This is a genomic window from Streptomyces sp. NPDC048637 (assembly GCF_040650675.1).
Classification (GTDB): domain Bacteria; phylum Actinomycetota; class Actinomycetes; order Streptomycetales; family Streptomycetaceae; genus Streptomyces.
On sequence record NZ_JBEZHQ010000015.1, the window covers coordinates 1 to 179,446 of the forward strand.

Sequence of the window (179,446 nt, forward strand, 5' to 3'; positions counted from 1 at the left end):
CCCCGAACCGCGGGTTCGGGGGCCGCCGACTACCTGTTGACCTGCTTGGGTCGACTTCCCCGGCGTGCGGCGCCGCCAGATCTGTCAGGTGGTGGCCGTCAGACATGGTGCTGCACGTTCCTGAGCCGATGCCGGCCGCGCCGGTCGACGTGCTGCCGGCGGCCGGGGTGACGTAGGAGGCCAAGTGGGACGGGCGCCGCTGCCTGCTCGCCCAGCGCCCCGATGGGCGGGGGAACTTCGCTCGCGGCGGGGCAGTGCACTGACGGTGGCGTTCGGCGGCATCGCGGCGGCCTCGCAACGCCACCTGCCCGAGGGCGGTGTGCTCCTCGACGGCGTTATCTGACCTGTACGGGTGTCTCAGTCCCAAGGTGTCTCAGGCGGCGCACCTCCGTAGAGGGGACACGTTCGCCGCCGATGGTTCGGGGAGCCGAAGAAGGACATAGGGCCGCGCGGCCGGCGGCGCGGCACAGATAACCTGCGCGAATGAAGCGGATTCAGCGGGCCGCCGGCGCGGTCGTCGGCTCAGCGGTGGGTGACGCCCTGGGCGGCCCCTTCGAGTTTGGCCCCCGGGGAGCATTCTCCGCGCGGTTTCCCGCGCCTGGTGCCGGTGGCGAGATGTGCGGAGGCGGTGGCTGGGACCCCGGCGAGGCCACTGACGACACACAGATGGCCGTCCTGGTCGCGGAGTCGCTGCTGGAGCGGGGCGGACTGGATCTGCCGGACATCTTCACCCGCTTCCAGCGGTGGGCAGTATCAGAACCGAAGGACATCGGCTTGCAGACCGAAGACGTCCTGACCAACGGCATGCCCTGGGACCGCGCCGCCACGATCCATTTCCAGGTCAACCAACGAGCAGCGGGAAACGGCTCCTTGATGCGGGCATCGACCTCCGCGGTCCACTTCGCTGCCGTCGGCCAAGAAGCCACCATGGACGCGGCCCGCCGCCTCGCTGCCCTCACCCACGGTGACCGCGCAGCTTGGGAAGGCACCGCGATCTTCCACGAACTCATCCGCGTCACGTTCGAGGACACCGACCCCCTCACCTCGCTCCCGGACATTCTGGCTCTCGTCCACCCCGAGCACCGCGGCCGCTACGCCACAGTCCTCGCGCCCGACTGGCACCCCGATGAGGCGACCGAGTTCAACGGTGCCGTCTGGCCCTGCCTGGGCTCCGCCGTCTGGGCCCTGCGCACCACCACCAGCTTCGAAGACGCGATACGCGCGGCGATCGACCTCGGCGGTGACACGGACACCGTCGCCGCGGTGACCGGAGGCCTCGCGGGGGCGTACTACGGGCTGGACGCAATCCCCGCTCACTGGACCCAGCCGCTCCACGTCCCCCTCCCAGGCTGCGACGGACGCGTGTTGCGCCTGGCAGATCTGCTCCACCTTGCACACTGCCTCGGAGGCTGAACCGGATCCTGCTCCGCGATGGCACCCTCCACATCCGGCGCCGAGCACCGGTCCGGCACCGCGGTCTGCGACATCACCACCGGTGCCGACGGGAGCATCCGGGCAGTTGCCCTCTCCGATGGGAGCTGTCTCGACGTCGACATCGTCGTGAACGCAGCGGGTCCCAGCGCCTCACAGGTCGCCGGGCTCATTGCACGGCGCTTGCCGATGCGCCGGGAACCCGGCGCCGTCGCCCGGATCGACTGTGCGCAGGTCCCGGTTCACCGGGCCATGCACGCGGCCTCACATAGAGATCCGTCCTGACGGAGACGCTTCGGTGGTCCTCCACAGCCGCGAGATCGACGCACTCATCGACACAGGCAAAGATCCAGCGGAACTCGCACGGCTGCTCCACGAAGCGGCACGGCACGTCGTCCCCGAGCTCGGCAACTCCTGCATCGCACAGACACGGGTAGTCAACCGGCCCATCCCGGCCGACGGATTCCCCTCGGTGGGAGCGGTGCCGTCTGTGCCCGGCTACAACGAGGCCGTTTCCCACAGCGGCATCACGCTCGGGCCGGTAATCGGCCGACTGCTTGCTTCGGAGATCCTCAACGGGAAGAGAGATGAGATGCTCGCGGACTTCCGCCCGGAGCGGTTCTCCCCGTGACAGCCCGGGTAAGCGCCGCCAGCACCGCATACGTGGCCGTTTCTGATCAACGACAGCCGTGGCTCTACGAGTTCTCGATTCGGATCATGCGCCGGAGGCTCGCTCGTAAGGGACGAGGTCGTCGTTGGTCTCGGCGACTGAAGCACGGATGGGGGGGCGCATGGTGGATGTGAAGAGCGCGTACACCGCAGGGCTGGGTGAGGCGACGGTGCCACGCCCGGTCATGACGCCGCTGGTGCGCGGCGAGCTGGTGGGGCTGATCGGGGTCCGCCCTCTCAAGGCCGGCGAGGGCGCGCTCACCGGGATCGCGGAGCTCGCGAACATCGCGGCGGCGGCCGGCCGGTGCGACGAGGAGAGGGTGCTCACTTCAGGGCTGGGAAGGTGAGGGGGACGGGGACTCAACAGGGGGGTAGCGAGGCCATGGTGTGCGAGATGGTGTTCCGGAGTGAGGACGTACCTGCCGCGGAGCGGTTCGACTACTGGCGTGAGCTCATGATGCAGACGATCGCACCGTTGGAACTGAGCAGTGACCACGCTGACAACTTCCGTGCATCCATGCATCTACTGGAACTCGGCACCGTTCACGTATGGCCGACGGCATTGCAGTCGATGCGCTTCCGTCGAACTCCCAAGCTGATCCGGCAGTCCGATCCCGAGCGGCTCCACATGTCACTCGTCACTCGCGGAACCGTGGGCATCGTTGTCCAGCCCGGCCAGGAAGTCACACACGGCCCCGGTGACCTGTGCGTGGTCGACTCCTCGCGGCCTTTCGATTGCCACGCGATCAACGGCCAGGGCCCGATGGAGGGGATCGGTCTCGCACTCCCCAAGGAGTTGCTGGCGTTAGCCGGAAAGGGGGCCGACAAGTTACTCGGGCAGCGGCTATCGGGCCGGGAAGGGTTCGGTGCCCTGCTGGCTCAGTTCCTCACCCGCATCACGACGGACACCGGCTCCTTTCAGCCCTCCGACGGCCCCCAGCTAGGGACCATCGTCCTCGACCTGGTGTCCGCGCTGTTCGCCCACGAACTCCAAGCCGCCGACGTCCTCACCCCGGAATCCCGTCGGCGGACCCTGACCTTGCACATCCGCTCCTTCATCCAGCAGCACCTTGCCGATCCCCAGCTCACCCCCCGGGCGATCGCCGCCGCACACCACATCTCCGTCAGCCACCTGCACCGCCTCTTCCAGGAGCAAGACATGACCGTCGCGGCCTGGATCCGACTCCAACGCCTCGAACGTGCCCGCCGCGACCTCACCGCCCCCGCACTGCGTCACATCACGATCCGCCAGATCGCCACTCGCTGGGGGTACACCCGCGCCGCCGACTTCACCCGTGCTTTCCGCACCCACTATGGCGCACCGCCCAGGGACTACCGGAACAGCGCACTCAGCACTCAGACCGAGACGCATTGCTAAGTACCTGTGCACGCTCCGCTAACGACTTTCCGGGAGAGTCCCGGCACTCTCTTAGACAGGAAGAGCCCATGGCGCCACGGGGTGAACGGCGTCCTCAACTCGACTATGAGGAAGAGCACTAACGCTTCCGGAATTAGCGCTGCCGGGGAGACCGTCTGCGCCATAGCCGACAGCGATAAAGGACTGACCGTATGGCAACGGGGCAAAAGATTGGCCCTCGAAAAAGGAAGAGGTAAGCAGGCATGAAACGCAGGCTCCAACGAGTCGCAGTAGCCGGCGCGCTCTTGGTCTCAGGGGTAGCGGTACCGCTGGCCACCGCCGCACCAGCACAAGCAAGCACAACACAGTGCGTGAACTATCTTTACGTTCACCACTACACGATCGGCCCAAAGGTAAAAAAGAACTGCAAAAAGGCCGCGCATGATTTTTGGTACCTGGATGAAGCGAGGCATAACCTTCGAAAGATAGGCGTGAAGAAGAAGCACGCTCAACGTGCCGTCCAGTACGCCTGGTTTGACGGGTAGACGACTTCGGAGTCGCCGCTCTCGCACCACCACCCCACCTCCTATCCCCACGCCCGACGAGGCACGACGGCTCAGGCCTCCGGCTTCGGGCGTGCAATGCCATCCAGCCCGGCGACCAGCAGTGCGATGTCGTCATCGCGGTCGCCGGGCCCCAGCATGTCCAGCACCTCGTCGCACAACGGCTCCAGCGGCGGCGCATGGGACCCCGCCAGCCGGGCCGTCTCCGTCAGCCGCTCCCGCAGCTGCTCGATACCCGTCCACACATCACGGATCCGCGACTCGACCAGCCCGTCCGTATAGAGCACGAGTGTGGCACCCGCCGGGGCGTCCAGCTCCACCGCCTCGAAGTCCACCCCGCCCACACCGATCGGCGCGCCCGGCGGCACCCGCAGCACCTCCGTACGGCCGCCGGGGTGCACCATGACGGGCGGCAGATGTCCCGCGTTCGCGATGGCGACTCGGCCCGCGACTGGGTCGTACACCGCGAACAGGAACGTCGCCAGCGCATCCCCACCCAGCTCCAGCGCTAACCGGTTGAGTCCGCGCAGCACCTCCTGCGGGGGCTTGCCCTCCCCTGCCAACGCTTGTGTCATGACGCGAAGTTGTCCCATGACCGCAGCCGCAGTCATCGAGCGCCCCATCACATCACCGATGGCGAGCGCCACCCGGCCCTGTGGCAAAGGGAACGCGTCGTACCAGTCGCCGCCCACCCGAGCCGTCTCGGCGGCCGGCAGATAGCGGCTGGCCAGCTGGACACCGGTCGGCTGCGGCAGCGAGTGCGGCAGCATCATTCGCTGCAGTAAGTCCACAGCGACCGCCTCACGACCGCCCAAGGCCGCCTTTTCCACACTCAGCGCGGTGTGCGTCGCCAGCTGTGCCCCCACCAGCAGGTCGTCCGGCTCGAATGCCGGACGGTCTGCCCGCCGCACATAGACCGCAGTGCCGATCACTCGACGGCGTCCGCGCATCGGCGCCAAAATCACCCGGTGGCCGTCCGGCAGCCGGATGTTCGGGCCCAGCAGTTCCGCCAGCGCTGACCGAACCGCCTGCCTGTCCCCGAACTGCGGGCGCACGCCCCGCAGCACCTCCGCCAACGGACCGCCGGGCCACACCTCTGCCCTGACGACCATCTCCGGGCCCGGACCCGGCTGCGTGGGCAGCCGGGCGCTGTTGGTGACCGGCTCCTCCGGGATGCGGTCCGTACGGCGCAGCCGCAGCACTATGGGGCCGGTCGGGCGTTCGTCGCCCACCGGCAGTGGGTCGCGCAGGTACACCAGGATCGCGTCGGCGAACGTGGGGACCGTCGCCCGGCACAGACCGAGCACGATCTCGTCATGGTCGATGCCGCGGGCAATCCGCCGCGTCGCCGCCCCGACGTAGCGAACACGGTCGGCGCCTGCCTGCCCGGAGTGCTCGACGGCGACTGCCGTCTCGCCTGAGGGGTTGTCCGTAGTAGTTCGGGACAACCCCTCTCCCCTGGCGAGAACCTCCCCCGCCACCACTACGCCGTCGTCCGAGGCGGGTCGCCAGCCCACCGAGTCAGCGGCTTCCTGCACTGCCTCGTGCTCGTGATCGAGCACGGAACGAATTTTTCCCAGCGCTTGCTCGATCTGATCGACGGCTGCGTTGCCTGCGTGCATGTCCACCTCGCGCACGACCGGGAGTGCGTCAAGGGCCGCAGGCGCTTCGTACGGCGGGCCGGCTTCCGTCCGGAACTGGGTGAGCTCCCGCTCCAGCTGCTGAATGCGTCGCGCGGCATGATCTGCAACCTGCTGAGCGGTGTCACGCTCGTGCTCGGCCCGCCCAAGCTCACTGCGTAGATCGTGTTCTTGAACGACCGCCCGTTCCAGGTGCTGTTCAACGGCAGCGAGTTGCGCGGGGGCCGGGGGTACAGCGACCTGCAAGCCGTCGACCTGCCGCTTCAGATCCGCAATCGTGGCCTGGGCCTGGCCCAGCAGAACGAACACCATGGTGGCCATCTGCAGCGCTTGAAGGCGTCCGTGCTCGCTGGCCTGGAATGCCTGGCGGGCCCGGTCGATCTCCTGGTAGGCGGCGATCGTTCTGTCCTTGGCCTCCAGCAGCTCGCGGGCCACCGACGGCAGCACACTGCTCACCGCCGCCGTGGGTGCGGTCTGGGCGATCTCCCATAACTCCCTAAGCGGAGCCAGGCGGGCTTCCGTCTGCGTCGCAGACTCACCGGGGAAACAGACATCGGCTGCCGCTTCGACGAGCTCCCACGGCAGGTCCGCGCCGGAGAGCAGGTCGCGCAGCTTCCGTAGCGGCGGCACGTGCTGGTCATGGAAGTGGTCATCGGTCAGCCGGTGGTGAAATCCCGTCACTGTCACGGAAGCGTCATCCAGCCAGGAGCGGACCGTCTCCACGAGACGGTTCATCTCCGCGCAGTTGCCCCGCGCCGGAGCCCACGGCCGACCCGCCCTCTTCACACTCATCACGCCGCCACAGTTGTCCCGGGACAACCCCACGTTGTCGCCTGCACAACATCCAACCGCTTCTAAGACCTCCCCCGCAGGTGCATCGTCAGACGTGCCAACCGGCCAACGACCCATCTCAGCAAGGAGAATCAGATGTTCGCCGCCTCCCCCGATGGCTCCCCGAACCCCACCCGCTTCATCACCAGCAGTATCCGCTGGCTGCTGGCCATGGCGGCACTGCTCACCGCGCTCGCGGAAGTACTCCTGATCCTTACCGGACATACCGACCTCGTCGGGCCCGTCGCAGCACTCGGTGCGGCGATCGTCGGCGGAACGGCCATCAAGGTCACCATCCAAATCCGCCGCTGACCCCAATATGGTGTGACGCCCTTCCGCCAAACTGCGCCAAGGAGACGGCCCTCGTCGTGGAGCAACTCATCGCGCAGGAGTCGGCCCACCAGCTGGGCGGCGAGCAGGTCGGTCTCCTCGGCCTGGTCCAGGGCAACGAGCTCGACGAGAGGCCGGCGGCGTCGTACTTCCCTGCAACGCTGCGAGAGGGGGCCGCTGCCCGGGGCTCCGGCGACCGTACGGGTGCGGGTACGGGGCGCAGTGGGTCGGAGACCATGCCCGCGGGGCGGTCCTGACCCAGCAGCTCGGCGTAGGCCGTGATGGCGTGCTCCAGCTGCTCGCGCTCGCTGCGGGGCGCGCCGGCCGGGCCCGGGTGGCGTCGTCTTCCAGGGCGGCCGTCGGCAACCACAAGTGGTTCTCGGCCTTGGCCCGGGTGACGCTCGGATAGAGGGCGAAGGCGATCGCAATTACCGAGCCGTTGGCCCATTGTGCCCCTCGCCTGTATCGACGGATGGTCAGTCGAGATGCAGGAGGAGGAGTAGGCCACCCACGAGGGCGATGGGAAGCCCCAGAGCACGGAGGAACCCCGCCCGGGCAAAGGGCACTGGTACGTAGGGCGTCTCGAGGCGCCCGTTCGCCCAGAGCGTTTCGCGGTGCCGGTCAGCCGCCTTCTTCTGTACTCGGTCGCACCTGCGGCGAATCAGACCGCCGACGTCGAACAGCACGGTGGCGCCCACCGCTATGTACACAATCGCAAGCCCGATTCCCATGGCGAAGAGTCTATGACGCGTGGTGCGGGGTACCGCCCAGGCACTGGCGCAGACGGGTTCGCCAGGGCGCCGCCGCGCACGCGGGCTTCAGTCAGTTGGCCACAAGGACCTCCCCTGCCTCTCGCTGGGGTCACGGGCCTATCCCCATGGGCGCGGGGAGCAGCGAACGCCTTCAGCTGCCCCGTCGTGGTAAGCGGACTGCTCCCCGCGCCCGCGGAGACAACGTGGACCGACGACATCACCGGGATCGCGGAGTGGAGCTGCGGTCACCACATCTGGGCTGACGGTAGGGGGCTCATCAAGGGTGAGGTGAAGGGCGTCTGACACCCGCTAAAGGTGCCTCCCTAGCCGCCGCGAAGTCGCCTCGGTCTGGTCAGACGGTTGTTGCTGTCGGGAGGCCTCGCGGTAGCGGTGACCTGCCAGGTGGGTGTCCGCTCCCCCGACATGATCCGGTAGACGTAGGACGTCGACACCCCGCTAGGCAGCGCTGTACTGATGGCGGTTCGCGGCAGGCGCCGGCGGCGAACTCGCCAGCACGACATCAAGATCACGGAGGTCCGCAACACCGCCCGCATCACACTGGCTCTCGACCTACCCGCAGCCGTAGTCGCTGGCCTCTTCGACCTGCACATCAACACTGCCGTCCGCTGGGTGCACCGGGCGAAGAAGGACTGGAGCAGCTCCATCGCGGCGCGAGCTGAGGACCTCAACCACAAGCGGAGAAAGCGGCATTGGCATAAGTGATCTGCACCAGCACTCCTGAGTGCCTGCTCAGCCGCGCTGTGACCTGTCCGCTTGGAGGGCCCGGCGGAGTTCCTGCACCGGGTACGGAGTCTCCCTGTTCTTATCCTGGATCGTGACGTAGAAGTCCGTCATCACTGCGGCGAGCGGTGCATGGCGGGAGAGGATCGCCCTGGCCTTTTGCGGTCCGTCCGGCGGGTTCTCCCCTTCTGCGCATGCGCGGATAAGTGCCTCGCGTTCTTTGCGCTCGTATCCGTACAGGTTCGTGATCAGTCTGTTCACCAGCCAGCTACGCGTGTAGCAGCGATCGTAGGTCCTGTGCAGTTCGAAGAAACTGGTCTCGGACGGTGACAGGTCGAATTGGGAGGAGATGGCGAGGCCGTAGTCGGCGAAGTAGAGGCGTTGGCCGTCGGTCAGGATGTTCTGAAAATGGGCGTCGAAGTGGAGCAGCCCACGAGCGTTCATGAAGGACGTGCCGGCCTCCAGCCCGCCCTCCACCAGGGAACAAGCCCGGTCGGCAGACTCTTCATCAGCCTGTACTTGCTTGGCGAGCCACTCGTCGAGCGTCTGAGGGATGTACTCCAGGAACAGCGCGAGGCTCGCGGTGGACTGCTGAAGGGCCTCGATACGACGGCGTACCTCCGAGCTGCCTCCCCAATAGGCCACAACCCGCTCCACGTCCGCGAGCTCCTCGGGAAGAGCGGCCGTGTCCGGCAGCACGCGCCAGTGGTACATCATCGGGAACCCTTGGTACTGCCCTCCGAGCACCCAGTTCGTCGTCATGGTGTGCACAGCGAGCTCCCGCCATGCCCCGAAACCAGGCCCCCCACCGACGCCGTACTGGCAGAAGGTGGGAATCCCGAACAGGTTGGCCGTGGAACGTGCATGCTCCGGCAGCCGCTCCCTCTCCGTGAGCGGCACCCGCTTCACGAAGACCGGCTTACCGTCAACCTCCAGCAGCACAGATCTCCCGCCAATACCAGAGCCAAGCGGCACGGCGGCGTCCACCAGCTCGCTCAGTTGGCGATCACTTCGAAGGGCGAGAGACGTGGAGACAGTGCTGTAGGCGGCCAAACGTGCACCTTCTGGCATATCGGGATGTTTGACAGCTAACTGCATCGAATGCTGACCTCGTTTCCACCCATGCACGCGAGTGCCACCAGCTGCTGCCTGCGCACTGTACGTGAGTGTCGATGAGGAGATCAGCGGAGTTGACGCACCGGGCAGGGTGCCCAGGTCCAGCGGCCGAACTTGGTGACTCCCCCTGACAAATTGGTGACTCCCCCTGACAAAACCGCAGCCTCGAACCCGGTAGCGATGCAGTCGCCAGGAATACGGCAGCCGCAGAAGTGCTCTGCGCCAGTACGACGCAGGACGGCCGGCCGCTCCCGCGACCGGAGGGCCACCTTGCACACCGCCAGGCGGCCGGACCGGGTCCGGGCCTCGACCAGCGGGGCGTAAGGCTTCTGGGCTCCGGGGCCGTGGGCGCCCGCCCAGTACGGGCGGACATGCGGGCATGCAGCAAGCGGCGAAGCCATCGAGGGGAAGGAAGCGGGCGGTGCCGACTGCTCGGGTGCGCTCATACGACGCGCCCCCCGGCCGCCAAGAAGCCGCCCCTGCACGCACGGGGAAGCCTCGCCTGCCTGATGGCGAGCTGGTCATACCTCTTGGCGTCCGGTGCGGTGCCGCCGTAGCTCACCGTGACCTGGCAGGCCAGGTTTTCGGCAGGTTGTACCTGACCGCGCATATCAAGCCACTGGCCAAAACGCGGAGGTTAGGGTTCGATTCGTGCACGTACTTCTGGTGGAAGACGACGAGCCGGTCGCCCAGTCGCTCCGACGCGGCCTGCAGCGGTACGGCTTCGAGGTGGAGTGGGTCGGTACGGGCGGGGCGGCACTGGCCTACGAGGGACCGTACGACGTCGTACTCCTCGACCTCGGCCTGCCCGACACCGACGGCCTCGACGTCTGCAAGGCCCTCCGCGACCGCGGTGACGTACCGATCATCGTGATCAGTGCGCGGAGCGACGAGACGGACCGGGTGGTCGGCCTGGAGCTGGGTGCCGACGACTATGTCTCCAAGCCCTTCGGCGTGCGGGAGGTCATCGCGCGTATAAGGGCGGTGATGCGGCGGACGCAGCTGCGCACCCCCGGCGGCCCGGCGGCCGGCCCCGACCGCTATGGGCCGCGCCTGACCATCGACCGCAAGGCCGCGCGCGTACGACTGGACGGCGCGGAGGTCTCGCTCGCGCCCAAGGAGTACGACCTGCTCGCCTTCCTCACCGAGGAGCCGGGCGCGCTGATGTCGCGCGAACAGATCATGGAGGCAGTCTGGGACGCCAATTGGTTCGGGCCGACGAAGACGCTCGACGTTCATGTGGCCGCGATACGCCGGAAGCTGGTGGGGGCGATCACGGTCGAGGCGGTACGGGGGGTCGGCTTCCGGCTCATCGTCGATGAGCACGGCGGCAAGGACGGCGGCAAGGACGGCGGCAAGGACGGCGGCAACTCCTCATGATCCGCCAGCTCGTCCGCAGCTACGTACTGCTCGTAGCGGTCGCCGTCGCCCTGTTCACCGTCCCGGTGGCCTTCACGCTCACCGCCCAGCTGCGGGACGACACCCGGCTGTCCGTCCACCGTGAGGCCACCACCATGGCGCTGCTGCTGGGCAACGGCAACGACGCCTCGTGCCAGGCGCTGGAGGAGATGGCCAAGGCGTACGGTGACGAGACGCCCGGCGAGGTCCAGGTGGCCGCCCCCAGGAAGTGCGCGGCGGATCTGCCCCGGCCGGAACGGGACGCGGCACTGACCAAGGCCCTGGAGGACGGCGCCGCCACGACCGACTGGGGCTCCTCCTTCATCTGGGGGCCGCAGCTGGTGATCACCGTCCCCGCACATGAGCGCGCGGCGGGCGGCGACAACGACAAGGGCGCGGTCGTGGGCGCCGTGCGCATCGTGTACTCGACCAGCAACCTCACTCACCGGCTGTGGACGATCTGGGGCTTCCGGGCGGCGCTGGCCGCCATCGTCCTGGCGACGGCGGCCGGTATCGGCGTGATCGCCGCCCGCCGGCTGACCCGTCCCCTGCGCCAGCTCAACGACATGGCCAGCAAGTTCAGCGACGGCGACCTGACCGCCCGTTCCCCTGTGACCGGCCCTCGGGAGACACAAACCCTGGCGCGCACGCTCAACCAGGGCGCGGAACGTCTCGACACCCTGATCGGCGCACAGCGCATCTTCGTGGCAGACGCGTCCCATCAGCTCAGGACCCCTCTGACAGCGCTGCGGCTCTCGCTGGACAACATCGCGGACGGCGTGGACGACGAGTTCGTCAAGGAGGACGTGGAGCAGGCGACGGCCGAGGTGGTCCGGATGAGCCGCCTGGTCAACGGCCTGCTGGTGCTGGCGCGGGCGGAGGCGAAGGTGACGGCGGTGGAGCCGCTCTCGCTCCGGGACGTGATCGAGGAGCGCTTCTCGGTATGGCGGCCGGCCGCCGACGAACGCGGAGTCACCATCGCGCTCAAGGGGGATGCCGACGACCGGCTGCTGGTGTTGGTCAGCCCTGGCCACCTGGACCAGGTCCTGGACAACGTGTTCTCCAACGCCCTGGAGGTCTCACCGGACGGCGGGACGATCACCGTGCGGGTCGAGCGCCGGGGCATCGAGGTGGAGCTGTTGGTGCTGGACGAGGGCCCCGGCATGTCCGATGCCGAGAAGTCCCGCGCCTTCGACCGCTTCTGGCGCGGCCGGGGCCTCACCGGGCGCGTCGGCTCCGGCCTCGGTCTCGCCGTGATCAAACAACTGGTGACGGACGACGGCGGAACCGTGAGCCTGCGGGACGCGCCCGGGGGCGGGCTGTGCTTGGCGATCAGCTTGCGGGCGGCAGCACAGAGGAGTGGTGGTTGACGATCAACCACTTGCCATCCCGCTTCTCGTACTCGTACGTGTAGCGGGCCTCGACAGTGCGGCACTTACCGGTCTTCGCGTCCGTGAGGTGGAACTTGTAGATGCCTGCGTCGATCGCCGAGTTCTCGTCGAGGACGTTGATGACGCTGCGGACCTTCTCGCCCTTCGGCTTGCCCTCCATGAAGTGCTCGAAGTAGTCGACGATCCCGGCACGGTCGGTGCGGATCTCCGGGGAAGCGGTGGGCAGGAGCACCGCGTCCTCCGCGTACCACGCGGCGATCTTCTCCGGGTCGTTGGACTGCAGGGCCTCGTTCCATCCGTCGAAGAGCGCGGCGATCTGCTCCTTGGCGGGCTTGGCAGGCTGGGCGTACGCCTTGGCGTCGCCGCCGGAGGTGGCCGCGCTGACTCCCACGGTCCCCACGGCAGTGGTGACGAGGACGCCGGCGGTGACGAGGGCGGTGCGTATGCGGGTGTGACGGGACATCGCAACTCCAGTGCGGTGGGGGTGGGTTACTCCGCTCGCTTCCTCTGCGGCGGGAGTGACTCCAGATTCGCGGAGCGCTGGTTAGCGGTGAGCCAAGGGACGTACAGGGGGCGGACAGGACACACCCAATTCACGCTGGGCGATTGATGCGTCACGCCCCAGAGCCGCAGACGGACGGGAGGACATCAGCTCCGCCGACCTCGTCTGACCACGGCAACAAGCAGCCTGGAGGAATCGTGAGCACGACCGAGCGCCGTGTCCCGGTATCCGTCGTAGGGCAAGCTCAGGGGCGTGGCATTTGTGCAGACGTGGGGTGGTTCGGCGGGTCGTGGTGGATGTGGTCGCGGGTGAGGAAGTCTTGCAGCTCGCGGTGGCGGAACTGGTAGGCGATCCCGGCGGTGCGCGTCAGACCCACGTCGCAGCACCAGTCGAGGAAACGGCCGAGGCGCCAGGGCAGTGGCTGGTTGGACCACCAGGGGCGGGTGCAGAGGAGGAAGGCTATGTAGCGGACACCTGCGGCGCCGAGGGCTGGGCCGGCGCCGGTCCTGAACAGGGGTCCGAACGCACGCCAGGGCCTGAACAGCGAGTCGAGCGCGCCCCGGTAACCGCATCTGAACAGGCGGTTGTAGAGGATTGCGAGCACACGCCCGCCGCCGAAACCGAACAGAAGCATGTAGATGAATACTGCCCCGAGCGCGAAAACGGGGCCCAGGGCGAACCAATAGAAAGGGACGAAGCCGAGCCCGACCACGAGGCCGGTCGCCAACCCGGTCACCAGGTCGTCCCGCACCATGCCGCGCGGCGACGCGTTTCCGTGTGACCTGCGCACTTCGGGTGTGTCCGAGAGCACGCCGGCCAGCCCGGCTCCGACCATCGCTCCACCAGCGACCCCCACCACCGATCCGTATACGAGCCCGATCACCGGCCCGATCACATTCCCCATGTCGACCACGACGATGAGCGCTCCCCAGAAGAGCCCACCCACAAGCCCGTTCACGAACTGGCGTCTTCCAACAGGGGTTCTGGCAGTTACTCGTTCCAGTCGAGACGGAATGGGCCAGGGAGGGATTGCTACGAGAAGACTGCCCACCACCATGAGTGTCACGTTCCTGGCGTACACGTGCCAGCTATCGAGCAGGGCGGCAGGCAGGTCAGCGGTGGCCCACACCGCGATGGTCAGCAGGACGTGGACGGTGCGGGCGCGGCGGTGGCCGGTGAGCGGCCACAGTTCATGGAGTACGAGGTCGGTGCCTGATAGACGCCGTCCGGCCACTTCGCCGGCGCTGGTGGTGTTGGTGTGCAGGTAGCGGGCGAGGACTGTCAGCCAGGTGCGTACCTGCAGCCGGTTGTAGGGCGCTGTCGTGCCGCCCGTCGAGGAAGCCGTCAGGATGTACAGATTCAGCAGGTGGTCTCGGACCTGCTCGGGGGTCTGCAGGGTGGGCTTGAGGAGGTCCGCGGGATCACGGACCCAGCTCCCGTCGGGGTGGCGTTCGTCGTAGACGGCGAGGGCTACGGTCAGCCGCCAGGGTGTGGAGAGGCCCCGAGCCAGTGGACTGGCCGGGGCGGCGCGGAGTCTGTTCAGGACGGGGACCCAGCGGTCCGGGTTGCAGGCGCGGGCGGTGACGAACGCCTCGGTCGCCGCCAGGCTGACGGGGGCGATGTCGATACGGGAGGCGTCCTGCGCCCACAGATCCGCCTCTCCCAGAGCGGCATAGGAGGTGCTGCGGCAGGTGAGGACAAGCTGGCCCTTGGTGGTGCCGTGGAGGTAGGTGTTCATCGCCTCCAATGCGGCTGCAGCGCGGGAGCCGTGCCCGGGAGTCTCACTGGCATCCATTTCGTCGAGCCCGTCAAGCACAGGGAGGACCAGTCGGGCGGCGACGAGGGCGGCTGCTGCGGTGGGGCGCAACCGGTGGGTACGGGCGAGATGCTCGGCGAGCCACGCCTCGAGCGTATTCCGGCTGGGGTCGAAGGTGGATAACGACAGGCGTACCGGAACGGGACCGCCCGGCGCCCGGTCGGCGAGGAGAAGCAGCATGAGATGGAGGGCAAGTACGGTCTTGCCGGCTCCGGGCGCGCCGGTGATAACGAGGCGGCCGGGCTGTAGAGCACGGTAGTAGGCAGCGGCTTCCTCCAACGTGCCGTGGGGTGCTGCGCCTGTGGCGTGGTGGGCAGGGGAGGGCAGGAAGGTGAACTCGACGTTGATGGTGCGGTCGCTGCCGCCGAGGAGTCTCCGGCGGGCTTCCTCCTCGCGCTTCCTGATGTCGACGGAGAGGCGGTCGGCGAGTCCGGCGGTGTCGGTGTCCTGCCAGGCCTGGGAGCGCGTCGCCTGGTGCAGGCCCACCATCGCCAGCATCAGGCTGACCAGCCCGACCGCCAACCCGCCTGGGTCCACCTCCCCGGTTCCCGCCCGAACAGCTATGGTGACCGCCACCCCCACGGCCACCACCGTCAGCGCCAACCATCTCCACCACGTGTGAAGTGCCGCCCCCATGTGCCCATCCTCACCAAAGGCTTCGTTGTTCAGGAACTGAGCGCCGAAACGGTGTCCACGGGGCCGTTGTTGCCGGCACCCCGCCCCCGGGGGCACCTGGCCCCGAGAAGGTCCACCTTTTCCTGCATCGGTTATGGCGTCGACACTCGCATCGCCCCGGTAGCCCAGGGGCACCTTTTACTATCTCTGCATCAGATTGTCCGGCTCGGACCGCATACACGAGGTGAGCTTCCCAGCAGGCCACCGCAGCACCCTCTCGTCGCCTGAATCAGATCCCCGGTTTTCCGTGGATGATGCGGTGCGTGTGGGCGGCGGTCAGCTCGTGGGTCCGGCGCGGGAGCGCCGGTGAGATCCACCGAACGTGCCCGCCCGGGTCGGTGACGACCTGGACGTTCACGCCGTGCTGGCGGTGCCTGGCGGAGTAGTCGGCGCGGCTGTCGCCGACGCGGTCGCACTCCGCGAGGGTGCCGTCCAGCAGCACGAATTCCGGATCGCTCTCCCGCAAGACCTTCAGCAGGCCCGGTGCCCGCGCGGCGAGCAGGCTGACCACCGCGGTGGTGTACTGACCTGCGAGACCCCGCTGCCCGTCTGGTGCGTACGCGACGAAGCCGCCCTGCGCCGTGCCCATGGGGGTCAGGCGCCCCAGGGCGGGCGGCCCCCGCAGACCCACCGGGCGAGTGCGCGGCCGTCGATGAGGCGCAGCGGGTGATCGAGTTCTGCGTTGGCGCGTTGCGCGTCGGGGGTGAACGAGCTGGTGGTGACGATGACGGCCTGGTCGCAGCGGTGGTAGGCGCGGTAGGTGCCGTTGACGGCGTAGATGACGGGGGCCCCGACCCTGTTCTTCGGGGCATGGCGCTTGCACTGGACGGCGACGCGGCGGCCGTCGGCGAGCTGGACGAGGACGTCGAGAGCGCGGTCGTTGCTGCCCCCGGAGACGGTGGCAGTGCGGACTGCGGGGTCGCGGCGTGCGAGGTCGGCGATGGCGTGCTCGAACTGCGGGCCGGTCAGGTGCTGGTAGGCGGCGATGCTGTGGGTGACGTCCGCTCGGCCGCCAGCGGGACGCGCGAGGAGGCGCAGGCGCCCAGTGCCGGCGAGGAAGTAGACCGTGGTCGCGGCCAGGGCCAGAGCGGTCACGAGACTGCTGATGACCGGGTATTCCCGGAAGGCCGCGATGACGAGCGCCAGGACGAAGGCGGCGGCGATGACGCGGTTGGTGGACGCCTGACGTGCACGCCGTCGGACGGTCCGGCGGCGCGGTTTCCTTGCGGGCCGGCGGGTGCGGGCAGGACGACGTCGTCGTGCTGGTGCGGCCAAGGGTCCCCCTATGCGGTCGTGCGGTTCGGGGCCGGCGAGGTCTCGGAGCCGGCCGGACGTCGGTTCACAGTCCGGCGCGCGTAACGCCGTTGACCAGTTGGGTGCGGAAGTCCAGGATTCCGTGCCCCGCGGGCGTCGGGGCGATCAGCACACCCAGCGCCGGCACGATGACCACGGTCGGCTTCTCGTCGGCCCGGCTCCTGGCCTCGGTCCGGCGACGCAGCCGCGGGACGACGATGACAGCGAGCAGTACGACTACGTTTGATCGTGAGCAAGCGTCCAGACCTCCCCCGAGCACAGCCTCACCGCGCCGCAGGACCGCGCGTTCATGCCAGCCTCATGTGTAGCCCTGGCACTGCGGCGTTATGGGGAAGTCAGTGGCAATTGGCGATATAGCGATCTCCTGGCTGGATCCTGCAGTGATCAGCGTGCGGTCTGCGACCACCGGCTCTCGCGCCCGTCTGCCGGCTCCGCAGCGGCGTGGGATCCGTCCCTCACTGCGGACCAGAATCCGGGGTGCCCTCTCCGGAGGGGAGGGGGACCGGCCCCTCGGCCGAGGGACAGCACGACGACCTGGTAGGCGGCAGGTGGCTACGGGCGCTTCCTGCCACGTCGGCCATCGGCGAGGGCCTCCTCATTGCTCCCGTCCCCGTCGGCGGCCGTTCCCACCCCGGGAGTGGCCGCTCGGCATACTCGCCGGCTTGACCTTGACGCTAGCGTCAGGGTTCTAGCGTCCCCACCACGGCGATGGCTCCTCCGGCGGTCACGGCGACGGGCACAGCACAGGCGGAAACCACGGCCCATCAACCGACAACCCTGGCAGCGAACCTGACGCGCCTGCACACGACGGAGCAAGCGGTGGTGACCACGACGGCCGTGGTACCGAAGGTAGCTCTGGGGACGGGCCGGACGGCGGCAGCCACGCCCCCTCCGACTGGTCCGACCGAGTCGGCGAGCCCGGCGAGCGTGCGAACGAGCCGATTCCGGCGTTGACGGCGGAGGAAAGAGCGGCGCACTGGGGCCACCTCGATGAAGTCGAAAATCGGGCTCCAGAGGAATTCTGTCACCTGAAGCATGATCCTGATCACAAGAATCAGATCGACGACAAATCGATGGATGAGGCTCGAGTCGGCCTCGATCTACGGGAGAGTGGCCGCCTCCCGGCGGACATCCGTCGCCCGGAGCTGGCCGACAAGGGTGAATTCTATTCCGAATCCACCGGCGAGTACTATGACATCAAGGGCGTCCACTCCGACTATCCCCCCTTCAACAACGTGCGTGACAAGTCTCAGCCGTTCAAGGGTGCGTACGACCCGGCCAATAACGAGGCTTGGGTCAACAAGCAGCTGGCGAAGCAGATCGAAAAACGTGGACGTATAGTTATTATCGACGCTCGGAACGCAAATCAAGCGGCAATCGACAGCATCAAGGATGTCGTTGAAAGCCGTGGTTGGGGAGATCGTGTCATCTGGTACCCGTAAGAACTGGAAGCCGACTGCGCTCCCGGCCGATCCGGAAGCCACGCGGCAACTGCAGGAATGGCTCGCCTCGGAGGAATATAACCTCAATGGCATGGAGCGCGACTTCCGGGGCGCCGACCTCTCGGGTGGGGACTTCTCGAACGCGTGGTTCACCGATGCGGTTCTCGTGGGCGTGCGACTTGTCGGCGCGTCCTTCTACCGGGCCGACCTTCAGTCGGCGGATCTGACCGGGGCGGATCTGACCGGAGCGGATCTCGTCAAGGCGAACCTGGACGAGGCCGTGCTCCGAACGGCGCGGCTCAACGGGACGGACATGGTCGGGGCTTCGCTGTACGGTACCGACGCGTCGGGAGCGAGCTTCCGCACAACGAGGTTCCTCGGTGCTTCGCTGATCGACACCGACATGAGGGGGGCGGACCTGACCGATGCCGTCCTTGACGAGAACATCTTCGAGATCAAGGCCGACGACTCCACGGTGATGCGTGGCTTGACAGGCACCGTTTTCGGGCCGGTCACCGTCTTCAGTGGCGAATCGTCCCGAGAACTGGCCGGCACCGAACTCGAGGCATGGATCGCTGAGCGGGGTGGGCAGGTACGGGTACTTCCTCCGTACCGCACACCGCAGTAGGGCCACGCCCCGGAGTTCACGACAGGGCAATGCAGGAGATCCACAGAGCGCTCGCCACAGTCCTCCGCACTCGGCACTACACCCAGGGCAAGTTCGGTGAGCCCCACTTCGGGGGGCTCACCGGGCTGAAACAGGAAGTTCGATGGCCATGCTGATGCGCGCGCCGGGAGAGTGCGGCTTGTGGATCTGGGACCTGAATGACGAGGTGGAGCCCGGTCTGGAGTCCGCGCTCAGGACGGCGGCGCGCATGTCCGCGTTGCTGCGGGATCACGGCCTCTTGGAGCCGAGCCAGGTGGAATGGCTCTGGTTCGTCTACGGCGGCATCGGCATCGGCATCGGCATCGGCATCGAGACGACGCTCCCACTGATGGGGATGTTCGACCCCGCCGACCTCACCCAGCGAATTGAGCGAAGCCAGCCTTCGGGCCACCCGGATGCCCAGGTCGGAAACCTCAGTGCGTCCGGACGCGGAACGTGGTTCGACGCGCAGGGCGAGGAGCGGCACGAGCAGGATCTTGCAGTGTTGAGCGTCGATCCGGATGAGCACCAGCTCACGACCGACGTGGCGGTTTTCCATGACATCTGGGGCCATTTCGACTTCAGAGGTTTTCCGCACCCGGAAATCTACAAGCGCAATGCACCCAGGCTCGCTGCGGCTCTCGGGGAACTCGATGCGCTTCTCGGGACGACGGCGGTGGCGGGCGACGCAACCTACTTCGGACGCGCTGAAGGCCACGGCATCGAAATGCCCGATGTCATCGACGGACGGGGCCCCGATCTCACGGACCGCTTGTGAACAGCGGCCGTTGCCGTCGGCATAGCGGTGGTTCGTGTCTCAGCCGATCGGGGTGCGTTGAGCCAGTCACCTGGCTGCTCGACAGACGATCTACCCCTTGGGGTGCCGAAGGACGACAGTCGACTGGTAGGCCCAGCGGTGAGCAGCCCGGGTGTCCGAGGGAGTTCCGGGGACTTTTCAGGGACTTTCAGTGCTGTCCGAGGGACTTCCAAGGGACTTTCCGCCGCGTAAGACGGCAAGCCCGTGACAGACCGGAAAGGGCTTCCGACGCAGGTCAGAGGCCCTTCCCGGGGAAGAGTCGCAGGTGGCGGCGGACGAGTCGGCCTGTACGCCGGGTACAGCTCGACCTCTGACGTCTGCAGCATACCCAGGGCCTTTCGTGAGGAGTCCCAGCCACGTCGTCAGTTGACCGGGCCGGACATGGGAAGCCGAGCAATGCTCGCGCCGACCGCGAACTTCTCTCCGCGCGTCCACCTGTGACATCCCGTGATCATTGCACTCCTTTCCGTGCATTACCCGTCCCCCCAACCACCACCGCCCCAACCCTGCGGCCGCACGGACGCTGCAGAGCGCCTCAACGGCACGCTTCGGAGCCCCATCCTCAATGACCCAACTCAAGACCCTCCCCCAAGTTGCCGCGTAGCCAAATCATCAACCCAAGCCCTCATTTGGCGCGGCCGGAATTCCGAGCTACAACAACACACCCTGGCGGGAAGACCCGTCGATGACGCTCGGACGGATTGGCGCGAGATTTGGCGACGGTAGTAGATAAAGGCGTTGGTGCGCCCGGCAGGCGATGGCTCGTACGGTACCGGGAGCCCGGTGGGCGTAGCGCTCGGCAGCGTGAGAAGTCTTTCGACCGCAAGAAGGACGCGGTGAACTTCGCCACCAAGATGGAGAACGACAAGCGGGAGAACAGCTACGTCGATCCTTCTGCCGGCACGGTGCCGGTGCGGCGCTATTCGGCCGACTGGCTCGCTCTGAAGCCCATGGCGGCCGGCACGGAGGAGTCCTACGAGCGCATCATGCGTCTACACGTCCTCCCGCAGCTGGGGAAGAAGACCATCTCCCAGGTCACTGCGGCCGACGTGGAGGAGCTGTACGCGCTCTGGCGCCGACAGGGCGCGATGCCCAACACGATAGATTCCCGCCGCATTGCTCTGTCGGGCATGTTCTCTCACGCGGTTCGCCACAAGAGGATCCGCGAGAATCCGGTCAAACAGGCTGAGAAGCCTGCCAACTCCATCATGCAAGTGGATGAGAGGGCACTTCCCAGCTTCGATGAGATCTCAGCCCTGGCCAAGGAGATTGGTCCACGCCTGGAGCCTGCTGTGTGGCTCATGGCGTGCTGTGGATTGCGTATCGGAGAGTCACTGGGAGTCTTTCCAGAGGACATCTTCGACGGCACGTTGCGTTGCCGGCGACAGGTTGTGCGCATCAAGAATTCTTCAGGTAAGTACGTTGCCCTCTGCGCCCCCTTGAAGCATCGGAAAGAGGGCGAATGGCGCGATATACCGGCGCCCGCCACCCTGGAGCCGCTTGCCGAACGGCTGCCCATTCGGACCCACGAGGTCTCGCGCTGGATGGGCCACAGCTCGATCAAGATCACGGTGGACCGGTACGGCCGCCTCACTCTCGACGGCAGTGAGCGCTGCCTGCCGTCAGGGCATCAGCACCGTCGGCGCGAGGCCACCTACGGGTGCCCCTACTCAGCGGATTCCCAGCTCCGCGAGTACCCGGCGCTGAGTCGGTGCCGGCCTGGCCGGGAAGCACAGGTAGCAGACGCCGCCGGTTCCGCCGACGACCTTGCCTTCGGCGTTCTTGCGCTTCGTCCGCAGCCAGATGTTCTCGAACTGGGAGGCGGGCAGGTAGCAGACGCCGGAGACGATGACAAACATGCAGGTCAACGGCTCGGGCTCGTTCGCCCCGAACGAGCCCGAGCCGGACCGTGCTGAGTTCGTGCTGACTTCCGCTGCCGCCCCTTCCGGTCCGTTCGGGGGCGTTGTGCTGGATCGGTGCTGGCTTCTGGCACTGAAGGCCGAACCTTGGACAGCACCGAGACGGACGAGATGGGCATTCTTCACTGTGTGTCACCCCGACGCCCACGCCCATCTCGCGCACAGACGCCTGCGACGACGGGCCCATGAAGGTCAAGTGGCGCTGTACGGGCCGTTTGGTGCGGCCGTAATCCATCCTTATCCTGTCGCACTCCCGACCTACGGAGGTGAGCAGCGATGGATCAAAGGATGTGGACCGTGCCGGCTCTGGCGAACTTTCTCGGAAAGCCCACCTCCTGGGTTTACGACAATCACGAGAAGCAGGCCATCCCCAGCTTTCGCGTGGGCCAACAACTGCGGTTCTGGCCCAGCGAGATCAAGACCTGGATGGAAGAAAATTGCCGCGAACAGGGGGTCGCATGAACGTCAAGTACAAGGAGACGGCCCGCGGCGGGCTCCCAGTGGACATCATCGAGCGCTAGGAAAATAGGCCCTGACCAGCGCGTTCGTGACTTTCAGCGCTGTCAGGGCCTTCCCTGCTTACCCGGCGGAAAGTCCACGGAAGGTCCCTGGGACAGGGTTGAAAGTCCCCGAAAAGTCCCCGGGATGTCCCCGGCCAGCGAGGGCCTCAAGGGAAGCCATCCACTGAGGGTTTTTCAACCTCGGTAGGTCGGGTTCTCAACGTGGTGCAGGGCGAGGATGGCCTGCACGATCGTGGTCGTCCGGGATGGGCTGCAGCGCAGCTTGGTCAGCAGCTTCCACGTTTTCAAGGTGGCGACGGCACGTTCGTAACGGGCGCGGATGCGGGCGTGGGCCTTGTTCACGGCCTTCTGCCGGGCTGACAGTTTCGGCCGGTGGCGGTGCCGCTTGAACGGTGTACGCACGGCGCCGCCGGCGCCTTGATAGGCCTTGTCCGCAAAGGTCATCACCGTCGCGCTGGTCAGCGCGTCGATGATGCCACGGGTCCGGGCGGCGGTCAGGTCGTGTGTCGAGCCCGGCAGCGCGGCCGAGGCCCAGCGGCGGCCACCCCGATCTGGAAGCCGGCGGCCAGCCGGGTGAACGTGTCGCCGTTGCGAAGGTGGGCCAGCGCCAGGAGCGCTTGACGGCCGGCTTTGAGGCGGCGCCAGTGTGATCGGCGTTGCTGGCGATGGGTGCGGATCAGGTCGGCGAGGTGGTTCAGCAATCGGGTGGACAGCGGGATCGCGGCAGGGTAGGACAGCAACGAGGCTCCCGGGAGGGGCATCTTTCTTGGTCGATTGCTTGTCTTACCGGGAGCCTCACCCGACCCCGCGCTCTACCCCGATACGCGCCCTCAGCTGCCCAAAGCCAGTGGGAAAACGCTCAATGGACCGTTTTTGAGACCGGCGCAGACTCGGTAGAGCTTGAGGTCGCAGTCTCGCGACCGGCCGGTCGTTCAGCGGGGCAGGATGCGCATTACTGCCTCGTGTTCGCCGCTGAGCCGCAGGCCTTGCTGTACTGCGGCGCTCAGATCGAGGTCGCCGAGCAGGGTGGCGGCCAGCAGGTGCGGCGGTCCGGTCAGTGACGCGGTGGGGTGGTCGACCCGGCCGGCGTGTGTGTGCACCGAGCCGTCCTTGACTTCGATGACCAGGTCTTCGTTGCCGTCGGCGTGCAGTTGCAGGGCGATTGCCGGCTGGTCGGGGCGGTGGTCGGTCAGTGCCCGGGCGGGCATGTCCAGCCAGTGGGTGCGGAAGGTGTCGTTGCCGCCCGGCTCACGCAACAGCGGCACGCCCCACCGGCTCAGTTCCTGCAGCACCGGCTCGAGCGCGCGGCCACGCTCGGTGAGGGAGAACAGGGTGGTGGCCACCGGCGGCGGGGCGGCCTCGCGGTGGATCAGGCCGGCTTCCTCGAGTTCGCGGAGCCGGTCGACCAGCAGGTTGCTGGCGATCCCGGGCAGCCCGTTGCGCAGGTCGGTGTGCCGGCAAGGACCCAGGGCGAGCAGTTCACGGACGATCAGCAGGGTCCATCGGTCGCCGATGGTGTCCAGTGCTTTCGCGATGCCGCAGTACTGCCCGTAGGTGCGCATGCCACCACCCTACATCGTGGTGTTGAGATTCAAAACTCTCTTGTTGACTTTCTCAACAACGTCGGTCTAGCGTCGCTGCCCATGACCCCCACCCTTTCCGTGCGTCGGCTGGCCTGGGCCGGCGTCGAGATCCGTCTCGGCGACACCCGCCTGCTGATCGATCCGCTCGAGAACGTCGCTCCGCTGGCGCCGGTGATGGGGCCGCCGCACCGGCCGGTCGACCCGGTCGATACCCCGCCCGGCACCCACGCCCTCATCACCCACCTGCACCCCGACCACTACGACCACGACCTGATCGCCCGGATCGCGGCCACCGGCACGATCGGTTGCCACACCCCGAGTGCGGCGGCGCTGCACGAGGTGGGCATCACCCCCGTCGCCCAGGACCTGGGCCAGTCACGCCGCATCGGAAAGCTGACCGTCACCCCGGTGACCTCGCTGGACTGGCGCGGCAACGACTGTGACCAGGTCGCCTGGGTCGTCGAAGGCACCGGCCGGCGGGTCATCCACTGCGGCGACACCCAGTGGCACGGCAGCTGGTGGCAGATCGCCCGCGACCACGGCCCGTTCGACGTCGCGTTCGTCCCGGTCAACGGCGTCATCGCCCACTTCGAGGGCTACGCGGCCAACGTCCCGGCGACCATGACCCCCGAGCAGGGCGTCGAGGCCGCCGTCGCACTCGGCGCCGGCACCGTCTGCGCCATGCACTACGGCCTGTTCCACAACCCGCCGTTCTACACCGAACAACCCGACATCGAGCAGCGCTTCCAGCACGCCGCCGACGAGCGCGGCATCACCGCGGCCATCATCGCCGACGGCCAGCCCGTCCTCTGACCATCAGAAACAAGGAGCAACACATGAAGATCGTCCTGTTCGGTGCCAGCGGCAACATCGGCCGGCCCACCACCGAGGAACTACTGCGTCGCGGCCACACCGTCACCGCGGTCACCCGAGCCGGCCACATCGACGGACTCAAGCACAAGGCCCTGACCGTGACCACCGGTGACGTCACCGACCCCGCGGCGGTCGCCGGCCTCGCCGCCTCCCACGACGCCGTGCTCTCGGCCGTCGGCCCCCGGATCGGCCAGGAAAGCGACCGCGCCACGATCGTCGGTGCCGCCCGTGCGCTGATCGACGGACTCCGCCGAGCCGGCGTCACCCGCCTGGTCACCATCGGCGGTGCCGGTAGCCTACGCACGCCGACCGGCGCCCGGGTCATGGACGACCCGGACTTCCCCGCGCTGTGGAAGGCCAACGCCGAGGCCCAGTCCGAAGCGCTCGACCTCTACCGCGGCGTGCACGACCTCGACTGGACGTACGTGTCGCCCGCCGCAGTCATCGGAGCGGGCGAGCGGACCGGGGCCTACCGCAGCGCCGGGGACACCCTGCTCACCGACGACGACGGCAACAGCCGCATCTCGTACGCCGACTACGCGATCGCCTTGGCCGACACGATCGAGAGCGGCACCGCGATCCGCCGCCGCATCACCGTGGCGTACTGAGCCATGAGCAACGACGCCGCCGGCCGGCAAACCCGATTCATCGTCCTGCTCGCAGCGCTCGTGGCCCTGGGACCACTGTCCATCGACGGCTACCTGCCCGGACTGCCGGACCTCGCCGGCGACCTGCGCGCCAGCGCCGCGGCCACCCAGCTCACCATCACCGCCTGCCTGGCCGGGCTGGCCATCGGGCAGCTGATCGCCGGGCCGCTGAGCGACACCTACGGCCGGCGGCGTCCGTTGCTGGCGGGCCTCGCCCTCTACACGATCGCCAGCGCGCTCTGCGCGGTGGCGCCCGACGTCCGGACCTTCGTCGGCCTACGCCTGGTCCAGGGCATCGGCGGGGCGTTCGGCATCGTCATCGCCAACGCCATGGTCCGCGACCGCACCTCCGGAACCCGCACCGCACGTCTCTTCTCCGCACTGACCTTGATCACCGGCCTGGCGCCGGTGTTCGCGCCGGTCCTCGGCGGCCAGCTACTGCGCGTCACGGCCTGGCCTGGAATCTTCGTGGCCCTGGCCGTACTCGGCGCCGTGATGCTGGCGGCCTCCGCCGCAGGACTGCCGGAGACCCGGTCCTCCGCGTCACGCCAGCCGCTGCTGGCTGTCGTCGGGCAGCTGCTCAGCGACCGGGTCTTCACCGGGTACGTCCTGGCCAACGGCCTGGTCTTCGCGGCGATGTTCGCCTACATCTCCGGCTCGCCGTTCGTCCTGCAGGAAATCCACGGCCTGTCACCGCAGCAGTACAGCGCCGTGTTCGCCGTCAACGCCGCCGGACTCATTGCGGCCGCCCAGATCAGCGGCCGGCTGGTGGCCCGGGCCGGCGCCCGCGTGCTGCTGCTCGCCGGTCTGCTGGGCGCGACAGCCGGTGGCACCACGGTTCTGGCCGCGGTACTGACACGGGCACCCCTGCCCGCGCTCCTGATCGGCCTGTTCGTCCTGGTCTCCAGCGTGGGCCTCGTCATGCCGAACGCCGCGGCCCAGGCCCTGGCCGACCACGGCGGACACGCCGGGTCGGCCGCCGCGCTGCTCGGCTTCAGCCAGTTCATGATCGGCGGGGCACTTGCTCCGCTGGCCGGCGCGGGTGGCGCCACCGACGCCTTGCCGATGGGAATCATCGTCGCCGTGCTGCCGGCGCTCGCTCTGCTCACACTCGGCGTCCTCACCCGGTCGATGCCCGGTGAGCGCACTCGCAGGCCGGCTCGCCAAGGACCTGCCGGGCACCGGCGACCGCGCCGGCACATCGATCGCAGACGAGCCGGCATCCAGTGAGCCGTTTCATCCTTCGTAACGCGGTGACTCGACGTGGTGCAGGACGAGGGTGGCCTGCACGATTGCGGTGGCTCGGCGCGGGCAGCAGCGCAGCTTGACCAGGATTCTCCAGGTTTTGAGGGTAGCGATGGCCCGTTCGCCGCGAGCGCGGATCTTCGCGTGGGCGCGGTTGACGGCCTTCTGCCGCCGGGACAGCTTGGGCCTGAAGCGACGTCGTTTGAACGGCGTGCGGATGCTTCCGCGGGCGCCTTGGTACCCCTTGTCGGCGAAGGTCATCACCTTCTCGCTGGTCAGCGCGTCATTGATGCCGTGGGCCCGGGCGGCGGTCAGATCATGCGCCGAGCCGGGTATGCCGGTGACGCCCAGACGAGCCCGCCGGCGGCGTCCGCGATGACCTGCACGTTCACGCCGTGCCGTTTGTGTTTGCCGGAGTAGTACGGCTTCTGGTCGGCGACCCGGTCGATCGAGATCAGCGTGCCGTCCAGGATCGCGTACGCCAGCTGCCGGATGCGCCGCATGGCGGTGTCCAGGCCCGTCGGCGGCTGCGCTGAGTAGGGAGATGGCTTCCTGAACGTAGCGCCAGGCGGTGGCGACGCCGATCTGGAAGCCGGCCGCAAGGCGGGTGTAGGTGTCACCGTTGCGCAGGTGGGCCAGGGCGAGCAGGGCTTGGCGACCGGGCTCGAGGCGCCGCCAGCGGGACCGGCGCTGCTGGCGGCGGCCGCGGATGCGGTCGGCGAGGTGGTTCAGGGTCCGGCTGGACAACGGAATCGTGGCGGGGTAGGACAGCACGGCGAGGCTCCCGATCGGGGCTTCGAGTCTTGGTCGACAGCTGTCCTATCTGGAGCCTCGCACCCCTCGATCATCGGGTCCGCCACACCACCCTGAGCTGCAACATCAGCTTGGAAAAGGCTCACTTATTGCGGTAGGCGGAACAGCTCCCAGGCAACACCTCCATCAGCCCGGCTGCGGAGGGCCCACCGTCGGCGGGCGGCCAAGCCGAATCAGGCATCACGCCCCCATGGCGCCAGCTCAATCCCGGCAAGTGCCGTCGTGAAGGATCGAGAGTGAGCCCAGTATTAGCCTGGGGACACCGACATAACATGTACCAGCGGTGCGGCGCCGGAGCGGTACCCCAGGCCACAATGGCTCCGCGGACCACTGCCGCCTCGCCGGACCCGCAACCCACTCGAAGGCCATTATGTCCGAATCGCTGAAACTAAGTAAAAACAACTCATCGCCTTCCTGAAACCGCAGCTCACGACCTATGGTCCCCGCGCATGCGGGGTTGGTCCCGGCACCAACGGCCGCCTGAGGGGTGGTCGGTGATGGTCCCCGCGCATACGGGGTTGGTCCCTGCCGCTCTCCTTCCCTCCGCCGGTAGGGCCGATGGTCCCCGCGCATGCGGGGTTGGTCCCACCAGTGTCCACCAAGAGCACCCGGGACCTTCATGGTCCCCGCGCATGCGGGGTTGGTCCCCGCCCCCACCTTCACTGAACCTGTTGTGCTGGATGGTCCCCGCGCATGCGGGGTTGGTCCCTGGAGGAATTCCCGCAGCTGCTCGATCGGATTATGGTCCCCACGCCCGCGGGGTTGGTCCCCCCACCTGATCTGCCCCGCCGACATCGGCAACCTGCTCCCCGCGCCCGCGGAGTTGGTCCCGTGTCCGGGTCGGTGGGCCAAGGTGTGGTGTCTGCTCCCCGCACCCGCGAGGTTGCGCCCTTGCTGTAAAGGCGTGGAGAGCAAAGCTGAGCCGCTTTCGGGATTCGGATAGACCTACGCATTACGAGACCGTGAGCAGTCATGTTGCCTGGTGCTACGTGGTGCCGCCTCGTGACGTTTCCGCTGATCAGAGCGGGTGCACCGGATTGCTCCGTGCTGCCCCGTGCTGCCCTGTCCAAAGGCGTCTGTCCACCGGCTGTCCACCGGAGGACGTCACCCCTCGGCACGTGGCGGCCCTCCACTGACACGCTGGCACCACGGAGTCTCGTTCGGTCACCGTAGTCCACGCGCTTGTCGACATCCAACAGGCGATGATCTGGCGGCGTGACCCGGGTCCGGGGTCACGCGCTGAGGCGCCTTCAGCGTCCGGCCGGGGCGTCGGGTGATCCGAGCTGCTGCTGGATCAGGTAGAAGGCGAGGCCGACGAGACCAGCGCCGGTGGCGTAGGCGGCGCCACGCAGGGCGCTGGAGAGCAGGGCGATGCGGCGGCGGGCGATCCACTGCCAGGTGCGGCGGATACTGTGCATGGTGGTACTCCGTTCTTCGGGTGCTGTTGGTCCGGCGGGGGCTGGGCGGCCTAGGAACCTTCGGCCCACGCCGGACCTGCTTGTTCGTTCAGGCGGTCGGCAAGTTCGTGGATGCGGTCGTCCTGGGGGCGTTCGAGCCAGCAGCCCAGGCCGTCGTCGGCGTGCTGAAGGGCCAGTCAGCCGAAGTCGCCTTCATGCCCGGGTGGGGGCAGCCCCGCTGGTGTTGTGGCGGTCGGCGGAGCTGGCGAAGTGCTCTGGAAGTCGGAAGGAACTCGAAGCCACGGTCAGGAACCGAGCCGCAAGGCGAAGCTACGCTCAACGGGCGTACCCCTTCTGGCGATTGAGGGTCTATCAAGGCAGCAAGCAGCAACTCGCAGTCGTGCCGGGCGGCAGCCACCACCCAGGACCGTAGTGCCGCAGCCTGGGGCGGACAGATCAGGCCATCGAAAATCGGCTCGGCCATGACGCTTATAGCGTTAGCGCACGCAGGCTGCGTGAGTACATCAGTGAATACACGCAGGTCAATGACCTGCGATCTTCTGTGACCCCTTCAGTCGAGAAGGAGGTTCGAAGAGGATTTGACCGCCTAAGCAGTTGGCTGAAAAGAACCGCGTGACGCAGAGGTCTCCCGTCTGGTGAGCCGAAGCGGCCCCTTTGCCGCGTGGTCAATATGCAGCAGCACGACCCCAGGCGGGCCAGATCCGGACCTCGGCTGAGAACGTCTCCACCTGGGGCGATCACGAAGTTGACCGACTAGGTATGATTCGTCGCGCTCTCCTCCGGCTCGCGCGGTCGGCCATTGGCCAATGGTCAGGCAGGCCGGAAGCCGCCCCTGTGCGTTACGACCTCGGACGAGCATCTGGCACCCTCCCGTTCGACCAACACGCAGGACGACAACAGCCCGCGGATTCCGGGCTGGTGCTCACCAGCTCTCCCGGGTCGCAAGCAGAAAACCAGGAAGACCCCCTTCCTCTAACAGGAGCTGGCGGTTCCTCCATGCGCTGACCTGCGGTGCATCCGGTGAAGCTCATGGAAACTGGCGCATCCGTCAATAGCGGCCGAACCGGCACCCGCAGATAGACCGCCGCGCCGACACGGCGAACACCAGGACCGGCTTCTTTCGGAAATGCGACTTCCGGTATATCGAGCAGGCGCAGAGGGGGTGATACCCGGACCCTCTGCTTCTGACAGGCGATCTTGACCGATTGTCGGACGACTTTGACCACCCAGTTCAGGTTGCTTCATCCGTTCCGAGTTGGCACTGTTTCTCGGATCATGTTCGGAGCCAGATCATGAGGGTCGCGACCGTGACGGTTCCGAGGTAGACGTAGGCGCGTTTCTCGTAGCGGGTGGCGACGGCCCGGAAGCCCTTGAGGCGGTTGATGGCTCGCTCGACAGTGTTGCGTTTCTTGTAGCGTTCGCTGTCGAATCCGGTGGGCCGGCCGCCGTCGGAGCCGCGGTTGTGCCGGTGTCGTTGCTGGTCGAGGCGTTCGGGGATGGCGTGCCGGATTCCGCGTCGTCGCAGGTAACGGCGGTTCTTGCGGGAGGTGTAGGCCTTGTCCGCCAGGACGTGGTCGGGTCGGCTGCGTGGCCGTCCGACTCCGGTGCGGGGCACGGAAACCTGCTCCAGCACCCGGTCGAGCTGGGGTCCGTCACCGTAGTGCCCGGGTGTCAGAACGAGCGCGAGGGGTCGGCATCGCCCCTCGGCGGCGAGGTGGATTTTGGTGGTGAAGCCGCCGCGGGAGCGTCCCAGGCATTCGCCGATCTGATCACCTCCTCCAATCGGACGACCAGTTTCCGCAGCACCGGATCGACCCGGTTCGTCCCCTGCCCGGCCCCCTTTTGAGGAACCGCGGCCGGGGGCACCTTCCGCGCGCCGGCGGCGTGCTGATGAGCCCGCACCGCGGTGGAGTCCACTGACACGTCCCAGTCGATTCGGCTCTCAGCGTCCTCGGCAGCCTGGACTAGGGACAGCGACCTCTCCCACGTGCCGTCCGCTGACCAGCGGCGATGACGTTTGTAAACCGTCTCCCACGGCCCGAACCGCTCGGGAAGATCCCGCCACTGCACACCCGTCCGCACCCGGTACAGCACCCCGTTAATCACCCGCCGATGATCACTCCACCGACCCCCACGCGCACCACCACGAGGCAAGAACGACTCCAGTCGATGCCACTCCGCATTCGTTAAATCCCCACGACCCATGGAACCAGCCTGACCCCAACACCCCACCCACGTCCGGAGATCCGAGAAACACTGCCTAGTCGCGGCCACTGGTGACTCCCGAGCTCCGTCGCCGGTTCCTCTTCCGGGAGCGACGCACCAGCTCGCTCGCGGCGAGCGTCACGCTCGCCACACCACGGACCCAACGGGGTCCGCCGCGCTCCGCCCACACCACACATACACACCCGCTGATGGCGAGCACCAAAACGCCGAGCAGCACCAGATTGATCATGATCTCCACCCCTGTATTCGTTCGTACGGTCCTGCCGATCGTCTCAAGCCCGGGCCCCGGGACGTGCCAGAAACCACTGGTCAACGAAATCTCCTGGCAATCGGTCAAGATCGCCTGTCACAGGTCACCCTCGACCACAGCGTGGCCACCGATCCGCAACCGCCCCCATGGCCGACCCCACTGGCCGGGTGCAGGGACATGAACCAAACGCGCGCATTGACGCTGCGGAAACCGGCGCCCCGGCTCAGGCGGAATACCCCAGGCCGTCCGTCGATTGGTCTTCTTGCAGAGATCACAGGAAGGGGGCGCTGGCTGGTGGCCGAGCTGATGTTGTTCCGGCGGGACGTGGATGGGCGGGACGTGGAGCGGTCCGGTTCGACGGTGGCGCTGGAGGTGGAGCTGCAGCGGCGGGTGGAGGCCGGTCTGGAGCAGATGCTCGGCATCCGGTTCCTGGCATCGGAGTACCCGACCGGTCCGTGGCACCGGGGCCGGATCGACACGCTCGGGCTGGACGAGAACGGCAGCCCGGTGGTCATCGAGTTCAAGAAGGGCTCCGACAGCGGGGTGCTGTCGCAGGCCGTCTCATACCTGTCCTGGCTGGAGTCGGCGCACCACGAGTTCGAGGCGCTCGTGCGGAAGGTGCTGGGCGCGGAGGCTGCTGAGTCGATCAACTGGCGTCGGCCGCGGATGGTCTGCATCGCGGCCGGCTTCTCCCATCACGACCGGGTGGCCGTGCAGCGGCTGCCCGAGCGGATCGATCTGGTGCGCTACCGGGTCTTTGAGGGCGGCCTGCTGAGCCTGCTGCTCGTCGACTCCTCGCCCGGCTTCCCGACCGCCGCTTCGTCTCGGCGAAGCCGAGAGACGGTGGTCGGCAGTTCGCCAGCGGCACCGGTGACTCCTGCGCCGGCGGGTGCCGGCCTCGTTCCGGAGTGCCTGCGGGACCTGTATGCGGAGTTGGACGATGCTCTGACGGCGTGGGGCGAGGTGGAGGTGGCGGCGCTGCGGCACTACATCGCCTACCGGCGGCTGGTGAACGTGGCATCGGTGCTCTTCCGTCCGAAGCACGAGGCGATCTTGGTCTATCTCAGACTCGACCCGGACACGGTCGAGTTGGAGGAGGGCTTCACGCGGGACATGCGCGGCATCGGGCACCTGGGGACCGGGGACTTGGAGGTGCGTCTCGCTTCGGCGGCTGGCCTGGAGAAGGCGGCGCCGCTGATCCGGCGGGCGTTCGAGGCGGCCTGACGCAACGAGAAGGGCGGCTGGCGCATCGGTTACTCGATGCTCCAGCCGCCCTTTTGGCGTCTGCGGCACGCTGAATCGGGGCTCTCCAGCCTCATGATCACGCCTCCGGTCCGGCCAGGGTGAAGTCGTCCTGCGTCAGTTCGGCGTGGAGGCGCTGTTCGGCCACGTCGGCGTAGTGGGAGGACAGCTCGACGCCGACGAAGTTGCGGCCTTCGCGCAGGGCGGCTACGCCGGTGGATCCGCTTCCGGTGAAGGGGTCAAGGACGGTGCCGCCTTCGGGGCAGATCTGGACGAGCTGCTGCATGATCTCGACCGGCTTCTGGGTGATGTGCACGCGGTCCTTGCGGGGCTGGGAGGCGATGTAGTGGCCGGGCAGGTACAGGTCCCGGACCGGCCACCTGGCGGCTCCACGCGGGGCCTTGGGGCTGTGAGAGCCGCTCGCCTGTTCCGGGGCCAGTGCAGGAGGGAAACACCGGCCCCGGTCCTCACCGGCGATCCGTCCACGTACCACCGGCACTCAGGGGTGTTCCCCCCGTCTCCGTTTTGCCGACGGGCGTGGTGGCGAATGGCTCACCGGTAAGTTTGAGTCGGGCTGTCCCCCGTCCTTCCACGACGGGGGTGACGCCGAAGACATAGGCCCTCAGGGCGTGCACTTCCATAACGAACAGCGCATAGAGGCTTGCCGGCCGATGGTGTCCAGATGGAGGAGGAGATCAGGGTGCAGGCGAGGCTGGTGAAGCCCAGAAGGTCCTCGGTTTCCCGTTCGCAGGATGGTGGAGGGCGTCGGAGAAGGAACGAGCCGTCGTTGCTGTACTTGCCCGGTAGCTCAGATTCCGGGTTCCGACAGCGCTGGACTGCCAAGACGCCGTGATGCCGTGACGCCGAAGAACTCTTCAATTCGCTCACCATGGCGGCCGTAGCCGCCATGGACGTTGCGGTCGGCCAACTGGGGACAGGCACTCAGCAGTGAGGATGCCTGCCCCGCGTCACGACGGCGGTACGTCGAACACCGGCTGCAGGAGTTCCTGCCTACCCTCACCAGCATTCTGCTGCGGCGCCTCACCCGAGCCGAACCAGCTGCGCCCCGCTCCCCGGTTCCTGGCTCAGACGTAGACGTAGGCGCTGGTGAGCGTGCTCGTACCGGAGTCGGTAGTGACGGTGATGTCCACCGTTCCGGCGGCTGGGTTCGGGGGCACGACGACGGTCAGGACGGTGTCGGACTGGACGCTGTACTGCACAGGCGCATCGTTGAACGTGACCAGGCTGGTCGTCGACAGGTTCAGGCCGTAGAGGTTGATGACGTTCCCGCCGGGGACCGGGCCTGTGCTCGGGCTCACGGCACTGAGCAAGGGCGGATCGATGTACGCGTAGGTGATGGGTTGAGAGGTGATACCGCCAGCCGTGGTGACGGTGACGGGAACCAGGCCAGGCGCGGCGGCGGGTGGGACGGTGACGGTGATTAACTGGTCGCTGAGCACGGTGGGCACGGCGGGCACCGAGCCGAAGCGCACCTGCGTGGCGGTGCTGAACCTGTGCCCCTCGATGCTGATGATGTTCCTGCCGGCGGTCGGGCCGGTTCCCGGAACCAGGCCATCCAGCTCGCCGCCCGGAGCGTAGACGTACGGTTTGGGATTGCTGGTGCCTCCCGGAGTGGTGACGGTCAGCTGGGCGACACCGACGCCGGGTGGGGGGACCACGAGAATCTGGTTGGGCGTGTTGGCCATGATGGTGCCGGGCACCTGGCCGAATTTCACCGCGGTGGCACCGGCCAGGTTGGTGCCGGTGACGGTCACGATGTTGCCGCCGGCCTCCGGCCCCGCCGAGGGACTGATCATGTTGATGAGCGCGAGGATGGTGACGGTGTTCGCGCCGTTGTTGGACACGTACGCGGTCAGCCCACTGGCGGCGACCCCGACGCCGGTCGGCTGATGGCCGACAGAGACGGTGCTGCTCACGGTGTTGGTGGCGGTGTCGATATAGCTGACCGTGTCGGAGCCGTTGTTCGCCACGTAGACGTGGCTGTTGTCCGGGGTGACCGTCACGCCCCACGGCGTGGTGCCCACGGGGATGGTGGCGATGATTGTCCGGCTGACGGTGTCAATGACGCTGATGGTGTTCGCGGTGCTGTTGGCCACGTACAGGTACCGGCTGTCGCTGGTGATCGCTGCGCCGTAGGGAACCGACAGGCCAGTGATGGTCGCCACGACCGTGTTGGTGACCGTGCTGATCACGCTGAGCGAGTTACCGCCCTGGTTGGTCACATACACCTCCAGGTCGTTGGGGGCGGCTACCACCCATGTGGGCTTGATCCCGACCGGGATGGTCGCGACGACGGCGCGGGTGACGGTGCTGATGACACTGAGGGTGTTCGAGCTCTGGTTGGCGACGTAGGCGAACAGGCCGTCGGGGCTCACCTGGATACCGAAGGGGCTTTTCCCCACCCCGATCGTGTTGGTGACCGCAAAGAGATTGCGCTGCACCACACTGACAGTGTTCCCACCACTGTTGGCCACGTAGAGGTAGACATTGTCCGGGGTGAGCGCGACCCCTGCGGGGGCGATCAACGGGGCCGCAGGGGTGGAGATCGTGAGCGTTCCGGTATCGAGAATGCTGACGGTCCCCGAGGCGTTACTGGCCGCGTAAGCGAGCGGCGGCCCCAGAGGGCTGGTCGCCACTCCCAGCGGCTTGGTCCCCGCCGGGAGTGTCGCGATCACTTGCGGGGACGGGGCGGCAAGAGTTGCCGAGACGCCGTGAATCGACGGTCTTGGGGGCGTGGTTGTTTCCTGTGTCTTCATCGTGCACCCATTTCCTGAGCAGGATGTAGCAGGAGATTGCTCGTCTGCCGAGGTCCGGATACTCGACGCGTAGCGGAAAGACGTTGCGCGGGGCGGCCTTTGAAGGCGAGCCCGTATACGTCGAATTCCCCGGCCCGAAGCAGTAAACCGAAGAAGTGGGCACACCGGCAGGCGGATTGGAGGCACTTCACACCATATGAAAAACGCCCTGTACTCCCTTCCGCGCCCCTTGAACTCAATATCACCACCGCCGCAGGAACCGCCCCCCATCTGCGCATCAACCCGAGCAGAGCATCCATCCTTGTGTACCCGAGGCCAATGGCGCCCCGGGGCGGCTGCTGCGGCCCGGCCGCCAACTTCGGCCTCGAACACGACAACTCCGACGTGTCGATGGCCTGCGCCGAGGACCAACTCCTGTCCGCGGCATGAGAATCCCGTGGAGGCTGACGATCCTCGCCGACGACTTCTCCTGCCGTACCCTCGAGCCACTTGGGGATCAGCCGCAGCATCTGGCGGAGGTATTGGCCAGGCGCTTGGGGAGCGAAGCGAACCGGGATAGTCGCATGCCGGAAGAGCCGGGAAGAGCGGCGAGCTTCCCGGCTCCTTATAAGGTAATCATATTCACCACATATGATTCATCGAGTGTGAACTCACTCCTTCCCGTCGTATGGACAGGTTCAGTTCAATCGGTTGAGGCCGCTTCGCAATCGATCGCAGTCCGCCTCCATCTGACGGCCTGTTGCCTCGCCGTACCGATGCGGCTGGCTTCTTTGCGCAGGTCAGCTGACCTGCGCGCGAACTGATCGCCTACGAAGGAAAGAAGGCTGTGGCATGTCTGCCCACATCACCGCTCTCCACCCGAGCACGGGCCCAGCCGCAGGCGGCAATACCGTCGCCATCAGCGGCTGCGGGCTCGCCGCTACCAGCGATGTCACCTTCGGCGCCACTTCGGCCCCAAGCTTCACCGTCACCTCCGACACCACGATCACGGCGGTTGCGCCGCCCGGAAGTGGAAGCGTTCGGGTCAGCGTTGTCACTGCCGGACGCCCCAGCAACAGCCTCACATACTCCTACGCCGGATCAGCGGAATCACCGGTCCTCAAGGCGATTGCGCCGCAGGCGGGCGATCCGGCCGGTGGCAGCGACATCATCGCTGTGGGCTCCGGTTTCACCGGCGCGACGGCGGTTGACTTCGGTGGTACCGCGGCCGCCGGCTTCACGGTTGCCTCCGACACCATCATCGGGATCACCACTCCGCCCGGGACCGGGACGGTGCCGGTAAGGGTCACCACGCCCGGTGGTACCAGCAATGGTGAGTCGTTCACCTACAGCACCTCACTGCCACCCAAGCTCGTGGCAGTGACGCCGAGGAGTGGCCGCCCTGGCCGCACCGTCGTCATCTTCGGCTGCAAGGTCAACCGCGCGAGGAGCGTCGCCTTCGGTGACCACCCGGCGGAAAGCTTCACCGTCCTGTCCGACAACGTCATCCTCGCTGTCGTCCCGTCCGGAACCGGAACGGTGCCCGTCACCGTCACCACCCCCGCCGGCACCAGCAACCCCGTGCGCTTCACCTACACCTGATGGCGAATCCCAATGAGCCGTTTCCAACCTGAAGTTGCCACTTCGTTGGCGCGGGCTGGGGGCGGGGTGCTCGGGCCGGTCGACGGCGTGATCCTCAAGGGGCGATCGTCTGCCATGTGGCCGGTTCCAGGTACCACGCGGCGGTGCCGCACGACGATCACACTCCGCCCCGGCACTACTACGGAACTCGATGGACATCGCCTCGCCGCTCACGTCCACCGACTGCACGGCCGCTGAGCATCGTCAGCATCAACGAAGAGCCAAGCCCTACGAGATCCCATTGACCTTCGGCACACTTCGGCGAGGAACCCGACAACCTTGCCGGCGACACCCCGCTTGACTCGGCCGATGAAGAGCCGTGTCCGGAAGCCGCTCCCGTTGCAGCCACCCTGCAGTACAGGGAGCGGGGCAGGTGCTCCGGCGTCGTACCGTGAAACGATCACACCTTGCTGGCGATCAACCCGCGGCCCGAGACCCACCAGCTCCCAACTCGCACCACCGACCGCGGTCTGTCGAATTTCCTCTTTGGAGAGAACGAAGCCCGCTACTACTCCATGCGGGTGACTCGCTACCGGCGCCATTGTCGGCATGCGAGTCGTGGGCTTATCTGGGGAGAGCCAAGCGGGCTGGCCTGGTGCCCACCCCACGAGGTGTGTCGACCATTGAATGCCTGTCGCCTAGTCGCACGCTATGCGGCAGTGCGAAATGGTCGCAATTTGGGGTCTCTTGGGAGTGGAGGCTTGGTTCGATCAGCCGGTACGATGGGTGATTTGGTGCCGGCTGATCGGCACCTCTTCCTCTCTCGCAGAACCCCGCAGCGTGGCAAGGCATCGCTGACAACCGGTCCACCGTCCCGATCGAGAGTGGTGTACGGCAGGTAGCCGTCGTCATTGGCCCCGTCCAACGCGCTGCCGGTCCGGAGGTGCGACGCCCGACGTCCTTCCCGCGAGGTGAGCTGGATCATCGGGCCGAGCTGGGGCACCTGGTCCTCGACCGGCTCGGGGCCGGGATCGCGTCCCAGGTCCTGCGGAGCGCACCCCAGATGATCTGCGTAGGTCCGCGACCTCACCTGCTACGACGTACACGCTGTGCGTGACCAACGGCGCAGCATCGACCTGGTTCGCTACCGCTTCTTCGTCACCGAGCACGTCGGCCTTGAGGCGGTGGCCTCGGCCGCCGGTCGGACGCCAGGCCCCAGGGCAACGTGGCGTTGTCGCTTTGCGAAGGTGCCACGCACACGTCGACAGACCGCGGCGTGGGCGGAGTTGGCCGGCAGTGTCGACGAGGTAGCCGTGACGCGGCCGATGCGACTGCGAGCGGCCGGGATATGGACTTTGGGTTCGTTACCCGGCCCCTCTGCGACGAGTGGCTGATCGATACCGGTAGTCGTTGGCACCGGATGTTCAGTCGCCGGGCAGGCCGACTCGGCCAGGAAGGCACGTCGGCCGACGACGTGTTCGCGCTCGCCTGGTGCCGACCCTCGTTGCCATCCGGCAAGGTCTGTCCGCCAGCGACAAACTCGGGTCTTCTGTCATGGGCTGCTGGGCGTGTCGCTCTCGGCGGACGGGGAACGGCGGCCGGGGAACGGCGGCCGGGGAACGGCGGCCGGGCCACGTATCACCGCCGACGTTGCGTCTCTCGACCGGTGCGAGCTCTGCCATCTGGGTGATGGCCCGTCAAGGGCATTGCAGATGTGCTCACTCGGGTGGGTTACTGATGACCATCCAATCCGGTGGGCCGCCCATCCTCTCGGGGGAGGGCAGCTTGGCCTACCTTTGCTGATCCCACTTGAGAGCGTAGGCGGCGGTACAGACCTGGTGCCGCGGCGGGTGTCCTCCCGCGCAGAGGAAGTGAAGCATCATCCGGTGCCGTTCATCGACATCGGCTGGTGCGGCGGCTCACGTCACCTCTCCCTGGGGACGCCATGCGAACTGTCCGTACTTTACGCTCCATCCTCGGTGTCTGCGCCCTGACCGTGGCGCTGACCGCGGGGCTGGCCGCAGTCCCGAACACGGCACACGCTCAGACGCCTGTGCTGTGCAGTGAAACCTCGCTGGTGAACGCGATCACTGCGGCCAACGCGGCCGGCGGCGACACCCTGGCGCTCGTTCCGTTCTGCACCTACCAACTCACCAGCGCGCACGGCAGCACCCCCACCGGTCCGGTGGGACTACCGCCCATCACCACCCCGATCACCCTGCTGGGGATGGGCGTCACCATCACCCGCGACCCGAGCGCGCCGGCCTTCCGGGTCCTGCAAGTCCAAGGTGCCGCGAACGTGCCAGGCACCAAAGGCCAGTTGAGCCTGGTCGGGGTCACCGTCCGAGGCGGCAGTGCCGTGCCCCCCTTCCCCGGCGGCGGCATCTCGAACCTGGGTGGCACGGTCTCCCTGCTCACCAGTTCCGTGACCGGCAACACCGCTGTCGCCGGAGGCGGGATCTACAACGACAACGGCGCCGTATCACTGACAGCCAGCTCCGTCACCGGTAACACCGCCACCTCCGGCGGGGGCGGCGGCATCTACGCCAACTCCGGGGGCGTGAACTTGCTGGCCACCAATGTGAGCGGCAACACCCCGGACAACTGTGCTCCGTCAGGCAGCGTCATCGGCTGCACCTGACGGCCCGGCCGGCCTATCGGCCGAATGCTCCACCAGACAACCCACATCACCGCGACGGCGAACACAGCTGTCCGGTCACGGTTCGTCATTCCCACTCAGGCACCACAACGAAGGAGCAACACCATGCCTATCTCCCCCAACCAGGGATCGACCGGAGGCGGAACCACCGTCACCATCACCGGGACCAACCTCGGCGGCGCCACCTCGGTGCACTTCGGCACCAAGACAGCCACCATCACGGCCAACACCCCCACATCGGTCACCGTCATCAGCCCGTCCGGCACCGGCACGGTTCCGGTGACCGTGACCACCCCCGGCGGCACCAGCAACCCGCTGTCGTTCTTCTACGTCGGCGCACCGTTCAAGTCCAGCATCGCCCCCGTATCCGGCATCACCGGCGGCGGGAATACCGTCACCATCAACGGCACCGGCCTGACCACCGCCACCGCGGTGAACTTCGGTGCCGCCACGGCGACCCCGACCGTGGTCAACGACGGCCAGCTGACCGTCACCGTACCGGCGGGCGCGGCGGCCGGGCCGGTGAGCGTCAGTGTCACCACCGCGGGCGGTACCAACAACGGTCTGACCTACACCTACGTCGACGGCCCCACCCTGGGCACGCTCAGCCCTGCCTCCGGCCCGGCGTCCGGCGGAACTGCGGTGACCATCCCCGGCACCAACTTCACCACCACCCAGTCGGTCACCTTCGGAGCCACGCCCGCACCGTTCTCCGTCATCGACGACAGCACCATTTCTGCCGTCACCCCGCCCGGGGCTGCCGGTGCCGTCAACGTCACCGTGACCACCACCGGTGGTAGCGCCACCGCCACCGGTGGCTACACCTACCTGGCCGGACCCGGCATCTGACCCACCATCTGAGCCGTCGACGGCCTGGTCATGGCCATCAGGCGTGCGGACATCAGGCCCGGACAGGGTGCGCCCTTCCCTGCCCGGGCCTACCTCACTTCTCTGACGAGCCTCGGCCCGGCGCATCTCTTCTGCGGCTGGCCGGGGCTCACGCTCTCGAAGGATCACGGCCGTGAATAGCTCAGCACATTCTCCAACCGCTTCCGCCGCGCAGCCCCTTGCCGCAGCCACGCCCGCCGTCAGTTCCGTCTCACCCACCTCGGGTTCCACCGCGGGTGGTACCACTGTGACGGTCACCGGCACCGGCTTCACCGGCGCCACAGCAGTCCGATTCGGCGCCACACAGGCGCCCTCGTTCACCGTCATCTCCGACACACAGATCACCGCTACCACCCCACTCGGGACCGGCACAGTGCAGGTCACCGTCACCACCCCGATCGGCACCAGCAACCAATTCGTCACCTACACCTACGTCACCACGCCCGCGCCGGTCCTATCATCGGTGAGTCCTGTTTCGGGTCCGTCGGCTGGTGGCACGACGGTCACGCTCACCGGCACGGGGTTCACAGGCGCGACTGCGGTACGGTTCGGCGCTACGCTGGCTTCGTTTGTGGTCAACTCCGCTACTCAGATCACAGCGACGGCTCCTGCAGGATCCGGCACAGTGCAGGTCACCGTGACGGGACCCGGAGGAACGAGTAACGGTGTGCCATTCACATACACGACAGCTCCGGTACCCACCCTGACCTCGGTGACCCCCACATCGGGCCCGACGGCCGGCAGCACAACAGTCACACTCACCGGCACGGGGCTGGCCACTGCCAGCGCAGTGCGGTTCGGTGCCACGCCCGCAGCCTCCTTCACGGTGGTCTCCGACACCCACATCACTGCCGTCGCCCCTGCCGGGACCGGCACCGTACCGGTCACCGTCACGACCCCGGGCGGCACCAGCAACGGGATCTCCTACACCTACTCCGCGGCTCCCATCCTGAGCGGCGTCAGCCCCAACCAGGGCCCCGCCTCGGGCGGGAACACCGTCACCCTCACCGGCACCAACCTCACCGGAGCCACCGCGGTCACCTTCGGCGCCACCCCGGCAACTTCCTTCACGGTCGTCTCCCCGACCCAGATCACCGCCGTGGTCCCTGCGGCCACCGCAGGGCCGATCGGTGTCACCGTCACCACCCCGGGCGGCACCAGCACCCTCCCGAGCGCCTACTTCTACGTCAGCACCCCGGTCCTCACCGGCGTCGCCCCACCCTCGGGCCCGCTCTCGGGCGGGAACAGCGTCACCCTCACCGGTGTCCACCTCATCGAGGCCACCGCGGTGCGCTTCGGTACCACCGCAGCGTCAGCGTTCACGGTGGTCTCGGACACCCAGATCACGGCTGTGGTCCCTGCGGGAGCCGCGGGTCTGACCGATGTCACCGTCAGTACCGTCGGCGGGACGAGCAACGCGGCCTCCTACACCTACCTGCCGGCACCCGTTGTCACGACTCTGATCCCAAGTCAGGGGCCCACCTCCGGTGGCATCACCTTCACCCTCACCGGCACCAACCTCGCCCAGGCGACCACGGTGCTCGTTGGCGGCGCGCCTGCCGGGTTCACGGCCGTCTCCGACAGCCACATTGTCGTCGACGCCCTGCCCGGAGCCGCCGGGCCGGTCACTGTCACCGTCACCACGCCCGGCGGCACCAGCGCCCCGAAGACCTACACGCGAGTCGGCTCACCAGGGATCTGATGCGCCGCGTCAGCTTATGGTTATGGACTGGCGGGGAGGCATGGGCCTCATTCTGAGGCCATCAGTTAGCCGCTTCGGACCACGCTCGTGCTGTGGGGCCGGGGACGGCGGTGCTGTCCCCGGCCCCGCGGTGGTGGTGCCCCCGTTGCTGGCCGCATTCCCACCTCGCAACTCAGTCGACCCGGAGCTCACGGTCGGGGCGGCAGAGGCCGCACGCCTCTACGCCGGCGGTGAGGGCCTCGATGGCGTCGCGGCGGGTGATCGGCCGGACCCGCGGGCGCAGCCACGGAGGCCGCCTCCGCAACCCGCTGGACGGCTACCTTCAACCACGTCACCCCGGCCGAGATCGTCGCCGGCCTCACCACCGCCCTGGCCCACGACTACGCCGAGGCCGACGCCTACGACAGCAACGGACGCTTCCTGGCAAACCCGTCGATCTACTGCGCAGACGCCGTTCGGCCGCTGACCGACGCCGGCTGGAAGCGCGGCGTCCCCACCAAGCCCGGCACGGTCGAGATCGTCGCCCCCGACGGCCAGGCCGGCGCCGTAATCGACAGGCGCAGGTACGGCCCGGATGACGAGGCCGTCACCTTGTGGGCCGGTCCACCGGGCTGGGGCACTCGGGCGGAAGCGGTGTTCACCGCCGACACCCCGTCCCATCTGATCGCCGCGACCGCGGCCGTCATGGCGGATTCGGCCCCGGTGATCCGTGAACGGCACCAGATCGACCGACGGATGGAGCACCTGGTCACACTGACCCCGGCTGCCCCGGCCGCCGAGCCCTGGGGCTCCCGCGCTCCGACCCCGCTCGACGTACGGCGCACCGCTGTCACCCAGGCCGTCCACCGCGCCGCACGCCTCCCTCGGACTGCCGCCGATCTCCGCGTCATGGCCGCCCGCAGTCGCACCGGGGGTTCGACACGGAGTATCCGGATGAATGGCGTCGAACTGTCGCTTGCCCTTGAGGAGGCGCACAATCAGCTCCCTGGCGTGAGAACCGGAGAAGTACGGGTTGAGGGAGTACACCCGCAGAGCCACGACCGGCTCGCCAGTCGGGGTGTAGAACGCCGCGGAGGTCTTGCTCAGCGCGATCTGCTCGGCCTCCGGTACGCGTTGCCGCGAAAGCCACGCAAACAGGTCAGACGTGTACTGGTTTATTCGGCGCACTGAGCTGGTGTCGCTGACGTCCTCGTCGGTAACGGCCGGGTCATCCGGCGGATAACAGCGCAAGAACACATCCGGGCCGTACGAATGTTTGTTGATGGCCGTCATGTCGCGAGCTGCCAGGGCATCAACGTGTTGACGAAGGGCTTCGGCTGCCTCAAGCGCGTGACCGAGAAGTTTCCGCATTCCCTGCTTGCCCAGGGCCTGCAGGCCAACCCAGGTCGCGACCATGTTGGCCGCTGACCTAGACGTTTCCAGTGTGAAGGTCCCGGGGTTGTAGGCGTCCTTATCGTGGAACAGCGGAGTCATGACTCCGCCGTCGCGACGTAGCCGCGAGAAGTCTCGCCCGTCTCGCATGATGATCATGCTGGACGTGTACGGCGCGAACCCTGTCTTGTGGAAATCGGTTCCGAACGAGTCGGCGTGCCGCACCGTTCTCAAGCGCTCCACAAGCCGTGAGAGTTTGGCCACGACAGGTGGGCTGAATCCGAGGGGATTGCGATGCAGGTCGTAATCGAGGAAGCAGAGATAGGCCCAGCCGACGACAGTGTCTGCATGGACATGGGGCATGTAATCCAGACCATATTCGGAGGCCAGCCGATCCCGCATCGCAGCGATCTCGGCGAAGTCATCAACAGCCATATTGGAGGTCGTGCCGCCAGCGCCCATGATGCAGGCAAGTCGATGCCCGCGTGCCAGCACATCGCGGCAGGCCGCTTCCATCGACTCCAGGTCTGTGGTCTGGTCGGGCAGCGACGCAGCGGATATGTAGTTTTGGGTACCGATCCCAAGCCACGCGCAGGCGGACTTCTGCGAGTAGTGCGCCGGCCAGGAACCGACGACGGCCATCCCAGGCTCGATCCCCCGCTCGGCGTGGTCGGGCTGCGCCTTGGAGATGCCAACGTTGATCGCGTACAGGTTGGTCGCAGTCCCCCGAACGTGAACAGGCCACCTGCCTGATCCGGGTCATACCCCGCCAGCCGCGCCATCGCCTGGGCACAGGACAGCTCGGCGGTAAGGGTCTCGGCGGCATCCTCTCCAGTGACGCCGTTCGGCATGAACAACGACACCGCGCACAGCGCCGCCAGGTTGACGAACGACGGTGGCGGAACGACGTTCTTGGCGAACATGTGGTGATGTACCTTGACCGATCCAGCCAGCCACCAACGTAGTTGGCTAAGAACCGTCTCCGAGGCGACTGGGTCCTCCAACAGGTGTCCGCCACCCACCGGTGAACGCCCGTCTTTCTGGTCCCAGCGCGGATACACGGGCCCCGCACCCTGATGGCTCAGCGCCTCATCGAGTGCACCGCGGATGAGCTCGACGAGCACGTCCGCGTTGTCGCCATCGGGGCGCAGAAACAGGCCATTGCGCCAGTCTGCGAATCCATCCCCATACCCGGAGCAATCAGTTGTCATGGCGGACCCCAGTGCCTTGGAGGAGCAACACGACCGCGCTCATCGTCCGGGCTTCCCGTAGAGCTTGATGCGCTCAGGTCGGGGCGTGCGCCGTCGGCCGGAGGCAAGGTCCTCACAAGCGACTGCGATAGACCACACGAGATCGTCACGCTGACGACGCAGAATCGCGACACGTTCCGCCGCGCTGGCGTCACCCTCGACGAGTTGCTCGGTATGCATGACCCGCAGCGTCTCCACCGACAGGCGATCCAGCGCCGAGCCGATCGACTCAGTAAGGGGAGGCACGTCTTGATCCGCACCCCACGTCGCATCAAAGATTCGATCGATCTGCTCGATGAGTTCGTGGCGACGGCTGTTGAGTTCGTCGATCTCCCGTTTGATGGCCGGAATCTCCCCGTCTCCAGCTCGCCGCACCCGATCTTCGGCGTCCCACTGCCGGCTGTTGTTCACATACAGCCGGTTCAGCGGCTCCAGCAACTCCGGCGAGCGAGGAAACAGCATCCCGGCGAGAGCATCCTCGCACCATCCACGTTACCCATTTTGTATGTCGAAGCAGCATTTACCCTGAATCATTACAGTTCGCGGGTATTGATCACGCTCGCCCGTGTCTAGATCCAGCTGAGCTGGCATATTCGTCATCAGCGGTATCCCCCTTCGGTATCTCGTTGGATCAGCCCCTGCCGACGGCCATGGGAGACAGCCGTGAGCGCGAGCGGAGGGTGGATGCAAGAGTGGCCCATCGGCGCGAGTCGATCACATCACCGTTGTGATATGCCCATGACCTGCGCGCCAATCGATCGCTGAAGCGCTGAGCAACGACGCCGTGAATGTGACGGCATAGAGCAGGACTTGGCGAATCGGGTCCGTCTCGTCATCGACGCGACCGTCGGCCGGTCAGCCCACGCTGCGCGAGACCTCGTCATCATGGCGCCCAACTGCGCGTTCCGGACAACTCACGGGTCCCGTAAGGTCTGCTTCCATGCAGCGGTTGGCGATCTTCGATCTAGATAACACCCTTGTTGACCGCCAAGGCCCCCTGACCGACTGGGTCTCGGCTTTCTCCTCACAGAACGCGCTGAGTGATCTTGACCGAGCGGATCTGCTCCAGTTGGTGCACGCGCGTGCCCACCCCTCGGCCTTCGAGACGATCCGAGCGCAGTACCGCCTTACCCCTTCGACCGAGGCGCTGTGGCGTGACTACTGCGTATACATGGCTCGCTCGGTCACCTGCCCTGCTGATGTGCTTGAGGGCCTGTCCACGCTCCGACGCACCGGATGGAAGGTCGTCGTCGCCACGAACGGCACCACCGAGATCCAGACCGCGAAAGTGGCTATGTCGGGGATCGTCGATCATGTTGATGCGGTGTGCGCCTCTGAGGCAGTCGGAGTGCGTAAGCCGGAGGTAGTGATGTTCGAGAAGGCGGCCGCCGCATGCGGAGCCGACCTCGCACTCGGCGGCTGGGTGATCGGCGACGGTGTGGACACCGATATCCGCGGCGGCAGAGCGGCCGGACTGCGCACCATCTGGATCAGCGGCAGCAGGACCTGGCCCGGAGGCGACGCGGAGCCGGACCACGCCACCACTGATGTATGCCAAGCGATCGATCTGCTGCTCACCGTGAGCTGAGAGGACGTGCCCGTGGACTCTGAAGCGATCACGGTTGGGCTGCTGCATCCCGGCAGCATGGGCGCCGCCTTCGGCGCCCAGTTGCGACGGCACAACGTGCAGGTGCTGTGGTGCACGGACGGCCGCAGCAGCCGGTCTCGGACACGGGCCGAGAACGCCGGCCTCGAAGGCGTACATAGCCTTCCGCAGCTGGTGGCGCGCGCCGATGTGCTGCTGTCTCTGTGCCCGCCTGCCGCGGCAGTGGATGTCGCACAGCAGGTGGCAGCCTGCGGCTTCGACGGCCGGTTGTACATCGAGGCGAACGCAATCACGCCGCGCCGCGTCAGGGATGTCGCAGAGCTTCTTCCTGGCGCCGTGGTCATCGATGGCGCGGTGGTCGGCTCCCCGCCGGTGGGTGGCAAGCAGCCCACGTTGTATCTGTCCGGAGCCCCTGACGGCTGCTCTCAGGTCGCGTCCCTGTTTGCCGCGAGTGACGTGAAACCCCATGTGCTGGGTGCCGAGGTGGGTACGGCCTCTGCGCTGAAGCTGTCGTATTCGAGTTACCAGAAGGTCTCCCGCGTCCTGGCGGCGCTCGCCTACGGCGTCGCTGATACAAACGGCGTTGCCGACGAGCTCGTCAAGATCGCCGGGAAACGGGGTGGCAGCTACCTGGCCGAGGCCGGCTACATCCCCAAGACGGCCTCCCGTGCCTGGCGCTGGGGTCCTGAACTGGACGATGCAGCAGCTCTGCTGCGGGAGGCCGGGCTGCCGGACGATCTGATGCGAGCGGCCAGCGGAGTTCTTCACCAGTGGGCGGGTGCCCGAGACCGTGAACTCACCGTCGCCGAGGCGCTCGCGCTCCTGCATGTCGACCACGGTCGTGAGGGGCATGACGAACCGTAGCCGGGTCCGCGCGGTTCGCCCGCGGTCAGATACCGCGGCGAATCAGCAGATCGATCTTGTGCGCCGCCCCTGCAGGCGAGACGGCGCCGGTATCGAGCCGTAGGTCCCAAGCGAAATCCGTGCTGGTCTCGATGTCCTGGGCCGTCGCGTCCCAGGCAGAGAGCCGAGCCTCGGTATCGCTGTCACCGCGCCCCTTGGAGCGGTTCGCGGTGCTCTCCCGCGAACACCACAGGAGCACGCTGGTCCACGAGGCGGGGAAGTTCTCCACCACCGCCTCAATACCTGCGATCTGCCCGAGATGCAGGATGGGAATCCCCCCGTCCTGCATGGCCTGGGCAAGGCTGGGACGGTCTACGAGATAGATGTTGCCGTACCTGTCGTTGCGGTAGATCACGTCTCCGCGTGCCTCAAGCTCTACGAGCTCATCGGCGGTCCCCATCCGGTAGCCACGAGTACGGCCACTACCAATCTTGAGACGCATGAACGCGCGATAGGCGTCGTTGAAGTCGCACAGTGCCGTGGTGATGGTGTCCTTCCCGGATGCGGGCGGACCGTACAGCAGAATGCCGCCCCGGCTCATGCGAACACCGTCCCGAAGACCTGTCGAACCTAATCGGTGAGGGATATCGCCGTACCGAGACGGTTGTCGACCACCAAGTGCGGTACGACCGGCCGCAGTTCCGGATCAATCGTCGCCGCGTACTCATCCCAGTTCTGCAACTTCCAGCTGTCGCGGGCTGCCGAGCGGAAGCTGATGTACTCGTGCATGGTCTCAAGGTCACACCGGATCCAGATGACCGCCACCGTCACTCCCCGTGCCTCACACCGGTTGATCAACCGGCGCATCCACCGCTCGTCGCTCACCTCGGCAACGAATGGCGCGGTGAGCACAGTGCTGATCGAACAGTCGACATTGGCGTAGGCGGTCTCCAGCAAGCACTGGTACTCCAAGGGCCGCACCTTCTCCCGATATGCCGGGGAGTGGCGGTCGTTTGGATCGCTTCCCAACTCGACGAGCAGCCGCTCAACAAGCGGTCGGGTGATGGGATCTTTATCGAGGACCGGCCACCCGGTGAGCCGCGAGATGAACCGTGAGAACTCCGACTTCCCACTGCCGGCGAGGCCGCCCACCATCAAGAGGGTGGGTCGATTCGGGTCGCCGCCCGTGTGACGGCGTTTCCACGCATCAATGATGCGCTGCTGAACCTCCTGCCCCTTGCTGTCGGCACTACCCGGAGCGATCTGCAGTACCGCGCGCTCAACAGCTAGCACGTGGTCGCCGAGCGGCTCCACCTTCGAGGGCGTGAGCCGGAGCTGCGTCTGCTCACCCGGCAACGCCTTCCGGAACCCCAACTCAGGCTCGGTAGCCCGGTACAGAAGGCAGTAGGCCCGGCGGTAGTGCGGGCCGGGATACACCTCACCCTGCTCGTGCTGCCACAACGTTTGGAAGTTCGCTGCCGGCACGGTGAGTCCGGCGGCGCGCGCCACTTCACGTAGCCGCTCACCGGCACCCTCAAGCGTCAGGCCATGTGCTTCGCGCATGGAGCGAAGCTGGCCCGGATGCCACCCCGCGCGGGTCTTCGCCATGACTTCTACCGCCTGCCCGTTACTCACCATGATCGGGACACTAAGTCTGCCCCGCGCGAACGCATGTGTAAGCGGATGTTGAAAAGTCACGTCGCTCGATGATGAGCGGCTTGGCCAAGCACCAGTGATACTCCGCGGCACCGAACGCAGATGTGATGGGCCCCACCCCGGCGGAGTACCTGCCGGAGCCAAGGTTGATCACTCGGCGAGGGAGACGATCACAGTGTCGAGACCGCGAACTACCGAGGTAGCTGCTGCGTGGGGCGGTCGCCGGTGCACCGCCTGCCGGTGCCACTTGAGCCGGTATAACAGCGACACCGTCTGTTCCGTCTGTAACCGCACTGAGACTGTGGCACAGCCAGCGTGTCCCTTCGTCCCGACCCAGGTGTGGACCTACGAGGACATCAAAGACTCCTTAGTTCAGCGGGACTTCGGCAGGCTCTGCCAGCTCGTACGAGAACGCGGCCATCTCCGTCAGGAGGACATAGCGCTCCTGACAGGCCTGAGCCAGGCTTTCCTATCGATGCTTGAGTCTGGACAGCGGAGGCTCACGAACATCGATCGCATCATCGTGCTTCTGGACGGCTTGAACGCACCCGCTGATCTCACAGGCCCGATGCTCCGTCCAGTCCCCCTCGGGCCGGCTCCACCGTGCCAAGCGGTGTCCTGACCCGGCCGCGGGCACGAGGTCGCCAACCAGCTCAAGCACCTCTCCAACGTCTTCCCCCTCACCCTGGTCTACGTCGGTGTCGGCGTTCAGGAGCGCGGCATCCTGCACGAGGGCTTCGAGCCGGGCAACAGCCCGCTCGCCCAGTTCGGCCGCCGCACCACCGCGCTGACGCTGGCCCCGTTTCAGGTCGCCGACGAGGAAGGCCGCCGCCAGTGGCGGCTGCTGCTCAAGACGATCGAGCACAAGCTCGTCCTCGCCGACACCTATCCCGGCATGCTCGCCGAGGACCTCTCGGACTACCTCTTCGCCCGGTCCACCGGCCACTTCGCCTCCCTGATGGCGCTGATCAACCGCAGCTGCCTGCGCGCGATCCGCACCGGCGCCGAGCGCCTGGACGAGGAGCTGATGAGCCGCGACCGTTGCCGGAGCCCGGCTCGCCCTGGCAGGCCGATTCCTCCAATACCTCGGAGGCGACCTCACCCGCTCCGCCGAAAAGCACTGGCGTGACATGTTCGGCGACGGGGGCCAGGAGTACACGCCGACGAGCAACGCATCGACGGCGTAGTACGCGTCTTGCTTGCCCGGGCGATCGACCAGGCAGCCGAAAGGCCCGGGGCTTATGACCGCAGCCTTCTTCACCCTGGAGGGTCAACGATGAAAAGGTTTACTGCTCAGATGAATGGAATCGGGGGCGGATCCACAAAGAGTCCGCGTTGAAATGGAAGCACGTTCCAGCTACCGCATCATGTGCCTGGCCGGCATCCGTCAACTCGACCTCACGCAGCACTGCCTGAAGACCTTCGCCGACTGTGACAAGCCCCGGATCGACCGGCGGAAGCAGCATCAGACGCTGTGGCTGCCGGCAACGAATCCGCCGGCTGCCTGGTATGTATACCCCCTTCCGTTCTCATGGGACTGGCCCCGGAATGCCCATCTGGCGTTTGAGCATGCGCCGGGCGAAACCTGGGAGGGCGACACCATGGTGCCCGGCATCGAGGTCCGGCTGGCTAACGCGCGGCCCATCTTCGGCTGGGGTGAGCACTCCATCCCGGCCGACGCTCCACTGCGTCGGGCGAGACTGCACCGGACCTGCCGTAACTGGCAGTTCGCCTGGTGGGTGCGGGCCAACCGAGCAGTTCCTGAAGCCGAACCCTCTGCCGCCACTGCACACCCCGAAGGTCCGGAGCAGTTGCTGCTCAGGTAGCCCAGAGCGGGGCCGGGTCACAGAACCTGGCCCCGCCTGGGTTCGTAAAGAGCGTCGAACCCGGCGGGGACAACCGACGTCCGCATTTGTGGGCATGCATGCGAAGAATTTATGGATTCCGACTTTACCTCAAAAGACTCCTATAGACTTCCGAATGACGGAACTTATACGAGGGCCCCGCCTTCCGCAGAACACCGAGCTTATGGGCATGCTCGAGAAACGTCATGAGTCGCAGTGGCGTTTGACTGAGAATTGCCCTGAGTGGGCGGGCGATCACGAACATCCCCCAGGCCGTATATCGAAAGGCGAAAAAGATCCCAACGACAAGTCCGATAATCACTCCCAGACCACAGAACGCCACGGCAAACACCACCACAACCTCGTCTACCATTTCAGGAGGGGTGGTTGGCGGGAGGGAAAAGCACGCCCCTAGCACGGCGGCTACGGAAATCGCCGTAGAACCTGCCCATATAGCGAATATCTTCACGAACGTCCTACGGTCAATTCGCAGGCTTCCCAGTGGGCTAATTGGCAGCGCCGTGTCCGCGGTGCGTGGAGTCCAGCAAAAACCCATGAGGAATAGGACGACTCCGCAAGCAATCCACCCGATCGACTGAGTCGAGAAAAGAATGCTCGCCAGGTTCGGCCCTTCACGCATATGCAAAGTTCCGGCATAGCTCTCGTCCATCGACTGGCGCGTCATCCTGGCCACGCAGCCAGCAGCAGCGCCGATCAGGGCGATATAGGGCTTGAACTTCCAGCGGACACCATTCGTCAAGACCCTGTAGGAGCTCCTGAGCACTGACCGCAAAGTAAGGAAAGTCAGCAACGCAAAGATAGCAGGGATCGTGAACGCGACGGCGGATACTCTCTCGTGGAGCAGAGGGAGGAAGAGAAGGAGGAAGGTCGCCAGTGCCAGTCCTAGACTCGTCCATGTCACCGTTCGTCGCGATACACGGTGGAAATCCCACCATCTGATCTCTGTTGCTCCGCCAAGGGTCAGGCTCATATGTCGGGCAATGGCACGATGTGCGCGCACAGCCCTCTCCGGGGTGAGTCGCCCTCGCGGACTTCCAGAGGCATCGCCTGAATACACAGCAGGGATATACGCACGAAAGAGATACTTCTTGACGGCTTCCGCATCGGGAAACCGGGATCGGTCACACAATTCGTCAGGTGAAGGTACCGCGTGTGCGCCACTCGCGGGTCTGGCCTTGTAAATAGTTCGACAGACAAACAGGGCCAGAGGCGTACGCAAGGCTTCTCCCAGCACGCTATTGCTACCGAGCTCTTGAACGATCGAGTCCCAGCGCCTCGCGGTCTGGGTGCCCGCACCCCCAGAGTCACGCAACAGGTAGTCGCGAGCTTCTGCCGCAGGCACAGGACTCACTTCAATCCCCGCCGCCCCGGTTAGGCGAATGCCAGCACCTGAACCAACCGTCAAGGCCGATCGGAAGCCTTCCGTACGACTGGACAAAACCATCGGCAGTCCCATCAGAAGGGACTGATTAATCTTATCTAGGACCGAGTACCTGCTCTGGCTGGGAACTTCGTCGAATCCATCCAGGATCGGCAAGATGAACTTTCTCTTGAGAAGAGCGCTTGCCTTACTTGGGGAGCCCTCTTCATCCAGATAAGGGTACTCGGTGAACGGATGCTCAAGAATCAGCCGCTCACTCATCCAAGAGTGAAGGTCGTGATCGTCAGGGTTCCATTCAGCCAGCGGAAAGATAACTGGCACAGGACCTCCGCTTTCCCTCTTTTCCAGCAGGTCCCATTGGAGCCGGGAAAGCAAAATCGTCTTTCCGGCTCCAGGCTCCCCGAGCACAACGAGTCGGCCGGTCGGGCAACGTTCGAGTATCTTAGTTAGATCATTCCCCTGACCATCAAGATCATCAACGCGCGTGAGCCAATCAGCGGATTGGTCAGCCGTAAACCCTGGGAAGTTTCTGGCAACTTTACTTTGCTCTTCCAGGTCGTCAACTAGGTCGCTTGGGGCTGCCGTCCATGGAACTGGCATGGGGTAAGGATCGTTGAGGCGGAATCTGCGTTCTGTTTGAGCGCGTTCTTCGATAAGCCCTTGCGCCAGTCTGTCAGCCGCATCGTGCAAGCTCTTACCGCTTACGCGCTCGAACCGGGAAGCGCGTGAGCTGTTCCAGGTGATGAAAAGGCTCGCTACGCCCGAGAGGCCGGTGAAAGCCGCAAGGACTGGTAGTCCCTTCGAGCCCGACATGCTCAAGCCTCTTGCCGCCCAGAAGGCCATGCAGACAGCAAATGCCGCAAACGCTGCGACTGTGGACTTGTACCAAAACCCCCTGCGCATCATGCGGCAATTATGCCGCTGGGCTCCTCGAAGCCGCAGGACTACAGAGCATCAAGCGACGGCTCTCCTTCGGGCTTCTGTCCTTCAGTGAACGCTTCCTGGCGGTATGACTCGCTCGATGCTGGGTTGAGTGACCGGGCCAGCTACCGCCTGAGCGCGCTCGCGGAGCTGCGGAGTCCGGCTCATCAGCCCGAGGGAACTACCGCCTGCTCCGGCACCTGAGGTGTCTGCGCCAGTGGTCTGCCTCTTCAGTCAGAGATCATGGAGGTAGGCGCGGGGCCCAGGAGTCGTGTTCATGGGCCGCCCCGACCGCGCCACGCGGGCCGCCATCACTCAGCGCCGCGCCGACGCAATCGATCTGCGTCTGGCTGGGGTCGACTGGCTGACCATAGGCCGCAAACTCGCCGCCGCCCGGGCCATCAACAGCGACGGGATCGCGTATCCGCAGGGCTACGGCATCGAGAAGTACCGTCAGGGCCTGGAGCAGCCCAGCGACAAGCGGCTGATCGAGCTCGCCTGTAAGGATTCCCAATGATGCTTGTCAACTGGCGGGCGTCATGTTCCGCGTAGGCGGAGATCACGCCGACAGAGCCGTCCACCCCCGCTCCCAGCGGGGGCAGCGCCTTGAGCAGCACGCAACTTCATTATCAGCATGGGTACCCCCATGGAGCGGCTGCTCAGACACCTCCGATGACCGCCCACCTCTGGGATTTTTCAGGGACTTTCAGCTCTGTCAGAGGGAGTTTCGAGGGACTTTCGGCCGCCTAAGGCGGCAAGCGCTTGAAAGGCCGGAAAGGGCCTCCGACGCAGGTCAGAGGCCCTTTCCAAGACGAAGTCCCAGGTGGCGGCGGACGAGTCGGCCTGTACGCCGGGTACAGCTCGACCTCTGACGTCTGCGGCATACCCAGGGCCTTTCGTGAGGAGTCCCAGCCACGTCGTCAGTTGACCGGGCCGGACCTGGGAAGCCGAGCAATGCTCGCGCGGACCGCGAACTTCTCTCCACGCGTTTACCTGTAACACCCCGTGATCATTCCACTCCTTTCCGCACAATACCCGCCGCCCAACCACCGCCGCCCCAACCCTGCGGCCGCACGGACGCTGCAGAGCGCTTCGACGGCACGCTTCGGCGCCCCATCGTCAATGACCCAACTCAAGACCCTCCCCCAAGTGGCCGCGTAGCCAAATCATCAACCTGAGCCCTCATTTGGCGCGGCCGGAATTCCGAGCTACAACAGCACACTCTGGCGGGAAGACCCGTCGATGACGCTCGGACGGATTGGCGCGAGATTTGGCGACGGTAGTAGACAAAGGCGTTGGTGCGCCCGGCAAGCGATGGCTCGTACGGTACCGGGAGCCCGGTGGGCGTAGCGCCCGGCAGCGTGAGAAGTCTTTCGACCGCAAGAAGGATGCGGTGGATTTCGCCACCAAGATGGAGAACGACAAGCGGGAGAACAGCTACGTCGATCCTTCTGCCGGCAAGGTGTCGGTGCGGCGCTATGCGGCCGAGTGGCTCGCTCTGAAGCCCATGGCGGCCGGCACGGAGGAGTCCTACGAGCGCATCATGCGTCTTCACGTCCTCCCGCAGCTGGGGAAGAAGACCATCTCCCAGGTCACTGCGGCCGACGTGGAGGAGTTGTACGCGCTCTGGCGCCGGCAGGGCGCGATGCCCAACACGATAGATTCCCGCCGCATTGCTCTGTCGGGGATGTTCTCTCACGCGGTTCGCCACAAGAGGATCCGTGAGAATCCGGTAAAGCAGGCCGAGAAGCCTGCCAACCCCATCATGCAAGTGGATGAGAGGGCGCTTCCCAGCTTTGATGAGATCTCAGCCTTGACCAAAGAGATTGGTCCACGCCTGGAGCCTGCTGTGTGGCTCATGGCGTGCTGCGGATTGCGTATCGGAGAGTCGCTGGGAATCTTTCCAGAGGACATCGCCGACGGCACGTTGCGTTGCCGGCGACAGGTTGTGCGTATCAAGAACTCCTCAGGTAAGTACGTTGCCCTCTACGCTCCCTTGAAGCATCGGAAAGAGGGTGAATGGCGCGATATACCGGCGCCCGCCACCCTGGAGCCGCTTGCCGAACGGCTGCCCATTCGAAATCAGGCCGGAGGCATGATCTACCCCGACCTTTTCCGTAAATCCTGGGACCGGGCTCTGAAACGCCTCGGGCTTCCCGGCTACAACCCGCACGACCTGCGGCACAAATGGGCCACCGTGACCCTGAGCAACGGTGTGCCCATCCACGAGGTGTCGCGATGGATGGGCCACAGCTCTATCAAGATCACGGTGGACCGGTACGGCCACCTCACCCTCGACGGCAGTGACCGCTGCCGTCAGGTCATCGAGGCCACCTTCGGGGTGCACATGCTCAGCGGATTCCCAGCTCCGCGAGAACTCGGTGCTGAGTTGGTGCTGGCTTAGCCGGGAAGTAGAGGTAACAGACCCCTCCCGAACCGCTCTTGACCTGGCCGTTTGCATCGTGACGCTTCGTCCGCAGCCAGATGTTCTCGAACTGGGAGGCGGGGCGTTAGCAGACGCAGGACGGGGTATGCAGGTCAACGGCTTTAACGGCACTCACCAAGTCCCTCCAGACAGACTACGCATCGACGAAGTAGCGGCCCTTCCCTGGCCAGGGGTTATGTTGTCCCCCGGCTCATCGCGGTACTACGGCCGCCTCCGACGCCCACCCGACTCGCGTCCACTTCCCGGAGTGCACCCGGTTATAGGGCGCACAGCTTCCGACGGCAGCTGTCCGCAGGCCGCCGGGCCGGGGAGGGCCTCCCCAGTTCCCGCTGTCACCGTCGCAACGTTCCATGCCCCATACGCCGGGGAGTCCTTCACGGCTGCATCTCCAGGACCTTCGCCGCTTCCATGGCCTTCGCCCTGATTTCGAAGGCTCGGCACTCCCTGTCCCCGCCCCGAAAGACGGGCCTCTAACGACGCCGCAGGCTTCGCTTCATGCTACGGACCGCTGCTTTGCTCCCCCTATCACAGGGCTTTCGACACTGGGCTTCGACGCCGGGCGTTTCCCCCCGACGCCGCCAGTCTGCTACCGGGCCTCCTGGCAGCTACCCGGACCGAACTCCCACCGGCAGGCGACAACGAGCTTACGACCAAAGGTCACTTACACCATCAAGACCTCCAGTCTGCTGGGCGCGCGAAAGCGCGAGGTTAGGGCCGGTCATACCTTGCGCTGGCTGGGGTACCTGCAGGAACCGACCCCAGGACCTACGTTCGACGAGGACAGAAGCAATCATGCTGCCTCGCGCTTCGCGGTGACGCCAGCGAAGACGATGGGCCTCGGCATCGTTGAAGCTGGGTGTATTGGTACCCCTCCCAGCGCCACTCGTCGTCACGTTGTGGCAGCTTGGCGAGGTGCTTCCGTTTGTCCCGCAGCTTGGCCATACGGGAGACGTACGTCGCTTCGTCTGCCTCGTCCCAGTCTTGGGCGTCGTCCTTCTCGCCGCCGCTGCTCGCACCGACCCCACGTTTCACCCCCGCCGAGCCTGGGACGGTAGGCCACGACCGGGAACGCCCCGCCTATGAGCAGTCGCCGACATGCCGCGCGGTATCGGTACGGCCGCGACCACCGCGATACGTGACTCCCTCCGTCCCGGCGCTCGGTGAGGTTCGCGCGCGGTCGCGGGCGAAGCGGTTGGCACGGCTTCGGGCTGTTTCCTTGGCCAGCAGCCGTGCGTGACCGGTGATCGCGCGACGCGGTGGGGGGCTGGCTGGGGGGCCTGCCGGTAGGGGAACCCCTGTCCCGAAGTGCAGCCAGCACCACCGTAGTTGGGGCGCTGGCCTCACTGTGGCTTTCCATTTCGCGGCCGAGCATGAAGGGATGCGAATGACCGGCCCTTGACCGGCATCGCGCGAGGAGAGGAATGCCGCCATGGCGCATCTGACGAGAAATGCGACAGCATGAGCCTGGACGAGCGGCCTCGCCCGCGCACGCTGCGGCTCAGCACGATCGGGAGTCGCGAACCAGGTCAGCGGGACCGCGCCATCGACGGCCTGCGGGCCTCGGCGCTGCTTGCCGTGCCGACCGGCCATTGGCTCATCGGCGGGTTTGTGCGCGACAGCGACACCTCCCTGCACAACGCCAGTGCGTTATCCAGCTTCGGCCCCCTGGCGCCCATCACCTGGGTGCTCCAGATGCTCGGGATCTTCTTCCTGGTCGGGGGCTATGCCTCCGTGCTGTCCTTCCGGCGCGCAGCCGAGCGGGGCGAGCCACCACGCGTATGGCTGCGCGGCCGACTGGCCCGGCTCCTGCGGCCCGCCGTCGGGGTCACCGCCGTCTGGGCCCTGCTGACCCCGCTGCTGTACGCGGTCGGAGTACCGACGACGACGGTGCATACGGCGGCGACCCTCGTCGTCCAGCCCCTGTGGTTCGTCTGCGTGTATGCAGTGGTGACGGCCCTGACGCCGTACTGCGTGGCCGCGAACCGCCGGCTCGGGGGCTGGGCGGCGGCGCCGCTGGCTGCGACCGTCGCGGTGGTGGACTTCCTTCGCTACGGCCCGTTCGCCGACTCCCTACCGTATTGGGTGGGGCTGATCAGTCTTTTCCCCGGCTGGATGTTCGCGTATCAGCTCGGCGTCTCCTGGGGAGAGAAGAGGCTCGGCCGACGCGGTGCCTGGCTGCTTCTCATCTGCGGCACGGCGCTGTTCACGGTACTGCTGCTTGTCTTCCATTATCCGGCGAGCATGGTCGGCGTCCCCGGCCAGGACCGTACTAATTCCCATCCGCCGTCACTGCTGGTCATAGCCCTCGCCGCGGCCCAGTCCGGCGCCGCGATCCTGCTCCGCGACCGCATCGCCACGCTGCTCCAACGGCCGGCGCTCTGGGCACCGGTATCGGCCATCAATCTCTCCGCGATGACGATCCTGTGCTGGCACCAGACCGCTATGGTGGCCGCCGCTCTCCCTGCCTCGTTCTTCGACACGGTGCACGGCCTGACCACCTCACCGGACTTCCCCACCTGGATGCTGACCCGGCTGCCCTGGCTGCCGCTCTTCGCCGCCGTCCTCACCCTCATCGCACAGGCCACCAAGAGGTTCGAGACACCCTGGACGGGCGTGCCCCAGGGCCGCCGCATACTCGCGGGGGCGCTGGCCGTGGGCTTCTCCGCCTTTGCCCTCAGGTTGATCTGAGGACGAACAGATCACGTGGATCAAAAAGCGCGGAGGCGCGTCCGTCTCGGTCGACGAGCCGGACGCACCTCCGTACTTGTGCGCGTGCGGTGGCCGTTCAGGCGCCCATGGCCTCCACCAGGCTGCGGGGGCGCAGATCGGTCCAGTGTGCTTCCACGTAGTCCAGGCATGCCTGGCGGCTGTCCAGGCCGAAGGCACGGTTCCAGCCTGCCGGGATCTCCGCGAACGCCGGCCAGAGAGAGTGCTGGTTCTCGTCGTTCGTGAGGACGTAGTACTGCGCCTCAGGGTCTTCGAACGGATTCGTCATGGAGTGGTCCTCATCCTTGAGCAAGCGGTTCCGATTGGTCCCGGCAGGGACTGTCCGGACTGTCGGTGTGGAAGCTTTCGTGGCGGCCACGCGGGCACCGGGCTGACTCGTGTTGGTTCCCGGCCCCCGTAAAGGCCCTCTGAAAGAGCGGGGGCGCCCCACCGGCGGCCGTGCGGTGCACGTCGCGGCATGACTTCTTGGGCATGTGTGATGTCTCTCAGGCGCGGAGCGAGGGACAGGGTGTGCGGGAAGCAGCGGTCCGGGGCGGCGCGGTCAGAGCCGTGGTGAAGGAGTGGACGATGCCGGAGGCCGTGTCCTTGTCGAAGAGCGCCGCGGAATAGATCAGTTCGCCTTCGATGCCCGCCGGTTTGTTGTCAGGGGTGCGCAACTCGCGCAGCTGTAGGAGGAGGTCAAGTTCGGTGTGGGTGGGGCGGGTCGGGCGCAGTCGGACGTCGATGCCTTCCGGCCATGAGGGGCTCTCGGCGGACGATTCCAGGCGTAGATAGGACACTGCTGTCTGGAAGAGCGGGTGGCGGTGCGGGGAGCGAGCCGGGTTGAGCAGCTCGACCAGGCTGTCGAAGGGGAAGTCCTGGTGTTCATGGGCGGCCAGCAGACGGTCCCGTACACGACCGATCAGTTCCCGGTGTGTGGGGTCACCGGAGGTGTCGGTGCGCAGCACGACGGTGTTGACCAGGCAGCCGATGAGTCCGTCCAGGGGATCGGTGTCGCGGCCGCTGAGCGGTACTCCGATGGGGATGTCGTCCCCCGCGCCCGCCTCGGTGAGCGCGGCCGCGAGTGCCGCGTGCAGCACCATGTAGGTGCTGGCCGAGTACTCCCTGGCCACGGTCTCCAGGTGGGCGTGAGTCTCGGGGCCAACGGTGAACGGAAGGGATGCGGCACGGCCGTCCACGGCCGCCCCTGTAGGCGTGAGCGCCGGGCGGGGATGGGTGGTGGGGAGTGCGAGTTCCTCGGGGAGGCCCGCGAGCGTTTCGGTCCAATAGCGCGCGTGGCGCGCCGCCGGGCCATCGGGCATCCGCTCGTCACCGAGTCGCTGCTGCAACTCCAGCGTGTAGTCGGCGTACTGTGCCGCCGGGGCGGGCCAGGACGGCGCCCGCCCCGCCGCGCGGGCCGTGTAGGCGAAGCACAGGTCGCGGTGCAGCGGGCCGGCCGAGTGGCCGTCGAAGGCGACGTGATGCAGGACGAGAAGGAGTGCATGCCGAGCGACACCCAGCCGGAACAGTCTTACGCGAAGCGGGAGTTCGGTCCGCAGGTCGAATTTCTCGGTCAGTTCCGCTTCGACCGCCCCGTCCAGGTCGGCGTCGTCGCCGATGGTGGCTCTACGGAATTCCAGTGGCACAGATTCGGCGGGCAGGATGCGCTGCTCCGGCCCGTGTTCGCCGTACGGCAGTATGGTGCGCAGGATTTCGTGGCGGGTGACGAGGTCGTCGAGCGCGGTGCGCAGCGCGCTTGTGTCGAGCACACCATCGAACTCGAATAGCAGCGTGGTGAGATAGTCGGGGCGATCTCCGCCCAGGTAGTTGACCGTCCATAGGCGCGCCTGAGCGGGAGAGAGGGGGATCGGGGTGGTTCTGGGGAGTGGCGCGGCAACCGCCGGCCGCTCGTCCGGTCCGGCCAGCTCCTGTGCCGTCTTCGCGATGCGGTGTTCCAGGGCGAGGACAGTGGGTGCCTCGAAGAGGTCGCGTACCGACAGGGGGCGGTGCAGGTGCGTGCGGATACGGCCGATGAGTCTGATGGCGGAGAGGGAGTTGCCGCCGAGCGCGAAGAAGTCGTCCGTGACGGAGACGGCTCCGGCCAAACCCAGAACGTCGGCGAACATCGCGGTCAACACCTGCTGGCGGGGGGTACGGGGCGCGGCGGGCGTCACGTTCCGCGGTGTGGGCAGCGCAGCGGTGTCGACCTTGCCGTTGCCGCTGAGCGGCAACGCGTCCAGTTCGACGATCGCGGACGGCACCAGATAACCGGGCAGCTTCGCGGCGAGGCGGCTGCGCAGCACGGCGGTGTCGAGTCGGCTGGTCAGCACCACGTAGGCGATCAGAGCCTTTCCTGATGGCCCCTCGCCCCGGGCGGTCACCACGGCGGTGCCCACCTCGGGCTCGCGGCGCAGCACCGTCTCGACCTCACCGGGTTCGATCCGGAATCCGTTGATCTTGAGCTGGCGGTCCTGCCGGCCGAGGAAGTGCAGTCGGCCTGCCCTATCCCACTGTCCCAGGTCGCCGGTGCGGTACATACGGCTGCCGGGCGGGCCGAACGGGGCGGCGACAAAGCGGTCCGCCGTGCGGGGCGGCGCGCCGTGGTAGCCGTTGGCCACTCCCTCGCCACCCAGGTAGATCTCGCCGGGGACACCCGGGGGTACGGGCCGCAGGGCCAGATCGAGCAGAAGCACGCGGGTCCCGGCGATTGGCTGTCCGATGGGCAGGGCGGCCGCGGCCTCGTCGTCCGCCTCGGCCGCGGTCGACAGCCCGTCGGGGATCTCGTATCCCAGCGAGAAGGTGGTGTTCTCCACCGGGCCGTAGAGGTTGACCACACGCAGGTGCGGGGCAGCTCGCAGGGCGCGTCGCACCGCGACGGGCGAGACGACATCGCCGCCGGTGGATACCCGTCGCACGCCGCGCAGCGCAGCCGGGTTCTGGTCCGCGATGAGATCGAAAAGGCCCGCGGTCAGCCACACCGCGGTGACACCGCCTGCCTCGATCACCCGGCGGTAGTCCTCAGCGTCCAGGTCGCCGGGTGGCGCCACCACCACCCGGCGACCCGTGAGCAGGGGCATCCACAGCTCGTAGACCGCGGTGTCCCAGGAGTGCGGGGAGTGGAACAGCACCCGTGCGTGCTCCTCCCCGCGCCATGCCGGATCGCCCGCCCGCGTCAGGATGTTTCGGTGCGTCACCTCGACGCCCTTGGGCAGACCCGACGATCCCGACGTGAACATGACGCAGGCGACCGAGTCGACGGGGATGACGGTGGGCAGATCCGCTGCGGATTCCGTACGGGCCTCGGATTCCGCCGCCATCAGGTCGTCCAGGACGCGCGGTGCGCGGGTGTGGTCGAGTATCCAGCGGACGTGTTCGGCAGGGAAGCTCTTGTGCAGGGGGACGCATACCGCTCCCAGCTTCGCCAGCGCCAGGAAGGCGACCGCCACCTCGGGCGAGCGGTCGAGCGAGACGCCCACAGGCGTGCCGCGTCCGGCGCCCTCGCGGGCCAGGTGCCGGGCCAGCCGGTTGGCCCGGGCATTGAGTTCGCCGTAGCTGACCTCCTGGCCCTCGCACCAGAGCGCCACCCGCGCGGGATCCGCTGCCACCATCTCCTCATACGCCGCGCCGATGGACGGTGCCGGTGTGGTCAGTGGGGAATGCACGGCCGACGCGAAGCGCAGCGGCGGCTTAGCCGGAGCCCCGATCCCGAAGCGGATGACCTCCGATTGCTGTGGTGCGGGCATCAGTTGGGTCTGGGCCATGGGGCGGTGTTCGTCCCACGCGGTCAAAGCCGCGCAAGCAGCCAGCAGCCGCTCGCGGATGGTCTCGGCGCCGCCGCACCAGGCGAGTTCGGCCGTCCGGGCATAGAGGCGGAAGGTGAGCCGGCCCTCGCGAGGAAGCACGGCGAGCGCCAGCGGATAGTGCGTACCGTCGTGGACGTCGATGGATTCGACCCGTACGCCGGAGGCCGGATCGGCGAGTGCCGCCGAGTCCAGCGGATAGTTCTCAAAGGCCAGCGTGGTGTCGAAGAGCCTGCCGGTGCCTGCCGCCTCTTCGATGGCGGCCAACCCCAGGTGCTCGTGCTCCAACAGGCCGGCGCGCTCCCGCTGGATACGCGGGGCGAGCCCGGACAGCGGCTCGTGCGGCCGAAGGCGCACCCGGACCGGGACGGTGTTGATGAGGAGTCCGACCAGCTGCTCCACGCCCGGGAGTTCGGCCGGCCGTTCGGCGACGGTCACGCCGAAGACGACGTCGTCACACCCGGTCAGATGGGCCAGCAGCAGCGCCCACGCCGCTTCGATCACGGAATTGAGGGTTACGCCCCACTCCGCTGCCCGCTCCGACAGCCTCGCCGTCATCTCGTCGGGGAGGGTGAAGGTGTACCGCGCTGGGGCCTCTGCCCAGCCGTCCCGGCCCGAGTCCCCCACGTGGGTCGGCTCGATGCCCGCAAGCGCCGCGCGCCACTCGCCACGCGCGGCCGACGCGTCCCGCCTGCCCAGCCACCGCAGGTATCCGCTGTACGGGATAGGCGGCTCAAGCGCCCGGCCTTCGTAGAGCGCGAAGAGTTCACTCAGGAAGATGGGCACCGACCAGCCGTCGAGCAGAAGGTGGTGGTGGGTGAAGACGAACTGCCAGCGGTGCTCGGCCACCCGAAGCAGGGTGAAGCGCAACAGGGGCGGGGCGTCGGGGGCAAAGGGGCGACGGTCCTCGCGGGTCAGCTCCACGGCATGTGCGCGGCGTTCGGGTTCGGGGGTGGTGGCCGTGAGGTCGAGCGACCGCCACGGGACCTCGATGGCCGAGGGCACTACCTGGACCGGCTGTTCCAGATCGTCGACCAGGAAACCGCCGCCGAGGTGGGGATGGCGGCGCAGCAGGGCGCCGGCGGCGGCGCGCAGCCGTTCCGGGGAGAGTTCGCCGGTCAGGTCGAGGGCCAATTGGACGAGGTAGGGGTCGTGCCGCGGGCCGTGCGCCGGGGTGGCGCAGGCGCCGGTTCCCAGGGTCGGGCCCGCGACCACGCCCGTGTCCGTCTCGACGTCGTCCTCCGCCACCTCGGCGCCGTAGAGCGTGTGGAAGAGGAGGCCCGCCTGGAGCGGGGAGACCGGCAGGAGGTCGGCGAGTCCGCCGTAGGTCTCCTCCAGGGATTCCAGCCGCGACTGGCTCACCCGTACGAGCGGGAAGTCCGACGGTGTACGCCTACCGGTCTCCGACGGCGCGCTGTGATGCCGCACGAATGCCGCCAGGACATCGCACCAGGAGCCGACGAGTTCACCGACCGTGTCGCCGTCCAGCACCCCGCTCGGCCAGGTCCACACCACGCGCATCCGCGGACCGTCCGGGCTCTGCTCGACGAAGGCGTCGATCGAGAGCGCGTGCGCGACAGACAGCGTGGGGTCGGCCTCGCCCCGGAAGCTGCCGGGCTCCGGCTGCCAGTCGCCGGGCTCATGGGTGTCGAAACGCCCCAGGTAGTTAAAGGAGATCCGGGCGTCGGCCACGTCGTACAGCTGCTGTCCGCGGTGGCGGAGAAGTCCGTGGCCGACGCCCTGGTGGGGAATGGCGCGCAGCCGTTCCTTGATCTGCTTCGCGGCGCGGGCGAGCCCGTCGCCGTACGCCCGCATCGCGTTCCAGTCCTCGACCCGTGCGTCCAGCATCACCGGGTGAAGCACAGTGAACCAGCCGACGGTTCGTGAGACATCCAGGTCGGACAGCCCGTCAAGGTCGATGTCCCGGCCATGGCCTTCGATGTCGACGAGTACGGTGCCGCCGGCCGGATTGCCGGACCACCGGTGCAGCGCGACGGAGAGAGCGGCCAGGAGCACGTCCGGCACCGCCGCGTGGAAACAGTTCGGCACGTCGGCGAGCAGCGCTCCGGTCTCGTTCGGGGCGAGACTCGTGCTGAGCGACTCGGTGCCGGCGACCCGGTCCCGCGCGGGGTCCGGCGTACGGGTGCCGATGGTCCCGCCGGCCTGCGCGAGCATATTCCGCCACCACTCGGCTTCGGACTGCAGCTCGGGGCGTTCGGCGGCCGCTGCGAGCGCGTGGGCCCAGGCGCGCAGCGGAACCGGGACCGGCGGCAGTTCGGCGCGCTGTCCGGACTCGGCCGCGGCGTGCGCCGCCGCCAGGTCGGGAAGGAGGATCCGCCAGGAGACGCCGTCCACCGCGAAGTGGTGGACGACCAGCAGGAGCCGGCTCTGCCCCGCGCCGTCCAGCCACACGGCCCGGATGACATCACCCGACCTCGGGTCCAGCCGTCGGCGCGCCTCGCGGCGTTGCTCATCGATGAGCCGGTCCCGCCCGGCGCCGTCGATGACGCCCTCGCGGGCCAGGGAAATCCGGTGCAGACAGGAGGCTGCGAGAACGGCTCCCGGTGGCCGGATCTCGAACCGCCACGGCTCGTCCGCCGCGCCGGTAAGCCGCATGCGCAGCGCGTCGTGGTGGTCCAGGAGCTGCTGCAGGGCGGCGCGCAGGGTGCCTTCGGTGGCGGTCTCCGGCAGTCGGCAGACGACCGACTGCGCGAAGCCGTCGACCGGGCCGCCGAGCGAGCCGAGCCAGTCCATGATCGGCGTCGCCGGCATCTCGCCGAGCGCGTCGTACTCCGTGCGGCTCGACGGCGCCACGGGCACGGTGCGGTCGGCGATCCCGGCGAGCGCGCGGACGCTCTGGTGGGCGAAGACATCCTTGGGGCTGATCAGTACGCCGCCGGCACGGGCCCGGGTGACCAGTTGAATGGCGAGGATGCTGTCTCCGCCGAGCCGGAAAAAGTTGTCGTCGGGGCCGACGCGTTCCCTGCCCAGGATCGAGCGGAACAGTGACGAGAGCAGCTCTTCGGAGGGGGTGGTGAGGGATGTCTTCGTCACCGCCGGAGCTGCCGGGGCCGCCGGAGCGGGCGCCGGCAGGTTCAGGTGCGCCTCCTCGGCCGCGTCCAACACCTCGATCGTGTCGTACGGCCGCTCCGGGGCGTCCAGCGCGCCCTCCAGCAGGCGCCGCAGCGCGCGCACGATCAGTTCCGCGGTCTCGCGGTCGAACGCGTCGGCGGCGTATTCGAGGACGCCCTCGATGCCGTGGTCCGTCCGCTCGGTGAACTCGAAGAGCAGCGCGAACTTGGCCATGGAGCGGCCGGGGTGGAGCGGGGCGCTGTCGAGGCCGGGCAGGTGCAGCGTGGACTGTTGGCCCGCGTGCATCGTGATCATCACCTGGAAGAGCGGGTGACGACCGAGCTCGCGCGGCGGGTTGACCGCCTCCACGACGCGCTCGAACGGCGCCTTTTGGTGAGCGAACGCGATGATGTCGGTGTGCCGGGCGCGGTCGATGACGGTCGCGAATCCGGGGCTGCCCGACAGGTCGGTGCGCAGAACGAGGGTCTCCGCGAAGAAGCCGACCAGTTCGTCGAGGGCCGGCTCCGCACGGCCGGCTGCCACCGTCCCCACCGGGATATCGGTGCCCGCCCCGAGCCTGCTGAGCAGGCAGGACACGGCGGCGTGCAGCGCCATGAACATCGTTGCACCGCGCGCGGCGGATGCTTCGGCGAGGCGGGCACCGAGTGCGGCGTCCAAGGTGAAGGGCACCGCGCCACCGGGGTGTGCGGACGCGGCGGAGGGGCGGTGGTCCGCCGGGAGGCACAGCTCCGCCGGGGCGCCGCGCAATGTCTCGCGCCAATGGGCCAGCTCGGACGACAGCGGGCTGTCGGGGTCGTCCTGGCGCCCCAGGGTTCGCCGCTGCCAGAGCGTGAAGTCGGCGTACTGCAGTGGCAGTCGAGGCCAGGAGGGTGAGCGGCCGGCCATCCGGGCGGCGTAGGCGGCGGCCAGGTCGCGGGTCAGCGGGCGCAGCGCGTGTTCATCGGCAGCGATGTGATGGATGACGAGCAGCAGCACATGGGTGTCCGGGGCGAGGGTGAACAGCGTTACCCGCCAGGGGATTTGGGTCTCCAGCTCGAACTCGCACCGGACTTCGGCGGACAGCGCCTCGGGCAGGCCCCGTTCCGTCGTCTCCATGACAGTCAGGGGGACGGCGGGGTCGTCGAGCACCTGCTGGCAGGGCTCGTCGCCAGTGGCGGGGAAGACTGTGCGCAGGCTCTCGTGACGGCGCTGGACATCGGCGATCGCGGCACGCAGCGCGTTGGTGTCCAGCGGGCCCGTCAGCCGGGCCGCCAACGGAATGTGGTAGGTCGACCCCTGGCCGCCCAGCCGGTGCAGAAACCACAGGCTGCGCTGGGCGTAGGAGGCCGCTACCCGCTCCGGGCGTGGGCCGGCGGCCGGCCGGGCCGCGGCCCCCTCCTCCATGGTGGCCGGACCGCCGTCGATGAGCGCCGCTAGTCCTGCGACCGTCGGGTGCTGGAAGAAGTCGCGGACCGAGAGCGTCGTGGCGATCTCGGCGCGCAGCCGCATGACGAGCCGATTGGCGAGCAAGGAGTCGCCGCCGAGTGAGAAGAAGCTCTCGTCGACGCCGAAGGACGGCGTGGTGGCAGCCCCCGACGCGGCGTCTCCCCCTGCCCTCGTCGCGTCGTCGTCCGGGCCGTTGGTCGCGCCCAGCACCTCGGTGAACAGCCGGTGCACGGTGGTCTCCGACTCGCCGCTTGGCGCCCGGATGGTGCGCGGCCCGGCACCCGCGGCGTCGCTCTCCCCCATGCCCCGGCCGGCAGCCGTGCGCGCGCCGGGGGTTCCCGGGCGGATCGCGCGTAGCTTCCGCTCGTCCAGCTTGCCGTTGACGGACAGCGGGAACGCGTCGACCGTGACGAAGGCGGACGGCACCATGTGAGCGGGCAGGATCTGTGCCGCCCGCTCCGCGATGTGTTCGGTGGTCCGGGCGACCCCTTCATCCGCGGGGCCGTCCGCCAGCAGGTAGGCGACGAGGCGGCGGTCGCCCTGCCCGTACGTCGTGACGAGGACGGCCGCGTCCGCGACACCGGGCAGCTCCGCGAGCCGAGCCTCGATCTCGCCGGGCTCGATCCGGAATCCGCGGATCTTCACCTGCCGGTCGACGCGGCCGAGGTACTCCAGGCTGCCGTCCTCCCGGCGCCGGGCCAGGTCCCCGCTGCGGTACATACGGGTACCCGGCGGGCCGAAAGGGTCGGCGACGAACCGTTCCGCGGTCAGGGAGGAACGGTGGAGGTAGCCGAGGGCGACGCCGGCCCCGGAGACGTACATCTCCGCCGGGATACCCGGGGGGACCGGGCGCATAGCCCCATCGAGCAGATGAACGCCCAGGTCCGGCAGGGGTTTTCCGATCAGACTGCCGGTGCCGGAGGCCGCCGAGATGTCCAGCGGCCCGTGGGTGACATGAACGGTGGTCTCGGTGATGCCGTACATGTTGACGAGCCGGGGCACATCGTCCGCGTGCCGGGAGTACCAGCCGGCCAGCCGCCACGGTTCCAGAGCCTCGCCACCGAAGATCACATAGCGCAGTACGAGCCGGGCGCCTAGCTCCGGGCGCTCCGCATCGGCGTCGGCGAGCTGGGTGAACGCCGAAGGCGTCTGGTTGAGCACCGTCACCCGCTCGGCCACCAGGAGGTCCAGGAATTCGGCCGGTGAGCGGGCCACGTCGTCGGGCACCACCACCAGCCGGGCGCCGTGCAGCAGGGCGCCCCAGATCTCCCAGACCGAGAAGTCGAAGGCGTAGGAGTGGAAGAGCGTCCAGGTGTCCGCGCGGTCAAAGCCGAAACGGTCGGTGCTGCCGGTGACGAGCCGGGTCACGTTGTGGTGCGTCACCACGACGCCCTTGGGGCGGCCGGTCGAGCCGGAGGTGTAGATGACGTAGGCCGGGTCGGTGGGGCGGGGGCGGCGCGCGGCGGGCCGGGGGGCGCCGTCCTGCCCGCCGTTCCCGCCGGCAGAGGCTTCATCGGTGTCCGCTGCGCCGGCGTCCGTAAGGATCACCGGCAGGCCGGGGGCGGCGTCCGCGGCTCCGGTGGGACGGTCGGTGATCAGCAGGGCCGGCGTCGCGTCGGCCAGCGTCGCGGCCAGCCGGTCGGCGGGGTACTTGGGGTCGAGGGGGAGATACGCGGCGCCGGCCTTGAGCACCGCGAGGAGGGCCACGATCAGTTCCGTCGAGCGCGGCAGCGCGACGGCGACCAACTGCCCGGACAGTACTCCCGATTCGGTGAGCCGTCGCGCCAGTCTCTCCGCCCGCGCGTCGAGTTCCGCGTAGGTCAGCTCCTGCCGCCCGCAGACCACGGCCGTCGCGTCGGCCGCGGCGGCGGCCTGCCGCTCGAAGAGCCCGACAAGGGTGTCGCCGGTGTCGTACGGATCGTCGGCGCCGGGCCGGCCGCCGGTGGTTTCACCGTCACGGGTGTGGTGCGCGTCGTCCGTGTCGTGCCGGGCCGCGGTGGTGGTCGGCACCGGCATCCCCGTGGCCCGCGCCGAGCCTCCGTCCGGCTGCAAAGCGCCGATCGGCGTCCCGTCCGGAGCCTCGGCCACAGCAGTGACCATGTCGAGCAGTCGGCCCAGTTGAGCCTGTGCGTCGGTCGCGCTGAAGTGGCGCTCGCCCGCGTCGACATCGACGCGCAGGTCTGGTTCGCCATTGTGATAGACGCCGATGGTGAAGTCGTCGGTGAGGCCGGGCGAGACCTCGTGAACGGTGGCCAGTGTCCCGGCGAAGTCCAGATCCTGGTCCATCGACATGATGTTGAGCGTCGGTCCGATGAGGCGGCGTTCGCCGAGGATGGAGGACGTGTCGCGCAGCATGTCCTCGAAGCGGTATCGCTGATGGCGCAGGACTGCGCGGGTCTCCGTAGCGACGGCATGTACCAGGCTCTCCACCGAGGCCTCCGGGTCAACGGTCACCCTGAGAGGCAGCACATTGGAGACCATGCCCAGGGCTTCGCGCTTGAGCGGGCCGCTCCGCGCCGCGACCGCCAGTCCGAGAACGATCTCGCGACGCCCGGTGTCGGCGTGCAGCGCGATGGCCACTGCCGCCGAGAACAATGACGGCCAGCGTTCGTCCAGCTTCGCCGCCCGCTCCCGCACCCGGTCCCAGCGCCCGCGCTCCAGGCGTGCACTGCGCCGCAGATGGCCGTACGCCCCTGCGGGCAGCGGCCCCGCGGCGAACTGCGGCGCGTCCGTGACATCGGCGAGCCGGTCCGCCCAGAACGCGGCGTCGGTGCGGAACCGCTCGGACGCGCGGTACCTCCGGTCCTCGGTAACCAGGGTCTCCAGCCGGTCGTGAACGCCCTCCGCGAGAGGTTCACCGGCACACAGCGCGGTGTAGGCTGCGGCGACACAGCGGATGAGGCCAGCCATGGACACGCCGTCGACCAGCAGGTGGTGCGTCTTGACGCACCACAGATGGTCCGCCTCGCCCGTCTTGATCAGGTAGTGGTCGAAGGCCGGGGCCACCGCGAGATCGTAGGGCGTTTCATATGCCGCGGCGATGAATCGCCGCGCGGCCGCCGCCGGGTCGTCGTGCACGCTGAAGTCCCGCCGGTGCAGCGGGCAGTCAGCGGCCGGGTCGAGGATCTGGATGATCCCGTCCGGGGTCCGCTCGAACCGCACCCGCAGCGATTCGCTGCCCGCGACGACGGTGCGGAGCGCCTGCTCGAAGTGCTCCTCGTCGATCGCTCCGTGCAGATGGACGTACTGCCCGACGTTGTACCGCCGCCCCGTGGCATCGAGTTCGTGGCCGAACCAGATGCCGGACTGGGCTGCTGTCAGCGGCCACCGCTTCTCCACCGTGCCGTTCATATCCCTGTCGTCGGCCATGCCGTTCAGTTCCTCTCGTCCGGGTGCAGCTCGGCGGCCAGGGTCCGGCCGATCTCGGCGAGCGATTCGGGGCTGCCCAGATCCGTGTGGGAGAAGTCGCTGTGGTGAACGCGGATGCGGCCCACGTACGGGGTCCACAGCCCGGGGTCCAGTACGGGACTGTGGTCCCGCCGTTCGCCGGCGCCGTGCTCCGTCCGCTCGTCCCGCCGGGCCTCGAAGAACAGCACATCGCCGGAGAACTTCGCGGGATGGAAGTCCACGGCGAGCGAGACGTTGTTGCGATAGACGTTGCCCATCCCGATCAGATGCTGTTCGGAGATCCCCGAGAGCAGGCTGTCGCCGTTCCGGACGATCTCCAGGAAACGCTCCGGGGACAGCTCGTCGGGCCCCGCCCAGGCTCCGGGACCGGCCACGGTGGGACGGATGCCTGCGAACTCCAGGAGCGCGCCGTACATCGCGCGCTCACCGCCGAACGCCTGGACCGGCGGCAGTTCGGGGACGTCCACCATGACGTACGAGTCAAGCATCGCGAGCAGCCCGACCTTCTGCCCCTGCTCCTGGAGACAGGTCGCCATGGCGTGCGCGACCATCCCGCCGAACGACCACCCCAGCAGGTGGTACGGCCCTTCGGGCTGCACCGAACGGATCTCGGTGATGTAGTCCGCTGCCATGTCCTCGACGGTGCCGGGGAGTTGGCCGGTACCGTCCAGGCCGCGGCACTGAAGGGCATATAGGGGCTGCTCGGTGCCGAGTTGCCGCATCAGGACGGAGTACATCCAGCCGTTACCACCCGCCGGGTGCACACAGAACAGCGGGAGCCGGCCGCCAGCCCCGGAGGCGGCCGCGGTGTGGACCGGCCGGAGCGGGAGCAGAGTGTCGAAGGCCAGCTCCTGGTCGTCCACCCCGATGTGCTCGACGAGCGAGGCAACGGTCGGCGCGACGAAGACCACCGAGGTGTCGACCTTTCCTCCCCAAGTGGACTCCAGCCGCCGGGCCAGCCGCGTGGCGAGCAGCGAGTGCCCGCCCAGGTCGAAGAAGTTGTCGTCGATCCCGACGGAGGGCAGGCCCAGTGTCTCGGCGAACAGGGCGCACAGGTGGCGCTCCTGAACCGTCCGCGGCCCTCTTCCCGCGGCCTTCACGGAGAGGTCCGGGTCGGGCAGCGTGGCATGATCGGTCTTGCCGTTCGGGGTGCGTGGCAGCTCAGGCAGGACGACCACGGAGGAGGGCAGGGCGTGCCCGGGCAGCGTGCTGCGCAACGTGTCCAGCAGGGTGCCCTGCAGGTGGGCGATGGTGGCCGCGGCGGCGGGGTCGTGCACCAGGTCCGCGGCGACGGGTCCGGCTGCCGGACCGGCCTCGTAGACATCGCGGAACCGCTCGGCGTCACCCGGCACCAGAACCGCGTCGAATGCGCCCTCGGTGGCTGACGGCGTTGCCAGCACGCGGTAGCCGAATTCCACGCCCCATTCCGTCAGCTCCTCGATGTGTACGCCCGGGGCGTCCGGTGCGAGGTCGAGCGCACCGATCCTGGTGGCGGGCGGCGCGGCGTCCAGCGTCCGTCGTACCGCCATGTCGATAGCGAGCCGGGCGTCCGGAATTCCGCATACCCGCAGGGGTGCTGGGGCGGCAGCGGAACGCAACAGCGTCATCAGTTCCCCGAGATCGCTGACGTCGGTGTGCCAGCGGAGCCGGATGGCGTCGCGTACGGACACGGCCGAGGCCGCGTCGTTGTGCAGCGTGACGTCGTAGCGGTAGCGGGTCAGTTCATTGTCGCGGCGGCCGGACTTGAGCCGGATGTCGACGCCTCCTACGGGCGGGCCACCGTGCGCGTCGAGGGTGGTGAAGAACTCGGGGGCGACGGCCAGTTCCTCGTCCAGCAGGGCGCGCCGGTCGGCGGCGAGGCGGACAGCGGGTACCGGTGTCATGGGGACTGCGGCGGCGCACTCGGCCGCGGTGAACAGCCGGCCGCGCAGCCGTGCATCGCGGATGTCCCCGAGGAACAGCGCACCGCCCGGGACCAGCAGCTCCAGTGCGCCCTCGATCACGCGGAGCAGATAGTCGCGGGAGGGGAAGTACTGCACCACCGAGTTGAGGATGACGGTGTCGAACGTGCCCTTGGCGAGCCCGGAGAAGTCGTGCGCGGCCTGCTGCCGCACCTCGGCCGTCGCAGTCGGCCCAGGGCTGCGGGCAAGGTCTCGGCGCAGTGCCTCGACCGCCGGCAGGGAGAAGTCCGTGGCCAGATAGCTCTCGCAGTGCGGGGCCACCTCGGCGAGGATCAGTCCGTTGCCGGCGCCGATCTCCAGGACCCGGGACGGCTGGAGTTCAAGGATCCGGCGTACGGTGGCGGCCCGCCACTCCACCATCTCCTTGTGCGGGATGGGTGTGCCGTCGTAGGTGCTGTTCCAGCCCGTGAAGTCCGCCTCGAAGGGCACCCGTTCGACGTCCTCCTCCTGGCCGGAATACAGACTCGTGTAGAGCGACTCCCACTTCTGGAGCAGGTCGGACTCGGTAGCGGCGCGGGCGGCGTGCCCGGCGCGGTCGTCGTGCCCGGTGGCCACCACCGCGCGGCGCGTTTCCGGCACCACGTACGCCACGAGCTTGGTGTCACCCGCGTCGTCGGTCCAGGGCCGCACCGCCGCGCTCGCGATCGAGGGGTGGCGCTCCAGCGCCGCCTCGATCTCGCCGGGTTCGACGCGGTAGCCGCGGATTTTGATCTGCCGGTCGGCTCGGCCGATGAACTCCAGCTCGCCGTCGGCGTTCCACCGGGCGAAGTCCCCGGTGCGGTACATCCGGCCGCCGTCGCCCGCGAACAGGTCCGCTACGAACCGGTCCGCCGTCGACGCCGCCTGCCCCAGGTAACCCCGGGTCACGGCGGGGCCGCCCACATACAGCTCTCCCGGCCGGCCCGGTCCGACGGGGCGCAGGGCGGCATCGAGCAGATGTATCACGGTGCCCGCGACCGGGCGGCCGATCGGCACACCGGTTCCCCCGCCGGGGAGCGCGCCGGTGATCGTCGCAGCAACCGTGGTCTCGGTCGGGCCATAGGCGTTGACCAGCGGGTGGAGCGCCGACCAGCGCGCCGCCAGGTCCGCCGGCAGAGCCTCGCCGCCACACCGGATCAGGGTGCCCGGTGGCAGGCTCTCACCGGGGGTGAGCACGGCGAGGACGGAAGGCGGCACACAGATGGAGGTGATGTGTTCCTGGTGGGCGAGGTGTTCCAGGGCGCGCCCCGGCCGCAGCCGGTCCGTGGGCGCCACCACCAGGGTCGCACCGCTGGTGAGCGCCTCGAAGAAGTCGTACAGGCCCGCGTCGAAGCACGGTGAGGAGAACTGCAGTATCCGGCTTCCCAGGCCGGCTCGTATCGCGGGCACGGTGCTGTGCAGCACACCGGCCAGGCCGGCGTGCTGGACCACAACTCCCTTGGGCCGTCCGCTGGTTCCCGAGGTGTAGACGATGTAGGCCGGGTGCGCGGGGAGCAGCGGTGCACGTCGCAGACCGTCGTGCAGCGGTGTACCGGAGCGGCCGGCGATCGACTCGGCGGTCCGCCCGTCGTCGAGGACGAGCAGGTCGCGGCGGCCGTGCAGCGGAGCCGTCGCGGCATGCTCCCGGTCCGTGATCACCACGGTCGGGCGCACGTCGTCCAGCATCAACTGAAGCCGCTCGCACGGATATTCCGGGTCGAGCGGGACGAAGGCGGCACCCGCCTTGAGCACCGCGAGCAGAGAGACGGTCAGCCCGACGGAACGCGTCAGCAGCACCGCGACGCGCTTCTCCGGTCCCGCGCCGCGGGCAATCAGTTCCCGGGCGGCCTGATTGGCCCACGCGTGCAGCGCGGCGTAGCTCAGCTCGGCGCCGGGGTCTGCCTCGTCGCCGGCCTGCCGCAGGGCTACCGCGCCCGGGGTTCGGGCCGCCTGCGCGTCCAGCAGCGAGGTGACGGTGACCTGCGGCATCGCGGGAGCGCCGCCCCGGTACGCCTCCAACCTCGCGTGCTCGTCCGCATCGAGCAGGTCGAGCCCGGCGAGCGTGGTGCCCGGGGCTGTAGTGAACGTCTCGACCAGCCGCAGCAGACTGCCCAGCATCCGTTCTATGACGTCCTCACCGAACACATCGGGCCGGTAGAGGAAGTTGAACTCCAGTCGGCCGTCCCGCGGGATCGCCATCAGCGACAGCGGGTAGTGGCCCGCGGTTTCGCTGGCGGCCCCGGTGATCTCCATTCCGGGTAGCGCCGAGCGCAGATCACCGGCGGGCGGGAAGTTCTCGTACACCATGGCGGTGTCGAAGAGTTCATCGGCGCCGACCGCGCGCTGGATCTCGGTGAGGCCGATGTGGTGGTGAGCCAGCAGACTTACCTGCTCCTTCTGAACGCGCTGGAGCAGGTCGCCCAACGATTCGCCGGGCGCGATCCGGACCCGGACCGGCAGGGTGTTGATGAGGAATCCGACCATCGACTCGACGCCGGGCAGCTCGGGAGACCGGCCGGATACGATCGCGCCGAAGAGCACATCCGTCCGTCCTGTCCACTCCGCGAGCAGCAGCCCCCAGCAGCACTGCATGAGTGTGTTGACGGTCACGCCCTGCCGTCCCGCGAACTCCGTGACCACGTCGGACTGTTCCCTCGTCATGCTGTGCATGAGCCGGGCGGGCCACATCGACGTACGGTGCACGCCCGGCGGAGCCAGCAGCGTCGGCTCCGGCACTCCACCGCCCTGGGCACCGCCGCCGAGGGCGTCACGCCATGCCTGGATCGAGCCGTCCCGGTCCTGGCGGAGCAGCCAACCGAGGTAGTCGCGGTAGGGGATGGGTTCGGGCAGCCCGTCCGGGCCGCTGTAAAGGGCGAACAGCTCCGGCAGGAAGAGCTGGTTGGACCAGCCGTCGAGCAGGAGGTGGTGGGCGGTGGCCAGCAGCCGGTAACGGTCTGCGGCCAGCCGCATCAGGGTGAAGCGGATCAGGGGCGGATCGGCCGGGTCGAACCGGGTGACCCGGCCCGCGGCGAAGATCCGGTCGGACTCGGCCTGCTGTTCACACTCGGACAACCCGGTCAGGTCCACCTCCGTGACGTCCGGGCCGCGCTCGGGGACGATCTGTACGGCCCGTCCGGACGGCAGCTGTACGAATCCGGCCCGCAGGTTGGGGTGACGGCGGCACAGCAGATCGCACGCCCGGCGCAGCGCGTGGACGTCGAGGTGTCCGGTCATGTCCAGCGTCATCTGCATGACATAGGCGTCCTCGCCCTGCCGGTCGTACTGACCGTGGAAAAGCAGCCCTTCCTGGAGCGGGGAGAGCGGCAGCACGTCCTCAAGGGCGGGGTGCCGCTCCGCGAGCCAGCCACGCTCCTGCGCGTCGAGCCGGACCAGCGGCTCCTCGTACGAAGCGGGGGCCGGCCGCGCCGCAGGTGCCGTGGCAGGGCCGAGGGACGGGGTGGCCGCACCCGCTGCGGGAGCCGTACGCGCGGGCGCGTCCGACCCCGGCGGCAGGGTCCGGAGCCGCACCGCGACCTCGGCCAGCCCGGCCGGGGTCTTGCGGTCGAAGACGTCCTCGGGCGAGATCACCAGTCCCGCCTCCCGGGCCCGGCGGACCAGCTTGATCGAGCGGACGCTGTCGCCGCCGATCGCGAAGAAGCTGTCCTCCGGGCCGACGGCGGCCCGTTCCAGCACCTGGGCGAAGACCCCCCGTAGCGTCTCGACGGAGGCAGGCGCCTCGGCGGGCTCTGGGCCGTCGGCGTCGGAGAGCTGCGCAGCGCGCGCCTGGAGGGCCGGCCGGTCGGTCTTTCCGTTGGGGTTCAGCGGCAGCGCATCCACGAAGACGATCGCGGCCGGGACCAGAGGGTCCGGCAGGTCGGCGCGCAGCCGTTCGCGGACCGCTCCCGGATCGGGCAGGTGTCCGTCGGCGGCCACGAGGTACGCGGTCAGCCGCCGGTCGCCCTCGCCGTCGTCGGTCGCCACAACCGCGGCGGCCGCCGTCTGGGGCAGGGCGCCGAGCCGGGCCTCGATCTCGCCCAGTTCGACCCGGTACCCGCGCACCTTGACCTGGTTGTCCGTGCGGCTGACGAACTCCAGCGCGCCGGCCTCGGTCCACCTGGCCAGGTCACCCGTGCGGTACATGCGGGCACCGGGGCCATCGAAGGGATCCGCGAGGAAGCGTTCCGCGGTCAGCCCCGGGCGGTTGGCGTATCCGCGGGCCAGGTAGTCGCCGGCCAGGTACAGCTCGCCGGTGTGCCCCGGAGGCACCGGGCGCAGTGCCGCGTCCAGGACGTGGCAGCGGACATTCGCGACGGGGGTGCCGATGGGCGGCGGCGCGGCGGCGCCCGGGGCAACCGCGGGACGGTTGCCGTCGCCTTCTGGCGTCCGGGGCGGGCAACGCCAGGACGTCGCGTAGACGGTGACCTCGGTCGGCCCGTAGATGTTGTGGACCGTCGCGCCGGGGGCCTTCTGCTGCACCTCGCAGACCAGCTCCGCGGGGAGCGGTTCGCCGCAGAAGACGTAGTGGTCTGCGCGCTCGTGCACCCATTCCGCCCCGGCGACCTTCCGGTAGACCGAGGGCACGGTGTTGATCAGGCTGCCCGACCAGTCCGGGATCTGGAGCAGCGAGAGCAGATTGCGCACCAGGTCGACGCTGCCGCCGACCAGCAAGGGAACCAGGATCTCGAACACCGACATGTCGAAGCTGAGCGACGTCGCGCCGAGCACCCGCGAGAAGGCCTCCGGGCCCAGCTCGTCGGCCGACCAGCGCGCGAAGTTGTGCACGGCACGGTGGGTGACGACCACGCCCTTGGGCAGACCGGTCGAGCCGGAGGTGTACATGACGTATGCCGCGTTCCCCGGCCGTACCAGGTCCGGCCGCACGTACGGATTGCCTGGCCGGGCAGCGAGTTCGGCGACGGTGGCGGGGGCGTCGAGCAGCACGCCGGGCGGTGCGCCTGTGGGCAGCCGTGCGGCCAGATCGCACCTGGTCAGCACGGCCTCGGGCCGCGCGTCACCGAGCAGGAACGCGATCCGCCCCGGCGGGTACTCGGGGTCGACCGGCAGGTACGCGGCACCGGACTTGAGCACCGCCAGCACGGCGACCACCATGTCCGGTGTACGCGGCAGCATGACGGCCACCAGGTCCTCAGGGCCGGTGCCCCGCCGCGCCAGCAGCTCGGCGAGCCGGTCGGCGCGCTCGTTCAGCTCGGCGTAGGTGAGCTCCAGGCCCTGGCCGCGTACTGCGACGGCCTGCGGGGTGCTGCGCACCACCGCCGCGAATTCGGCGGTGATCGTCGAGTCCGGTACGGACCGCGCGGTGGCGTTCAGCTCCTGCCCGACCCGGCGCAGCTCGTCCTCCGTGGCGAGGTCGAATCCGCCGATGGGTGATTCGGGCAAGGCCACCAGCTGTTCCACCAGTCGCAGCAGCCGGTGTCCGGCCGCTCGGCTGTCCGGGGCGGCGGGACCGGCGGCGGAGTCCCGTATGCCCATCCGCCATCCGCCGTCAGCCGTCTCCTGGGCACGTACGAAGAGCCCCTCGCCGGGCGCGCCCCAGGTACGGACGACGGTGCACCCGGAACCGTGCACGGGCCCCGGAGCGAGCTCGAAGGCGGCGATGGCGTCGTACCCGGCCGGCGCGCTCCAGGGCAGGTCCGCGTCGGCGAGGAACCGGTGCCGCCGGGCACGGCGCAGCGCGAGTCCGGCCCGCTTGGCCACCGTGCTGAAGCTCAGGTCCGGGGTGACGGTGAGCTGGATCGGCAAGAGGGTGCCGGGCCGGGCGGCATCGCCCGGGGTGCCTGTGTCCGTCCCGGCCGCCGTCCAGTGGCCGAGCACAAGGTCGCGGGAGCCGGTGAGCCGGTGTGTGTACACGGCCAGCGCAGCCAGCAGAACGGCGGCCGGGCCGCCACCGCTGCGCCGCGCGGCGCGGGCGAGGTTCCCGGGGTCGGCGCCGTCGAGCGAGTGGTGGCCGGCGCACCCCACCGGCTGGGCCACCGAACTCCCGGGGAACGCGAGCGACTTCGGCTCGGGGCCAGGCACCCCAGCGAGCAGCTCGCGCCAGTAGCGGTGGTCCGCCGCTCGTTGCGGCGATCGCCGGTAGGCGGCCTCCTCCGCGAGCCAGGCGGTCAGCGAACGGCCGGGTGCCGGGAGGGCCGGCCCTCCTTCGGCCAGCGAGGCGTAGTGCTCGCCCACTCGCGCAGCGATCACGGCCATCCCCGCCTCGTCGTTGACCAGCCGGTGGTAACGCTGGAACCAGCCGATCCGGCCGCCGGGGAGCCGGAACAGGGCCAGGCGGTAGGCCGGACCCGCGCCGAGATCGAGGGGGCGCGCGAGTTCGGCTTCGACCCATGCCTCGACCGCCGGCTCCCCGGCTTCGGGGCCGGTCCGGAAATCGAGGTCGAGGAGGTTGACGGCCAGTTCCGGTTCGGGCGACGGCAACTGCACCGGGCCATCGGCATCCCACCGGAAGGTGACATGCAGGCCCTCGCACTCGCGTACCGCACGCACCAGCGCCTCGTGCAGCACGGCCGGCCGCATCGGCTGCGGTCCATCGGCCCTGAGGTACTGCGCCACGCAGTCGGTCGCGCGCTCCCGGCCCTCCAGAAGAACGGCGTGCTGGGCCGCGCTCAGCGGCAGCGGAACAGGAGTGGTCATGTTGTCCTCGCCGTCCGTGTCGATGTCACCGATGCTTCGGTGGTGTCCTGGTCGATGTACTGGATCGCCACCTCGTGGACCGGCAGGTCCGGCTCGTCCAGCAGACCGCCGAGCAGCAGCCGGAGATCGGCGGCCAGTGCGGCGGCCGTGGCCGTGTCGAAGAGTTCGGGGGCGAAGGCCAGCGCCAGGGTCGGGCCGCCGCCTTCGCCGGGCCGCCACGACAGTGTCATCTCGGCTCCCGCGTCGCCCTCGGGGAACGCTGCTTCGCCGGGCGGTCGCAGGCCGTCGCAGCGCACCCGCAGGCCCGGTGAGCCGGTGGGCAGGGGTGGTTCAGCGGCCGACAGCGCGTTCCGGACCCTGCCGACCAGTGGCCCGAACTCGGGCTCGTCGCTCAGCTCGACCCGCACCGTGCCCGCCGGCGTCCCCAGGTTCACCTCGTCCTGTCCGCAGACCCAGGCGAGCAGCACCACCCAGCCGGCGAGGAGCGCGACCTGCAGGCATGTATCCGCGTCATCACCGCCGCCCCCGCACCGTGCGGCGAAAGCGGCCAGCCTGGCGGCCAGTTCGGCGTCCAGCGGCTCGCTCACCGCGTCGCTCAGGGCGATGGGCGATCCGGCCGGCGGGCGCGGCCGGTCCGCCGGAATCTCCAGCTCCGGGGGCGGTGCGGGGACGGGCACCGTCGCCGGGGCGGCTTCGGCGTCCGGGAGCAGCAGCTGAGACAGCGGACGGTCGCCGGCGTCCGCCGCCGCGAGTCGGCACAGCAGGCCGGCATACGCGTCGGTGAGTTCGGCGGCCGTACCGGCGGAGAACAGCTCCGTGCTGAACTCCAGGCAGGCATCCATCTCCTCGTCGCCGTCGCGGTCCGAAGTGACCAGGGTCAGATCGAACTTCGCCGTGCCGGCCGGCATCCCGCCGAAGAGATTGACGGCCGAGTGGCGCTCGTCGAAGTAGCCGACCGAGGCGCCGTCCATCTGCTGGACCTGGGGCAGTTCCTGGTGCACGTAGAACACGTCGAACAACGGGGCGCGGCTCAGATCGCGCTCCCGGCCCAGCGCATTGACCACCCGGTCGAACGGGATCTCCTGGTGTTCCAGCGCCTCCAGGACGACGGTCCGTACGTCCCGGAGGAAGTCCCGCAGCACCGGGTCGCCGGACAAGTCCGCGCGTAATGCCACCGTGCTGTTGAAGAAGCCGATCAGACCCTGGAGTTCGGGCCGGTTACGTCCGGTGGTGGGGGTGCCGACGACCAGATCGCACTGCCCGCTGTAGCGCGCCAGCAGCAGATAGAGGGCGGCCAGCAGCACCACGAACACCGTCACCGACTCGCGCACCGCCAGCTGCCGCAGATCGTGCATGACCCGCGCGGGGACGGTGAACGCGTGCAGGTCACCGGCGAAGTTCTTGCGCGCCGGGCGGGGGTGGTCGGTCGGCAGCATCAGCTGTGGCGCACCGCTCAACACCTTTGTCCAGTACTCCAGTTCACCGTCCAGGGCAGCGGACTCCAGAAGGTCGCGCTGCCAGCGCGCGTAGTCGCGGTACTGGACGGGGAGCGGGTCGAGCCGTGGCGAGCGGCCGTCCCGGCGTGCCGCGTAGAGCTCCGGCAGTTCCCGCTGGAAGATCTTCGGTGAGCCGCCGTCGTTGACGGCATGGTGCATGGTGATCTGGAAGACGTGCTCGTCCGGGGCCATCCTGACGACGAGCACCCGCACCAGTGGGTCGTTCGCGAGGTCGAAGCGGTGTTCCGCTGCCTCCCGCACCAGCTCCCGGGCGGCGGCCAGCGGATCGGGCGCGCCGGACACGTCGGCGTACCGGAAGAAGTCACCGAGGGCCGGGCGGATGCGCAGGGTGGGCGCGCCGTCGATCTCGGCGAAGTTGGACCGCAGCACCTCGTGGCGGGCGGCCAGGTCCTCCCACATACCGCGCACCGCGGCGACATCGATGAGCCCCCGGACGTGGCTGACCATCGGCAGGTTGTAGAGCGTGGTGTCCTCGTCGAGCTGGTGGTGGAACCACATCCGCTCCTGACCGAAGGACATCACGAGGCCGGATTGCGGAGCCACCGGGGGCAACGTCCCGGTGGGCGGGCCGGCTGCGGCGGGTGCCTGCGGTGACCTGAGAAGGCCGGCGAAGTCCGCCACCGTGGGGTGGTCGTACACATCCATGAGCTTCGGCCGGAAGCCGTACCGCGCCTCGACCCGCTCGACGAGTTGCAGCGCGATGATCGAGTTGCCGCCGAGCGCAAAGTAGTCGGCGTGGGGGGCGATCTCGGTCTCGGAACTGAGCAGCTCGGCGAGGACCATGCGCAGCCAGGTCGTGGGATCGGCGGGCTGCGCACCGGGCTCCGGTGCGCGTTCCGTACGCGTCGGGGGTGCCGCCGGGGCGTCGGGCGCCGCGGCACCGGACAGGGGGACATCGGGCACGGACCGCACCGCCTGGGCAACGGCCGGAGCCAAGGGTTCACCCGGTCGCTTCCGCACCGGATCCACATCCACCCAACACCGCGTGCCGTTCATCGGGTGTCCCGGCAGGCGCACTCGGCGCGGCGGCCGGTCCGCGGCGGTACCGGCCGGGCCCGCGTCCGGTCGGCTCACCGCCCACCAGTTCAGGTTCACGCCCCGCTCACAGAGCGTACCGAGCACGCCCAGCAGCCCGCCGGTGCGCTCGGAGGCCGTGATTACCTCGGCGTTCTCCCGCCCGGCGAGGCGCTCGGCGAGCAGTGCACCGAGGCGGCCGTCGGGGCTCGGTTCCACGAACACCACCGGTCCGTCGGACAGCAGCCGGTCCGCCGCCTCGATCAGCCTTCCGGCGTCGACGGGTGCGGCACCCTCACCCGCCGCCAGCTCACGGCCGTCCCGCTCGGTGAACTCGCCGCGAAGGTAGCGCGCCACATAGCGGGAAACCCCGCCGCTCAGCACCGCCCCGATACGGACCCCGTAACGGAGCAGCGCGGCATGGGCCGCCAACTGCCCGGCCAGTACGGCATGTTCCGGCATCGGGCAGAACAACTCGCCCGGCAGTGCCATGGGTTCCACACCCACCGGCGGACCATCCGGCGAGAGCAACAGTACGACCGCGGGTACCGCGGGCCGGGCGATGCCCCGAGCGGTCTCGCCGCCCAGAGGTGCCTGCGCCGCCAGCCAGGTTGCCTGAGCGGCGAGTTGTACGGCCAGCTCCTCCGTGTCCCGGGCCCGTACGGCGATGCGGTGCTCGTGGTGCGTGCGTCCGTTGTTGAGCGTGAAGGCGACGTCCTCGAAGCGCTGCCCGCCGTCACGCAAGGTGGTCCCGAGGCTGCCGCAGAGCCTGGCCAGTGCGGTCCGGCTGCGGGCGGAGACGGCGACCAGCGCGGGTGCCGACGGGCCGTTTTCCACCCGGCCCGGATGCTGATCCGGCCGCTCCGGTGGCTGCTGCACCACGCAGTGCGCGTTGATGCCGCCGAGGCTGAACGAGCTGACGCCGGCGAGCCGGTGCCGTCCCTCTCCCGGCTCCTCCCACGGCCGGGTCCCGGTGACCACCTCCAGCCCGGCGACCGCGAGATCGATGCCGCCGGTGGCGCGCGCGAAGTGCAGAGAAGGGTAGAGCTCACCGTGCCGGACGCTGAGTACGGCCTTGATGAGCCCGGCGATCCCGGCGGCGTGGTCCAGGTGCCCGATGTTGGTCTTCACCGAGCCGATCGGCAGCCGGGCGGCCCGGCTCCGTCCAGGCTGCTTACGCCGGCCCGCGAACGCCGCCGTCAGTCCCTCCAGTTCGACCGCATCGCCGAGCCGGGTGCCCGAACCGTGCGCCTCCACATATCCGGCCGACGCGGGATCGGCGCCGGCCGACCGCCATGCCTTCGCGATCACCTTTGCCTGGCCTGCCGCGCTCGGCGTACTGATGGTGGCGGCCGCGCGCCCGTTGTGGAGGGTGGCGCTGCCGCGGATCACCGCGTGGATGGGGGCGCCATCGGCGAGCGCCCGCCGTACCGTGGTCAGCAGGAGTACGGCCCCGCCCTCCCCGGACACGGTGCCGTCTGCCTCGGCGTCGAATGCCCGGCAGCGTCCGGTGGGCGACACCAGCTCGTCCAGTCCCTCGGTGTCCCGTGCGGGCAGGCCGCCGGAGCGGACGCTGACCCCGCCCGCGATGGCGTACTCCGCGTCCCCCGAGGTCAGTTCGCGGCTCGCCTGGTGGACGGCGATCAGCGACCCGTTGCAGCCGGAGTCGACCGCGTAGCACGGCCCCGCGAGGCCGAGGACATGGGCGATACGGGCGGGCAGCCCGAAGGGCACATTGCCCAGTGCGCTGAGCGCTCCGGGATCCGTGGCGGCCGCGTGGTAGCTGGAGGTGGCGGAGCTGAGGACGACGGCCACCGGGTGTTCGGCCAGGGCGGAGGTCGCGTAGCCGGCGTCCTCGACCGCCTCATGTGCGAGAAGCAGCGCGAGCCGCTGCTGCGGGTCCATCAAGGACGCCTCGCGACGGGAGAAGTTGAAGAAGGCGTAGTCGAAGCCGGTGATGTCGGCGAGGTGCCCCATGGGGAGGAACCGGGCTGCTGGGTCCAGCCCGGTCGCCGCCGCCCGCGCTGCCGGCATGGCGCCCACGGAGTCCCGGCCGGACCGGAGGTTGGCGCGGAACTCCGCCAGGTTCTCCGCGTCGGGGAACCGCACACCGATGCCGACGATCGCGATGCCGTCGTCCCTTACCGGTGCGCCGTCGACGGCGTGCTCCCGGTGTCGGCGTGGGTATTCTCGTAGGTCTCGTAGGTGTGGTCGCTGCCGTTGCCGGGTAGGGCTGCCGCTCGGCTTGTCACGTGCTCTCCCCCACGGTGCTGATGCCTCTGGTGCCTGACTCGCTCATACTTCGAATGTCATCGGTGCCCTGACCGGCAGTTCGCTCCCCGTCGCGGCGAGCGCCTCGGCGACCGCCGTCGCCTGGGCCCGCACGGTGTCCAGGTCGAAGAGCCGTCCCACGCGTATCGCGTCCGGCCAGCGCCGTTGCAGCCGCAGATGCAGTTCCACGACACGCCGCGAATTGCCGCCGGCCGCGAAGAAGCCGTCGCCGAGCCCGAATTCGTCATGCCGCAGCACCTCGGCCCACAGCACGGCGATCTCCCGTTCCAGCGCGTTCCCACCGCGCCCGGCAGGGGCGATGTCACCGTTCACGTACGCCCCCGGCCTCTCGGGCTCTGCTTCGGAGTGCCGTAGCAGGGCGCGCAGTGCAGTCTCATCCGTCTTCCCGACAGCGGTCAGGGGAATGTCAGCGACCTGGACGAAGCGTTCGGGAACGGCCTGTTCGACCAGCTGGCCGGCGCAGTGCGCCAGTAGGTCACGGACCGTGGGCGCGGCTGCCGCCGTCCGGTCCGGGGACCAGAACCCCACAAGGGTGTCCCCGGCACGCTCGTCGGTGACGCCGAGCACGGACGCCCGACGCACCGCGGGGTGACTCTCCAGCACGGCCTCGACGGCGTGCCGCTCGATCCGCGCCCCACGCACCTTCATCTGCCCGTCCTCCCGTCCGCCGAATTCGACCTCGCCCGCAGCGTTGACCCGGGCAAGGTCTCCGGTGCGGTACATCCGGGCTCCGGGGACGTCGGTGAAAGGGTCTGCCACGAAGCGGCCCGCAGTCTCGGCCGGACGGCCCGCATAGCCATGTGCGACTTGAGGACCGCCGATGTACAGCTCGCCGAGCGTGCCGCCGGGTGCCGGGGACAGGTCGTGGCCAAGGACGTACGCCCTCGTGGAGGGCCCGATGGGGCAGCCGATCGGAAGGGACTTGGCGGGCCCGACCGGCTCCTGGGAGTCCGGTACGAGGTGAGAGAGAACGCCGACCGTTGTCTCCGTCGGGCCGTACTCGTTCCACAGCCGGGTGCCAGGCAGCGTCCCGTGGTGCGCGCCGGCCAGACCCTGGGGGACCGCCTCGCCGCCGAGGATCAGGGTCCGCAGATGGAGGTCCGCGCCAGACATATGGGGCAGCATCAGCCGGTAGAAGGAGGGCGGCGAGGCGGCCGTCCTGACCCGCCAGGTCCTTATGAGCGCTGCGGCCGCCGCCGCGTCGGGCAGCCTGCGCGCGTCCGGCAGCACCGTCGTACCACCGGTGCACAACGCATGGAAAAGCAGCAGCAGCGCCCCGTCCCACGCCAGCCGGCACGGGGCGAAGGTGGCTCCGCCGGGCTCCTCGCCGCGCCCGGCCATCAGGTGCGCGAGGTTGGCTCGGCTGACCACGACCGCCTTGGGTGCGCTTGTCGAGCCCGAGGTGCTGATCACGTACGCCGGGGCGGCACCCGGCACTTCGGCACGCGGCGCGGGGGCGGGCGGGGCCTCGGCCACCGCGGGCGTTGCGGGCGTTGCCGACAGGTCGTGCAGGGCGATGCCGGAGGCCAGCGCCCGGACCGTCTCCGGGGTGGTGGCCGCGTCGGCGCCGTCGAAGACGACGGCCGCGCAGTCGGTGTCGCCGAGCAGGGCCCGGACGCGGCCGGCGGCCGGCTCGGACGGCTCGTGCTGCCCCGGCTCCACCACGCACCAGGCTGCGCCCAGGCGCAGCGCGGCGACCATCCCGACGACCGTGCGTACGCTCTGCCGCTGGTACAGCAGCACGACCTGGCCCCGGCCCGGCCGTACCGTTCCCCTGGCGGCAATCCGCGCGGCCAGCTCCCCGCTCTCCTCGGCAAGTTGCCGGTAGGTGAGCGTTGACTCGCCGACCACTAGGGCTGTGTGGTCGGGCGCCGAACGGAAGTGGCGCTCCATCAGCGTCAGTACATCCACGGCGGCCGGGTCGGCGAGACCGGTGACGGCCTCGCGGGCGATCATCCGCGCCGTCCGTAGACGTGGAATCCACGTCCGCTCTTGCGGCCGCGGTGCCCCTTCCGCACCAGCTCCAGCAGCAGCGAGCACGGCTCGTAGCGTGCGTCCCCCGTGGTCTCCAGCAGGACATACAGCGTGTCCACAATGGTGTCCAGGCCGATGAGGTCGGCCGTTCGCAGGGGGCCCATCGCGTGCCCGAAGCAGTCCTGGAAGATGCGGTCCACGGTCTCGGCGTCCGCGGTGCCGGCTTCCACCCGGGCCGCCGCGTCATTGACCATGGGCATCAGTACCCGGTTGGAGACAAAGCCCGGGGCATCGTTGACCACATGTCCCCGCTTGCCCATCCCGGACAGCAGGCTGAGCGTCGCGACGAGAGCGCGGTCGCCGGATCGTGGCCCGCGGATCACCTCGACCGCGTCCTTGAGATAGACCGGGTTCATGAAGTGCGTGCCGAGCACCCGGTTGGGGCGCCGGGTGTGCGCGGCGAGGGTGGCGACAGGGATCGCGGAGGTACATGAGGCGAAGACGGTGTCGGGCAGACACACCGCATCCAATTCCTTGAACACCGTTTCCTTGACGACCATCCGTTCCGGCGCGCATTCGATGACGAAGTCCACGGCGTCGAGAGCGGCGGTGTCCGGCGCCCAGCGAATCCGGCCGGGCACCTCGGCCGCCGGGACGGCACCCTGCGTACGGCGCAGCAGCCTGGCCGTGCGCAGGCCGTCACGGAGCTTGCGTGGGCCGTCGTCCAGGGCCTCGTGAACGGGGTCCACGACCACGACGGGGTGACCGGCCTCGGCGAGGCTCTGCGCGACACCGACGCCCATGGTGCCCGCGCCGACCACTCCGACGGCGGCCCTCCCGGCACTGTTCTCGCTCCGCGGATTGCTCAACGGTCTCTCCAGGGTGAATTCGCGTCGGTGTCGACGACCCGTACGTGGGCGGGCATGAGGGGCGGCGAGGCGGCACGGTCCAGGCCCATGACGACGCGCCCGTCCGCCGCCCGCTCGATCACCTCGAAGCCGCTGAAGCGCAGGTTGACCAGCATCACGCGGTTGACGGGCGTGGGGACGAACTCCGCGACCGGGCGCAGGTCCCTGGTCAGTGCGTCGCGTACGAGGTATCCGATCAGGGCAGGCCCGACGCCGCGGGAGATCACCCGGCAGGACAACAGCAGCAGCCGCAGCACACTGGCGCCCTCCGTGCCGGCCGACCCGTCCTGCGCGCCGTCGGTGTGCTCGGTCAGCGCCAGGCCGATCGTCCCGTACGAGCCGAAGCGGTCGGTCAGTGCGGCGACCAGCACCCGGTGCCGGGGCGAGACGCACAATTCCCGCAGTTCCTCCAGGTCGTAGGTGCGTCCGGTGGTGTTCAGCTGGTGGGTGCGGACCGTCAGCTCATGCGCGCGGGCCAGGTCGTCCTCGGTCGCACGGCGTACCGAGAGCTCCAGGTCCAGGGAGGCCAGGAACTCCGCGGGCGCCCCTTCGTAGGTGTCCTGGGCTTCTTTGCGCCGCAGTTCGCCGCGGTAGAGGGCGCGCCGTGCACGCGATTCATTGGTGACGAACGGTGGCTGGAATTCGGGGAGTTCTGTCAGGAGCGCGGCCTGGGAGGCCGGGTAGCAGCGCACTTCGGGGAGGGCGGCGGCCACCTCGGCGCGTTCCATCCGGTCGTTGTCGATGAACGCCAGCGTGTCGAGGCCGATGTTCAGCCGGGCGGCAATGCGGCGCACCGCATCGGACTTGGCGCCCCAGCCGATGTCGAGCAGTGTGAACAGATCGTCCAGTCCCTGCGCGGCCAGGTGGGCGGCCGCGGCCTGGGGGTCGCTGCGGCTGGCGACCGTGTGCAGGATGCCGCGTTCGTCCAGGGTGCGCAGGGCGTCGGTGGCCGCGGGGAACGCCAGCGGTGCGTCGCCCTCCAGCACGGTGCCGTCCCATAGGGTGTCGTCCAGGTCCCACACCAGGCACTTCACCGTCGGTGCCGTGGCGGAGGGCGGGAGCGGCGGGGTGCCCGTCTCGTCCGTCATGCCGACACCTCCTGTCCGGCGCCGGCCGCAGACGTGCCCGGCGCGGTCGGCCGCGGTCCGGGGCCGGACGGCCGGAGGCCGTGCTGCCGGAACATCCTGTCGGCGATGTGCAGCTCGGCCGCCTGCGGAGATCCTTCGATGATCTCCATCACCTTGGCGTCCCGGAAAAAGCGGCCGGCTCGGCTCTCGGGGCCGCAGCCCGCGGACCCGAGGATCTGTACGGCGCTGCGGCTCGCTTCGACGGCGGCACGGGCGGCCGCGTACTTGGCGACGATGGTCGCGGTCATGGCGCGCAGGTCGCTGCCGGTGCGTAACTCGGCTGCCCGGCACGACAGTTGGCGCGCAGCGTCGGTCCCCACGGCCGACCGGGCCAGCAGAGATCCGACCAGTTGGTGACCGGCCAACGGGACGCCCCCCTGGGTGCGGCGCACGGCGTGCTCGGTGGCGTCCGCGATACATGCCTCGGCCATGCCCACGCAGCCCCAGGCGACGGTGAACCGACCATGGTCCAGCGCGGTGGCCGCGACATGGGACAGTCCGGCCCCCTCGGGAGCCACCCGGTTCTCCCGCGGCACCACCACGTCGTCGAACTCCACATGCGCGATCTCGGCGGCACGCATGCCGAGCTGGCCACTCACCGGCTCGCGGCGCACGCCCGGCCGGTCTCCCTCCACCAGCACCGCGACCGGCCCGCCTGCCGACCGGCCGAGCACCAAGAACACGTCAGCCGTCTGCCCGAAGGTGATCCATCGCTTACGGCCGGTGACCACGAGCTGCCGTCCGTCGTCCTCGACCCGGCTGCCCACATGTGCCAGCGCGCTGCCCGCTTCCTGCTCGGTGGCGGCGAATCCGGCGATCCGCTCGCCACCGGCCAACAGAGGCAGCCAGTGAGCGCGTTGGTCCTCGGTCCCCCAGCGCAGCAGGGCCGCAGCCACCATGCTCTGGACGGTGAACAGACCACGCAGGGAACTGCACGCCCCGCCCAAATGGGCGCTGATCTCTCCCAGTTCGGCCTGCCTGGCCTCCGCGCCGCCGTGGCCGCGCGGCACGGCGGCACCCAGCAGGCCCGCCTGGGCTACCGCACGGCGTACGTCCTCGGGCAGCGCACCGCGCAGCTCCCAGCCCGCGGCCCGGTCGCGTAGGGCGTCGGCGAGGTCGGCGGCCGCCTGGACGAGGGCACTCCCCCGGCTACCGGAGGGGATCATGGCCGGTGGCGAACTCGGGGGTGGCGGGCTGGGCAGCGGCAGGTTCATGGACGTCCACCGGTTCGGCGGCGGCGCCCGCGGTCTTCCGTGCGACGAAGTCGGCGACGCCGGCCGCGGTGCGGAAGCTTTCGAGGTCCAGGTCCTCCACCTCGACGGTGAGCCGGAAGCGCTCCTCGACGAAGGTCACCAGCTCCAGCGCGAACAAGGAGTCCGCCAGTCCCAGCGCGAAGTAGTCGTCCTCGGGCCGGATGCCCTGCCTGAGCGCCGCGGTGAGAAACTCCGTTATCTCGCCAATGGTTGAGTTCATTGCGTCGACTCCCCGGCTCCGATCTCCACCAGCAGCAGACTCCATGCCGCCACCGGGCTCACATTGATCAGCACTGCGCGGTCACCCTCGGCCAATTCCTTGCGTTCGAGGGCCGTATAAAGATTCAAGAACACATCGTTCGGACCTAGATGCCCGAATTCCCGGAGGTTGTCGCGACAGGCCGGGAGTATGTGCACTCCAAGGGATTCCTCGGTGAATCCGAAGCTCCCCGAGGAAAGATTCTGCGTGACGTATCCCGCCACATCCCGGCGCGTCATTCCATTGCGCTTGAGGAGCCCCTCCAGCAAGCCCGTCAGTCGGTTGCGGGTCTCCACCGCCAACCGGAAGGAGTATGTCGCCGGGTCCTGGCAGCGCTCCCGCCAGCTGCCGCTCGGCAGGTCCCGGTACGCGACCTGGAACAGGTCCCAGTACTTCCCGTTCGTCTCCTGGACGATGTCCAGCAGCCGCACAGAACCGGTCCTGGAGAGCACCAGCGCGCCGCCGCCGTCCCCGTTGACGGTCACCGGGTGCCGGTAGCGCCCCCGCATCGCGGGGGTGCTGCCGTGGGCGACCAGTACGTGGTCGAGCTCCGGGTCGGCAGCGAGCAGGCCACGGGCCGTGAGCAGGGCCGGAGTCAGCGAGACGCAGCCCAGCCCGCCCACCGTGAAAGTGAGCGCGTCCCGCGCCCCGAGCAGTTCCTGGAGGCGGGTCGCCTCCGAGCTGAGCAAGGTCTGCGGGGCGCGCGATTCGACGACTATCAGCGCGTCGGCGTCCTGCGCGCCGAGACCCGCCGCGGCCAGCGCCTCGTGTGCCGCACGCTCGGCCAGACCGACCGCGTCCGGCTCCCTGTCGGCCCGTATCCGCTCGATTCCCAGCCCCAGGCAGACGCTGCGCTCGGCCGGCGACAGCCCGGCCAGTTCCGGCAGTTCTCCGATGTGTGCCGAGGACTCCGGTAAGTGCCAGGCCGCGGCGCGCACGGCGAGCGGCGCTCGGCTTTCATAGGCGGGCGGTACGGTCACGGACCCTCATCTCCAGGCATTCCTCAGCACGGAGCGGAGCACTCGCTCATGACGAACACCCGCCCCATGGCGTTATCGCCTCGTGAGCGACTCCATCCGGGGCGCGATACGCCCTCGGAAGGAATTCCAACCAATGCGCCCACACCCGGTCAAGGTTTTGTGAAGTGGTCCGCATCCGCATTCCGCGAGTGGTCTGCCGCTGTCAGCCGCGGAGCATCTCGGCAGCCCGGAAGGCGAGATCGAGTGACTGGCTGTGGTTGAGCCGCGGATCGCAGGCGCTCTCGTAACGGCGCGGCAGATCCTCGACGTTGACCGCACTGCCGCCGCCGACGCACTCGGTCACGTCGTTGCCGGTGAGCTCCACATGGATACCGCCGGCGTGCGTACCCAGCTCCCGGTGGACCTCGAAGAACCCCTGGACCTCGTCCAGGATCACGTCGAAGCGCCGGGTCTTGTGGCCGCTGGGGGTCTGGTAGGTGTTGCCGTGCATCGGGTCGCAGACCCAGGCGACCCGGGCGCCGTCCGCGACGGCCTTTTCCACCAGAAGCGGCAGTCGGTCGCGCACCCGCTCCGCGCCCATCCGCACCACGAAGGTGAGCCGGCCCGGCTCGCGGACGGGGTCGAGCCGGTCGACGTAGCCGAGGATGTCGTCCGGCCGGGTGTCCGGGCCGATCTTGACGGCGATGGGGTTGCGGATCCGGCTGAGGAAGTCGATATGCGCGCCGCCCAGTTCGCGGGTGCGCTCGCCGACCCAAATGAGGTGGCCGCTGGTGGCATACGGCAGTCCTGACCGCTCATCCGTACGTGTCAGCGCCCGCTCGTAGTCCAGCAGCAGCCCTTCGTGACTGACGAAGAACTCCGCGGCGTGGACCCCGTCGGGCCGCACACCGCAGGCGCGCATGAACAGCAGCGACCGCTCGATCTCGTCGGCCAGTTCCTCATAGCGCCGGCCCGCGGGCGAGTCGGTGACGAATCCCCGGTTCCAGGCGTGCACTTGGTGCAGGTCCGCGAAGCCGCCCTGGGTCAGGGCCCGCACGAGGTTGAGCGTGGTGGTGGACGCGTCGTAGACACGTCGCATCCGACGCGGGTCGGGGCGCCGCGCGGCCTCGGTGAACTCCAGCCCGTTGACCGCGTCGCCCCGGTAGGCGGGCAGGGTGACGCCGTCCCGGGTCTCGGTCGGCAGCGAGCGGGGCTTGGCGTACTGCCCGGCCATCCGGCCGACTTTGACCACGGGCACCGACGCGGCGTACGTGAGCACCACGGCCATCTGCAGCAGAGTGCGCAGCTTCGCGCCGATCGCGTCGGCGGACGTCTGCCCGAAAGTCTCCGCGCAGTCTCCGCCCTGGAGCAGGAACGCCTCGCCGCGCGCAACCGCCGCCAGCCGGTCCCGGAGCCGGTCGCATTCCTCGGCGAAGACCAGTTGGGGGGCGGCGCTCAACTCGGCGACCACCGCATCGCGTTCCGCCTCGACCGGCCACTGCGGCTGCTGCGCTGCCGGAAGTCGCGCGCCCAACGACGCCGTCGGGTGCGGCAGTTGCGCCGGGCGTTGCGGGGCGATCCGCGACGAACCAGTGCGGCTGTCCTGTGCGGGTTCCTTCATCACAGCCCCCAGAATGGGATTGAATTCATTTCTGCTACGTCTGGCGATGTCAGATACAACCCGCGCGGCAACGGCGTGGTCAAGAAATGACGGAGTGGCCCGTATCGGCATCCTTCGATTGGTCTGGATCCCCTCGATGCGCGACTGGTTCACTTACCGTGCACTTTCACCCAGCCGAATAGAAAAGCCTGCGAACCCAAGGACTGAGATGCCAGGCATTACACCGGTCAACGCCGCCGGAAAGGTGGCAGACAGCGAATTCTCCGCCCGCTTGCCGAAGGCGGTTTCCCCTCTTTCCGTACGCGTCACCACCGTTCCGCTGCCCACCCACGACCCGCTGGCGCTGTACTGCTCATTGGCCGCGGCGGTCGGCCGCGGCGAGGTGTTCTTACTGGAGAGCCTCGCCGGGCCGCAGGCAGACCGCCGCCCGGCGGTCGTCGGCCACGGCCGGCTCGCCGAGATCAGGCTGTTCGCCGCGCATGTCGAGATCGACGGCGCGGGCCCGCTGCGCCGTGGGCTGGGCACCGCCGCCGAGCGGGCCGGGCTGACCCGTGACGACCTCACCCACGAGCATCACGACCGGTTCCGCTTCAGCGGGTCCGCGCAGGTGTGGGCCCTGTTGCGAGCGGCCCAGGAGCTGTTCTCCGTGGAGCGTGAGCTGCCCGGCAGCGGCTACGCCTTCGGCTTCCTGACCACGCTGGGGTACGAGGCCGCCTGGCATATGGAGCCGCTGCCCGCGCGGGCTGCCTCACGTGGCGGTCCGGACGCCACCGTGACGCTGTTCCGGGAGACCGTCTGGTACGACCAGGAGACGGGCGAGGTGCGGCTGCTCACCGCCGACTGCGCGGCCTTCCCGCCGACGACCGGACCCGATGTGGCCGCCCTCGCGGCACACGCCGCCGGTCCGGCGTCCGAGCTGGATCCCTGTCCCGAGGCGCCCGCGCCGCACTCCGTGCAGGACAGCGTGGAGCGGGCGACCTTCCTGCGGTGGGCAGAGCGGTGCCTGGAGCACATCCGGATCGGGGACATCTACCAGATCCAGATCGGCCATCGCATCGACGTCCGCACCGAGCTCCGCCCCGAGCAGGTCTATCAGCGGCTGCGCTCCCGCAATCCCTCGCCATACATGTACTTGTGCCCGCGCGGCGCCGACACCTTGATAGGCGCCAGCCCCGAACTGCACTTCCGCACCGAGCGGGACGACGCCGGCGAACACGACGGCCAGGGCGACAGCATCGTCATGCGGCCGATCGCCGGCACCACCCGCCGCGGGCCCGACCCGGAGGAGAACGAGCGCCGCGTCAAGGAGATGGTCACCAGCTCCAAGGAGCAGGCCGAGCACGTGATGCTGGTGGATCTGTGCCGCAACGACATCGGCCGGGTCGCCCGCGCCGGGTCGCTCGTCGAGGACGGTCTGATGACCGTCGAGGCGTTCTCGCATGTCTTCCACATGGTCTCGACGATCAGCGGACGGCTGGAGCCCGGCACGGGGGTGTGGGAAGCGATGGCCGCCACCTTCCCCGCCGGGACGATGACGGGCGCGCCGAAGCTGCGTGCCATGGAGATCATCGATGGGATCGAGGAGCAGCCGCGCGGCATCTACGCGGGCGCGCTCGGGCTGGTCGATGTGGACGGCTGGAGCGAGTTCGCGCTGTGCATCCGCACGATCGTTCACGACGGCGAGGTCTACTCGACCCAGAGCTCGGCCGGGATGGTCGCCGAGTCGACGCCCGAGGCCGAGTGGAACGAGACGCTGGCCAAGATGGGCGCCGCCTACTGGGCGTTGACGGGTGGAGAACTGCTGTGAAGATTCTGCTGGTGGACGCCTATGACAGCTTTGTCCACATCATCGACCAGTACCTGCGCACGCTCGGCGCCCGCACCGAAGTGGTCCGGGCCGGCACCCGCACTCCGGGGCAACTGGCCGCTATGGAGCCGGATGCCGTCGTGCTGGGCCCGGGACCCGGTCACCCGTCTACGTCCGGCCATGTCGAGCTGGTGCACCAATTCGCGAGGAGCACCCCGCTGCTGGGAGTCTGCCTCGGGCACCAGGCGATCGCGCTGGCCTACGGTGGCCGCATCGAGGTGGCGGACCATCTGATGCACGGCAGGACCAGCACGGTCGAGCACAACGGGGAGGGCGTGTTCCACGGTCTTGAACAGCGCACCGTCGCGACCCGCTACCACTCGCTGATCGTTTCCCGGCCGCTACCGGAAGAGCTCCAGCTCACCGCGACCGCGACCGACGACGGGTATGTGATGGGACTACGGCACCGGAGTCTGCCCGTGGAGGGGGTGCAGTTCCACCCGGAGAGCATCATGACCGAGAGCGGCCTGCGGTTCTTCGAGAACTTCCTCGCCGTCGGCGTGCGTTGAGCACATCCGGGCCAGGGGCGCGGCCGCTCAGGCGCAGCGATAGGAGCGGCTCCCCCGCCCGGTCAGTTCCGTGTAGGCGTCCGCGACCACCCTCAGCGCCTCGGTCACCCCCGACCGCGGGACCGCCGCATAGCCCATGACCAGGGCCGGCCTGGCCTGCCAGGGCCGGTGATGGCAGTAGCGGCCGCCGCGCACCAGGACGGACCGCTTGAGCGCCAGGGCGGTGAGCGCCGCCTCGTCGGTCCGGTGGGGCAGCAGGACGTACGCGTGCAGCCCGGCCGCGGAACCCGCGATCCCGGCGTCCGGCAGGAAGGTGCGCAGTCCCTTCTCCAGCGTCTCGCGGCGGGCCCGGAAGCGGGCACGCTGGCGCCGCAGATGGCGGTCGAACACCCCGGTGCTCAGCAGTTCGGCGAAGGTCAGCTGGGTGAAGACCTCACAGCCCAGGTCCCGTTGGGAGCGGATCTGTTCCAGCAGGTCGCGCAGCCGGGGCGGCACCGCGAGCCAGCCCAGCCGCAGCCCGGGGGCCAGGGATTTGCTGGTCGTGCCGGCGTACAGGACACGATCCGGGGACTGGCGCTGGAGGGCCGCCGGACGCGGGCCGTGCGCCAGCCAAAGGTCTCCGTCGTAGTCGTCCTCGATGATCCAGCCGTCCACGTCCTGAGCCCAGCGGGCGAGTGCCTCCCTGCGCTGCGGGCTCAGGGTGACACCGGTCGGGAACTGGTGGGTGGCGGTGACCAGGACGGCCCGTACGCCGGTACGGGTCAGCGCGGCGACGTCGATGCCGTGTTCGTCGACGGGTACCGGCCGGGGCATGAGTCCGGCCTCCGCCACGAACTGCCGCTGCTGCGGATGGCAGGGTTCCTCCACCCCCAGTTCCTCGATGCCCAGCTGTGGTAGCGCCGCGCAGACCAAGCCCAACGCCTGGGCGAAGCCGGAGACCACCATGATGTGTTCCGGCGTGGTGTGCACTCCTCGTACCCGTCCCAGGTAGCGGGCCAGTTCGCCACGCAGCGCCGGGACCCCGGAGACCTGCGGGTAGCCGAAGTCGCGGCGGTCCATGCGCTGCAGAACCCCCTGATAGGCGGCGAGCCATTCGCGCTGCGGGAAGCTTCCGGCGCCCGCGCCGCCGGTGCGCAGATCCCAGCGGACCGACGGGGCGCCGCCACCGTCCAGCAGCGTGGGGACTTTGTGGGCGCTCGACAGATGCGGGGCGACCCGGGTGCCGGAGCCCTGGAGCGCCTCCAGGTAGCCCTCGGCGATGAGCTGTCCGTACGCCTCCACCACGACGCTCCGGGAGACGCCCAGGTCCTCGGCGAGCTGTCGGCTCGACGGGAGCCGGGTGCCGGGGTGCAGTGCGCCGTCGGTGATCTCCTGTTTGAGGGTTTCCTGGATCTGTGTGGTCAGCGGAAGTCCGGAATCCCGGGTCACATCGATCAGCGTATTCCAGGTCACCTTTCCGATCCCCCTTCACTCTTGGTGCGCACAGCGGAAATGGTCCGCCGGTAGGCACCTCAACTGGTCTGGCAGTGGATTGCGTTCGCGCACACACTGAATTGCGGTCGAATTGGCCGCCACGGCGCGTGAATTCCGCTGCTCGGCGCTGTTCCTCGCTTCCGCTGCTGAATTTCGCGCGGCACTTCCCCGTACGTCCCGCCCGCACCACTCGTCCGAAGGAGAGCACCGTGACGGAGTCGCAAACGGCCCTTTCCTGGCCCGGGATTCTCAGCGCGCTGCTGGCCCGCCAGGAGCTGCCGGCCGACAGCACGGCCTGGGCCATGGATCACGTCATGCGCGGCCTCGCCTCGCCCGCCCAACTCGCGGGTCTGCTGGTCGCGTTGCGCTCCAAGGGCGAGACTGCCGGTGAGATCACCGGCCTGGTCCGCGCCATGTACGAGCACGCGGTGACCATCGACGTCGCCGGTCCCACTCTCGACATCGTCGGCACCGGCGGAGACGGCAGCAACAGCGTCAACGTCTCCACGATGTCCGCGATCGTGGCGGCCGCCGCGGGCGCCCGGGTCGTCAAGCACGGCAACCGCTCGGCGTCCTCGGCCTGCGGTTCCGCGGACGTCCTGGAGGAACTGGGTATCGCCATCGACTTGCCGCCCGCCAAGGTCGCACAGGTCGCCGTGGAGGCGGGCATCACCTTCTGCTTCGCCCCCGGATTCCACCCCGCGGCCCGCCACGCGGCGCCGACGCGACGGGAGTTGGGCGTGCCGACGGTGTTCAACTGCCTGGGCCCGCTGACCAACCCGGCCTCCCCCACCGCACAGGCGATCGGGGTGGCCGACCGTCGGCTGGCGCCGCTGATCGCCGAAGTCCTGGCCGGTCGCGGCGGTTCCGCGCTGGTCTTCCGGGGCGACGACGGGATGGACGAGCTGACGGTCACCACGACCTCTTCGGTCTGGTCGGTCGCACACGGCGAGGTGCGCGCCGAAACCTTCGATCCGCGCGATATCGGCATCGGCTATGCGCCCCAGGAGGCGCTGCGGGGCGGCGACGCCCCATACAACGCCGCGGTCGCCAGGGACCTGTTCGCGGGTGCGCGGGGGCCGGTGCGGGATGCCGTGCTGCTCTCCGCGGCGGCCGGCCTCGCGGCCCTGGAGCCGACCGAGGAGCCAGTCACCACGCGGCTTGAGGCCGGAGTGCAGCGTGCGGCGCGGGCCCTGGATTCGGGGGCGGCGCACGAGGTGCTGCAGCGCTGGACGGCGCTCACCGCGAAGCTCGTGTCGACGGGCTGAGCGGCGGGGTGCCCACGACGGTCGGGGTGCCGGGCGCGGGGCGTGCGGCGGCGAGCAGTCCGGCCACCGCGTCGGCGGGCCGGCCGTGGGTCACCAGGTGCTCACCCACCAGCACCGCGTCCGCGCCCCAGACTCCGTACGCGAGCACGTCGTCGGGGCCACGGACGCCCGATTCCGCGACCTTGACCACATCGTCCGGAATACGCGGGGCAAGCCGTTCGAAGACGGTGCGGTCGATATGCAGCGTTCGCAGATCGCGCGCGTTGACACCGATCACCCTCGCCCCGGCCGACAGCGCCCGGTCCAGCTCATGGCCGTCGTGCACCTCGACCAATGGGGTCAGCCCGAGGCGGCCGGCCAGCTCGATCAGGTCGACGAGTTCGGGCTGCCGGAGCGCCGCAACGATCAGCAGCGCCAGGTCGGCACCGTACGCGCGGGCCTCCCACAGCTGATACGGCGTGACGAGGAAGTCCTTGCACAGCACGGGGATACCGACCCGCGAGCGTACGGCCGCCAGGTCCGCCTGGGTACCCCCGAAGCGGCGCCGTTCGGTGAGCACACTCACCACCGCGGCCCCGCCGCTCTCGTACGCGGCGGCGAGGTCGGCCGGCTCCGGGATGTCCGCCAGCGCGCCCTTCGACGGACTGCGGCGTTTGACTTCGGCGATGACCTGCACACCGGGCCCCCGGCGCAGCGCCACGACCGGGTCGAGTGCGGGCGGCGCGGAGCGCACCTGGTGCACCAGCACCTCCAGCCCGGTCCTTGCCTCGCGCTGCCGCACATCGACCCTGACTCCGTTGACGATCTCGTCGAGCACGCTCATGACTGGTTGTTCCTCCGGGACGGTGTACAGGGATGCGGTGCGGCCGGGTGCGCCGAGGCGGCCCGCCGGGAAGGGGCCGGGATCACCGGTCGTCCCCCTCTGCCGCGGTCAGTGCGCGGCGTGTCGCGGAGCCGACGGCCAGCGCCGCCGCCTGGTCCTCGGGGTCCGCGATGCCCACGCCCCAGAACGAGTGGGAATCCACGACCAGTTCACAGAACGCGGTCACCGCTTCCAACGGCTCACCCGCGCGTTCGACGCTCACGCCCTGCACGAAGCCGTCGAGGCCGGCCGCCGCCAGCGCCCGCCGGCCCAGCTCGGCCCACCGTTCGCTGCCGGTGCCCGGCACCGTGACGGCGGCTTCCCGGCTGTGTGCCGCCTCGCGTCCGGGGCGGATGTAACGCTCCTCGAAGTGACTCCACAGCTGCGCCCCGGTGATTTCTCCGCCGAGCTCCTCGCAGACCTGCTGCATCACTGCGGCGAAGTCGATCTGCAGCCGGCGGGGAAGCTCGATGCCGTACTCGGTGCGCAGCAGATGGGCGATACCGCCCTTACCCGACTGGGTGTTGATGCGGATCAGGGCCTGGTAGTCGCGGCCGATGTCGCGGGGGTCTATGGGCAGGTACGGCACGTCCCAGATCTTCTGGCCGGACTGCTCGCGGGCGACCAGTCCCTTGGCGATGGCGTCCTGGTGGGTGCCGGCGAAAGAGGTGTAGACGAAGTCTCCCGCCCAGGGGTGCCGGGCCCCGACGGGCATCTGGTTGCAGCTCTCGACCACTCTGCGGACCCCGTCGATGTCGCTGAGGTCGAGCATAGGGTCGATGCCCTGGGAGAAGAGGTTCATGGCAAGTGTGACCAGGCAGACGTTGCCGGTGCGCTCGCCGTTGCCGAAGAGGGTCCCCTCGACCCGGTCGGCGCCGGCCAGCACCGCGAGTTCGGCCGCCGCGACGCCGCTGCCACGGTCGTTGTGCGGGTGCACGCCCAGGATGGTGCGCTCGCGGTGTGCGAGGTTGCGGTGGGTGTACTCGATCCGGTCGGCGAACTCCTGCGGTGGGAAGACCTCCACCGTGGCGGGCAGATTGACGCGCAGGGTGTGCTGCGCCCGCGGGGCCCAGAAGTCCAGCACGGAGTTGCAGATCTCCAGGGCGAAGTCCGGCTCGGTGTGGGTGTACGACTCGGGGGCATACTGCAGGAAGATCTCGGTACCCGGGATCGACTCCTGCAGTTTGAGGGCCTGTTCCGCGCCGTCCATCGCCAGGCCGAGGGTCTGTCGGCGGTCCGTGCGGAACACCACCCGGCGCTGGATCTCCGAGGTGGGGTTGAAGACCTGGAGCACCGCGCGCCGGGCGCCCTCCAGGGCCTTGACGGTCCGCTCGATGAAGTCACCGCGGATCGGCGTCATGACCTGGATGACGACGTCCTCGGGTATGGCGTCGGTCTCGATGAGCCGGCGCAGGAAGTCGTGGTCGTCGCGGGATGCGGTGGGGTAGCCCACCTCGATCTCCTTGAAGCCCATGGCCACCAGGAGTTCGAACATGCGCAGCTTGCGGTCGATGTCCATGGGGTCGGTCAGCGCCTGGTTGCCGTCCCGCAGGTCCACGCTGCACCACAGCGGTGCGCGCTCGGCGCGACGCCCCGGCCACGTCCGGTCGGGCAGTCCTACCGCCTCGTAGGGAAGGTACTTGTCCACCGGCATCGTGCCGGCGCGCTGGATTCCGCGGTCGATGGTGCCCTGGGCTCGGTCCGCGCCCGTCGCGATCGTGTTCATCTCTCCTCCACAGCGGTTCTCGGGATATGCCCCGGCCCGGGTTCCCGGTGGGGGCGGTGGCGGGGGCGGTGGCAGGGGCGAGACGCAGGAGGCTCCGCACGTCATGGGGGGAGTGTCGTGCGGAGCCTCCGGCCAGGCGCCGGGCCGCCGGCCCATTCGGGCCACGCGCTCAGCGGGGTGTACGGCCGCTAGGCCATACGTTCAACAGGCGGGTAAGGGCAGGGGGTTCGGCGGGCTGGGCTGTCGGCGGCACCCGGAGCGAGCCGGGCCGGGCGGTCAGCGAGGCTCGCGCAATTCGAGCGTGCAGCACTTGACGCTGCCGCCGCCCTTGAGCAGTTCCGACAGGTCGACGCCGATCGGGTGGAAGCCGCGGGCGCGCAGCTGCTCCGCCAGCCCGGTGGCCGCCTCGGGCAGCATCACATTGCGGCCGTCGCTGACCGCGTTGAGGCCGAATACAGCGGCATCGCGCGGCTCGGCGAGCACGGCGTCGGGGAACAGCCGCTCCAGTACGGCACGGCTACCCGGCGAGAACGTGGCCGGATTATACATCACCTCGTCGTCGTCGAGGACGGCGAGCGCGGTGTCCAGGTGGTAGTAGGCGGGGTCGGTGAGCTCCAGCCCGACGACGGGGCGGCCGAGGAACTCCTGAGCCTCGGCGTGCCCGTCGCGGGAGCTGCGGAAGCCTTGGCCGGCCAGGACGTGCTGCCCGGTGACGAGGAAGTCGCCCTCGCCCTCGTTGATCTCCGTGGGGTCCCACAGTTCGGTGAAGCCGTTGGCGCGAAACCAGTCCAGGTAAGCGGGTCCTTCCGCGGCCCGCTCAGCATTGCGGAACCGGGCGCCGAGCACCTTGCCGTCGACGACGGTGGCGCCGTTGGCCGCGTAGACCATGTCGGGCAGGCCGGCGATCGGCTCGATGAACTCCACAGTGTGACCGAGGGAGAGGTAGAGGTCACGCAGGCTTTCCCACTGCGCCACGGCCAGCTCGGTGTCCACCGGTTTGGCCGGGTCCATCCAGGGGTTGATCGAGTAAGTGACCTCGAAGTGGCTGGGGCGGCACATCAGGTAGCGCCGGAGCCGGGTCGTGCGGGTGCGCGTTTCTGAGCTCATGGCTCGTGTCTCTCCTGTTGCTGAATATCCGCGTGGGGTGGTGCGGTACATGGCTCAGTCGGCCGGCCAGGCGCTGAATTGCCGCCGTCCGTAGAGAAGCGGGGGCTCGCCGGTCGGCCCGGTGATCCGGTAGACCTCGCCGAAGACCATCCGCTGACCGCCGATACGGACGCTCTGGCGGACCCGGCAGTCGGCTACCGCGTGGGCGTCACGGGACAGGTGTGGTCCCGCGGCGCCCTCGGGTGTGTGCCACGGCGTGGTCTGGAATCGGTCCGGCGCGCCGGACGCGAACAGCTCCGCGGTGTCCTGCCCCTTGGCGTGCAGCAGGTTCACGGCGAACACGCCGGTGATCATGACGGCTCGCAGGGTCGGGCTCTCCAGCCGCATGCCGACGAGCAGAGTGGGCGGGTCCACGGTGACACTGCACAGCGCGGAGCAGGTCATGCCCCAGGGTTCGCGCTGAGCATCCATGGCCGTGACGACGGCGACGCCGCTCGGGAAGCCGGCCATGTAGCTGCGGAACCGGGCCGGCGTGCTCGCCTGGGTGGTTGGGGTGACGAGTTCCACGTGTCTCACCGCTCGACTGGGTGGAGGGGGTTCTCCGCGACCACGGGGATGACCGGGGCACGGCGATCGATGGCCCACAAGAGGGGGCCGCTCAGTGCCGTCGTGACGAGTGCCATGACGACGAGTGCGAGGTAGAGCGCGGGCGTCAGGATGCCCGCCTGGTAACCGATCTGAAGCACGGTGATCTCGGTCAGGCCACGGGCGTTGAGCAGCGAGGCGAGCCGCAGGCTGGTGTCGACGGGCTGGCCGCCGACCCGCGCGCCGAAGTAGCTGCCCACGAGTTTCCCGAAGATGGCCAGCCCGATGCCCAGGCCCATCGCCTGCCAGGAGAAGACCCCCAGCGGGCTGCTGCCGAGCCCGGCGCCGGTGACCACGAACAGCAGCGGCAGTACGAGCCTGCCCCATCGCCCGACGGTCCGGGCGGCATGGGTCCAGGGGCCGGTACCGCCGTCCGCCGGGAGCGCCAGCGCGACCAGTACGGAGCCCAGCACATCGGTGAGGCCCAGCTCGCCGGTGACCAGCGCCGCCGCCACCGCTGTCAGCGCGGTCAGCCCGATGGGCACCGCGGGCCGTACCCGCGCCGCGAGGGCGCGGGCGGCGGGTATGCCGCCGAGCCTGCGGATGCCCCAGGCCGCGAGCAGGCCGACGGCGAAGACCGTGGCCGGCGTTGCCCGCTCGCCGCCGGTGGCGAGGCCGACGGCGACCGCCAGCAGTGCCCAGTTCACCGCATCAATGGACACCGCGGCGGCCATCGCCAGTCGGCCGGTGTCGGTGTGCAGCAGTTCGCGGTCCTCCAGGATTCCGGCGAGCACCGGAACGGCTGTCACCGACAGCGCGATGGCGAGCATCAGCACCAGGGCCGTGGTCGGCGCACCGCCGCGCAGCGCGGGGTCGCCCGCGGCGAGCACCCACACAGCCAGCAGGATGCCGCAAGCCATCGGCAGCAGCACGGAGCCTACGGCTGTCCATACGACGGCGCGGCCGCCCAGCCGGGTGGAACCGGCGCGGATCTCGTGCACCGCGCCGACGAGGAAGAGGGCCAGGCCCAGATGCCCGGCCGTCTCCAGCACCGGCCAGCCCGCGGTGGCGCCCTTGCCCCAGCCGAACTGCGTGGCCAGCAGGGCGCCGAGGAGCAGGCAGATCATGATCTCCCCGACGATGGCGGGCTGGCCCAGCAGACGGGCCACCCGTCTCCCCAGCAATACGGCGGGTACCACTGACCCCACCATCAACACGGCCGGGACGTACGCGAAAGCGTCCACGACTCCTCCTTCCTCGACGAAGCTGCTCGGTGCTCGGTGCTCGGTGCTCGGTACGACGGTCAGTGCATCTGGGCGAGGTACTCGTACTGGCTGGGCAGCCGCTTCGCGAGTTCCCGCGACTGGGCGCGCAGCAGCTTGAACTCCGCCTGCGCCGCGGAGTCGTCCATCAGGGCCAGTGCCGGCGGGGCCTTGAGGTCGATGCCGCCAAGACCGAGCAGCATCGAGTGATAGGAGTAGGGCTCGAAGCCGTGGTAGTTCGGGAAGATCGACTCGGTGGTCGGAAGCTTGGACTGCCAGCGCTCCAGGCGCTCGGCGAGACCGTCCGGCACCGCACGGGTCTTGGCGTCCCGCCAGTAGGCGTTGTCGTTGCGGCCGGCGCCCCGATAGTGCAGCACCAGGAATTCACGTACGCCGTCGATGGCATTGCCGATGAAGCGGTTGTAGGAGTCCCGCAGACTCGGGTCCCAGTCCTCGTTCGGAAAATGCTTGACGAGTTCTTCGACGCCCTGCTGGATGAAGAAGATGCCGGTCGATTCCAGCGGCTCCACAAATCCGCTGGAGAGCCCGATCGCCACGCAGTTGTTGACCCAGGCATTCCGGCTGCGGCCGACGCGCATACGAATGTGATTGGCCTCCGCGTCCGCCCCGTCCGGGCCGACGAACTCACGCAGTGTGCGCTCGGCCTCTTCCGGGGTGGTGTAATCGCTGGCGTACACATAGCCGGTGCCGACGCGGCCGAAGAGCGGGATCGTCCAGATCCAGCCGGCGTCCTGGGCGGTGGCCGTGGTGCATGGCCGCAGTCCGCGCTTCTTCATGTCCACGGGCACTCTCAGCGCAACCGCACTGTCGTTGGGCAGGGTGTCCTGGAAGGAGATGAAGGGCTCTTCCAGCGTCTGGTTCAACAGCAGCCCGCGGAATCCGGTGCAGTCGATGAACAGGTCGCCGGTGATCTCGCCGTGCTCGCGGGTCTTGAGGTGGCTGATCCAGCCGCGGTCGTCGCGGGCGACCTCGACCACATCGTCCTCGATGTGCCGGGCGCCGCGCTCCGTGGAGTATTCGGCGAGGTAGTCGGCCAGCAGGCTCGCGTCGAACTGGTAGGCGTAGGGGAACTGCGTGTCCTGCTCGGAGAGCGTGCTGCGCTTCAGGTCCCCGTCCTTGGGGTCGCCCTTCTCCTTGAAGTCCTGCTCGAACAGGGTCCCGTCCATGTAGCGGGGCGAGCGCTCGGCATCGCAGATCGCCGACATGAGGAAGACATCCTGGTCGAACCGCTCACTGTCGCTGGGCCGCTTGTTCAGCCACCAGTCGGTGAGCGGGAACCCGTCGACGACCCGAAGCCGCTCGAAGGGGTGGTAGAAGTAGCTGTTCTTGCGGTGCCAGTTCTCGAAGCGGATACCGAGCTTGTACGTGGCGTTGCACTTCGGCATCCAGACGTGCTCCGGAAGACCCAGGTAGTCGAAGAAGTGCCGCACCGTGCTGAAGGTCGCCTCACCGACCCCGATCGTTTTGATCCGCTTGGATTCCACCACCGTGACGGAAATCCGCTCTCCGAACGCGGCCTTCAAATACGATGCGGTCATCCAGCCGGAGGTACCTCCACCGACGATGACGACGTTTCCGAGCACTGAGGCCCTCCCCTGTCGGATGCGCAACCAGGTGGGTTTCCAAGTTGCCTGCACAGTCGGAATCTTTCAGCAGTGGTTGAGATCAAGACAAGCTTTTAAGGCTCAGCGGAAACATGCACTCCAGGCGGTCAGCGACGGCATCGCGTGCGATCCCGGCCGAAAAAAGGCAGCGCAACGGGCGGCGCCTCTTTACCGTTCGGGAAGCGCCGCCCGAGTGCGTATTTCAGTCCTCGCTTAAAGTGCTCGCATTTCAGGCCTCGTTGAGCAGGTACCGATGCAGCAGAGTGATGACCTGTGCGCGTTGCTCGGCGAGATAGAAGTGCCCGCCGGGGAGCACATGCAGCTGGAACTCCTTGCCTGCCACGCCTTCCCAGCGCCGGACCCGCTCGACACTGACGCTGACGTCCCGGTCGCCGGTGATGGCGACGATGCCGGTGTCGACCGGCGGGGTCTCCACCGGACTGTAGGAGTCGATCAGCAGGTAGTCGTTGCGCAGGATCGGCAGCACCATCTCCCGGATGCCGGGGTCGTCGAAGACAGTCATCTGCGTGCCGCCGTGCTGCTCGACCTCGTGCAGGATGCGGTCGTCGGACAGCGCCTCGGCGGGCGGGCGGCCGATCCGCTCGTCGGGGGCCGCCTGCCCCGAAACGAAGAGCCTGTCCACCCGTACGTCGTGTGCCTGCAGGGCCCGCACCGTCTCGTAGCCGATCAGGGAGCCCATGCTGTGTCCGAAGAGCACGGTCTCCACATCCGGCTCCGCGGTGTGCAACACCGCGCCGGTGACGGCATCCACCAGGGCCGCGGGGTCCTGGACGAACGGGTCGTTGACCCGCTCCTCCCGGCCGGGGTACTGAACGATCTGGAGCTCGATGGAGGTGTCCAGATGCTGTGCCCAGCTCCGGTAGAAGCTGGCGCTGCCACCGGCGTGCGGGAGGCACACCAGCCGTACACGCGCGGTGGGCCGCCGCTTGGGTATCACCAGCCAGGGGTGAGTGGTCGTCATGGGCGGTCGTCCTGTCGTGTGATGGGGCCGGGCCCGCTCATCCGCATGTGCGTACCAGTTCTCTGAGGCTGTCGGCCATGGTCCGCAGCAGGCCGCCGACCACCGCCTCGTCGTGCGATGCGGGCGAGTAGGAGCAGCTCAGTTCGAGGCGGCCGTCCTGCACCGCGGCGGAGACATCCAGCGCGTACAACCGCTGTTCGGCCGGCTCGTGATCCTGGCCGCCGTGTTCCAGATGGCGGACCACCAGCTCGTCACCGTCCGGGAGTTGGCCGTCCCACTGCCCCAGGTAGTTGAAGCTCACCCAGGAGCGCACCGCGGGCAGCGGCCCACCATCCTGCTGCGCCGCGTCCGCCCCGGTCGCCAGGTGGCGCAGCGCGCCGTAGCCGATCCCGCGCCGTGGCAGGGTGCGCAGCCGCCGTTTGACGGCTCGTACGGCGGCTGTGGGCGCCGCGTCCTTGGGCACATCGAGAGCCACCGGGTAGATGGTGGTGAACCAGCCGACCGTACCGCTGAGATCGACCCCGTCCAGGATGTCCTCCCGACCGTGCCCCTCCAGGTCGACGAGGGTCTGTTCGGTGCCGCACCAGCCGTTCAGGGCCTGGCCGAGCGCGGCCAGCAGCACCTCGTTGACCTGCGCCCGTAGGACACCGGGGACCCGGCGAAGCAGTACCTCAGTGCCGGCCGCGTCCAGGCCGTCCCGCACGGTGCGGCGGGTGGCGAAGGTGCCGAGCGCCTCGGGCGGCCCGGCGGCTGCGGGAATGCCGCGCCAATGCGCCAGCTCGTCGTCGAAACCACCCGCTGCGGTGTGCTCCTGCAGCCGGTGCGACCACTGCCCGAACGAGGTGCTGCGCGGGCCGAGGTCGACGTGTCGCCCGGCGGCGAGTTGCGCGTAGCCGCGGCGCAGGTCGTCCAGCAGGATGCGCCAGGACACCCCGTCGACGACCAGGTGGTGGATGGTCAGGAAGAGCCGCGGCGCGCGGTCCGTTCCGAGGTCGAAAAGGACGGCCCGTACGAGCGGCCCCTCGGTCAGGTGCAGCCCGCGCTGTGCGGCCGTCACCTCCTCCTCGATCCGCAATGCGGTCGCCGCTTCGCCGGCGGTCCCGGTCAGGTCGACCCGCCGAAAGTGCCAGCGGCCGTCGGCCTCGGCGCCGATTTCCTGATGCCAGCACCCGTCGCCGAGCTCGAAGCGCGTGCGGAGCGCGTCGTGGCGCTCCACGAGCAGGCCGAGTGCGTCGCGCAGGGCCGTGGGGTCGGCACCGGGCACGAGCTCCAGCAGCAGTGACTGGTTGAAGTGGTGCGGGTTGACGGTGTGGTGGGCGAAGAACCAGTGCTGCACCGGTGTCAGCGGCACCGGTCCGATCCGGTACGCGTCCTCGGCGGCGGGTTCCCGGGCGTCCTCGGGGCGCGCCACGCGGGCGAGCCGGGCGATCGTCTTGTGCTGGAACAGCTCCTTGGTGGTGATCCGCAGTCCTGCCTGCCGGGCGCGGGCGACGACCTGGGCGGAGAGGATGGAGTCGCCGCCCAACTCGAAGAAGTCATCATCTGCGCCGACCGCGTCGATGCCCAGTACGGAGCCGAACACCTCGGCCAGGGCGGTCTCCATCGGGCCGCTGGGCGGCGCCACGGTCCGTTCGGCACCGGTCTGTTCCTCCGGGAGGGCGGCACGGTCGATCTTGCCGTTGGTGGTCAGCGGCAGTTCTGCCAGCGGGGTCACGGTGCTCGGCACCATGAAGGCGGGCAGCTCCCCGGCGAGCAGATCGCGTACCTCCGCGGCCAGCGTCGCGCCGTCGCCGGCAGCGGGCACCACGTAGCCCACCAGCCGCTTGCCCTGGCTGCCCTCGCGGACCACGACGGCCGCCTGGGCGACTTGGGGATGGCGCAGCATCGCAGCCTCGACTTCGCCCGGCTCGACCCGGAATCCGCGGATCTTGACCTGGTCGTCGGCCCGGCCGCGGAAGTCGAGCTTCCCGTCCGGCAGCCAGGCGGCCAGGTCGCCGGTCTTGTAGAGGCGGGCATCGGTGCCGTCGCTGAAGGGGTGCGGTACGAACCGCTGCGCGGTGAGCTCCGGCCGCCGCAAGTAGCCCTTGGCGACCTGGCAGCCGCCGAGGTGGATCTCGCCGGTCACCCCCGTCGGCACAGGGTTGCCGAAGGTGTCGAGCACATAGACCTCGGTGTTGGGCAGCGGGCGGCCGATCGGCAGCCGCGGCATTCCGTAGGCGTCGTCCGCGCCGTCCCCCTCGTACATGGTGGCGCCGACGGTGTTCTCGGTCGGCCCGTAGCCGTTGATGAAGCGATGCGTTCGCGACCAGGTGCGGGCGAGGTCGGCGGGGCAGCGGTCGCCCACCGCGAGCACTACGGACCCGCCGGGCAGTGCCCGCGGCTCCACCGCCGCCAGCGCCGCGGGCGGCAGGCTGAGGACGGTGGGACGGCCCCCGGACAGCCTGGTGATCTGCTCGGAGCCGAGTGCCTCCGACGGGTCGTCGGGCAGGGCCAGCACGGCTCCTGAGGTGAGGCCGACGAAGGTCTCCCAGACCGCGCCGTCGAAGCTCGGTGAGGACAGCTGCAGCACCGTCATACCAGGGCCGGCGCCCAGCTTCCGCCGGGAGGCGGTGACCATGTTGGCCAGGCCCGCGTGTCCCAGTAGCACGCCCTTGGGCGTCCCGGTGGAGCCCGAGGTGTAGACGATGTACGCAAGGTCCTGCGGGCTGGTGCGGGCGGTCTTCGGCTCGGTAGCGGGTTGCGCCACGATGCGTGGCCACTCGTCGTCGACGGCGAGCGTCCGGATCTCGGCTTCGGACTCGGCGAAGCTGTCCAGCAGGGAACCCTGGGTGAGGACCAGGGCCGCGCCGGTCTCGGCGAGCATCAGGGTGCGGCGGGCGGCCGGGAAGGCCGGGTGCAGCGGCAGGAACGCCGCGCCGGCCTTGAGGATGGCGAGGGTGGCCAGCACCTGTTCTGGGCCACGCTCGCAGCACACCCCGACCACGGACCCGGGCCGCACGCTCTGGGAGAGCAGCTGGTGGGCGAGCTGGTTGGCGCCGCGGTCCAGCTCCGCGTAGGTCAGCTGCCGGTCCCCGCAGTGCACCGCGATGTCCTGGGGACGTTCCACGGCGCGCTGCGCCACCATCTCGTGCACCGCGCCGGCGTCGGGGGACGCCACCGGATTGCGGGCCCAGTCCCCGGTCAGCCGGTCTCGCTCGGCCGCGGTGAGCAACTCAAGCCGCCCCAGCTGCTGGTCCGGGTCCTCGACAACGGATCCGAGCAGGGTCACCAGATGGCCGGACATCCGCCGTACCGTCTCCGCGTCGAAGAGGTCGGCGCTGTACTCCGCCGCCGCCCACAGGGTGCCGTCGGGCCGCTCCTCGAAGGCGAAGACGATGTCGAAGCCGGTGCTGGCCTGCGGGAGCGTCATCACCTCCACGGTGAGCCCCGACAGTGTCAGCGCCGCCTCAGGCATGTTCTGGAGCACGACCAGAACCTGGGCCAGCGGCATCCGGCTCGGGTCGCGGCCGGGCTGGACCGCGTCCACGATCTGCTCGAAAGGAACCTCCTCATTGGCGAAGGCGTCCAGCACGGTTTCGCGGGCCTGGGACAGGAACTCCCGGAAGGACAGGTCGAGTGCGACGCGGTTGCGCAGTACGAGCGTGTTGAGGAAGCAGCCGATCAGATCGTCCAGCTCGCCGTTGCCGCCGCGGCCGGCTACCGGCGTGCCCACGGCGACGTCCTCCTGGCGCGAGTATCGGCCGAGCAGCAGCTGGGTGGCCGCGGTCAACGTCATGAACAGGGTGGCGCCGGACTCCTCGGTGAGTTTGCGCAGCCCTGAGACCACTGGGGCGGGCACCTCGAAGATATGCGCGCCGCCCGCGCCGGAGAGCACCGCCGGACGTGGCCGGTCGGTGGGCAGCTCCAGGGGCACGACCCCGTCCAGCTGCTGCTTCCAGTACTTCAGCGAGTCGTCCAGGGCACCGCCGGAGAACCACTCGCGCTGCCGGACGGCGAAGTCCGCGTATTGCAGCGCGGCCGCAGGACGGGACGGGTCGCGGCCGGTCAGGGCCGTGTTGTACGCCTCGCCGAGCTGCCGGGTGATCAGCCCCAGCGACCAGCCGTCGTGCACGATGTGGTGGATGCTCAGGACGAGCACATGCTCGCGCTCGCCGACCCGTACGAGCAGGGTCCGCAGCAGCGGGCCGACCCGCAGGTCGAATGGCCTGGCGATCTCCCGCTCCACCACCCGCAGCAGCTCCTGCTCCCGCTCGGTGGCGTCCGCGGCGGTCAGCTCCGCCGTCGGCAGCTCGATCTCCATCGAGGCATGTGGGATCTGTACCGGCTTGCCGTCGGCCGAGTCGAAGGTGGTGCGCAGCGACTCGTGCCCGGCGACCACGGAGTTCACTGCCCGGCGCAGCGCCGGGACGTTCAGCGCACCGTGCAGGCGTAGCGCGAAGCAGGAGTTGTAGCCGACGCCCAGCGGATCGAACTCGTAGAGGAACCACATACGTTGCTGGGCGAAGGACATGGGCAGCGGGCCGCCGCGCGGCACCGGCTGCAGGGTCGCGGCGGGCTCGTCGGCTGGTTCCGGGCCGGCGTCGCCGGAGAGTCTGCTGCGCAGTAGCGCCTGCAGGGGCTTGGGCAGCGCCGCTATTCGTTCCTCACGCGATGGGGACATGTGAACACCACTCCTTTCGTTGCTGCGCCACTGCGTGCTATTCCGCCGCAGGTACGGCGTCACCGGCCGATTCGGCCGCGGCCCGCTCCAGCTGTTCCAGCAGGGCGTCCTCGATCAGCTGGGCCACGCCCGAGACGGTGGGGGTGTCCAGGAGGCTGCGGAACGCCAGCCGGACGCCGAAGGTCTTCTTGATCCGGGTGATGGCCTTGACGCTGGTCAGGGACTGCCCGCCGAGGGCGAAGAAGCTGTCGTGGGCGCCGACGTTGTCGACGTGCAGGGTTTCGGCCCAGATCTGTGCGACCAGCCGCTCGGTTTCGTTGCGCGGTGCCACCCATGCCTCGTCGTCCGGGCGGACGGTCTCGGGGTCGGGCAGCGCGTCCCGGTCCACCTTTCCGTGCCGGGTCAGCGGGAAGGCGTCGAGCGCGACGAAGGCGGCCGGGATCAGGTAGGACGGCAGCCGCTCGGCGAGGTAGCGGGTCAGCTCTGCCGTGTCCGGAACCGCGCCCTCGGTGGCGGTGGGCCTGAAGTAGGCGACCAGTCGGCGCAGTTCGTCCTGGCCGCGGACGACTGCCATCGATGCGGCCACGGCCGGGTGCCCGTCGAGCACGCTGGAGATCTCGCCCAGCTCGATACGGTAGCCGCGCAGCTTGATCTGGTCGTCGAGCCGGCCGAGGAACTCCAGGCGGCCGTCGGCCAGCCGCCGCACCCGGTCACCTGTCCGGTAGACGCGCTCCTTGGGGTCGAACGGCGCAGGCAGGAAGGCCTGTTCGGACAGGTCGGGCTGGTTGAGGTAGCCGCGGGCCAGGCCGTCACCGGCGAGGTGGAGCTCGCCGGGCGCGCCGGTGGGAGCAAGGTTGCCCGCCTCGTCCAGGACGTAGGCGCGGACGTTCTGCACGGGGTGGCCGAGCAGCGGGCGGGCGCTGTCGGAGATCCGGGTGATCAGCGCGTCGACAGTGGCCTCTGTGGGGCCGTAGAAGTTGAAGCTGACCAGTTCCTTCCTGGCGCGCAGCAACTCCCACAAGCCGTCGCCGATCGCCTCGCCGCCCAGGGCCACTCCCCTGAGGGGGTGCCGTCCGTCCGCCAGCAACCCGGTGTCCAGCAGCTGCTGGAAGTAGGACGGGGTGGTCTGGAGGAATTCGATGCGCTCCGCCGCCTGGTACGCGGACAGGGCGTGGGCGTCCCTGCGGACGGCGTCCGGGACGAGGTGCAGTTCATGTCCCGCGACCAGCCACAGCACGGGGTTCCAGGAGGCGTCGAACGAGGCGGGTGCCAGGTGGGCGACGCGCAGCGGCTGTCCGCCGTTGGCCTCCTGGAGCGGGCCGAAGACGGTGCGCCGGTGGCTGTCGAGCAGATTGGCCAGACCGCGGTGTTCGACCACCACGCCCTTGGGGCGCCCGGTGGATCCGGAGGTGTGGATGATGTACGCGGCGTTCTCGGAGTCGACGGACAGGTCGGGGGCAGTGTCCGGCCGTGCCTCGACGGCCGCCCGGTCGGCGTCCAGCTTCACCACGGTCGTGCCGGGGGCCGCGGGCAGCGCCGCGGCGATCCGCTCCTGGGTGAGCAACACCCGTGGCCGGGTGTCCGCGAGCAGGTACGCCAGTCGCTCCGTGGGCGCCTCAGGGTCCAGCGGGGCGTAGATGCCGCCCGCCTTGAGGACCGCGAGCAGCGAGACGATCAGATCGCCGCCGCGCTCGACGCAGACGCCCACGGTCGCTTCGGGGCCGACCTCGTGGTCGACGAGGTGCCGGGCCAGCTGGTTGGCCCGCCGGTCCAGCTCGGCGAAGGTCAGCCGGCCGCCGTCGTGGACCAGGGCGGTCGCCTCAGGGGTGCGCGCCGCCTGCCGGGCGAACTGCTCGGCCACTGGCAGTTCGGACAGCAGCTCGGTGTCGGTGACGTTGTGCCGGGTCAGCAACTCGGTGCGGTGCTCCTCGCTCAGTGCGGAGAACTCCCGCAACGTGCGGTCCGGGTCCCGGGCGATGTCCTCCAGCAGGGCCCGCAGGTCGGCGGTGACCCGCTCGGCGGTCCGCGCCTCGAAGAGGGCAGGGTCGTACGCGAGCCGGAAGGACAGCTGGTCGCCGGCGAACACCGCGAGCACCATGCCGTAGCTGGTGGGTTCCAGAGAACGCACATCGCGAATCCGTATTCCCTGTTCGGCGCCCATGTCGCCGTCGTAGGGGTAGTTCTCGAAGACCACGTAGCTGTCGAACAGATCGACTCCCGCGGGCAGTTCGGCCCAGCCGCGGATCTGGGCGAGCGAGACGTACTCGTGCTGCCGGGAGGCGACCTGGCTCCGCTGGAGATCGGCGAGCCACTCCAGCAGGGGCTGGTCGTCGCGGATGGCGGCACGCACCGGCAGGTTGTTGATGAACAGCCCGATCATCGACTCCACGCCGGGCAGGTCGGCGGGGCGTCCGGAGACGGCGGAGCCGAAGCAGACCTCCCGCGCGCCGGCGTAGCGGGACAGCAGCAGCGCCCAGGCGCCCTGCGCGAGGGTGTTGACGGTGAGCCGGTGCCTGCGGGCCAGTGTCTCCAGTTGCCTGGTCACCTCGGGTGCGAGCTGGAAGCGCGAGCTGGCTTCCGTACCGGCCCGGGTGGCGTCCTGCGCGCTGTGATCGACGGGCAGCGGGGTGGGCGTGGTGAAGCCGTCGAGCAGCTGCTTCCAGTGCTGCTCGGCGTCGCCCAGGTCCTGCCGGCCCAGCCACTGCACATAGTCGCGGAAGGGCCGCCGGGCGGCCGGCTCCGGGCGCTCGTGCCCGGTCAGCAGCAGGTAGTGTTCGAGTGCTTCGGCGATCAGCTCGGCCGTGCTCCAGCCGTCCAACAGCAGGTGGTGCGAGGTCCACACCACGCGCAGCCCGCCACCGGGCTCCTCGATCAGGGTCAGCCGCATCAGCGGCGCGATCGTCAGATCGATGCCGCGGGTGCGGTCCTCGGCCAGGAAGGCGTCAAGTCGCCGGCCGGCCTCCTGCTCGGTCAGTGTGCTGTGGTCCAACCGCTCCACCGGGACCCGCACCCGCTCACGGACGACCTGGAGCGGTTCGGCGGTGTCCTCCCAGACCACCGCGGTGCGCAGCATCGGCGTGCGGTCGGCGAGCCGCTGCCAGGCCGCCGCGAACGCGTCGGTGTCCACGCCTCCTTCCAGCACGAAGGAGAGCTGGCCGAGGTAGACGCCCTCGCCTTCCTCGGTGAGGCTGTGGAAGAGCAGGCCGTGCTGCATCGGGGTGACCGGGTAGAGGTCCGCGATGTGCCCCCCGTCGGCGGCGAGGGTGTCCAGCAGCCGCTGGTCGACCGTCGCCAGCGGGAAGTCGGAGGGCGTGGCGCCGGCCGCCGACCCGCCCGCCTCCTTGCAGTGCGCCACCAGGGCGCGCAGTGCCGTGAGCAGCTCTTCGCCCAGGCGCCCGACGGTCTCGGCATGGTGCACCTCGATGGAGTGGAACAGCTCGAACTCCAGCCGTCCGTCGCGCACCCAGGCCACGATGTCCAGCAGGTATTCCAGCTTCTCGGCGGGCGAGAGTTCGGTGCCGAACCCCAGGCGGACATCGCGGACCAGGCCGCTGCCGCCTTCCGAGGAGGCCATCCGGCCGAGGTAGTTGAAGCTGACCTGCGCCCGCGGGGCTTCCGCGAGCACCTCGGCGGGTGCGCCGGCAGGGCTGAGGTGGCGCAGTGCGCCGTAGCCGATGCCGCGTCGTGGAACGGCCCGCAGCTGCTCCTTGACGGACCGCAGCAGCGTGCCCCAGTCCTCACCGGCCGAGACCCCCAGAGCCACCGGGAAGCTGCTGGTGAACCACCCGGTGGTGGCGCCGATCTCCAGGTCCTCGAAGATTTCCTCGCGGCCGTGGCCCTCAAGGTCGAGGAGGACCGCGGAACGGCCGGTCCAGTCGGCGAGCACCCGGCCGACGGCGGACAGCAGCACGTCGTTGACCTGGGTGCGGTAGACGGCCGGGACCTCGCGCAGCAGCGCGTCAGTGTCCGCCGCGTCGAGGCTCACCCGTACGCTCGCGGCCGTGGCGACGGTCGGGGAGCCGCCGGCGTCGGCCGGCAACCCCGGCTCGGCCCGCCCTGCGAGGCCGGCCCAGTAGTCCAGCTCCTCGTCGAAGGCGCCGGACACGGTGTGCTCGGACAGCCGCCGCGACCACTCCAGGAACGAGCTGCTCTTCGCGCCGAGGTCCACCGGGCTTCCGTCGGCTGCCTGCCGGTAGCCGCGCTCCAGGTCGGCGAGGAGCACCTGCCAGGACACCGCGTCCATGATCAAGTGGTGTGCGGTCAGGAAAAGTTGCGGTGTCCGGTCGCCGCGGTCGAAGAGCAGGGCGCGCACCAGCGGGCCTGCGCTCAGGTCGAGTCCGGACTGCGCGGTGGCAGCCGCCTTCTCGACGGCCTGCCCGTCATCGTCGGCGCCGCTCAGATCGACGCGCTCCATCGGCCACCGGTCGCCCGGGGCGGCGATCTCCTGCTGCCACCGGCCATACGCGGAGGTGAAGCGGGTGCGCAGCACGTCGTGGTGGTCCAGCAGGGCGTCCAGGGCGGCCTGCAGCGCTTCGGGCGCAGGGGTCTCCGTGAGGTCGGCCAGGACGGACATCGTGCAGTGGTGGGGGGCGATGGTGTGGTGACGGAAGAAGGTGCGCTGGATCGGGGTCAGCGGCACCCTCCCGACGACCGGCTTCGTAGTCACGTCTGCTTGCTCCTCCGGGTTGCGTGCCGCCACCACCGAGGCGAGTTCGGCGACGGTCTGGTGAGTGAAGATGTCCTGGGATGACACCCGAAGGCCCGACTCGCGGGCTCGTGAAACCACTTGGATACTGAGGATCGAATCGCCGCCCAGGTCGAAGAAGTTGTCCTCGACGCCCACCGACGGCACTCGGAACACCTCGGCCCAGACCGCTGCCAGGGACTCCTCGGCGGGCGTGCGGGGTGCGGTGCGGGCCGATTCCGCCCGTTCGGCGGGGTCGGGCGGAGACGGCAGGGCGCGGCGGTCGACCTTGCCGTTGGAGTTCAGCGGCAGCCGCTCCAGCTCGACGAACGCCTGCGGCACCATGTGCCGGGGCAGCAGACCGCCCAGGTAGCCACGGAGTTCGACGAGGTCGAGGACGGCTCCCTCGACGGGGACGAGGTAGCCGGTCAGCCCGCTGCCGCCGGCCTCCGGGCGCACCGCGGCCGCGACGTCGGCGATGCCGGGGTGCCGTCGCATGGCGGTCTCGATCTCGGCGAGTTCGACCCGGAAGCCGCGGATCTTCACCTGGTCGTCGGACCGGCCCAGGAACTCGATGTCGCCGCTGGGCAGGAACCGGGCCTGGTCGCCGGTGCGGTAGAGCCGCGCGGCATCCGTCTCCCGTACGAACGGGTTCTGCAGGAACCGTTCCTCGGTCAGATCGTGCCGGTTCAGATAGCCCCTGGCCACCCCGGGACCTCCGAGAAAGAGCTCGCCGACGACTCCGACCGGCACCGGCCGCAAGCCGGCGTCCAGGACGTACATCCGGGTGCCGGGGATGGGCCGCCCGATGGGCACGCCGGCCGTACCGGGCAGGGAGTCCGGGCGGACCGGGAAGACCGAGGACTCGACGGTTGCCTCGGTGACGCCGTAACTGTTGAGCACGACGGTGTCCGGGGAGACCCGGTTCAACAGCCTGCGGCAGTCCTCGGTTCGCCAGTTGTCCGAGCCGACGGCGAGGTAGCGCAGCGGCGGGAAGGTGCGGTCGGTGCGCTCGGCCTCGTCCAGCAGCGCGTTGACCAGCGACGGCACGGTTTCGAGGTGCGTGACCCCGGCGCGCTCCATCAGGTCGAACAGCCGCGGCGGATCGGTGGTGACCGCCGCCGGGGAGATCACCAGCGCGCCGCCGAAGCACAGGGCATGCCCGAGGTCGGAGACGAACACGTCGAAGGCCATGCTGGCGAGGTTGAGCTGGCGCGCCGGGCGGTCCTCGACGCCATAGACCAGGCCCCAGGCGGCGACCGCGTGGCTCACGCTGCGGTGCTCGACCATCACGCCCTTGGGGTGCCCGGTGGATCCAGAGGTGTAGATGACATACGCCAGGCTGTCGGGGGTGACCTCGACGGTGGGCGCCTGCGCGGGCCACTGCTCGATGTCCGCCCACTCGGTGTCCAGGTGCAGCACGGTCGCATCGCACAGCGGCAGCCGGTCGGCCACGCTCTGCTGGGTGAGCAGCATGGCGGCGTCGCTGTCGTCGAGCACCTGCTTGTGCCGCTCGGCCGGGTGGCCGGGGTCCAGCGGCAGATAGGCGCCGCCGGCCTTGAGGACGGCGAGGGCCGCGGTGACCATTTCGGGCCCGCGCTCCAGGAAGATCGCGATGATGCTCTCGGCGCCGATTCCCTGGTCCACCAGGTGGTGGGCCAGCCGGTTGGCACGGGCGTCCAGTTCGGCGTAGCTGAGCACCTGGTCCTCGAAGACGACCGCGTCGGCGTCCGGGGTCAGCCGGGCCCGCTGCGCGAAGACCTCGTGCAGGCACAGCTCCTCGAACGGCACGGTGTCGCGGTTCCACTCATGGACGACACGGTCGCGCTCGCGCAGCGACAGCATCGGCACCTCCCCGACCCGCTGCTCGGGTGTGGTGGCGGCGATGCCGTTGAGCAGCACCACGAGCTGTTCGGCCAGGCTCTCGGCCTGGGTGTGGCCGTACAGCTGCGGGTCGTAGGACAGTTGGAGTACGAGCTCTCCGTCGTCGGTGAAAGCGGTGAGGTCCAGCGGGAAGCTGGTGGTGTCCACCGCTGCGAGCTCCCGCAGCCACAGCCCGTTGCGCTGCGCCGCCTCGTCGTTTCCGGGGTAGTTCTCGAAGACCACGACGGTGTTGAACAGCCCCGTGGCACGGGGTAGTTCGCTCCAGCCCTGGATGTCGCCGAGCGCGGCGTACTCGAAGTCGCGCGCCTCGACCTGGGCCTCCTGGAGGTCCCTCAGCCACCCGATGAGCCCCTGGGTGTCAGGTACCTGGGTGCGCACCGGCAGCGTGTTGAGAAAGTTGCCCACGATGGCCTCGGCGCCCGGGAGGTCGGTGGGGCGACCAGCGACGGTGGAGCCGAAGCAGACGTCGCGGGTGCCGGAGTGGCGGGCCAGCAGCATCGCCCAGGCGCCCTGCACCGCGGTGTTCAGGGTCAGCCGGTGCTGCCGGACCGTCGCGGTCAGTGCCTCGGTCTCGGCTCCGGTCAACTCGACCCTGACCTGCGCGGCGGACTGCGACTGGTGGCCCGGGGGCAGGCTCTGTCCGTACGGGAGCGGTGTCGGCGCGTACATTCCGGCCAGCGCTGTCCGCCAGTGCTCTTCGGCCGCCGCGCGGTCCTGCTTGCCGAGCCAGGCGACATAGTCCCTGAAGGGCGGGCGCTGCGGCCGGCGTTCCACGGGCCGTGTGCCGCTGTCGGCGAGCGCGCGGTACTGCGCGAACACATCGGCGAACAGGTGGGAGGAGCTCCAGCCGTCGAGGATGACGTGATGGAAACTCCATACGACGCGGACCGCCCCTGCCCGTTCAAGGATCAGCACCAGGCGCATCAGCGGTGCCTGGGTCAGGTCGATTCCGGCGTTCTGCTCGGCGTCGAGCAGTTCGCGCAGCCTCAGTCGGCGGCCTGCCGCGTCCGTGTCCGTCCAGTCCAGGTAACGGACCTTCAGACAGGCTTCGCGGGCTACGATCTGCACGGGTCGCGGGACGCCGTCCCATCTCAGGTGGGTGCGCAGCGCCGGGGTGTGGTCCACGACGTGCTGCCAGGCCGCGCCCAGCGCCTGGATGTCCTCGACACCCTCCAGCAGGAAGCTGACATGGTCGAAGTAGGCGCCTCTGCCGGGCTGGTTGAGCGCGTGATAGAGCATGCCGGACTGCATCGGCGTCAGCGGGTAAATGTCCTCGACCGCCGAGCCTGGCGGCACCAGGGTGTCCACGGTGCGCTGGTCGAGCGGCACCAGGGGGAAGTCGCCGGGCACCGCGCCGCCTGTGCCGGGGCGCAGACAGTGCTCGATGAGCTCTTCCAGTGCCGCGATGAAGTCGTCTGCCAGCGCCTGGACGGTGTCCCGGTCGTGCAGCTCGGACGAATAGTGCACGGTGAACGCCAGCCTGCCGTCGCGGACTTCGCCGACGAAGTCGAGAAGGTGCGGGCGCTGCTCCCGAGGACTGTGTTCCTGCCCGTAGTCGAAGAGCTGTCCGCGGTAGAGCTCACTGCCGGCGGTGCCGTCGCTCCACTGGCCGAGGTAGTTGAAGCTCACCTCTGGCCGCGGGCCGTCGGCCAGGGCGCGGCTTTGCGGTCCGTCCGTGCCAAGGTAGCGGAGCGCACCGTAGCCGATGCCGCGGTGGGGTACCGCCCGCAGGTTTTCCTTGGTGCTCAGGATCAGGTCGCGCCAGGACCGGTCCGCCGGGGAGTCCAGCAGGACCGGGAAGATCGAGGTGAACCAGCCGACGGTTCGGGAGATGTCCGTGCCGTCCAGGATCTCCTCGCGGCCGTGGCCCTCCAGCGAGATGAGGGTGCGCTGCTGCCCGGTGCGGCGGGCCAGGGACCGGCCGAGCGCGGTGAGCAGGATGTCGTTGACCTGGGTGCGGTAGACCTTGGGCACCTCTTGGAGGAGCTGGCGGGTGCGCTCTTCGTCCAGACCGGCAGGGACCTCATGGGTGACCTCGAAAGTGTTGCGTCCGCTGCGGTCGGTGGGGAACGCCGCCACCTTCGCGGCGGCTGCCTCCGTCCAGTGCTCCGACTCGCCCTGGAATCCTCCCTGTTCGGCGAATTCGGCCAGTCGCCGTGCCCAGCTGAGGTATGGCGTGGAGGCGGCACCGAGGTCGATCTTCGCGCCGCGTACCGCCTGCCGGTAGGCGCTCTCCAGGTCTTCCAGCAGGATCCGCCAGGAGACGCCGTCGACCGCGAGGTGGTGCACCGTCAGCAAAAGCCGCGGACGGTCCTGCGCGCCGCGGTCGAACAGCAGGCAGCGCAGCAGACGCCCCTGGGACGGGTCGAGGTCGGCCTGGGCGGCCTCGGACAGCGCGCGCATGGCCCCGTCGCGCTCGCCCTGGGCGATGTCGCCGAGCGCGATCCGCTCGATGCTGGGGTCCGGCGTGTTCCGGCCGGGTCCCTGCTGGCGCAACTCGCCGTCCACGGCGGTGAATCGGGTACGCAGCGCACCGTGGTGCCGGACGACGGCCCGCAGCGCGGCGGACAGTGCCCGCTCGTCCACCTGCGTGTCCAGGGTGAGCAGCACCGACTGGTTGAAGTGCGCGGGGCGAACGGTGTGGTGTGCGAAGAACCATCGCTGTACGGGCGTCAGGGGCGCCGGCGCACCATCCTCCGCGTGCTCCTCGACGGCAGGCGCCGTCACGAAGGCCGTGGCGCGCGCCAGATCGGCCAGTGTCTGCCGGGAGAAGATGTCCTTGGAGCTGATCGCCACTCCGGCCTGCCGGGCCTTGGCGACCACCTGGATGCTGAGGATCGAGTCCCCGCCGAGCTGGAAGAAGTTGTCCGTGGCGCCGACCCGGTCCACGCCCAGGACCTGCGACCACACCTTCGCCAAGGTCTCCTCGGCCGCACCGGCCGGCGCCTGGAAGCCGGAGCGCTCCGCGACACGCTCCTCCGGCGCGGGCAGCGCCCGTTGGTCCACCTTGCCGTTGGGGGTGAGGGGGAACTCCTTCAGGGTGACGAACGCGGAGGGCACGGTGTAGCCGGGCAGCCGGCTTTCCGCGAACTCCCGCAGCTCCGCCGCGCCGACCTGCGATCCGGCCTCCGGGCGGACATAGCCCACCAGCCGCTTGCGCTCACCGTCGGTACGGGCGATGACCAGGGCCGCTGCGACGGCCGGGTGCGCTTCGAGCACCGCCTCGACCTCGCCTGGCTCGATGCGATAGCCGCGCACCTTGACCTGGGTGTCCACCCGGCCCAGAAAGTCCAGAGTGCCGTCCGGCAACCAGCGGACCCGGTCACCGGTGCGGTAGACCCGCTCGCCCGGCACCGTGGAGAACGGCGACGGCAGGAAACGCTCCTCGGTCAGTTCGGGCAGATCCAGGTAGCCGCGGGCGACTCCCGGTCCGCCGATGTAGAGCTCACCGGGGGAGCCGACCGGTACCGGCTGCCGCCGCTCGTCCAGCACATGGACGGTGGTGTTGCGGATCGGGCGCCCGATGGGCACCGGCCGCGCACCGTCCGCGTGATGGATCTCGTGGAAGGTGGCGAAGGTGGTGGTCTCGGTCGGACCGTAGCCGTTGACGAACCGCCGCGGGGGCTCACCCGCCAGGAGCTGGGCGACCCGGCGCGGGCTCAGCGCCTCGCCGCCCACCAGCAGGTGACGCAGCCCCCGGAAAGCGCCCGGCTCCACATCGACCACCTGATTGAACACCGCTGCGGTCAGGAACATCGCGGTGACACCGAGCTGCTCCAGGGCGCGGGCGAAGGTCTGCGGGTCGAGCAGCACGTCCTTGGTCACCACAGCGATGCGCGCCCCGCTCACCAGCGGCGCCCAGATCTCGAACGTAGCCGCGTCGAAGGTGGCGTCGGCGACCTGCGCCACCACGTCGTCGGCCTCCAGCGGCGCGTAGTCGGCGTCGCTGACCAGCCGCACGATCGACCGGTGCTCCACCACCACGCCCTTGGGCCGGCCGGTGGATCCCGAAGTGTAGATGACGTACGCGGCGTCCTGCGCACCGACCGTCACCTGAGGGGTGTGTACCGGGAACGCGGCGATGGACGCGTTCTCCTCGTCGAGGCAGATGCGCCGCGTGCCGGCGTCAGGGAGTCTGCCGAGCAGCCGCCGCTCGGTCAGGCAAAGAGGCGCCTCGGTGTCACCGAGCACGAACGCGATGCGGTCGGCGGGATAGTCCGGGTCGATCGGCACATAGGCGCAACCCGCCTTGAGGACGGCCAGAGTGGCCACGATCAGCTCCGGGCCACGCGGCAGGCAGATCGCGATGTGGTCGCCGGGCGCGGCCCCGCGGTCGAGGAGCAGATGCGCCAGCCTGCTGGACCGCTCGTCCAGCTCCCGGTAGCCGAGGGTGGCGCCGACCCCGACGACCGCGATGCTGTCGGGGGTGGCGGCGGCCTGTGCGCTGACCAGGGTGTGGACGGGGGTGTCGGCGGGGAAGTCCGCGCGGTTCTCGGTCCAGCCTGTGGTCAGCGCGGTGCGCTCATCGTCGGTGAGCAGCGGCAGATCGCCGACGGGGCGGCCGCTGTCCGCGACGATCCCGGCCAGCAGCACCTGGAGCCGGGCGCAGAGTGCGTCGATGGTCGACGCGTCGAACAGGTCGGTGTTGTACTCCACCGATCCGGCGAGGCCGCCCTCGGCGGTCGGCTCGAACTCCAGCGTCATATCGAAGATCGACGAGACGGACGGCGGCCGGAAGTCGGTGACCTGCAGACCCTTGAGGCCTGGCGCGGCGCCCGGAGCGTTCTGCAGCACGAGTGCCGCCTGCACCAGCGGCGTACGGCTGGGGTCCCGCTCGGTCTGCAGGGCGTCCACCAACCGGTGGAAGGGGATGTCCTGGTTGCTCAGCGCGTCCCAGATCCGGTCGGTGGTCCGCTCGACCAGCTCGTCAAAGGGCGTCTCCGGGTCGATCTGTGCGCGCAGCACCAGCGTGTTGACGAAGAAGCCGACCAGCGGCTCTAGTTCAGTGCGGTCGCGGCCCACCGATACGGTGCCCAGGGCCACATCTCGCTGTCCGCAGTGGCGGGACAGCAGGACCTGGGTGGCGGTGGCCAGCACCGAGAACAGCGTCCCTCCGTGCCCGGCGGCGAGCGTGTCCAGGCCCTGAGTGATGTCCAGGGGCACCTGGAAGGTGCGCAGTGCGCCCACCGTCGTCCGGACCGCAGGCCGGGGCCGGTCGGTGGGCAGCTCCAGTGGCGCGATGTCCGCCAACTCGGCTTTCCAGTACTCCAGTTGTGCGTCCATGTCGGCTTGGGTGCAGTGTTCGCGCTGCCAGACCGCGTAGTCGCGATAACTCACCGGAAGCGGACCGAGGCACGGGGCACGCTCCCCCAGTGCGGCGGCGTACAGCTCGCTCAGCTCCGCCATCAGGATGCCCTTGGACCAGCCATCGGCGGCGATGTGGTGCATGTTCAGGAACAGCACGTGCTCCTCGGCGCCGTACTCCGCGGAGCCGTACTCCTCGCCGCCGTGTCCGACGGGCCGGAGCTTGGCGAGCACCACGCGCAGGACGGGGCCCGTGGCAAGGTCGAACGCCGTACCGAGCTCGGCGCGCAGCAGCCGGTCCAGCTCCGCCTCACGCTCGCCCGCGGGCACCTGGGTGAGGTCGACCCGGCGGATGTCCGGGTCGGCGGCGGGGCGTACAACCTGGTGTGCCCGGCCGTCGACGGTGGCGAAGGTGGTGCGCAGCGGCTCATGCCGGGCGATCAGTCCGCCCAGCGCGGTCCGCAGGGCGTCGATGCGCAGGTCACCGGTCAGCCGCAGGCCGACGGACGAGGTGTATTCCACGCCGCCGGGCTGGAACTCGTGCAGGAACCACAGCCGTTCCTGGCCGAAGGACAGCGGCGCGTCGGGCAGGTCACCCAGCGGGCGCAGCGCACCCCGGTCAGCGGCCGCCACCTCCGCGCCCGCGCCCGCGCGTCCGGCCAGCCGCTGTTCCAGCAGCGCCTCCGCGCTCAGGCCCTGTGCGCTCTCCGGCTTGTCACCGTTCACCTGGTCACCCATCGTTCACTCCCCCCGCGCGCTGACGCGCGTCGTTGCGTCGGCCGGCGCGCGGCGCGAGTCGTCAAGTACTTTGCGGCGGACTTCCGCCGCCAGTGTGGCCACGGTGCGTGCGGCGAAGATCTCCCGTGCGGAGACCCGGATGCCGAACCGCTCCCGGATACGGGAGGTGATCTGCAGGGTCAGCACCGAGTTGGCGCCGAGGGCGAACAGATCGTCCTCGACCCCCACCGCGCCCTCACCGAGCACCTCGGCCCACATCTGGGCCAGTGCCTCTTCGGTGGTGTTGCGCGGCGCGGTCGCCGCGTCGCCGCCGCCGGCCCGCTCCTGCGGCATCGGCAGCGCGCGCCGGTCGATCTTGCCTGTCGTGGTCATCGGGAACGCGTCCAGAACAACGAGCACCGAGGGAACCATGTAGTCGGGCAACTGCTCCGCCAGGCGGGTGCGGACGCCCTCGGGTTCCACTCCCTCCGGGCCCTGCGCCACCACATATCCGACCAGGTCGTAGTGGCCACTGCGCTGCTGCCGCGCCAGCACGGCGGTCTGCGCCACGCTCTCTTCGCGCAGCAGCGCGGTCTCCACCTCACCCAGCTCCACGCGGTACCCGCGCACCTTGACCTGGTTGTCGATCCGGCCCAGGAACTCCAGTTCTCCTTCGGGCAGCCAGCGGACCAGGTCACCGGTGCGGTAGAGCCGTCCGCCGGCGTCCGGTCCCAGGTGATCGGGCACGAACCGGTCCTTGGTCAGCTCGGGCCGCTTCAGATAGCCGCGAGCCACCCCGATGCCACCGATGTAGAGCTCGCCGGGCACCCCGACCGGCACCGGGTTGCGGTGCTCGTCCAGGACGTAGGTCCGGCTGTTGGTGATCGGCGCGCCGATCGAGGGCAGCCGCCCGGGTGCCGCGTCCTCCTCCGGCTGGAGGAAGACAGCGGTGGTCAGCACGGTGATCTCGGTCGGCCCGTACTGATTGACGAGGGTGAAGGGGGCTTCTCTGGGCAGTCGGCGCCGGACCACGTCCGCGCCGGTCAGCACGTAGCGGAGCGCGCCGTGCCACAGCGCGGGCTGGTCCAGTACGGAGTCCAGCCGCGGGGCCGGCACCAGCGTCACGGTGATGCCCTCCGCCACCATCCAGGCGGCGAACTCGTGCGGATCGTCCAGCGCGACGTCCGGCGCGAAGTACACCCCGGCACCGCACGCCAGGTTCGCCCATACCTCCAGCACGGTCGGGTCGAAGCCGGGACCGACGATCTGCGACGCCCGGTCGCCGGGGCCAATGCGGTAGAAGTCCCGGTACCAGTCGCAGAGATTGACCACGCCGCGGTGCTCGATGAGCACGCCCTTGGCTCGTCCGGTGGACCCGGAGGTGTAGATGACGTAGGCGAGGTCGTCCGAGGTGACCGCCACCCGCACCGGTTCGGCCGCCGTGTCCGCCGCGCCGCCCCGGCCGGAGCCTTCGTCCTCGACGTACAGCACCTCGGTACCCTCTGGCACCGGCGCGGCCTCCAGCGCGCGCCGCGTCAGCAACAGCGGCACGGACGCGTCCTGGAGCATGTACGTCGTACGGTCATGCGGCAGCTCGGGGTCGAGCGGCAGGTACGCCGCCCCCGCCTTGAGCACCGCGAGCTGGGCCGTGACCATCTCGGCTCCGCGCCCGGTGCGTACGGCGACCACCGACCCCGGCCGCACCCCGTGCTCCAGCAGCCGCCGCGCCAACCGGTCTGCCCGGCCGTCGAGTTCGGCGAAGGTCAGCCGGGCCCCCGGCGTGGATACGGCTATCGCGTCGGGCGTGCGGGCAGCCTGCTCGGCCACCAGCTGGTGCACGGTGGTGCGGTCCGCGCGGCCCGCCGCGTCGGTGCCGTTCCACCCGGTGGTGACCTGGTGATGCTCCTCGTCGTCCATCAACGGCAGCTGTCCCAGCGTCCGGCGCGGATCGGCCGCTATCCCCTCCAGGAGGACAACGAGGTGGCGGGCGAGGCGGGCGATCGTCTCCTCGTCGAACAGTGCGGTGCTGTACTCAATCAGTCCGGCCAGCGTCCCGTTGCGCTCCTCGAACTCGAAGCCGAGGTCGAACAGCGCATTGAGCCTGGGCAGCCCGAACTCCTCGATGCGCAGCCCGTCGGGCCCCGGCACCGGCCCCTGCGCGCGCTTGAGCAGCAGCGCCGCCTGGATCAGTGGGGTGCGACTCGGGTCACGGTCCGGCCGCAGCTCCTCGATCAGCCGGTCGTAGGGCAGGTTCTGGTGGGTGAAGGCGTCCAGAAGGGTCCCGCGGACCTCGGACAGGAACTCGGCGACCGTCAGCTCGGGGCGGACCTGGGAGCGCAGCACCAGTGTGTTCACGAAGAAGCCGAGCACATCCTCCAGTTCGCTGTGGTCCCGGCCGGAGACGATGGTGCCGAGTGCCACGTCCCGCTGCCGCGCATAGCGCGAGAGCAACAGCTGTACGCCGGCGGCCAGAGTGGCGAAGAGCGTGCCCCCCTCCTTCCGGCACAGCGAGGTCAGGCCGGCGACCAGGCCGGGGCCGACCTCGAAGCGGTGTGCCGCACCGCGGGTGCTGCGTGTGGCGGGGCGAGGCCGGTCGGTGGGCATCTCCAGCGGTACAACGCCGTCCAACTGCCCCTTCCAGTAATCCAGATCGGCCGCGCCGTCGTCGCCGCGCGGGGTGCGCTGCCAGACGGCGAAGTCCGGGTACTGCACGGGCAGCGGCTCCAGTGCCGCGGGCCGGCCGGTGTGCGCCGCCTCGTAGAGCACGCCGAGTTCGCGCGCGATGACATCCTTCGACCAGCCGTCGGTGACGATGTGATGCATGTCCAGGACCAGTACGTGCTCCTCGTCGGCAAGCCGGATCAGTAGGGTCCGCAGTACAGGCCCCGCACGCAGGTCGAACGGCTCGCTCAGCTCGGCCCGCAGCACCCGCTCCAGCTCGGCGTCGCGGCCATCTGCCCGCGCCTCGGGCGCCTCGTCCCCGTCACCGAGGTCGATGAGCCGGACCGGCACCTCGCCCGGCTCGTGGACGATCTGCCTACCGCGCCCGTCCTGCGAGCCGAACGTCGTGCGCAGCGACTCGTGGCGGGCCGACAGCGCCGTGACCGCGGCGCGCAGCGCCGGTACGTCGAGCAATCCGGTCAGTCGCAGGCCGAGCGCGGAGTTGTACTCGCTGCCCTGGGACTCGTAATCGTAGAGGAACCACAGCCGCTGCTGGCCGAAGGAGAGCGGCAGGGCCGCGTCCCGGCCGACCGGCACCAGTCCCGCCTGGCGGGCCGGGACGCTGCCCAGCCGCCCGGCGAGCCCCGCCACGGTCGGCGACTCGAACAGGGTCCGGATGGGCACCTCGACGCCCAGGACGGAGCGGATGCGGCCGACCAGCCGGGTGGCCAGCAGGGAATGGCCGCCCAGGTCGAAGAAGCTGTCGTCCACGCCGACCGCGCTGACGCCCAGCACCTCGCAGAACAGGTCGCACAGCTGCTCCTCGCGGGCGATCCGCGGGCCGCGGCCACGGACGGGTTCCTCCGCTCCGGGAGCCGGGAGTGCGGAGCGATCGGTCTTGCCGTTCGGCGTCAGCGGGATCTCGCTCAACGCCACCACGGTCGCGGGGATCATGTACGCGGGCAGCTTGGTGCCCGCGAAGGCGCGCAGCGCGGCGCCGTCCACGGCGCTTCCGCCGTCCTCGGACCCCTCGCCCTCTCCGGCCGCCGGGACCACGTAGGCCACCAGCCGGGTGTCACCGGGACCGTATTCGCGGGCCACCCCGACCGCCTTGGCGACATCCTGGTGCTGCTCCAGGACGGCCTCGATCTCGCCGAGTTCGATCCGGAAACCCCGGACCTTGACCTGGAAGTCAGCGCGGCCCAGGAAGTCCAGGTTGCCGTCGGGGGCCCAGCGCGCCAGGTCCCCGGTCTGGTACATCCGCTCGCCCTCGGCGCCGAAGGGGTCCGGGACGAAGCGCTCGCGGGTCAGCTCCTCCTGGTGGAGGTAGCCCACTGCCACCCCCTCGCCGGCGATGTACAAAGCGCCCGCGACGCCGACCGGCACCGGCCGCAGGGCGTCGTCGAGCACATAGACGCGGGTGTTGCCGATGGGCCGGCCGATCGTGGGCTGCCCGGGGCGCTCGTCGAGCCGGGCGGCGGTGGACCAGATGGTGGTCTCGGTGGGCCCGTAGAGGTTGGTGACCTCCGAGCCCAGCGCACGCATCCGGGCACCGAGCGCGGTGGGCAGCGCCTCGCCGCCCACCAGCATCCGCAGCCCACGCAGGACGTCCGGGTGCTCTTCGCACAGTGCCTGCCACAGGCTGGGCGTGGCCTGCATGATCGTGGCGCCCGAGCGGGTCAGCAGTCCGGCCAGCGCCGCGGGGTCGGTGACGGTCTCCCGCTCCGCGAGCACCACGGCCGCGCCGCTGATCAGCGGTAGGTACAGCTCCAGGGCGGCGATGTCGAACGCGATGGTGGTGACGGACAGCCAGGTGTCGCGGCCGGTCAGCGGGAAGAGGTCGCCCATGGAAACCAGGAAGTTGGTCAACGCGTGCCGGCCGACGACCACGCCCTTCGGGCGCCCGGTCGATCCGGAGGTGTAGATGACATACGCGGGGTGCCTGCCAAGGGGGATGGCGAGCCGTTCCTCCGTGGTCAGGTCCGTGCCGGGCAGGGCGTCCAGCCGCTCCCGCAGCGCGGGGTCGTCCAGGACGAGCAGCGGGGCCGGCGTACTGGGCAGCCGCTGTGTGGTGGCACCGTCGGTGACCAGCGCGGACGGTACGGCGTGGTCGAGGATGTAGGCGATCCGGTCGGCCGGGTACTCCGGGTCCAGCGGGACATACGCCGCCCCGGCCTTGGCCACCGCGAGCAGCGCGACCACCAGCTCCGGGCCGCGCGGCAGCGCCAGCGCCACCAGGGCTCCGGGGCCGCCCGCGCCACTGGCCACCAGAACCCGGGCCAGCCGGTTTGCCCGAGCGTTGAGTTCCTCGTACGACAGCCGTGTGGTGCCGCAGATCAGGGCGGTGCGGTCGGCGCAGTGCCGTACGCGGTCCTCGAACAGCTCTCCCACCCCGGCGTCCGGCACCGGGCGCGCGGTGGCATTCCAGCCGGTCAGCAGCCGCTCTCGCTCGGCGGGGTCGATCACGTCGTAACCGGCGGGGTCGTCATCGGGGGCGGCAGCGGCGGCCTCCAGCAGCCGCAGCAATGCGCCGGTCAGCCGGCGCACGGTCGCGAGGGTGAACAACTCGGTGCCGAAGTCAACGGCCAGATCGATGCCGTGGAAACGTCCCAAGGCACCGTCCGTGGCGGTGTCCGTGGCCGCACTCGCCTCGGTGTCGTCGCCGCCGGCTCGCTCCTGGAAGCCGAAGCGCAGGTCGAAGCGGGAGTGCTGGGCCGGCAGCCGGGTGACCCGGGCGGAGAGCGGACCGAACTGCCGTCGTGCGGGCTCCTCTTGACGGAAATCGACGGCGACCTGCGCCAACGGGTGGCGGTTCAAGGCGCGTTCGGGTCGCAGGGCATCCACTACCTGCTCGAAGGGGACCGCGCCGTGAACCCGCGCCGCCTCGGCGGTCGCGGCGCAGTCCCGGACCAGCTCACGGAAGCCACGGCCCGGTACGGGGCTGGTCCGCAGAACGGCCACATTCGCCAGCGGCCCCATCGTCAGGGCCGCCCCGGTCTTCTCCCGGCCCGGCAGCGAGATCGCCAGCGGGATGTCCGTACCGGCGCCGAAGCGGTGCAGGAGAGCCGCGATCCCGGCCTGCAGGACCGCGTCGAGTCCGGTGCCGGTCGTCCGGGCCAGCGATCCGAGCTTCCGGTGCAGTCCGGCATCCAGCGCGACGCGGTACTCGGCGCTCGGATAGTCGGTGGTCGCGGGCCTGGTGCGGTCCAACGGCAGCTGGAGCTGCTCCGGGGCGCCCTCCAACGCGGTACGCCAGTGGGCCAGCTGCTTGGCGGCGAGGGTGCCTGGCTCCTGCGGTGCGCCGAGCGTGGCCCGTTCAGCGGCGGCGAGGGCGGCGTATTGCGGGCACTCGTCGGTGCGCGGGATACCGCCGGTTCGCACCGCCTCCGCGTAGGCGTCGGCGATGTCCTCGGTCAGCAGCGTCAGCGAACGCTCGTCCGCCGCGATCTCGTGCACGACGACGATCAGTACGTGGTCGTGCGGTCCGACGCCCAACAGCCGTATGCGCAGCGGGTATTCGGTGGTGAGGTCCATGCCCTCGCCGGCGGCCTGGGCCAGCACCCGGTTGAGCCGCGCGGGCTGAACCGGCTCGGCGTGCAGCGCGGCGAAGGTCTCCTCCGGCGGACGGAACTCCGGGCGGCAGCGCCCCTCCACCTCGGGGTGCACGGTGCCCAGCAGCCGGTGTCGGCGCACCACGGCGACCAGCGCCGCCCTCAGCGCGGGGATTTCCAGTGCGCCGGACAACCGCACCGACACCGTGCGGGTCTGGCCGGCCCGCGCTTCCTGGAAACGGTTGAGGAACCACAGCCTTTGTTGTACGGGGGACAGTTCGACGTCACTGTCCGCGATGACCACGGGCTCCTGCACTTCATCGCGATGAAGACCGTCACTCGTTGCTGTCACGTTCGTTCTCCAAAGAATTGCGGGACACCCGGCCCGGTCATTTCCCGGCCAGGGCACGATCAGCTTCGCCCGAATTACGCGGCGCGCTGCATCACTCGACCACCGAATTGCATGAGGTCGGCGCGCCCGGTCACTGGATCGAGCAGAAATCGGCCCAGATGTTCAATTGCCGGATTGTCGGTGTGCCGGGCGGCGAAGTATCGGACGCCGCGCCCTGTCAGGTGGTACTCGGTTCCGTCGTCGTCCTCCAGCACGGCGGAGCCGGAGGCGGCGGGGGAAATCCGGTAGACCGTTTCGCCGTTGATCCACCGGCCCGCGCAGTCCGGCAGCGCCCGGGCGCCGTCGTCCGCCGCGCCCGAGGAGGGCATGCCGATCTCCCGGCCCTCGGCGCGCAGCAGGGCGACCAGGTCGTCCCAGGCTGCCGCACCGGCGGAGGAATTGGCCTGGAGGGCGAGCACGGTGCCGCTCCCAGGGTGCACCCGCAGCTGACAGGTGGTCCCCGCGCCGGCGCCGTCCAGGCCCAGCCACCGATCGGGGCCCTGTCCGTACAGCGCCCAGCCCAGCCCCCAGCCGTCGGCCAGCCCGAAGGGCACGGTGTCGAAGGGCGCCTGCCGCATGGCCTGCACGGCCTCGTCCTCCAGCAGCGCGGCGTGCGCGGTGGCCCGGCGGTCCAGAAAGAGCCGGCCGAACGCGGCCAGATCCTCGACCCGGCCGACCAGCACCGCGGCGGGCTCCGCGGCGCGCGGCACGGCTACCTCGATCCGCACCGGCCCGGCCGCTGTGGCCGCGTGGCCCGGCAGCCCCACGGCGCGCCCCGGGGCCTGGTGCCCGGTGAGGAACGCCGGCGCAATGTCCAGCGGCCTGAGCACGAAGTCGGTCACGGCCTCCCGCCAGCCCATCCCGGTGGCCGCTTCGATCAGCCGGCCCACGACGGTGAATCCGGCATTGGAGTACGAGAAGGCGGTGCCGGGTGCGAAGAGCAGTCCGGCTGACGCCGCAGCCATCGCGGCCTGCCCGGCCGATGCGGGCTCTCCCGGCGGGTCGCAGACCAGGCCGGAGGAATGGCTCAGCAGATGTCGCAGCGTCACCCCGGCCGCGGGCTCGGGCCATTCGGGGAGGTATGCGTTCACCGGTTCGCCGAGGTCGAGGTCGCCATCGGTCACGAGTTGCATGGCCACCGTGGCGGTGAACAGTTTGGTGACCGAGGCAAAGGGCATGGACACGGAGCCCTCGGGTTCCTCGGACGTAGCGGAATCATTGAATCCGGCCCGCGCCACAGTGATTTCACCGGCTTCGCAAAGTGCGCCTTGCAGAACCGGAATACGGTGCCTGCGCGCCAGATCGCCAAGCCATTCGCCCAGCAGCCGAGAATCCACGACACTCTCCCCCACGTTGCATTCACCAGGAATCCGGAACAGCGCAGCACAAAAATTGCCCTGACGGGCTTTTTCCGGAAAGGGAAAACGCTTGTTCGTGAAAGAAGGCTAACATCGGGGAGTTCAGCCAGGTAGGGACGTTAAGCGGCAGGCAAATAGCGCAGGTTGCCGCTCTGCCGGGGAGGGCTGTAGCCGATGCCGCACCGGCCCGCAAATGCGTCCGGCCGGCGGTCCCGCTGATGCGAGCCCCGCCGGCCGACTGTTTTCCGCCGGTATGTTCGCTACTCGCGCATGCCGATGGCGTCCGCAGGGCGGGAGCGCAGCGCCAGCTTGGTCGGCAGCAACACCGCCGCCGCGGCCAGCGCCGCCGTCGCCGCGACGATCCCCAGATAGAGCAGCGGAGGGATGTAGGGCACGGGTGAGGAGGTCAGCCCGAGGCTCACCGTCGCCAGGGGCAGCAGCGGCACGACGGTGCCCACCACCACAGCGATGAGGATGACCATCAAAGTCTCCGTGCGCATCATGCGCATCACCTGTTCCGGCATCGCGCCGACCAGCCTCAGCAGGGCGAACTCCCGTGCTCGGCCCAGAGTTGTCATCACCAGGGTGTTGGCCACTGCGACGGCGATATAGCCGAAGACGAGCACCAGCGGCAGCGCGCTGCCGACCAGCCCGGCCATCGCACTCTGCTCCTGGGCGACGGACAGACCGCCCTCGTCCAGGACCTTCAGCCCCGGATACCGCTTACCGATCCTTTCCAGCTCCCCTGCGACCTTGTCCTTGTCCGCACCCGGCGCCACCCGCACCAGGACGGAGTCGTCCAGCCGCTTGGAGCTGTGTGCGATCACAGCGTCGTGCGGGAGCGTGACGTCTCCGAAGCCCAGGCCGCGCTTGTAGACGGCGACGACCTTGGGCTCCTGCCGCGAGCCGTCGGGAAGGTGCAGCCGCACCCGGACCCCCACCCCGGCCCCCAGAGTGCTCGCCGCACCGCTGCTGAGGGCGACCGTGTCCGGGGTCTTGCCCAGGCTGTTCAAGTCACCCTTGTCGACCTGGAGATCGAACAGCTTGTCCAGCTTCTGCAGCGTCACGCCCTGTGCGTCGTAGTCGAAGACCTCCGGGGAGTCCAGCAGCTTCCGGGAGGCGAAGAGCTTGATCCGCACGGCCCCGGCCGCGGCTTCCACGCCGGGCAGTCGCTGGATGTCCCGTGTCGCCCCCACCGGCACGCCGCCGGCGTCACTGTTGAGCGTGTAGTCGGCGATCACGCCTGCGGCGGCCTGGTCCTTGGCCGCCTCGGAGGTGGTGGTGGGGATGAACAGCTGTACCGAAGCGAAGCCGATCGCCAGGATCAGCGGCCCGATCCCCGCGGCCAACCGCCGTGCGTTGGACCGGGTGTTGGCCACAGCCAGATACCCCAGCGTGCCGAACCGTCGCTGAAAGGGCCGCGCCAGCAACTGGGTCGCCCGGCCCACCACCGGCGGCGCCAGCATCAGGACGGCGATGACCATGATGAGACCACCGCTGCCCGCCCCCGCGACGGCGAAGATGCTGCCGAAGAACAGCGGGAGCATCGAGGCGGCCAGCCCGAGCACCAGCAGCAACACACCGAACGTGATCCGGGCACGCCCCAGCGTCGGCTCCTCGGTCTGCGACTGGCTCAGCGCCTCCACCGGCCGGATGGACACCACCTTGCGGGCCACGCCGAAGCCCGCGACCTGAGCGGTGATCACGCCGATGGCTACCGCGGCGATCATCGGAATCGGCCCGTAGGAGAACTCGAAGTCTCCCGGTACGACACCGATGACGGACAGCGCACCGCGCAGCAGGCCCGCGGCCATCGCGCCCGGCAGACAGCCGAGCACCGACGCCAGCAGGGAGATCACCAGCGCCTCGCCGGCGATCATCTTGTGAATCTGCTTGGGTGTCGCCCCGACCGCACGCAACAGGGCCAGTTCCCGGCGCCGTTGGTGCACGCCGAGCGCCAGGGTGCTGCTCACCACCATCATGGTGATGAGGATGACCGTGCCGCCCAGCGATCCAGCCAGTTCCTTGAGGCTGCCGCGCGCGGAGGCCACGTCCGGGTTCTCCACATTGCTGCGCTCGTCTCCCGTGTAGATCTCCACCGGGGTCTTGTCGAGCTTCTGGCCGATCCGCTCCGCGAGCTCCTCGGGGTCGGTGCCCTTCTTACCGAGCACGCCGATCGCCGAGACCTGGTCATCCCGGCCGTAGAGCTGCCGGGCCTGTGCGTCGGAGAAGAAGACCGGGGGCGTACGAAGCACGTCACCGGGGCCCCGGTACTCGACCACACCGACCACCTTGAACCGTGCGGCCGCTTCGGTCGTCGCCAGCCGCACGGTGCCACCGGTCGAGACCCCGGCCCGCTCGGCGAGGGACTTCTCCAGCACGACCTCCCCTGGGCGCTCCGCCCCGCGGCCGCCAACCGGCTCGAACGGACCGAGCACCGAGCTGGCCCACGTGGTCCCGATCGTCTCCGCTCCGTCCTCGCCCTTGAGGATGTTGCCGTCCTTGTCCACCAGTTGGGTGGGAAAGCGCAGGTCAGCCACGACCCGCTGCACACCGGGCACCGCTGCGGTCCTGTCCGCCAGCGAGCGCGGCACCCCGACAGGGTCGTCCAGCGACTTGGTCTTGGTGCTCTTGCCCTCGGTGACCGAGAACTCCTGCTTGCCCGCGACGACCACCGAGGCATCGTCATAACGCTGCACCGAGACCCCGGAACCGATGCCGGACTGGAGGATGATGCCGAATGCGGTGATCAGTATGGAGGCCCCGAAAAGGGCTACGAACGCCCCCACGAAGCCGCTCTTGCGCTCCTTGACCGTCTTCAGTACGAGACTGAACACGTCTCACCACTCTCCCAGGCGAGTCATCCGCTCGGCGATCCGGTCCGGCGTCGCCCTGTTCATCTCCTCCGCGTACCGGCCGTCCGCCAGGAACACCACCCGGTGTGCGTAGGACGCGGCGACCGGGTCGTGGGTCACCATGACCACGGTCTGCCCCGTCGAGTCGACAATGTCGCGCAGCAGTTGCAGCACCTGCTTGGCGGTACGCGTGTCCAGGGCGCCGGTGGGTTCGTCGGCGAAGACGACCTCGGGCCGCGCGGCCAGCGCACGGGCGATGGCGACGCGCTGCTGCTGGCCGCCGGAGAGCTCGGCCGGCCGGTGCCCGAGCCGGTCGCTCAACCCCACCTGGGCGACCACACGGTCCAGCCAGGCGGCCTCCGGCCGACGGTCCGCGAGCATCAGGGGGAGCGTGATGTTGTCCGCGACCGTCAGCGCGGACATCAGGTTGTACGCCTGGAAAATGAACCCGACGCGCTCCCTGCGCAGCATGGTCAGTTCGACCTCATTGAGGCCGGAGAGATCCGTTCCGCCCAGCAGCACGGTCCCGGTGTCCGGCCGGTCCAGACCCGCCGCGCAGTGCAGAAAGGTACTCTTGCCCGCGCCCGAGGGCCCCATGACCGCGGTGAAGGAACCACGCGCGAAGCCGAGGGAGAGATCGCGCAGGGCATGCACAGCGCCGGCGCCCTTGCCGTATGTCTTGCGGACACCGTCGAGGCGCACCACGTGATCGCTGCCCGCCGACGGCCCGCCCTGCCCCGGGGGCCTGACCTCGTTCGCACGGGAAGTCACAGCCAGTTCCGCCTCGGCCCGTGCCGCCCGGTCCCTTCTCCTCACATCCGACCCTTCGGTGCGCAGTTTTTCGTCCAGTTTTTCCCTTCCCAACGCTAGGTCCCCGAGGTCACCTCGGACCACCACGTGAACTGGAGAATGAAAGGTGCAGATAACTGCCCCGGGCCTGTGGAAAAGCGGCCTCTCGGGCTGTCAGCCGGGCTCCGCAGACCAGCAGTGCCCGGCCATGGCGTCACCGCCGGTGGTACGGTGATCACGATGCTGACTCGGGGGGTCTAGTCATCCATGTCCGTGCCCCTGTTCACGACACTGCGCCAGACGACCTTTCGGGAAGTGTTCCGGCAGGTATACAGCCGCTTCCCATCGTCCGCCGGTTACCTCCTGCTGTGCCTGGGGACCGGTCTGGCCGGCGTGCTCCTTCTCTACACGCTCATCATCGTCCTCGCCCTGTGCCTGGTAGGTACGGGCTTCCTGCTATTGCCCCTCGCGCTGCGCGGGCTACGCCGGGTAGCCGAGTTCCACCGTCGCCGGGTCTCCCGCCAACTGGGTGTCGAAGTGGTCACCCACTACCGGGGGTTGGACACCGCCTCCTCGCGACCTCGACTGTCACTGCGTGACCCGGCCGTGCGCAAGGACGTCGTCTGGCTGCTGGCGCACAGTCTGCTGGGCACGACCGTGTGCATCGCGGCGGTGAGCGCCTGCGGCGGCGCGGTCAATTGGCTCTCCGCGCCCTTGTGGTGGCGGCTCGCCCCGCTGGAGCGGGACTCCGTCATCATGATCGACGTCGATTCGTGGCCGAAGGCGATCGGCGCCATGTTCGTCGGGGTGGGCTATGCGGTGGTGGCCGCCGCTGTGATGTCGCTGCTGGCCCGGCTGCATGCGCGGGGCTCCCGGCGGTTACTGATCGTCCGTGTCCGGATCCCGCTGGCCCAGCGGGTGCAGGAACTGTCCGTCACCCGTGCCGAGGCGCTGGACGCGCACGACGCCGAACTGCGCCGCATCGAGCGGGACCTGCACGACGGCGCACAGGCAGGAATCGTTGCCGTGTCATTGCGCCTTGGCATGATCAAGCGGGCGCTCCACGCCCGCCCCGAGCAGGTGCCCGAATTGGTGGACGCGACCCAGCAACTCACCCAGCACGCACTGGAATCGCTGCGTCAGCTGGTCCGTGGCATCTATCCGCCCGTGCTCATCGACCGCGGTCTTGTGGACGCCGTCCGCGCCCTTACCGCGCTGAATGAAGTACCTACCAAGATCGATATCGAGGACGGCGAGACATCGCCGCTGCGTGCTCCGGCCGCGGTGGAGGCCGCCGCGTACTTCGTCGTCTCCGAGGCGATGACCAACATCGCCAAGCACAGCGGGGCGGACAGTGCGCTGGTGCGGCTGCGGATCACTGAGCAGAGCATCTCCATCCAGGTGGAGGACAACGGCCGGGGTGGTGCCTCGGAGCATTCGGGCAGCGGAATCATGGGGATACGCCGCCGGGTCGCCGCCTTCGACGGCACGACAGAACTGACCAGCCCGCCTGGGGGCCCGACCTTACTCAGAGTGGAGATTCCATGCGGATCCTGATCGCCGAAGACAACGCGTTGCTCCGGGAGGGCCTGGTCCTCCTGCTGGCCAGCGAGGGCCACGAGATCTGCACCACCGTGGACAACGGCGACGATCTGCTGCCCGCACTCCTCGAATACCGCCCCGATGCCGCGGTGGTGGACGTCCGGCTGCCACCCACCTTCCGCGATGAGGGCTTGCGCGCGGTGGTGGAGGCCCGGCGGCAGATCCCCGACTTGCCGGTACTGGTGCTCTCCCAGTACGTGGAGCGGGCATACGCGGGCGAGCTGCTGGCGCAGAGCGCCTCGGGCGTCGGCTATCTGCTGAAGGACCGGGTGGGGCATACAGAGGAGTTCCTCGAAGCACTGGAGCGGATCGCCGGCGGAGGTACCGCCATGGACCCGGAGGTGATCTCCCAGCTGATGATCCGCAAGGCGGGCGACGATCCGCTGGGCACGCTCACCCAGCGGGAACGGGAGGTGCTGGCGCTGATGGCCGAGGGCCAGAGCAACAGCGTCATCGCCGAAACACTGTTCATCGCCGAGAGTTCGGTCAACAAACACATCGGTAACATCTTCGCCAAGCTCGAACTTCCGGCCCCCGCCAGCGGACACCGGCGCGTACTGGCGGTGCTGGCGTACCTGCGCGCCTGATGTCCGACGGCTGATGCGGGCCCGGCACGGCTCCCGTCGGACGACGGCCACCGGCCCCACCCCTCCGCTGGTCGGGGGGTGGGGCCGGGCCCGGCGACGGTAGCGCTGACGTTCGGGTGCCCCTGAGGGCGTTGGTCATGCGTCTCTCAAGTGGCGGGGCCTTCCAGCTCCTTGAGCCGCGGGAAGGCGCGCACGGTTCGCCCCAGTGTCACCACCAGCGCGATGGCGCCCAACGCCGCCGTGCACACGAGCACCGTGGATGTTCCGCCCACGGTCTGCAGCAGCACGCCGCCGACGAGCGGCCCCAGGGCCGAGGCGGCGCTCATCGAGACCCCGATCACCCCGGCCAGGCGGCCGCGCATCTCATCCGGCGTCACCACCATTTGATAGGTCGTCACAATCGTGGTGGCAGTGGGAGCCAGCAGTGCCATGGCGGCCAACACCAGCCCGCTCGCGTATCCCAGAGGCACGACAGCGAGCAGCGGCACCAGCACCGCGGCGGCCCAGGTAAGCGTCATGAGGGCGGCGTACGGTGTCAGCGCATGACGGAAGCGTGGCGCCAGCACCGCGCCCACCACACCACCGGCACCCAGCAGAGCGCCGATCGCGCCGATTTCACCGGCCGGCCGGCCTGCCTGCTGCGCCATCACGACGACCACCAGAAGCAGACCACTGAAGACCATGTTGAAGGCCGTGGCGACCAGCACCGTGGTGCGGATGGGCCGGTTGGTGGCCAGCCAGCGCAGGCCCATACGCATCGCGCTCAGCATCCCTTCACGGGGCTCCGGCGACGCGGTGTGCGGCCTCTGCGGCATGCGCAGGAAGAGCAGCATGAAGAAGGACACCAAGGAGGCCACCGACTGCGCCAGGAACGGCAGCAGCCGCTGTGCTCCGTAGAGCATGCCACCCAGCCCGGGGCCGACCACCGTGGCGAGGTGGTATCGGGCCGTGTTGCGCGCCACAGCCGTCCCCAGCTGGGAGCGCGGCACGACGCTGGGCAGCAGCGCCTGGTCAGTGGTCGTGAACAGCGCCGTGCACACTCCCTCGACCACGGCCACCGCCATGATCACACCGAAGCCACCCGGGCCCACGGCCACCGACAGGGCGAGCAACCCGAGGGCCACAGCCCGGCCCAGCTCCGAGAACAGCAGCACCTTCTTACGGTCCCACCGGTCCACCAGGGCCCCGGCCGGCAGCGCGGCCAGGGCCCGTGAACCACCGATGGCGAACTCCACCAGCGACGCCTGGAGGGCAGAGCCCCCGAGGGCGAGCACCAGGAGCGGATAGGCGATCAGCGTGCCCTGGGCGCCGAGCTGCGAGAAAACATTGGCGCTCCACAGCAGGTTGTACTCCCGGTTGCGGGAGAGCGGGCGGGGCGCCGGGGCGCCGTCCTTCACGACGGCCGGCCGGCCGCCCCGGTCAGCCCGCCCACCGGCCACGGTCACGGCCTTGCCACTCGGCAGCTCCAGGGCGCCGCCCGCCTCCCCGGGGCCGCCGTCCGCGGGTCCACTCACTCGCCCGGCGCCGCGACCCCGGCCGCGGGGGCGGAGGTCCGCTCTACCGGGCGCAACTGCGACCACGGCAGGGCGTCAGCCATGCTCACGAACAGCTCACGGGGCGGAACGAAGGACTCCCTGCCGTGCGCAACGCTGAGGTTGTCCACGATCAGGACATCACCGGTCCGGGCGGTCACCTCGATCTGCTGGTCCCGGTACGCCTGCTGGAGGCCGGCCACGATGTCGTCGGGGATCTCCGAGCCGTCCGCGTAGAAAGTGTTGGTCGGCATACCCCAGGGGCCGTACTCCTCCAGCAGGAACTCGCCGACCTCCTCGCGCAGTGTGCGGGCGTGGAAGAAGGTCATGTGGTTGAACCAGGAGCGCCGGCCGGTGGTCGGGTGGGTCGCCACCGCCCAGCGCACCTGCTTGGTGCGTAGATGCTCCTCGTCCAGCCACTCCAGCTCGATGGAGTTCGCCTCGCAGTAGGCGCGTACCTCCTCCCTGTCCTTGGTGCCGAACGCCTCCTGCCAGGACAGACCGAGTCCGGGAAGGAAATTGCGGACGAGCAAGTAGCCTTCTCTGTCGAACCGGTCGGCGATCTCACGGGGTAGCGCGTCGTGCAGGGCGCGGCAGTCGGAGAGGGTGTTGGCGCCGCCTTCCGGCGCGCCCTGGCGGCAGAAGAAGAACAGATAGCGCGGGACGCTCAGGTTGTAGGACTGCTCGGTGTGGAGGAATATCTCCTCGGTCGGCGGGTGGTCGGTGGCGGTGAACACGCCGGGGTGCAGCTCCGTCCGCGGAGAGGACCGCTCGGTGTAGTCCAGGGGCCGGCCGACGACGCTGTTGACGAAGGCGTCCAGCTCCGGCCAGTCCCCCCAGCGGAAACCGCTGAGCAAGGCGGAACCGTGCTCGATCACCCGCTCGCGGATGAGGTCGCCGTGCTGCGCACCCAGCTCGGTCAGGCCGACGCCCGGGGCGGCCGCCGAGATACCGAGCACCAAGCCACCGTGCTGGGGTTTGCTGACAAGATCGATCGCGGTTGTCACGCTGGTTCACCTTCCTGAGAACTGTGCGAGAGGCCGGGGCAGCGTCGCGCCTGTGCGCGCAGTCGCTGCCTGGCGGTGTCGAGAGTGTCGGCCGGGCGGTTGAATGCCACGCGTACGTGGCGTTCGCCGCGGCGCGGGTCGGCGAAGAAGGGCGTGGCAGGGGCCACCAGCACCCCGGTCTCCGCAGCCAGGGTGCGGACGAAGGAGTGGCTCGGTTCGTCGGTCAGGCCGTCGATCGCTGCCATCACGTAGCAGCCGCCGGCGGGTACGGCACAGCGGAATCCGGCCTCGCGCAGCATTTCCACCGTGCTGTCGCGCCGTTCACGCATGGCTGCCGACGGGTCCCAGCGCTCCGCTCTGAACAGGTCGACGGCGGCCGCGGCATGCTGCAAGGGGGCGGGCGCGCCGGCCGTGGTGGCGACATGGATCTGGCGCAGCAAGTCGGTCCATTCCGGACGGGCGCGCAGATATCCCAGGCGCCAGCCGCTGACCGCGTGGCTCTTGGAGAAGCTGCCCACGACGATGCTGCGCTCTGCCAGCCCGGGGACGTCGGCCACCGAGCAGTGCTGCCCGTCGTAGACGTAGCCGGCGTACACCTCGTCGGAGATGACGGTGACGTCCCACTTCCGGCACTGGTCGGCCAGCCACTCAAGGTGGAGACGGTCCAGCAGTTGGCCCGTGGGGTTGCTGGGGCTGTTGAGGATGATGGCTCTTGTGCGGGGGCCGAAGGCGGCGGTCAGTTCCGTGAGGTCCGGGCTCCAGTCCGGCTCGCGCAGCGGCACCGGGCGCAACCGGCCACCGGCCAAGGCCACCGCGCTCAGGAAGTTCTCGTAGAACGGCTCCAGGACGATCACCTCGTCGCCGGGGTCGACGGCGGCCAGCAGAGCCACGCAGAGCCCTTCGCTGCCGCCCACCGTCACCGTCAGCTCGGTCGCCGGATCGGGGCTGCCGGGCAGCCCGGCCGCGATCCGCTCCCGCAGGGCCGGCACACCGGCCGGGTCCTGGTACTGGTGCACGCCCGAACGCAGCGCCGCACAGGCCGCGTCCACCAGTTCCTTGGGGGTGTCGGGAAAGGCGGGGGTGCCCACCGCAAGGTTCACAGTGCCGGCCGGGACCCCGGCGCGCAGCAGGTCGGCGAGACCGCCGCCGGGCAGCTGCCGCACCCTCTCAGCCCCGAGGGAGCGTTGCACGCGCTGCGCGGTGGACGCCATCAGCGGACCGCCGTGCCGGCCGCGGCGCCGTCGAACGCGCCGCGCGGGATCGTCGGCAGCCAGTGGGGTCGGCTCGCCTCGTACGCCGCGATGGCTTCCCGCCGCAGCAGCGTCTGCTCGATCGCGTCGTTGCCCTCCAGCAGCATCCGGCGGGCACGGGCGTCGATCACGAAGTCAGCGCCGCCGTCCGCCCAGCCCAGTCGGCAGGTACGCAGGTCAACGGTCACTCGGAAGCCTGGGGTGGCCTCCACCAGGTCCATCAGCCCCTCGACCACCGAGGTCGGCAAGTCGACCGGGATCAGCCCGTTGTTCAGCGCGTTCCGCCGGAAGATGTCACCGAAGCCGGTGGCCACCACCGCCAGAAAGCCGCCGTCGCGCAGCGCCCAGACGGCGTGCTCCCTGGAGCTGCCGATACCGAAGTCCCTGCCGGCCAGCAGTACCGTCGCCCCGGCGTATTCGGGCCGGTCGATGACGAAATCGCCTTGTTCGCGCCAACGCTTGAACAGGGCGTCCTTGTAACCGGACTTGACGACCCGTTTGCAGAATTCGGCAGGGAGGATCTGGTCGGTGTCGATGTCGTCGCGGCGCACGGCCACCGCGCTGCCGGTGTGCTCGGTGAAGGCTTGCATAGGGGTGTGACCTCTCTTATGCCAGGTCGGCGGGGGCAGCCAGCCGACCGGTGACCGCGGTAGCGGCGGCCACCTCCGGCGAGACGAGATGGGTGCGGGCGTTTGCGCCCTGCCTGCCCTCGTAGTTGCGGTTGGAAGTGGATGCGCTGCGCACCGCTCCGACGAGCCGGTCGGCGTTCATGCCCAGGCACATCGAGCAGCCGGGCGAGCGCCATTCAGCGCCGGACGCGAGGAAGACCTCGTGCAGTCCCTCCGCCTCTGCTTCCTTACGGACGTCCATCGAGCCGGGAACGACGAGCAGCCGGGTACCTTCGGCGACGGTGCGTCCCTCGATCACGGCGGCCGCGGCCCGCAGATCCTCCAGCCGGCCGTTGGTGCACGAGCCGAGAAAGACCACATCGATGGGGATATCGCGGATGGCGGTCCCGGGGGCCAGGTTCATATATTCCAGGGCGCGTTGAGCGGCGGCCCGCGCCAGTGGGTCGGCGAAGGCGGTGGGGTCCGGGACCTCGGACGCAATGGGTACCGCCTGCGCCGGGTTGGTACCCCACGTCACCAAGGGCGTGAGAGCGGAGACATCGAGCTCGACCGAGTGGTCGAAGCGGGCGCCGGGGTCGCTGTGCAGCGACCCCCAGTGCACGGCGGCTTCATCCCAGTCGGTACCACGCGGCGCATGCGGGCGGCCCTTGAGGTAGTCCAGCGTCGTCTCGTCCGGGGCGATCAGGCCGGCGCGGGCTCCGGCCTCGATGCTCATATTACAGAGCGTCATCCGGGATTCCATCGACAGCGCCCGGATCGCGGCACCACGGTATTCGACCATGTGCCCCTGGGCGCCATTGGGGCCGATCTTCGCGATCAGGGCCAGAACAAGGTCCTTCGCGCCCACACCGGAAGGCAGCTCACCGACGAATTCCACCACCATGGTGTTCGGTCGCTGAATTTCCAGGCATTGCGTCGCGAGTACATGCTCGACGTCGCTGGTGCCGATACCGAATGCCAGAGCACCAAAGGCGCCATGGGTCGAGGTATGGCTGTCACCGCATACCACTGCCATACCAGGCTGCACGAGACCGAGTTCGGGACCGACGACATGGACGATGCCCTGCCGGCTATGCCCCAGGGAATACAGTTCGATGCCGTGGGTATCGCAATTGCGACGCAGCGTCTCCAGCTGCGTACGACTGACCGGATCGGTGATACTCAGCGGTTCGGTCGGCACATTGTGGTCTTCGAGTGCCAGTGTCAATTCCGGTCGGCGGACGGCACGTTCGGCGACCCGCAGACCGTCGAAAGCCTGCGGCGAGGTGGCCTCATGGGTCAAGTGCAGGTCGATGTAAATGAGATCCGGTTCGCCGGGAGGCGAACTGACCACGTGGCTCTCCCAGAGTTTCTCCGCCAGAGTCATCGGTGAGCTCATCGACCATCCCATCCGTCATGCTGACGGCCCCCATCCGGAGCCAGGCCCCAGCCTGCGGCCTCGGACCGTCGATCACCATGACTTTAAGCTGGCGCCAAATGAGCCTGGCCTGGCGCCCGGAAGACACTTCACCTTCCGCTGTCCGGTGATGAATGCCGTGATCCCGGTGCAGTTCTCTGCACCTCGAATCGGGGGCCTGCCCCACTGCGCTGCGACGCCCGACGGCGCAGGATGGAGTACATCGCAGACCACCGCCACTACCTGTGGCGGGCCACGATAGGGAGGCCGGCAGGTGACACCGAAGGAGCCAGGGACCGGAGCCAGGGGGCGCCGTGAACGGGCCGGTGCCGTAGTGGCCGCGGTCATCACCGCGGCGGCGCTGACCGTGGGAATCACCGGTTGCAACGATGTGAGCGCCAAGACCGCCGACCGTGTGGAGCTGTGCGCGAGAGTTGTCGGCAAGACGTTCAACAATCCCTTCCCGGATGATGCGGAAAAGACGAAAAAGCAGGTCAGGGAACGCGCCGATGAACTGGACGACATGGCCGAGCAGGCGCCGGACGAAAAGCTCCGCGAGGCCATCAAGTCGACCGCGGAAAAGATGCGCAACGCGGAAATCAAGGGGAAGGGTTCGAGCCGCACGGTGATCGGTTACATCTCCGATCAGAACGACCGGCTCAAAGACCTTCGGAACACCTGTCTGAACCGCAATGACTACAAGTAACCCATGAACTGGGCTCGGCGGCAGCATTTCTCTGTGTGTGCGTCGCCGGCGCCTGACAGTCGGGCCCCTTGGGTGTCCCCCGTCGCCCGAGGGGCCCGGCCCCTTCCCTCATTCCACGAACTACCGTCAGGAGCAGTCATGCCGGAATCCACTGGCTGGAAGCCGTCCCGTGAGCGCCCGATGTGGCCCTGGGTCCTGCTTGCCATCATTGCCGTCGCTGTGGTCATCAATGTCCTCATCACGGTCTGAGAGCAGCGCAAACCGTACTCCTGCGCTCACCATCCTTAAAGGGACTTCGGACGTCCGGCGTCCGGAAGCACCGCACCCCCTGCTGTGCGGACCGGGGGCGGTGGCGTCGGGCTCTGGAAGCAGCGGCGGTCTGCCGCCTCCTTTGGTGCAGAGAACTGCACCTGTGAACGGGTATGGGCTCTACTGCTGTTGACAGGACCAGGGCGTACCGTCGGTTCTGCTGGGGTCATCCTCAGCAGAACCGCGACGCAGCGTCAGCAGTCCTTGCCCGGCCCTTGGAGACCGTCTCCCCAGAGGAGCCGCGCTGCTCGCACTGACCGAGCTTCATGGGGGAGTTGTGCCGCGCCTTCACTTCACCACCGGCAGCCTTCGCAGAACCCGGATACTGCCCGAGACCGACCGCATACGAGAGACTCTGTTCGCCCTGGAGCTGCTCGCTTCCGGCGGTGGCGGACCGGAGCTCGCGCACTGGCGTCGGACAGTCGGCCGGCAGCGGCCGGCCAAGCGCCTGATCGAGCTGGCGAAGGCCATCCGCCCCTTCCCTGACATCGACCGGCTGGTGCAGCGGGCCCACTGGAGAGACCGTCCCTCGGCCACCCCGACCGGAGCCCGCCCCAACCGGGTGACCCAAACCCTCCAGCACTTCTACCACGCGTCTGTGGCGCCCTATTGGGACCAGATCGCCAAGAGCCTGGAGTACGACCGCGTGGCCCGGATGAGCGTGCTCCGTGAGAGGGGGGCCGACGGGCTGCTGAGCAGCCTGCATCCGAAGGTCCAGTGGTCCTGTTCCGCCCTCGAAGTGCCGGGGCATGGAACGGACTTGAAACTGGAGAGCGTGGGCCTGACGATCGCTCCGTCATTCTTCCTCCCTCCAGGGGCCACCGTTCTCATCAGGCAGACACCGCTGCGGCCCGGACCGACGCTCTTCTATCCGATCCGCTCCGACGACGGGCCGGTGCATCCGAGGTCCGCCGACACGAGTGCGTACAGCACCATGGGCATGATCGGCGCTGCCGGCGAGTAATTCTCGCGCATGGCCGAGCAGCTCCTTCCTCATCAGCCGGTCAGGGAATCCCGAAGATTTACGATTTGTGCGGCGCCTTTGTCTTGCCATCCGCGCTTTCGCCCGCCCGACGCCTCGTCCCACCCCGCCCCGGAGTTCACCCACTCTTCTTCGCGGCACGTCGGGCGCTTCAGCGGGCGTTGATTGACTTCATGCAGTCTTTGATCTCGTCGGCTGACGCGTTCGCTATGGCATCCACGAGGCAGCCGTCCCGCAGAAATACGACACTGTCCGCGCGGGAGGCCGCCACGGGGTCACGCGTTGCCATGACAGCCGTGACTTTCAGAGTTCGCACCGCCTTGCGCATGATGTCGCCGAGCACCCGCGCATCCTCTTCCCAATTGCGTCCGGTGGGCTCGTCCACCAAAACCAGTCGGGGGGAAGCAGCGAGCACGCGGGCGACCCTTGCTTTTTTCAGCTGAATCGGGGACAGGTCTCGCACCCTACGCCGACGTGCCCAGAGTCGCACGACCCGAAAGGCATTTTGCAGCTCGCGGTCACTGAAAGCGGTGCCGCTCTTGCCCTTGGATACGAAGTCGTGGACGGTCCCCTCGTCGGGAAGTTCATCATCTGCGCCCAACAGGCCGATCGCGCCCACTTCTTCGGCGCCCCACCGTACCGTTCCTGATGACGGCCGAACTGTACCGGCCATGCATTCGAGGAGAGTCGTCTTCCCGGACCGGGCAGCTCCCATCACGACACAGAAGCGCCCTCTGCGCACGCCGAGCGAAAGGTCATTCAATGCGCAATCATCGCCGCCATCGCCCGCGTATATTTTCGACACATTGTCGAGGGTTACTGCATATTCCTGGAAATCATCGGGAACGTCCTCGATACCCCCTATCACCGATCCACACCGCACAATCCGGCACATAGCCTCTGTTGACTTCGAGCCTCACCAGCCCACGCCATGAACCTACAATGCGGCGGACCGTGATTACCATGACGCTGGCAGTAGTCATGGGGTGCAGTTATCTGTACCGCGCACATGGGTCCGGAATGCTAGCTTCCGGACCATTGCGTTCGTTGGGTACTACTGCAGATCCCCACGAAGAAGCGCTCCGCCCAGCGGCGTGAGCGTGTGCTGCACCTTGTTCAATGTGCGAAGTGTGCTGATCAGCCCTGCCGCACGCAGTACGGCGGTGTGCTGGCTGGCGGCGGCGGTGGAAATCCCCACCCGCTCACCCACCTCGGTCGTGGTGCACGTACGGGTCAGCGTCTGCAGGACCGCAGCCCGGGTCCGGCCGACGAGCGCAGGGAGCGCCTGTTCGCCGTCGGCGCTCGCGCCCCACAGCTCGCCGATCCACTCCTGCTTCACCGGGATGGGGTACGACAGGATCGGCGGCCGGCCGTCCCGCTGCTCTAACAGCAGGGGTGCTCGCGAAGACAGGAAGAACGCCGGCGCGAGCACCAGTCCGGTGGCTTCGAGCTTGACGTCTTCTCCGTTTCCCGGGACTTCCAGCACCGGGGCCACCCAGCGGATCGCCGGGTGTAGCGTACTGAGCAACTGACCAATCCCACCGCTCAGCATGATCTGCGCACGGGCATTGCGGTCCGCTTCGAGGTGGCTGAATATCCGGCGCCAATAGGGAGCTACCGCCACCCTGTGGAATGCTTCCAGGTCTTTGAGCACGCGGGGTTTGAAATCGTCAGGTGACGCTGCGGTGGCAGTTCCCGCATGCCCTGCAGCCCGCACGGAGGCCTTCTCGGCAACTCGGCACAGGTCAGGGAAGGGACGCAGGGTTTGCGCCAACCCGATGATGCCCCCTGCCCCCGTCCAGGCACCTACCCGTCTTCGCCAGACGTTGAATGCCGACCCTCCGCCGCCGGCACTCAACATTCCTATCGCGAATAAGGTTTCCCGGAATGGTTCGGGACGCGAAACCAAGTGCAACTTGGCAAGACTTTCCGACGTAAAATGTATTCGCCGCACGAAACTTCCCCCTTAAGCTCCACGAGCGGAGCGGCATTCAGCAGGCCGAATTTTACGAAACCCTCCAGAGAAAGAGGTCACCCCCTACCAGCCATCACACCTCGCGAACGGTAGCACAAGGGTCACTCGTTAGAGTGAAACTCGTCGATCACGGGGCAACCGTCTTGAAAACGCGTCGGGAGCATTGTCGTCAAGGGGTTATATGAATTCCGACCGGCCGGTTTCCATGCTTCCGAGTGGCACCCCGCGACGATCCGCGGGGCACTTCCCCAGCCCTCACTCCACCCAGGATCGGGGGCGACCTGCCCGAATTAAGGGACGGCAAAGCACAGGCAATGTAGAGAGTTCAAATCAGCGCTGGTGAGAGAAAGCGCGAACTGGGCAGCACGCCGGGGTTCGGGGCGTTCGAGCACCCTCCGTCACGTACTGCGCGCCTGAAAGACGCAGAGCAAGGCGACTGACCGCATCACCCGCATGCAGCCAACCGCCTGGAGGAATATTCTTCTGCACCGGCCTCCGGCCGGAAAGGTGTTTAAGCCGTGCCGCAAACACTCAGGCCAGGGGCATACCCAGGATCCGATCAGCCCCCCCCGAGCTGCGGGGACGGCGGGGCAGTCCACGATGCCGAGCCGGTCAGGGCGAGGTGGGAGGCGCGGATGCTCTCGCGGGCAACGACGCACCGGGGACCAGCGAGCACGTCGCTGCTCTCCGGCTCCGGCGTGCAGGCCGGCTCTGTGGAGCTGGGGCATGGCCCGAAGCACCTGTGACGACTCAGAACCCGTTGTCTTTCCGGATGTGATCGCTGAGTTTCCGCTGTTCAGGCATGGTGTCGGTGTCGTCGCGGGAGGGTTCGGACGTTCAGTTCGTTCTCGGCGATACGGAGGTGGCCGGTGGCGTCGGTGATGGGGTTGCTGGAGGAGCGGGAAACCGCTGCCCGGGTGCGAGTGGAAGAGCTTCAGGCGGAAGCGGACCGAGTCCTGGCTGAACTCGGTGCGGCTGAAGCGGTGTTGGAACGTCGGTGATCGCTCGGGCGGAACTGAGCGAGGCTCTGGCCGTGGGCGGCGATTCGGCAGACGCGACCGTCCCTGAGGTGCAGGCTCCGGCGCCGCCCGTGGCCGAGGAACGCAAGGCCCCGTCCGCGGGGTCGATCGTGCCGCGGCGCGGGGAGGGGATGACTCTGCAGGCGCTCGCGCCGGATTACCGGCGGATCGTTGAGCTGGTGGAGTCCGATCCGGGCGACGGCGAGGGGGTGTCGGCGAAGGAGATCGCGGCCCGGCTGGAGCTGGAATTGGTGCCGGCGGAAATCGAGGGAGTGCGGTCCAGGATGAAGTGCCTGGTCGACCGGAACTGGCTGACGGCGTCGCCGTCGGGACGGTTCACGCCGCGGCAGCCCACCGCGACCGCTCGGGCTGCGGCCGGGAAGCCGGGCGGGCGAGACGGCGGCTCATGAGCATGGCCGGCGAGAAGTAGACGAACGCCTCGCTGCTGGCGGGAAGCGTCTCGAAGTCCCGCACCAGGCGCCGCGTGCGCAACAGCCACCCCAACGTGCGCTCTACTACCCACCGCTCACTCGTCTCGACAAGACCCAGGCGTTCCTGGACGCTTTGGATGTGCCGGCCGAACTCCGCCCGCTCGCTCCCGGTAGCGCGCCTGCACGCGAGGCACCGGAGCCCGAGCGTGAGGAAGCCGATCACTTGCGCTCGCTCGCCACAGAAGCGGCGCAGTCCTCCAGCGCGTTCGCCGCATTCATGTCGTCCAGCAACGTCAGCACAGACGAGCTTGAGCAGTTCGGATTCACTCTCGCCCTCTGACCCTCTGGTCTCCCCCCACCGGTCCGAGTCCGATCCGTTCTTGGCTTTGCCCTCTCCGAGGACCACGTCAGAGCGCCCCGTCCGCGGCTACGTGCGCCGCGCAGGATGCGGCATGGCCACCCACGGGCGTACGTGCCCTCTGGCTGGTACGCCCTTCAGAGGTCCACCGGAAAGAGTGAAAAGCACCTGCGCCTCGGCCTCTACTGCTCCCTGCCCTGCCTGATGCGCAACCAGAGGCGTCTTGAGGAATGCGCCTCAATTCACGCTGGGCGGCTGAGACTTCCCGCAGACGACCTCCAGCACTACGCAGACCTCCTCGAGCGAGCCCTGGGCGACTTGAATGAGGGCATGACCGTCCGCGAGGTCGGGGACAAGCACGGCATCCCCACGAAGACACTTCGAGGCTGGCTGGAGACCGCGATCATCAGCATCGGAGCCGACGACCGCTACAGCGGAACTGGTGCTGACACACGGCAGCCGCCCCCACTGAGCGCTGGACAGCTCCGCAGCCTCCGGCAGGGCAGGAGCCCCATCAGTGTCGTCAACGAACTGGCCCAGAAACAGATCCTCCGCGACATCGATTGGGAGGACAGCCGCACCGGACGAGCCCACAAACCGCTGTTCACGTTCTCCCTCACGGCCACCCGCGCGGACGATGGCAGCACCCTGCGCGCCGAAGGACGATCGACAACCAAAGCGGCCGCTCGGACGTCCGCCGCCGAGGACCTTGTCCAACAACTCGCCGCCGCACTGTCCTGGTGGGGCGCCCGCGCCGGCGGAGGTGCTCCGGACCGCAGTCAGCCTCGCGGCGGGCGAACGCCGGCAACTCGACGTCCCACGGCTGGGCCGTCCCGTCACGAACCCTTCCAGTGGTGAGAGTCTGTCGATCCTGTAGTACCCACGTGCGGGTGAGAATGAAGGGCGCCGTGGACCACTCTGAGACTCCGACGCGTTAGTACAGCGTGACCCCCAACGATTCCTGCACGAACGCCACCAGCGCCTGCGCGTGCACCCGGCCGGCCTTCATGGTTGAGGTGGACGGCTTCCTCTACGAGGCCGTGCCTGTCGCCGCCGACAGCATGCCTCGGTGCGCACACTGCGCCGCTCCCTACCAGGGGTCTTGGCGGTACGGCCAGGCTGTGCATCTCGACGACCCACGCGTGTGCGGCCAGCCCAAGAAGAATGGCCTGCCCTGCCAGTGGGACATCACTCGGGAACCGTGCCGTGCTCACCTGAGCCCGCAGGAGCGGGAGCATCAGCGTGCCAGGGAAGCCGCTGAGGCCGAGCAGCGTAAAGAGGAAGAACAGCGACGGCAGCGGGCCAACGCCGAACGGCGCGAGAACCTCATCGAGATCCTCTCCGTTGCCTGCCCTCACTGCGGCGCAGCCGCGGCCGCCTTGTGCCGAAGCCCGAAGGGCGTCCCCGTCCGGCCATTGCATCATGCACGACGCGCACTCGCGGGCATTCTGTGGCCCAAGGAGTTCGTTCTCGAGGAGTACTCCTTCCACTCAGGCAGAAAGGCTCCGGATCCTCCGCTGGACGGGGACCCCCGGGAGATCCTGGACCACCCCCTTCCGGACAAGACCGCACAGGCCGAGCCACGCTATGCGCGGGAACAACAGCAAGCGGCGGAACGAAAGCTACGCCGGGCTCGACGTGAGCTGTGGCTGGCCTCAGCCCCACGTAAGGACGCCGTCAGCGCACAAATGTGTCCCGCATGCGGCGCAGCACCCCACACACCATGCACCCCCCACGGACGGGGACGCGGCTGGCAGCCCCACACCGAGCGCGTCGATGCCGCCATGAAAGCAGACACCATGGACACCGATCTGGCCGAGGAGCAGACGGCGCAGCCACAGTGAAATCTCCACTTGCCGAACCCCGGACAACGGTGGAGTCAGGCGCCCGGCCACGTCGGCCGGAGCCCACCATTCGCTGCCGGGCAGCGGCTCCAGTCAGCGCTTCAGGTACGTCGTGCCGCCGGCCAGCGTCCTGACAGGCGAGCACCTCCTCCTCGCGGTTTCGGTGTTCCGGTGCACGCCGGTTCGTCAACCGGTGTTCGTCTGTGTCCCACGGCGTGTGACGTGCGACGTGACCGGCAGCCGTCCGGTTATCCAGCCTCTCGGCGAACAGCGCCTTCCCTCGTGGCGCCATACGTCGAATCGCCTGTTCAGAGGGCTCGCCAGGCAGCCCATCCCGGGGACTTTTCGGGGACTTTCTGGTCTGTCAGGGGGACTTTCCGGGGACTTTCTGCCGCCTAAACAGGCAAGGCCCCGAAAGACCAGAAAGGGCCCCCGACGCAGGTCAGAGGCCCTTTCCAGGGCAAAGTCCCAGGTGGCGGCGGACGAGTCGGCCTGTACGCCGGGTTCTGTCCCCCGGACTCTCCGCCTCCCGCTTCTCACCAACTCATACAGATGCTGTTCCCGGCTCTGCAGCAACCAGTCGGCCAGCGGCACCCCGCTCTGGCGGCGAGCTGCTATGCGGCGGACAGCCCACGAGCCCTCGTCAGTCACACAGTCGAAGTCCCGGATGAGTGGCGACGCAGCAAAAATCTCCCCCCGCAGACCACATTTGGCATGGCCGGAATTCCGAGCTACAACAACACCCCCTGGCGGGAAGACCTGTCGGGGACTCTCGGACGGATTGGTGTGGATTTGGCTACGGTCCTGGACAAGGGCGCTGGTGCACCTGGAAAGCGCTGGGTTGTCCGCTACCGGGAGCCCGGCGGGCGCAGTGCCCGGCAGCGCCAGAAGGCATTCGACCGCAAGAAGGATGCGGTGGACTTCGCCACGAAGGTGGAGAACGACAAGCGCGAGAACACGTACATCGACCCGAACGCCGGCAAGGTTTCCCTGCGTCGCTATACAGAGGACTGGCTCAACGGAGTGCTCATGTCGGGCGGCACCTGGGAATCGTACGAGCGCATCCTGCGGCTTCACGTCCTGCCGCACCTGGGGCGCAAGACGATCGCTCAGGTGACGGCCGCCGATGTGGAGGAGCTGTACGCGCGGTGGGCGAAGGGCGGGGCCAAACCGAACACTATCGACGCGCGCAGCATTGCACTGTCATCGCTCTTCTCCCACGCAGTGCGCCACTGGCGTATATCCAGCAACCCGGTCAAGGAAGCGGAGAAACCTGATAATCCGGTGGTTCCGGTCGACGAGCGCAGCCTTCCGAGCCTCGAAGAGATCAAGGCCATCGCGCACGCCATCGGACCGCGCTTGGAGCCTGCGGTGTGGCTGATGGCTTGCGGCGGTCTGCGTATCGGCGAATCACTTGGCGTCTTCCCGGAGGATTTTCAGGACGGACTGTTGCGCCTACGGCGCCAGGTCGTCCGGTATCGGGATGAGGACGGACTCTATGTGGCGCGATACGCGCCCTTGAAGCACCGGAAAGAAGGTGAATGGCGCGACGTTCCGGTGCCGGAATTCTTCACTGCCGTCGCCGATCGGTTGCCCATTCTCAACCAGCAAGGCGGGATGACATATCCCGGGCTTGTCCGCGCTTCTTGGGATCGGGCCATCAAGCGGCTGGGGCTCACGCAATACACACCCCCATGACCTCCGCCGCAAATGGGCGACCGTGACCTTGACGAACGGAGTGTCCATTCACGAGGTGTCCCGGTGGCTCGGACACCGGTCCATCAAGGTCACAGTCGATCAGTACGGCCACCTGCCCCAGGACGGCCGCGAGCGCTGCCGTCAGGTGGTGGCGACGACCTTCCGGGGCTATCTCCCGGAGGAGCTGGCGGTCGGTCTGGCGGCCTGACCGCTACCGGATTCCGAGCTCGCGCAGGACCCGGTGCTGACTTGGTGCTGGCTTAGCCGGGAAGTAGAGGTAGCAGACACCCCCAGAACCGCTCTTGACCTGGCCTTTTTCGTCATAGCGCTTCGTCCGCAGCCAGATGTTCTCGAACTGGCGGCGCCGGTAGATGCGCCGGACCGCCGCATTGTCGGGTGCGGCCGGGTCATGGGCGATGACGTCGCCGTCCTTGGTGAAGCCGATGACGGTCATCAGATGGCCGGGGGTGCCGTAGCCCGCGCCGTCGAGTTCGGTCTTGAGGAAGGACTGGGAGGTGATGACCGGGATGCCCGCGTGGATGAGGCGTTCGACGTCCGTGAGGGAGGAGAGGCGGGTGACGACGCTCTGCAGGTCCCGGTAGGTGGCGGCGTAGGCGGCGTTGAAGGGCCAGTTGCCGCAGCCGTCGTACTGGTAGTCGAAGGTGTAGCGGGCGGCGTGGCAGACCTGGGGGTCGGCGTAGTCGGGGTTGACCCAGGACAGCTGCTGCTGGGTGGGCCTGCGGCCCCAGTATTCGACGATCATCTGGGAGGAGGTGGGGCTGCACCAGGCCTCGCCCCCGTTGTCGTACTCCGGGTACTGGCCCTTGTGGATCTCCTGCGAGTAGCGCGGGACGGTCAGCTCGCGGCCGACCCGTCCGGGCTCGGACGCCGGCACCTCGAAGCGGTCGGGGAGGTCCGAGCCCATGGCACCCAGCCGCCAGACGGTGGGGGTGAGGGTGCCGCCGGGCTTGCGGTAGAGGGTGACGCGGAGCTCGTGGGAGGTCAGGCGGAGGCCGCTCGCCGGGGTGTCGATGGCGAAGGTGTCGGTCGAGATGCTGCTCTTGCCGTCCTTCTGGTCGTCGACGGAGGTGCGCCGGATGTCGGCGTCGCTGTCGCCGGAGGTCCAGCGGCCCATGACGTACCAGGGGGTGCGTCCGCCATCGGTATAGGTGCCGCGCAGTTCGACGGCGATCCACGTACCGGGCGGGGTGTGTGCGTTCCAGGACACGACGACCTCGGTGGCCGGGGCCCTGAGGCGGTGGACCGGAGCGGTCCAGGTGGCGTACTCCCAGGTGGCGGTCCTGCCGGTGTGCGGATCCTGGTAGTCGAACGTGCCGGCCGGGTGCGCCAGGCGGATGCCCGGCCGGGCGCCGTGCGCGAGGGCGGTGCCCTTGGCGTGGCCCTTGGTCCAGTCGGCTGTGGTGGTCCAGGCGTGATAGTCCACGAGGCTCTTCGATCGGCGCGCGGGGGCGTCCGGGGTGGTGGCGGTGGCCGGGGCTGCGGTACCGGCGGCGGGTCTGCGGGCGGCGTCGGCGGCCCGGGCCGAGGGGGCGGCGACACCCGCCACGGCGGCAAACGCGGCGGCCAGGACGGTGCGCCGGGGCGCGGAGCTGGTCATGGTGGAGGTCCCCCAGTCGGATGCGTACGAACGGGTGCGGAGGTCGGGCCGGGGCGGCGGGTGGGCACGGGCGGGTCAGCAGTGGCTCAACTATTCCCGTTGCAGGCCTGCTTCGGAAGGCGCTACGACGCGAGTCGCCGGAGGAATATTGGTGTGGACCACTGGCGTGAGGAGGGGCCTGGGCCCCGCGCGTACGCTGGCGCAATGGACCCTGACCTGGCTTCGCTCGCCGCCCGGCTGCGCACCGCGCCGCCCTCCTGCGGTCCGGTGCGGCTGGTCGCGGTGGACGGACACGCGGGTTCGGGCAAGAGCACCTTCGCCGAGCGGCTGGCCGAGGCGCTGGGCGGGGTGCCGGTGGTGCACACCGACGATCTCGCCACCCATGAGGAGCTGTTCGCCTGGAGTGAGCGGTTCGGTGCCCAGATCCTCGCGCCGCTGTCCCGGGGCGAGACGGCGCGCTACGGCGTCTATGACTGGGTGCGCGGGGAATTCACCGAGGAGCGTGCGCTCGCCCCCGCGCCGCTGGTCCTGGTCGAAGGGGTGGGCGCGGGCCGGCGGGCACTGCGGCCGTATCTGGTGTGCCTGTTGTGGATGGAACTGACGAGCGAGCACTCCTGGGAAAGGGGTCAACTCCGGGACGGGCCAGGGCTCTCCGCGTTCTGGAGTGGCTGGATTCCGGCGGAGCGCGCGCACTTCGCGGCGGACCCTTCACGCCCGTACGCCGATTTCCTGGTGCACCAGGGGCAGCTGGGATACGAGGTGGCCGTGGGACCTTCCGGAACACGATGAGCGGCCCCGCATTTCACGCTCCGTAGCCGACCGCGGCCGACGCGCCCGGCGACGCCGACAGGGTCCCGCCGAGTGCCTCAACTCGGCTTGACCTGGGGGGCGTACAGGACTTACGTTCTCAATGTGCGGTTCAACGGACCGCCCGCAGATGCGAAGCCCCCGGTTGTTCCCCCGTGATCGGGGGCTTCGTTCTGCCCAAAACCACCTCGTACCGCCGCCGAGCGCCGCTGATCCCTCACCCTGGGTCACCGCGTTCTTCGCGCCGTCGCACCGTGCCCGGCAGTCCGCTCTTGCCCCGTACCGCCCTCTACGGCCTGCACCGATCCCGCAGGTACGATGCGAGTCCGTGCCATCGCAGGCCAGGGACCGAGGTGTGCGCGGAGACGGTCAACTCCCGCCCGCCGTACGCCGGTTAGGGAGCCGCGACCGGGCACTCGCCCGGCGCCGCACGGGGGACGCATTGTGGGGGGACGGGATGGATTTCGGCACTCAGGGTTCGCCCGCCCCGGCCGAGCTCGCCTGGCTGCGCGCGGTCGACGCCTACACCGTGGGCGCCTATCCGCAGGCGGAGGAGGAGTTCCGGGCCGCGGTACGACTCGATCCGACGATGGCCGACGCCTGGCTCGGCCTGCATGCGCTGCGCGCCGACACCTCCCTCGCGCTGCTGCGGATGCACCGGCACCGCGACCGCTTCGGTGAGATGCGCGCCCGCCACCGACGCACCCTCAACTCCTGGTACTGGCTGGGCTGGTGGGTCCAGCCGGTGCTGGAGACGGGCCGCGATCTGCTGCTCGCGCACGCCTCCCACTGGCTCGACGGCCGCCATGTAGCCGAGCTGGACCAGGCACTGGCCGGCTGCCCGCCGGTCGACACCGACCCCCAGGTGCGCTTTCTGCACGCCTGCCGCGCCTATCTCGTCAAGGACTGGGACCAGCTCGTCCGGCACACCGAGCCGCTGCTCGGCGACCCGGTGCTGGGCATCGAGGCGGGGCTGTTCGGCGGCATGGCGCGGGTGCGGCTGGAGATGTACGGGCAGGCCGAGCCGCTGCTGTCGGCCGCGTTGATGCGCTGCCGCAGCGAGCAGCCGCAGCGCAAGGAGCTGCGTTACTGGCTCGCCCGCGCCCACGAGGGCACCGGCCGCAGCGCCGCGGCGCTCCCCCTCTACCGCGCCGTGCACCGGGTCGACCCGGCGTTCATGGACACCGCGGCACGGCTCGCCGCCATCGCGGAGGGGGACGGCCTGGACGAGGGCTCCGATCTGGCGACGGTCTCCGCGCCCGGCCTCGGCCAGGAGGCCGGCGGCGATCCGGATCCGCTGGCCCCGCTCGATCCGGTCGACGGTCGTGAGCTGCTGGTGACCGGCGAGGCGGACGGGCCGGAGGGCGAGGTGGGCGGCGCGCCCGCCGGGGGCGACGCGGCTGCCCGGGTCAAGGCGACGGCGCCGGTGCCGCGCGGTGCCGAGCGGCTGCCCGCCGGGCCCGCCGATCCGGTGCTGCTGGAGAAGGCGCTGGCGGAGCTGGAGCGGATGGTCGGCATGGAGCCGGTCAAGCGGCAGGTGCGGGCGCTGTCGGCTCAGCTGCGGATGGCGCGGCTGCGGGCGAGCCAGGGGCTGCCGGTGCAGCCGCCCAAGCGGCACTTCGTCTTCTCCGGGCCCTCCGGCACCGGCAAGACCACCGTGGCCCGGATATTGGGGCGGGTCTTCTACGCGCTGGGGCTGCTCGGCGGCGACCATCTCGTGGAGGCCCAGCGGTCCGACCTGGTCGGCGAGTTCCTCGGCCAGACCGCCGTCAAGGCCAATGAGCTGATCGACTCGGCACTGGGCGGGGTGCTGTTCGTCGACGAGGCGTACAGCCTGTCCAACTCCGGCTACAGCAAGGGCGACGCCTACGGGGACGAGGCGCTGCAGGTGCTGCTCAAGCGCGCCGAGGACAACCGCGACCGGCTCGTCGTCATCCTGGCGGGCTACCCGGAGGGCATGGACCGGCTGCTGGCCGCCAACCCGGGACTGTCGTCCCGCTTCACCAGCCGCGTCGATTTCCCCAGCTACCGGCCGCTGGAACTGACCGCCATCGGTGAGGTGCTGGCCGCGGAGAACGGCGACCGCTGGGACGAGGAAGCCTGCGAGGAGCTGTGCAGCATCAGCGGCCATGTCGTCGAACAGGGCTGGATCGACGAGCTGGGCAACGGCCGCTTTCTGCGCACCCTCTACGAGAAGAGCTGCGCCTACCGCGATCTGCGGCTCTCCACCTGGCGCGGCACCCCCACCCGCGACGACCTCGCCACCCTCCGGCTGCCCGATCTGATGCAGGCCTACGGCGAGGTGCTGTCCGGCCGCGGTCCGGACGTCCAGGGGCCGCCGAAGGGGCTGGATCTTTAGGGGATGTCCTGGGGCGGCCGGGCGATCAGGCTGCCGCCCGATGCGGCATGGCAGTCCGGGTGCCGTCGCCTTCTCCGGTGGGAGCGACAACGGACTTGTTGGAGGCCCCGCTCCCGCTCAGCGCGCCAGCGCCCGGTCCTCGGCCGGCAGCGGTGCCTCCTCGCGGGGCTCGCTGACCCGGTCGGTCGCGGTCCGGCGGTCGCGGGCGGCCGGGGCCCGGCGGTGGGCCGGGTCGCGGACCTCGCCGACCAGCATCTCCAGGACGTCCTCCAGCGCGACCAGGCCGAGCACCCGGCCGGTCGCATCGGCGACCGCCGCCAGATGGGAGGCGGCCCGGCGCATCGCCGTCAGCGCGTCGTCCAGCGGCAGTTCGGCGCGGAGCGTCGTCATCGGATGCCAGATGCGCTGGGGCACCGCGCGGTCCCGTTCCTCCAGGTCCAGGACGTCCTTGACGTGCAGATAGCCCATGTACGCGCCCCCGGGGGCGCACACCGGGAAGCGGGAGTAGCCGGTCCGTACGGTCAGCTCCTCCACCTGGCGGGGCGTCACGGTCGGTTCGACGGTGACCAGTGCCGCCCGGTCGAGGAGGACATCCGTGACGGGGCGGCTGCCCAGTTCCAGGACGTCCGAGAGCTGTTCCTGTTCGGCCGGCTCCAGCAGGCCCGCCTGCCCCGCGTCCTCGACGAGGTGGGTCAGCTGCTCGCTGGTGAAGACCGCCTCGACCTCGTCCTTCGGCTCCACACCGAAGATCCGCAGCACTCCGCGGGCGCAGGCCCCGAGCAGCGCGGTGACCGGGCGGCACAGCCGCGCGAAGGCGACCAGACCGGGGCTGAACCACAGGGCGGTCTTCTCCGGCGCCGCCATCGCCAGGTTCTTGGGGACCATCTCGCCGATGACGAGGTGGAGGAAGACCACCAGCGCCAGGGCGATGACATAGCCGAGCGGGTGGACCAGGGCGGCGGGGAGGTGAACCGCCTCGAAGAGCGGTTCCAGGAGATGGGCGACGGTCGGCTCGGCGACCGCACCGAGGGTCAGCGAGCAGACGGTGATGCCGAACTGCGCGGCGGCCATCATCTGCGGGAGGTTCTCCAGGCCGTGCAGCACCTGCCGGGCCCGGGTGGAGCCCCCGGTCGCCAGGGGTTCGATCTGGCTGCGGCGTACGGAGACCAGGGCGAACTCGGCGCCGACGAAGAAACCGTTGGCGAGCACGAGCAGCACCGCGAAGAGGAGCTGGACCAGCGTCACCGGGCCACCTCCGCGCCGATCACAACGGGCTCACGGGGCGCCTCGGGGGCGGCGGGCGCCGTGACGGTCGCGGTCCGGACGATCCTTATCCGCTCGGCGCGGTGGTGCGACACCAGCCGCACCCGCAGCCGCCAGCCCTCCAGTTCCGCGATGTCGCCGGGGGCCGGGATCCGGCCGAGTATGTGTGCCACCAGTCCTGCCACCGTCTCGTACGGTCCTTCGGGGGCGTCCAGGCCGATCCGCCGCAGGGTGTCCACCCGGCAGCCGCCGTCGGCGTCCCAGGCGGGGCGGCCCTCCTCGGGCGGGGCCAGGCCCAGCTCGGGCAGGTCCACCCCGTCGTGCTCGTCGCGGACCTCGCCGACCAGCTCCTCGATGATGTCCTCCAGGGTGACCACACCGGCCGTGCCGCCGTACTCGTCGACGACCACCGCGATCGGCTGTTCGCTGCGCAGCCGCTCCAGCAGCGGCTGCACCAGCAGCGTCTCGGGCACCAGCAGCGGCGGTACCGCGATCCGTGCCGCCGGGATGCGCAGCCGGTCGTGCGCCGGGACCGCCAGCGCGTCCTTGAGGTGCACCATCCCGACGATCTCGTCGAGGCGGGTGCGGTAGACGGGAAAGCGGGAGAGGCCGGTGGCGCGGGTGAGGTTCACCACGTCCTCGGCGGTCGCGGAGGCCTGCAGTGCGCTCACCCGGACGCGCGGTGTCATGACGTTCTCCGCCGTCAGATCGCCCAGCGAGAGGGTGCGCACGAACAGGTCCGCGGTGTCCTGCTCGAGCGCGCCCGCGCGGGCGGAGTGCCGGGCGAGCGAGACCAGTTCGCCGGGGGTACGGGCGGAGGCCAGCTCGTCGGTCGGCTCCACGCCCAGGGCGCGCACCAGGCGGTTGGCGACGGTGTTCAGCAGGGTGATCACCGGGCGGAAGAAGCGGGAGAAGGCCCGCTGCGGGCCGGCCACGACGCGGGCGACGGGCAGCGGCTTGGAGACCGCCCAGTTCTTGGGGACCAGCTCGCCGACGACCATCTGGACGGCGGAGGCCAGCAGCATGCCGGTCACCACGGCCGTGCCGGGGACCGCGCCCTGGGGCAGGCCGGTGGCCAGCAGCGGGCCGGACAGCAGCTCGGCCAGCGCGGGCTCGGCGAGCATCCCGACCACCAAGGAGGTGATCGTGATGCCCAGTTGGGTGCCGGACAGCTGGAAGGAGAGTTCCCGGAGTGCGGAGACGACGGTGTGGGCGCGGCGGTCGCCGTCGGCCGCGGCGCGCTCGGCGTCCGCCTTCTCGACGGTGACGAGTCCGAACTCGGCGGCGACGAAGAAACCGTTGGCCAGGATCAGGACGAGTGCCGCGGCGAGCAGCAGCAGGGGGCCGGTCATGCCGCCGCCTCCGTGGTATGCGGGGGTTGGGGAGGGGCGGCGCAGGTACTACAGGACGATCCGTCCATTGCCGGAGGGAGTCACTCCTCGGGTCGCAGTGGTCCCACTGAGGGGCGGGGCGCAGGGAGCGCCCCGGAGAACAGAGTAAACAGCGGGGCCCGGATTAGGGCAGGCTCACCCGGCCGTGTGGTCGACAGCACCATGCTTCTCGGTGAGGTCGCGCAGCGCACGGGCGTCCCGGATGGCCTGGTCCCGGGCGATGCCGGGCTGGATGCCCATGGCGGGCAGGCTGGTGCCGTCGGCGAGGTCGAGATGGACCCAGGGGTCGCCGGCCCGGAGGTTGACCCGCAGGACCTGCGCCCAGGCCAGTTCGCGCTTGGTGGTGAGGTTGACCACCGTGACGCCCTCCTGCCGCGCGACCACCTTCGGGCGGCCGAGCAGCAGAAGGACGGCCAGCACCAGCAGTCCGGTGAGGACGAAGCTCAGCCGCTCGCCGCCGCTCAGCTTCGGCAGCGCCAGCGCGATCGCCGTGAGGGCGGCGAGCTGGGCGAGGCCCACGGAGTACAGGACGACCCGGGTGCGGGTCGGCCGGAAGGTCACCGGCAGGCTGGGCAGGGGCGCGGACACGTCGTCGGTCTTCCGTCGTGGGTGATGCGGTGCGTACGGGTGGGTGGCCTGGAGCCGCGGATCAGAGCCGGCAGGCGTGGATGCCGGTGGTGAGGATCGCGCGGGCGCCGAGGTCGTAGAGCTCGTCCATGATGCGCTGGGCGTCCTTGGACGGGACCATCGAGCGGACCGCGACCCAGCCCTCGTGGTGCAGCGGGGAGACGGTCGGCGACTCCAGCCCCGGGGTGAGGCCGACGGCCTTCTCGACGTGCTCGACCCGGATGTCGTAATCCATCATCACGTACCGGCGGGCCACCAGAACGCCCTGCATACGGCGCAGGAACTGGCGGACCTTCGGGTCGTCGTCCGGTGCGCCGGTGCCCCGGATGACGACGGCCTCGGACTTCAGGATCGGCTCGCCGATGATCTCCAGGCCGGCGTTGCGCAGGGTGGTGCCGGTCTCCACGACATCCGCGATGATCTCGGCGACGCCGAGCTGGATGGCGGTCTCCACGGCGCCGTCGAGGTGGACGACGGAGGCGTCCACGCCGTTGTCGGCGAGGTGCTGCCGGACCAGGCCGGAGAACGAGGTGGCGATCGTCATGCCGCCGAACTCGGTGACGTCCTTGGCCGTGCCCGGACGGGTGGCGTAGCGGAAGGTCGAGCCGGCGAAGCCGAGCTGGAGGATCTCCTCGGCCGGCGAGCCGGAGTCCAGCAGCAGGTCACGGCCGGTGATGCCGATGTCGAGCTTGCCGGAGCCCACGTAGACCGCGATGTCGCGCGGGCGGAGGAAAAAGAACTCGACCTCGTTCTCGGCGTCGACCAGGACCAGTTCCCTGCGGTCCTTGCGCTGGCGGTAGCCGGCCTCATGGAGCATCGCCGACGCAGGCTCGGACAGTGAACCCTTGTTGGGGACAGCGATGCGCAGCATGAGAGCGATTTCCTTTGCAGCTAAGCGGTGTTGGGTGTGCGTGGGGGGGTGGATCAGAGGTGGGCGTAGACGTCGTCCAGGGAGATTCCCTTGGCGACCATCATGACCTGGAGGTGGTAGAGGAGCTGGGAGATCTCCTCTGCGGCGGCCTCGTCGGACTCGTACTCGGCGGCCATCCACACCTCGGCGGCCTCCTCGACGACCTTCTTGCCGATCGTATGGACACCTGCCTGCACCAGCTCGGCGGTACGGGAGGTGGTGGGGTCGCCGGTGGCGGCCTTCTGCTGGAGCTCGGAGAACAGCTCCTCGAACGTCTTCTTGGACATGATGGTGACCACCCTACGCGGTGGGGTTGCGGCGCCGCGCCGCGGCTCGGCCGAAGGGCGGCGGCGGGTACCGGGCGGGCCGTCAGCGCCAGGGCTCGGACACGGTCCGCAGCGTCGCGGCGGTGGCGACCGCGGCGGTGACCGCCTCGTGTCCCTTGTCCTCGGTGGATCCTTCCAGGCCGGCACGGTCCAGGGCCTGCTGCTCGGTGTCGCAGGTCAGCACGCCGAAGCCGACCGGTACGCCGGTGTCCACCGAGACCTGGGTCAGGCCCTGGGTGACGCCCTGGCAGACGTAGTCGAAGTGCGGCGTGCCGCCCCTGATGACCACGCCGAGGGCGACCACCGCGTCATAGCCGCGGCCGGCCAGGACCTTGGCGACGACCGGCAGCTCGAAGGTGCCGGGCACCCGCAGCAGCGTCGGCTCGTCGATACCGAGCTCGGTGAGGGCGCGCAGCGCGCCGTCCACGAGGCCGTCCATCACTTGCTGGTGCCACTGCGCCGCGATGACGGCCACCCGCAGGTCGCCACAGTTCTTTACGGTCAGTTCGGGTGCGCCCTTGCCGCTCACGGTTCTCCTCGTTCGGGTGATGGTGCTGGGTGGTGGTGACGTCGCGCCGGGTGGCTACTGGTTGTCGCAGGTGGTGGGCCGGTCGGGGTCCAGCCAGGGCAGGTCGTGGCCCATCCGGTCCCGCTTGGTGCGCAGATACCGCAGATTGTGTTCCCCGGCCTGGACGGGCATCGGCTCCCGGCCGGCGACCCGCAGGCCGTGCCGCACCAGGGCGGCGGTCTTTTCGGGGTTGTTGGTCATCAGGCGCACCGAGCGCACCCCGAGGTCCTGGAGCATCTGCGCGCCCGCCGCGTAGTCGCGGGAGTCGGCGGGCAGCCCCAGTTCGAGGTTGGCGTCGAGGGTGTCGCGGCCGCGCTCCTGGAGTTCGTAGGCGCGCAGCTTGGACAGCAGGCCGATCCCGCGTCCCTCGTGGCCGCGGAGGTAGATCACCACGCCGTGTCCGGCCTCGCTGATCCGCTGCAGCGAGGCCTCCAGCTGGGGGCCGCAGTCGCAGCGCAGCGAGTGGAAGATATCGCCGGTCAGGCATTCGGAGTGCACCCTGACCAGGACGTCCTCGCCGTCGCCGAGCTCCCCGGCGACCAGCGCGATGTGCTCGACACCGTCGACGGTGGAGCGGTAGCCGTAGGCGGTGAACTCGCCGTGTGCGGTGGGCAGCCGGGTCTCGGCCTCGCGGCGGACGGTGGGCTCGGACGACTGCCGGTAGGCGATCAGGTCCTCGATGGAGATGATCGACAGTCCGTGCTTACGGGCGAACGGCACCAGCTCCGGCAGCCGCAGCATGGTGCCGTCCTCGCCCGCGATCTCCACGATCGCGGCGGCCGGGCGCAGTCCGGCCAGCCGGGCGAGGTCGACACCGGCCTCGGTGTGGCCGTTGCGGACCAGCACCCCGCCGGGCCGGGCGCGCAGCGGGAAGATGTGGCCGGGCCGGACGAAGTCACCGGCGGCCGATTCCCCGGAGGCGAGCAGCCGCAGGGTGGTGGCGCGGTCGGCGGCGGAGATGCCGGTGGTCACACCGTGCGCGGCGGTGGCGTCGACTGAGACGGTGAAGGCGGTCCGCATCGACTCGGTGTTGTGCTCGACCATCTGCGGGAGTTCCAGCCGGTCCAGCTCCGGGCCCTCCATGGGGGCGCAGATCAGTCCGCGGCACTCGCTCATCATGAACGCGATGATCTCGGGGGTGGCCCGCTCCGCGGCGATGACGAGGTCGCCCTCGTTCTCGCGGTTCTCGTCGTCCACGACGACCACGGGGCGGCCGGCGGCGATATCGGCGATGGCCTGCTCGACGGGGTCGAGCGCCAGTGCCGCGGCATCCTCGTCGTACCAGCTCTGCAGTGCGGTCATGCCGCTGCTCCTTCCAGGACGGGGCGGCCGCTCGCACGCGAGCGCAGCCACCAGTCGCGCATGCCCCACACGACGAGGGCGAGATAGACGACGTAGACAAGGCCGGAGAAGACGAGCCCGCTGCTGAAGGCGAGCGGGACGCCGACGACGTCGACCAGCAGCCAGGCGAACCAGAACTCGACCAGGCCGCGGGCCTGGGCGACCATCGCGGCGAGCGTGCCGACGAAGATGTAGGCGTCCGGCCAGGGGTTCCAGGACAGCTGCGGGACCAGGGTGAACAGGGTGCCGACGGCCGCGGTGCCCACGGCGGTGCCGCCGAGCAGCACACCGCGCTCGCGCCAGCCGGCGAAGCGTACGGCGATGGAGCCGTCCTGTGCCTGCTGACGGCCGCGCTGCCACTGCCGCCAGCCCCACAACGCCACGCCGATGACGAGGAGTTGCTTGCCGACTCCGCCGCTGAGGTGGGCGGAGGCGTAGGCGGCGACGAGGATGACGCCGGAGAGGAACTGGGCGGGCCAGGTCCAGATGGAGCGCCGCCAGCCGAGTGCCAGCGCGGCCAGACCGATGGTGTTGCCGATCATGTCGGACCAGATGACGTGCTGTCCGAAGGCCGTGAAGGCCTCGCCGTTCAGCGTGTCGAGGAGGCTCACCGGTCCATCTCCTTGATCTCGTCGAGGTCTCCGCGGTCGTCGGAGCCCCGGCCCAGCAGCCGCTCGACGTACTTGGCGAGGACATCGACCTCGAGGTTGACGGGGTCGCCGGACTTCTTGATGCCCAGGGTGGTCAGGGCGAGGGTGGTGGGGATGAGGCTGATGGTGAAGTAGTCGTCCGCGGCATCGACGACGGTGAGGCTGACGCCGTCGACGGTGATGGAGCCCTTCTCGACGACGTAGCGGGACAGCGCGGCCGGCAGCGCGACCTTGACGATCTCCCAGTGTTCGCCGGGGGTGCGTTCGAGGATCGTGCCGGTGCCGTCGACATGCCCCTGGACGAGGTGTCCGCCGAGCCGCCCGCCGAGCGCCATCGGGCGCTCCAGGTTGACCCGCGAGCCGGCGGCCAGCGCACCGAGGCTGGAGCGGTTCAGGGTCTCGGCCATCACATCGGCGGTGAATTCACCGTCGGCGGTGTCCACGACGGTCAGACAGACGCCGTTGACGGCGATCGAGTCACCGTGCTTGGCGTCTTCGGTGACGACGGGCCCGCGGAGCCGGAACCGGGCGGCCGCACCGAGGTTCTCGACGGCGGCGACCTCACCCAGTTCTTCGACGATTCCGGTGAACACTTCAGTTCTCCTCGTGGAGGGCGTGGCGGATGGGAGTGGCGGTGATGCGCAGATCGGGTCCGAGCCGTTCGGTGTCGGTCACGTCGAGCCGCAACCCCTGGGCGATGGTGGTGATTCCGGCGTCGCCGACGGCGGCCGGTCCGGCGCCGAGCAGTACCGGCGCGAGATAGCCGACGACCTTGTCGACGGCCTGGGCGGCGAGGAAGGCCCCGGCGAGCGTGGGGCCGCCTTCGAGCAGGACGGAACGCACGTCGCGCTCGTACAGGGCCCGGAGCAGTGCCGGGATGGACAGCCCGCGTCCCCCGGCGGCGCGCGGCAGCCGGATGATCGGGGCGAGGCCTTCGAGATGGCCGGCGTCGGCGTCCTCGGCGACCGCGATCAGCGTGGGCGCGGAGCCGTCCAGGACGCGGGCACCCGCCTTGACGGCGGTGGCGCCGGAGTCGACGACGACCCGCAGCGGCTGGCTGATCTCGTCGTCGGACAGCCCGCTGAGCCGGGCGCCGAGCTGCGGGTCGTCGGCGCGGGCGGTGCCGGAGCCGACGATCACGGCGTCCGCGGCGGCCCGCAGCCGGTGCACATCGGCGCGCGACCGGGGCGAGGTGATCCAGCGGCTGGTGCCGTCGGCGGCGGCGATCCGGCCGTCGAGGGTCGCGGCGTACTTCCACAGCACGAAGGGGCGGCGGCGCAGCACCGAGGTCAGCCAGGCCTCGTTGCCGGCGGCGGCCTCGTCGGCGAGCAGTCCGCCCTCGACGTCGATCCCGGCCTCGCCAAGGGTGACGGCGCCGCCGGTGGCGGTCGGGTTGGGATCGGAGACGGCGTAGACGACGCGGGCGACCCCGGCGTCGATCAGCGCCTGGGCGCAGGGGCCGGTGCGGCCGGTGTGGTTGCAGGGTTCGAGGGTGACCAGTGCGGTGCCGCCCCGGGCTCGTTCGCCCGCGGCACGCAGGGCATGGATCTCGGCGTGCGGCCCGCCGGCCCGCTGATGCCAGCCCTCGCCCGCTATGCGCCCGGCGGAGTCCAGGACGACACAGCCGACCACGGGGTTGGGGCTGGTGTGCCCGAGCCCGCGCGCGGCGAGCTCAATGGCTCGGCGCATCGCCGCGATCTCGACGGGGGCTGCGGTGGCCACCGGGTCCTCCTGCCTCTCAGGGCACGGACTCCGGGGCTGTCTGGACGACAGAAGCGGAAACGACGCCACGGGAACACCGCGGCCGGACATACACGGACCGTCCGGGAAAATACCCGGACGCGCCGCCGACGGCGGTGTACCGAAGCTCGCCCGCCGCGCACTGCCTCCCATCCGGACTTTCACCGTCGGTGCAGGAATTTCACCTGCTCAACCGGCCGCTGGCTGCGGACGGGTCGCGGACTATAACCGCCGGTTCGGAATTACACCGACCCCGGAGTGCGCTGCTGCTCTTATGTCAGTACAGATTCAGTCTGCCACGCCGGGCCGTCGCCCATGCGAGCGAAGCCCTGTGGGCTGCCTCACAGCCCCCGGCGCGCCGCCCGTGTCACAGACGGCGCGCGTGAGGCGTCATAGCGGAGACGTACATGTCCCTTCTCCCCTCAAGGACTGATCCGCGATGGCGACAATTCTGGTGACCGGCGGCACGGGCACACTCGGTCGGCCCCTGGTGCACCGGCTGCTCGACGACGGCCATGACGTCAGGTCACTGAGCCGGCGGCCGCACACCGGCACGGAGCGGCCCCGGCCGCGGTCGTACGCGGTCGATCTGCGCGACGGCACGGGGCTGCCCGAGGCGCTGGCGGGCGTGGACACGATCGTGCACTGTGCCACCACGCCGGCCGGCGGTGACATGGAGGCGGCCGGGCAGCTCGTCCAGGCGGCGAAGGCGGCGGGCATCCCGCACCTGGTGTACATCTCGATCGTCGGGGTGGACCGGGTGCCGCTCGGTTACTACCGCACCAAGCTCGCGGTGGAGCGTCTGATCGAGGGCTCCGGTATCGGCTGGACGGTGCTGCGCACGACGCAGTTCCACCATCTGGTGCTGCAGGTCGTCAAGGCGGGCGCCCGGTCGCCGGTGGTGCCGGTGCCGACCGGGGTACGGGTGCAGCCGGTCGAGGTACGCGAAGTGGCCGCCCGGCTCGCCGGGTTGGCGGCCGGCGACCCGGCCGGCCGGGTCCCGGACATGGGCGGCCCCGAGGTGCTGAGCACCCGGGATCTCGTACGGGCCACCCTGGAGGCGGGCGGGCGGCACCGGCTGCTGGTGCCGCTGTGGCTGCCGGGCGCGAGCGCCGCCGCACTGCGCCGCGGCGGGAACCTGACACCGGAACACGCCGACGGGCAGCGGACCTACGCCGAGTTCCTCGCGGAGCGGGCGGGCGGGTGAGGACCTGACAGGTGGGTGGGGATCTGACGGGTGGGTGGGGATCTGACGGGTGGGTGAGGCCTGACGGGTGGGTGAGGCCTGACGGGCGGGAAAGGGCGTCAGCCGCCCTCCGGTTCACCAGCCGTCGGGAATACCCCCCGCCCCCGCCACGTTGTGGCCCGCAAGGGGCGCCCGCACCCCCTACGGGATGTGTTCGCACCCCCCTGAGGGGACGCCTCAGGCACGGGGAGACACCTCCGGCCCCGCGGCCCCGAACAGCTCGTTCTGCGCGGCGTCCCGTGCGGCGAGCACCGCGCCGAGCAGCACCGCCCGTCCGCCGACCGCGCCCGCGCGTACGTCGGTGCGCAGCGGGGAGAGCCGGGCCAGATGGCCGGCGACCCGGTCGGCGAGCGCGGCGCCGCCGCCGCGGCCGATCTCACCGCCGAGGACGACACACCCGGGGTCGAGCACGGCGCACACGGCCGCCACGCCGAGCGCGATCCGCGCGGCCAGCGCGTCGAGAAAGGCGGCACCGGCGTCGCCGGCGGCCACGGCGGCCCGGACGAGGGACTCGGCGGGCGGGGCATCGGTGGGCGCCCCGGTGCCGGACGAGGGCTCGTTCGCCCCGTTCGGCCCGGCGGCGGCCTCGGAGGACAGGCCGTGTTCCGCGGCGAGGGCGCAGATCGCGGCGGAGCCTGCCAGGGAGTGGAAACCGCCGTCGCAGCCGCTCGCGGTGGGCAGCGCGCCGGTGCCGGGAACCGGCAGAAAGCCGATCTCGCCGGTGCCGCCCGAGGCGCCGCGCCGCAGCGTGCCGTCCAGGACCACGGCGGCGCCGGTGCCGTGGCCGAGCCAGAGCAGGACGAAGGTGTCGCGGTCGTGGGCCGCGCCGTCGCGCTGCTCCGCGATGGCGGCGAGATTGACCTCGTTCTCCAGCAGCACCGGTCCGCCCGTCCGTGCGCGCAGCGCGCCGACCAGTCCGACATGCCAGGACGCGATCCAGTCGGTGCCGCCGAGCCGCCCGGTGGCGGGGTCCACCAGACCGGGGGCGCCGACGGCGATGGTGTGCGGAGCGTGTGCGCCCGCGGCGGCAAGGGCCTTGTCCACGGCGGCGAGTGCGGTGGCGACGGCCGTATCGGGCGCACCGTCCGGGCCGATGGGGACGGTGCGCTCGGCGCGTACCCGGCCGAGGAGGTCGGCGACCGCAACGGTGATGCTGTGCGTCCGCAGATCGAGGCCGACGAGATGGGCCCGGTCGGCGACGATCCCGTAGAGACGGGCATTGGGCCCGCGCCGCTGGGCACCGCTCTCGCCGACCACGGTGATCAGCCCGGCCTCCTGGAGGCGCTCGACGAGGTCCGCCACGGTCGGCCGGGACAGACCGGTCAGCGTCTTGAGCTGAGCTGCCGTCAAGGGCCCCTCGGACTGCAGGAGTTGCAGCGCCAGGCGATCGTTGATCAGCCGTGCGGTGGTCGGGGAGGCGGTGCGGCCGGCCGCTGCCGCGCGCGGTGCATGCATGGCGGGATTCTTTCATCCGGTCGGGCCAACACCCTTATTATCAGGCAGGGTTCCTGATAATTTACCGCCCATGGCTGTCAATGGCATCCCCGACGACACCACCCCACTCCCCCACACCGGGCTACGCCGCGCACGCTGGTCCATCGCCGTGGTGTTCCTCATCCATGGCTCGGTCACCGGCAACTTCGCGACCCGCATCCCCTGGATCCAGGACCACACCGCCATCTCACCGGGCCAACTCGGGCTGGCGCTCGCCTTCCCGGCGATCGGCGCGTCTCTGGCGATGCCGCTGGCCGGCCGGATCAGCCACCGCCTCGGCGCCCGGACCGCGCTGCGCGGCCTGCTCGCCCTGTGGACCCTGTCACTGGTCCTGCCCGCCCTCTCCCCCGGCCTGTACGCGCTGTGCCCGGCGCTGCTGATGTACGGCGCGGCCTCCGGGATGTCGGACGTCGCGATGAATGCGCTGGGACTGGAGACCGAGGACCGACTCGGCAAACCGATCATGTCGGGGCTGCACGGGATGTGGAGTGCGGGCGCCCTGCTCGGCTCGGCGGCCGGCACCGTCGCCGCGCACGCGGGGTGGGACGCCCGGCTCCATCTGGCCGGTGCCGCGCTCGTCCTGACCCTGCTCGGTGCGCTCGCCTGCCGGGGTGTGCTGGATCTGCGCAGCGCGCCCGAGGAGCATCCGCCGCCGCGCTTCGCGCTGCCGCCGAGGTCGGCGCTGGCCATCGGGGCCATAGGGTTCTGCGCGGTCTTCGCGGAGGGCGCCGGCCTGGACTGGTCGGCGGTCTACCTCCGCGACGAACTGGGCAGCGACGCGGGCCTGGCGGCCGCCTCGACCACCGCCTTCGCCTGCACGATGACCGTCGCACGGCTGGCCGGGGACAAGGTGGTCGCCCGTTTCGGTGCGGTCCGTACGGTGCGGGCCGGCGGGGTGCTGGCGGCAGCCGGTGGTCTGCTGATTGTCGCGGCCCGGCATCCGGCCATGGCGATGGGCGGGTTCGGACTGATGGGCCTCGGGATCGCCGTAGTGGTCCCGCTGGCCTTCGCGGCCGCCGGGCGCAGCGGCCCCGCGCCCAGCCAGGCGATCGCGGGTGTCGCCACGATCACCTACACCTCCGGCCTCCTCGCACCGTCGGCGATCGGCGGGCTCGCCCAGGCGACCTCACTGCCGGTGTCGTTCATGCTGGTCACGACGTTGGCGTGCGGGCTGGTGGTGGGCGCGCGGGTGCTGCGGGTGCCGGGTCGCACGGCGTCCGGCAGCGCCCCCGCGGTGACCGGGGACCTGGAGCGGTCCTGAGCGCCGGTGCCGTCGAGCGGCTGGTGTCGTCGACCGGGCCAGTGTCGTCGACCGGGCCAGTGTCGTCGACCGGCCGGTGCCGTAGACCGGCCGGTGCGTGTCGGCGGCACCGGCCGGGCTCTGCGGTCGACGGATGCTCCCCGCGAGAGCGGCCGACCAGGGGAGTTGTCGCCCAGGCGAGCTACCGCCCGCCGGAGTTGCCGTCCGCGGGCCGGCGCGCCTCAGGCCGCGTCCGCCTCCGTGCCCGCGTCCGAGGCCGCCGGCCGGAGCAGCCGGCCGGCGATGGCGCGGGCGCGGTCGGACCACGGGGTGGGGCGCAGCGTCTGTGCGTCGACGCGGACGAGTACCCGGTGACCCCGGGCGTAGGTCTCGGTGCCGTCGGCCGAGCAGAGCCGGAAGCCGTAGGTGAGGCCGGTGCGGCCGAGGCGTTCGACCCACAGGTGCGCCGCGTAGCGGCCGGGCCGGGTGACCGAGCGCTCGTAGGAGACCTGCATCTCCTTGATGACGTTGCACATGTCGCCCGCGGCGACCCAGTCGCCGTCGAAGCCGAAGCCCTGGTCGTGCCAGTACTCCGCCCAGGCGCGCTCGGCGAGCAGCGGGTAGCGGGAGTTGTGGAGCATGCCGAGCGCATCGAGGTCGTCGAAGTGGACGGTGACGGGGACCAGTTCGCCGTACGGGACGGTGGCGGTCTGCAGGGGTTCGACGCTCACGGGTGGTGCTCCTGGGTTTCTCGCGCTGACCGGCGCTGTTGGTACGAAGGATGCTGTTGGGGCGGGTAGGACTCATGTGAAGAGCCGGAGCCATCGTAAGCGGCCGCTTAGAATGCTTTGTCCGCCGGGTTACCTGGCGCGGGGGCCACGGACCCGTGGCCCTGGATCAGCGACCGAGGGCACGCGTAGCGCAGACCGTCACCGGCTCGGAGCCGTGCAGCACAGGTTCGGCCAGGTCCTCACCGAAAGACTGTTTCCGCAGTGGGCCGAGGTGGTCGCCGTCGAGGGCTGGCTCAGGACCATCGCACCGCAGTAGCGGGAGGCCGCCCCCGCCCCGGAAATTCCGTCGAACGCAGAGTCGATCCTTGAGAAGGTCGTGGGTGTCCCGATCCACCGCGAAAGGAAAGCCCGTGCCGCGTGCCGTCACCTTGATTCGCTCTGCATCCCTGTCAGATGTTGCCGAGTACGCGTACGCGGCCACGGCCCCGGCCGAGTCGCGGCTGGTCTTCCTCGCCGGTGCCTGTCCGCTGAACGAAGACGGCTCCACGGCGGCGCTCGGGGACGTCGCGGGGCAGGCGGCCAAGGCCGTGGAGAACATGCGGACCGCTCTGGCGGACGCCGGTGCCTCGCTGCACGATGTCATCAGAACCCGCGTTCTCGTCGCCTCCGACCGGCAGGAAGACCTGGTGACGGCGTGGGAGGTGGTCCGGGACGCGTTCGGTGACCACGATGTGCCCAGCACGCTGATGGGTGTCACCGTGCTCGGCTACAACGACCAGCTCGTAGAGCTCGAAGCCGTCGCCGCCGTGCTCGATTCCTGAGCCGACGGACGTTCCTGCACGGGCGACCTACCGTCCTCCTCATCTGGTCATCCGGTTGACGACCGGAGCCGGATGAGGAGGACAACGGCGGTCAGCGTCCCAAAGTGGCCGTATCACCCACAGCCATGTGCCTCCGTCCGAGACGCCTGGCTCCGCAGAGTCGGTGGTACGTCCGCAGAGTCGGTGGTACCTCCGCAGAGTCGGTGGAACGACCTCGGCGATCGAGTGGTCGCGGGCCTCAGCCGTCCCCGTCAGTAGGCTCTTTGTCCTCGCCGGTCCCGGCGTCGAGGAGTGGCGTGCCCGGCCGGGCTGCCGCCGTGGAGAGCCAGCGCAGGGAGTGGTAGCCGGTGAGCACGGTGAGCGTCCCCAGCGCGATGCCGCTCAGCTCGAAGTTCTCGGTGAACTTCAACGAGACGCCGCCGATGGCAATGATGATCCCGGCCGCTGCGGGGATGAGGTTCAGGGGGACCGAGAAGTCCACCTTGTTCCGCACCCAGATCTGGGCTCCCAGCAGGCCGATCATGCCGTAGAGGATGACGGTGATACCGCCCAGCACCCCGCCGGGGATCGCCGACACCACCGCGCCGAATTTGGGGCAGAGGCCGAAGAGCAGGGCGAAGCCGGCCGCTGCCCAGTAGGCCGCGGTGGAGTAGACCCTGGTGGCCGCCATGACGCCGATGTTCTCGGCGTAGGTCGTGGTTGCGGGGCCACCTACCGCAGTCGACAGGACCGTTGCCGTGCCATCGGCCAAGATGGCCGTGCCCATCTTGTCGTCCAGGGAATCACCGGTCATCGCGCCGACCGCCTTGATGTGTCCGGCATTCTCCGCGATCAACGCGACGAGGACCGGCAGCGCGACGAGGACCGCAGAGGCGGAGAAGTTCGGTGCGTGAAACGTGGGAACGCCGATCCAGTCAGCCTTTTCGACGCCGGAAAAGTCGATGCGCCAGTGGTCCGTGAGCTTGCCCGCACCATTGACCGAATGAATCCTTCCCGCGGTGCGGTCAAGAATCCAGGACAGCGCATAGCCGAAGACCAGGCCCAGGAAAATGGCGATCCGCGACCAGAAGCCCCGGAGCACCACGAGAGCAAGTCCGGTGAACAGCATCGTCGCCAGCGCCGTCCACTGGTCCTGGGGCCAGTACGTGGACGCCGTCACGGGGGCAAGATTGAAGCCGATCAGCATCACGACCGCGCCCGTCACGGTCGGCGGGAGCACCGCGTGGATCACCCGAGCCCCGACGACATGGATGGCGATACCGCAGCCGGCCAGGCAGGCCCCCACCACGAGCATCGCGCCCGTCAGGGTCCCGGCGTCACCTCCCTGGCCCGCGATCACGACGGACACGCCCACGAAGGAGAGCGAGGAGCCCAGGTAGCTGGGGATGCGTCCGCGGGTCATCACCAGGAACAGTGCGGTGGCGACACCCGACGCCATCAGGGCGAGGCCGGGATCCAGGCCCATGAGCACGGGGGCGACGAAGCACGCCCCGATCATCGACACCACGTGCTGGGCGCCGAGTGCGATCGTCCGCCCCCACGTCAGGCGCTCCCCGGGCCTGACCACCTCGCCGGGCTTCAGATGTCGCCCGTCCCCATGCAGTTTCCACCCGAAGCCGGCCATGATCACTCTCCACTCTGTGCCGCCCTGCACGTCACAGAGCCGAGGTGATTCATAGTCGAACGGCTGCGTCTGGACAAACTGAAGCCGGCAGGTAATTCGAGTGGCCTGGGGGATTCAGGTTTCTCCGCCGCTGTCCGCAGAAGAATTCTGCGCTTCGGGCCGTGCCCGCAGTGCGGCGCATTGGCGGCTGCCGGCCGGCCGGCATCCGGGCGCGGCACAAGCGGGCGCGCCGCCCATTACCCCGTTCCGGTCATCGGCGACCGGCAAACCTCACCATCCGCAATTCCACTGTCACGCTGAGTGGATGACGACTACTCAGGAATGCGGCGGTCCCGGCCGTACGGACCCGGCCGGGGGATCCGCCGCCCGCCCCCCGGCCGGCGCGGGGCCCACGGCCACCAGGGGTGTGACGGAGGTGCTGGCCCGGATGCGGGCGCTGGCCGCGGGGCTGCCCGCCGGGGACGGGGTGGCCGTCTTCAACGGGGTCTATCTGGCCGTCACCGAAGTGGTGGCGCGGCGCATCGGGGACGGCACGTTCCAGGACCCGGCGGCCGCGGGCGAGCTGGACATCCGCTTCGCGCGGCGCTACTTCGACGCGGTGGATGCCGCGGCCGCCGGGCTGCGGCCGCCTGCCTGCTGGCGGCCGCTGTTCCAGCTCCGCCGCCACCCGGGGGTGCGTCCGCTGCAGTTCGCGCTGGCCGGGATCAACGCCCACATCGGGCACGACCTGGCGCTGGCCGTGCTGGACACCTGCCGGGCGCTGGAGTGTGAACCGGCCGCACTGGAGCACGACTTCGACCGGGTCGGCGGGGTGCTGACGAGCCTGGAGGAGCGGATCCGTGAGCTGCTGATGCCCGGCCCCGATGTGCTGGACGTCGCCGATCCGCTGACGCATCTGATCGGGTCGTGGAGCCTGGACAAGGCCAGGGACGGTGCCTGGGTGGCGGCCAGGGCGCTGTGGAGCGTCCGCCGGCTGCCGGATGTGACGGAGGAGCTCACCGAGCGGCTGGATGCCGGGGTGGGGCTGGTCGGGCGGATGCTGCTGACTCCGCTGCCCGGCTGATCCTGGCCCCGCCGGGGTTCAGGGCATGTCGTTCGGGTCAGGGCGCAGGGGCCGGCAGTGAGCGGGTCGGCGTCGGTGTGCGGTCTGCGGGAGAGGGCGGCTCGGGTGCTTCCGGCTGAGCGCGTCAGGGACGTGGAGGTGCAGAAGCGGATCACCGGCGTGATCCGCTTCCGCACCATGCGTCAGTCCTCCGGCAGTTCGACCGGGGCGATCTCGTCGTACACATCGCCCGGACCCGGGTTGGTCGCGTCCGTCGCACCGCCGAAGTGGTGCATCACGCCCCACACCGCGTTCAGCGCGGTCTGCACCGCGCCCTCGGCCCAGCCCGCCGTCCAGGAGATGTCGTCGCCCGCGAGGAACAGGCCCCGCTTGTCCTCGGGGAGACGGTCCTGCATGAAGTGGGTGAACAGGCGCCGCTGGTAGCGGTAGTGGCCGGGCAGGTTCGCCTTGAAGGCGCCCATGAAGTACGGCTCGTTCTCCCAGGACACGGTGACCGGGTTGCCGATGATGTGCTTGCGGATGTCGACCTTCGGATAGATCTCCGAAAGCGACTTCAGCATGACCTCCATCCGCTCGTTCGCCTCCAGCGGCAGCCACTTGAGGCTGTCGTCGCACCAGGTGTAGGAGAGGCAGATGACCGCGGGCTGGTCCGGTCCGTTGTCGAGCAGGTACGTACCGCGCGTCATACGGTCGGTCAGCGTCATCGACATGACGTCCCGCCCCGTCTCCTCGTCCTTGTCGAGCCAGAACGGCCGGTCGACGGGCACGAAGAGCTTGCTGGACTCCATGTAGTGGGTGCGCTCCATCGCCGTCCAGTGGTCGATGGGGAACAGTGCGTCATCGCACGCGATCTTGCTGAGCAGCATCCAGGACTGCGCCGTGAAGACGGCGGCCTCGTAGGTGCGGATGTCGCCGTCGGCGTCGGTGACCGTGATGCGGTTGCCGGCGGTGCGGTTCAGGCGGGTCACCGCGGGCCGGGGCGTCCCGTCGTGCAGCGACGACAGCGAGGTGCCCGGCGCCCAGTGCACGATCTTCTGCGGCTCGCGCTCCCACAGGCGCAGCGGCAGCTGCTGGCTGCCGCCGACGATGCCGCGGTGGTGGTCGTCGGCCTCGGTGTAGACGACCCGCAGGATCTCCAGGATGGAGTTGGGGAAGTCGGTGTCCCAGCCGCCGGTGCCGAAGCCGACCTGGCCGAAGATCTCCCGGTGGCGGAAGGACTTGAAGGCCGTCGAGTCGCAGAGGTAGCCGTAGAAGGTCTGGTTGTCGAGCTTCTCGACGAGCCGGGACCAGATCTCGCGGATGCGCGGGACATCGCGCTCGCGGATCGCCTGGTTCATGTCGGAGAAGTCCGCGCCCTCCTCCAGGCAGGCGTTCCAGGCGTCCATGACCTGGTGGTAGACCTCGGGGAGGTCCTCGACGGTACGGGCGTAGTGCGACTCGCCCTTGAGGTCGACGACGGTCGACGGGGTGTCCGCGGCCAGCGGGTTGGGGAACGGCGTGGTCGTCAGGCCCACCAGGTCGATGTAGTGCTGGAGCGCCGTCGAGGACGGCGGGAAGCGCATCGCGCCCATCTCGGCGGTCAGGTCCGCGGCCTCGGCCGGGGTGCCCTCGAAGCCGATGGTGCGCAGCCGGCCGCCTATGTGGTCCGCCTCGTAGACGACGGGCTTGAGGCCCATCTTCATCAGCTCGTAGGCGGTGATGATGCCGGAGAGGCCGCCGCCGATGACCGCGACCTCCTTGCCGTGCTCGGTCGCGGGGACCTGGCCGAGGCCCGCCGGGTGGGCGAGGAAGTCGTCGTAGGCGTACGGGAAGTCCGGGCCGAACATGGTGATCGGCGGCTGGGCATCCGCGTGGTGGGCGGCGGTGGGCACCGTGGACGTCATCGGGGACGGGCTCCTTGCAGACAGGGCACAGCAGGCAGGGCAGCGCAGGCCGGGTGGGCCGGCCTGCGGCGGATCGGTGGGGGCGGGGCGGGGTCAGGTCACGTCAGCGGGCCGTACAGCTCGGGCCGGCGGTCGTGCAGATAGGGGTTGTCCGCCCGGGATTCCTTCAGGAAGGCGGGGTCGACATCGGCGCGGACCAGCTGCTCGGTGCGGCCGGCGCGGGTGCGCACCACACCGTCCGGGCCGGCCAGGCAGCTGAGGCCGACGAACTCGAACTCGCCCTCCGCGCCGACCCGGTTGACGTACGCGACATACATCTGGTTCTCGAAGGCGCGGACCGGGATGACGGACTCGGGGACGAACTGGAAGGGGTGCATCTGCGCGGTGGGCACCAGCAGCAGATCGGTGCCGGCCAGCGCATGGGCCCGGACGTTCTCCGGGAACTCCACGTCGTAGCAGATCATCACGCCGATCCGGAGCCCGGCCAGCTCGGTCTGGACGACGGCCCGCTCCCCCGGGGTGAACCACTCACGCTCGAAGCAGCCGAAGAGATGGGTCTTGCGGTAGTTGGCGAGGCGCTCGCCCGCGGGGCCGATGAGCTGCGCCGAGTTGTAGACCGCGGCGCTGTCGCTCTCGCCCTGGGCGGCGCGCTCGGGGTAGCCGTAGAGCACCGCGATGCTGTGCTCGGCGGCGATCTTCGCGATGGCCCGGGCGCTGTCGCCGTCGGCGGTCTCCGCGAGGCGGTGGACGCCGTCGCCGATGGCATAGCCGGTCAGGAACAGCTCGGGGCAGGCGAGCAGCCCGGCGCCGGTCGCCGCCGCCGCGCGGGCCGCGTCCTCCAGGACCCGCAGATTGTGCGCGACATCGCCGGGCCGTCCCGAACTCTGGAGCAGGGCGGTGTGCAGCGACGTCATGGGATCCCTCGGCGAGACGGTGCGGGTGGACGCATTGACGGTACGGGCCGCCGGTGATCCGGGACAAGGCGCCACCGTTGCGTGCCGATGGACGATTCATTGCGCGTTCAAGGGACTGTGCGGTGATTCGTTGCGCCGGCGCCGGAGCGGCCCCGGGCGGCTGCCCAGCCGGTGTCCCGGCGCGCGTCGGGCCGCTGGTCAGCGGCCTGGCGTGAGGTTGGCGGTCATCCGGTCGAGGACGGTCACGGTGCGGAGGTAGTCGTCGTCGGTCAGTCCGCGCATCAGGCGGGCGCGGCCGGCGTCGACCAGGGTCGCGACCTGGGCATGGGTCCGCCGGCCGGCCTCGGTGAGCGCGAGGGTGTCGCCACCGGCAGTGAGCCGGCCGCGGGCGATCAGTGCACCGGCGACCTCGTCGAGAGTGCGCGCGCCCGGCTCCCAGAAGGGCTGCAGCAGCCGGCTCAGCACCGGACGGGCCAGCGGCCCCTGGAGCGCGGCAGGGCGGGAAGCCGGTGCCGGAGGGCGCCGCGTTCGATGTGCTGGATGTCGTGGACGCCGCCGAGGAGCGCGGGGAACCGGCGGGGGTACGGGAGGTGGCGGACGCCCTGCGGGTGGACCAGCCGCGGGCGAGCAAGCTGGTGGCGGCCGCCGTGGAGGCCGGTCATCTCCGCCGCGAGGCCGACCAGACGGACGGCCGGCGCACTCTGCTGGCCGTGACACCGGACGGGCGTGAGCTGCTGGAGGCGGCGCACACTTTCCGGCGCTCCGTGGTGGCGCGGGTGACCCGCGACTGGCCGGCCGCCGAACGCGCCGCGTTCGCCCGGCTGTTCACCCGCTTCATGGACGATTTCGGCGCGGTGAACGGGCCCGCCGGAGAGGGCTGACGAGCGGGCGCGGCAAGGCGGTCAGTCCTCGCCGGGCGGCACGTCCCGCAGGGACTCCTGCACCGTCTCCCGTACCAGCCCGCGCAGCCAGCGGTGCCCCGCGTCGGCCTCCTGGCGCGGGTGCCAGGCCATCTCCATGGTCATCGACGGCAGTTCGAGCGGAATCGGCAGCGTGCGCAGCCCCAGCCCGCGGACCGTCGCCGCCCCGGCCCGCTCGTTGGCCAGGCCCACCGCATCGCTGTCGCGGACCATCAGCAGTGACGCGGCGAAGGTCGGGACGGTGGCGATCACCTTGCGCCGCAGTCCGCGTGCGGCGAGCGCCGCGTCGATGGGGCCGGTCAGCCGGCCGCGGCGGGAGAAGTTGAGGTGCGCCGCGTCGGCGAAGCGGCGCACGGTGAGCTTCCCGGTGGTCAGCGGGTGGCCCTCGCGCACCACCGCGACGCTGCGGTCGATGAACAGCTCCTCCGTGCGGATCTCCGGCTCGGGGCTGTCGATGACGCCGAGTTCCAGGTCCGCGGCGCCGTCCCGCAGCAGCGGCAGATCGATAGGGCTCTCGCCGAGGAAGCGCAGCACGACCTGCGGCGCTTCCTCGGCGGCGCGGGCGACCAGGCGCGGACCGACGGCGGTGACGAAGAGATCGTTGGCGTTGATGGTGAACACCCGGGCCAGCTGGGCCGGGTCGGCCGGCGCGGACGGGGCCAGCACGCCATGTGCCGCCTCCACCAGCCGGCGTACCTCGGCCCTGATTTCCAGGGCGCGCGGGGTGGGCACCATATGGCGCCCGGAGCGCACCAGGACGGGGTCGCCGATCGTGCGGCGGATGCGGCCGAGGGCGCGGCTCATGGCCGGTCCGGAGAGCCCGAGCCGGTCGGCGGCCGCGGTCACACTCTGCTCTTCGAGCAGGGCGTCCAGCGCCGTCAGCAGGTTGAGATCGATGTTTGCGTGGCGCGCCATCACGGAGTGAACACCTTGCATGGGAGGTCAGCTGAGCGGACCCTAGCGTGCCCGTCATGACCTCGGCCGCCTTCCTCCCGCGGCCGACGACGCCCGCCTTCGCGGAGGAGGGCGGTGGCGACGCCCGCCGGGGCACCCGGCCGCCCCCGGGGCGGAGGGCGGAGGCGGGTCAGCCCGGCGCCCCCGAGCTGAAGCGCCGCAGCAGCGGTGAGAGCACCAGCACGGACTTCGTCCGCTCCACGAAGGGCTCGCCCGCGATCCGCTCCAGCACCCGCTCGAAATGCCGCATGTCGGAGGCGAAGACCTGGACGACGGCGTCCGCCTCACCGGTGACGGTGGAGGCGGACGCCACTTCCGGGTAGCGCGACAGGCCGCGGTGGATCGCCTCGGGCGAGGTGTTGCGGCGGCAGTAGAGCTCGATGAACCCCTCGGTCTCCCAGCCGAGTGCGGCCGGATCGACCCGTACGGTGAATCCGGTGATCGCGCCGTCCGCCCGCAGCCGGTCCACCCGGCGTTTGACGGCCGGTGCGGACAGCCCGACCTCCTGGCCGATGTCGGCATAGCTGCGGCGGGCGTCCTCGGCGAGGGCGTGGACGATGCGTTCGTCGAGATCGTTCAGTCGCACTGCGGGTGGATCACTTCTCTGCGGTGGCCAATCGGGAGCGGCGCATGCCGTATCCGAAGTAGACCACAAGGCCCACGGCCATCCAGACACCGAAGACCACCCAGGTCACGGCGCCGAGGCTGCCCATCATGTAGAGGCACAGCACGAAGCCGATCGCCGGGAAGAGCGGCGAGAGCGGGGTGCGGAAACTGCGCGGCATGTCGGGCCGGGTGCGGCGCAGCACGATCACTGCGACATTGACCAGCGCGAAGGCGAACAGGGTGCCGATGCTGGTGGCGTCGGCCAGCTCGCCCAGCGGCACCGCCGCGGCGAGCACCCCGCAGAACAGCGAGACGATGATGGTGTTGGCCCGCGGCGCACCGCTCTTCGGGTGCACCTTGGAGAACACCTTCGGCACCAGCCCGTCCCGGGACATCGCGAACAGGATGCGGGTCTGGCCGTAGAGCACGGTCAGCACGACACTGGCGATGGCGATGACCGCGCCGAAGGCGAGCAGCACGGCCCACCAGCTCTGGCCGGTGACCGCCTTCATGATCCCGGCCAGCGCGGCCTCCGAGCCCTCGAACTCCTGCCAGGGCATCGCGCCCACGGCGATCGCCGCGACCAGGCAGTACAGCGCCGTGACGATCACCAGCGAGAGCATGATCGCGCGCGGCAGGTCGCGCTGCGGGTTCTTGGCCTCCTCACCGGCGGTGGAGGCGGCGTCGAAGCCGATGTACGAGAAGAACAGGGTGGCACCGGCGGCGCTGACGCCCGCCATGCCCATCGGCATGAAGTTCGCGTAGTTGCCGGACCGCACGCCCTGGACGGCGACACCGCAGAAGAGCAGCAGCGCGGCGATCTTGACGACGACCATGATCGTGTTGGCCCGGGCGCTCTCCTTGGCCCCGCCCAGCAGGAAGACCATCGCGAGCAGCACGACCAGCAGGGCCGGCAGGTTGAAGACGCCGCCGTCACCGGGCGGCTGGGACAGTGCGTCCGGGATGGTGAAGCCGAAGACACCGTCGAGCAGCTCGTTCAGATACTGGCCCCAGCCCACGGCGACGGCCGCGACCGAGACGCCGTACTCCAGGATCAGACACCAGCCGCAGACCCAGGCGACCAGCTCACCGAGGGTGGCGTAGGCGTAGGAGTACGACGATCCGGAGACCGGGATGCTGCCGGCCAGCTCCGCGTAGGACAGTGCGGAGAACAGCGCGGTGACACCGGCGATCACGAACGCGAGGATGACCGCGGGCCCGGCGTCCGGCACGGCCTCGCCGAGGACCACGAAGATGCCGGTGCCGAGCGTGGCCCCGATGCTGATCATGGTCAGCTGCCACATGCCCATCGAGCGGCGGAGCATTCCCCCCTGCCCCTTGCCGCCCTCGGCGACCAGCCGCTCGACGGGCTTGCGCCGCATCAGCCGAGTGCCCAGACCCCCGGACGAGGGGGGCGGGGGGTCGCTGGCCCCTGCGGGCGGGGCTGCGCCGTGCTCCAACACTGGGGTGGCTCCTTTATCGCTGCCGATCAGATGACGGGTACGGATGGCGGCGACCGGCAGCGGTCGGTACAAGGGCATGCCGAAGCGCACCCGCAGCAGGAGACCGCCGAGCAGGCGGACTCCGCCACTCCACGTACAGCGCTTGACCTTACGGCCCGCCGCTGACCTGCCGTAATGCAGGTTCCTTGCGCAACAGTGCACGATCGTTGCGCACCGGCGCGGCGGGCGGTCGTTCGTTGCGCGCCAGGGTCCGATCGTACGGGTTCCGGCGGAGCGGGACGGACCGGGGCCCCGGGTTCCACTTATCCGAACGGCCCCGCACCGGGTCGGGATGCCGTTGGTTAATCCGGGGCCGAGCGTGACGTCGGCCTTCAAGGCCCGGTTGGGGTCTTGAAGGCCGACGTTGTCGTTTGGGGAGGACGC

At 69.3% G+C, this 179,446-nt stretch carries 115 protein-coding genes, 11 pseudogenes, 1 CRISPR repeat array and 1 riboswitch; of the genes and pseudogenes, 49 read left to right on the forward strand and 77 right to left on the reverse strand.

From position 1 onward, the window contains the following. The first annotated feature begins 483 nt into the window (after positions 1-483). The 4 genes from AB0C46_RS19930 (at position 484) to AB0C46_RS19945 (ending at position 3,478) form a co-directional block, all read left to right on the forward strand. Complete coding sequence (locus tag AB0C46_RS19930) at positions 484-1,413, forward strand: ADP-ribosylglycohydrolase family protein (RefSeq protein ID WP_362829193.1); 930 nt, start codon at positions 484-486, stop codon at positions 1,411-1,413. Between the two features lie 316 nt (positions 1,414-1,729). Then, entirely contained in the window at positions 1,730-2,062 is a 333-nt protein-coding gene (locus AB0C46_RS19935) for an FAD-dependent oxidoreductase (RefSeq protein WP_362829194.1), read from the forward strand. A 160-nt stretch (positions 2,063-2,222) separates the two neighbouring features. After that, entirely contained in the window at positions 2,223-2,447 is a 225-nt protein-coding gene (locus AB0C46_RS19940) for a hypothetical protein (RefSeq protein ID WP_362829195.1), read from the forward strand. 47 nt (positions 2,448-2,494) lie between these two features. Beyond that, positions 2,495-3,478 carry a helix-turn-helix domain-containing protein gene (locus tag AB0C46_RS19945; RefSeq protein WP_362829196.1) on the forward strand — a complete coding sequence of 328 codons (984 nt, stop codon included), beginning with the start codon at positions 2,495-2,497 and terminating at the stop codon, positions 3,476-3,478. Positions 3,479-4,073: 595 nt separating this feature from the next. On the opposite strand, the gene AB0C46_RS19950 is transcribed toward AB0C46_RS19945, so the two are convergent. Then, on the reverse strand, positions 4,074-6,395 hold the full coding sequence (locus tag AB0C46_RS19950; protein WP_362829197.1) for a SpoIIE family protein phosphatase: 2,322 nt from the start codon (positions 6,393-6,395) through the stop codon (positions 4,074-4,076). Between the two features lie 192 nt (positions 6,396-6,587). Here AB0C46_RS19950 and AB0C46_RS19955 point away from each other — a divergent pair, with 192 nt between their 5' ends. Then, positions 6,588-6,803, forward strand: a complete 216-nt coding sequence (locus tag AB0C46_RS19955) for a hypothetical protein (protein ID WP_362829199.1) — start codon at positions 6,588-6,590, stop codon at positions 6,801-6,803. Between the two features lie 56 nt (positions 6,804-6,859). After that, a complete protein-coding gene (locus AB0C46_RS19960) occupies positions 6,860-7,078 on the forward strand; it encodes a hypothetical protein (protein WP_362829200.1) in 219 nt (72 codons plus the stop codon). 219 nt (positions 7,079-7,297) lie between these two features. Here the strand turns inward: AB0C46_RS19960 and AB0C46_RS19965 are convergent, their stop codons facing one another. Next, complete coding sequence (locus tag AB0C46_RS19965) at positions 7,298-7,552, reverse strand: hypothetical protein (protein WP_362829202.1); 255 nt, start codon at positions 7,550-7,552, stop codon at positions 7,298-7,300. 771 nt (positions 7,553-8,323) lie between these two features. Then, positions 8,324-9,385 (reverse strand): protein kinase family protein, encoded by a 1,062-nt coding sequence (locus AB0C46_RS19970; protein WP_362829322.1) that lies wholly within the window; start codon positions 9,383-9,385, stop codon positions 8,324-8,326. A gap of 696 nt (positions 9,386-10,081) precedes the next feature. Here AB0C46_RS19970 and AB0C46_RS19975 point away from each other — a divergent pair. Both AB0C46_RS19975 and AB0C46_RS19980 read left to right on the forward strand, forming a co-directional pair. After that, a complete protein-coding gene (locus tag AB0C46_RS19975) occupies positions 10,082-10,810 on the forward strand; it encodes a response regulator transcription factor (RefSeq protein ID WP_362829203.1) in 729 nt (242 codons plus the stop codon). Next, positions 10,807-12,198, forward strand: coding sequence for a HAMP domain-containing sensor histidine kinase (locus tag AB0C46_RS19980; RefSeq protein ID WP_362829204.1), 1,392 nt, complete (start codon positions 10,807-10,809; stop codon positions 12,196-12,198). Before AB0C46_RS19975 ends, AB0C46_RS19980 begins: the two co-directional genes overlap by 4 nt. Here AB0C46_RS19980 and AB0C46_RS19985 read toward each other — a convergent pair. The 5 genes and pseudogenes from AB0C46_RS19985 to AB0C46_RS20005 form a co-directional block, all read right to left on the reverse strand. Continuing rightward, on the reverse strand, positions 12,161-12,682 hold the full coding sequence (locus AB0C46_RS19985; RefSeq protein ID WP_362829205.1) for an SgcJ/EcaC family oxidoreductase: 522 nt from the start codon (positions 12,680-12,682) through the stop codon (positions 12,161-12,163). The genes AB0C46_RS19980 and AB0C46_RS19985 overlap by 38 nt on opposite strands. 283 nt (positions 12,683-12,965) lie before the next feature. Further along, positions 12,966-15,173, reverse strand: a complete 2,208-nt coding sequence (locus AB0C46_RS19990; RefSeq protein ID WP_362829207.1) for an NACHT domain-containing protein — start codon at positions 15,171-15,173, stop codon at positions 12,966-12,968. A gap of 289 nt (positions 15,174-15,462) precedes the next feature. Then, positions 15,463-15,729 (reverse strand): annotated as a pseudogene (locus AB0C46_RS19995) (transposase family protein); the annotation flags it as partial. Between the two features lie 77 nt (positions 15,730-15,806). Further along, positions 15,807-16,487 (reverse strand): restriction endonuclease, encoded by a 681-nt coding sequence (locus AB0C46_RS20000; protein ID WP_362829209.1) that lies wholly within the window; start codon positions 16,485-16,487, stop codon positions 15,807-15,809. A 64-nt stretch (positions 16,488-16,551) separates the two neighbouring features. Then, entirely contained in the window at positions 16,552-16,770 is a 219-nt protein-coding gene (locus AB0C46_RS20005; protein WP_362829323.1) for a hypothetical protein, read from the reverse strand. Between the two features lie 706 nt (positions 16,771-17,476). Here AB0C46_RS20005 and AB0C46_RS20010 point away from each other — a divergent pair. The 3 genes from AB0C46_RS20010 to AB0C46_RS20020 all read left to right on the forward strand — a co-directional run bounded on the left by AB0C46_RS20010 (position 17,477) and on the right by AB0C46_RS20020 (position 19,392). Continuing rightward, positions 17,477-17,968 (forward strand): hypothetical protein, encoded by a 492-nt coding sequence (locus AB0C46_RS20010; protein WP_362829210.1) that lies wholly within the window; start codon positions 17,477-17,479, stop codon positions 17,966-17,968. Then, the gene (locus AB0C46_RS20015; RefSeq protein ID WP_362829211.1) at positions 17,919-18,596 is read left to right on the forward strand and encodes a pentapeptide repeat-containing protein; all 678 of its coding nucleotides are present in this window, start codon (positions 17,919-17,921) and stop codon (positions 18,594-18,596) included. Before AB0C46_RS20010 ends, AB0C46_RS20015 begins: the two co-directional genes overlap by 50 nt. Before the next feature lie 142 nt (positions 18,597-18,738). Continuing rightward, entirely contained in the window at positions 18,739-19,392 is a 654-nt protein-coding gene (locus tag AB0C46_RS20020; protein WP_362829212.1) for a hypothetical protein, read from the forward strand. A 1,709-nt stretch (positions 19,393-21,101) separates the two neighbouring features. On the opposite strand, the pseudogene AB0C46_RS20025 reads toward AB0C46_RS20020, so the two are convergent. Continuing rightward, positions 21,102-21,248, reverse strand: a pseudogene (locus tag AB0C46_RS20025) (peptidase C39 family protein); the annotation flags it as partial. 399 nt (positions 21,249-21,647) lie between these two features. On the opposite strand from AB0C46_RS20025, the gene AB0C46_RS20030 reads away from it, so the two are divergent. Then, positions 21,648-21,812 carry a helix-turn-helix domain-containing protein gene (locus AB0C46_RS20030; protein WP_362829213.1) on the forward strand — a complete coding sequence of 55 codons (165 nt, stop codon included), beginning with the start codon at positions 21,648-21,650 and terminating at the stop codon, positions 21,810-21,812. Between the two features lie 233 nt (positions 21,813-22,045). Here the strand turns inward: AB0C46_RS20030 and AB0C46_RS20035 are convergent. Further along, positions 22,046-22,611: pseudogene (locus AB0C46_RS20035) on the reverse strand (transposase family protein). Positions 22,612-22,803: 192 nt separating this feature from the next. Then, the gene (locus tag AB0C46_RS20040; protein WP_244416037.1) at positions 22,804-23,433 is read right to left on the reverse strand and encodes a helix-turn-helix domain-containing protein; all 630 of its coding nucleotides are present in this window, start codon (positions 23,431-23,433) and stop codon (positions 22,804-22,806) included. An 81-nt stretch (positions 23,434-23,514) separates the two neighbouring features. On the opposite strand from AB0C46_RS20040, the gene AB0C46_RS20045 reads away from it, so the two are divergent. The 3 genes from AB0C46_RS20045 to AB0C46_RS20055 are packed head-to-tail and all read left to right on the forward strand — an operon-like array spanning position 23,515 to position 26,204. Next, positions 23,515-24,267 carry an MBL fold metallo-hydrolase gene (locus AB0C46_RS20045; RefSeq protein ID WP_244416036.1) on the forward strand — a complete coding sequence of 251 codons (753 nt, stop codon included), beginning with the start codon at positions 23,515-23,517 and terminating at the stop codon, positions 24,265-24,267. Positions 24,268-24,290: 23 nt separating this feature from the next. Beyond that, positions 24,291-24,935 (forward strand): NAD(P)H-binding protein, encoded by a 645-nt coding sequence (locus tag AB0C46_RS20050; protein ID WP_244416035.1) that lies wholly within the window; start codon positions 24,291-24,293, stop codon positions 24,933-24,935. A gap of 3 nt (positions 24,936-24,938) precedes the next feature. Continuing rightward, positions 24,939-26,204: a multidrug effflux MFS transporter gene (locus tag AB0C46_RS20055; RefSeq protein WP_362829214.1), complete on the forward strand. Its 1,266-nt coding sequence runs from the start codon at positions 24,939-24,941 to the stop codon at positions 26,202-26,204. A 6-nt stretch (positions 26,205-26,210) separates the two neighbouring features. On the opposite strand, the pseudogene AB0C46_RS20060 reads toward AB0C46_RS20055, so the two are convergent. The 4 genes and pseudogenes from AB0C46_RS20060 to AB0C46_RS20075 all read right to left on the reverse strand — a co-directional run bounded on the left by AB0C46_RS20060 (position 26,211) and on the right by AB0C46_RS20075 (position 30,905). Beyond that, positions 26,211-26,993 (reverse strand): annotated as a pseudogene (locus tag AB0C46_RS20060) (transposase family protein). A 475-nt stretch (positions 26,994-27,468) separates the two neighbouring features. After that, positions 27,469-27,923: a CRISPR direct-repeat array (repeat unit 29 nt; unit sequence ATGGTCCCCGCGCATGCGGGGTTGGTCCC). A 359-nt stretch (positions 27,924-28,282) separates the two neighbouring features. Next, positions 28,283-28,450 carry a hypothetical protein gene (locus tag AB0C46_RS20065; RefSeq protein WP_362829215.1) on the reverse strand — a complete coding sequence of 56 codons (168 nt, stop codon included), beginning with the start codon at positions 28,448-28,450 and terminating at the stop codon, positions 28,283-28,285. Positions 28,451-29,723: 1,273 nt separating this feature from the next. Then, a pseudogene (locus AB0C46_RS20070) lies at positions 29,724-30,655 on the reverse strand (IS5 family transposase). 55 nt (positions 30,656-30,710) lie between these two features. Then, positions 30,711-30,905 (reverse strand): hypothetical protein, encoded by a 195-nt coding sequence (locus tag AB0C46_RS20075; protein WP_362829216.1) that lies wholly within the window; start codon positions 30,903-30,905, stop codon positions 30,711-30,713. A 315-nt stretch (positions 30,906-31,220) separates the two neighbouring features. Here AB0C46_RS20075 and AB0C46_RS20080 point away from each other — a divergent pair, with 315 nt between their 5' ends. Further along, positions 31,221-32,150: a DUF5655 domain-containing protein gene (locus AB0C46_RS20080; protein WP_362829218.1), complete on the forward strand. Its 930-nt coding sequence runs from the start codon at positions 31,221-31,223 to the stop codon at positions 32,148-32,150. A gap of 97 nt (positions 32,151-32,247) precedes the next feature. Here AB0C46_RS20080 and AB0C46_RS20085 read toward each other — a convergent pair. Both AB0C46_RS20085 and AB0C46_RS20090 read right to left on the reverse strand, forming a co-directional pair. Continuing rightward, positions 32,248-32,538, reverse strand: a pseudogene (locus AB0C46_RS20085) (site-specific DNA-methyltransferase); the annotation flags it as partial. 715 nt (positions 32,539-33,253) lie between these two features. Next, a complete protein-coding gene (locus tag AB0C46_RS20090; protein ID WP_362829219.1) occupies positions 33,254-34,825 on the reverse strand; it encodes an IPT/TIG domain-containing protein in 1,572 nt (523 codons plus the stop codon). 951 nt (positions 34,826-35,776) lie between these two features. On the opposite strand from AB0C46_RS20090, the gene AB0C46_RS20095 reads away from it, so the two are divergent. The 5 genes and pseudogenes from AB0C46_RS20095 (at position 35,777) to AB0C46_RS20115 (ending at position 41,754) form a co-directional block, all read left to right on the forward strand. Then, on the forward strand, positions 35,777-36,526 hold the full coding sequence (locus AB0C46_RS20095; protein WP_362829221.1) for an IPT/TIG domain-containing protein: 750 nt from the start codon (positions 35,777-35,779) through the stop codon (positions 36,524-36,526). Between the two features lie 1,924 nt (positions 36,527-38,450). Next, on the forward strand, positions 38,451-39,146 hold the full coding sequence (locus AB0C46_RS20100; RefSeq protein WP_362829222.1) for a hypothetical protein: 696 nt from the start codon (positions 38,451-38,453) through the stop codon (positions 39,144-39,146). A 123-nt stretch (positions 39,147-39,269) separates the two neighbouring features. Next, entirely contained in the window at positions 39,270-40,013 is a 744-nt protein-coding gene (locus AB0C46_RS20105; RefSeq protein ID WP_362829224.1) for an IPT/TIG domain-containing protein, read from the forward strand. Positions 40,014-40,185: 172 nt separating this feature from the next. Continuing rightward, positions 40,186-40,722 (forward strand): annotated as a pseudogene (locus AB0C46_RS20110) (IPT/TIG domain-containing protein); the annotation flags it as partial. After that, on the forward strand, positions 40,720-41,754 hold the full coding sequence (locus AB0C46_RS20115; RefSeq protein WP_362829324.1) for an IPT/TIG domain-containing protein: 1,035 nt from the start codon (positions 40,720-40,722) through the stop codon (positions 41,752-41,754). The pseudogene AB0C46_RS20110 and the gene AB0C46_RS20115, both read left to right, overlap by 3 nt. Positions 41,755-41,926: 172 nt before the next feature. Here AB0C46_RS20115 and AB0C46_RS20120 read toward each other — a convergent pair whose 3' ends face one another. Then, a complete protein-coding gene (locus tag AB0C46_RS20120) occupies positions 41,927-42,058 on the reverse strand; it encodes a DUF6233 domain-containing protein (protein WP_362829225.1) in 132 nt (43 codons plus the stop codon). On the opposite strand from AB0C46_RS20120, the pseudogene AB0C46_RS20125 reads away from it, so the two are divergent. Beyond that, positions 42,034-42,672: pseudogene (locus tag AB0C46_RS20125) on the forward strand (DUF317 domain-containing protein); the annotation flags it as partial. The gene AB0C46_RS20120 and the pseudogene AB0C46_RS20125 overlap by 25 nt on opposite strands. A gap of 363 nt (positions 42,673-43,035) precedes the next feature. On the opposite strand, the pseudogene AB0C46_RS20130 reads toward AB0C46_RS20125, so the two are convergent. Both AB0C46_RS20130 and AB0C46_RS20135 read right to left on the reverse strand, forming a co-directional pair. After that, a pseudogene (locus AB0C46_RS20130) lies at positions 43,036-43,836 on the reverse strand (pyridoxal-dependent decarboxylase); the annotation flags it as partial. 539 nt (positions 43,837-44,375) lie between these two features. Next, a complete protein-coding gene (locus AB0C46_RS20135; protein WP_362829227.1) occupies positions 44,376-44,837 on the reverse strand; it encodes a DUF4254 domain-containing protein in 462 nt (153 codons plus the stop codon). A gap of 478 nt (positions 44,838-45,315) precedes the next feature. Here AB0C46_RS20135 and AB0C46_RS20140 point away from each other — a divergent pair, with 478 nt between their 5' ends. Further along, positions 45,316-45,963 (forward strand): HAD family hydrolase, encoded by a 648-nt coding sequence (locus AB0C46_RS20140; RefSeq protein WP_362829229.1) that lies wholly within the window; start codon positions 45,316-45,318, stop codon positions 45,961-45,963. 12 nt (positions 45,964-45,975) lie between these two features. Beyond that, entirely contained in the window at positions 45,976-46,845 is an 870-nt protein-coding gene (locus tag AB0C46_RS20145) for a DUF1932 domain-containing protein (RefSeq protein WP_362829230.1), read from the forward strand. A 25-nt stretch (positions 46,846-46,870) separates the two neighbouring features. Here the strand turns inward: AB0C46_RS20145 and AB0C46_RS20150 are convergent, their stop codons facing one another. Together AB0C46_RS20150 and AB0C46_RS20155 are read right to left on the reverse strand one after the other, a co-directional pair. Next, on the reverse strand, positions 46,871-47,425 hold the full coding sequence (locus AB0C46_RS20150; RefSeq protein WP_362829231.1) for a guanylate kinase: 555 nt from the start codon (positions 47,423-47,425) through the stop codon (positions 46,871-46,873). 29 nt (positions 47,426-47,454) lie between these two features. Then, on the reverse strand, positions 47,455-48,462 hold the full coding sequence (locus AB0C46_RS20155; RefSeq protein ID WP_362829232.1) for an AAA family ATPase: 1,008 nt from the start codon (positions 48,460-48,462) through the stop codon (positions 47,455-47,457). Between the two features lie 355 nt (positions 48,463-48,817). On the opposite strand from AB0C46_RS20155, the gene AB0C46_RS20160 reads away from it, so the two are divergent. Then, positions 48,818-49,102, forward strand: a complete 285-nt coding sequence (locus tag AB0C46_RS20160; RefSeq protein WP_362829325.1) for a helix-turn-helix transcriptional regulator — start codon at positions 48,818-48,820, stop codon at positions 49,100-49,102. Positions 49,103-49,820: 718 nt separating this feature from the next. Continuing rightward, positions 49,821-50,306, forward strand: a complete 486-nt coding sequence (locus tag AB0C46_RS20165) for a hypothetical protein (protein ID WP_362829233.1) — start codon at positions 49,821-49,823, stop codon at positions 50,304-50,306. Positions 50,307-50,430: 124 nt separating this feature from the next. Here AB0C46_RS20165 and AB0C46_RS20170 read toward each other — a convergent pair whose 3' ends face one another. Next, positions 50,431-52,632, reverse strand: coding sequence for an NACHT domain-containing protein (locus AB0C46_RS20170; protein ID WP_362829234.1), 2,202 nt, complete (start codon positions 52,630-52,632; stop codon positions 50,431-50,433). A 292-nt stretch (positions 52,633-52,924) separates the two neighbouring features. Between AB0C46_RS20170 and AB0C46_RS20175 the strand changes: the two genes are divergently transcribed. Both AB0C46_RS20175 and AB0C46_RS20180 read left to right on the forward strand, forming a co-directional pair. Next, positions 52,925-53,164 carry a hypothetical protein gene (locus AB0C46_RS20175; RefSeq protein WP_362829236.1) on the forward strand — a complete coding sequence of 80 codons (240 nt, stop codon included), beginning with the start codon at positions 52,925-52,927 and terminating at the stop codon, positions 53,162-53,164. A gap of 876 nt (positions 53,165-54,040) precedes the next feature. Beyond that, positions 54,041-55,051, forward strand: a complete 1,011-nt coding sequence (locus AB0C46_RS20180) for a tyrosine-type recombinase/integrase (protein WP_362829237.1) — start codon at positions 54,041-54,043, stop codon at positions 55,049-55,051. Here the strand turns inward: AB0C46_RS20180 and AB0C46_RS20185 are convergent. Beyond that, positions 54,999-55,145, reverse strand: a pseudogene (locus tag AB0C46_RS20185) (peptidase C39 family protein); the annotation flags it as partial. The gene AB0C46_RS20180 and the pseudogene AB0C46_RS20185 overlap by 53 nt on opposite strands. A gap of 1,406 nt (positions 55,146-56,551) precedes the next feature. Between AB0C46_RS20185 and AB0C46_RS20190 the strand changes: the two are divergent. Beyond that, a complete protein-coding gene (locus AB0C46_RS20190; RefSeq protein WP_362829238.1) occupies positions 56,552-57,781 on the forward strand; it encodes an acyltransferase family protein in 1,230 nt (409 codons plus the stop codon). Positions 57,782-57,878: 97 nt separating this feature from the next. On the opposite strand, the gene AB0C46_RS20195 is transcribed toward AB0C46_RS20190, so the two are convergent. The 11 genes from AB0C46_RS20195 to AB0C46_RS20245 form a co-directional block, all read right to left on the reverse strand. Then, positions 57,879-58,088: an MbtH family protein gene (locus AB0C46_RS20195; RefSeq protein WP_362829239.1), complete on the reverse strand. Its 210-nt coding sequence runs from the start codon at positions 58,086-58,088 to the stop codon at positions 57,879-57,881. 217 nt (positions 58,089-58,305) lie between these two features. Continuing rightward, positions 58,306-69,486 carry an amino acid adenylation domain-containing protein gene (locus tag AB0C46_RS20200; protein WP_362829240.1) on the reverse strand — a complete coding sequence of 3,727 codons (11,181 nt, stop codon included), beginning with the start codon at positions 69,484-69,486 and terminating at the stop codon, positions 58,306-58,308. Between the two features lie 5 nt (positions 69,487-69,491). Further along, positions 69,492-78,095 carry an amino acid adenylation domain-containing protein gene (locus AB0C46_RS20205; protein ID WP_362829241.1) on the reverse strand — a complete coding sequence of 2,868 codons (8,604 nt, stop codon included), beginning with the start codon at positions 78,093-78,095 and terminating at the stop codon, positions 69,492-69,494. Beyond that, a complete protein-coding gene (locus AB0C46_RS20210) occupies positions 78,092-82,756 on the reverse strand; it encodes a condensation domain-containing protein (RefSeq protein ID WP_362829326.1) in 4,665 nt (1,554 codons plus the stop codon). Before AB0C46_RS20210 ends, AB0C46_RS20205 begins: the two co-directional genes overlap by 4 nt. Before the next feature lie 165 nt (positions 82,757-82,921). Next, positions 82,922-84,874: a non-ribosomal peptide synthetase gene (locus AB0C46_RS20215; RefSeq protein WP_362829243.1), complete on the reverse strand. Its 1,953-nt coding sequence runs from the start codon at positions 84,872-84,874 to the stop codon at positions 82,922-82,924. Continuing rightward, positions 84,871-85,761 (reverse strand): 3-hydroxyacyl-CoA dehydrogenase family protein, encoded by an 891-nt coding sequence (locus AB0C46_RS20220; protein WP_362829244.1) that lies wholly within the window; start codon positions 85,759-85,761, stop codon positions 84,871-84,873. Before AB0C46_RS20220 ends, AB0C46_RS20215 begins: the two co-directional genes overlap by 4 nt. Next, a complete protein-coding gene (locus AB0C46_RS20225; RefSeq protein WP_362829245.1) occupies positions 85,758-86,888 on the reverse strand; it encodes an HAD-IIIC family phosphatase in 1,131 nt (376 codons plus the stop codon). The genes AB0C46_RS20220 and AB0C46_RS20225 overlap by 4 nt, the downstream gene beginning before the upstream one ends. After that, entirely contained in the window at positions 86,885-88,093 is a 1,209-nt protein-coding gene (locus AB0C46_RS20230; RefSeq protein WP_362829246.1) for an acyl-CoA dehydrogenase family protein, read from the reverse strand. The genes AB0C46_RS20225 and AB0C46_RS20230 overlap by 4 nt, the downstream gene beginning before the upstream one ends. Further along, the gene (locus tag AB0C46_RS20235; RefSeq protein ID WP_362829247.1) at positions 88,077-88,400 is read right to left on the reverse strand and encodes an acyl carrier protein; all 324 of its coding nucleotides are present in this window, start codon (positions 88,398-88,400) and stop codon (positions 88,077-88,079) included. Before AB0C46_RS20235 ends, AB0C46_RS20230 begins: the two co-directional genes overlap by 17 nt. Further along, complete coding sequence (locus AB0C46_RS20240) at positions 88,397-89,335, reverse strand: 3-oxoacyl-ACP synthase (protein ID WP_362829327.1); 939 nt, start codon at positions 89,333-89,335, stop codon at positions 88,397-88,399. Before AB0C46_RS20240 ends, AB0C46_RS20235 begins: the two co-directional genes overlap by 4 nt. 286 nt (positions 89,336-89,621) lie before the next feature. Further along, a complete protein-coding gene (locus AB0C46_RS20245) occupies positions 89,622-91,022 on the reverse strand; it encodes a class II 3-deoxy-7-phosphoheptulonate synthase (protein ID WP_362829249.1) in 1,401 nt (466 codons plus the stop codon). Between the two features lie 205 nt (positions 91,023-91,227). Between AB0C46_RS20245 and AB0C46_RS20250 the strand changes: the two genes are divergently transcribed. Both AB0C46_RS20250 and AB0C46_RS20255 read left to right on the forward strand, forming a co-directional pair. Beyond that, positions 91,228-92,826: an anthranilate synthase component I family protein gene (locus tag AB0C46_RS20250; protein ID WP_362829250.1), complete on the forward strand. Its 1,599-nt coding sequence runs from the start codon at positions 91,228-91,230 to the stop codon at positions 92,824-92,826. Beyond that, positions 92,823-93,395 carry an aminodeoxychorismate/anthranilate synthase component II gene (locus AB0C46_RS20255; RefSeq protein WP_362829251.1) on the forward strand — a complete coding sequence of 191 codons (573 nt, stop codon included), beginning with the start codon at positions 92,823-92,825 and terminating at the stop codon, positions 93,393-93,395. Before AB0C46_RS20250 ends, AB0C46_RS20255 begins: the two co-directional genes overlap by 4 nt. A 27-nt stretch (positions 93,396-93,422) precedes the next feature. On the opposite strand, the gene AB0C46_RS20260 is transcribed toward AB0C46_RS20255, so the two are convergent. Next, entirely contained in the window at positions 93,423-94,847 is a 1,425-nt protein-coding gene (locus tag AB0C46_RS20260; RefSeq protein WP_362829253.1) for a PLP-dependent aminotransferase family protein, read from the reverse strand. Between the two features lie 230 nt (positions 94,848-95,077). Between AB0C46_RS20260 and trpD the strand changes: the two genes are divergently transcribed. Continuing rightward, positions 95,078-96,136, forward strand: coding sequence for an anthranilate phosphoribosyltransferase (gene trpD / locus AB0C46_RS20265; RefSeq protein WP_362829255.1), 1,059 nt, complete (start codon positions 95,078-95,080; stop codon positions 96,134-96,136). Here the strand turns inward: trpD and trpC are convergent. From trpC to AB0C46_RS20330, 13 genes are all read right to left on the reverse strand, one after another. Further along, positions 96,108-96,959, reverse strand: a complete 852-nt coding sequence (gene trpC / locus AB0C46_RS20270) for an indole-3-glycerol phosphate synthase TrpC (RefSeq protein WP_362829256.1) — start codon at positions 96,957-96,959, stop codon at positions 96,108-96,110. The genes trpD and trpC overlap by 29 nt on opposite strands. Positions 96,960-97,041: 82 nt before the next feature. After that, positions 97,042-98,724, reverse strand: coding sequence for a 2-isopropylmalate synthase (locus AB0C46_RS20275; protein ID WP_362829258.1), 1,683 nt, complete (start codon positions 98,722-98,724; stop codon positions 97,042-97,044). A gap of 276 nt (positions 98,725-99,000) precedes the next feature. Further along, positions 99,001-99,831, reverse strand: a complete 831-nt coding sequence (ddaH, locus tag AB0C46_RS20280) for a dimethylargininase (protein WP_362829259.1) — start codon at positions 99,829-99,831, stop codon at positions 99,001-99,003. 54 nt (positions 99,832-99,885) lie between these two features. Then, complete coding sequence (locus AB0C46_RS20285; protein ID WP_362829260.1) at positions 99,886-100,407, reverse strand: flavin reductase family protein; 522 nt, start codon at positions 100,405-100,407, stop codon at positions 99,886-99,888. After that, complete coding sequence (locus tag AB0C46_RS20290; protein ID WP_362829262.1) at positions 100,404-101,660, reverse strand: cation:proton antiporter; 1,257 nt, start codon at positions 101,658-101,660, stop codon at positions 100,404-100,406. Before AB0C46_RS20290 ends, AB0C46_RS20285 begins: the two co-directional genes overlap by 4 nt. Positions 101,661-101,719: 59 nt before the next feature. Further along, positions 101,720-103,282, reverse strand: a complete 1,563-nt coding sequence (locus tag AB0C46_RS20295; RefSeq protein ID WP_362829264.1) for a tryptophan halogenase family protein — start codon at positions 103,280-103,282, stop codon at positions 101,720-101,722. 250 nt (positions 103,283-103,532) lie between these two features. Further along, complete coding sequence (locus tag AB0C46_RS20300) at positions 103,533-104,285, reverse strand: alpha/beta fold hydrolase (protein ID WP_362829265.1); 753 nt, start codon at positions 104,283-104,285, stop codon at positions 103,533-103,535. Positions 104,286-104,322: 37 nt separating this feature from the next. Continuing rightward, a complete protein-coding gene (locus AB0C46_RS20305; protein ID WP_362829267.1) occupies positions 104,323-108,945 on the reverse strand; it encodes an amino acid adenylation domain-containing protein in 4,623 nt (1,540 codons plus the stop codon). A 37-nt stretch (positions 108,946-108,982) separates the two neighbouring features. After that, the gene (locus AB0C46_RS20310) at positions 108,983-121,555 is read right to left on the reverse strand and encodes an amino acid adenylation domain-containing protein (RefSeq protein ID WP_362829268.1); all 12,573 of its coding nucleotides are present in this window, start codon (positions 121,553-121,555) and stop codon (positions 108,983-108,985) included. A 3-nt stretch (positions 121,556-121,558) separates the two neighbouring features. Then, complete coding sequence (locus tag AB0C46_RS20315; RefSeq protein ID WP_362829269.1) at positions 121,559-128,098, reverse strand: amino acid adenylation domain-containing protein; 6,540 nt, start codon at positions 128,096-128,098, stop codon at positions 121,559-121,561. Positions 128,099-128,172: 74 nt separating this feature from the next. After that, positions 128,173-129,489 carry a serine hydrolase domain-containing protein gene (locus AB0C46_RS20320; protein WP_362829270.1) on the reverse strand — a complete coding sequence of 439 codons (1,317 nt, stop codon included), beginning with the start codon at positions 129,487-129,489 and terminating at the stop codon, positions 128,173-128,175. Positions 129,490-129,755: 266 nt separating this feature from the next. Continuing rightward, positions 129,756-132,332: an FtsX-like permease family protein gene (locus AB0C46_RS20325; protein WP_362829272.1), complete on the reverse strand. Its 2,577-nt coding sequence runs from the start codon at positions 132,330-132,332 to the stop codon at positions 129,756-129,758. A gap of 3 nt (positions 132,333-132,335) precedes the next feature. Continuing rightward, complete coding sequence (locus AB0C46_RS20330) at positions 132,336-133,055, reverse strand: ABC transporter ATP-binding protein (RefSeq protein WP_362829329.1); 720 nt, start codon at positions 133,053-133,055, stop codon at positions 132,336-132,338. Between the two features lie 399 nt (positions 133,056-133,454). Here AB0C46_RS20330 and AB0C46_RS20335 point away from each other — a divergent pair, with 399 nt between their 5' ends. Continuing rightward, the gene (locus AB0C46_RS20335; RefSeq protein ID WP_362829273.1) at positions 133,455-134,696 is read left to right on the forward strand and encodes a sensor domain-containing protein; all 1,242 of its coding nucleotides are present in this window, start codon (positions 133,455-133,457) and stop codon (positions 134,694-134,696) included. After that, positions 134,684-135,328, forward strand: a complete 645-nt coding sequence (locus AB0C46_RS20340; protein ID WP_362829275.1) for a response regulator transcription factor — start codon at positions 134,684-134,686, stop codon at positions 135,326-135,328. The genes AB0C46_RS20335 and AB0C46_RS20340 overlap by 13 nt, the downstream gene beginning before the upstream one ends. Positions 135,329-135,474: 146 nt before the next feature. On the opposite strand, the gene AB0C46_RS20345 is transcribed toward AB0C46_RS20340, so the two are convergent. Genes AB0C46_RS20345 through leuC form a run of 5 tightly spaced genes read right to left on the reverse strand, consistent with a single transcriptional unit; the run spans position 135,475 to position 141,112 of the window. Beyond that, positions 135,475-136,842, reverse strand: a complete 1,368-nt coding sequence (locus tag AB0C46_RS20345; RefSeq protein WP_362829276.1) for an MFS transporter — start codon at positions 136,840-136,842, stop codon at positions 135,475-135,477. Further along, complete coding sequence (locus AB0C46_RS20350) at positions 136,839-137,867, reverse strand: TauD/TfdA family dioxygenase (RefSeq protein WP_362829277.1); 1,029 nt, start codon at positions 137,865-137,867, stop codon at positions 136,839-136,841. Before AB0C46_RS20350 ends, AB0C46_RS20345 begins: the two co-directional genes overlap by 4 nt. Continuing rightward, positions 137,864-139,030, reverse strand: a complete 1,167-nt coding sequence (locus tag AB0C46_RS20355) for a pyridoxal phosphate-dependent aminotransferase (RefSeq protein WP_362829279.1) — start codon at positions 139,028-139,030, stop codon at positions 137,864-137,866. Before AB0C46_RS20355 ends, AB0C46_RS20350 begins: the two co-directional genes overlap by 4 nt. 47 nt (positions 139,031-139,077) lie before the next feature. Beyond that, complete coding sequence (gene leuD / locus AB0C46_RS20360) at positions 139,078-139,707, reverse strand: 3-isopropylmalate dehydratase small subunit (RefSeq protein WP_362829281.1); 630 nt, start codon at positions 139,705-139,707, stop codon at positions 139,078-139,080. Positions 139,708-139,723: 16 nt separating this feature from the next. Then, positions 139,724-141,112 carry a 3-isopropylmalate dehydratase large subunit gene (gene leuC, locus AB0C46_RS20365; protein ID WP_362829282.1) on the reverse strand — a complete coding sequence of 463 codons (1,389 nt, stop codon included), beginning with the start codon at positions 141,110-141,112 and terminating at the stop codon, positions 139,724-139,726. A 304-nt stretch (positions 141,113-141,416) separates the two neighbouring features. On the opposite strand from leuC, the gene AB0C46_RS20370 reads away from it, so the two are divergent. Together AB0C46_RS20370 and AB0C46_RS20375 are read left to right on the forward strand one after the other, a co-directional pair. Then, positions 141,417-141,848: a hypothetical protein gene (locus AB0C46_RS20370; RefSeq protein ID WP_362829283.1), complete on the forward strand. Its 432-nt coding sequence runs from the start codon at positions 141,417-141,419 to the stop codon at positions 141,846-141,848. A gap of 586 nt (positions 141,849-142,434) precedes the next feature. Beyond that, positions 142,435-143,121 carry a hypothetical protein gene (locus AB0C46_RS20375; RefSeq protein WP_362829284.1) on the forward strand — a complete coding sequence of 229 codons (687 nt, stop codon included), beginning with the start codon at positions 142,435-142,437 and terminating at the stop codon, positions 143,119-143,121. A 169-nt stretch (positions 143,122-143,290) separates the two neighbouring features. Here AB0C46_RS20375 and AB0C46_RS20380 read toward each other — a convergent pair whose 3' ends face one another. Then, positions 143,291-144,007, reverse strand: a complete 717-nt coding sequence (locus AB0C46_RS20380) for an ATP-binding cassette domain-containing protein (RefSeq protein WP_362829285.1) — start codon at positions 144,005-144,007, stop codon at positions 143,291-143,293. 186 nt (positions 144,008-144,193) lie between these two features. Next, positions 144,194-144,793, reverse strand: a complete 600-nt coding sequence (locus tag AB0C46_RS20385) for a transcriptional regulator (protein WP_362829286.1) — start codon at positions 144,791-144,793, stop codon at positions 144,194-144,196. A gap of 1,318 nt (positions 144,794-146,111) precedes the next feature. On the opposite strand from AB0C46_RS20385, the gene AB0C46_RS20390 reads away from it, so the two are divergent. Then, the gene (locus tag AB0C46_RS20390; RefSeq protein ID WP_362829331.1) at positions 146,112-146,543 is read left to right on the forward strand and encodes a hypothetical protein; all 432 of its coding nucleotides are present in this window, start codon (positions 146,112-146,114) and stop codon (positions 146,541-146,543) included. Here the strand turns inward: AB0C46_RS20390 and AB0C46_RS20395 are convergent. Beyond that, a pseudogene (locus AB0C46_RS20395) lies at positions 146,470-146,658 on the reverse strand (IS5/IS1182 family transposase); the annotation flags it as partial. The gene AB0C46_RS20390 and the pseudogene AB0C46_RS20395 overlap by 74 nt on opposite strands. A gap of 45 nt (positions 146,659-146,703) precedes the next feature. Here AB0C46_RS20395 and AB0C46_RS20400 point away from each other — a divergent pair. From AB0C46_RS20400 to AB0C46_RS20420, 5 genes are all read left to right on the forward strand, one after another. Then, positions 146,704-146,904, forward strand: a complete 201-nt coding sequence (locus tag AB0C46_RS20400; protein WP_362829332.1) for a hypothetical protein — start codon at positions 146,704-146,706, stop codon at positions 146,902-146,904. Between the two features lie 348 nt (positions 146,905-147,252). Next, positions 147,253-147,780: a double-stranded RNA binding motif domain-containing protein gene (locus AB0C46_RS20405; RefSeq protein ID WP_362829287.1), complete on the forward strand. Its 528-nt coding sequence runs from the start codon at positions 147,253-147,255 to the stop codon at positions 147,778-147,780. Between the two features lie 263 nt (positions 147,781-148,043). After that, entirely contained in the window at positions 148,044-148,766 is a 723-nt protein-coding gene (locus AB0C46_RS20410) for a hypothetical protein (protein WP_362829288.1), read from the forward strand. A gap of 714 nt (positions 148,767-149,480) precedes the next feature. Then, on the forward strand, positions 149,481-150,464 hold the full coding sequence (locus AB0C46_RS20415; RefSeq protein WP_362829290.1) for a hypothetical protein: 984 nt from the start codon (positions 149,481-149,483) through the stop codon (positions 150,462-150,464). Positions 150,465-150,486: 22 nt separating this feature from the next. Continuing rightward, positions 150,487-150,672, forward strand: a complete 186-nt coding sequence (locus tag AB0C46_RS20420) for a hypothetical protein (protein WP_362829292.1) — start codon at positions 150,487-150,489, stop codon at positions 150,670-150,672. A gap of 3 nt (positions 150,673-150,675) precedes the next feature. On the opposite strand, the gene AB0C46_RS20425 is transcribed toward AB0C46_RS20420, so the two are convergent. Next, positions 150,676-152,082, reverse strand: a complete 1,407-nt coding sequence (locus tag AB0C46_RS20425; protein ID WP_362829293.1) for a peptidase C39 family protein — start codon at positions 152,080-152,082, stop codon at positions 150,676-150,678. 204 nt (positions 152,083-152,286) lie between these two features. On the opposite strand from AB0C46_RS20425, the gene AB0C46_RS20430 reads away from it, so the two are divergent. Then, positions 152,287-152,871, forward strand: a complete 585-nt coding sequence (locus AB0C46_RS20430; RefSeq protein WP_362829294.1) for a hypothetical protein — start codon at positions 152,287-152,289, stop codon at positions 152,869-152,871. Between the two features lie 475 nt (positions 152,872-153,346). Further along, complete coding sequence (locus tag AB0C46_RS20435) at positions 153,347-155,248, forward strand: AAA family ATPase (RefSeq protein WP_362829296.1); 1,902 nt, start codon at positions 153,347-153,349, stop codon at positions 155,246-155,248. Between the two features lie 117 nt (positions 155,249-155,365). Here the strand turns inward: AB0C46_RS20435 and AB0C46_RS20440 are convergent, their stop codons facing one another. The 10 genes from AB0C46_RS20440 to ribD all read right to left on the reverse strand — a co-directional run bounded on the left by AB0C46_RS20440 (position 155,366) and on the right by ribD (position 164,046). Continuing rightward, entirely contained in the window at positions 155,366-156,493 is a 1,128-nt protein-coding gene (locus AB0C46_RS20440) for a hemolysin family protein (protein WP_362829297.1), read from the reverse strand. Next, on the reverse strand, positions 156,490-157,863 hold the full coding sequence (locus AB0C46_RS20445) for a hemolysin family protein (RefSeq protein WP_362829298.1): 1,374 nt from the start codon (positions 157,861-157,863) through the stop codon (positions 156,490-156,492). Before AB0C46_RS20445 ends, AB0C46_RS20440 begins: the two co-directional genes overlap by 4 nt. Before the next feature lie 174 nt (positions 157,864-158,037). Further along, positions 158,038-158,490 carry a PH domain-containing protein gene (locus AB0C46_RS20450; protein WP_362829299.1) on the reverse strand — a complete coding sequence of 151 codons (453 nt, stop codon included), beginning with the start codon at positions 158,488-158,490 and terminating at the stop codon, positions 158,038-158,040. Between the two features lie 61 nt (positions 158,491-158,551). After that, the gene (gene hisG, locus AB0C46_RS20455) at positions 158,552-159,400 is read right to left on the reverse strand and encodes an ATP phosphoribosyltransferase (RefSeq protein ID WP_030080817.1); all 849 of its coding nucleotides are present in this window, start codon (positions 159,398-159,400) and stop codon (positions 158,552-158,554) included. Between the two features lie 53 nt (positions 159,401-159,453). Continuing rightward, positions 159,454-159,726: a phosphoribosyl-ATP diphosphatase gene (locus tag AB0C46_RS20460; protein ID WP_026169269.1), complete on the reverse strand. Its 273-nt coding sequence runs from the start codon at positions 159,724-159,726 to the stop codon at positions 159,454-159,456. An 82-nt stretch (positions 159,727-159,808) separates the two neighbouring features. After that, positions 159,809-160,294, reverse strand: coding sequence for a 6,7-dimethyl-8-ribityllumazine synthase (gene ribH, locus AB0C46_RS20465; RefSeq protein ID WP_018087562.1), 486 nt, complete (start codon positions 160,292-160,294; stop codon positions 159,809-159,811). Positions 160,295-160,348: 54 nt separating this feature from the next. Next, complete coding sequence (locus AB0C46_RS20470; protein ID WP_362829300.1) at positions 160,349-161,635, reverse strand: bifunctional 3,4-dihydroxy-2-butanone-4-phosphate synthase/GTP cyclohydrolase II; 1,287 nt, start codon at positions 161,633-161,635, stop codon at positions 160,349-160,351. Continuing rightward, complete coding sequence (locus AB0C46_RS20475; protein WP_362829301.1) at positions 161,632-162,285, reverse strand: nicotinamide mononucleotide transporter family protein; 654 nt, start codon at positions 162,283-162,285, stop codon at positions 161,632-161,634. Before AB0C46_RS20475 ends, AB0C46_RS20470 begins: the two co-directional genes overlap by 4 nt. Next, positions 162,282-162,917: a riboflavin synthase gene (locus tag AB0C46_RS20480; RefSeq protein WP_362829303.1), complete on the reverse strand. Its 636-nt coding sequence runs from the start codon at positions 162,915-162,917 to the stop codon at positions 162,282-162,284. The genes AB0C46_RS20475 and AB0C46_RS20480 overlap by 4 nt, the downstream gene beginning before the upstream one ends. A gap of 1 nt (position 162,918) precedes the next feature. After that, the gene (gene ribD, locus AB0C46_RS20485) at positions 162,919-164,046 is read right to left on the reverse strand and encodes a bifunctional diaminohydroxyphosphoribosylaminopyrimidine deaminase/5-amino-6-(5-phosphoribosylamino)uracil reductase RibD (RefSeq protein ID WP_362829304.1); all 1,128 of its coding nucleotides are present in this window, start codon (positions 164,044-164,046) and stop codon (positions 162,919-162,921) included. Positions 164,047-164,199: 153 nt separating this feature from the next. After that, positions 164,200-164,330, reverse strand: a riboswitch (FMN riboswitch). A 173-nt stretch (positions 164,331-164,503) separates the two neighbouring features. Here ribD and AB0C46_RS20490 point away from each other — a divergent pair. Further along, complete coding sequence (locus tag AB0C46_RS20490; protein ID WP_362829306.1) at positions 164,504-165,271, forward strand: NAD(P)H-binding protein; 768 nt, start codon at positions 164,504-164,506, stop codon at positions 165,269-165,271. A gap of 216 nt (positions 165,272-165,487) precedes the next feature. Here the strand turns inward: AB0C46_RS20490 and AB0C46_RS20495 are convergent, their stop codons facing one another. Continuing rightward, complete coding sequence (locus AB0C46_RS20495; protein ID WP_362829308.1) at positions 165,488-166,765, reverse strand: ROK family transcriptional regulator; 1,278 nt, start codon at positions 166,763-166,765, stop codon at positions 165,488-165,490. A gap of 70 nt (positions 166,766-166,835) precedes the next feature. Between AB0C46_RS20495 and AB0C46_RS20500 the strand changes: the two genes are divergently transcribed. Continuing rightward, positions 166,836-168,065, forward strand: a complete 1,230-nt coding sequence (locus tag AB0C46_RS20500) for an MFS transporter (RefSeq protein WP_362829310.1) — start codon at positions 166,836-166,838, stop codon at positions 168,063-168,065. Positions 168,066-168,286: 221 nt separating this feature from the next. On the opposite strand, the gene AB0C46_RS20505 is transcribed toward AB0C46_RS20500, so the two are convergent. Further along, on the reverse strand, positions 168,287-168,775 hold the full coding sequence (locus AB0C46_RS20505; protein ID WP_362829312.1) for a thioesterase family protein: 489 nt from the start codon (positions 168,773-168,775) through the stop codon (positions 168,287-168,289). A 410-nt stretch (positions 168,776-169,185) separates the two neighbouring features. Here AB0C46_RS20505 and AB0C46_RS20510 point away from each other — a divergent pair, with 410 nt between their 5' ends. Further along, positions 169,186-169,596, forward strand: coding sequence for a Rid family hydrolase (locus AB0C46_RS20510; protein ID WP_362829313.1), 411 nt, complete (start codon positions 169,186-169,188; stop codon positions 169,594-169,596). A gap of 238 nt (positions 169,597-169,834) precedes the next feature. On the opposite strand, the gene AB0C46_RS20515 is transcribed toward AB0C46_RS20510, so the two are convergent. Next, complete coding sequence (locus AB0C46_RS20515; RefSeq protein WP_362829314.1) at positions 169,835-171,220, reverse strand: solute carrier family 23 protein; 1,386 nt, start codon at positions 171,218-171,220, stop codon at positions 169,835-169,837. A gap of 304 nt (positions 171,221-171,524) precedes the next feature. Between AB0C46_RS20515 and AB0C46_RS20520 the strand changes: the two genes are divergently transcribed. After that, positions 171,525-172,283: a DUF5995 family protein gene (locus tag AB0C46_RS20520; protein ID WP_362829315.1), complete on the forward strand. Its 759-nt coding sequence runs from the start codon at positions 171,525-171,527 to the stop codon at positions 172,281-172,283. Positions 172,284-172,465: 182 nt separating this feature from the next. Here AB0C46_RS20520 and AB0C46_RS20525 read toward each other — a convergent pair whose 3' ends face one another. The 3 genes from AB0C46_RS20525 to AB0C46_RS20535 all read right to left on the reverse strand — a co-directional run bounded on the left by AB0C46_RS20525 (position 172,466) and on the right by AB0C46_RS20535 (position 175,545). Continuing rightward, positions 172,466-174,166 (reverse strand): NAD(P)/FAD-dependent oxidoreductase, encoded by a 1,701-nt coding sequence (locus tag AB0C46_RS20525; protein WP_362829316.1) that lies wholly within the window; start codon positions 174,164-174,166, stop codon positions 172,466-172,468. A 98-nt stretch (positions 174,167-174,264) separates the two neighbouring features. Further along, on the reverse strand, positions 174,265-175,080 hold the full coding sequence (locus AB0C46_RS20530; protein ID WP_362829317.1) for a carbon-nitrogen hydrolase family protein: 816 nt from the start codon (positions 175,078-175,080) through the stop codon (positions 174,265-174,267). 198 nt (positions 175,081-175,278) lie between these two features. Beyond that, positions 175,279-175,545 carry a hypothetical protein gene (locus tag AB0C46_RS20535; protein ID WP_362829318.1) on the reverse strand — a complete coding sequence of 89 codons (267 nt, stop codon included), beginning with the start codon at positions 175,543-175,545 and terminating at the stop codon, positions 175,279-175,281. Positions 175,546-175,589: 44 nt separating this feature from the next. On the opposite strand from AB0C46_RS20535, the gene AB0C46_RS20540 reads away from it, so the two are divergent. Further along, a complete protein-coding gene (locus AB0C46_RS20540; RefSeq protein ID WP_362829319.1) occupies positions 175,590-175,961 on the forward strand; it encodes a MarR family winged helix-turn-helix transcriptional regulator in 372 nt (123 codons plus the stop codon). 21 nt (positions 175,962-175,982) lie between these two features. Here AB0C46_RS20540 and AB0C46_RS20545 read toward each other — a convergent pair whose 3' ends face one another. The 3 genes from AB0C46_RS20545 to AB0C46_RS20555 all read right to left on the reverse strand — a co-directional run bounded on the left by AB0C46_RS20545 (position 175,983) and on the right by AB0C46_RS20555 (position 179,023). Next, the gene (locus AB0C46_RS20545; RefSeq protein WP_362829320.1) at positions 175,983-176,915 is read right to left on the reverse strand and encodes a LysR family transcriptional regulator; all 933 of its coding nucleotides are present in this window, start codon (positions 176,913-176,915) and stop codon (positions 175,983-175,985) included. 169 nt (positions 176,916-177,084) lie between these two features. Continuing rightward, complete coding sequence (locus AB0C46_RS20550) at positions 177,085-177,540, reverse strand: Lrp/AsnC family transcriptional regulator (RefSeq protein ID WP_362829321.1); 456 nt, start codon at positions 177,538-177,540, stop codon at positions 177,085-177,087. A 10-nt stretch (positions 177,541-177,550) separates the two neighbouring features. Then, positions 177,551-179,023 carry an amino acid permease gene (locus AB0C46_RS20555; protein WP_362829330.1) on the reverse strand — a complete coding sequence of 491 codons (1,473 nt, stop codon included), beginning with the start codon at positions 179,021-179,023 and terminating at the stop codon, positions 177,551-177,553. Between the last annotated feature and the right edge of the window lie 423 nt (positions 179,024-179,446).

Bases quoted from the DNA above. Each gene is read 5' to 3' on its own strand.
- AB0C46_RS19930 (WP_362829193.1), top strand. From the start codon at position 484: ATGAAGCGGATTCAGCGGGCCGCCGGCGCGGTCGTCGGCTCAGCGGTG.
- AB0C46_RS19940 (WP_362829195.1), top strand. From the start codon at position 2,223: ATGGTGGATGTGAAGAGCGCGTACACCGCAGGGCTGGGTGAGGCGACG.
- AB0C46_RS19945 (WP_362829196.1), top strand. From the start codon at position 2,495: ATGGTGTTCCGGAGTGAGGACGTACCTGCCGCGGAGCGGTTCGACTAC.
- AB0C46_RS19950 (WP_362829197.1), bottom strand. From the start codon at position 6,395: ATGAACCGTCTCGTGGAGACGGTCCGCTCCTGGCTGGATGACGCTTCC.
- AB0C46_RS19955 (WP_362829199.1), top strand. From the start codon at position 6,588: ATGTTCGCCGCCTCCCCCGATGGCTCCCCGAACCCCACCCGCTTCATC.
- AB0C46_RS19965 (WP_362829202.1), bottom strand. From the start codon at position 7,552: ATGGGAATCGGGCTTGCGATTGTGTACATAGCGGTGGGCGCCACCGTG.
- AB0C46_RS19970 (WP_362829322.1), bottom strand. From the start codon at position 9,385: ATGCCAGAAGGTGCACGTTTGGCCGCCTACAGCACTGTCTCCACGTCT.
- AB0C46_RS19980 (WP_362829204.1), top strand. From the start codon at position 10,807: ATGATCCGCCAGCTCGTCCGCAGCTACGTACTGCTCGTAGCGGTCGCC.
- AB0C46_RS19985 (WP_362829205.1), bottom strand. From the start codon at position 12,682: ATGTCCCGTCACACCCGCATACGCACCGCCCTCGTCACCGCCGGCGTC.
- AB0C46_RS19990 (WP_362829207.1), bottom strand. From the start codon at position 15,173: ATGGGGGCGGCACTTCACACGTGGTGGAGATGGTTGGCGCTGACGGTG.
- AB0C46_RS20015 (WP_362829211.1), top strand. From the start codon at position 17,919: ATGTCGTTGAAAGCCGTGGTTGGGGAGATCGTGTCATCTGGTACCCGT.
- AB0C46_RS20020 (WP_362829212.1), top strand. From the start codon at position 18,739: ATGGCCATGCTGATGCGCGCGCCGGGAGAGTGCGGCTTGTGGATCTGG.
- AB0C46_RS20040 (WP_244416037.1), bottom strand. From the start codon at position 23,433: ATGCGCACCTACGGGCAGTACTGCGGCATCGCGAAAGCACTGGACACC.
- AB0C46_RS20045 (WP_244416036.1), top strand. From the start codon at position 23,515: ATGACCCCCACCCTTTCCGTGCGTCGGCTGGCCTGGGCCGGCGTCGAG.
- AB0C46_RS20050 (WP_244416035.1), top strand. From the start codon at position 24,291: ATGAAGATCGTCCTGTTCGGTGCCAGCGGCAACATCGGCCGGCCCACC.
- AB0C46_RS20055 (WP_362829214.1), top strand. From the start codon at position 24,939: ATGAGCAACGACGCCGCCGGCCGGCAAACCCGATTCATCGTCCTGCTC.
- AB0C46_RS20065 (WP_362829215.1), bottom strand. From the start codon at position 28,450: ATGCACAGTATCCGCCGCACCTGGCAGTGGATCGCCCGCCGCCGCATC.
- AB0C46_RS20075 (WP_362829216.1), bottom strand. From the start codon at position 30,905: ATGATCAATCTGGTGCTGCTCGGCGTTTTGGTGCTCGCCATCAGCGGG.
- AB0C46_RS20095 (WP_362829221.1), top strand. From the start codon at position 35,777: ATGTCTGCCCACATCACCGCTCTCCACCCGAGCACGGGCCCAGCCGCA.
- AB0C46_RS20100 (WP_362829222.1), top strand. From the start codon at position 38,451: ATGCGAACTGTCCGTACTTTACGCTCCATCCTCGGTGTCTGCGCCCTG.
- AB0C46_RS20105 (WP_362829224.1), top strand. From the start codon at position 39,270: ATGCCTATCTCCCCCAACCAGGGATCGACCGGAGGCGGAACCACCGTC.
- AB0C46_RS20135 (WP_362829227.1), bottom strand. From the start codon at position 44,837: ATGCTGTTTCCTCGCTCGCCGGAGTTGCTGGAGCCGCTGAACCGGCTG.
- AB0C46_RS20140 (WP_362829229.1), top strand. From the start codon at position 45,316: ATGCAGCGGTTGGCGATCTTCGATCTAGATAACACCCTTGTTGACCGC.
- AB0C46_RS20150 (WP_362829231.1), bottom strand. From the start codon at position 47,425: ATGAGCCGGGGCGGCATTCTGCTGTACGGTCCGCCCGCATCCGGGAAG.
- AB0C46_RS20155 (WP_362829232.1), bottom strand. From the start codon at position 48,462: ATGGTGAGTAACGGGCAGGCGGTAGAAGTCATGGCGAAGACCCGCGCG.
- AB0C46_RS20165 (WP_362829233.1), top strand. From the start codon at position 49,821: ATGGAAGCACGTTCCAGCTACCGCATCATGTGCCTGGCCGGCATCCGT.
- AB0C46_RS20170 (WP_362829234.1), bottom strand. From the start codon at position 52,632: ATGATGCGCAGGGGGTTTTGGTACAAGTCCACAGTCGCAGCGTTTGCG.
- AB0C46_RS20175 (WP_362829236.1), top strand. From the start codon at position 52,925: ATGGGCCGCCCCGACCGCGCCACGCGGGCCGCCATCACTCAGCGCCGC.
- AB0C46_RS20190 (WP_362829238.1), top strand. From the start codon at position 56,552: ATGAGCCTGGACGAGCGGCCTCGCCCGCGCACGCTGCGGCTCAGCACG.
- AB0C46_RS20195 (WP_362829239.1), bottom strand. From the start codon at position 58,088: ATGACGAATCCGTTCGAAGACCCTGAGGCGCAGTACTACGTCCTCACG.
- AB0C46_RS20200 (WP_362829240.1), bottom strand. From the start codon at position 69,486: ATGGCCGACGACAGGGATATGAACGGCACGGTGGAGAAGCGGTGGCCG.
- AB0C46_RS20205 (WP_362829241.1), bottom strand. From the start codon at position 78,095: ATGACCACTCCTGTTCCGCTGCCGCTGAGCGCGGCCCAGCACGCCGTT.
- AB0C46_RS20215 (WP_362829243.1), bottom strand. From the start codon at position 84,874: ATGATCGCCCGCGAGGCCGTCACCGGTCTCGCCGACCCGGCCGCCGTG.
- AB0C46_RS20225 (WP_362829245.1), bottom strand. From the start codon at position 86,888: ATGACGGACGAGACGGGCACCCCGCCGCTCCCGCCCTCCGCCACGGCA.
- AB0C46_RS20230 (WP_362829246.1), bottom strand. From the start codon at position 88,093: ATGATCCCCTCCGGTAGCCGGGGGAGTGCCCTCGTCCAGGCGGCCGCC.
- AB0C46_RS20235 (WP_362829247.1), bottom strand. From the start codon at position 88,400: ATGAACTCAACCATTGGCGAGATAACGGAGTTTCTCACCGCGGCGCTC.
- AB0C46_RS20250 (WP_362829250.1), top strand. From the start codon at position 91,228: ATGCCAGGCATTACACCGGTCAACGCCGCCGGAAAGGTGGCAGACAGC.
- trpC (WP_362829256.1), bottom strand. From the start codon at position 96,959: ATGAGCGTGCTCGACGAGATCGTCAACGGAGTCAGGGTCGATGTGCGG.
- AB0C46_RS20275 (WP_362829258.1), bottom strand. From the start codon at position 98,724: ATGAACACGATCGCGACGGGCGCGGACCGAGCCCAGGGCACCATCGAC.
- ddaH (WP_362829259.1), bottom strand. From the start codon at position 99,831: ATGAGCTCAGAAACGCGCACCCGCACGACCCGGCTCCGGCGCTACCTG.
- AB0C46_RS20300 (WP_362829265.1), bottom strand. From the start codon at position 104,285: ATGACGACCACTCACCCCTGGCTGGTGATACCCAAGCGGCGGCCCACC.
- AB0C46_RS20305 (WP_362829267.1), bottom strand. From the start codon at position 108,945: ATGTCCCCATCGCGTGAGGAACGAATAGCGGCGCTGCCCAAGCCCCTG.
- AB0C46_RS20310 (WP_362829268.1), bottom strand. From the start codon at position 121,555: ATGGGTGACCAGGTGAACGGTGACAAGCCGGAGAGCGCACAGGGCCTG.
- AB0C46_RS20340 (WP_362829275.1), top strand. From the start codon at position 134,684: ATGCGGATCCTGATCGCCGAAGACAACGCGTTGCTCCGGGAGGGCCTG.
- leuD (WP_362829281.1), bottom strand. From the start codon at position 139,707: ATGCAAGCCTTCACCGAGCACACCGGCAGCGCGGTGGCCGTGCGCCGC.
- leuC (WP_362829282.1), bottom strand. From the start codon at position 141,112: ATGACTCTGGCGGAGAAACTCTGGGAGAGCCACGTGGTCAGTTCGCCT.
- AB0C46_RS20405 (WP_362829287.1), top strand. From the start codon at position 147,253: ATGACCGTCCGCGAGGTCGGGGACAAGCACGGCATCCCCACGAAGACA.
- AB0C46_RS20415 (WP_362829290.1), top strand. From the start codon at position 149,481: ATGGCCGGAATTCCGAGCTACAACAACACCCCCTGGCGGGAAGACCTG.
- AB0C46_RS20425 (WP_362829293.1), bottom strand. From the start codon at position 152,082: ATGACCAGCTCCGCGCCCCGGCGCACCGTCCTGGCCGCCGCGTTTGCC.
- AB0C46_RS20430 (WP_362829294.1), top strand. From the start codon at position 152,287: ATGGACCCTGACCTGGCTTCGCTCGCCGCCCGGCTGCGCACCGCGCCG.
- AB0C46_RS20435 (WP_362829296.1), top strand. From the start codon at position 153,347: ATGGATTTCGGCACTCAGGGTTCGCCCGCCCCGGCCGAGCTCGCCTGG.
- AB0C46_RS20445 (WP_362829298.1), bottom strand. From the start codon at position 157,863: ATGACCGGCCCCCTGCTGCTGCTCGCCGCGGCACTCGTCCTGATCCTG.
- hisG (WP_030080817.1), bottom strand. From the start codon at position 159,400: ATGCTGCGCATCGCTGTCCCCAACAAGGGTTCACTGTCCGAGCCTGCG.
- AB0C46_RS20460 (WP_026169269.1), bottom strand. From the start codon at position 159,726: ATGTCCAAGAAGACGTTCGAGGAGCTGTTCTCCGAGCTCCAGCAGAAG.
- AB0C46_RS20470 (WP_362829300.1), bottom strand. From the start codon at position 161,635: ATGACCGCACTGCAGAGCTGGTACGACGAGGATGCCGCGGCACTGGCG.
- AB0C46_RS20490 (WP_362829306.1), top strand. From the start codon at position 164,504: ATGGCGACAATTCTGGTGACCGGCGGCACGGGCACACTCGGTCGGCCC.
- AB0C46_RS20495 (WP_362829308.1), bottom strand. From the start codon at position 166,765: ATGCATGCACCGCGCGCGGCAGCGGCCGGCCGCACCGCCTCCCCGACC.
- AB0C46_RS20500 (WP_362829310.1), top strand. From the start codon at position 166,836: ATGGCTGTCAATGGCATCCCCGACGACACCACCCCACTCCCCCACACC.
- AB0C46_RS20515 (WP_362829314.1), bottom strand. From the start codon at position 171,220: ATGGCCGGCTTCGGGTGGAAACTGCATGGGGACGGGCGACATCTGAAG.
- AB0C46_RS20520 (WP_362829315.1), top strand. From the start codon at position 171,525: ATGACGACTACTCAGGAATGCGGCGGTCCCGGCCGTACGGACCCGGCC.
- AB0C46_RS20525 (WP_362829316.1), bottom strand. From the start codon at position 174,166: ATGACGTCCACGGTGCCCACCGCCGCCCACCACGCGGATGCCCAGCCG.
- AB0C46_RS20530 (WP_362829317.1), bottom strand. From the start codon at position 175,080: ATGACGTCGCTGCACACCGCCCTGCTCCAGAGTTCGGGACGGCCCGGC.
- AB0C46_RS20545 (WP_362829320.1), bottom strand. From the start codon at position 176,915: ATGGCGCGCCACGCAAACATCGATCTCAACCTGCTGACGGCGCTGGAC.